We start from the raw sequence: 216,658 nt of genomic DNA, 5'->3' as shown, positions 1-216,658 counted from the left end.
AGCAATTGGGCGTGGCCGACCAGGTCAAGGACAAGGCCCGCCGCATCGTGAGCGAACGTGTGGGCAGCGTGGTGGCGCGCGGTGACGCCGAGCTGGGCTTTCAGCAAGTCAGCGAGCTGCTGCCGATCGAGGGCCTGGACTTTGTCGGCACCCTGCCCGATGAGGTGCAGGAGGTGACCATCTTTGCCGCAGGCATCACCACCGAGGCGCGCGAGCCCGAAGCCGCCAAGGCCTTGCTGCGCTACCTGTCCTCAAGCGAGGCTGCGCCGGTGATCCAGAAGACCGGTCTGGAGCCGATACCCGCACGCTGAACCCGCCGGCAGCAGGGTCAGAGCCCGTCCAGCAAAGCGGGCAGGCCCTGGGCCGAGGGGCAGCGCAGCAGCACTTCGGCCAGTGCATCAAGCTCGGTGGGTTGGGGGTTGAGCACCACCACCCGGGCGCCGGCCTCTCGGGCCGTGAACACAAGACCGGCCGCCGGGTACACCGCACCGGCGGTGCCCACCACCAGCATCACATCGCACGCCGAAGCCGCTTGCTCGGCCGCGCGCAGCGGCGCCTCGGGCAGCGACTCGCCAAACCAGACCACACCCGGCCGAACCAGGCGGCCACAGGCCCGGCAACGGGGCGGATGGCCAGGCGCCAGGGCCGTCGAATCACAAGGCACCCCCACGGGGTGGGGCAGCTCACAGGCCGCGCCAGGGCCGCCCAGCCAGTGGTCTTCAAAAATATGGCCATGCAAGGCCAGCACATCGGGGCTGCCAGCGCGCTGGTGCAGTCCATCGACGTTTTGCGTGATCAGGGTGAGGCGGCCCGGGTGGGCCTGGGCAAACGCGGCCAAGGCGCTGTGCCCGGCATTGGGCTGGACGCGGGCAATGGCCTCACGGCGAGAGCCATACCAGCCCCAGACCAGGGCCGGATCGGTGCGAAAACCGATGTCGGTCGCCAGTTGCTGGGGGTCGAATTGCGCCCACAGGCCCTGCTGGGCATCGCGAAAGGTGGGCACACCCGACTCGGCACTGACCCCGGCCCCGGTGAGCACGGCCACCCGCTGGGCCTCGGCCAGCCAGCCGCGCACCTGGGCCAGCGCAGCGGCCAGGGCATCGACCGGGTCTGCGGCCATCACAGGCGTTGGCGCAGCGCCTCGTACAGGCACACGCCGCTGGCCACCGACACGTTGAGGCTTTCCACCGCGCCATGCATGGGGATGTTGACCAGTTCGTCGCAGGTCTTGCGCGTGAGTTGGCGCATGCCGTCGCCCTCGGCCCCGAGCACCAGGGCGGTCGGGCCTTTCAGGTCCACCTGGTAGAGGGTCTTGGGTGCATCGCCACTGGTGCCGATGCACCAGATGTTGCGTTCCTTGAGCTCGCCCAGGGTGCGCGCCAGGTTGGTGACCATGAAGTACGGCACCGTCTCGGCAGCCCCGCTGGCCACCTTGGCCACGGTGGCGTTGATGCCGGCGGCGTGGTCCTTGGGGGCGATCACGGCGTGCGCGCCAGCCCCGTCGGCCACCCGCAGGCAGGCACCCAGGTTGTGCGGATCGGTGATGCCGTCGAGCACCAGCAGCAGGGGCGGCTCCTTGATCTGGTCGAGCAGGTCGTCCAGCGACTTGACCTGGGCCACGGCCTCGACCCGGGCGGCCACGCCCTGGTGGCCATGGCTGCCGGCCAGCTTGGCCAGGCGCAGGCCGTCGGCCTCGATCAGGCGCACGCCGGCTTCGCGCACGCGCTCCAGGAACTGGCGCATGCGCGCATCACGGCGCGTGGGCTCGAAGTAGATTTCGATGATGGTCTGGGGCGCGGTCTTGAGCCGCACGCCCACGGCGTGAAAGCCGAACAGCACTTTGGGGGATGACATGGGGCCCGATTATCCCTGCACTGCGCCGCTCAGACGCCAGCGGGCTGAATCCGACCGGCTTCGATGGTGATGCGGCGCTCGCAGCGCGCGGCAATCGCCTGATCATGGGTGACCAGGACCAGGGTGGTGCCGAACTCGCGGTTGAGCTCGAACATCAGCTTCATGACGGTGTCGCCGGTGGCGAAGTCCAGGCTGCCGGTGGGCTCATCGGCCAGCAGCACCGCAGGTTCGACCACAAAGGCACGCGCCAGCGCCACGCGCTGCTGCTCACCGCCCGACATGACGCGGGGGTAGTGGCCCAGGCGCTGGCCCAGGCCCACGTGGCGCAGCATCTCGGTGGCGGCCGAACGGGCGTCACGGCGGCCGGCCAGCTCCAGGGGCAGCATCACGTTTTCAAGCGCAGTGAGGTTGCCCATGAGCTGGAAGCTCTGAAACACAAAGCCCACGCGCCGGGCCCGCAGGGCTGCCCGAGCATCCTCATCGAGCGCAAACAGATCGTGGCCGTCCAGCCGCACCGTGCCCTGGCTGGGGGTGTCCAGGCCGGCCATGATCGACAGCAAGGTGCTCTTGCCCGAGCCGGAGGCCCCCACAATGGCGGCAGTCTCCCGGGCCGCCAGTCGGAAATCGATGTCACGCAGAATGTCCAGCGTGCCCGTGGAATCGGTGACCGACTTGAAAACGTGTTCGACCGAGACGATCGCAGGCGAGAGGGCTTCAGACATGAAAGGTTGGGCGTGTTGAATGCAATGAAGAGGCAACTGGCCAAGCCAGTTGGAGTGAACGCTCGGCGTCACTTTATCCTGAGCGGCGTCAGTCTGATGGTGGCGGGGTCATGTGGCGCCCTGATGAAGGCCCAGGCCGCCCAGGCCACCCCAACCCCCATCAAGCCCACGGTGCTGGTGGTGGGTGACTCGCTGAGTGCCGAGTACGGCTTGCGCCGCGGCAGCGGCTGGGTGGCGCTGCTGGCCGACAAGGCGCTGGCGGAAAAGCCCGGCTTCCAGGTGGTCAACGCCAGCATCAGCGGCGACACCACCTCGGGCGGCCGGGCCCGGCTGGGGGCCTTGCTGGCCCAGCACAAGCCGCAGGTGGTGGTGATCGAGTTGGGGGGCAATGACGCCTTGCGCGGCTTGCCGATCAAGATGACCGAAGACAACCTGACCCAGATGGTGCGCGCGTGCCAAAAGGCTGGCGCCCGGGTGTTGCTGGTGGGCATGCAGGTGCCACCGAACTATGGGGCCGCCTACACCGAAGATTTTTCGCGCACTTTTGCCCGCGTGGCGGCGGCCGAGAAGACCGCGCTGGTGCCGTTTTTGCTGAAGGGCATCGCCGATGGGCCCGATGCCGAGCGCCTGTTCCAGGCTGATCGCATCCACCCCCGCGAAGAGGCACATCCCAGGATGCTGGCCAATGTGTGGCCCGAACTGCGTCGGCTGCTGAAATAAGCCTTGGCGATCAGGCCTGAGGAGCGTCTCCGGCAGGAGGCGCCTCGGCACTGGCTTCGTCAGCGTCATCAGGCTCGTCGGCCTCTGGCGGCAGCCCCAGGGCCTTGCGATCCGCCTTGGCCTTGAGTTTTTCTTCTTTCTTGCGCTTTTTCGCCAGTTCTTTTTGACGCTTTTCGTAGCCGTAATTCGGTGTTGCCAAGTCGGGTTCTCCTTATCGAGTTGAAGTCCACTGTAACACCCGCCGGATGGCGCTCAGCCCGCAGGGGGCGCCGTGCCGCTGCCGGGCGCAGGCGGCCAGTGCACCGCGCCGCGGTAGGCATGCCAGCTGGCATGGCCCAGCCAGGGGCCCACCAAGACGATGCCGGCCCCCCAGGGCCACAGCGCCGCCACCACCAAAGCGGTGATCAGCGCGCCCCAGAACAGCATGATGCCGGTGTGGGTGAAGACCACCCGCAGGCTGGTGATGGCGGCGGTGATGGCGTCAGTGTCTCGGTCCAGGATCATGGGGATGGACACCACCGCGATCGAATAGACCAAGCTGGCAAAAACGCCCCCGACCACTGTGTAGACGGCCACAAACTCCCAGTTGTCAGGGTTGAAGATGGCGTCGATGACGCCGGTGGTGGAAGGCATGCCGGTGTTGAAGAACACCGCAAACACCACCAGGGAGGCGCGCCCCCACAGCAGCTCCAGCACGATCATGACCAGCACCAGCATGGCCATGCTGCCCAGGTGCCGATCCCAGCAGGTGATGGACAGGCCGAGCTCGGGCCGCAGGCCGGCTTCGCGGCGGCGGCTCACGTCGTACAGGCCCATGGCCATGAAGGGCCCCACCAGCAGGCAGCCCGAGGCGATCGACATGGTGTACTCGGGGCTGCTGCGAAACACCCAGCCCAGCACCAGGGCCATGCCCCAGAAGCACAGACCGTAAAACAGGGCAATGCCCGGGGCGGCGACCACATCTTGGGCGCCGCGCTGCAACCAGCGCAGGGGGGCGGCCCAATGCAAGGGCGCCAGGGTCAGGCTGTCGGCCTCGGCGCTGTCGGGGTGGTGGACCGGGGCGTCCACCGGCGCCGGGGTGGCGGCAGGCCCATGAACATCAGGGTGCGGCAAGGGGGCGGCCATGGCAGAAGCTTCCTTTCAATGGCCCGGAGAACCCGGGGCATTGCGCAGGCTAGCCCGGTAGGGCCCACCGCGGTACTCAGGAAACTACCAAGCTGGCCGCAAATCGCTCAACGATCCGACAAATGCAAGGCCAGGGCCTGTGCCAGGTCGGCCTGCAGATCCCGCACCGCCTCCAGTCCGATCGAAAAGCGCACCACGGTGCCCGGCCGGAGATGGGCTTGCGGCCGGCTGCGCATACTGGCCAGGTGGTAGGGAACCACCAGGCTGATGGGGCCGCCCCAGCTGTAGCCCAGCTTGAACAGGCGCAAGGCATCGCAAAAGGCATCCACCTGGGCTGCGCTGTAGCGCTCGTCGATCACGATGCTGAACAGACCGGCGGCCAGGGCGGGCTGCCCCTGGGCACCACACAGCGCCTGCCAATGATCGTGCCCAGGCGCGCCGGCCAGGGCCGGGTGCAGCACCTGAGCCACGGCGGGCTGGGCTTGCAGCCAGCCGGCCAGCGCACGGGCCGCCTGGTCATGGGCCTGGTAACGCAGGGCGATGCTGGGCAGCGAGCGCAGCACCGACTCGACATCGTTGGCGCCCACGCCCAGGCCCAGGCGCATGTGGGTGCCCTTGAGGCGCACGTGCAAGGCTTCGTCGCGGGTGATGATGCTGCCCATCAGCACATCCCCCCCGCCACTGGGGTACTTGGTCAGCGCCTGCGCACTGATGTCCACGCCCCAACCCTGGCCAAAATCGAAGGGCTTGAAGGCCAAACCGGCGCCCCAGGTGTTGTCGAGCGCACTGATCACCCCGCGCTCACGGCAGATCGCCGTGAGGGCCGGCAGGTCGGGGAACTCCATCGTGACCGAGCCGGGTGCCTCCAGCCAGACCAGGCGGGTGCGCGGGCTGATGCGCTCGGCCAGATCGGCCGGATTCAACGGGTCGTACCACTGGTGGGCAATGCCCCAGCGGGCCAGCTCGCCCTCGGCCAGCGCCTTGTTGGGGCCATAGGCGTTGTCCGGAATCAGAATCTCGTCGCCCTGGCTGAGCAGCGCCAGGGCCACATTGGCCAGGGCCGCCAGGCCGCTGGGCACCAGCAGGCATTGCAGCCCGCCTTCCAGTTGGCACAGGCGCTCCTCGAGCGTGAAGGTGGTGGGGGTGCCGTGCAGGCCGTAGGTGTAGCCCGAACGGCTGCGCCAATCGCGGTGTCGCATGGCCGCGGTGTTGGCAAAAATCACCGTCGAGGCCTTGTGCACAGCGGGCTGCGGGGCCTCGAAGCCGGCTGGCGGTTGGTAGGGATGGTGGATCAGTTGGGTGATCGGATCGCGGGAGTCGGGGCTTGAATCGGTCATGGTGCGATGTTATCTCTGCCCACCGCCGCATGTTGCCGGCGGTGCTTGTGGTAGCTTCAATGAACAACACCCCCGCACTGCCCGTCATGAGGCAGGCACCGAGCCCGGAAGCCGCTGTGAAAAACGACCGACTGCATCGCCTGTTCCCATTCCTCAACTGGCCACGGCCCTCCCGTGACACCCTGCTGGGCGAGTTTTCCGCCGGCATGACGGTGGGGCTGATGCTGCTGCCGCAGGGGGTGGCCTATGCCGCCCTGGCCGGCATGCCGCTGGTCACAGGCATTTACGCCTCCATCGTGCCAGCCGTGGTGGCTGTGCTGTGGAGTTCATCAACCCGGCTGGGTGTGGGCCCGACGGCGCTGAGCAGCCTGTTGATCGGGGCCTCGCTGTCCGGCCTGGCCGAGCCGGCCAGCGACACCTGGGTGGCGCTGGCGGTCTGGCTGGCCCTGATGTCAGGGAGCTTGCAATTGCTGCTGGGCCTGGGGCGTTTCGGCTGGCTGCTGAACCTGGTGAGCTCGCCCGTGCTCTCCGGTTTCACGCAGGCGGCGGCCTGGCTGATCCTGGCCTCGCAGATGCGGGCGCTGACAGGGCTGGCACCCGACAGCAGCGACTGGTTGGCGCTGAGCCAGCATGACCTGCTCTCGCTGGGATTTGGCGTCGGCTCACTGGCGGCGCTGCTGCTGGCCAAGCGCTTCGTGCCACGCTGGCCCGCCGCCATGATCATCGTGGTGGTGACCGGTACCCTCAGCGCCAGCCTTGGTTTTGCCGAATCGGGCGGCGCCGTGGTGGGCGCCCTGCCCTCCGGCCTGCCCCATCTGTATTGGCCTGGCGGGCTGTCGATGAACGCCTTTGGCCAACTGGTGATGCCGGCCCTGGTGATCACGCTGATCAGCTTTCTCGAAACGGCCTCCAGTGCCAAGGTCGAAAACCAGCGCGGCGGCACGCAATGGAATGAGAACCAGGATCTGATCGGCCAGGGCCTGGCCAAGATCGCCTCGGGTTTGAGCGGCTCGTTTCCCATCAGCGCATCGTTCTCGCGCTCGGCCATCAACCTGTACGCGGGCGCCAAGACCGGCTGGGCCACCCTGTTTTCGGTGTTGCTGGTCGTGGTCGTGCTGCTGTTTCTGACGCCCTACATGTACCACGTGCCCCAAGCCGTGCTGGCGGCCATCGTGGTAGCGGCCGTCTTGAATCTGGTGCGTCCGATGCAGCTGATCGGCCTGTGGAAGATCTCCCGGGTTGAGGCGCTGACGGCCGGGGCCACCTTCGTGCTGACACTGGCGACGGCGCCGCAGCTTTACTGGGGCGTGCTGGCCGGCTTGGTGGCCAGCCTGACCCACTTCCTTTACCAGCGCCTGCACCCCCGCATCATCGAGGTGGGCCTGCACGCCGACGGCAGCCTGCGCGATCGCCACCTCTGGCACCTCCCCCCGCTGGCGCCCCATCTGTATGCCCTGCGCATGGATGCAGAGCTGGACTTTGCCTCGGCCAGCACGCTGGAGCGCAACATCGTCGATCACCTGGCCCGGCACCCGGACACGCGATGCGTGTGCCTGTATGCCCAGCCCATCAACCGCATCGACGTGACTGGTGTGGAAGCGTTTCAGCAGATCATGCTGATGCTGCACGAGCGTGACATCACGCTGGTCATCAGCGGGCTTAAATTACCAGTTGATACCGTTTTACGGCGCGCCGGATGCCTGAAAGAAGGGGCATTGCTCAAAACCTACCGGACCGATCTGGAAACACTTGCCGCGCTGCAAAACTTGCCGTCAAACGGGTAAAGCAGGCAATAAGCACCACAATTTGTCACTTAGCGTCGAAGGACCTACTGTTAAACTTCGCAAAACTCTTGTCCGTCCTCAACTCGTGTCCCCCTCCCAGGCTCCTGCACCGATTGACCTCAGCAGTCTTCGTCTCGACACCGCCCTGGCGTTGCTGGCACAAGATGAGGACTTGCCCCTCCCTGCCCCGGAAAGCCCCACAGGCTATCTCCAGCATCTGATTGACGGCCTTTGCGAGCTCTCGCTCAAGGATCCGTTGACCGGATTGGCCAACCGACGTCAGTTTCGGGCTGTGCTGGAGCGCGAGGTCGACCGCGTGACCCGCACCGGCGAGTCAGCCCTGCTGCTGATGCTGGACATCGATCGTTTCAAGCTGGTCAACGATGGCCATGGACACCCAGCGGGCGACATCGTTCTTCAATCGGTAGCCAACACGCTGGCCAACTGCGTGCGCCCCATGGACACCCTGGCCCGCTATGGGGGCGAGGAGTTCGCCGTGGTCTTGCCAGGCTGCCAGGCCGCCTTCGGGCGTGCGGTGGCCGAACGCATCCGATCCATCGTCGAATCCACTCCCATCACCATCGCTCCGGGTGTGGCCATCAACGTGACCGTCAGCATTGGAGGCTCGTTCACCCTGCCCTGGGTCCGATCGCCGATATCCCTCTGGATAGAGCGTGCCGACCACCAGTTGTACCGGGCGAAATCGGAGGGTCGCAACCGTGTCTGCCTGGATTTCCCCCCAGACAGCACGGTGAGTGCGGAAGAAAAGGGATTGCTGTTCTACGACGTCCAGGATCAGGACGACATTGGAACTTCAATCGATCAAAGTGACCCGGCCGACAGCGCCAACCGAAAGTGAACAGATGAGCGAAGCGCTGAAAACCACCCCTGCAGAAGCTGTATCGGCCAAGGTGTTGGCCATCACCAGCGGCAAAGGCGGCGTCGGCAAAACATTTGTCGCGGCCAATCTGGCCGCCGCCCTGTCGCGCCGCGGCCAGCGGGTGTTGGTTCTGGACGCCGACTTGGGCCTGGCCAATCTGGACGTGGTGTTGAACCTGCACCCCAAGGTCACGCTGCACGACGTGTTCACAGGCAAAGCCACCGTGGACGAAGCCATCGTCAAGGCCCCAGGCGGTTTCAGCGTGTTGCTGGCCGGCTCAGGCATGGTGGAGTATTCGCGCCTCACCCCTGAGGTGCGCGATGAATTCGTGCGCGTGCTGCGCAGCCTGCTGCCACGCTTTGACGTGGTGTTGCTCGACACGGGCGCCGGCATCTCCGACGTGGTGCTGTTCGCCGTCTCGCTGGCCGGCGAGGTGTTGCTGGTGGCCACGCCTGAGCCCACCTCCCTGACCGATGCCTACGCCGCGATCAAGGTGCTGTCGATGCAGCAAAAGCGGCGCCAGGTGCGCATGATCATCAACCAGACCGTTCGCCCGGGCGATGGCCGCGCCATCACCGGACAGCTGCAGCAGGTGCTGGACCGCTTTGTGAGCACCGACACGGGCCGTCCGGTGCGCCTGATCCACCTGGGCGACATCCCGGCCGATCCCTCGGTGCGTGACGCCGTGATGCGCCGCCAGTTGCTGTCGATCAACAACCCCAACAGCCCTGCGGCGCTGGCCATTGCCCAATTGGCCAACAAGATCGACGAAACCGTACTGATCAAGGCTTAAGGGCCTGATAAACGCTGGAAATGACTTGCGGCCATGCCATGCCGCAGGCCATCGGGAGCCCTGGTCTCCCGGCAAGCGCCCTCACTCCTGCATCTGGTCGATGATGACCTGACCGAAACCCGAGCAGCTGACTTGCACCGCGCCTTCAAGCAGGCGGGCAAAGTCGTAAGTGACCTTTTTGCTCAAGATGGCCTTTTCCAGCGAGCGGATGATGAGGTCGGCGGCCTCCTTCCAGCCCATGTGGCGCAACATCATCTCGGCCGAGAGGATCTCCGAGCCCGGATTCACGTAGTCCTTGCCGGCGTAGCGCGGCGCCGTGCCGTGGGTGGCTTCGAACATGGCCACGGTGTCCGACAGGTTGGCCCCGGGCGCAATGCCGATGCCGCCCACCTGGGCCGCCACGGCATCAGAGATGTAGTCGCCATTGAGGTTGAGCGTGGCCACCACGCTGTACTCGACAGGGCGCAGCAGGATTTGCTGCAGGAAGGCGTCGGTGATGCTGTCCTTGATCACGATCTGGCCACCGGTCTTGGGGTTGGGCACGCGCATCCAGGGACCGCCGTCGATCAACTCACCACCGAATTCCTTGGCGGCCAGGCCATAGGCCCATTCACGGAAGCTCCCTTCTGTGAACTTCATGATGTTGCCCTTGTGCACGATGGTCACATTGGGCTTGTTGTTGTCGATGGCGTACTGGATGGCCTTGCGCACCAGGCGCTCGGTGCCCTCCTGCGAGACCGGCTTGATGCCCAGGCCCGAGGTTTCGGGAAAGCGGATCTTGGTGATGCCGAACTCGTCGTGCAGAAACTTGATCAGGCGCTTGGCCTGGTCACTGCCGGCCTCGAATTCGATGCCGGCATAGATGTCTTCCGAGTTCTCGCGGAAGATCACCATGTTGGTCTTTTCGGGCTCCTTGAGCGGCGAAGGCACACCCTTGAAATACTGGATGGGGCGCAGGCAGACATACAGGTCCAGCTCCTGGCGCAAGGCCACGTTGAGCGAGCGGATCCCGCCACCCACCGGGGTGGTCAAAGGCCCCTTGATGGACACCAGGTAGTCGCGCACCACGTCCACGGTTTCCTCGGGCAACCAGACATCCGGCCCGTAGAGGTGGGTGGCCTTTTCGCCGGCAAACACTTCCATCCAATGGATCTTGCGCTGCCCGCCGTAGGCCTTGGCCACCGCCGCATCCACCACCTTCAGCATCACCGGCGTGATGTCACGCCCGACGCCATCGCCTTCGATGAAGGGGATGATCGGGTGATCGGGCACCTGGAGGGTCTTGTCCGCATTGACGGTGATCTTCTCGCCCTGCTCGGGAACCTGGATGTGCTGATAACGGGTCATGGACTGACGTCTCCGGTGAGGCTGAACAACTTAGCAAATGAAGTAAAACCTGCTGATCTTAGCGCTTGCCATTGCCGCCATCGACGACGGGCCGGAAGCCCTTCCACACCAAGGCCGGCGTGGGCCTAAGACACGAGCGCCGAAGCGCGTCACAGACGCGGCCAGCGCAAGGTTCGCAGTCGTGCAAAGTTGGCCAGGCCGACGGGGCGACCCGCTGTTTTTAGGCCAAAATCGAACGCGGATGTGCGCCGCTTTCAGGCCACACCACAGGATCACTCCCACCATGAAACTGCCCCGCCGCCCTCTGTCTCAGGCATTGCTGTGTGCACTGCTTTCCCTCTCCGGCCTTGCAGCCTCTGCACAGGAAGGCCCTCAGCTCGACCTGCCCCGCGTGCAACTGGCTGCGGGCATGTACCAGATCGATGCCCAGGTGGCCACAGCCCCTGTCGAGCGCCAGATCGGCCTGATGAATCGCCCCAGCATGCCGCAACAGGAAGGCATGCTGTTCGTCTTCGAGGTGCCCGCCACCCAGTGCTTCTGGATGAAGAACACCCTGCTGCCGCTGACCGCCGCCTTCGTGGCCGATGACGGCACGGTGGTGAACCTGGTCGACATGAAGCCGCAGACCACCGACTCGCACTGCAGCAGCAAACCCGTGCGCTTCGTGCTGGAGATGAACCAGGGCTGGTTCCAGAAGCGGGGCTTCAAAGCCGGCCTCAAGCTCAGCGGCCCACCGTTCGAAAAACGTTGAGCGGCTTCCCCGCCTGATTTTTCATCGCCCATGAAAAATGCCACCCGAAGGTGGCATGTCGAGGCCTGGGAGCGGCAGGCCGCTCCCATCGCAAGCCGCATGGCTCAGGCGAAGTTGGCTTCCGCAAAGCCCCAGTTGGCCAGCTTGTCCAGGAAGGTTTCGACAAACTTCGGACGCAGGTTGCGGTAGTCGATGTAGTAGGCGTGTTCCCACACGTCCACGGTCAGCAAGGCCTTGTCGGCGGTGGTCAGGGGGGTGCCCGCTGCGCCGGTGTTGACGATGTCGACGCTGCCATCAGGCTTCTTGACCAGCCAGGTCCAGCCCGAACCGAAGTTGCCGACAGCCGACTTCACGAAAGCTTCCTTGAAAGCCGCATAGCTGCCCCACTTGGCGTTGATGGCGGCAGCCAGGGCACCGGTGGGTTCACCGCCACCAGCAGGCTTCATGCAGTTCCAGAAGAAGGTGTGGTTCCAGATCTGGGCTGCGTTGTTGTAGATGCCGCCGCTGGAGGTCTTGATGATCTCTTCCAGGGACTTGGTTTCGAACTCGGTGCCCTTTTGCAGGTTGTTCAGGTTCACGACATAAGCGTTATGGTGCTTGCCGTGGTGAAACTCCAGGGTTTCCTGGGAGTAGTGCGGAGCCAGTGCATCGATGGCATAGGGCAGTGCGGGCAGGGTATGTTCCATGGTTTCCTCGTGTGGTTTATCGTGAAAAAACAGCTTTGCTGGCGCATTGTAGGAACTAATTCGGGCAGGCACGCGACAGGTCTCGATCAACCCGCCCGCTGGCCTAGGATCAGGCCCCGGATCAGCCCCCGCTGGAGCACCGACCCCATCACAGGCCGGACCGCCTCCTGCATTCCCCCCTCGGTGCCAAGGCTGCGAGCAAGAGCCCCGATGCCCCGGGCAGCAACGGCGCGGGCCACCGATAGAAAACCGCCGAGACGGCCCGTGAACACTGGGTTTTCAACCCAAACTGGCGACCTGCGGGCGCTGGCAAGCGCTTTCACACAGAAGAGTACTCCACAAGCCAGGGCAACCGCTGATCGCCAACTCAGGCCTGTCAGAACCATCCCCAAATCCAGCAGATACGTCGTAAGTCGTTGATTTAATTATATTTTTTATTTGCTTAATTTTTAATCAAAGTGAGCAAATCACCGTTTGGCGCCATCTGAAGGCACATGCCAGCGAGTTCCCCACAAAGTTATCCACAGATTTTGTGAGTGACTGTCCAGTCCACCGGTAGCACACCATTCGTCGCGGCACCCCACCAAAGCTCCGCCATAATCCGGTGCGGAACCATACCCCCTGGGAGAGACCCTTTGCTTTCGATCATTCAAGCCGCTGGCTGGCCCATCTGGCCCTTGCTGGTCTGCTCCATGCTGGCCCTGGCGCTCGTTCTGGAGCGGCTGATCAGTCTGCGGCCCTCCCGGATCGCACCTGTCAGCCTGTTGGACGAAGCCCTCACCGTATCGGCCCACGGCCTGCCGTCCAGCGAAGTGGTTCAGCAACTCGAACAGAACTCGGCATTGGGCGAAGTGCTGGCCAGTGGCTTCAAGGCCCTGTTGCAGAACCCCCACTGCACCGAGGCCGACCTGCGTGCTGAGCTTGAGGGCACGGGCCGACGTGTGGCGGCCAACCTGGACAAACACCTCAGTGCCTTGGCCACCATTGCTTCGGCGGCACCTTTGCTGGGGTTGCTGGGCACGGTGATTGGCATGATCGATATCTTTGGATCGCAATCAGCCGGCCCTGGGGCGCTGAGTGGCGGCAGCAACCCAGCCCAACTGGCCCACGGGATTTCGGTGGCGCTGTACAACACCGCCTTTGGCCTGATCGTGGCCATCCCCAGCCTGATTTTCTGGCGCTACTTCCGCAGCCGTGCTGACGCCTACCTGCTGACCATGGAGCTGGCTGCTGAGCGCCTGCTGCGCCACCTCAACACCCTGCGCAAGTAAGCCCCCATGAACTTTCGCCCGCGCCGCCAGGATGAGCCTGAAATCAACCTGATTCCCTTCATTGACGTGCTGCTGGTAGTGCTGATTTTTTTGATGCTCTCCACCACCTACAGCAAGTTCACGGAGTTGCAACTGCGATTGCCGCAGGCCGATGCCGATGCGCAGCGCGACTATCCCCGAGAGCTGATCGTCAGTGTCAGTGCTGAGGGGCGATTCGCCGTCAACAAGGTGGCGGTTCAAGGCAACCCTGACAGCTTGGCGATGGCCATGGCCGAGGCCGCCAAAGGGGGCCGCGATACGGTGGTGGTGATCAGCGCCGATGCCAGCGCCACCCACCAGTCGGTGATCAGTGTGATGGAGGCGGCACGGCGCACTGGGTTGTCTCAGGTCACGTTTGCCACCCAGTCGCCTCGAGCCAGCAACCGCTGAGCGGCCGTTTCAAGCTCAAACCATGACCCGAGCCAGCACGGGGCTTTCGACACGTCTGCTGCAGGCCTGGCAGCGCCGGGGTCTGCTGGCCTGGGCCTTGTGGCCGGTTTCGCGGTTGCTGGGGGCCCTGGTGGCCATTCGGCGCATTGCCTACCGGCGTGGTTGGCTGGCCAGCCACCGGGTACCTGCCCTGGTCATCGTGGTGGGCAACGTGGTGGCCGGCGGTGCCGGCAAGACACCGACCGTGCTGGCTTTGGTGGAGTGGCTGCGCCAACGCGGGCTGGCAGTGGGCGTGGTGTCGCGTGGCCACGGTCGTCAAACCAACGATTGCCGCGAAGTCACCGCCAGCAGCCAGGCCCATGAAGTGGGGGACGAGCCCTTGCTGATCCAGCGGCGCAGTGGTGTGCCCGTCTTCGTGGCACGGCAGCGAGTGCACGCCGCGCAGGACTTGCTGCGCAAGCACCCCGCCACCGAGGTGATTGTGTGTGACGATGGATTGCAGCATCTGGCCCTGCAACGGGACATCGAACTGTGCGTGTTCGATGACCGCGGTATCGGCAACGGCTTTTTACAGCCGGCCGGCCCGCTGCGGGAGCCCTGGCCCCGGCCTGTGGATCTGGTGTTGCACACCGGTGAGCACCCCGCCTTTGCGGGCTATCGGGCCCATCGCCAATTGGCCTCTGTTGCACACAACGGTCACGGCAAGACCTGCCCAGTCGACCTGTTGCGGCAGCGTGCCTGGCATGCCATGGCCGGCATTGCCCACCCCGAACGGTTTTTCAGCATGCTGCAAGACCTGGGGCTGGACGTGCGGGAGACCACGGCGCTACCCGACCACCATGATTTCCGCCAAGGACTGCCCCCCAGCGCTGCTGGGCTGGGGCTCCTCTGCACCGAAAAAGACGCCCACAAGCTGTGGGCCATCCAGCCCGACGCCTGGGCCTTGCCTCTGCAATTCGAACCCGAGCCCGCATTCTGGGACGAGCTGCAGCAAAGACTGGATGCGGCGCTATCATCCAGGCCTTCCTTTCGCACCACCTGACCCAACACCTTCTCCGCATGGACAGCAAACTTCTTGAACTGCTGGTCTGCCCCGTGACCAAGGGCCCGCTGACCTACGACAAACAACGCGAGGAACTGGTGTCCCACAGCGCCCGCCTGGCCTACCCGGTGCGCGATGGCATTCCCGTCCTTCTCGAAAACGAGGCGCGCACGCTCAGTGACGAGGAACTGGGCCTGTGAACCACACAGTTCTGATTCCAGCGCGGCTGGCATCGTCTCGGCTGCCAAACAAACCCCTGGCCGATATCGCCGGCCTACCGATGGTGGTGCGGGTGGCGCGCCAGGCACAAATGAGCCTGGCCGCCCAGGTGGTGGTGGCCGCGGACGATGCCCAAATCGTCTCGGCTTGCCAGCAGCATGGTGTGCAGGCCATCCTCACCCGAGCCGACCACCCTTCGGGCAGCGATCGATTGGCTGAAGCCTGCCGCACGCTGGGCCTGGCAGACGACGATCTGGTGGTGAATGTGCAGGGTGACGAGCCCTTGATTGACCCGGGCCTGATCGATGCGGTGGCCGCTCTGTTGCGCCAACAACCCGGCGCCAGCATGAGCACGGCAGCGCATGCCATCGACTCACTGGAAGAGTTCAACAACCCAAACGTGGTCAAAGTGGTGCTGGAAGCCTCGGGGCTGGCACTGACCTTCAGCCGCGCTCCGATTCCCTGGTCGCGGGACATGGCCGGCCAGGCCTGGTGGAACAGCCCAGCCTCCGCAGGGCTCAAGCCGTTGCGTCACATCGGTATTTACGGCTATCGCGTGGGCTTTCTGCGGGCCTTCCCCAGCCTGCCCCAAGCGCCGCTTGAGGTAGTGGAGTCGCTCGAACAGATGCGGGCTGTCTGGCATGGGCACCGGATTGCGGTCCACCTGAGCGAGCAAGCCCCCGGGCCCGGCGTCGACACGCCCGAAGACCTGGCGCGCGTGCGGGCGCATTTCAACCAGCTCTCGGGCTGAATCTCGTGGCGCCCGGGGTGGCCGGCGAGGCTGCGCTTTGTCACAAGCGTAAGGCTGGCGCAGGCCTGCCCATGCTATCCTCTGGACCAAATGAGCACTGCATCTGCCTTGGCCCAACGGGGTCAACTTGCGCGCAGCCAGTGGTGCCGGCCGATTTGACACTATCCGAGGACTTCCATGAGACTGATTCTGCTGGGCGCGCCAGGCGCGGGTAAAGGCACGCAAGCCACCTTCATTTGCCAGAAGTACGGCATCCCCCAGATTTCAACGGGCGACATGCTGCGCGCAGCGGTCAAGGCCGGCACCCCCCTGGGCCTGCAGGCCAAGAGTGTGATGGAGTCCGGTGGCTTGGTGAGCGATGAGTTGATCATCAACCTGGTCAAGGAGCGCATTGCCCAGGCCGATTGCGCCAATGGTTTCCTGTTCGATGGCTTCCCCCGCACCATCCCCCAAGCCGATGCCATGAAGGCAGCAGGCGTCAAGCTCGACTACGTGCTCGAAATCGATGTGCCTTTTGAAGCCATCATCGAACGCATGAGCGGCCGCCGCTCGCACCCGGCTTCGGGTCGCACCTACCACGTCAAGTTCAACCCACCCAAGACCGAAGGCCTGGACGACCTCACCGGCGAACCGCTGATCCAACGCGACGACGACAAGGAAGAAACCGTCAAGAAGCGCCTTGAGGTCTACAGTGCACAAACTCGGCCTCTGGTGGACTACTACGGCAATTGGGCCAAGAGCGATGCCGCCGCCGCCCCCAAGTACCGCGCCATCAGCGGCATGGGCTCGGTCGATGAGATCACGGCTCGCGCCCTGCAGGCACTGGCCAGCTGAGCTCGCGCTGGCATCCACGACAAGCCACCTTCGGGTGGCTTTTTTGTGCCTGCGACCCTGCACGATCGCCGGGAATCAAGCCATCAACTGCAGCATCAGCGCGACCCGGGCCTTGACCGGATTCAACCCGGGCATGACCGGCCAGCCCCCTGCCTCCGTCACCAACACTGGGCCGAAGGCACAACGGGAACTGCGATAAACCGCCACACCCGCCGCAGCAGCCCGCTGCAAAGCCTGATCCAGACCCTGGTTCAACGTGCCATTGCCAGTGGCCGCGATCACCAGACCGCGCACGCCTTGAGCCACCAAGGCGTCCACCTCACGCCCCTGCGCTCCGGCATGGCTGTACAGCACAGAGACCCAGGGCCAATCCAGGGCCGGCAAAGCCAAGCAAACCGCGGCCAAAAGCTCCGCTGCGGTGCGGCTTGGCGTTAATGGGTTGGTGCGCAACCAAGCCACCTGCCCCTCATACAGACGCGCACAGGGCCCGACATCGCCCGAACTGAAGGCATCCGGCTGGTAGGTGTTCACCTTCTGAACGGCTCCGGCTTCATGCACCAGGCCCGCACACACCACCAGCACCCCGCTGGCCTGCGGGTCAGAGGCCACCGCCACAGCATCGACCAGATTTTGCGGACCATCCGGCGCCAACGCCGTCGCGGGACGCATGGAGCAGGTCAGCACCACAGGCTTGGCACAGTGCCCCAAGGTGGCGCTGAGGAAATAAGCCGTCTCTTCGAGGGTATCGGTGCCATGGGTGATCACCAGCCCCTGAACGGAGGCATCCGACAGCCAATGCTGAACGCGCTGCAGCAGCACCTGCCAGGTTGGGTGATCCATGTCCTTGCTGTCGAGTTGGGCCACCTGCTCACAGCTGACGGTAACACCCTGCGTCAAAGGCAGCCCCGCCAGCAGATCGGCCACACCACGCTGCGCAGCACGGTAGCCGATGTTGTCGTCGGGTCTTCCGGCCTCGCCCGCGATGGTGCCACCGGTACCCAATACAACAAGGTGCGAAGAAGTCGTGATGTTGGCTTGCATTTCAGAAAAAACTGGTGAAAAATACAGTTACTGGATATTAAAACAGCCCTCAGGAGCCGCCACCATGGACATGCCCAAGCTCACCGCACGACAGCAACAGATTCTGGAACTGATCCAGACCGCCATCGGCCGCACCGGTGCTCCACCAACCCGGGCCGAAATCGCATCCGAGCTGGGCTTCAAGTCAGCCAACGCGGCTGAAGAACACCTGCAAGCGCTGGCACGCAAAGGGGTGATCGAACTGGTCAGCGGCACCTCGCGCGGCATCCGACTGCGTGGCGAAACCTTGCGCCAGCTGAACCAAAGCCGAGACCCTCAATTCTCCTTGCCACTGCCCGGTCTCAGCCAATTGGCCTTGCCCTTGATCGGTCGTGTCGCCGCAGGCTCACCGATTCTCGCCCAAGAGCATGTGGATCAAACCTATTACGTGGAAAACAGCCTGTTCCAGCACAAGCCTGATTACTTGCTGAAGGTACGCGGCATGTCGATGCGCGATGCCGGCATCATGGACGGCGACCTGCTGGCAGTGCAATCCACCCGTGAGGCCAAGAATGGCCAGATCATCGTGGCGCGCCTGGGTGAAGAGGTCACCGTCAAGCGTCTGCGTAAGACAGCCCAGCACATCGAACTGATCGCCGAGAACCCCGACTACGCCCCCATCATCGTCCAGCCGGGTGATCCTTTTGAGATCGAAGGATTGGCCGTAGGTTTGATCAGAAACACGATGCTGATGTAAGGCAGAGGGCCTGCGCAGGTGGCGGGCGTTTGAGGCAAGACGAGCTTGCCGAACAACCCTGCGCTGGCTCTATCTTTCAATCCTGCCTGTGTTCAACCCCTGAATCGAACTGGAGTTTCACATGGGAAAGGCATTCACCACCGCCGTGCGTTGGCTCGCCCCTTTGGGCGCCATCCTGGCCCCTCGACGCACCCACACGGCCGCCTTGAGCGACACCAAGCGGGTCGCTCACGCCTCCAACCCGACGCCGCCTGCTCGCGAAGCTGCGGCCTGCCCCCACCAAAGACCCCAGGACCTGATCGGCATTGCCATCGAGCAAGCTTCGGCCACGCCCCACCCGGACGCAGGCCCAGACCGCACCGACCGAGGACCTGCGGCGGCAGTCCCGCACGCGCACCCGGGTTCCTCACCACCCAGCCTGCGACCTCTTCGCGTGCTGCGCATCCGGGAGAGTGGCCCTCACCCCCGACAAGCTGGCCGACTGGTGATCTCCGGGCGCATGGCCGATGTCTGCGCCGAGTTGGAGCGCTTGGCCGCGGCACACCCGGGTTTGGTGCACTGAAAGGGCCGCTTGATTCCCGAGTCACAGACCAATTTGAGCGCCGCTGTTCCACAGCCAACCAGGCTTGAGCACAAAACACGGTCACCCTGCCTGAACATGACAGGCCAGATGGACGCTCGTCAGTTGCATGTCCTACGCTGAAACGGGCAAATGCCTGCATTCACCCCAGCAGGTTCCATGATCCGCATGCTCCAGGCTCGGCACCGATCACAGGCAGGGCACAATCAGGGGATGAACATTGTGATTCTGGATGCTTGTGTTCCCCTCTGAAAACAGAGGTCCGTTTTTCAAACCTACGCCAAAAGCTACGCCGTTTTGTGCAGTACTTCGTCTACCGCATCCGCCATGCCGGCCACCGCATCGCCGGCTCAGACCCAGCGCTGCGCGTCGGCATCCAGGGTGACCTGGTGCTGGCCCCGGCCACCACGGAGGGCCGCCGACTGCAGGCCAGGCTGCTCGGTCCTGATGGCCAGGACTTGATCCAGCGCCTGGAGTACGCCGAGGTCTGCCAGATCCGCGGCGAGGCCATGCACATCGTTGGCGTCGAGCTGGTGTCCCGGGTGTCGCGCGGCAAGCCGGCCAAGTACCGGCAAAGCTGGCTCTGCGTCAGGGATGAGGCCGTGGCCCTGGATCTGCTGGGCAGGGTGCAGGTCAAGCCACTGGATCCGCTTGGCCCTGAGTATGACGACTGCCCAGAATGACAAAAGCCCGCGCGCGGCGGGCCTGGCTGTCGAGGCCGACCAGAATTAGGTCGAGGCGGCCGTGGCAGCTGCAGCCTGGAATCCATCGGTGCCCACGGCCTTGTGCAGGGTCACCGCGGCATTGATGATGGGCGTGAGCTGGTCGACCGTGGCGGTCACATTGCTGACGGTCTGCAGGCCAGACTGCACGGCACTGAGCACGAACTGCAGCTTGGCGGTGCCGGCCACGTTGGGCACGGCCTGCTGAATGGCCTTGGTGGCCTCGATCGCCAAAGGTGTGGCGGCCTTGATCAGGGCGAGGTATTGGAAGAAGTTCATGGTGGTGGCTTTCAGAATTGGCACTTGATCCCGACTGCAACGGGCGGAATCATCCCGTGGGAGAGCGATTCAGCCGCCAGCGTGGTCTTCTGCTGGGCCGGCGCTGGGGCCGCTTCCGCTTCCAGTGCTGCCCAGGGCCGGAGGCTTTGCAGGCAGGCCGACCTTTGAGCTTGAAACTGCCGTGGCGATGGCGTTGAACAGGCCGTACAGAGCCACGACACCAGCAGCAGCAGCTTGCAGAGCCGCATCACTGACGTGAACGTCGATGCCAAAGCCCTGGGCGATGACCACGGCCGCACCCAGGAACGACGCCAGTGCGCCCGTAGCCAACTGGGCGTTCTTCCAGGTGGCTGCATTGGCGAGTTCCTTGCCCTGCTTGAATGCCGTGATGAAGGCGGCGAACTGGGGGATCATTGGCCACCCCCTTTGCAGGTCACGGTCTTGGGCAGAGCCCGGATGCGCTGCCACTCGGTGGCGTAGGCCACGGCCAGGGCCGGCGAGTCGGTCGTGTACAAGGCATTCTCGGCATTGGCCTTGTCGGCGCTGACCGTGAAATTGAACGAACCGTTTTCGACTGACACCCCATCAACCACCATGAACTTGTGGTGCAAGATTCGGTAGGTGTGGTCAATGAAGCACGGGATTCCGGCCGCCACCATCACCGCCTGGCTATCGCCGTTTTCCTGGGTGTGGTCGAGGATCACCGCAACATCCACCCCACGTTTCTTGGCCGCCACAACGGCCTTGATGATGTCGGGCGAGGTGTACTGGTAGGCCGCGATCAGCAGCGAGGATTTCGCATCACTGACGGCCGTGAGGGCGATGTCCTTGGCGCTGGGTGTGCTGTGGCTGAAGCCAACCAGGGGCTGGGCCGCGCCGGCATGGGGCATGCAGAAAATCGCCATGAAGGCCGCCATGAAGGCCGCCAGGATGAATTTGAAATGCGGGGTCATGGTGTCGTGGTCTTTCATTCGATCCGCCCAAGGCAAACAGCCAGTTCGGCATCGCGGCGGTAGACGAGGCCGTTCAAAGTCACGAGCCGCCCCTTCACGCGGGCCTTGACCCATTGCGTGAGCTGGTAGCAGCCGCCCGTGTAGTTCCCCTGGTTGAAAAGCTTGGCCATGGTTGAACCGGCCAAGCGCTCTGCACCCAGGTTGAATGTGAAGTCGATCAGTGCGGCCTGCTGCCACGGGTTGAGGGGCACCTTGATGACTTGCTTGACGGCGGCCTGGGCGATGGCCAGGTGCTTGCCGCGCAGACGGTCGCACTCGGCATCGGTGTAAGTCTTGCCCGGGATCACGTCCGGGCCGGTGATGCCTTCGCACACGGTCAAAATCCCGGCTGGGTCCACGTAGGGCTTGTATACCCGGCCCTCGAACCAGTTCACCAGCACACCGGCCAGCGCCATGGCCCCGGCGGTGCTGGCCGCGAGCAGGCGCTTTTTCAGCACGGCATTGATGCTTGTCTTGTCGTCGCTCATTTCGGCCCCGCGCCCGCCTTGACGGTCAAGATGAAGCCCCAGATGGCTGCGCAGAGCACCACGATTGCCGTGATCGGCTTGGCGATCGAGGCGAACCCGTTCAGCAGCCGGATGGCGCCCTTGGCGTTGGCGAACAGCCCGACGATTTCCGCTGTGTCGCCCTGGATCGTCTTCACGGCGGCCAGAACCTCACGGATCTGCTGACGGCATTCCGCGATCTCAGCGCGCAAGGACAGCATCTCGGCCGCGCCCTCTTCCAGCCTCTGATCCACCTCTTCCCGCCACTGCGCATGGGTGCGGCGGCGCTCTGGGCCCGTGTAGCCCGGGGTCTGGATGAAGTCGGTCTGGCGTGGAAGTGGTACGGCGCTCATGCTGGTCCTTCAATCCCAGTGGGGCTTGCCCCCAGCGCGAACGCCAAGGAAAACGAGATCCGCACGGGCCTCAAGGGCCGCACGATCTGAGTCAGTGGATGCACCGCCATCCTCAGTGATGTCACTGATGAACATCTCTCGAAGGATCTGGTCTGCAAGGAGACGCGATGGCACAGGGTGGATACCTGCCGGCCCGGCGGTGTAGAGGTAGTCGTGGACGGTGCCGGCCCGGGGCGACTGGGCAAGGCACTGGGACCAGGGCAGGATGCTGGGAACGCTCATGAAGTCGGTCTTGAACCCGGCGGGCACCGTGAGCAAAGCATTTGCCTGGGCGAAGTCTTCGCTTGTCCCCTGGTCCAGCCAGTACGATTTCAGGACATCGGACGAGAACGCCAGCGCCTCCAGCAAGACCCACCAGCCACGGCCATCATTGCCCACGCAGGAGATCTGCGAGGCTTTGAGGCGATTGAGGAAGTGGCCCATGTGCTGCATCCGGTTTGGTTGCAGCAAGTCTCTTTGGCAAAGCAAGAAATCTGAAACCTCAGAGGGGGCATGAAAAAACCCGCCGAAGCGGGTTGTGTAGTGGCTCAAGTCCGACCTGCGCCCGATTTCCTGCGGAGACCCGCGCCAGGGCAATGCAGGCGCGGGGTTGGGCGGATAGGGCAGAAGATGGGTTAGCTGGTGGTCAGGCCAGACCCAGCTTGGTCAGGTTGCGGATCGCGGCTCTCCTGAACCGGTAATTCCCACCACCATTGATGGACGCGTACATCTGCACCAGCGTCGTTCCCGCAGGCACGACAAACGGCGGCGTCTGGAACACGCCGCTCCCCTGCAATGCAAAATTGGGGTACGTGGTATCCCAGTAGAGGTCACTCACAGAGGCAAAAAACGATGCTCCGTTGTACGCCTGCAGCTTCAGGCAAATACCCTGCGTATTCGCAGCGGCAGCAGCGTCGTAGCTATCACCGGCAAACTCGACAACCCCGATGATGGTGTCTCCAATTGCCATCCCCGATCCAACGGATACATTGGAAGTGAGGCCCTGACCGCCGGACGTGCCATTTGCGACATTCAGCTGACACCATGGGTATGCGACCCCATCAGTGGCTGCAACGTAAGAAATTGTTGGTGTCCCGATCTTGTTCCAGCCGGTTGGCGTGGCGCTCCCAGATCCGCTGAGCATCGGGTTTGTGAGCAGGTTTTCCGTGTCACCATTGCTCTGGGCCAGCCAGGGATTGACCGGGCTGATGAACGGGCGAACTGCGTCGGCAATCAATTTGCCCTCAACAGCCGCGCCGATGGCGGATTCATGCGTTCCGTCTGTCAGCATTGACGACAGCGCCTTGAATGTGGTGGTCACGTCCAATGTGGCCGACTCCTGAGACACCAGCACTACATTTGGACGACGGGAGGCCGCGATCTTCAGCAGCCTGTTGATCTGCATGTGATACTGGTTTTCAGCATCAGCCGCCGATGTTTTTGGCGGGATGGTGTACCAGAGCACCCTGCGGCCCGCTGCAACAGCCAGATCCCACATTGCGATGATGTTCACATCAGTCGTGCTGGCGTTTCCAGTGTTCGACGATGAGGTGTCGTTTGTGCCGGCCATGCCACACACCCATTCCGACGCACGAGATAGCACATCAGTTTGGAATCTGGCCAGAATTTGAGCTGACTTTTGCCCGCCAATACCTGCATTCCCCACGACCTCGAATGCATGGTTCAACAAAAAATTGGCGTGGTTGAATTGGCCCTTGCAATCGTAGGAGGCTCCTAGCGCCTGCACTGGCGTTGCAATCGATGTTCCGCCATTCATGGCGGTTTTTGAGTCCCCGGTCAGGATCACTCGATTGCGGTTTGGTGCGTTGCCAAACATGAATCCCTTGCTCACCCCCATCCCCGCATGCTGAGCAGCGTGAGCTGCCTCGGCAACAGGGTCAGACACGGGTGTGCCTGCGGGGCTGTAGAGCTGGCCCAAGAGAACCTTGGTTTGGCCGTCTTCCGACACAAGAGAGCGGACAGGCCCACCGGGGTATGCCGTTTGGATCGTATGGTTGTGGCTGTCGTCTGACTTGAGAGGATCGGTCATGGCAATGCTCCAATTCTGGGAAATTCTTTGGCCTGGGGTTCTGGCTCAGGGCGTGAAGGTGATGGCCAGGACACCGCCAGAGCCGGGGGCCACGACGAGGCCAGCGGTGTAGGGGAAGTCCACCGTGATGATTGAGCCGGCAGCTTGGTTGGCCGGGATGACGGCGATCTGGTTGGCGGCCGTGTTGCCGGAGGTTGAGGCGCTGTCGTAGATGGCCCCGGCAGTAGTGCCAGCGGTGATGACCGAGACCCGGGCAATGCGGCCAGGGTCGGTATCGAGCTGGACAGCAGCACCGTTCACGTTCAGAGCGGCTTGGGAGCCATGGGCAACGGCCTGATTGCCGGAGGCGTCTACCCGCGCGCGTGTCGGGTTGTTTTGCGGGTCGATAAAGTCCATGGCTGCCTCTTCGGAAGGGACGTGTTTGTTCCTGCCGATGTTCAAGGCGCTCGCGAATTCATCCAATCCCCAGAGGGGGGGGGTGGATAAATGCGATTCAACAGAACGGGTCAGAGGCCTTCGCGCGCTGCTTGCGTCTCCCTTCGCATTTCTGCCCGCATGGCCTTGGGGGCTGTTGCTGCAATGCGCTCGTCCTTGGACTTGCCCATCTCCCGAACCCTTTTCATGATGGCCGGGACATTGGGGGCAATGCGCTGGTCGGGGTTCTTGGCGTTCCAGTCGGCGATCTGGTCGCGGGCCTCGGCCACGGCATCCGCGTCTTTTTCGAAGATGCCGCGCGCCCACTTGGCCCGGATGTCCTGGGCCACCAGGTTGTAGAAGGCCTTTTCGCGCTGGTGGATGGAGTTGGCCTCCTGCATCTTCGAGACGGTGCCAGGCTGAAACCCGATGGCCTTTGCCGCGGCTTCAAGGGTGGTCGTATCCAGCACCTTGTAACCCTTGTCATCGCGGTAGGCTCCGGTGTTGAGCATGTCCACGCCCTTGGCTGCATTGCCGGCCGCCTTGGGCGCCAGGGACAGAGCTGCGGCACCGATGTCGCCCTTGGCAGCCTGGCCGCCAGCTTGGAAAAAGCGCTTGGCCATGTCGCCGGCCGGTCCCGCCAGTTCCAGCAGGTCGCTTGTGTGGTCGGTTTTCTGCATCAGCAGGCCGGTGCCTGGGATCAGGTTGCCCATGCCCAGGCGGCCCGACACATCGATGGGAGAGCCCGGCAAGCCGGTCACTCCGCGCTCAATGAAGTCGGCGCCGGCCCGGCCCACAAGGCCTTCAAGGAATTCCTGGCGGGCCTTCTTGGTGCTGAGGTTGTAGCCGAACAGCTGAGCGATGGCATCAATGATGTCGCCCATGTCGTCGGCAAAGGGCAAGCCCCCTGCCCCGCCCATCATGGCCATGGTGGCCAGGGCCAGCATCGCGGCCTTCTTGCCTTCGGGGCCGCCACGGGTGTACATCCGGTGCAGCAACTCCAGGTAGGCGATGGAGTAGGTCTTGAATGTCATCAGCGTGCCGCCGATGGCGCCGCGGCCCCAGACCATCTTCGAGGCCTTGGAGTAGACGAACTGGGTTTCTTGAACGGCCTTCTTGGCGAAGCCGGCCGGATCAGCAATGCCCTGGGCCTTGGCGATCCGATAGGCGGCGATGAAGGTGATCTGACGGTTTGCCTGCTCAGCAAAGCCGAAAACCTTGCCCCAGGCCAGGGACAAGCGAGACATGGCGTTCTGCCAAGCGGCCAGGGCGTTGCCTGCCTTGGAGCCGTCGCCGGAGCGCAGCGCGCCCGAGCCGCGCGCCTGGGCCATCAGCTGGTGCACTTCCTGCGGGCTCACCGTGCCGTCTTCCTCGGCCCGCTTCAAGGCCTCAGCCAGATCGGGCTCGAAGGTCGCGTTCGAGGCGATGCCCTTCATAGCCCGGATCAGCTGGGCGCCGGCCTGCTTGGCCCCGCCGAACTGGGAAAGCCAGGGGAACGACACCGCAATGGGCTGTGTCATGTTGACCATGGCCGAGGCCACGGAGCCGCCCAAGTACTGGGCAAACAACAGTCCCCGGATGGCCTGGGCCTCTTCCTGGGGGTTCTTGATGTAGTCAGCCAGGGCAATGGCCGCGTCCTTCAGCTCGCCCATTTCTTTGGGGATGGCGTTCACCGCATCGCCCAGGTCGCCCAGGTGCAGGCCTGCGGCCGTCTGCCGGGCATTCGAGTAGACGAAGCTGGCCAGCACGCGGCCCACGTCCTCGCTGTACCCAGCGATGCCCTTGCGATGGATCAGGCGCTTCATGGCGCTGCGGTTGGTCTTGGTCAGCTGCAGGTATTGCTGGAACGCCTTGTCGGCGGCTTCGTCGCCGGTCGAGTTCAGGCCCAGCATGTTGCCGAACAACTCCAAGCTTTCCGGGGTGATGCCGGCGAACTGCTTGAACGCTGCTTCGGAGAGCGTGCCCTGAGTCACCACGCCGCCCTGGAACTCGGCGCGCATCCGGTTGGCCATGGCCCGGGCCTCCCGGGCAGTTTCGAACAGGCCGAAATACTGGCGCTGGCCGCCGGCATCCAGCACGTCGACTGTGTACTTGCCGAAGCGGCTCAGCGGCGCGTAGCCCTTGGCCTGCAGATCTCGCACCTTGTCGGCGCGGTCGATCATGCCGTTGGCCGTGGCCGCCAGAGTCTCAGCCCGGTCCGGGATCTCCTTGGCCAGCGAAAGCAGGTAGTCGCGCAGCATGGTGGCGGCCTCCTGGGCATCCTTGGCCTCCATGACGGCCTCACGGATCGGCACGGCATCCTTGCCAGCGAAGCGCAGCATGTCGGCGCGCGCCATGGTGTCGATGCTCTTGTCGGTCGTGGCCCGGAATTCCTTGTACAGATCGATCTGGGCATCCGACAGCCCGAAATGGGCGCGCAGCTCATCGGGAGTCCAAACCACGCCCGGCTGCAGCATCTGGCTTTCGAACCGGCTGGCCACCAGCTTTTCGAACTGTTCCACTGGCATGCCCAGCCACATCCTCAGCACCTGGTCACTGATCTTGCCGGTGCGCAGCAGGCGCTGGGCCTTTTGCTCGGCGGTCAGGATATTGGCCGCGGCCTTCAGGTCATCGATGGGTACGGCCTTGCCCGACTCATCGCGGCCCCAAGACAGGGTGCCTTCGAAAATCGGTGCGCTGATGGCCTTGTTGTCGGCCGCGCTGATCGGAGATTTGCCGATGTCCCGCCAGTTCTCAAGCTTGGGCAGCAGCTTGGGCGCCAGGTCGGCCGCCTCGCTGGCGTAGAAGCTCACATCGTCAATGAAGCTTTGGGCGGCATTAAACACCTTGGCGAACTCGGGAGAGCGCTCGGCCAGGTTGTACATGGTGCCGATGGTCTTGTGCCACCAGGACAGCTTCCCGGGCACATTCAGGGCGGCCTGCAGTTCGGCCTTGGCCTTCTGCTTGAGGTCGGATACCGTGGCGCGGCTGAATCGAATGTCTGGGTTAGAGGGGTCGAACTGGCCGTTGTTGCCGGTGGCGGATTTGATCTGCTCGGGGTCAAATGCGATCCATGCATCCCCGCCATTTCCTTCCTGGGTGTTTGCGTACACAACGCCATCAAACCCACTGGCTTTCAGAGCATTCTTGGCTGCCGCCATGAATTCCGCTTCACGGCCTCGATTAAAGCCGACACCCATTGGCTCAAATTCTGAACCAACCGGGAGAACTCCTTTGGCAACAAGTTGCGGTACAACGTGTGCCGACATAAAGCTACCTCGATCCTGCAGGCGAATCGGCTTCTTTATGGAAAGGTAAGCTGGCAGTATTCTTGCGCCAGTTTCATCTGTAAATGCGTTTGCCTGATCGGCGCTACCAAAGTGTGCACCGAACTCTGATTCTGTTTTAAATTCAGAAAAATCCCTGAAGGTGCCGTGGTAGACCACCAGCGGCTTGCCTTCTGCATCCACCACCTTGCTATCACCAAACCAGCGCTTGAACTCAGGCGTGTCTGTGACGCTGCGTTTTGTCTGCGCGATGATGTTTTTCAGCGCATCGCTGTTTGCTGGGTTCTCAGCCTGGGCGATGCCGAAGGCCAGATCCACCATCTGCTGGGCAGTCATGGTGCCCGGCTTGCCGGTGATCTTGGCCCACACGTCCTGCAGCATCTTGCGGACCTTGAACAGCCACTTTGAAGCCGTGCCTTCACGCGCCATGGCATTGGGCTTGATGCCCATCTCGATCGCGGTCTGCACTGCGTACGGGAACAGTTCTTCGGTGGTGTAGGCCTGGGTCGGACCGCCCGGGCCGGCGGAGGATTCCACGCGGTTGCGGGCAATCGAATAGATCTCGGCTTCTGCGCTTCCGGCGGCCGCGTTTTCCCAGTTCTTGATCTCGCCATGGATCTGGTCCCAGCCGGCCTGGCCAAGCACCTCCTTGCCCCATTTGTGCATCAATTCGTGCATCACCACGGCATGTTCGGATCCTGCCTTGATGCGGTCAGCAATGAGGAACACCGTTTTCGATGCGGGGTTGTAGAAGGCCATGGCTTGGCCCTGGGCGCCCTCGCCATCAAGAGATGCCTGCATCCCGATCATGGGCTGCCATTGCTCTTTGATCTCGCTGGCATTGCTCACCACCACGCGACCCAGTTCGTTGGGCAGCTTGCCAGTGATGCCGATAATCTCCCGCACTGCAGAGCGCACACCTTCGACGGTGGACATGGCCGGCGGGGCCTGAATTCGAGCCAGGGCCGCCAGGAAAGCGTTTGCCTCTTCAGGCGTCATGCTGCGGCTGAACTGCGCGGCCCCCTTCTTGGTGACGAGTCCAGCCTTGAGCGCATCCTGAGCGACCTGCTCCTGGGCGGCCTTCACGTAGCGCAGCTCATCCCGGTGCGCGGACTCTGCCTTGATGAGCTCGACGCGCAGGTCGGCGCGGCCTTCTTTGACCTGGGCGCGCAGGGACTTGACGCGCTGCCACGCCTTTTCTTTGCGCTCGATGGCGTTGTTCAGGGAGCCGACAGCCGGGGAATCGTTCTGCGCCTTTTGAGGCTTGCCAGAAGCGGCCACGGGCGCGGACGCCTCGGGATACTTGCCGGCGGCTTTTTCCTTCTCGTACTTTGCGGCCAGGTCCAAGAACTTAGTTGGCTCCCACTTGACCATGGAGTCGATGGTCTTGCGGATCTCGGCTGCCTTTGCGCCGGCCTGCAGCAGCTTGGGCGCCCGGGCCATGTCGGCGATCATCTGAGCACCGACTTCATCAAACTTTGCCTTGGCGGCTGCCTTGTTTTCCTTGCGGGAGGCCGCGGCCTCTTTCGACAGGGCGTTTTGCTTGGCCTTCTGCTCTGCCTTGTAGCGGTCAAGTTCGGCGTTGATCCCGGACGTGCGGCCAGGGATGTTGAGCTCGCCATGGTCCAGGCGTGGCGCTTGCTTTACCGGCTGGGCGTCGGCAGCGGCAGCAGGCCCTGCTCCGGTTTCTTGCGGCTGTTGCGCTTCTGCTTGCTGGGCTTGATCGGCTTGAGGGCCATTTGCTTTCTCCGTAGGTGAGGGGTTTGTTGGGGTAGTGGCGCCGGCCTCCTGGGTAGCGCTCGGGAATTCTTTGACCGTGGCCAGCAAGTCTTTGATAGGCGCATCCAGGCGGATCACCTTCACCTGCTGATTGCCTGGGATCTTGGCCAGCCACTGGTGGTGGCCGTCCAGCACGTGGCCATCAGACGACACCAGGATTGAGCGCTCGCCACCCTTGAAGGCCTGGGCCTTGCGCACCTTGGGCGGCGAGTATTCGGCCTGTGTCGGCTTCAGGTCGGCCGCCGGCACTTCTTCCTGGGTGGCCTCGATGCCTTTGGCCTTCAGGAAATTGACCATGGCGCCGCGGTGCTCGGCTTTGATCTGGGGCATGTCGGCCCGGGGCACCGACAGAGTGCCGGTCTCGGCGCCGAACTTCTGCCAGCGCATGCCTTTGGTCAGCCCAGCGGCTTCCAGGGATCCACCTCCCGCTGCGGGTACTCGCGCAGGTTCTGCAGGCGTTCCACTTCCCGCCTGAGTTGCCGCTTGATCTCCCTGGGCTTCGGTGGTCGCTCCAGGGGCTGATGGGGCTTGCTCGGACTGCTGGACATCTTGAGCCTCCGTGGTTTTCGCTGGGGCTTCCGGGGCGGCGGCCTTCTTCTTCAGTGCAGTTCGCTTGGGCTTTGCGGCGGGCTCAGCTGCTCGTGCAGCCACACCCGCTGCAGCAGGTCCGCCATTTCCGCCGGCGCCATCCTGATTTCCCCCTCCGGCGTTTGGAGCCAGAAGTCTTCCAGCGTCTGCGCCTCCAGCATCGACAACATTTGCAGGTCGACCATCTCCTGAATCCACGGGGACAGCGGGGCTTGTTGTGCTGACATCTTGAGGCTCCTGGGCAAAAAGATCCGGGGCAGCCTGTGGCACCGGTTGGCTTGCGGCCTCGATGCGGCGGCGGGCCAATTCCCGGGCAATTGCCTTGCGGATGCCTGGGCCCTGGGCGCTGCGCAGCTGGGCGCGCAGTTCATCGGTCGGGCGCGAGGTCAGGTCCGCTGCGGGCTCACCGCCCGGGGCCGGGCTGGCGGTTTGGGCTTGCTCGGCCAAGGCCTGGGCCTGCTGAGCGGCCAGGGCCTGAGCGTGCACACCGGTATCCACCGCAGCAGCTGCAGCGCGCGAAAGCACACCATCTGCCGGGTTGATGCCCATGGCCTCAGATGGCCGGGCCCCCTCGGGCGCCGGTTGGGCCTGGGGCGCTTGTTCGCCCGGGGGGGTCTGGGCAATCGGGGGCTGTTCAGCCACCGCAACGGTTTCCGGGGGCTGGCCGGGGGCGGCCTGCTCATCTGCAGCCAGGGCGGTTTGAGCGGCCGGCGGCACAGGGGTGGTGGGCGGTGCACCAGATGTCTCAGCTGCGGGGGCTGCAACATCCTGGCCGGGCGCTTGTCCATGGCCAGGTTGCGGAGCTGGTTGCTCGGCGGGTGCCGAGCGGCCAGAAATCGGGCCAGCAACGCCACCGGTCACACCGCCAGTCACCAGGCCCTGGGCCGCGGCCTCGGCCACGCCTTCAGACCAAGGCTTGCCCTGGGCAATGTTCTGGGCGGCCTGTTCCTGGGCGCTTTGCGGCAGTTCTTCCAGGGCGCCTTCAACCAGCACGCCTTCACCGATCTTGCGGGCAATGCCTTTTTCGGCGCCCTTGGCCACGGCCTCTGCGCCCACGGCGCCAGTCTTCCCGGCCGCCAGCATGGTGTGCACATCGCCAATGCCCAGCTTGTTGGCCAGCTTGCCAGCCCCCAGGCCGATCGCGCCAGTGGCAGCGCCTGAGGCGGCCAGAATGGCGGCCTGTTTGCCCGTCAGTTCGCCGTCGGCGGCTTCTTGGCGCACCTGCTCGGTGTTTTGGCCGGCAGCCACGGCACCTTCGCCGATTGCACCGGCCAGGATGGGGCTGATCGCCGGAGCCAGGGCCGTGACACCTCGGGCGGCCACGCCACCTGCCAACATTGATGGAGCGGACTCGGCCACCTGGTTGACGATAGTCGAAGGGTTTTGAACCATTGCTCCAATGGTCGGGAAGAAGCCCTTGGCATCCTGAACCGCTTTGTCGGCGGCCTGCTGCTCGGGGGACTGCAGAGAACTCAAGACCTCCTTGGCCTGCTTGGGCCGGAAGCCAATGTCACCTTCCTTGTTCTCCAGGAACTTGCCCACTTTCCCGCCCGTTGCCAAGTCGGCCAAGCCCACGGCAGCTTCTGGCACGCCGACGACGCCCTTGGCCACAGACAGGCCCACATCGGCCAAGCGGCGGGCCGCGCCAGACGGTTCGGCCTTGGGTGCCGGCCCGAACTTAGCCCACGGGCCTTCTGCGGCAGTGGAGTCGGAAGGGGCGGAGGTTGCGGCAGGCGCCGCGAAGTTTTCCCAGGGGCCGCTCATCAAACCTTCTCCCAGCTTTTCGGGTCGGCCGGGTTGCCGCCCTTGAATTTGTAACCGTCATGGACTGCCCCAACGGTGGGCGGCTTCGGCGCAGCGGCCGGCTGATCCACAAAAGAGCCTGTTTCGTTGTTGATGACGCGGGCCGGCAGGGTACGCATCAGGCCGGTCGCCGGATCTGCTTCCTGGCCGCCTGGCACCACAGTGAAGCGGTTGGCTGGCTCTTTGCCGTTGAGCGCGCGCAGCTTCTCGGCGGCGGTTTTCTGTGCAGCCGGGGTCGTGGCGGCCAGCAGTTCGGCCTGGGCGCCCTCAAGGCGATCGGCTGCCCGGTTCTGGTAGCTCGCCGCGGTCTGCTTCAAAGCCAGTTCGGCCCGGCCCAGCTGATTGGTCTGCGCAAACCGGTTCGATGCCCCGGTTTCGGCCATCTTGGCCCGGGCGGTTTGTCCCGTGTCTTGCATGAACGCGCGGGAGCTGGCGGCATCCTCGCGGGCGGCCAATTGGGCATCGCTGCGCAGGGCTGCCAGTTCGGCGGCGCCTCGCTGGGCTGTTGGCCGATGGATCGAAGAAGCCGTGGTTTCAGCGTTCTGCATGGCCTTGCGCGCGCTCCAGGGATCCTGGGTCAGGGTCAAGGGGGGCGCGGCCGGGTTGCTGGCCGTGGTTTCGGCCACGCGGGCCAGGGATTCGGCGCTCGAGAGGCCCGACATGCGCGCAGCTGCATCATTCGACTGGGCCGAGGGCATGCCGCCACCCAGCCCGACAGGTGCAGCAGCGGCCGGCGCCTGGACCACGGGCACGGTATTCATGCGCTGAACGGCAGGTGCTGCAGGTGCGGCTTGTGGCGGGCTCACAGCTGCAGGAGTGGCGGGGCTTGAGGCCATGCCCAGGGCGACTGCGCCCGCGCCCGGCACAGCGTACGGTGCTGCGGCCGATGCAATCTTTCCAACAGCGGTGGCAGGCCCGGCCATCTTGGCGGCAGCCGATGTCAGTCCAGAGGCAACAGCCGGCACAGCACCTGGGATCGCGGCAGCGCCCGGCAATGCCGAAAGCGTGTTCATCGCGTTGCGTGCAAAGTCGTTGTTCAGCGGGGAGTCTTGCGAGCCATCAGGCGCCACGGTGCGCGGTGCACCGACAGGGATCTGGTTCGAGGTGGCCGAATCGCCAGCTTGCCGGGGTGCCGCAGCCAGCCGGCGCGCGGGATCCGGGTCAACCACGCCGCCATCAGCCTTGGCCTGGACCCCATCCTTCATGCTGGGCTGCCCGGTCGGGGTGTGCGTATCGCTGATCATCTTCATGACAGCCGCAGCGCCGCCCAGGGCCTGCACGGTATCGACGGGCAGCACCACCTCGCCGGGGGAAAGCTTGGCGCTGACGTTGTCGGAGGTTGGCGATCCCTTGCCTTTGACCACGCCACCATTGGCGTATTTGGGGATGCCCCCCGCGAGTTTGGCTGCTACTCTCATGGTCGCCCCGATTGAAATTTCATCGGGCGATGATGAAAGCCCCGCCCTGAGAATCAAAACCTCAGAGGGGGCAATCCAGTGACGTCAGACCGATGCGATGGGCGTGACGTCAGCGCTCGTGGCGCCGCTGTAGTTGTAGCTCACGCTGGTGGAGCCCTTGGCATCGATGCTGGCCGAGGTGTGAATCATGCTGTACGCGCTGCCCACCAGCTGCGCCATCACCTGGGAGCCCACTTTCCCGACTTCCAGCTGGGTCTGCTTGGCCGTGACGATGGCGTCCGAGTTCAGCTTTTGCGCACTGAGGGTGTATTCCTTTTGCGCGCTGTACAGGCCGATCGCGGTCTGCCAGTGCTTCACATCCTGGTCGACCTGGGCGGACACGCCAGCCAGGGCCGCACGGTAGCCGTCAAGAATTGCGCTGGATTGCGCTGCCACGGCTTGGACACGGGCGGTTTCACCCTGTACCCGGGCTGCCCATGCGCGCCATTCATCGGCCTTGGCCGCCACCACGCTCTCGAAGAACTTGATGTTGACCTGGGCCTGCTCGGAGGCTGCGCTGACCTGGGCGGCATAGGCCCGCACCTGGCCCTCGTAGGCCGACACCTTGGTGGCTTCGGCGCTCACGCCAGCCTTGTACATCTCCACCTGGGCGGTCTGGGCGTTCACCCCGGCCACGTAGGCCTGGATTTGCTGGCCGGCCGCGCTGATCTTCGCGCCCTCGAGGTCGATCAGGGCCTTGGTGCCGCTCAGCTGGGCCTTGTAGATCTCCACCACGGCCATGCCGGCCTCAATCTGGGCTTTGTACTGCTCCACCAGGGTGAGGTTGATCTGCGCCTTGGTCTGCTCGGCCGACAGCTCGGCTTTGTAGACCTCGAGTTGGGCCATTTCGGCGTCAATGATGGTCTTGTAGGCCTTTTCGTAGGCCTCGTAGCCGGCCAGGAGCGCCTGGTAGCCGGTCACCTGGGCGTTGTAGATGGAGACGGCATTTTCTGCGTAGGCCTTCGAAATCTCGAAGGTCAGCTGCTCCATCTGCATGGAGTAGTCCACCAACTTGCTTTCCAGCGTGATTCCCTGCTCGATGGCCTGCTTGAGGTTGGCCTGCTCGAGGTCCGCCTGCTTGATGGAAATGTCGCGGCTGGCCTCCGACAGCTTGTCGTAGTAGCTCTGCTGGGCCGCGCGCAGTTGGGCGGCCAGGGCGCCGGAAGGCAGCGGGAAGCCCAGGGCCTCATGCGTGCGCATCACCTCGGTCACGTTGGCATCGCCGATCGCCTCTTCACGGGTGCGCAGCCGGTCCCAGATGGCCTGCTCCACAGCCGCCGGCAGACCGGTGCCGCCCGCCAGGCGCTGGTTGATCAGGGCCTGCAGGTTTGTCAGAAGCGCGCTCGAGTACTCCGGGCCCACGGAATGGGTGAAGGGTGTTGGCGCGGCCAGGGTGAAGGTGGGCACCGTCTGCAGGAAGGCCTGCATGTCCGTGTGCAGGTTCACCCCGCCAAAGGTCACAGTGCTCAGGCTCATCAGCGTGGGCGTGCTGGGCATGGTCACCGTTGGCGCATCGGGCACGGTCACGGCCGACAGAGAAGGAACCGTGGGGATGGATCCAATGCTGATCGTGGGCGCCGTGGGCATGCTCAGGCTGGGGGCGGATGCGCTGAAAGTCGGGAACAGGCCGGTCAGCGAAGGCGCAGTGAGGTCCAGGGCCGCCGGCTTGCCAGCTGCCAGGGTCGAATCAAATTTGAAGTCGCTGCTGATGGTGGCCAGCGCATCGGGCACGGTCGGGATGGTCACAGGCGTGGGCTCGGCCACGGGGGTCCATTCGATGCTGTAGGTGGGCGCGGTGTAGATGGCGCCACTCATCGCGTTCAGAAACGAGGTGAGCTGAGTTTTTGCCGCATCGGCATAGTTCTGGGCCTTGGTGAATGCCGTGTCGACGTATTGGGCAGGCGTGGTGGTCATGGCTTAGATCCTTCTGGATTTGGACTCAGAGACGGGCACCTCGATCTGGTCAAGGCGGAAATAGTCACCGTCCGGGTTGCTGTACCCAAACGCAAGGTAGTTCTCCCGGATGCCGCGGCCCGTGGGACATCTGGCCTCACCGGTGGCGAAGGCCGGGAAGATGTAGGGCCAGGAGGTGACCGCGCCGTAGACGGTCAACTGGCCACGGCCAGCGCACTGCAGGGACAGGTAGACCATGCTCAAAAATTTCTTGAGGCTGGAGCCCCAGAGTTTTTTGCCGGTGACCACGTTGGCCACGATGGGAGTTCCCGCATCAGTGGCGCCGCCCAGCAGGCGCAGGCCGGCGGCCGATCCCGCATAGTTCGGCGTGATCGAGTTCACCGAGTGGTTCGTGTATTCGCTCACCGCGCCGGTCAGCGTATTCAGGACGATGGCATTCATGGGGCGACCTTGTAAACGTGATTGAGGGCCTTGGCGGTCAGGTTGAGCACCGAAGGGTCTGAGGTCCAGGACTTGGATGCAAGCGCGGCCAGGCCTTCGCCGACCATCTCGGGGAAAACCGTGACCTCTGAAAACGGAAATGGGCCTACTTGGGCCACGCGCGGGGCAGCGCCAGGGTGCAGACCCGTGGCGGCCACGATCGTGCACGGGTAGTTGTCCCACAGAGAGTTCAGCGCGAAAGACGGAAAGGTGGCCGAGCGCATCTTGCTGGCGGGTACGTCGGAGGGCGCGGTCCAGGTCCAGTTAGTATTTCTTGTGGTCCGAAGCACCCGACGAACTCGAACCGCTCGCGGCGAGGTGCCGGCGCTCTGCGGATCGGGCACGGCTGGGACCGAGTAGGCGCCCAGGCTTTTCAGCCAAATCGCGTCGTACTTGCGCAGGTCCACGCACGGCATCCACACCCAGGCCAGGCTGAAGGGGTCATAGACCTCATATTCAAGCTGGATCAGGGTGATAACCGTGCCGGGCGGCAGGAAGGCGTCGGAATTGATGCGCGCCGTCGTGTCCGAGGTGCCAGCGATCGCGCTGTTGACGAAAGCTGGGTATCCGGTGGCCGTGCTGAACGTGAGGGTGCTCAGGTCGCCGGGCCGGGTCTGGGCTGGCTCCAGGTAGTGATTGGGATAGAACCGCTTGTAGCGGACATAGTCCCCATTCGCCAGCCAGCCAAAGATGTTGGCAGGCTGCGCAACATTTCCGCCGAGCTTCCAGCCGGAGGGCAGCGCCATCGTGGTCTGGGCATAGAGGTCTGAGTAGGTCTCGCTGGCCACCGTGTTCACATTGCCATTCGTGACCGTGTGCGTGATCTGCCAGTTCACCGTCGCGTCGGTGATTTGGTCGTGACCAATGTCGGTTCCGGCCGGCAGCGAGAACGTGCCAGCATGCGCACCCTTGACGTTGAAGGGCATCGAAAGGTAGCGCGCCACCAGGTGGGGTTTTGAAATCCCGGTATCCAGCCACGTGGTCAATGAAGAAATTTGAGCGCCACGTCCTGATGTGCGCCAGGCCTTCAGGATGGCCGCGCCACTGCCACCGGCGGCATCAATCGCTGCGCATGCATCAAGCCAAGCCTGATACACGGTGGAATGCCAAGCAGCATAGTCCGCAGCGTAGTAGGCCGCCCGATCAGCCTCCCAGGCCAGATGCACGGGAATGAACGCCGCATAGGCAACGCTGTTTGCATGGGATATGGATAGCGACGAAGCATCATCGGCGGCCTTCATCGCCGTCAAAGTTGCGTATATTTCAGATCGACCAACATCGTTGTATGGCCCGGAATAAATGGGTGTGCCACCATCATCTGGAAAAATGCGTTTGTAGAAATCCCTTGTGGCAGTATCAATACCCTCCCAACCGAAGAAGACATTCCTAGAGAGCAAATATGGTGTCGTCAGCGAATAGAAGTCCGACGATTCAAACGTATCAACAATACGCCAGAAGGTATTCTGATCTGTGCTGGGGATGATTTTTCCATTCAGCTTTTTATAGAAAAATCCACCGCTGTCATACCCTGTTTCTACAAGGTAAGGATTCAGGTTCCTGAGCGAAACAGATGCTGATCGCCATCTTGGCGGATCGGATGGAATGATTTGATCCCAGGAATCGACGTGGTAATACAAAAGCCCAAGGCTTTCACCGCCTGGAGTTCCAACAAACACCGGCTCGGGAACGCTGTACGGCGCTGGTGTCGGGTAGGTTGGCTCAGGCGGGTAAGGACTGATGCTGCCCAGGTCAATCACCTCGCGGTCAAAGATCGGCGCAAAGGCCAGATCAACATAGGCCGGATAGGCCAGGGGCGCGTTCGTGTTGGTGCTCTGCTCATCCAAAACCGGGTCAACGAAGATCCGATCAACCCCATAGAACCGCTCAAGGCGAACTGGCGACCCATCGGACAAAAAGACGTACCTGGTCTGCCGTGGCGCGATCGACAGCCGGCTGAGGCGATCAAATTCTCCATAGTGGCCGCGGAGTTCGTTCAGTTGGTCTTCGTTGATGTCCCCGCTGGCCAGGATCTGGACAGGGATTCTCCCGGCGATGGGCTCGCCGTCGAAGGTCAGGAACATCGGCATGGTCATTGGGGCACCGCGATGTACTGAGGCACACCATTGGCATGCCGGAAAGTGGCTGCAACACCCGTAGCGCCCGATTCGTAGCGGCCCTCAGTGATCCGAATCACCGAGCCGCCGGCAAATCCTGCAGTGAGCACGCGCCCGGCAATGCATACCATGGCGCTGCCCTCGGTCGGCCCGCCCTGAATCAGCTTGGCCGGCACCGCGACCCCGGAGCCCAGGACAACCGGGCCGCCGAGGTCTGAGGACATGGATAGCCCCCCGAAATCAGACCCGGCCAGGAAGTAGAGCCCCGCCGTGGTGCCCACGTAGATCCCATCGCCCTCGATCGGCTGCACCAGCGTGATGGTGTCGGAGAACTGCTTGAAATCCTCGCGGTAATCGAAAAGCTCGGGCTGGTGGGGGCGCGAGGCCATCAGCACCTTGCCCACGGCGATCAGCGACCGGCCGCGCCACGTTGCGCAGAGCTTGCCGGCCGGCGGCGGCTGCAGGTAGTCGGTGCGGCATGGCAGCACCAAGCTGCTGTTTGGGCCCAGGTAGCTGAATGAGCTCGTGAGCGTCATCCCCGCCAAGTGCGCATCCCCGCCGTTGTGGCTGGTGATATAGACGTTGATCCCGTAGCCGGTCAGCTGAGGCAGGCCGGTCAGCAAGATGCCGCCCAGGGCCACCGGCACCGGGTTGGTGTAAATGGGGCCGCCCTCCAGCCCATCGGACAGGCGCACATAGGTCAGCTGGTACTGATAGTCGCCCGGGAAAAGCGAACCCGCCACATCGGTGAGCGCGCCGGTGGTGGCTGGAACAGGCACACCCCATGGGGTCTGGCTCAGGCCGTTGGCCGCCACGATGCCCGAGATCAGGCCGTTGCTGTACGCCACGCGGCCGTCTGGCAGCTTCACATACCAAACCCGATCATCGCCCAGGGATGGATAGAGCGCCGTGCGGGCGCCCGATGGCAGGATGCTGGTCAGATCGCCGGCCACGGTGGCCAGCACGAAGCCATCAGCCTCCCAGACATTCCGGTGGGCCAAGCTTGAGGCAAGCGTGAAGCCCCGGCGCAATGTGGCCTCGCCGCTCAGGCCAAAATCGACATCCGTGGCCGTGGCGAGTTCGGAATCATCCAGGCGCTCGCTTGGCTGGACGTTGTTGATCCCCTTGAACTGGGCAAAGGTTGGCATGTCATGAGCTCCTGCGCACCAGGGCCTGGCCAAACCGAACGGTCGGAGGCGCGTGGAGTGCGTGATAGTTCGTGGCGCCGCGGGTGGCGCCAAAGTGGGTCGACGTGAAGCCTGAGGCCGCGCGCGGGATCCGGCAGGTTGCTGCCGGCTGGCCGAAAGCGTGCCGCGGCGGAATTGGGTATGCCACGTGATGCCGAGGGCTGACGCAAGTCGGCATGCCGAAGTGAGTGGAGCTGAACCCAGAGGCCGCCAGCCTGAGCCGCCCGGATGGCAGGCCGAAGTGGGTTGCAGAGAACCCGGCCGCCCGCACTGCCCTGCCTGCCTTGGGCAGACCGAAGTGGGTGCCCGAAAACCCAGCGGCAGAGCCAGCGCGCGAGGCCATGGCCGCGCCGAAGTTCGTGGACGCGGTCCCGGAGGCCGTGCCGGTCTGCTTGAATGCGGCGGTGGCCAGGCCGAAAGCCGTGGAGCTTGCCCCATGCGCCTGGGCCCGTCGCGCGATCCCCGCAGGGGATGAAGTAATCGCCACCGGAGCACCGATGACGGTCTGCCGAAAGCCCTTGGCTGTCTGGCTCTGCGCGAAGGCATAGAAAGCCATGGGCACAACCGAAGTCGGCCCCAGGGACTGCGCCCTGAAAAACGTAGATGCCGAGGGCGCTCCAAAGGCGGTGTTTGAGAATCCAGCCGCGCGATGCCCATTGATGTACGGCGTACCAAAAGCCGTCAAGGTGAAACCCGAAGCCGTGCCGATCTGCTTGAACGAGGCCTTGACCGCGCCAAATGAAGTCGACTTGAACCCGCTGGCCATCCCTTGCTGGTTGAACCTGGCCCGCGGTGTGCCAAAGGCTGTGCTGGTGAACCCTGAGGCCACATATGCAGGAGCCCATGCGAAATTCGCAGCATTCCCGGCTGGTGGGCTGTACGAGGCCACACCCACCCAGGAGAAATTTGCCACATTGCCTGCCGGCGGTGTGTAGCTCATACCGGTGTCACCCGCGAAAGGATCAGGTCAGGCAGTGATCCAGAGGAATCAAGGCAAATCAGATCATGCTCGCCTGCGTAATTCGTGGTCAGCGAATAGACCCCTGAGCTGTTCGAGGTTGCCGATGCAATGAAAGCGCCCGTGTCACGACGGATCGCCTTCACAGTCCGCACGACTGGAGAGCCTGATGCATCAAGGATCGTTCCCGAAAACATCGCCGCACTGTTGGGGAATGCGACGCTATCGACCGTGTAGCCGGCAGTTTTTCGGGCCACGCCCTTGGTGATTCGGATCTCATCAACGTAGGCAACCAGCTTCCAGTCATTGTTTGTGCCGCCGCTGGGGAAATACCCAAAGACCAACGGCGATCCACCATCCTGCGGAGATGCTGTTTGGGCGACACTTTGTACCAGCGTCCCATCCACAAAAATCAGCAGTAACGAACCGTATCGACCTGCCGCAATGCGGTGGTAAGAGCCGGAAGTTACGACGCTAGCCGACGTGGACACGTCCTGCGCTGAGGTGTTGGTATTTCCAGTCCCAACGCTCAATGTCAGAGACCCATCCGACTTGAGAAATAGGCTGTAGCTGGTGAAAGTGCTGCCGTAGTGCTGGTCTTTTTGAAACAGGCAAAAATTCCCGAGCGACGGAAATTCGGCGGCAATTTCAATGAAGAAATCACCCGTCGCTAGATTGAAGTCATCCGAATGAGCAAAGGAAAGCCCGGTCCCGGTCCCGTCAAAATACGCAGCGCCCGCACCGAACAAGGCGTTTGATGTATTGAGCGAGACCCCGGAAATGGATGAGTATGAGTGGCCGGCCGTGCTGCTGTCCGTGAACGATGAATCGTCGCAGTGCAGCAGCAGAGTGGTGTTGCCCCAGTAGACGTCGCCAGCCATGGAGACCTCTTACAGGCTGAAGATCTTGTACGTGCCGGTGTCCCAGTTGATTGCGATGTCGCCGCCATTCGTGGCCAGGGGGAAGCCGGTGATGGTGTCGATGAAGGCAAGCAGCGGGCTGGTGCCGGCCACGCCGGTGTCTTTGTAGAGCACCACGGCCTGGGCGGTGGCACCAGAGGTCACGGCCGAGAAAGTCGGAGCGGCAGCCGAGAACGCGCCATTGGTCACAGCCTTGGTCCCAAGGGTTTGAGCAGTGTTGAGCGTGCTCGAGCCAAGGTCCGACAGGAATTCATGCGAGCCCGAATAGGTGTAGGCGCTGGAGACCAGCACCGCCTTGATGGTGTCGGTCGGGATGTTGATAGAGCCCGACAGGAATTTTTCTTTGCCTTTGGGGTACAGGGCGTTTGCCATGGCGGCTCCTTAGAAAGTGATGGACCGCACCTGGTGCGATCGGCGCTCACGGCGCCGGCGTTGGGTGTTGGCGTTCGGCCGCTCGCCAAACGACGCTTCAAATGCCGCTTCAAACTTCAAGGCCTTGGCCTCATCGAAGGTGTCGGCGTCCTGCTTGAGGTATGCGCAGCGGTAGATCCAGTCCTTGAGCAAGGGGTGGTACACCGCGGGGATTTCCGGCACGCCTGTGCCCACGGCGGGGTCGAGGTCCACCAAGGGGATGCGCTTCACGGTCAGGTGCAGGGCCGAGTCGGCCGCGATGGCCACGGCATTCGGTGCCGGCACCACGGTGAGCTGGTTGGTGCCGTTGGTCAGGTATCTGAGGGGGCTGGAGATCCTGGTGGACCAACGCAGATCGTCAGCATCTTCGCGCGCCAGGTCGCTCGGATCCAGCGCCGCGCCATTCCAGACCACGCGGTCCACGTGCTGAATGCTGGGGTGCAGCGTGTAGGTGCCCACGCCTTCAGAAAGGGTGACGGAGCAAACGGCCGTGGTGGCCGAATCCTCGATCAACCGGGCGCGGATGCAGGCCTCGTTGACTGCCTCGTTGAGGTAGTTGACGATCTCAGCGTCAGACCACAGATACGGCGCGGCCGCATCCATCCGCTCTAGGCGGAATCGGCTGATGAAGTCAGAAACCTGCATGGCCGCGCGCGCCGCTTACTCGGGCTTGGCCGAGGTGACTTGCTCGAAGATCGCGTCAGCTTCTTCGCGGGCAACTTGGAAGCCCACGCGCTGACGCAGCTTCACCAGGCTGGGCTTGCCGTCGCTGGTGAAGTTCGATTCATCGCTGCCGTCCAGCATGGCCTCGATGGCGGCCTTGATCAGGTCGCTGCGGCTCTCGGTCTTGCCGGGGTTGGGCTCGGCGGTTTCCACGTCAGCAGGAACTGCACCGCGGGCCAGGGCTTCTTTGACGAAGATCGGGGGCACATCGACGCCTTCGTCGCTGTCGCCGGGGATGAGGTGGGTGTGACCAGAGGTCAGGGCGATGTGGATGTCTTGCCCAGTGGAGCTTTTGAATTTCACGATGGATCTCCTGCGGTTCAAAAAGCCCGGCGGGGATCAATCCGCCGGGTGTGAAAGGCCACCATGGCCACTGAAAACCAGAACTTACAGACCAGTGCCCCAGGCGTGCTGTGCACGGCCCTTGACCACGAAGTCCACGCGGATGCGAACCGAACCAGCGGTCGGAACACCGCCGGTCTGGGCCAGGTTGGCGCGCACAAAGCGTTCGGTGGGGGTGGTGGTGAAGCCGGTGACGGTCAGCGCAGTGCGGGCGGCGGTCTTCAGGTCAACCGCGTTGGCATAGCGGTTGGCCGTGGTCACATCGCCCAGCGTGATCGTGTTGGTGGTCGAGTTGAAAGCGGTGTCGACCGTGATGTCGCCGCCCACCACGATTGCGCCCGGGGGCAGTTCAATCGCGTCTTCGGCAGTGCCGTAGGCAGTCGGGTCGCCGAAGTTGATGGTCAGCAGTGCGGATTCGACTTGCTGACGCCCAGAGTCTTTCTTGATGGCCATGATCGGCTCCTTGAAACGTGTTAACTGGTGGCAAGGCTTGCGGCCTTGCGGCTGAAGCGATGGGACTTGGGTTTGGCCAACTCCACACCGTTCGTATAACCATCAATCACATTCACGCCAGCATAATCGCCGCGCAATTCAATGGACTTTTGGTTGTAGGCTTTCACGGCCTCGATTTCGTCACGGAATACGCCAACATAATGAGACTTGCCTTCGTGCATTACAGTCACTTTCCAGCGGCTGAATTTTGATTCCCAGGCAAGCCCCACATATTTGGAGGCACCATTCCCCTTGCGCCGATTCGATTGATTTTGCTGAGGCGTCACCACCCGCAAATTCGCCCGAGTGTTGTTCAAGCGGTTGCCGTCGATGTGGTCAACAAACATTCCAGGGCCTGGCTTCATGATCCAACGATGCATGTGACCAAGATCGGTGTTTGCTGCATAACCATTGTCGAAGTGCCACTTGAATATCTTGAGAAACCAGTAATCGTCTTGATCGACGGAAACTGATTTCCCTTGCGTCAGTGGAATGGTGCAGATTCGCATGACGATTACCAGACTTATTGCAAGTAATGGTCGATGGCGAGCACGCCAAAATCCTCGGTAGATTTGTCGTAAATACTATAAAATCGGGGCTTAACTACTCCGAACATCTTATCTACGTTAATCCCGGACTGGCTGTTGTACTGGAACATCTTCTCGTTCCATTCCGGCACGCCGATGTCGGCCATGCCCAGGGCCTGGGCGCCGCACAGCAAGGTGCGGGTACCGTCCACGGTGCCGCCGGAGCCCCACTTCGAGCCCGAGGCCGCGCCCTTGGTGTTGTAGACCAGGCGGTGTTCGTGGATCACCACGCCATCGATGGTCACGGTGCCACCGGTGAACCACGGCGAGTTCTGGCCATCCTTGAGGGCCAGGTTCGTCACGGCGCGCTGGTAGTCGCTGTCCTTCTTGAGGGCGGCCAGGGTGCCGGGCTGGACCAGCATCACGTAGTACTCTTTGCCGCCCGACATCAGGGGCTTGATGTAGTGGCTCTTGGCGTAGGCCACGGCGTCCACGATCATCTTGTACGAGGGCACAAAGGCGTTCGTGACCGAACCGGTGACCGAGGGCACCAGGGCCGAGCCGTTCCACATCAGGGCGCGGTTGGACGAGGGAGCCGACACGTCAGCAGCAAAAGCCAGGTTCGGGAACGGGGAGCCAACGCGGGCGGCGCCGTTGTTCATGTAGGCGAACGAGATGCCCGACAGAGCCAGCAGGGCCAGCTGGTCCACGCGGTTGGCCAGCCAGTAGGCCAGGCGGTCGCGGCCGGTTTCGCGGAAGTTGATCACCGACTTCTGGTCGGACAGCTTGCCCTTGTTGCGGACGCTGTTGGTGATCAGGTCGATATTGATGATCTGGCTGTAAGACTGCAGCGCTTCTTCGTTGCCTTCGCGCTCGTTGTCGCCGATCACGCCATCAGAAACCAGGTCGGCCACCAGGAACATCAGAACCTGCTCGCCGCGCTCGGTCTTGGTCAGCTCGGTGATGCGCTGGATCATCGCGTTGTCACCGGTGCCGATGAACTTCTTGATGAACATCTGGTCGCGAGCTGCTTGCCAGACGTCACGACTCCAAACGATTTTTTGCTGGGAGGTGAGCCCAGCGAAATTGGTCAACATGGTGTTGGCCCTCCGAAAGTGGTGTTGCGAAACGGGGTTCAGGCGTTACGCAGCCACTGCGGAATTCACGGCTTGGGAGACGGCCGAGGGCGTCGGGTGGTTTCACGTCAACCCAGGACGAAAGCACCGGAGATGTCGGCCGGCGAGGTGGTGAGGCCCGCCGGCCCTGGGTGTCCTACCGATCAAATGTCGCCACGGAGGCGGCGCTTTTCGGTAAGCGAGAGGTTTTCGAAATCAGCGTCGGTCATCGTTTCCACGTTGACGCGGCCGGCTGTTGTTCGATCGCCTACACCGGCAGTCAGCTGAGGCGGTTGGCGGATGGAATCTGCCGCACCGCGCGCAACTGCTGCTGCGGAACGAGTGTCACGCGCAGCGGGTGCCGCAGTCGAGTCCCCAGAGGGGGTATCGCTGGCCGGGGCGAACTTCGGAGCGATGGTTTTGACGGCTTCGGCCAGAGCCTCGTGGGCCGGCATGCCCCGGGCGATCTTGGCGTCACGGGCAGCCAGGATGATGTCCAGGGCGTCGGCGCCTTCGGGCGTGTTCAGGTACGGGAAGTCCTTCACGGCCTGGTCAGATGCGCGGTCCAGTGCCTCGGCCATCTGGCGGGCGGTCAGTTCCTGGGTCACGCGGGATGTGGCCTTGGCCTCAGCTTCGGCCGAGAGGTGAGCGTTGATGCGCTCGCGGATCTCCATGGCCTTGTCCACGTCAGCTTCCAGCAGGGCTTCAGCGTAGGCGCGCTCCTGGGCCTTGACATCGAAGGCCGGCGCGGCGGGTGTGGCGGGTGCGGCCGGGGCCGGGCTGGCAGCCGTAGCGGATGCGGGCGCGCGGCGCAGGGCCTCCATTTCAGCGCGGATTCGCTCGGTCTCAGCCCGGGCTTCTTCTGCTTCGCGCTGGGCCTGCTTGCGCTGCTCGTTCACCTCGTCAAAGCGGGCCTTGGGGATGCGTGCGCCGGTCGCGCTGCGGGTTTCCGCATTGCCATCCTCGGGCGCAGGGTCGGTATCGTCGGGATCGGTTGCGCCATCAGCGGCGGCGCCCTTGGCGATCTTCTCCAGGTTCTCGGCGCTCAGTTCCGGGTCGACCACATCGCCGCGGTCTTCCTTGCCGGTGAGGGTGTCGTCGTCCACCACGGTGGCAGTGGTGTCGATCACGATTTCTTCAGAGTTCTGGGCGGGCATCTTGATTTCCTTCAGTGGTGGTGGCTGGTTGGTGGCTTACTTGCCGGCGGCTTCGGCCGCTTCTTCGGCTTTGTCCTCAGAGGCGTCATCAACGACGTCCTGAAGCTCTGCAAGGCGTTCCTTGGTGCGCTTGAGCGCAGCCGCAAAGCGCTTTTTGTCCGACTTGATCTGTTCGGCCCGGGCCAGGGTTCGAACGTCCTCGTCAATCTCGTAGTCGGTCCGGTCGTAGGCGAGTGAATTTGCGGCGGAGGCCATGTCAGTTCTCCTTTGTGGGTTGGTGAATCAGGCGACGGGAGATTCCGCCGGGAGTTGGTCAGGATGAGAACCCTTTGTTTCGCCTGAAATCCTGGTTGAGCACTCGGGCTGATCAACTTCATCCAGAAGCACGCGCAGCGCGTCGCGAATGCCTTGGGCAATGAGGCTGGCCTTGTCGGGATATGTGGCGATGCAGGAGGCCGCCCCTTGGACAAGAATTTGTTCGAGGGTGATTCGGCGCTGCTTTTGGGCCTGGCGGTCGTAATCCATGTGCTTACTCCTTGGTGTTGAGGGTTGCTTGATCGATGACGGGCAGGGTCAGCGGAGCGGCCTGGGCCAGCTTGGAGCGCAGCTCGTAGCCCATGAGGGGCCAGATCTTCTCGACTGCATTGGCCCGGGCCACCTTCACGCCAATTTCGACATCAAAGTTCTCAGCAGAGACGCATGCCGAGTGGCCAACGACGGTGTAGCCGTTGTTCAGGACAAGGACGCACATGGTCAGCAACCGCATGTGCTCATCTGCACGGTTGTCGTTGTGGCGGATGTGTCCGGCCTTGGGGGAATCGGCAAAGTCATATCCGTTGAGGTAGAACTCGGCACTGATCTGCGCCTCGATATCAGCCGGCGTGATGCGTGGCGCAACGTTGGCGCCCTTGGCCCGGATCTCAGCCTCGATGTTTTGGTCGGTGGTGTTCATGCTCTTGCCTGCTCTCTGCAAATAGCCCGGATCACGCCATGGAACACAGCCGCGGCAGCCCGTTCCTTGTCGTCGGCCAGTTCGAGCGCGTTGTGCACAGCCGTGAACTTGGCATCGGGGTTATTGAGGAAGAAGAACGCGCGCGCATAGGCTGCGTCTTGCTGCTGGGGCGTCAGGAGTTCCCATGCTTGGTGGGTGCTGAAGTCGCCGATGGCGTTGCGGTAGGCCTGGGTGGTTTCGTGGGCCACGCGGGCCAGGGCCAGGGCGCCGGGGTCTTTGGATTCGGTGGTGCTCACATTGGTCTTTCAGTGGTGGTGGTCAGTGAACGCTGTCGGCTTCCAGGGTCTCGATGCCCCGGTCAAGGCCTACAGCGGGATGCACGGGCGTGAGTGGGTCCGTGTTTGAGGGGATGCCGGCATGCGGCAGGCCTGCTGGGGCCTGGGGCACGATGGGGCCGGCGTCCTTGTCTTGGTAGCCGGCAGAGCGCAGGAGCGCGTCGGCCAGCGGGGCGGTTTGGGGCGTCTCGGCGATGACCTGGGCGGACTGCATCGCGCTGAATTGCGCGGTCACCGACGAACCCACGGTATCGGCCCTGGTCTTTTCTGCCTGGGCATTCAGCAGGTTGGCCTTCGCCTCCAGCGTCGGGTCGGCTGGCTCGCCCTGGGCCTGCATGGCCTTGATGATGTCCTGCTTGTTCGCCAGGTTGGAATACCGGATGACGGTCTCGTCCGGGATGCGGATGCCCTTCTCGCGCATCTCCAGGGCCTGGGTGAACTGGCTGTTCTCGAAGGTCACCTGCATCGGCTGCTCGGTGATCACCACGTCATAGGTGCCGATGGTGATGTCGTTCAGGTAGGAGTTGCTGGCCGCGTCGAACTTGTTGATCTCCAGCGGGGCCTCCACATCGGCACCGGTCACCGGGTCTTGCTCGGTGATGCGGAAGATGCGGTAGCTGTCGTAGTAGCGCTGGATCAGCTTCAGGATGCGCTTGGCCAGGAGCTGGCGGGTGTAGGCCAGGTTGTCCAGGGGCACGGCCATCTGCTGTTGGCTGGCGAACTGCTTGGTCTGGATGGCCACACCGCTGACTTCCTGCCCCTGGGTGCCGCGCATGGCGTCGGGCACGGTCACATCCTTCAGGAAGTTCACCGCGTGGGTGATCATCTTGTCAACACCGGTGGGCACCTGGTTGGCCGTGATCTTTTCGGGCTTGGCTTTGCCGTGTTTGTAGACCAGCACCAAGCCGGTCTTGGCGCCCTCTTCCTCCAGATCCTCGGCATCCATGTTGGCCAGGCTCTCGTCTTCAACGATCCAGCCCGAATTCGCGCTGGTGTTGATCACATGGATGTACTGGCTGATGGCCTTGTTCAGGGCGGTCTGCGGGCCGATGGCGTCATCCACCATCGAGCGGGTTTCACCGCGGCGGAAGTAGCAGAAGTACGGCACCACCGTGAAGTGGTCGTACGGGCTGTAGTCCTCGAACAGCGTGGTCGAGTAGGTGGACACGATCCACTTGACCCGGCGGCGCATGCGCTTGGCCTTCACGGCGCCATCCATCAGGGCCTTGCCGATTTCCGCATCGGACAGGGTTTCCATGACTACCACGTCGCCGGTCTCGGGGAAAACCAGGCAGTCGGTGCGCTCGAAGACGAACTTCTGGCGGTCCATCACCCGGAATCGCTTGAGGTCGTTGTCCTGCTGGCCGATCGCGTCGTACTGACCAGGGAATCGGATCTGGCCGAACTTGTTGCGCTCGCTTTCGCCGTCTTGGTAGCCGAAATCGCTTGACTCGTCGCCACTGGCCTCGGCCTTCAGGCGGGCTTCTTCGCCCCAGAATTCCTCGATCTCTTCCAGGCTCAGCCAGCGGGTGACGGTCACATCTTTCCAGCCGTCCGGGTCGTAGGTCTTCGCATCCGGGTCGGGCACCACGTCCATCGGGTCCAGCGTGGTGATCTGCAGGTCGCCCTTGATGTTGCTGTCGAAGTTCATGCGAACGTCGAAATAGCCCCGGCGCATGATCAGGCCATCGCTGAATACCGTGGTCTCATGCCAGTGCAGCATGTTCTGGTCGGCGACCTGCATGGCCACTTTGCTCAGGGTGTTGGCCGTGGTCTGGTCAGCGTCCCCGCCGCGCGGCTTGAATGCGATGTCCATCCGGTTGTGGATCTGGTAGCCGATCGCACTGTTGACGCTGGCCTTGGTCTCGTTGAATTCGTAGGCGGGCCGGCGCTGGTCTTCGAGGATCTGCTTGTCCTCTTCGGTCCATTGTCGGCCGCCGCCCAGGTACATGCCTTCGAGGATGCGGGCCTGGGCCGTGTATTCGAGGTGGCCGCGGTACTTGGCGTACTGGTAGCGGTGCCAGTTTTCCTGGGCGCCCCGGTTGTCGTCGGCGGCTACTTTGGCCTTGGCCAGGATGGGTGAGGTGTTCGAGCTCATGGGTTATGCGGCCTGGGCCGATCCTCTGTTTGTGCCGCGGGAGCGCAGGCGGTCGCGCCAACTGGTCTTCTTCTTGTCCTGGGCTGGCTTGGGCACTGCGTCGATGAAGGTCATGGCCACGGCATCGCCCTTGTCAGGGCTGCGGCCCAGCAGTTCGCGGATATCGTCCTTGCTGCGGGCCTGGATGGCGGACTTGTCGCCCATGGTCACGACCTTGTAGCGAACGGCAGTGAGGTCACCCAGCAGCTCGCGGTCGTTGGGCAGGTAGATGGGATTGGGGTTGGTCGGGTCCAGGGCCTCACGCAGGCGCCAATACGCCTCGGCGCGCAGGTTGCGGAAGTGCAGCTGCCCGGCCTTGTCCAGGGAGTCGGACGATTCCGAGTTGATGACCGGGAACACGTTCAGGCCCAGGCCCTTGATGAAATCCAGGGCGCTGGAGCCGATTCCGATCGCATCCACGCAGATGACGGCGCCATCGCGCACCAGGCCGGCGGCAAAGGCGGCAGCCTTGGGGCCATCGGACGTGACAGCGCCGGGCATGGATTCGATCTTGTCGAACCAGTTGCCGTGGCGCCGGGCCGCGCTGCTCTTGTCCAGGCCGCCCCGGGCTGGGTCGAGGCCCATGCAGGTCATGGGGCCCTTCTCCACGCGCTCGGTCCAGCGCGCCATGGCAGCCTTGACCCACTCGGTCGGGATCATCTGCCAAGCAGGATCAGCCGCGCCGGCGTTGAAGTCGCCCTTGAGCATCTGCGAGCGCAGGGGCTCAGGCAGGGCCTGCAGCTTCGCGCGGTATCCGGTGCTGCTCAGAAACAGGTTGTCGGAGACGCTGGACGGGATGAACGTGCGGCTGAGCGGCTTCACCAGCTCATTGCCCACCATGACCGGCTCAGAATCGGCCACCTCCAGGTCTTCGCCCTTCTCGTCCGTGACGTACCAGCGCAGCTCGCCGGGCTTGGCCGGCTTCGGGTGCTGCGGGTCGAGCCAGGCGGCCCAGTAGCGCTTCACCCATTCGCCCTCGGCGCTTGTGGGAGGATTGCCGGCGCAGACCACCCGCTGCCGGAGGTGCGGCTTGTCAGAGCGCAGCCAGCCGATCAGCGTGCGGAACTGGGTTTCGGTGAAGTGGCAGATTTCATCAAAGCCCTTGAGATCGTGGGCCCGGCCTTGGTACTTCATCCAGTCGTTGGGCTCTTTGACGCTGCCCAACTCCATCACGCGGTCGCCCGGCAGGCGCCAAAGGCCATCCTGCGAGTTGTAGCCCTTGCGCGAGCCAAGGATGCGCATCATCCGCTCTTCGATGCCTGTGAGTTGCACCGCCTCGCGCCGGAAAATGATGCTGTGCTCTTGGCTGGTCAGGCACAGGCCCAGCAGCAGGTCTGTTTTTCCGCCGCCGGCCGCGCCACCGTAGAAAACGATGTCGGCCTTTGTTTCGTAGGCAGCGGTCTGCGGCCCGGGCTGGGGCAGCCACAGGGGTGCGTCCTCGGTCAGGATCAGCTCATCGAGTGCGGCCTTTTCCTCGGCCGTCATCTCTTTGATCCGCGAGAGCAGCACATCCGTGCTCGGGGCTGCAACGGTCATTTCGCGTCAGCACCCGGCTGTTTGTTCAGCAGCGCATGCAGGCGCACAGCCCGCTCGGCATCGGTCAGAACCTGGCTTGAGCGGTAGAACTTGCCGCCTGGCTGGCTCTCGCCTTCCTTCTCCACGCTGAGCCCGTAGGCCTCGCGTTCCAGGCCGATCAGGTTCTTGAGTGCTTCGGTGAGCTTCTTCCCAGAATCCACCCGGCCGGGGAGGCTGATGATCTTGTTGTACAGATCATTGAGCTTGTCGACGCCATTCTTGTCAGGGCGGCGCATGATTTCACCCAGCTCGAGCAGGTCAGGCAACACGCCCATCTCTGCGCCCAATTCGTCAAACATCGCCATGACCAGCCCTCTGGCCTTGTTGATGTCCTGGCGGTGCGTGATCCTGACGTTCGCAACATCCTCGGCGCCGCGGGCAATGATCACCGAATCCTTGACGGTGGTTTCTGCAGTAACCTTGCCAGTAACCATGGCCTGCATAACCATGGATTCGGCTTTCGCCTGAACCTTGGCAGTCAGATCGCGGGGCACGCCCAACTTGCGGAAGTGCTTGATGATTGCTGCATGAGAAACGCTGACGCCGGTCTCTTCGGTGTACTCGGCGGCCATCTGGGCCGGGCTTTTGATGCCGGCGCGCCAGTCTGGCTCAATGCGCTCGTAGTCGATCTTTTTGGGCGCGGCCATGTCAGCGCACCTCGCCCAGGATCATCTGAATAATGGCCTTGCGTGTGGCAGCAAGACTTGCCGTCGATTGCCATGGCAATGCAATCACGCTGGCCTGCTCGCAGGTGATCTCAATGACTCCATCCACCTCGCAGCTGCCTGCCGATGTCCACAACAAGCATTTCCGCACCCTTTTGATGGCGCCTTGGCTCATTGCCAACTGGGCCGCATATAGCCCAGCCTGTCCTATGCCGGAAACAACATGCTTGTAGCCTTTTGCGCCATCCTTGACTTCAATGACAGTAGCGCTGCCGTCAATGTGGAAAATCACGATGTCCGCGCGCCCGAACTTGAAAGGCATCTCGTACACCACCGTATCGGCGGCACCCATGCGCAACCGTTCATCAAAGATGCCGCACGAGATGCTTTCCCGGAAAGCTTGAACGATGTCTGATTCGACGAAGTGGTCGTGCTGCCCAGACGCGAGCAATTCCGCGCTCTTTTTCTCCAGCTCATCAATATTGAGAGTTTTGAGAATGGATTGGGTTTGATCTGGTGCACTCATAGACCAGGATCATTCCGATTCAGCCCGTTTCGAGCGAACCCCAGAGGGGGGATGAAAAAAGCCCACGCATCGGTGGGCTTCGGTCAGGTCACTTGGTGTGTGGCCAGGGCGGGATCTTTTTCACAATGGCAGCACAGGCAAGGGCCGTGCGCAGGTCTATGGGGCTTTCGCCTGATATGAGCTTGGCGTATCCACTTCGGCTGATCCCCAGTGCGGCTGCGGCCGTTTCGTATGTGTAGCCCATGTGGGCCTGCCATGCTCGGAGGTCGTCAGAGGTCATTTTTTTGCTTTCTGCTTGGCCCGCCATGCCCGCTGATATTCCCTCGCTCGATCAGCATCGCGGCCATCAGCCCGCTTTTCGCCTGGCTGGAATTGTTGTCGGGGAATCATCCGTGCGCGCTCGGCCTGCTTTGCCAGGTCCACCCGTTCAACACGGGGCCGGCTTTTGGCCGCCTCAGTGGCAGCAGGCAAATGATCGTAAGAAATCGCCCCGTTGGCTTGCATTCTCCGAATTTTTTCCTGATGTGCTGCGCTGTACTCTGGGCTACACAGCGGCTGCCCAGCGGGGATCTTGAATTCGAGCCGATATTCATCGGCAGAGATTCCGTGAGTTCGATTCAGGTGCGTGGGCAGGAAATGGAATTTTTTGCCGCACACCCTGCAATCAATCTTCGGCATTGGTTCAATGGCGCGTCAGGGTTTCGACGGTGTTATCTGCGCCATCTTGGAAATTGTTGTTGACCAGATCGCTGGCGTCCTTCTCGTCCCAGCCCTGGGCCATGAGGGCGCTGACAGCTTCGTTCATCAGGGCAAGTTCTGCTGCGTTGAAGCCGTTGGTGTTTTGTGCTGTGAACATTTGATCTCTCCCATTTTCCGGACCGCACCGCGCTGTCCATGGGTGTAATGTAGTGTAGTAACTGAACTATTGCAAGAACTTTTTGTAGTCCCATGAAAAAAGCCCGCTGCAGTGGCAGGCTTGTGGCTACAGCGTCAGCGCAATCTGATCAGGATCCGGCTCTTGCTTGAGCGCGGCGATTTCCCGGCGCATCTTCTTCATCTCCATGGCCATCTCTGTGACCATCGCCTGAGTCTCGGTGCGGTCTTGGATGTTGGCGAAGCGGACGAATTGCCCGGCCGTCAAAGCCCCCAGCGCGCGGGCCTCCTCGGGCCAGAGGTCCAGGCAGATGTCCCCGATTTCGAGCTTGACCATGCCGCCGGTCAGGATCGTGGCGCTGATGGGGCGGGCCGGCGGGGCTGCCAGGGCGGGCACGAACACACCGCGGGCCACCCGGTGGATCTTGCCGTCATCCAGCAGGCGCGCTACGTGGTCGTTCACGATTGTGAGCTTGAAGCCCGTGGCGGCGGCAATGGTGTCATGGGTGATGACCTGGCCTTCGGCGTGCAGGTTCTCGATCGCGCTGATGATGATCTGGCCCGTGCTCGGGGCTTTTTTGGTGGTGTTGTCCATCAGTTCAGTCCTTTTTTGGTTGGGCATGTTGGGTCATTGGTGGGCCAGGTTGTGGAGGTACAGGGCGGCGTGCTGGATGGCGGCCGGCGAAGCATCCTTGATGGCGGCTCGAGCATGCGTGCAAGCAGCGCTGAATGCGCGGGCGTGCTCGGCGGTGATGACCGATCCGGCTGCGCCACACTGCTCGGCGGCGCTGATCGCGCCACGGATGATCCGGACCTGCGGTGTTTCCACGGTGCCGGCATCGTGGGCGTGAGCCATGCCGGCCAGCGTCAGCAGAGTCAGGAGGCCGGTCAGTGCGCCCATGTCTTCCTCTTGGACGCTGCCCCAGGCGCGGATTTCGTCAATCAGGAGCTTGTCTAGCCACGCTTGGCGGGCCTTCTCGATCTGGCGGTCGACCTCATTGCCACCGGAGAGGCGCACGCCGCGATTGACCAGTGCAAAGATGTTCATGCGGCCACCTGCTGATGTGGATTGTTGGCTGGCTGTTGGCCAGGGAATAGCCCGGCGTGGAACTCTTTGTACGATTTGTCACGGCGGATCCCGCTGATCAAGGCCTCGGAAACGCCAAACCTGACTGCCAGGGTTCGGTTTGTCTCGGCGCTGGCCCTGACTTCGCGGGCTTGCTCCATCGTCAGTTTGGCTTTCCCGTTCGCGCGCTGTGCATCTGCCAGCTTTTTGCGGTGAACGATTGAGTATTTGCGCCCAATGGCCTTGTCTTTGCGAGAGCCCTTTTTGAGATGCTTGAGGTTGATGCAGGCCTCGTTTTCGCAGGAGCAGCGGATTGTGGTCTGATAGTCCACTTCCCGCCCGTTCATTGCCCAAAGGAGGCGCCGGATTGATTGGGGTTTCTGGTCCACGCGGATCATTGGACCTCGCCTCGGATCGACGTAGCCAAGCCAGTTGATGCAGCCTTCCGAGTCCTGGCGGCTGTTTTCTTCAATCCGGCGGATCAACACTTCGTTTTCGTCGACACCTGAAGCCAAGGCCCAGTGCGGGTACTGGCCAATCCATACCTTTTTTATGAGGCCATCGGCCCGCAAGCTGTTGAAAACCTGGCCGAATCGTGCTCGGCAGTCGCGGTTTCTGCTTTCGGCAAGGTCTGCATACATCACCGGGCCGGCGGCGAGGCGTTCCAGGATTGATTCGCGGATGTACTCTCTCATTTCTCACTCCACTGGGGCAGGTTCTTGGGCCATAGGCCCAGGTCGTTGATCTTTTGGCGGGTGCGGGCGGCGTATTCGGCCTCCAGGCGGCGTCGCTCTTCGCGGCCCAGGCGGCCAGAGGTGCCCAGCAGGTGGTGGCATCCGGGTTTTCCGTCCTGGGGCCCGCAGCCCGGCCAGCCCAGGCGGCAGTCGGTCTTCAGGCCCATGCCCTTGCCCATGTCCGTGTGGCAGAACTGGGTGTATCCCTCGATTCCGCAGTGGGCGCAGGGCAGCAAGCGAACCAGGCGCATGTAGCCCTGGTGCTGGATGGCTTCCTCTTTGTCGACCCGGGCGGTCGGCGGCTCGTCGTTGATTGCGGCCATCTTCACCAGGCGGCCCGGGACTGGGGCCGGTGCCGGCGGCGGGGTGTAGATCTTGCGCGGCCAGGCGGTGCGCTTCATGGGGGTGCGCTTCATGCCATCAGCCCTGTGAAAAGACCCATCTGGGGATTGGTTGGCTTGGCACGCTCTTGACTGGCCCGGACCTGAGCTTTCCATTCGGTACGGATGGCCTGGGCTTGCAGGCCGGAGATTTCGCGCCGGAGGTTGCCGCGCGAATGGCCTGGGCAATAGTCGTAGGAGTCAAAGAAGACTCCGTAACTCGTCGTCGCGTGAAACTTTCCACCCGGCACCGCGCAAGCGCTGCACAGCTGCGCGTCACAAGTATGTCGGGTCCGGTACTTGATCGGCACCAGGTAAGACGGCACGGTCAGAAGGTTGGGCGCTTCCTTGGCCAGCTCGCCGCGCTTGCGTTCCCAGCCAATCCAGCTGTCGCACAAAAGGCTGGCAGCAGCGCCACAAAAAAGGCATTTCTTGGCGGTCATGCTGCAGCCCGATCCACGCCACGGTTGTTCGCGCTCTGGGTTCTCCAGATTTCGACCTTGGCCTGGGCGGCCACCATCTTCCAGCGCAGGGTTTCCTCGGACTCAACGGCCACGCGCAAGCCGTCCAGCAGCTGCAGGTAGTCCGGGTGCGAGTAGGCGTACTGCTCCTTGGCGGCGGCCGTTTTCTCCTGGCAGTCGTTCATCAGGATGGCCTTCTTGGACTTCCTGAATTGCTCCAGGTAGACGCGCTCGGCCTTGGCCTTGGCATGGCGCGAGGCCGTGCGCAGCATGTATTCGACTGCTGATGTCGGGTCGATCTGATCGTCAGACATGGCCCACCTCCACCACCAGGGCGCCCGGTCGCTTGCCAGCCACCCGGCGGATCACGATGGGCTCGAATCGGCTGTCATCCACGCCCAGGGCCCCGGCCATGCCATCCAGCAGGGGTTTGGATGCGGCCAGCAGGTTGTCGGCATCCCGCGCGCGGCGGTCGGGCGTGTGAAACGTCAGGGTCAGCGGGATCTGCGGCGCGAACTCGGGCAGGCCTTGCTCAGCCATGGCGGCCATGGTCAGGTAATGCGCATCGGTCTTGGCCCGGGTCTTGATGTCGTGCACCGCGGTCCAGTGCTTGCCGTTCTTGCGGTTCGGGCTCAGGGCCGGGTCAGGCCACGGCAGGGAGATGGTCAGCGCGCTCATGCCCGGGGCCTCCCGCCACGCAGCAGCGTTGCCGACTTCGGCAAGTGGGACGCAGTGTGACCCAGGTGCCAGCCGCCGCAGTGGGCGCATGAATACGCCTCCAGGCGGGTGTCGTCACCACGGCGGCGGCGCTTGGCCACCTTGGCGGCCATGCCTCGGTTGTCAAACCGGTGCTTGCCGTCGCACTGGATCTCTTTCGGGAACACAGTTCGCTTCATTTCAGCCCCCATTGCTCTTTGGTTCTTTGAACAACCCGGCGGCCCACCGAACGCGGGCAGATTCCTGGGCGGGTGGTAACGGGGCCTGCTTCTTGCAAACCGCGTCGGTCGGGAGAAAGCGCCAGGCCGGGCCCAGCGTGCAGCGCGCAAAGCCCTGTCGAGCCATTGGCGGGGACTCCTTTGGAGCCCAGTTTTTGCAGGTCAGGCATGTCACATGACCCCCAGCAAAGAATCGTTGGCGGCGCAATTCCGGGCCAGGGCAGCCTGCAAATCGGCCCGAATTTGAATCCAGGCATTCGCAGAGCGGCCGATCACATCGGCATCAATACCTTGGGCGGTCCGAAGCCAGATAGCGTGCTGCTGGGCCTGAAATTGGGCGTTGACCAAGCCGGTGCAGATCTGGCGCGCGGTCGGGGTTTGGTTCGGGCTCATGCTGGCTCCAACGCTTCGCGGGCAAATCGAATCTGGATGGGGTTCAGCTTCTCACCAGCGTTGTGGCGGTCCATCAGGCGCTTCGCCCAGGCTTTTGGATCGGCACCTCCGGTGCGGATGACAGCTTCGCGCACTGGGCCCAGCTTGGCGATTTCGGCCTTGATACGTTCGGGATCAGCCTTCGGCGCCTCAAGGCGAGGAGCCTCGGGCATCGGCGCACGGCGGCACAGGTTTCGAAACTCAATGACGGTGGGAGGCTTCTCGGTCAGGTTCTGCAACGCAAAGGCGATTGCTTCTGGGTGCTTTTCCATGCCATCAAGCACATCGAGCCAATCGGTTTTCACTTTGGCGATGTCCACATCACGCCAACGATCCAAGAATGCCGATCCGTAGGTCACGGTCAACTTGTCAAAAATTCGGTCAAGCCAAGCGAGCGGCATGGGCATCATGGGCCTCCACGTCAATGAAATCGGGTTGTTGGGGTTGGGTCATGGGGCGCGCTGCGACGCCCGGGGCTGCTTGCTGCATTCGCAGGCGCTGCTCGGTCCTCCAAGCCGGCTCGGCAGCAACTGGTCTTTGCTGACTTGCCACGGGTCGACCACATTCCTCAGGCCGAAGCCAGTCGGCCTGCAGGCCCTGGCTGCCACGCGTGCACCAGATCGCCAAAAATCGGTCGAGCGAGAGAAAAGCCTTGGTGGCCTCGGACCTGGCGCCGGACAAAACGGTTTCGCTCACCGGCGCTCGTTTGGCCTTGCGAAGCGCCATCCAGTCGGCCCAAACCTGCTCGGTCACATCGTCGGGTCGTGCAGGAGGTGGTGCGGAACGCTTGCGTGTAGCACTCCCTTCCTTTGTTTCCCTTATCTCTTCTTCTCTACTCTTCTCTTCTCTAGGTGTTTCCTGGTTGGTGCTGGTGCTGCCATGCTGGTTTTGGTGTTGCGTGGCGTTGCATGGCGTTGCATCGGTGTTGCTTGCATCGGATGGTGATGCTTCTGCGGAGCTGGCGGCTTCGGCCGATGCGATCTGCGCTTCGGTGTTGCATGCCTCCATGGCTGACTTGCGCGCACGGCTGTTGCGAGAGCGCTCAGTGCTGGTGTTGTCCTCGCGCTCGCGCTTTGGTTGGCGCTTTTCCCAGCGGGAGATCAGGCCGCACTCCAGCAGGCCGCGTTCTGTCATTGCTGCGTGGATCCGATCGGTTTGGCCTTCATCCAGGCCCAGAAGGCAGTCGATTGCTTCAAAGTCAACTTTGCCGAGGCGTCCGCGCTCCTCCGACTGGCTGGCCGCTTCAAGGAACACGGCCCACACGGCGATGACCTCGGCGGCATTGCTATTTGTCTTTTTGGCAATCAACTGAAACTTGGGATCCGTGACGGATCCGTGGTGCCAGCGAAACCAGTCCATTCCGGCCATCAGGACTTCCTTTCGGCATAGCGCCACTTGAACCCGTGGGCAGTGAGAGAGACACCGCGCACGCAGTTGCTGATACCGCCCAGGTAGGACCGGGGCGCCGTGGGCGAGATGGAGCGCGCGGCCGTCATCAGCGTTGGCCAGGTCTTGATCAGCGACCCATCGAGGGTCAACTGGTCGACAGATCGGCCAAGGCCATTCGGATTCAGCGGGATGGCGGCGGGGGCATCTGGCCCACGGGGGTGCACCAACTGGAAGGCGTTGAGGTGCGGCATCAGATGCCTCCGTAAACCAGCGCGCGGCGCTTGTCGACCGTGGCCTGGGGGTTCGGGTCAATTGAAAAATTCCCGGCGTTCTTCGGCTTGAGGTAGTCGGGCCGGCCCAGGTGCAGCCGGATGCAGGCTTCGCGCTTGCGGGTCTGGCTGTTGTTCATGACGCTGGGCTTGTCGGAGCGGACGAAGGCGTTCATACCGGCCCCCATGGAATGAGGCGCATGCGCTTGTTGCCCACCTTGAGGAACAGGCCGCCACGGCGGAAGAACATCGGGGATTGCCAATACAGCTTCATGCGGCCTCCGCGACAAGTTGTGCATGCCCCAACTCCAGCAGGCGGGAATTGAAGGCGGCCTGCCAGACGTGGTGGTCTGGATGGCAAACGGGGTAAGGGTTGCTCACGGCATGGCCGTGGTGGGCATCAAGGGCATCGCGCTGGGCCATGGCCTCAACCGAGAGGTTGTGCGGGTAGATGAGGCTCATGCGCGGTCACCTCCATCGGCTTCCGAGAACGCCGGATTGCCCCGCGTGACTCGCTGAAGCAAAGTTGACTCATGCATCCATTGATCAGCCTGCTTCGCCAAGACTTGGTGCACGAGTTCGTGCCGGGGCATGTTTCGGGCGATCGAGACTGCATCAAAGATCTGAAGCAGCTCAACGGGCACCTGCTGACGCAATTCGGCGTTGGATTGAGCCGTGGCGCGGTCGCCTCTGGCAAAGAATCCAGCAGGGGTTTGGCTTTGGTCGGAGTGACTCATTCAGGCCTCACTGGGAAAAAAGGAAAAGGAAACGCTCATGGATCTGGCAATCAAGCCCACGGCGCCATTGACGGAAGAATTGATGGCGAACATCAGGAGAGAGCTCGCTTCGAAGATCCACCTGCAGGCAGCCCAAGAGCTCGCACTTCAGCTGGCGACAACTCCAGGCGGATCGGTGTTTCTGGAACAGTGGGCCCAGGGCCGGCGCGATCGAGCAGAGAAAGCAACCGCACCAGGGGTGTCGGCAGCCCTGTCTCAGCTGATGGGCGACGAGACACGGGAAGTGACCGAGCTGATGCTTCGAGCAATGGGCTTGTGAGCTGGGTAAAGCTGACCAGCCGATGGGCGCCAGGCATGAGGATTGCGAGAGATGCCATCTCAGGCCCCGATCGTTTGTTGAGTTCTGGCCCGGCGCTTCTTCCCATCGGCCGCCTGGGTCTTGTTGGGTCCGTATCGGTCAAGCAGCACGGTTTGCCACCCACGGGGGATGCCGCGCCCACGCCAGTTACTGACGTTCGATTGACCGATACCCAAGGCTTTGGCGAGATTGCCAACGCCCCCTTCGGCTTGGATTGCGGTGTCGAGTATGTTCATGGAGCCGCAATTTATCACGTTCGTGATTGATTTGCAAACACCATCGTGTTGTCAAGATAGCAAATATGGAAACGATCGGTTCACGCATGAGGGAAGCACGCAAGGCCAAAGGTTGGTCTCAAGGCGTGCTTGCGTCTGCCGCCGGCGTGAGCCAGGGCACCATTGGGAATGTGGAGTCCGGAATACGAGATGAGCCCCGCGAGCTGCTCAGCATTGCAAGAGCTCTGGGGGTAAGCCCTGACTGGCTAAAAACGGGCGCGCCACCGCGAAGTGGCAATGAGGCGCCCAGCCAGCAGGAAGACTCGCCAAGCATGCTGCAAAGCCTGGGGGCCTTGGATATGCACCTGGCAAAAATGACGCCAGAAATTCAGGCGGCTGGCCGCGCCACCCTCGGGAAGTGGGCCGCCGGCACTATGAGCTCAGCCGATGCCGCCAAAACGCTTGAAGCACTGATTTCCGCCAGTCAGCACCTCGGGAATCAATCGGACTCATAAAAAAGCCCGCTCAGGGCGGGCTTGGCGATGGCTGAGTTGCGAGTTACGCGGCTTGAGCCGTTGCGATCAGGTCGATCACGGTCGATGCCCACTTTACCTGCTGGACTGGTGTTCCATCATGATGCCGCTTGCCGGTGTCGAGGGTTCGGGCAAACTCGCGTCCTGCCGGCGTAGGAAGCCAATGGCCTCCGACCTTGATCTGCAGCCCGAGCTGGGCAAGCTTGGCATTGACCTTCTGATTGCTGATGCCAACCTGCTTACCAATTTCGGTGGGGGTCAGGTAGACAGCCTCCTGGTTCGGTGCGACAAGATGGGTCTTGTCGATGGTCTCCAGCAGGTTGACGTGGGTCAGCTTGGCGATGGCCTGGTTCGCTGAGATGGCCGCAGTGTTCTGGTCACAGCCGATTGCCAGGGCGATCTTCATCAGGGGGTCAAAGGCACCTGCCGCCTCGATCACGCGAGCGATCGGATTGCTCTGCTGGGCCTGGCCGTAGCCACCCGTGCGGCGGATCGTCGGCAGGATCTCGTCAAAGACCATGCGTTCAAAGGCCTCGGCGGCAGGAAGGGTGCTGTTGACCACTAGGCGGAACATGTCTCCCTCGGTGAGAACGCGCACCTCTTGCAAACCGCCGGCAGTCTGAAGGGGGTAGCGTTTCACGACCCCCTTGCAATGCCGGGTAAAGGCGTCGTTGTGGTTGGCATATCCAAGCGCATCGCAGATGTCTTTGCCGACGAAGAGCGGTTCCCCGCGTTCATCTGCGATCACACGGATGGTCTTGTTGTCGAAACTGAAGGGGATGAGTTGTCCCATAAAAGTCCTGTTCAAACGAACAGCTTGGCGATGGCGCTGCTCGCGCTACAATCACTGGCTGTAACTACAGAAGCTCTGCTGGTCGTCCCGCGAAGAAGGTCCAGCAAAGCGGCGAAAGCCAACTCCAAGCCACCAAGCCCTTGCGGGTCTGGTGGCTTTTTGTTTGGCTTGGCCGATGTGGACACTGGTTATGTGTCAGGCGGTCGGTGGCGAATGTAGCAGAGTCAATGGGTGTTTGTCAGCCTATTTCCACAAAAAAATTCAATTAAAAGTTAAGCGCAACTTGTTGATTTAATTGATGTTTTTCAGTTGGGCCAAAACAAAAAGCCCGCGATTGTATATCGCAAAAATGAACCTTGCAAACCAGGACGCGAAAATGAAAAACCCGCGTTGAGCGGGCGGTGAATTCGGATCAGCTGTTTCAGCGCTTTTTTTCTGGATCAAACTGCGGCGCTATCGCATCGGCGGCACGCTGCAGCGCCTGGGGTGCAGGCACGCCTTGAGCCATCAGTCGATCTCTTTCGGCAACGATCAGGCTGACCACCTTGGTGTACTCAGGGCGATCTAGGAATGGGTATTGCTTGATGACACCATCAGCATACCGTTGAAGTGTTTCCTGCGCGGATTCTTTTGCAAAGGGCAACCCACCAGGCTTTCCTGGCGAATCGGAAGCCCTATCGGTTTCTAGAGTAAATTGGTGGGTTAAATCCAAAGGCGGATAGGCGCACATCTCACCCTTGTACCTAGCCGGCTCGTAGAGACACTTGCATGCCGATGAAATCAAAGCGGCCGAAGCAGAAAAAAGCGTTGACTTTGCGTTTTTAACGGTGCATTCATCGGATGTCGGCGTAAGTAGCGGCAGCCCCCTACCGAGACCCTTTGTGGCCTGATAGAAACCGCCAGGAAACCTCTCTAAGCAGACCCGAACGGCCGCCAAGTGCGCTGGCTGGCTCTGAACTCCAGACAGATTGCCAATGAGACAAGAACTATAGTCATCAGCCCTTGCTAGGCAGGAGACTGCCAACAAAGCGGCACCCCAAAAGATCTTCATTGAATCCCCCTTTCACTTGCGAGGGGGATTTATTCCTGGGGTTCGTGGCCTTCACTCTCTGCCAGCCGCCCCGCCCCCAATCGCCGCAGTCTTTCGTCCACGATCTTAACAATCTCGGCCTTGGCCAGGCCCAGGGGCCTAGTAAATCCTTCCTTGGCCGCATCCTCCAGGGTGAAGGTAAGCATGGCCCTCGTGACGATTTCGGAGCTCATTGAGCGACCGCTGACCTTGCAAGCCTCTTCAAGGCGCGCTTTTTCTGCCTCGGTCAGGCGCACTTTCATCTGGAGATCTCGCATCGGTTCATCTTAAACCAGCAAGGTTGAATCTAAACCTCGTGTTGCCTGGGTGCCATGCGCTGGTTTACAGTCATCAGAATGAACCGCTTTGGTTCATCGAGGTGACCATGAAAGAAGCCCCCAAACTCACCGCAAGATCAATCCGAATCCCCTCCGAATTGATTGATCATCTGCAGGTAGAAGCCGACAAAAACAAGCGAAGCCTCAATGCGGAAATTTGGTTTCGCCTTGAGCAAAGCATTGCCAATGAAGCCCAAAAACGGACCAGATTGGAAAGTGCTACCAAGCAACCGAAATGATCCCATTGTGACAATTTATCACGCAGTCGTGTTTGAAAAAATGAACCACTTTTTTTGACCGATTCGGGCGCTTGGTCTTGTGACATCTTGTAAAAATGGTTCCTCATACAACCATCAGGGATTCAAATGTTGATCATCGATCCGGCTTGTCACAGCCGGCCGAGCCGCACCACAGGCCTGCCAACCTCCGCCCCCAACAAGCTCAGCCAACCGATATTGGGGGGCTTGTGAACCCTGACACCGCCGATACGCTGACCAGGAAGCTCTCCGCGCTGGAGGCCATGCTGCAGCACACCACAACCGAATCGGGCGCCTCCTTTCATAGCTTGGCCGCCCCAGTCCGCGAGTCCTACCTTCTTCATGCCGCCGACCTGGCTCGCGAATGCCTCGACCTAGTTCGATCAGAAATTTTTTAACTTTTCTCTCACACCCAATCACAAACGTGTTGACTTGATTGAACACGTTCGTGATAATTCACCCAAGCCAAACGCAACAGCGAGCGGCAAGGGTGAAACGGGATCGACCGGCCACCGACACGTTCTTCCAGTCGTCACGGCTGGTTAAACACAGTGGCCTCGGGGTCAGCTCTCGGGAAACAAAAGGCTGTCGGTGCGAAGGCTAGTAGCGCTCTGCCCCTGGATGGGATCAGGCAACGCGAACGAGATAGGGCCGCGGATGGAGGCATCCGTGAACCAAGGCACTGCGAAGTCCATCCGCTGGGGCTCAATACGGCGGTGAGGCATTCCGGGAGGCCAAGACAAGAAACGACCGACTGCCCTGGCAACAGGGCGAGAAACAAAGTGGCTCCGCAAGGGGCCTTTTTGTTTTTCTAACCACCTGGAGCTACCAAAATGCCCAAAACCAAGATCGATCCCCGCAGTGCAATCAAGAAGGCCAAGGACTCTGCCTATGCCAAGCTGGGCCCGGCCAAGATCCTGAAGCCGCTCAAGTTCATCCGAGAAGCCGTCGGCGTCTACGTGCTGATCCCTGGCACCGGTCAGAAAGAATGGGTGGACGGCACGGCCTACCATGAGGCCAAGCACAACGCCAACAGTGGGCGCGGTGCTGCTGTGCAGACCGCAGCGCGTAAGTTGGCTTTGGTTGCCTGACCATGCGTATCGGCAACGGACCCCGTCTATCAGTGCCCCGCCCCGGCGGGTATTGGCGGCGTGATTGGTATGGGCGCCTGCAATACGTATGGGACGGCAAGGCATACGACGAGCACCGCGCCCTCGCCCGCGCGCGGCTGCGCCACATCGTGGGCACCGCGCCTGCAGGCGACCGCAAGCAGCCAGCACGCCAGGCCCGGCAGTTCAAAGGCTTCCTGGCCGGGGTATTCCCTGTCGGCTATCGCTTGGTCGATGGCCATGGCCGCACCTACGGCAAGCGCTACAGCAGTGCCTTTGACATTCCTGACTCGGCCCGCATGCGCGTCGTGCGCCGCCAGCCCGAGGACTACCACTCCCAGCTCAGCCGCATGCTCAAGCGTGCGCACAAGCTGGCCGTGCGCGATGGCGAGTGACCTTCAGCCCTCACCCGAGGGTGAGAACCTGAGCGCAGTGACAGAGCGTTGAGTTTCTCAGTTACGGGGCGGCAACGGCGGTCGCAGTGCGTTGGGCGGGGTCCATAAGCCTCGATACCTGTACCAAACATCCCAACGACAGGCGTTTCCCGTTTTCCACAGCCGCCCCACCCTATTCCAACCAACCCCCTAGGGGGCTTTTTTCATGGAGCAATGCATGAGCACCAAAGACCTGATTGCCGAGATGACGGAGAACGTCAACAAGTACGGCGGCGAGAACATGACCACGTACCTGATGGTGCAGGCGATTCAAAAGCTGTCGGCGACCGATGCCGAACTCGCCTCTCTCCGCTCCGAACGTGACGCCCTGCGCGCCCGACTTGACGGTGCCGTCAAGGCTGCAGAAGCAGTGTTCGGCCAGAAGGCAATCCGCTACAAGTTCAGCCTGGACGAGGACGGTAGGCCATACACCATATTGCCGCCTGAAATGGATGGCCGGTGGTATGCACTCCAACCCGCAGAAGATGACGCTCACATCGGGCTCTGCGATGAAATCGTGCGCCTCCGCTCCGAACTTGAGGCGGCAAAACAAGGTGCAGCCATGTGGGAAACAATTCAAAGTCATATTGAAGAAGTGAGGGGCGGTGACAGCTGGATGGAAATCGAGATAGACCGTGACGCAAGTCCAACGGATTGGCTGAAAAGCTATTTTTCTGAAAAGGTCATCAGGTTTTCGGCCAACCAATCCCCCACAACAAAGCCCTCTGAGTGAGGGCTTTTTCTTTTGGAGGCCGTATGGCTGGATTCTGCGAAGGCGACACCTGCGGCCGCGATGGCTGCACCGGCGTGATTAATGTTCACCCTTCTGAAAATTGCTCTTGCCACATTTCACCGCCCTGTCATTCCTGCACATCGCCACGCAACTTTTGCCCTGAATGCGGGTGGGAAGAGGCCGACGAGCCGGAACCGGAAGCAAAGCTACAAACCCAGGCCGAAAAGGACTACTGGGCGGAATGGCGCAAAGAGCAAGAGCGAATCGACAGCCTGCCTCTGGACAACACCAAGGTCAGTTGGCGAGCCAGATCACACAGCAGTTGCTCAATGATCAAAGAAGGAGTTTACCCCCAGTCTGGCAACGATAGCGCCGACAGAGAAATGGTCAGAAAGCAAGTTGATGGCACGTTTGGCGGTCGATTTGAAAGCTTTGGCAAGGGCAAATTCAAGTTCATTGCCTACACCGATTAACCACCAGCCCGCCCAGTGCGGGCTTTGTCTTTTCTGGAGGTTCCATGTCCAACGACCTGACGATCCGGTTTGAACAAACCATTGAATCCCGGCCTGAAATTCAGCCAGTCCCGGGCGACCCCTTCATCAAGCCCGCCACGCTGGAGTTCATCAATGAGCTGACATCCCGGGCAGTTCGCGCAGAAGCGGCAAACGACCGCTTGGTGCTCGAAAAAACTAGGCTCTTGGCTCAGCTTGCAGATTTTGATTGCAAGCGCCCTACCGGCTACGAATTTGCGGTGTCGGTGCTGGTCCCGTTCATCAGCAGGCCGGTCATGGTGCACTTTGAGCCGCCAGGACGCGGAAAGAGCGTGACCCCTGATGACATCACCCGGGTCGACCACTGCGGAGATGACATCTCTTACCCCATGCGAGGCCTTGGCCTTGAAACCATCGCAGAAATCGTGAACGCCGAGTTGGCAGCACAGCGCCGGGCAGATGAAGAAGCCCGCGCCGAATCCATTCTTGCAACCATGGGAGAGCCCATCGTATGAACCGCCTCGAAAACTTCGCCCTCACCTTGATGGCTGTCGTTCTGATGCTAGCTGCAGCCGCCTGGGCCGCCACCGAATCAGGGGCGCCCACCGAACTGGAGGCTGCCAAGCAAACCGCCCTGGCCGTGGCCGATGTTGACCGCAAGGGACAGCAGGTCGAAGGCGAATACCTCTTTTCGCGCCGTGTGCAACTGGCCGGTGATGCCGTCTGCATCCGCACGACGGGCCCAGGCACCCGCGCTGTCTGGAGCGGCCCGGATGAAACCCTTCACTGCGTCCACCGTGACCGCCGCAGTGCACGGGATCGCCTGATGCTGGCTCAAGGGGGTGAGCGATGAAAGTCGAGCACGAATACGCGCAGGTTCTTCGCTGGATTGCCGATGGCGAGCCGGTTCAAGCGTACGAATCAGTACTCGGCGAGTGGCTTGATCGAGTCCCAAGCACGCTCCTGCTGGACATCTTCAATCAGGAAACGGCGCCCGAAAACTTCCGCATTAAACCTCGTCCAATCCTGATCAATGGGGTTGAGGTGCCCGAGCCGCTGCGAGTAGTGCCAGAGGTTGGAACAGCCTATTGGATGGCAGATACGTCGTCAGAAATACTCACATCTGTCGCTGAATGGGATGGTGATCAGCGCGACTTGCGATGGCTCAGGCGTGGGCTTTGCCACCCTAGCCAAGAAGCCGCAGAAGTCCACGCCCGCGCCCTTCTGTCGTTCACCGAGGTGACCCCATGAGTGCATGCAAAGGCGACTGCCGCGCCGGCCGCGAGCCCTGCCCCACTCCTGGTGGCTGCCATCGGGATGACGCCGACGAATTCACCACCTTCCTTGATGACGTGATCAGCACGGCCCGCACGGCCGGTGTCCTGATCTTCGTCCTACTTGTCATCTTTCTCGCTGCCGGCCACTGCTGGGGCGTTCTTTCTTGAGGTCAACATGACAACCGAAACAGACACCATGCCAATCCAGTTTGTCGAGCAGGAAGAGCGCGAAGCCCTTTCCCTGATGACGCTGGACATGCCCCTCGGCGCCGTGCAGCGCCAAGCCCAGGCCCAGCCACTCGCCGAGGCATCGCCCATGGGCATGATGCTGTCAGCATTGGGCCGCGGCGCCACGGTCGACCAGATCGAACGCGTGCTGGCCGTGCAGGAACGCTGGGAGGCCAACGAGGCCAAGAAGGCCTACGTGGATGCGATGGCTGAGTTCAAGAAGAACCCGCCGCGCATTCAAAAGCGCCGCCAGGTTGACTTCGAAAACAAGTCCGGTGGCCGCACGCGATACCGCCATGCGGATCACTTTGATGTCACGTTGCCGATCATCGAGGCCTTGGCCAAGGTGGGCATCAGCCACAAATGGAACGTGTCGCAGGCCGGGGGGCAGGTCGAAATCGAATGCATCCTGACCCACAAAAAGGGCCACAGCGAATCGACCCGCATGGCCGGGCCGCCTGACCAGTCCGGCGGAAAGAACGCCATTCAAGCCATCGTGTCGACCAAGACCTACTTGGAACGCCACTCACTGCTGGCGGCCACAGGCCTGTCAACGGAAGACATTGAGGACGACGACGGGGCCAGCGCCGCACCCGGCGAATTCGTTTCCGAAGAGGTTCAGAGCTGGATCGACTACGCGCTGGCCCGCCGTCAGAACCCTGAGGAATTCAAGGCGGCCGTGAAAGAGGCCCGCAAGGCGATCAGCGATGCGCGCGACGCTGCCGGCATGCGTGCTTTCAATGCGAGGGTGTCATGAAAGAACTTCTGATTCGCTGCTCATCCCTGGGCAAGATCATGACCGAGCCGAAAAGCAAGTCGGACGGCATCTTGTCCATTGGGGCCAAAACCTACATTCGGGAACTGGCCGCGCAGGAAATCTTCGGAGTGGACTTCGAAGTCTCCAGCAAGCAGATGGAAAAGGGCATTCTGGTTGAAGAGCAGTCCATTCAGCTTCTCAATCGAGTGCGCGGCCTGAACCTTTCCAAGAACAAGGAGCGCCGCACAGACGGGTTCCTGACTGGCGAGTGCGATCTCTTTGAGGCGGAGCGCCGAAGAGGTCGGGACATCAAATCCGTCTGGTCTCTCGCAACGCTGCCCATCACCGAGCTGGATTGCCAGGACAAGGGCTACGAATGGCAGTGCAGAGGCTATATGAAGCTCTGGGATGCTGATGAATGGTCTGTTGACTACGTAATGGTTGACACCCCCGACGACCTGATCGGCTACGAGAACATGACTCAGCACCTCGTCTCACATATCCCCGAGCACCATCGCCTCACCTCCTGGGTGATCAAGCGAGACGCAGAGAAAGAAGCGCTGATCAATGAGCGCGTGAAGGCCGCCCGCGAATACATGCGCGAGGTCATCAGCGAGTTCGACCGGACCCACACGCTGGGCGACGTGATTCGCTTCGTTGATCCCGAAGCCTCCGCCACGCCTTCCGCCCCCACTCCAGCAACACCCAAGGCGCCGGCCATTGAGGCCACCGCCATCTCATTCTGAGGACCACCACCATGACCACCGCCACTGAAACCGAAATCCTTGACCGCGCCGAAATCAACGGCAACACCGTGATCGTCCAGTACAGCCGCACCGAGGCAGCCCTGGCCATCCTGGTCAACCGCTATCAGGGTGTCGTCTTCGACATGACGACCACCAAGGGCGACAAGGAAGCCCGGGCCGCCCGCCTGGAGCTGACCACCCTGCGCACCTCGCTGGAGAAGAAGCGCAAGGAGTTCAAGGCCCCGGCCCTGGAATTCGGCAAGCGCATCGACAGCGAAGCCGCCCGGGTCACCGCTGAAATCGAAGCGCTGGAAAAGCCGATCGATGCCCAGATCAAGGCAGATGAAGGCCGCCGCGCCGCCGAGAAAGCCGAACGCGACCGCCTGGCCGCCGAGCGCGCCGCAATGTTCCAAGCCAAGATTTCCGCGATCCGGGCCTGCGTGGGCCGCTGCCAGGGCATCACGTCCGAGCGCATCGCCAACGGCATTGCCCAGGTCGAGCTGATCGATGTTTCGCCCGAGGCCATGGAAGAGTTCTCCGGCGAAGCCACCCTGGCCAAGACCGAGACCCTGGAAGCCATGCGCACCATGCACGACACCGCAAAGCTCCGCGAAGACGAAGCTGCCCGGGTGGAGGCGCAGCGCATCGAGAACGAGCGCGTGGCCGCCGAGCAGCGCCGGCAAGCCGAGGCCCTGGCCGCGCAGCAGGCCGCCCTTGAGCAGGCCGCCGCCGAATTGCGCGCCCAGCAGGAAGCCCAGAAGGCCGAAGCCGAACGCCTGGAAGCCGCGAAGGCCCAGGCAGCAGCGCCCGCCATTGCCGCCCCGGCCCCTGAGCCGATCAGCGCTCCGGAACTTGAGCGCCCCCTGGCCCAGCCCGAGATCCAGCAGGCCGGCCAAGAAGTGCAGCTGCAGGACCAAGCCCCAGCCGCCAACGCTGAAACCGTGCAGCCGGCCGCTGCAGAACTGCCCCGGGCCGACTGCCTGAACCTGGGCGAGATCAACGCTGCCCTGGGCAAGTGCGATGTGACGGCTGCCCAGCTCAAGGCCCTGGGCTTTGAATCGGTGGGCACAGAGCGCCGATCCACGCTGTTCCGCCAGAGCGACTTCGAGGCCATCTGCGACGCCCTGGCGCAGCACCTCAGCACGATCCGCGGCCTGTACCGCAGGGCTGCCTGACGCGCTGCCCACCCTTTCCTGCCACCTGATGCCCGCCACTGAGCGGGCTTTCTTTTTGGAGCATCCCAAGTGAACAAGCACCCCAACATCACCCTGAGCCCGGTCAAGTCCAGCCAGATCCATTCCGTTGGCTACGACGCCACGAGCAAGACCCTGGCCATCAAGTTCACCCGTGGCAATGGTGCCGTCTACCACTACCCGGGGGTGGAAGAAAAGGCGTGGAAAGACCTGATCGGCGCCAAGTCCATCGGCACGCACTTCGGGCAGCACATCAAGAAGCTGCCCTTCAAGAAGATCGAACCCAAGGCCAAGTGAAAAGGAGCCCGACATGCTGAAAAACCTGATCATCTACCGCATCGCCCCAGGCCCTGCCCTGGATCTCGAAACCGTCGAGCAGGCCCTGGCCAAGGCTCGATTCGTGGAGTGCGGCCCCACACAAGAACGATCCATCGGCTGGGTCGAGCCGCGCGGCGATGCCCACGGCCCCCTGGTCGAATCCATCGGAGGCCAGTGGATCCTGAAGTTCCAATCCGAGACCAAGGCCGTGCCCGGTGCCGTCCTGGCGCGCAAGGCCAAGGAACGGGCCCAGCAGATCGAGCAGACCACCGGCCGCAAGCCCGGCAAGAAAGAGATGAAGGAGCTCAAGGAAGAGATCCGCCACAGCCTGCTGCCGATGGCCTTCAGCAAGATGGGCGCAGCACTGGTCTGGATCGGCGCCGGCCTGCTGGTGATCGACTCTGCGACCCAGGGCCGGGCCGATGAAGTTGTGACGGCACTGGTCAAGGCGATCGACGGCTTTGCCGTGGCCCTGCTGGACACGAAGCAAAGTCCGGTGAGCGCCATGGCTGAGTGGCTGACCACCCAGGAACCACCGGCCGGCTTTGCCATCGAGCAGGAATGCGAGCTCAAGGCCGCCGACGAATCCAAGTCGGTGGTCAAGTACGGCCGCCACCCTCTGGACATCGAAGAGGTCAAGCAGCACATCGCCCAGGGCAAGCTGCCGACAAAGCTGGCTTTGACCTGGGATGACAGGGTTTCATTCGTCCTGACCGAGGGCATGCGCGTCAAGAAGCTGAGCTTCCTGGATGTTGTGTTCGAGGGCAAGTCAGCCGATGACGGCGGGTTTGATGCTGACGTGGCCATCACCACCGGTGAGCTTTCCAAGATGCTGCCCGACCTGATCAACGCCCTGGGCGGTGAGGCGCAGCGGCCGGGCGTGGAAGGCGGTGCAGCATGAAGATGGCCAAGCCATCAGCCCGCGACATTGACGCCGGCTATGACCTGATGAACGTTCTGCACGAGATTGACCGCAGATGGGGCGGCCCATGGTCGATTGATGGGCCTGAAGACCTCAGTGCCCTGGAGGATGATTTCGACGCCGATGAACCGGAGCACCTGGCGGCCCTCTACAACAACCTGGCCAAGCTGTTGCGCCGCGCCCCAGGATTCCCCGGCCGTGTGCTGGGTGGCATGTGCGGCGTCATCTGCTATGAAAAAACAAGTTTCTGGACCCCGCTCTCGACTATCTGGCGCTGCACCCTGATGTGATTGAGGGCCTGGAGTTACTGGCGGCCAAGCGCGCCGACTTTCTGCCCAGCCTGGAGCGCCAAGCGCGTGCCGCCGTGGCCGAGACCATTGAACGCGCTGCAGCCCGGCACCTGGCGGAAATGGGGCTCCCTGCCGTCTGACCCCGCCATCCCCCTTAACTAGCCCACTGTATGTGGGCTTTTTTGCGCCCAAACGCCATGAAAACAGCCCACCGCAATGCATCCCTGGCAAAGCACCAGGTCCGCCACCAAGCAGCCATCTACAGCCTGATGGCCAGGGTTCAGACCCTGACCAAGGAAGAGCACGCAACCATGATGAACCCGATCCGAATGGCCTACGAGCGAATGCGGATTGGCTCGGCCACCCAGGCCGACATTGAGGCCCTGCAGCGCTCCATGAAGTTCGGCGAAGTCCGGAGTGAGCGCATCGATGCCCTTTGCGTTGAGGTCTTTGTCCGGGCCATGGAATCGCTGGACCGCATTGAGGCCCGGGCCGCGCGCACCAAGACCATCGGCCTGGACGCCCAGGCCATGCAAGACCTGCAGGCCGGCATGGATCTGGTCTCAGACCTTCTGGAGAAATCCACCATGGACGACATCGTCAAAGCAGGGGATGAGGCGGCCCGCCGTCTGCGCGCTGCTGGGAAGCTGGGTGCACTGCAATGACCCTCCCCGAAGAACTCCGCCAGGCGTCCCGTTTGCTGGAGGCAGCAGCAGCAGAGATTGAGCGCAAGCAGTCATCCCTCAATCTGACAGAAGCACAAATCGAAGCGGCCATCAATGCCTGGTTCTCAGGTGTGCATGACCGATCTGAGTTCCAGACCCGGATGAGATCAGCCATTGACGCCGCCCTGTCCACCCAAGGAGAAAAGCCGTGATCCAAACAGAAACAGCAACGGTATACCGGGGCGGTGGGCGTAGATGGTTCAGCAAGAAGGCAGCGATTCGGGCTGAGGCGAACAAGGCATATCAAGCCCGGGTGAAAGTCAAAGATCGATGCGAGTGTGGGAGCCAGTTCATTGATGGCTTTGGCGACATCAATGATTACTGCCGCTACCACGATCGAAGTGAGCCCATTTATTACCGCTACATCCGCTTTGCCCAGTACGTGATCGGCAAGGCTGCCCAAGGAGAAAAGACATGAGTGAAGCACTGCATACACCGGGGCCATGGCCTATTGAGTATGACAACTCAGATGGGGGCCAATGGTATAGCGTCGGTCCAGCAACGATCTATTTCAACTACAACAGGGACCCCAAAGAGCAAGAACAAGCTTTTGCAGACGCCAGCCTGATCGCCACCGCGCCGGATCTGCTGATGGCACTGACCCGCATCGTCAAAGCCGACGACTCCGCAGAGCTGACCCAAGAAGACATCGAATTTGCCCGAGCCGCCATTGCCCGCGCTACCGGGAAGGGGGAGTGAGATGAAAGGCCGCCACTATTTTTTGATCTTCCTGGCGTATCTCGCGTTGTGCTGTGTTGGCTTCGCCATCCTTGGGCTGGATGAGCCATTCAGAACCATCTACCTGAGAGCAATCGGCCTCTTTTACTTGTGCATGTCTCCAGTCGTTGCGCTGATGTATTTGCGCGAGGTTGTGAATGAAAAGGAAACCCCATGACCCCCACCTCTGAAGTCATCCGGCTGGCACGGGAAACAAAAGTTATTCCGGTACTGACTGGCGGCCCCAAAGCCGACTATTTCAAGCTGATTGAGGACTTTGCCGCCCGCCTCATCTCTCTCGCAAAGGAAGAGGCTTTGGCAGAGGGGTGGCAGCCGATTGAGACGGCGCCTAAGGATGGGACGTCAATCATTGGCTGGCACGCCAAGTACGGCGCCCGTGAAACCAAGATGAATTTTTACGGCGAGGGGTCTCAGGGCTATGCGGATCATATGGCCGGCAAGGGACCTCTTGAGTGCGGATGGGATTGGTCCGAGCCAAAAAATGGCTGGGGTTTTTCATGGGAGCCCACCCACTGGCGCCCACTCCCCCCGCCACCCAAGGAGGCCCCATGAGCACCAACGGAGGCAAAACCGGCTGGCCTCCGGGACTACTCCAAGACGACGACAAGAAGCTCAGCAGATGGCTGGCAACTCGCCCAGGCGCTCGCCGGGTTGTAGATCAACGGTGCGCTGAGATCCGCGCCCAGGAAGGAAAGAAATCATGAGCACCACAACCCAATCCAAATGCTACAGCCTCGACAACGAGGAATTCAATCACGACTCCCTTGGGGATTTGCTGGACTCAATGATTGAGCCGGCCGTTGGCGATGTCTATTACGAGGCCGACTGCAGGCCGTTCACGAATGCTGATGTTGTCAGCCGCCATGAGGTGGATTCAATCCTTGAGCGCTTGGACGAGCAGGCTTACGAGGAAATTGGAGAAGTCTTTGACAACGAATTCTCCAATGTCACTCAAGAGGCAAAGGCAGAGCTTTTGGCGCTACTCACTGCCTGGGCTGACAAGCATGTGAGTTTGGAGCACTACTGGAAGATCACCGGCAAATCGCGCGAAATGAAGTTGACAGCGGAGGAATTGCCATGAGCACCACAGAACAGAAGGCCCTGACTACAGCCCAATTTGCGGATGTCTGCATGAACCCCGAGGATTTCTACCCAGGGAATTTCGACACCCCGATGCGAGCCAATGCGCTCATGTCTGGACTGCTGCAAGACGCAGCCGCCGAACTCCGCCGACTCTCCGCAGAAAACGAAGCCCTGCGCGCCGACCTGGAAACGGAGCGGGCAGCTTTCAAGATCTGCGCCCAGGAGCGATACAACTACCACGCCAGTCTGGTGGACATGCGCTACCAATTGACGGCAGTAACAAATGAGCGTGACGCACTGCGCGCCCAGGTGGAGGCGCTGATCAAGCCGGTGATCCATTACACCCAAGGCGCATGGTTCATGGCGTCATCCATTGAAGAAATGCAGGCGTTTTTTGAGTCGCGCCTACCGGCCATTCGCGCAACCGCGTATGCCAACGGGTATGCCATCGGCGTGCATGGCTCCATGCGTCGGGACATGGACCTGATTGCTGCGCCTTGGTGCGAGGGCGCCGCTGACGCTGAAACGCTTGCCCACGCCATCGCCAAGGCCGCTTGCGGCATTGATCGGGATGGTGCCTACAACTGGGAACAAAAGCCCTTCGGGCGCATTGCGACAAGCCTGCCCATCTGCTGGGTGGATAACGGCGTGGATGGGGCCGGGCACATTGACCTCTCGGTGATGCCTCAGGCGCTGACACGGCCAGCCGTGCCCGAGGGGGTCACACGCACTGACTTGGGATTTGATTTCGATGGTGAAGCCCAGCATCACGTCCCCAAACTGACAGTTTGGTTTACCCCGGCCCCGGTGGGCGCCCCGTGCGATGCAAAAGGCTGGAAGGACCGAGATGCGTTGGCTGCTTTGCTCTCCGCTCCCCGGCCCGAGGTACAGGCCAAGGCCCTGGAACAGCATGACGCAGATAGCCGTGAGCTGAGAAGCCTTTGCGCGGCCCGCGATGAAGCACGGCGCGAGCGCGACAACCTGCGGTCCAAGTTGGATGACCTGGAAATCCAAAACGCATCACTGGAATCTGAGGTTTGGCACCTAAGCACGCTGTGCGATGAGCAGCGCGCAATTCTGGTCGATGTCGAGAAGGAATTCGGCACCGATGCCCACGGGATCGAGTTTGAGGATGGAGATTCCAAGCTCATTGATCGGATCCGGGCTCATCTCGCCATGCTTGCCGCTCCCCAGCCCGAGGCAACCATTAAGGATTCCTCAAGGGTTGAGGCACAGCCCATGAGCCCCGACCTCAAACAGCGCTGCGCCGCCCTGGATACGCGGTTGAAGGACTTGGGAGTCAAGCGACTGCACCTGACAGCCGATCCGAACGTCAAAAACCTGAATGATCTGGCCGCTTCTGCATGCTCCATGCTCGAAGCATTTCTCGACGGGAAATTCACCGAGGTGGACATGCTTGATGAGGGGGCTCCCGAGGCACAGCCCACCGAGGCAGCACAGAAAGGCGGTGCGTGATGCTGAAGATTGCTCCAATATCTCTCAAGCAAGCGTGCGCCTTTATCGCGGCGCACCACCGTCACAACAAACCGCCATGCGGCTGGAAATTTGGCGTCGCGCTGCGCCGGCCTGACGGCACGCTGGTCGGCGTGGCCACAGCGGGGCGCCCTGTCGCGCGGCACAACGATGATGGCCTGACGCTGGAGGTCAACCGATCCTGCACGGATGGCACCAGGAACGCCAACAGCATGCTCTACGGGGCCGTGTGGCGGGCTGCCCGCGCTATGGGCTATGTCCGCTGCATCACGTACACGCAGCACGACGAGAGTGGCGCCAGTCTGCGTGCCGCTGGTTGGGTACGCGTCAAGGAACTGGCCCCGCGCGGCTCTTGGGCGGCATCAACAGCCAATGAGAAATTGCGCGCGATGCGCGACCCAGTGGGGAATGGCGGCGTGGCTCGCGTGCTCTGGGAAATCAAGGCAGCACAGAAAGGAGGGGTGTAGAGATGGCCGGTAGAAACGCAATATGCAGCATCCTGTTTAGCGATGACCCATTTCTGACAGACATCAATGGATGTGTGCTGCCCGATGGGCATTCGGGGCCTCACGAATTCGTTGATCAGCGAGCCAGGGTATGGCAGTGGGAAACCGACCTCGAATGCGATTGCGAGCACTGCCGAGAGTGTGAAGGCGATTACTGCACGACCTATTGGCAAAAGCCGGCAGCACAACCCAATGGAGGAACACCGACATGAAAACCATCACATGCGTCGACCAATACGACCCAAATGTCCGCTGGTCCAAGCACACGATCCGCAGCACCCTGATGCAGTGGGACTATTCGATTGATCTGGAATCGGAAGTTGGCGGCAACTGCCGGGGATCGACTTTGTTTGAGATCGCAATCGAAAACTACTACGAAAAGCATTGCGATGAGTATGGAATGCTGATGCTCATTCTCACCAAGCCCAACGGCGACACGCTGGAGGTCTGGTTTGAGGATGAATCGGAGATGCGCGATATGTGCGTTGCTACGGCCATCATCAACCGCATTGAGGAAAAGCCATGACCCCAGAGAACTGGCCGGAGCCGGTGGCGTTCAGAGATGACGGAACTTCGGGTGGATATGGTCAGCCGAGCTATCGGGTCGCCACTCACGAAACGGTGACAACCAGCATGCACCCATCCACCGCGAAATCTTTCACCGAACCCCTCTACACCGCAACCCAGGTCCGGGAGATTGTCAGGATGGAGGTGGAGCAACTCAAGCTCGATGCCGATGAGATGGTGCGGCAGATGCTGGATGCGATGGCGAGTTCAAAGACCGTCAGAGTGTCAGATGACTATCTCGCCGCCATGCGCGACGCCCGCAAGTGGCTCAAGGAGAACAAAGATGCTGACTGAAGAACAAAAGGCCGCCCTCATCAAGCGCCACGCCACCACGTACCGCAATCGGGTGGTGTTCACCAAGGCCCTCGGGTTCACTGAGGCCGATCTGGCCGCCCTGATCTCCGATGTCGAGCAAGCCGTGCGCCAAGAGATGCGCACACTCGTAGAACAATGCCGAGATGCGCTCGCAGAAGAACTGGCCGCCTGGGACATTGACCCACCACTACACCACGTCTTGACTTCGCACGATGCCTGCGTGTCTTGGCTCAAGGAGCATGCTCATGCTGACTGAAGAACAGATTGACGCCCAGACCGCTCAGATGTTTGGGCAAATGCCCGGGGCATTGTTGGCAGTTCATCGGAATTTCGCCCGAGCCATCGAGCAAGCCGTGAGGAAGGAGATGGAGGGGGACACCAGGGATGCAGCCAGGTATCGACTGATGCGACGTGGCCAGCGATGGAGCATCATCAATGGCATAGGTGATGTGCTTCGAGGCGAAGAACTTGATAAGGCAGTTGATTCCCCTGTGGACGCGGGAAGTAAAGAAATGCCGGCCGACTTCGATCCTGCACAACCGAGCATTACGGCCCACTGGCCTTTGGAGGCCCCGTGGACTGACTTTGCAGGAAACCCGATTCATGCGGGTGACACCATTCGTCATCCGACTGATGGATCGGAGGGGCTGGTCTTTGTTGACCACTCAATGCTGGATTCTGCGAAGTAGCGCGTTCGATACCACGGTCTTGGCGGGTCGTCGTCTCTCGTGCTTCAAATCGGAGACAAAGGCCAGGCCGTGGTTGTGAAGAAGGCAGGAAAGGATCAACCATGACCGACAGAGAGCTACTTGAGAGCGCGGCTAGGGCTGCGGGGTACACCACTGATCACAAATGGAATGCCGAACGGCTTCTTCTTGATCCGCCTGTCATGGCGTTGGTGGCGTACAGGGACGGCGAACTGGTGAGCACGGGCTGGAATCCCCTCGAAAACGACGGCGATGCCTTCCGTCTGGGCATCAAATTCAGGGTGTTTGGCACAGACGAATTCCTGCGCTTCCTGGGTGTTGCTTACCTCGAATGCGCGGGCCAGGATGAAACCGCCATGTGGCGCAGGGCTATTGTTCTCACGGTCGCAGCCATTGGGGAGAAGGTAAAGTGAGCGAAGAATCCAACATTGATGTTCACGAGCGATTTCTGATTGAACGCCTAGAAGAACTCCGGCAGGCATACATGCGCGATGCCAAGCCATACGTTGATCAGCTTGCAGCAATCAGGTCAATGAGAGCGCCTCCGACATACATGGTCAACTTGTCTGAGCTAGCCCCAGAATTTGCCAAACAGCTTGCTGAACGCATCCGATCTAGCTAACCCCCTCCCCCACCCAACCACAGGCCCCGAAAGGGGCGATTCAAGTCTGACTTTCTGACAGAGTTGAATGAAATCAACAACTTAGGCCCCGAAAGGGGCTTTTTTCATGGAGAAACAGAATGGGTGATGCTCCACATCCAGTCAAAACGCCTATTGGCGCAGAGCCCGGGACGCAATATGGATGCCTGCGCGTTCTGCGCACGGTCAAGTTTGGAAGGAAAGCTGAAGTTGCATGCCAATGCGAATGCGGCGCCACTGAAGATAGGCGCCTGGGCGTACTGAAGGATGCCATCAAGAAAGGACGAAAGCCATCATGCCGAGCATGCGTTTCCAAACTCAAATCTAAGAATGGCATGGCACGCTTCGAGTTGGAAAGGTACTTCGGCAAACGTTATGGTCGGCTGCTTGTCACTGGCTCTGATGTCGACCCGGATAGATCAAATGTAAAGACTCGCCTTGTATGTCGATGCGATTGCGGAGCGCAAGCTGTTGTGCGGCCACAAGATCTAATTAATGACCATACAACCTCGTGTGGATGCTTTCACCTTGAGAGACAAATCGAACTTGGCAAGGAAAAGATACGTCACGGTCACGCAGTTAACGGAGTTCTAAACGGGCACACACCAATCTACCGAGCTTGGCAAAAGATCCTTGCTGGAGTTCGTGAAGGTTGGAGGGCCGGCTTCCATCTGGTCTGTCACGAATATGACCCGCGTTGGGATGAGTTCGAAAACTTCCTAGCTGACTTTGGACAGATTCATCCCCACGAAACTATATCCAGGCGTGACAACCAACTGCCATGGAGCAAAGACAACTGCTTTGTGAACATCGGTAGACGACATCCAAAGCAGTCAAAAGCCTAACCCCCACCAGCCCGCAATGCGGGCCCAACCAATTCAAGCACCATGCCTACCATCTCCATTGAACCCATGTACCTCTCCCGTGAAGAGGTTTCCAAATTCATCAGCCTGTCTGAGGACGTCATCTACAAGATGGCGAACCAGGGCGAGTTCCCAAAACCGCGTCGCCTGTCGAATCGCCGAGTTGGCTGGCTGGTGAGGGAGGTCAAGGAATGGGCCGAGGGCCGGCCAGTGTCGGACATCCTGCCGCCGGAGAACACTGGCCACTCAAACCGCTGATGCAATCTCTTCAAGCCTGGCGGAAAGGAGGCCCAGCCAATGCCTCTTTTCCTTGTCGTAGTGGTACAGGTTGTAGGTGCCCACAATGCCGGGCTGAACGTGCCCAATGATGGCCTCTGCGATCTCGTTGGGGCATCCCAGAGATGCGAGCAACGTTCTCCCTGTTCGCCTCAGATCATGGGGCGACCAGTGCGTCACTTGGAATCGTTCCCTTGTGATGTCTGGCCTGGACTTGCTGTAAGGCATCCGGAAATGGATCGGAGACCCTACGTTGACCTGTAGCAGGTGCGTTTTCACCCCCTGCTTTGTCGTTCTAGGGAACAGATATCCACCCTGAAATTTCTCCATCCTGCGATTGACCACCTCCAGCGCTCTGCCGACCAAGGGCACACGATGGTCAGTTGCTGATTCAATGTGTCGATTCTTGGTGAGTCTCTTTGGCAGGGTCCACCACACTCCATCCTCTTCTTTGGTCACCTGGCTGGCATGCATCTGGACCAGCTCTACACCTCGGCTGCATGTCCACAGGTAGAGCAGCACCACGTCCCGCACGGCCTCGCTCATCAGGCCAATGTCTTCGCGAAGCAGCGTCCCCACCTCCGGGACCGACAGTACTCGCTTCGCAGTCCCCTTCCTCACCCCATCTCGCATTGCCCCCTTGGACTTCATCTTTGGGCCAGACACCTGCCGCCACCAGTTGGGCGTCTCATCCGGCAGCAGGCCTGCGTCCATGGCTATGTTCCATGCCGCGCCAAGCTCAGCTTTTACCGACTTGGCAAGAACGGCTGTACCCGCCAGGCTGGACATCAGTTCAAAAACCATCTTCCGGCTGACCTCGGCCGCCGGCATCGAGGCAAACGGCGCTGTAGCGCGCCTGAGTCGCTGCGCAACAGCAACAGCCCCTTTCGGCTCACGGTTATTTGCCAGGTGACCTTTGGCATAGGCTTCAACGACATCAGCCACCGTGGTGACCTTGATGGCGGCCTCCTCCTCGGCTTGTCGGCGTAGCTTTTTTTTGTCCAGCGCAGGATCTACGCCAGAGGCTCGAAGGTCTTTGAGCTCTTGCCACCTGGTGACTGCATTGATCCAGCCCATCGCCGGCCATTCGCCGATCTTGACTTGACGCATACGGCCGTCCACCGGACTCTTGAAGCGATAGATCCATGTGCGCTTTGTCGCAGTTGCCTCAAGGCGTAATCCCTTCACCTCGTCGAAGGCGATAGACTCACCAGGATTCATAGCTTTTGCTGTGCGAGCATCGAATTTCAAGGGCTCCCCCCGTTTTTGCTTGGCGTGATTTTACAAACCTACGCCAAACCTACGCCAAAGTCTTTGGAGTCCTACCAATTTGCACATTCTCACGCGGATCATCAGGGCTGGCCGGAAATCAGAAATCCTTTGATATTCAACGGCTTACATGCCGATTTCGTTTCAAATCAACGGCTTACAAGACAAAAAGAACCCATGAACATTGTGATTCTGGACGACTACCAAGACGCAGTGCGCAAACTCAATTGCGCGGCACGCCTGGACCCCTTCTCCGCCAAGGTCTACACCAACACGGTGAAAGGCCTTGGGCAGCTGTCCGTGCGGCTCAAGGATGCGGAAGTCATTGTGCTGATTCGGGAGCGGACCCACATCACCCGCCAATTGATCGAGAAGCTCCCCAAGCTCAGGCTGATCTCCCAGACGGGACGGGTGGGCAGCCATATCGATGTCGGCGCCTGCACCGAGAAAGGTATTGCGGTGGCAGAAGGCGTCGGTTCGCCGGTCGCGCCTGCTGAGCTGACCTGGGCGCTGATCATGACCAGTATGAGGCGACTGCCTCAGTACATCGCCAACCTCAAACATGGCGCATGGCAGCAGTCGGGGCTGAAATCTGCCTCCATGCCACCCAACTTTGGTCTGGGCAATGTGCTGCGGGGCAAGACCTTGGGCATCTGGGGTTACGGCAAGATTGGCCAGTTGGTCGCCAGCTATGGCGCCGCGTTTGGCATGAATGTGCGTGTCTGGGGACGTGAGGCATCGCGTGCCCAGGCCTTGTCGGACGGCTACCAAGCCGCCAATAGCCGGGAGGAATTCTTCGAGCAGTGTGATGTGTTGAGCCTGCACCTGCGTCTGAATGACGAGACCCGCGGCATCGTGACGCTGGAAGACCTGTCGCGCATGAAGCCCAGCTCGCTGATCGTCAACACCTCACGCGCCGAACTGCTGGAAGCTGATGCCTTGATTGCGGCTCTGAATCGGGGTCGCCCTGGCATGGCCGCCGTGGATGTATTCGAAAGCGAGCCCATTTTGCAAGGACATGCGCTTCTAAGGCTGGAAAACTGCGTTTGCACGCCCCACATCGGCTATGTGGAACTCGACAGCTACGAGTTGTACTTCGGCGCGGCCTTCGACAATCTGGTGAACTACATCCGGGGCACGCCCACCAACATTGTCAACCCTGGTGCATTGCAGGTCCGCCGCTGACCACCCAAGCCCCGTCCACCCGAAAGGTATTCGGCACTGAGCGTCGGTGAACGGGGCAGATGCGTCAAGGCGCGCCCGGGCCACAACGGCCACAACTCAAAGCTTGTCAGATTTCGAGATGGACTTGCCGAGATCAGCCTCGAACAAATCGAAGTCGATCAGGTTGCTGTCTTCGATGGTCGTCGATTCAACCGGCATGGTCACGGGCATGCGATCGAGTTCAACCAGCCCCGTGCCGTCCAACGAGAAATCCAGCGGAGAGTCCAAGGGCGAGTCGAGGGGCGAATCAAAAGGAGAGTCCAGGGGGGAGCGCAATTCGGCGGCCTGCGCGCCTGCATCGCCCCCCTGGCCAGCCCCTGTGACGAGCACATCGGTCGACGCTCTGACGGGGGCAAGAGCCGCCTCCATGTCGCTCAGGTCCAGATCGAGATTCATCACGCTGTCGGGGCCCGATGACTGGGTGGAAGGACCGAAACCCGAGATCGGCTCCACCGGCATGAATTCCGCCGGAATCTGCCCAGGCGCAGAAGCAAATTGAGAGTCACGCACCGTCTGAAATGCAGACGACAAATCACCGGACTGCAGACGCGAACTGCTGACACCCGAGGCGCCATCGCTGCGCACCTCCTGATCAAGCTGGCGGGCCACGGCCTGCAATACAAGCAGATCCTTGAAGGCGTCCAGGTCGAAGAATTCGCCAATTGAGACTGCGTGGGCATGAAAGACCGCATCCTCCACGGCCATCAACGCACCCGGGCTGCCCCAGACCTTTTCAAGATAGGACAAGGTGCGAGGATAGGCCTCCAGGCCCTTGCCAGCCTTTGAGAACGCGCTGAAAGGCGGCACTTCGGCACTGAAGATCTGATTGAACCGCTCTCGCAACCGGGCGTACTCCCCGGTGTGGCTGAGTGTATGGTGAATTTTCAGCAGATCGAGGTACGCCAGAGGCGTGCTTTCCGGATACTGGTCGATATAGGTTTGCAGAACGGCGATGGCCTCGTCGTATTGGCCGAGCGAGACAAAAAACTCTGCGTGCTGCTGGACATCGAACAGATCCAGGGGCGGCTTGGAGCCGCCCCCTGGCAATGGAACACCCGCCAAATCAGCAGAGCTGGCGGGACGCAACTCCGACTTCAGGAAATCAGTCGGTGATTTCGGTGCCGCTGTTGTCGCCTTGCCCATGCTTTCAAGCCGCTGAAAAGCCGATTCGCTCAAGTCGAGGTCAACATGCACACCCGACATGGACGAGAGAAACGCAGGCTTGGCCACCTCAGCCATGATCGGTCTGGCCCCCCCGGATGCCGGGGCATGCGCCGGCACTGCGAGCGCCGGCTCAGGCAGCACCGACGCGCCTGCTTCTGCATCCTGCTTCGACTTGAGCCCTGCCTGCCACCAAGGGGCTTTGCCCTTTCGAGCGGTCTTGGCGACCACAACCCCTGTCGGCCTCCCCCCGGCGCCGCGCTTCAGGCGCAGGCCAGCATAGGCCCCCAAGCCGAGCAGGAGAAATACCAATCCGGCCAGCCCGTAAACCACGGGGTTGGTGTAGCGCTCATCCTCCGCCTCAGCCAAGCGGCTCTTCAACTCGTTCAGTTGGGCCTGAGCCTGTCTGTCAACAGATCTGAGGCGCTTGTTCTCCGCCTCCAATCGCGCCCGATCATCTGTGTCGGCAAGGATCTGCTCCAACGATCGATTCAACGATGCCCACGCAGCCAAGGCTTGCGCCCGCTGCGGCGATGCCCCCTCTTGCGGCACAACACTGAGCATGGGAGAAGGCTTCAAACCCACGGCGCGCTCAATCGAGTCCACCGGAGAATCCAACTTGAGTCGAGCCTTGGCCACTTGTGGAACCGCAGGCTTCTTTGCGGTAGCCTCTTTGGAGGCCTCATGGCGCGATGCGCGCAGGGCGCGGTCCCCACCGTTGCCGGACAAGGCATCGCGCGGACCACGCGCTTCGCTCGAGCCAATCTGAGCAGGTATTGCGACCGCGTCGGGGCTCTTTGGCATCGACACCGAAGCTGCTGCAGCCACTGCGGGCGCGCCCCCTGCTGACCACACTGCACGCGGGTCCTGCGGAAGCTCGGTCAACAAGACATAGCGACGGGTGACTTGCTGATCACAGCTTGCCGTCAAGGTCACCGTGACCACGGGCTCGTCAACAGGGACATTGGATCGAAGGCGCACCACACGGTCGCCCGCATTGCCGGAAATCGCCAGCGTCACACGCGAGCCATCAATGCGGGTGTCACCTTGGGCCAGTTGAACACGCAGACAACCCGCATCCACATCCTCGCCAGACTCGAGTTTCAACTCAAAGGACAGCGAAAGCGCCTGCCCCAGGACGGCGTTGCCGCGCACGTTCCCAAGACTGAGAGCAAAACTGCTACCAGCCAGCGCCAACAGGGGCACCCCGACGAAAATCTTACGTATTTTCACAATTTCGTGTTTGCTTTATCGCAGATTCTGGCACAAGGCTTCCAATCCCCAAGCAAGGGATAATTCAATCATGAAAATTATTTACCAAAGCGTTGCAATCGTGGGCAGTGGCGCCATGGGGCGAGGCATTGCACAGATGGCTGCTCAGGCCGGCAGTCAAGTGTATTTGTTCGATGCCAAGCACGGCGCAGCCCAATCGGCGCGTGAAGAAATTGGCAATCAGTGGCAAAAATTGGCAGACAAGGGTCGAATCAGCCCGGAGCAGTTGCAGCAATATCAAAGCCAGCTGCATGTTGCAGAAAGCCTGACTGAATTGGCCAGTTGCCAACTGGTCATCGAAGCCATTGTCGAAAGCCTCGAAGCCAAACGCGCCCTGTTGCGCGATTTGGAGGCCGTGGTCGACGCCGAATGCGTGTTGGCCAGCAACACCTCGTCTCTCTCGATCACAGCCATTGCCGCCGCCTGCACCCACCCAGGCCGGGTGGCCGGCTACCATTTCTTCAACCCGGTTCCGTTGATGAAGGTGGTGGAGGTCATTGCCGGCCTGGCCACCACACCGCAAATCTGCTCGGCACTCAGCGACTACGCCCGGCAGATGGGCCACACGCCGGTGGCCGCTCAAGACACCCCCGGCTTCATCGTCAACCACGCCGGCCGCGGCTACGGTACCGAAGCCTTGCGCATCGTGTCGGAGGGCGTGGCCGACTTCGCCACCATCGACCGCATCCTGAAAGACCAGGTGGGCTTCAAGCTGGGCCCGTTCGAGTTGCTGGACCTGACCGCACTGGACGTGTCGCACCCGGTGATGGAGTCGATCTACAAGCAGTACTACGAAGAGGCCCGCTATCGACCCAGCGTCATCACCGCACAGCGTTTGGCTGGCGGCATGCTGGGCCGCAAAACCGGTCAGGGCTTCTACCGCTATGAGGGCCAGCAAGCCCAATGGCCACCCGAGCCCCCGGTGCCCCAGGTTCACGAGATGCCACCCGTGTGGGTTTCCAGCCGTGCCGCACGGCGGGCTGAGCTGTACCAACTGCTGAAGGACCTGGGTGCGACCATCGAAACCGGCGCCTCACCATCACCGCAAGCGCTCACCCTGGTGGCGCCACTGGGCTTCGACGTGACCACGGTGGCCGTGGTCGAACGGCTGGACCCCAGCCGCACCGTGGGCATCGACATGCTGGTTGACGACGCCAGCACCAAGCGGCGTGTGCTGGCCACCAACCCGGCCACCCGCGCCGACATGCGCGACGCCGCGCATGCGCTGTTTGCCCGGGACGGCAAGGCCGTGAGCGTGATCCGCGACAGCGGCGGCTTCGTCACCCAGCGGGTGGTGGCCACCATCATCAACATCGCCACCGACATCTGCCAGCAAGGCATCTGCAGCCCACGTGACCTGGAACTGGCAGTCACCCTGGGTCTGGGCTACCCCATGGGCCCGCTCGCCATGGGAGACCGTTACGGCCCCACCAACGTGCTGGAGGTGCTGTTCAACATGCAGACCGTGTACGGCGACCAGCGCTACCGCCCCAGCCCCTGGCTGCGCCGCCGCGGTGCCATCGGCCTGAGCCTGAGCCACGTCGAGTCCTGAGCCTACGCTCATCAGCACACCACCGAACCATGCCCGCCGAACTGCAAAGCACCAGCCAGGGACAGACCCTGATCCTGACCCTGCACAACCCCGAGTTCCGCAATGCACTCGGTCCCGAGATCTATGTGGCCGGTGTCGAAGCCCTCAATGGGGCTGAACGCAGCCCGGATGTGCGTTCGGTGGTCATCACGGGGGCGGGCCCCTGGTTCTGTGCCGGCGGCAACCTGCAGCGGCTGCAGGCCAACCGACAACAGCCGCCAGCCGTGCAGGCCGAAAGCATCGAAGGGCTGCACACTTGGATCGAGGCCATCCGACTGTTCCCCAAGCCGGTGCTGGCGGCCGTCGAAGGGGCCGCCGCGGGCGCCGGCTTTTCACTGGCGCTGGCCTGCGATTTCGTGCTGGCCGCACGCGACGCCCAGTTCGTCATGGCCTACAGCAGCATCGCCCTCTCGCCAGACGGTGGCGGCAGCTGGAGCTTGGCGCGGGCCTTGCCACGACAACTCGTCACGGAGCTGCTGATGTTCGGCAACCGCATCTCGGCCAGCGCACTGCAGCAGCATGGCCTGGTGAACCATGTCAGCGAACCCGGCCAAGCCCTCCAAGATGCCCTGCAATGGGCCGAACGCCTCAACGCGCGCGCACCCAACGCACTGGCCAGCATCAAGGACCTGATCAACGAGGCCGGTGAGCACACGTTGACCCACCATCTCGAGGCTGAACGAGACCACTTTGTGCGCAATCTGCACCACATCAATGCAGGTATCGGCATCGATGCCTTTCTGAACAAGACCACGCCGCGCTACTGATCGCGCCCTCACCGATCACGCAGAGCCAGGCCTCGCGCCACCCACTGCACCGAGGGTGATCGCGCATCGGGCAGGCAGCCTGACGCAGAGCCTGCTGCCGGCCCCACTTCGCCCCAGTTGCCAATGACTGAGCAAGGGGTGCGCGCCGGCAAACTCCGTCCCCCATCACCGCCATCGGATGTGGCCTTCGCCCGCCTCCAAAGCGTGCGATCCGACCAGACACGCAGGTGACAACCCTGTGGGATCGCGCCGGTCCCAGACGCGACAATGAGCCTGTTTTCAGTCACGCAAAAGACAGGCCATGGACGACCCGATTCTTAATATCGAAGAACGTGAAGCGATCAACTCAGGTCGCTGGTTCTCATCCCTTTCACCCTCACTCCGGCACGACATACTCCGATGCGCATACGTGAAGCGATACCGCGACGGCGAGCTGATTGCAGCACGGGGCGACCCACCGGAAGAGTGGATCGCCTGTGCCAAGGGTGCCGTGCGGGTGAGTTCCACCTCGATCTCGGGCAAGCAGATCACGCTGACCTACGTCGAGCCCGGAATCTGGTTTGGCGACGTGGCCATCTTCGATGGGGACCGGCGCACGCACGATGCCTATGCGCATGGCGACACCACCATCCTTTGCGTGGCCAAGGCCGACTTCAAGAAGATCCTGGCCATGCACGTGGAACTGTACGAAGCCATGCTGCGACTGCATGCGCGGCGCATACGGCAGCTGTTCGGGCTGGTGGAAGACCTCAACACACTGCCCCTGCGTGCGCGCCTGGCCAAGCAATTGGTGCACTTGGTGCGCAGCTACGGCGTGCCCAGCCTGTCGGATGGTCGCGAAATGCGCATCAGCCTGCACCTGGCACAAGAAGAACTGGCCCAGTTGCTGGGGGCCTCGCGTCAGCGCGTCAACCAGGAACTGAAAGCCATGGAGCGCGAAGACGCGATCCGCATCGAACCGGGAGGCCTGATCGTGCGTGACCGCGATGCGCTGATGCGCATCGCCGACAGCGACCTCTGATCCAGCCGCCCTGCCCCTGAAACCCAAAGAGACAAACACCCGCCCATGAGCAACTACGAACACTTTGTTGGCACGCGCCCCGTGACAGACCAGCACGCCATCGACACCGCGGCCCTGTCGCAGTGGTTGAGCCAGCACCTGCCCGGGTTCGAGGGCCCGCTGAGCGTCGAGATGTTCAAGGGCGGCCAGTCCAACCCCACCTACAAGCTGCTCACGCCGAAGCGCTCCTATGTGATGCGCGCCAAGCCCGGCCCCGTGGCCAAGCTGTTGCCCTCGGCCCATGCCATCGAACGCGAGTTCGCCGTCATGACCGGTCTCGCAGGCACTGACGTGCCGGTGGCCCAGATGCACTGCCTGTGCGAAGACGAATCCATCATCGGCCGCGCCTTCTACGTCATGGAGTTTGTGGATGGGCGCGTGATGTGGGACCAGTCCTTGCCGGGCATGACGCCCGAACAGCGCCGCGAGATCTACCTCGAGATGAACCGTGTGATCTCGGCCCTGCACACCGTCAAGTTTGCTGACCGCGGCCTGGCCGCCTACGGCAAGCCGGGCAACTATTTCGAGCGCCAGATCGGCCGCTGGAGCAAGCAGTACGTGGCCTCCATCACCCAGCCCATCCCCGAGATGGACCAGTTGATGGCCTGGCTGCCTGCCAACATCCCGGCTGCGGCGCGTGACGAGAACATGGTCTCCATCGTGCATGGCGACTACCGGCTCGACAACCTGATGTTCCACCCCACCGAACCACGGGTCTTGGCCGTGCTCGACTGGGAGCTCTCCACCCTGGGCCATCCTTTGGCCGACTTCAGCTACCACTGCATGGCCTGGCACATCCCGCCCGGCTCTTTCCGTGGCATTGGCGGGCTGGACGTTCAAAGCCTGGGCATTCCCACAGAAGACGAATACATCCGCCTGTACTGCGAGCGGACCGGCCTCACCACCCCCGAGGCCCTCAAGGCCGACTGGAACTTCTACCTGGCCTACAACCTGTTTCGCCTCGCCGCGATTCTGCAAGGCATTGCCAAACGCGTGGAGACCGGCACGGCCTCCAGCGCGCAGGCCGTCAGCTCGGCGGCCGGTGCACGCCCCCTGGCCCAGATGGCCTGGCAGTTTGCCCAGCGCGCAGGCGGCTGACCCGCGCAACAGACAGCGTCACCTCAATCTTTCGTTCTTTCCACAAGAAGCCACCGGCACAGCGCCAATCAATCCAACAGGAGAAGCACATGGACTTTGACTATTCACCGAAAACCAAGGAACTCCAGGCACGGCTGAAGCAGTTCATGGCCGAGTACATTTACCCGTCCGAGGGCGCCTACCACGCCGAACTCGAGGCCAACACGGCCGCCGGCAAACGCTGGTCGGCCTTGAAGACCATCGAGGACCTCAAGCCCAAGGCGCAGGCGGCCGGCCTGTGGAACCTGTTCCTGCCGGTCGACACCGCCGAGGCCTCGGGCTACAAGGGTGCGGGCCTGACCAACCAGGAATACGCCCCACTGGCCGAGATCATGGGCGCAGTGCCCTGGGCCAGCGAAGTGTTCAACTGCTCAGCCCCCGACACCGGCAACATGGAAACCATCGCCCGTTACGGCTCGTCCGAGATCCGTGAACGTTGGCTCAAACCCCTGCTCGAAGGCAAGATCCGCTCTGCCTTCGCCATGACCGAACCCGATGTGGCCTCCAGCGACGCCACCAACATCGAAACCCGCATCGAACGCCAGGGCGACGAATACGTCATCAACGGCCGCAAGTGGTGGATTTCAGGCGCGGCCGACCCCCGCTGCGCCGTCTTCATCACCATGGGCAAGACCGATCCGGAAGCCCCCCGCCACTCGCAGCAAAGCATGGTGGTGGTGCCCGCCGATGCGCCCGGCATCAAGATCCTGCGACCGCTCACGGTGTTCGGCTATGACGATGCCCCGCACGGCCACGTCGAGATGACCTTCGAGAACGTGCGTGTCCCGGTGGGCAACATCCTGCTGGGCGAGGGCCGCGGCTTCGAAATCGCCCAAGGTCGCCTTGGCCCCGGACGCATCCACCACTGCATGCGCCTGATCGGCCTGGCCGAGCGCGCGCTTGAGCTGATGTGCCGCCGTGCCTCGTCCCGCACCGCCTTCGGCAAGACCGTGGCACAGCAGACCGTCACACAAGAGCGCATCGCCGAAGCCCGCTGCAAGATCGACATGGCCCGCCTGCTCACGCTCAAGGCCGCCTGGATGATGGACGTGGCCGGGAACAAGGTGGCCAAGACCGAAATCGCCATGATCAAGGTCGTGGCCCCCAGCATGGCCTGCCAGGTCATCGACTGGGCCATGCAGGTGCATGGCGGCGGCGGCATGTGCGGCGACTTCCCGCTGGCCTACGCCTACGCCGGCGCCCGCACCCTGCGTTTCGCAGACGGTCCGGACGAAGTGCACCGCAACGCCATCGCCAAGCTCGAACTGGGCAAGTACGCCGCCCGCCCCGTCGAAGTCGAAATGCCGATCACACGAGGCTGCTGAGCCCGAAGCCGGCAAACACCTGAGCCCGGTTGGAAGCCAGCCGGGCCAGCTCCAAGGTGCGGGTCAACTCCTGCACCTTGGACCGGTCATGCTGGGTGCGCAGATAGAGGCTTCCGCGCGTCAGCATCATGACCAAAGGGATGGCGCCCGCCTCCGACCCCTCCCAGGCCAGCAAGCCCGCCGTCAACGGCCCCTCCAGCCAGGCCTGAGCCTCTTCTCGCCTCTCCCCCAGCACGGCGTAGCGCGCCCACAGGTCCGGCGCCATCGTGGTCCACCCCAGTTCGCCGAACAGTGCCAGCCATCGGCTCTCTTCGTGCAGCTTCAGATTGCCTGTGGTTCGAACCTTGTCGGTATACCCCTCGTAGGCCTGCTGCTCCAGCCGGGTCTTCAACCAGCGACTCATCACCATCAGAGACAGCCGGTCCGGCAAATCCAGATTCATGCGCAGGCGCAATTCGTGCCCGCTCAGGTAGTCGCGTCGCGGCGGCATGCTCTCCATGCGCATGGCCATCCCATCCAGATGTCCGGTCCAAACCAGCCTATCTTCGTTGCGAAGGGTCTCGAAAGCCAGGCTTTCACGCTTGGCCCAAGCCCCCAAGGCAGCGGAATGATCGGGTTTCAAGAACTTCGACAAGCGCTCCAGCATGGCATTTCAAATTCACTGAAAAATGAATTATTTGTCAGAAATGGGGCATCCTGCAGCCGTCAACGAACGTGTACAACAACAATGGCACGGAATCTGGCACGAATTCAGTTCACAGCCATGGCAGTGGTAGCGCCAACCAACGGTATCATCCGAGGCTGGCCGCCAAACACTGTCGGCCCAGGCGAACAGGCGTTACCCCAGCAATGCCAACGGATCGCCCAAGACTGCCCGTAGCTCAGTTGGATAGAGCAACAGCCTTCTAAGCGGGAGCAACTTTCCAGCAACCACGCGGTATTCACCATGTTTTGGTGCGTCGTTTCTATGTACAGAAACACAGTATTCAGAACCGCATAAACCCGTTGCTGTTACCCCGAACCGACGCGGGTTTCAACTCACAAATTGCGTCTTTGTGTGCTGTATAAATGCACAGTGCACACCATTGTCTACCGCATCCGCCACAACGGCCACCGGATCGCCGGCACTGACCCAACGTTGAGGGTCGGCATCCGGGGTGATCTGCTGCTGGCACCCTCCCTCACCGAAGGCCGACGGCTGCAGGCTCGGCTGCTGGGGCCAGATGGCCAAGACTTGATCCAGCGCCTGGATTACGCCGAGGTCTGCCAGATCCGTGGTGAGGCCATGCACATCACCGGGACCGAGCTGGTGTCGCGGGTGTCGCGCGGCAAGCCTTCGAAGTTTCGGCAGTCGTGGCTGTGCGTCTGGGATGAGGCCGTGGCACTGGAGTTGCTGGGCCGGGTCAGGGTGGACGCGGTGCCTGGGTTCAGTCCTGAGGATGACGACTATCCTGGATGAATTCACATGGTGCACGTAACGCGCTCACCGTGCCTGATCGTTCAGTCCTCATCAACGAAAGGACTGAAATGCTCTTCAACACCCCAATCCCACGCACGATCCATCTTCCCCATGATCAGGTCGTTGAAGCCGAACTGACCTTCACGGGCACCCCCACGAACTTCACCGCCCATCTTCGGCAGGTCGGCTTGCCGCGCAGAAACGAAAAAAGCCCCCTCCAGCCCGAAGGCCAGAGGGGGAAGGATCGGCAACAAGCCGACCTTGGAGACACAGTTGAGGGTCACGCCAGCGCGGCGATGCCCTTGACGTAGTTGGCAACCCGGTGATCCAGCAGGTTGTCCACGACCTCGCCGGCCGGGTGCTGCGGGCCCAGGTCTGGCATGGCCTGCCACTGCTCGGTATGCCGCCAGAACGTGCCCAGGGGCAGCGTGGGCACCGGATCATCGCCGTGCCGCCAGGACTGGTGCACGCAGGGCCGGCCGGCAAAGATGCTGGCCAGACGGCCAAACCCGGGCTTCGGGCTGCCGAACGTCCGCACACTCGTCACCCAGCAGCCGCGCAGCAGCAGCTTCGCCGCGGCAATCCGCGCCCGCGCCCCGCCCAGGCTGTGCCCTGTCAGCGAGATAGGCGCACCATTCGGGATCACGGCCAGGGCTTTTGCCAGCGCGCCGTCGAGACCCGCCAAAAATCCCCCATGAACCATGCCGACCTCGAGGTCGACAACAGGAACTGCCGCAGCATCCCGGGCCCAGTCCAGAGCCGTCACAGAGCCCCGGAAGGCCAGGACGTGATCCACGCCAACAACCCGGTGGGCAAGCACCACGCCGTCAGCGTCCCAGAAGTAATTCCAGGCGCTGGGCGGCGCGTCGTACACCTCGGCCGCCATCTGGACGGCCTGCAGCGTGGTGATCATTTCGCCTCGGCTGCCCGCTTGGCTTGCAGGTCGGTCACGATGGACAGAATCTGGCCCGTGGCCCCGGCCAGTGCGGCGGCAGCGTTGGCCTGGGGCGTGCCGCTCGGGTTGGCGCAGATCGGGTCGATCACGGCGCGCGCGGCAGCCACGGCAGCGATCTGCTCGGGCTTGGCCAGGCCGGGCACGGCCAGCAGCACGGTCACGGTCGGGCGGATGCCGGCATCAACCGCGCAGGCGTTCTGGATGGCCTGCACCTGGTTGGCAGTGGGGGCGGTGGTGCACGCCGGCAGGGTGGCCAGGACAACGGCGCTGGCGGCGGCCAGTACGATGGAAAGCAGGAAGCGCTTCATGGGGATCTCCAGAATGAAAAAAGCCCCTCAGAAGGGGCAGGTCAGGGAAACGTCGAATCCGTCGATGGCGCCGCGCCAGTTGTCGATCTGGGCGGCGAGGTGTGGGCGTGCAGCCCAGTGGCAGGGTTCGGGGCCGGTGTGGAGCCCCAGCAGCAGCACCAGGGCGGCGAGGATCACTGCGATGGCCAGGGCGGCAGGTCGACCGTCTGCCCGGCGAGCTCATGGGTGCAGTCGCTCAGGAACTGGATGCGGCCGTCAGTGACGAAGGAGTGGCAGCGCTTCGACACATAGGGCACCTTGGCCTCTTCGCCGGTGGCGCCGGCCTCTCTTCGAGCCCGGGCTTCTGCGATGTCCTGGTTCAAGGCATCGATGTCGCCGATGTTCTTTGGCTCGTCCCACCAGACCAGCACTGACGGCGTGAACGTTGGGCGCTCGGAGTTGCCGTTGTATCCCCAGCGAGGACCCGAGCCCTCACCGATAGCGATCTGGTGTGATTCCTTGCAGCCAGGGCACCAGAAAGCGAGCCGGTCGCCTTCAAGGCTTCGGAGTTGAGGGGAAATCTGGCTCATGGAGCGACCTTCCCGCCCGCGGCAACAAAGGCAGCGATGAGCCGATCCATCTTGTGCTCCGGCTGGGCGTAGCCGGCCCCAGGGAAGCTGGCCCAGATGTTCGAGCAGCGCTGGATGGCCAGGGTGATGTTGCCGGCGTCGATCAGCGGCAAGGCCCCGCGCTCACGGATCTGCTGCAGCGCCACCGCGTCCTGGCTTGCGGGGCTGAAGTCTTTCAGGCCCAGGCTCTTGGCATAGGCCAGCCAGTACCTCAGCAGCAGCTGATAACGGCCAGAGGCGGTGGAGGCAAGGCCCGGGCGAATCACCTTGGGCGCCCGCCCTCCTGCGAAGGGATGCGCACTGAAATCGGTGAACACCTCAGGCTTGCCATCGGCGCCCGTCACGATTACGTCATAACCGTCCCGCTTCGTGGCCGGGCTGGACCTGGTGCCCTCACTCCAGCCGATCATGGCCAAGAAGGCGGTTCTGTTGGGGTAGACGTCGGAGCTCATGCGACCTCCACCAGCGGCCGAGTCTTCAGCTTGTCGGCCCAGGCTTTGGCGTCCTCACGCACCTGAGTGTTGAAGCTCTTGAAGTTGCCCAGATGCCCGAACAGCAGATGGCAATTCGCGCCGCCCTTCAGCGCCTCGCAGAGGGTGATCAGGTTGTCCGGGTTGAGCTCAAGATCCGGATGCAGGTGGAAAGGCCGGATGTGGTGCACATCCAGCTTCTCGGTGCCACCGCAGACAGCGCACACAGGGTTCATGGCAAGGTGCTGCTTGCGTACGGTCGGCCAGTGGCTTGATCGCGCGGCCGACAGCGGATGCTTGCCCTGGGCGGCGTCAACCAGGTGTTTGATGATGGCCATGGGGCCTCCAGAAACGAAAAAACCGCCCGAAGGCGGTTAGGTGAGAGGTTTTTTGGGTCAGTGCTGCGAGTGCGTGAACTGCCGGGGCGGCCCTGAAACCCAGTAGCGAGCCGTGACGGTCTGCACCAGCACGATGGCCAGGGCCAGCGCAACACCCAGCCAATTGACCAGGTGCGGCCACATCAGTGGAGCCACGAAGCCCATGGCGCCCACGGCACCCAAGATCTGAAACGCCAGCCGGATTGAGGCCAGGGTGGTGTGGTCACACCGGATGCAGCGGCAGAAGACGGTGTAGAACAAGGCCCCGAAGGCCAGTTCATTGGCGATGAGTAGGAGGTGCATCACTGGCCCTCCCCTTTGGTGCCCAGCGACTTGGCCAGGCCACTCAGGGCCCCAGCCAACGCGCCGAACACGGGCCGCCAGCCGTTGCCCAGGGCTCCGATGGCAAAGGCCAGAGGGGCCAGGGACTCCAGCGCCGGGATGGCGTATGCGCGTTGCAGCACCAGGGCCGCACCACCGGTGAGCATCACGGCCGTCAGGGTGCAGCGCAGCAGCAGCCACGCGCCGGCCACGCGGGTGAGTGTCGTGGTCGAGCTCAACGGCCAGAACGCGCCGGCCATGGCAGCAAACACGATCACGGCATAAGGCCCGGCGGCTGGGCCGAGCAGGGCAATCGCCAGGGCCGCTAGGCTCAGGCTTGATGTGGATGTTGGTTCAGGCATCGCGTCCTCAGTCAAACGAAACAGAAATGTCGGTCAGCGAGATCGACCAGCCCGAGGCGGCGTTGTCGAACACATGCGCGAACCAGAGGCCGTTTTTGGTCACGTCAAACCCGTGCGATGAGTCGATCACCGGGCCGGTGTCGTAGATCACTGATCCAGCCTGGACGATGGTCATGCGCACGGTCGGCACGGCGCCGGGCTGGTCGATGTGACTCCAGAATCGGAACGTATAGGGCACACCATCGCGCAACACCGGAGCCGCAGCACTGGGAGCCAGCAGGTGGCCATAGGCCGAAGGCGTGTAGCCCCAGACCTCAATCTGAGCGGCCGGCGTGACCGGGTTGCCGTTGAACGTCTCGGAGACGTTGCCGATCGCGAGGCCCTGCCCCGTGATGACGGTCTGCGTTGCCGAGAGATCGGCTCGGGCCACCAGGGCACAGTGCCCGGTGGGGTTGGCCGCGAAATAGCCGTTGCTGGTGAGGGTCAGCGTCACCAGGGTGTTCTGGTGAAACCCATCCGGCAGTTCCGCCAAGACCGTTTTGGCATTGGCGGGCAGGACAGTCGCGTCAGGAATGGGGATGGGCCGCGGAGCGGAATCGCCGCCGCCGCACGCAGGCAGGGCAAAAATGACGAGCAGGGCCAAGCCTGCGGCAATCAAGCGCATGAATTTGGACATGAAAAAGCCGCCTCGCGGGCGGCCCTGGTTTGCTGGGGGGGGTGGGGGTTACCAGGCGATGGCCTGAACCTCTTCAACAGTCGTGGCAGCTTTGATCTGAGCCGTCAGGGCCTGGCGCTTTCCGATCGCCGCGCCCACGGCGGCCTTGAACTGGGCGTTCAGGGCCAGGACGCGGGCCGCCAGCTCGGCCAGAGCTTTGCCACTCGCCACGCAGATCGCCGACAGCATCGGCGTGCTGGCCGAACTGCTTGCGGCGTAGGCCTGAGCCTCTGCCAGTTGCTGGTCCCACGTCAGGGCCTCGCTTGGCGGGTACGGCGCGGTGATGGTTGCCAGGGCGGCCTGGCAGGCGTCATTGATGGCTTGCACCTGCAGGGCTCGCGCCTCTGCAAGAGTCGGCACTGGTACCGGTGCGGGCCTGTTGCCATCGGCCATCCAAGCCAGAAACGCCTGGTAGTCGGTGTTGGCCTCATCGCTGGGAATGATGGCGCCATCACCGCGCTGAACACATCCGCTGAGAAGCAGTTGATAGCTGGTCATTGATCACAACTCCGCAGAGTAGAGGTATGGGCCTGAGCCCGATTGGGTCGGCGTGGTGCGCATCTGATAAGCCAAGTCAGCTGTGTTCTGCGCGGTCGCATAAACCTGCGTGTACCGCCGGCAGATTGCGATCTCCGTGGCGATGCTGGGGGCGTCTGAAGTGCCAGGATTGGTGCCTACGTCAATTCGGATGTCGGTAACATAAAAAGAATCGTCTGCACCGGCAGTGCCGGATGGAATAAACCACGCACCGAGGCCTATCTGCGTTGTCCCCGCAGGAATTGAAACCACTTGGCTGAATTGCCGCCAAGTTGTCGTCAATCCCACTAGCGTCAGAGCAGATTGGGCCCATCCGGTCCATGACCCCGAATAAATGCCATTGGCGGCCTGATCTGTTCCAGTACCGGTGATCAGTGAGAGGTATGCATTCACACCGCTGTAATTGGCGCCTACCTTGAAGCGGCCAGAAATGGTGACAGTCTTTCCAGCGAGAGAGATAGAGTCAATTGACTCCAGCGCCTGAACTGCGGCAATTGAGTTTGTGTTGTTACTGCCAGAGGTGCGCTGCAGCTTGGCCGCATAGGCATATCCGGTCAAACCTGCAGTGACGCGACTCAAACTCGCATCCGCTGAACCCGCAGCGACGAAAGCGGACCACCGATCAAGCGTGTATGTCGGCGTATTCGTCAGAGCAAACGAGGTGCCGCGCTGGGCCACCTCCATCAGCCCATTGATCACAAAATTCCGATTGCCAGATGAAGCTGAAGAGGCGACAAGAGCCTGCCCGCTGGCTCGGGTGTAGCTGACGCATTTCCAGTTGCCGCCGCCCAGACTGCGAAATACCGCCACGTCGCCGGCCTCGGTGGTGATGCTGGAGGCGCCGGGCAGGATCAGGCTGGTGGCGTTGTGGGTGAGGATCATCGCTCCAGAAAACTGCACCTCGCGTTCGGCGCCGGCCGCAATGGTGTCGAACGCCGTGATTGCCGTGGTGCCGGTGATGAATACGATGTTCGAAGCCGCAGCACCGATGGCCACCGTGGCCGCGCTGGCCAGAGTGGCCGGAGCATTCGCGTTCAGGGCGCCGGTCAGCGTTCCGCCGGAGATTCCACCCGTTGCGCCCGTTGCCCCTTGGGGAATGCCGAAATTCAGCACTGCCGCAGAACTGGTTCCGACGTTGGCGACGGTGGCCGATGCACCAGGTGCCAAGGTAGTGATGGTGCCGATGGAAATCGTGGCGGCGTCTCCCGGTGTGCCGGCGCCGGCGGGGCCCTTTTCGCCAGCAGCGACAACCCTGGCCCCAGATGAGACAGTAGAGGTCGGCGCTGCGTTTCCGGTGATGCCCAGATTTTGGAGCACGACATGGGTCGAGTCGGGGATCGAGACAACGCGGTAGTAGCCGCCGCCGGCGATAAATGTGGACTCTTGGGCCGCCATCCATGCGGTGCTGACGACCTGGACCGTCACGTTAGACAGCGCGACCGGCTGAACGAAGTCGGCGGTCGTGGTCGTGTAAGCGCCCTGCCCTGGCGGGAAGGCTGCAGCCACGGCGGCGGCCATCGCCGAGAAGGTCAGCTTCTTTTCGGCGTTGTCCTGTGCGATGTAAATGACATCGTTGGCGTTGATGGTCGTCGCCGGGTCGAATGCGATGAGGCGAGTGGTGCTCATGGGATTGGGGCCCGAGGGCCAGAGGGATGGGCTCAAGAGCCCGTGACGACAGTGGGATACCCGCCGCTGGCGGATTGGTAGGCGATGACGGTCTGATCCAGGCCGTTGACCAGCACCCAGGAGGCGGTGACGGAATCGGTCGTGGTGGCCGCGGCCATCGACAGCGTATAGGTCAGTCCGCGGCTGTCGGTGATGTTGATCTGGCCCTGGATTGCGCGGTCAGCGAACCCGGTGATCGTGGCCGTGGCCGAGACCACGCCGGTCACGCTTTCGGCCACCTTCTCCAGTTGGGACTTGATGTAGGCCGGCGGTGGCAACTTGCCCAGGATGCTCTGCCAGTGGGGCATGCCCAGGCTCGTGTCGTACCAGCATTCACCGAGGAACGTGCGGATCGCCGACGCGACGTCCTGGGCAATGGCGTAGGGCTCATCAGCCAGGGCGATGTTGCCCGAGGCATCCAGCACCAAGTCCCACGCCGTCTGGTCGAGCAGCAGGGTCTTGGGCATGGTCAGGCTCCAGGCTTGGCAGGCGCTGCAGGCAGAGTCGCCAGCAGGTCGGCGGCGCTGGCCGGCAGGTCGGATTTTCCAGACTGGATTTTGGCTGCGGCGGCAAGGTAGGCCGTCCACACGGCATCACGCCAGGCCACAAACGCCTTGGCATCAGCCGCCCATGCCTTGACGGCCGAAGTGGCCCAGCTTGCCAGCGTGGCGCCGTCCTTGTAGCCCCAGGCCGCGGCCACGGCATCGACTTTGGCCTCAAGGGTCGCAGAGGCGTCAGCCAGAAAGGCGCTGATGCGTTGAGCCGAGACGGTGGCCGAATCCAGCTTGACAAGCTTTCCGGATTCCACGCGGTACTCACGCCAGGCCTCCCATTCTTCGGCTGTGACAGCGATCTGATCATCGTCGATGGCGGCCGGCGGCTCGCTGGAGATCACTTGGTTGAGCACGTCGCCGCTGGATGGGTTGAAACGCAGGGAATGGAACATCGTGAATCCTCACTGGGCAGGAACGAAAACGTAGGCCAGCTGCATGTCAGCCAAACTGGAGGGCGGCGTAGAGCCTGCTGTGACGGCCTGGACAATCGTGACCGTTGTGTTAGCGGTTACCGAAGCAACCCCCATGTCGACCATGGTCGTGGCGACGAACGAATACCCGTACTGGGTGCCGTTGATCGAGATCGCCGCCGTCAAGTTCTGGCTACCGGTGTTGATCGACACCGAAGAAATCGCCATTACCTTTCCGTCACAAGGGGCGGTGAACGACAACACGTTGTTGACCGTGGAGCCCGATGACCAGCTGACAGAAATCTGCTTGGTGAACCCCTGCCGACCGGCCAGAAACGCATTGGATTTTGCGAGCAGCGGAGTGCCGAGTTTCACCACCCAGACCGTCGACGAGATCGCTTTCACGATGCACCAATCGGCGCCGGTCAACGTGAACGAGGACAGGCCCGTCTGGCTGCCCATGGTGATGGTGTTTCCGGCGGGGGCCGTGATGATGGCCGAACCGCCCTGCACAGCAAACGCGATTTCGTTGTTGCCGACAGCCGTGGTGTTCGCAAGAGGCAGCGTCATGGTGCCGCCGGCGCCCGCCACCAGGATCAGGTTGCCGACGTCAGTGCCGTAGGTCAGCACGGTCGACGACGAATAGGTGTTCGTGCTTCCCCCTGTGGCGCTTGATCCGCCTGCAGTCAAAAATGCGAGCAGGTCAGACCAGCCGGCACCGGACGCATCTGGGTCCGAGGTGTTCCCATCGAGCGTATTGACCCAGTAGCCCGTCCCAGCTGCCTTGGCTAGGATGGCCAATTTTGGATAGCCGCCGACGTTGGAGTTGTTCGCGAAAGTGGCGTTATAGCTATAGATACCGCCCGCGCAGCTCCAGCGCGCGACGGCGCTCAGCGCGTACAGCACACCGTTGAAGTCCTGGCCCTGCGGCGGAATGCCGCCCGAACTGGTGGGCTGCATGGTCAGGGCTGGGAAGCCGACATCGAACGAGGCCTGGCCCGGGGTCGTGATGCCAGCCGTGGTCAGTGGGATGGTGTTCTTCAGCCCCGAGATTGCAAACGGGACAGGAATCCTGGTGGGGGGGCTAGACAGTTGCATTTTGGATCTGCGCTTTAGAGAAGAAAGAGCCCTGGCCGAATGGCTGGGAAACGGAGCCGGCCTCAGAAAACCCGAAGGTGGCCGAGGTCGAGATCTGGATGACGGTCAAAAGGACGCCGGCAGGCCTGGGCAGCACGCCGGAATAGAGCAGGATCGACAGATCGGTGTCGGTCAGCGCGAACTCAAAAACGAGCCGCATGGTCATGTCGCCCGAGTCCTGGGCGTAGCACCGGCCGCGCCCGGAGAACAGCGTCTGCAGCATCGAATTGATCGCCGGGATCGTGCAGTTGCTGATGTTGGCCGCCGCCTTCAGCAGGATCAGCTGTCGGTAGGTGTCATCGCCCAGCGTGACGTTGGCAATGGTGGCCTTGCCCGGGTAGAACGGCGCTTGGCCGAATGGCTGGCCCGAGCCTTCAGAGAACCCGAAGAAGCTTCCCGAACTGGCCTGCTTCAGCCCCCGCGTCACGCCGACGATGCGGCCCCAGACATCCAGGCCGTAGCCAGTCGCGGTGTCCACGTTCCAGATGGTGTCGTAGAACTCATCGATGTCCGCAGAGGGGTCGATCCAGGTGTTGAAGTCGTTGATCAGCGCGACCAGGGTCGGGCTGTTCGCGAACTGGGCCAGGATCGTCTGTTTGACGTTTTGCATGTCAGACCAGCAGTACGGTGATGTTGGAGGCGCTGATCGTTGGCAGCTGATCGATGCCGAACGACAAAGACGTGGCGCTCTGCGCGGCCGAGTTAGTGCCCATCAGGATCGACAGGATCTGCACATTGGGGTTCGTGCCTGCCACCCCTGCGTAGTACCGGCCGGCGTAGGTCGTGGAGCCGATGCGTGCGCGCTGGCCGCCGTCCTCTCCGTTGAAGGCCGAGACGATGGCCGCCTTCACGAGGTCCTGAATGTTCCCTGGCAGGTTGTCGTCTGCCGCAATCTGGACGGTGAAGTAGGCCGGCGTAGCCGTGGGTGTCAGCCAAGTCACGGTGTAGGTCGGGTAAGGCGGCGCGTAGCCGCTGGTCACCTCAATCGGGTGGCTGGTGTTGCCCGTGTACCCGCAGCCGGCCGACTTCTTGGTGAAGATGGCCGCCGCAATATCAGCAGCGGTACCGCCCGCCACCGAGACGCACAGCGAGTGCGCGGCCACTGGGTAGGCAGTCGCCCCCACAGAGACGGTGCCGTTCGTGGGGTTGTCGTAGACATAGGCGTCCACGACGTTGGAGACCGCCAGAACCTTGCCCAGTACCGACTGAGGGCTGGCCGTGGCATTGGCCGCCACAGAGGCGCGGCGCCGGGTTTCAAATGCCGCCCGGCTTTCCACGTCTGTGCCGAGGTAGCCCGCGGCAGCGTTGGTGATCGATTCCCAGCCAATGACGGCCGCATAGATCGTGCTCAGCGCGCCGGCCGCGCACGGGATGGGCCCGGTCTGCAGGTTCTGGAACTGGGCCGTGACCGACCCGGTGCTGCCGATCGTGACCTCGGCTGTGCAGGTGTAGCGGTATCCGTTGGTGTCCTGGGCCACAGCACCCGAAGGGATCACAGTGCCGGGCACACCCGAAACGGTGGCGGATACCACGGTGCCCGATGCCGGGACGCGCTCCAGAAAATAGATCCGGCCCAGGGCATCCTGCCAGCGGCCGGTGGCCACGTCCGGGTTCACCTGGTTGGAGATCTCGGCGATCTGGTCGTTTTTGTCGCCGATGATGGCCGTCATGCTCTGGGCCAGTTGGCCCTGTGGAGTCGTCAGGTCGGGATTGACGCCGCCACCAAAGGCAGCATCGATATCAGCCTGCACCCCGGCCAGGATGGCGGATTCCAGCGGTAGGGATACCCCTGCGCTGGTGAATGAAACGCTTGGGACATTGGTGGTGCTCATGGGGCAGAAATGAAAAAACCGCCTCTGGGGCGGTTTGGCTTCGGAGCGGTGAGGGTCAGACCGTTGGCGCCGTGGTCGAAAGGAACACGTTGTCGATCGTGAAACCCCAACCCGGGTCGGTGGAGGTGTCAAACACATGGCCGGCATACGCCCCGCTGTGCGCAGGGTCGAAATACTGGTTCGGGTCTGTGACGTTGCCTGAGTCGTAGAGCATTGATGACCCCTGCCAGACCCGGTACCGGATCGTTTGGACCGACCGATCCGGGGTCACATGCGTGAAGATCTGGAAGGTGTAGATCACCCCGTCTTCCAGGATCGGCGGCGCGCCAGGAGCCGACAGCAGGTAGCTGCCTGGGTAGATGCCGTTGCACCAGGTCTCAATCTGGGTTGACGGGAAGAACGGCGTGCCGCCGGGCGCCAAGGACACGTTCCCCAGAACAATGCCCTGCCCTCTGATCTGCTTGCCGACCAAAGCAGGATCCTGACGCACGCACACAAAAATGTGCGCCGTCGGGTTCGCTGCGAAATAGCCGTTCGACAGAAAGTCGAATGTCAGGTTCAGGTACTCGTAGTACCCATCGGGGAGCGAATTCATAGCTCAGCACCAGCTGGTGAATTGGCGGAGAAAGAAGCGCTTTTGCCCGGGTAGCCAACCACAGGCGGGCTGGTCATCGCGCCGCCACGAGCCACGCCACCGTGCTCGTGCTGCACCAGGCTGACGCCCGAGGCAATTACGTCTTCGGATGCGGTGATGGAGCCCGTGTGGGCCCAATCGCCTTCGCTTTTGATGCTGGGGGCCTTAATGTGCACCTCGGTGGGCGAGACGACTTCAATACCGCCGTCGAAGAAGCGCACGTACTGGGTCGGGGCCGCTGCCACCGAGATGATGCTGTTCAGGTAGATGGCATCGCTGGGGTCATGTCGGCGCGAGCTGCCCGGCGGCGAAACTGCTTTCGAGGCCTTCACCGTGGAGATGTCGCGGTCACTGATCACGGCGATGCCGATGTCGCCAACCTGGGGATCCAGGATCACGGCATTGCCACCGCCTTGGATGCGCAAATAGGGCACGTTGTAGATCACCCCATGGGCGATTGCGTCCAGGCTGCCGGTGACCATTGAAACCAGCGGTTTGATGTCCACGTAGCCGATGGGCGCCACGCCGCCGTCATTCGTGACCGCCACCACCTGCACCGGGATGGACGTTCTGACCTTGCTCAGCAGGGCCTTGAAGATCGCCTGCAGCTCGTTGGCATCAGACTCGAAAGCCGCGCCAGAAAATCCAGGAAGGGGGTTAGCTGCTGACATAGAGGCCGCTTTGAGTCAGGCTGCAGGTCGAGAACCACGGGCCGCCAGGCGTCATAGTCGAGAGTTCGTGGCGCATGCTCTGCACCTTCCAGTCGCCGCAGGCCTTGGCGATCAAGGACTTGACGCGCACCGTGCGGCCAAGCTGCATTTCGGGCCGGAATTCGGCGCGCACCGCGATGCCCGTGGGCGTGAAGGCGGGGTAGCCAACCATGCCGTTGTCAGGCGAGATCGACAAGATCGTCGAATCGGACAGGCCATTGTTGGGCCAGATCGAGACGATACCGTTTTCGATGTTGCAGGCGATGCGCGCGGCATCCGCCAGGGTGCGGATCTGGTCAATCGCAGTGCCGTAGAGATACTGGTTTGACAGCTGGGAGGTGACGCCGTTGTTTTTAAAGCCGAAACCTATCGAAGCCGCGATAGTTTGAATTTTGGCAGCGACATCCACGGTGCCCTTGCCTTCGTTGGGCGCAGCCGGCTTCACCTTGAACAGGAAGCCGGCCTGGGCTTGCACGTTGAAGGCGACATCCGGGATGCCGGCGAAGTCGATGAAGGCTGCCGTGATGGTGCCTTCGAAGACCTGGTGAATCTGCCCGCCCTCGTTGCCGGCGCTCACCGTCACGGAGTCGCCGCGTACGGCCAGGGCGTTCAGGCCATCCGTGCTGAATGTGTTCATGTCCGCCAGGCGCATGCCGTAGACGCGCATGTTCAGGCTGCCCACCGCCAGGCCGCCGCCCGGGTTGTCGATGATGGCCTCGACGCGGTGCCCCTCAAGGTCCAGGGTGTCGGCCCCGTTGGGCAGGCTACCGCTGGCCAGCTTGAAGCTCAGCTTGATGGCACGTTTGACGAAGGTCATGAGATCTCGGAGGCGGGGAAGTAACAGAGGATCCAGCGCGACCCCAGGCCGGTGTATTCCGGGTCCGATGTGCCCTGGGTGTCGAAGAAGGCCAGATCGCCAGAGAATCCGAAGTAGGCCAGGCGCACGATCCAGCAGCGGTCGCGGCAGATCTGGCTCTGCAGCACCGCGGCGCCATCGATCGACAGGTCAAGGAACAGCCCTGTCGATTTCTGGGTGACCGCGATGGTGCAGTTTTGGGTGCCCAGCGTCACCAGCTGGGTCTGGGCCGGAACGGCAAGCAAAGGGATGATCTGCATCACATCACGCCGGCGGCGCCCATCTGGTTCTGCTCAGAAGCAGTCGGGTTGGTTGGAGACACGGCGCCATTGCTCTGCGGGTCGGCCCCGGACGCCTGCTTGGTCGACTGGTACGAGGCCTGGGCCGTCGGTCTCACTTCGACAAAGTAGCAGGCGGCCACGATCAACTTTGCGCCGTTGCTGCTCGTCTGTCGGTAATCGAACGACACCAAGTTGCAGTTGGGAAACGAGGCGTCAGGCGTGACGATGGTGAACACGTCGGTCGAATCAGCCATGCTGCCCAGGGCGGCGAGGAAATCGCTGCGAGTCATTTGACCTTGCCCACCGCACGAGATCACGAGGCGCGCATCAAACGGGCTAGCGATCTTGTTGTAGCTGGCAAAGGCGCCCTGCTCCACCGGGTAGTTCGAAACCCGGCTTTCGCCATGGAACTCGAACGCGATCACCGAGTCCGGGATGATCGCTGCCGATCCACCTTCGGCCAGGATCTGCCACTGGGGACCGTTGAATTGGCTCCCGTAGCGGTACGAGGCAGCCGAGGCCAGGGCCAGCGCCGTGACTTTTGCCGCCTGCCTTGGCATCGTCGGGATCCCGGACGCAGCGGGCACATTGGGGTACGGGATCAGTGGCATGTCAGATTTGTCCCGCTGTCGCGAGGCCGGCCATCTTGGTCTGCTGCTGCAGCGCCGATTGCAGGTCACGCGCGATGCCGCCGGCATCCTTGGCCTGGGTGTTGATGGTGATCGGGCCGTTGACGTTCGTCTCGTTGGTCGTGGTGTTCACCACGCGAGATGCCGCCGGATTGGCTGCAGCCGCTCCGACGCGGATACCGCCCGTGATCTGGGCTTCAGACACGTAGCCCTTGCCGTTTTCATGGTTGGTGATGCCGCGAACCAGCGCTTTGAGCACGTCGGCGTTGCTCAGGTCGACCTTGTCGTCGGCCTTGAGCCCCGTTTCCTTGGTCAGCGCCGAGATGTAGGCCCCGACGTCGTTTTCACTGGCCGGCGCGTACTTCTCGACGATGGCCTTGATGGTGTTGACGCCCCGGGATGCGTAGATCCGGAGTTGCTTCACCAGGGCGGCGATTCCGGCTTCCATGCTCTCGAACTTGGCGAACCGCCCAGGGCCATCCTCACGGGTGGCGCCCTCTTGGCCGACAAAGTTCAGGTTGCCAGGGTTGTTGTTGCGCACGCCGCGCGGAAGATTGCCACCGGCGGCAGCCTTGGAAGTGGCAGCAGCCGGCGCGGCCGGCGCAGAAGATCCACCGGACTTGGTGTATCCCTTGACTCCATTGGCCGCCAGGGCATCGTTGGCTTCCTTGCTGCCACCGTAGGCAGCCACGCGGGCGATCAGCTCGCCGAGCTTGTTGCCCACCGACGTGGTGGCCAGCTTTTCGCCCAAGCTGGTGGCAAAGCCCAGCACATCGCTGATGCCGCGGGCAATCGCGCCGATCACCGTGGCCAGGCCAGAAAAGAACCCCGAGATCTCGCCCTTGTGCGTCTGTACCCAGCCAGACAGGCTCAGCAGATCCTTGTTCGATTCCTCCAGAGCCGGTGTCAACGCCTCGAAGATCGTCTGACCGACACCGTAGAGCTCGCGGCGGAAGGTCGCCCACTGGGCCTGGGCTTTGATCGCCGCCTGGGTGCTTTCCTCGGTCACACCCGAGGACCGGTACATCTGGTCAACGACGCCCTGAATCTCGGTGCGCCCCAGGCGCAACAGGTTCAGCGTGCCCTCATCGAGCCCCAGCATGGAGGCGGCCCGGATCTGGTCCTGCGCGCTCAGCCCCTTCAGGGCCGTGGACAGGTCCAGCAGCAAATCCTTCATCGGGCGGATCTTGCCGTTCGAGTCTGCGATGTTGACGTTCAGGGCCCTGAAGGCGGCCACCACCGGGCTGTTTTCGCCCAGCTTGAAGGCCTCGAACCCGGCCTGCATGGCCTGCATGGAGCCGCGAAAGGCCTCAGCCGTGCCGCCAACCGTCTCCACAGACGCGCCCCAGGCGTCCAGCTCGCGCGCCGACACACCGAGGTTCTTGGCCTGCCGCGCCAGGGCCGCCTGCCCGTTGACCATGTTCGTGAAGAAGTCCTTCACGCCACGGGCTCCCAACGTGATCGCGACGAGAGAGATGATCTCGTTTTTGACCTTGTTGAACCCCTCGGCCATGGCCTTGCCCTGGGCCTCGATCTTCTTGGTCTCTTCCGCGCTGCGGTCGCCGAACTTCTTCAGCGAGTCGCCGGCTTCCTTCTGGCCCTTCTTGTAGCCCGAGACATCCAGCCCGAGCGTGACCAGAAGCGCGTCAACGATTGTTGCCATCACCGGCCCCTGTTCATCATGTTTTCGTTGTGGCTGTTGACCTGCGCGATCTCAAGCAGGAGCCACATGTCCTCGACACCGTAGATCGTGTCGAGCTCGTGGAGGGTGGCCAGGCGGGTCGTGACGACGGCGCCCACCACCTTGGAGAGGTTCTCGTACTCCACCAGGCCGCGCGGTCGTGCCGCGAGAGCCGCCACGCCGAAGTCAATCAGGCGGCGGCGATGGAAAAACCCGCGTGCAACTTGAACACCTCCACGCGCAGCTTGATCCGGGTGGCGATTTCCTCGATGTCGTCTTCCACCAGCTGGCGGACGATGCCGGGGTTCTGCGGGTTGGGGATGGCCTGCACGCAGGCAAACATCTCGTCCATCAGCGCCTCGGCATCCTCAAACGGAAGCTTGCAGATCAGCTCCAAGGCGATCTTGGCGATGCCGGCAAATCCGCTGTCGGCCAGATCTTTGGGGATGTCGATACCGGCGCGGCCGATGGCCAGAAAGGCCCGCATGGCCCACTTTTCGGCCTTGGTGGCCGGCATCTCGCGGATGAAGTAGGCCTTGCCCTGGTCGCGCCCGGCTTCCTGGATCTGGATGATGAGTTCTTTGCGTGCCATCTCAGATCTGCTCCGGGGTGATCTTTTCCCAGGTGATCACGAAGGGGATCGGCTGGAGGGTCTTCTTCACGTCGGCGAACGGCTTGACCGTGGTCAGGATGCCATTGGTCAGCGTGTACTTGCGGTTGATGCCGGGCAGGATGATCGAGCCGTTGGCCGGGTAGATCTCCTGTGCGCCCACCTGAGTGGAGGCCCAGGTCTCGAAGATGGCCAAGCTGGGCGAGGTGGGCATCAAGATGACGTTCATCTTGTAGGCCTCAAAGACGAAGCCGGCCGACAGCTTGCCGTCAGCGCCCATCATGATCTCGGCGTTGGTCACCGGATCGGCGTTGAACAGGTCATCCGTGGCGAATCCCTCGATCAACTGGGGCGCGGGGTAGATGTCGGTGATGGCCAGGGCCAGCGTGGAATTGGCGGAAGTAAGAGTTGCCATGAGGGCTCCAGAAGTGGGAAAGCCCGCGCATGGCGGGCCTATCGGGTGGGGTCAGAAACGAGAAACCCGGCGCTGGGCCGGGTTCAGTGGTGGAAGAGCTGTGGCTGTATGTGCTGCTCGAGCACGAAGCGCTCATGTTCCAGAGCGGGTATCTCGCGCTTTCGCTCGAGCATCAGGTGAGAGCCGAAGGATGCGCGCACCTTGGACTCCACCTCTTTGGCGATCAGCTCCTGCATCTGCCGCCACAGGCCGCGCTCGCGGTGCTGCAGCTCGTCACGCATGCGGAAGAACTCGCGGATCAGGGCAACCTTGAACTCGATGACCTTGGGCGAGTTGCGCATGAAGGCGATCAGCAGGCCGGCCTGGTGCTCGTTCAGCAGCGCGAACTCGCGTTGCTGCTTGCCCCCGCGGGTTTCAAAGGTCCGCGTTTCAAACGCGACCCTTCCGAAGGCATCGAAATCGCTCTGATGCCGGCGCAGCAGGGCTAGCACGTTCTTGTGCTGGATGCCGATGCCGCGCGCGATGGTTTCGGACGATGCCCGGGCCTCACCTTCAAAAGCGGTGACAAGAGGGGTGATTTGCATGAAGTGCTTCCGTTCAAAGCGCGTTCCAGGCAATGCAGCGGCCAGGGCGGGGAACGAGTCCGCCTCTTCGGGGTATCCCCCTAGGCCGTGCAAAAAGGAAAGCCCGCGCGTGGCGGGCTGTGATCACTGGATCTCGATGGACGCCAGCGCGAGCCTCTGCACGCTGCCCCCGTCTGCATAGAACAAAGTCATGCTCGGGCTGGCCCGGGTCACGCGAATCGCAGCCGTGGCGGGCTGGATGTACAGGTAGTAGCCCTTGGCGAAGATCGTGGCGCTCACGTCGCGGCCAATGGCGTACTGGATTTCCGCAACTTGCGAGGTGGACAAGGCCACGCCGGTGCGGATCGCGCCAAAGTTGATCGCGGAGTTGATCGGGTCTTGGCAGGCTGTCGCAATCAGGTTGTAGCCGGCCTGGTTGTACGGGATCGAGCCCACCGTCATCAGAAGCTTGATCATGGCCAACTGGATGTTCGAGTTGAGCCAGATCTGATTCAGGTATGTGTCCAGCCAGGTCCACGAACCCGACACCGCGCCCGAGTAGAAGAAGTTGAACTGCTGCGTGGCGTTGGCGTAGGCGCCGAAGTACAGGTAGCCGTTTTGCTGCAGCGCCTGGGCGTTCGTGGCGTTGGTCACAGCAGGCGTCAGACCCGACTGGGTGCGAAATGCCAGGGTGGCGCGGCCGTTCGTCTTGTCGAAGTCCAGCGAGGCGGCGAAGCCCAGCACGAAGGCCGCGTGAGCCAGATCGGCAGTGCCTGTGTAGACCGGGATCGTGCCCGACGACTCGGTGTTCTGCAGGTAGTAGCCGAAGGTCGAAGTGCTGCCAGCCACCAGGGCGTTCGGGTCGCTGTCGATCGATACGTAGCCATAGCGTGGTGCCACCGAATTCGTCCAGGCCGCAAAGGCCTTGGCTTCATCCAGGGACGATTCCCAGGCCGTGGTGAACAGCGCCCAGTTCTGAGTGAGTTGGGCCAGGGCCGGCATGAAGGTCGCCGGGGTGGCGGCCACAGCACCGGCGGAAACCACGGCACCGGCTGCGCTGGTCAGGCCCAGGGCAGTGGACAGCGTACCGGTGGCAAAGCCCACCGACGAACTTGCGCCCGTGGTGCCCGAGGTGATGACAAATGCGTTCTGGGTCGTGTCCCAGGTCACGGCAGCACTCAGGGCGGTTCCGATGATGGTGGCAGCATTGGCGAACGAAGTGGCAGCGCTCAGCGAAATGCTGGCGGCGGTCTTGTTCGTGCCGTCCACAGCGACGGTCAGGGAACCGCTCAGGGCCTGCAGTTGGGTCAGGGTCAGCGACAGCGTGGCGCCGCGCAGGTAGCCCGCCACATCGGTGCCGTTGAACTGGGCAAAGTACAGCTTGCCCGGCACCTTCGTGCAGCCTTCGTAGCCCTTGAAGTACACCTGGGCCATCGCGTATTCGGTCGACGTAAGGCCGAAGAATGCGCCCACATCGTCAGCCAGAGCAAAAGACTTCACGGTACCGATAGGCACGTACGGGCTCTTGGTCAGGATCACGCCGTTGAGGTCAACAGCAGAGCCCGCTGCGGCGAGAACGGACGGATTTGCCGTTACCACGGTACTGATGGGGATAGTGGACATTTTTATTCCTATTCGTTTGGTAATGGGAATTGATATTCAGGCCGCCATTTAATAAAATGGGTGCACCCAATAAACTCCAAGATTTATGCTGAAGATTTGCCGAAAGTGCTTGGTCGAAAAAGACGGAATAAACTTTTCTCGCTGCTCAGCAAATAAGGATGGTTTGCAGTACCAGTGCAAGGAATGCAAGTCGGCCTACAAAAAAGAGAACAGGGAGGCGACCAACCTTATTGCCAAGCGTGGTCGAGAGAAGAATCCAGAAAAGCACCGAGCCGCTACGAAGAAGTGGTTTGATGCGAACAAGCAGCGCGCCCTTCAAAAGAGAAAGATTTATTACTATGAAAATCTTGATTATTCGCGCAGATATTCAATTGAATACAAAGCAAAAAACCCTGACTACTACGTCTCGTACAGAAATAAAAATATAGAAAGAGAGACTGCGCGGGTTAAGCGGTGGGCTCAAGCAAACAAACACAGGCTCAATGCTTCGTATGCACGACGTCGATTTGCAAAGTCCCGATCAACTCCACTATGGGCCAATAAAGAAGCAATCATTGATATCTACAAGAAGAGCCGAGAGCTTTCACAAGCAACAGGCGTTGAGCACCATGTAGACCACATAGTCCCCCTTCAGTCAGATGTGGTTTGCGGACTTCATTGCGAAGCCAATCTTCAGATCATTGACGCAAAGGAAAATATCCGTAAAAACAACCGGTGGTGGCCGGATATGCCTTGATTGGGATAGTGGACATCGAGGGTCACTCCAGAAATGAAAAAACCCGCTCGCTGGCGGGTTTGAATGGGTGGGGAATGGCCCACTGATGCGGGCAAAAGAAAACCCGCTCAGAGGCGGGTTGTGTGTCATGCGCCCGAGTGGCGCCCGGAATGTGAGGGCGCCGCGCCGGGGCTTGTGGGGCGCGGGCCTGGGTGGAGCTAGGTCACCAGATGGGTTAACTGGCAATCAGGCCAGACCAAGCTTGGTCAGGTTGCGAATAGCAGCTCGTCGGATCCGATAGTTGCCACCACCGGTGATCGCCAAATACAACTGGAGCACAGTTGTCCCGGCGGGAACAACAAAGGGAGGAGTCTGAAAAACACCAGGACCTTGCAAGGTGTAATTTGCGTAGGTGCTGTCCCAGTAAAGATCACTGGCCGAGGCGAAGAATGAAGATCCGTTATAGGCCTGGACTTTCAGGCAGATACCTTGGGTGTTTGCTGCTGCGGCAGAGTCATAGCTATCACCTGCAAACTCAACAACACCGATCACGGTATCGCCAATTGCCAGGCTGGAGCCGATGGATACGTTCGATGTGAGCCCCTGACCGGTAGTTGTTCCATTCGGGACATTCAGTTGACACCATGGATAGGCGAAACCATCCGTGGCAGCAACATAGGAGATTGTCGGCGTCCCCTGCTTATTCCAGCCCGTAGGCGTTGCCGAGCCAGCCCCATACAGCATGGGGTTTGTAAGAAGGTTGTCCGTATCGCCGTTGCTTTGCGCAAGCCAAGGATTCACGGTGCTGATATACGGGCGGACAGCATCCGCAATCAAACGGCCTTCAAGTGCCGCGCCAATCGGAGATTCATGCGTACCGTCAGTAAGGGCTGTGGAAAGCGCTTTGAACGTGGTTGAAATATCCAGCGTGGCAGACTCTTGAGAAACAAGCACGACATTGGGGCGTCGCGCTGCAGCGATTTTCAGAAGACGGTTGATCTGCATGTGATACTGGTTTTCAGCATCGGCTGCAACTGTCTTTGGCGGAATGGTGTACCAAAGTACGCGGCGGCCAGCGGCGACAGCCTGATCCCACATCGCAATGATGTTCACATCAGTGGTGCTGGAGTTTCCCGTATCTGAAGCAGAAGAATCGTTTGTGCCAGCCAAGCCGCAGACCCACTCAGACGGCCTGGAAAGAACATCAGTTTGGAATCTGGCAAGGATTTGCCCAGATTTTTGCCCACCAATTCCAGCATTGCCAACCACCTCGAATGCATGATTCAGTAGAAAGTTGGCTTGATTGAATTGCCCCTTGCAATCGTAGGAGGCCCCCAGCGCCTGAACTGGCGTTGCAATCGATGTGCCGCCATTCATTGCCGTTTTCGAATCTCCAATGAGGATGATCCGGTTTCGATTTGGGGCGTTGCCAAACATAAATCCACCGTTCAGCCCCAAAGTAGCGTGCTGCTTGGCATGCCCGCCATTTGCCAGCCAGGTATCAGCAGAGGCCGAAAACGAGGCATCGGGGATCGAGCCAATAGGCGTCGGCACACCGAAGCGGTTCACGGCGCCGATCACCTTCCCGGTGTCGTCCACGATGAACCCGTAGAAGTCTTTTTGAATGGTGGCGGTCATAGAGGCCTCGAAATGCAAAAGCCCGCACTCGGCGGGCTTGGGGTTTGAAGGTGGGGTGACTCAGGGAGTCGGCGGGAAGTGGGTGTCGACCTCGATCAGGTCGATCTGCAGGGCTGTGGCTGACTCCTGCGACACGGTCACGACGGGGGTGATCTGCAGCACGGCGGAAAGCTTCCAGCGCTCCAGCCACGTCTGCTCGCCCGTCACGAGCGGAATCTGGATGGGGTCATCGGCATAGGCCGGGACGATCCCGTCCGGGAAGGCATCGGTGGCGAACTCATCGCGCCACAGCGCCTGCACGGTGTTGGCCCAATCTCCTGCCTGGGGGCCGTAGAAGTCCAGTTGGATCGGGAACTCGGACAGCATCTGCACTGCCTTCGACCCGGGCGCGCCGGATGTGTAGGCGGCCACGTTGGTGGACAAGCGCCGCGAGGCCGAAAAGGTCATCGCCACGAAGGCACCCTTCGGCATCGGCACGCCGTTGCCCTGGGTCTTGATCACCTCAGTACCGGCAGGCAGCACCGATTGCAGGAACTGGCCCACAGCCGTAACGACCTGCGCTTCGGTGATGGAGATGGTCGTGGTGGTCATGTGGATTGCAGGCAGACGAGGACGCGCGCCCAGGTGGGCCATGTCTCCATGACCGATATGACGCGCCAGTCTTTAACAGGGCCGCCGGGCACCTCGGGGAATTGCAGGATGTCGCCACCCTTCTGGTTGTCGCGCACGACGCCCTGCACGTTGCCGTAGAGGTGCACCGAGCGCATGACGCCCTGAATGTTCAGGCCCTCGACGTGCTGCAGGTCGCGGCCCGACAGGCCTTGCACGTTGGCCTGCACCGTGGTGCTGGTCGTGGTCGGCGTGCGGCTGAAATCGGCGTTCGTGGTGTAGCCGTTGGCCTGCACCCAGGTGACGCTGATGTTCGGGTTGATCGCTTGGATCGTGGTGTTGGCCAGGGCCCGGAGGTTGATCATTCCGTTTTCCCGACTGCGTTCGTGAGGGTGGCAACCATGAGGCCGGTGTCCTGCAGGGGATCGCTGGGCACGCCGTCGATGATGCTTGGGTCTTCAGCGTAGGCGGCGGCGGCTTGGCCGACCGTCTTGCCGTTAATGGGCAGGCCCTCACGGCGCCACTTGCGCAGGACCAGGGTTGTAGGGCTCAGGGGCTCGACAGCGTTGCTGGCAATTTGCGCCTTGGTGTCGCCGGCCATCTGCAGGCCCACGCCTTCAAACACCTGATCAGCGGTTGCCCGGCCAGCCGATACGGCGCGCACACCGCTTTCCAGCAGCTTGGTCCAGGCCTTGGTGCGGGCGTCGATGGTGGGCTTCAGGAAGGGCCGGGGCGGGATGCTGACCTCTGGGGCGCCGTTCTCCTGAATGGTCGCCACGTAGGCAACGGGGGTGCCGTCCTCGTACTGGGCGGACGGGAACCAGCCCATCTGCGCCTCTTTGCCGGCGAACTCAGCCGGGATGCGGTCAAGGAGGGCCTTGATCTTGTCGAAGTTCAGCGTCTTGCCCATCAAAACACCCCGCCAGCTTTGCGGAACGAGGCCCGCTCAAGCGAGCCGCCGATGTAGAAGCCGCCGGCGCCGCGTATCTGGAGCAGCGCCCACAGTTGCTGCCCGTAGGCCGTGGTGGCCAGCCAGTACTGCCAGCCGGATTTCGTGGGCGGCGGCGCCATTGATGCCGAGACGCTGCCCTCAGACCCGCCGGTGACGACGCCCGGGGTGCTGCCCCCTGCCCCGTTTCCGCTGGGCCCGTTGATGATCTGGAACGACTGCGCTAGGTGGGCGGTCATCAGGTTCAAGGCGAGCTGCAGGCGGTCGCCGGTCAGGGCGAAGCTTTCAGCGATGTAGCCGTTCGCCATGGTCCAGTAACCCTCCAGGGCCGGGGTGGACACCGACGCCAGCGCCGGGAACATGGCAGCGAATGCCGTGGGGTCAAGTGCTGGCGTGGTCATGGCGGCTTACTTCTTCTTGCTGGATGTGGGCTTGGCAACCGCGTCGCCAGCGTTCTCGAAACTGGACTCGGTCAGGGGCGCGCTGTTGTCGGCGCTGGTCATGTCGGCAGCCACCTTCTCGGGGTCTTCGGCCACGTCTTCGATCACCACGAAGCCGTTCTTCTGGTGCAGCTTGAAAATCTCGTTGGCCTTAAGGACTTCGACCAGTTCGGCGTCGATCTCGGTGCGCACGCCCAGCGGGGTCACGATGCGGTCATTTGCCACGCCGGTGCCGCCCTTGATGGTCACGGAACGGGCTTCGATGTGGAGGTCGCTGGTCTTGACCCACTCTTTGTAGGTGGTGTCAGCAGCCAGGGTGCTGTAAACGTATGCTTTTGCCATGGTGGGCACGCCTCAATGAAAAAGCCTCGGGCTCGATGCCTCGGGGCTTTGTTGGGGGAAGTCCCCGGCACGGCGCCGGGGCTGGATCAGGCCTTGCGGCCTTGGTGGGTCAGATGCCGGAGGCGCGGACCACAGCGTAGGGACGCTTGCACATCACGCCGGCGGTGGCGTTCGTGTAGTCCTCGACGTAAGCCTTGGCGCGCTTTTCCACGCCCAGGGCGCGGAACTTGGCCGGCACGACCTGGTTGAACACACGGCTGTCGTCGCTGGCACCATCGTCCACGGACTCGGCGAACAGGTAGAACACGTTGGCGCCGCCGTTGGCAGCGTTCAGCTGGGGAGCCGACACGACGCGCATTTTCGGGAACGTTTCCTTGATCCACTCGCGCACCGAGTTGCCGTAGTTGCTGGTGACGCTCAGGTAAGCGTAGGCGGCAGTGGGAACGGCCAGGGTCAGCGGCGTGGTTTCCGGGTTGATGGTGTCCTGCGATTGGGTCTGCAGGGTGGCCACGGCGGTCCGGATGTCGGCGGTGATCTCCAGAAACTGCTTGTTGGCCCAGGTGGGCGAGCCAGCTGCACCATTGGGCACGGTGTAGTAGGCAGGCAGGGCCGGGTCGTTCAGGAAGCCGTAGGTTCGGTTGTTGCCGCTGTTGAAGCCATAGAAGCCGATGGCATTGCGCTGGACTTCGAGGGCCAGAGCGCAAGCGCTGCGCTTCTCAGCGGCGCTATTGGCTCGGATGCGGGCCGCACGTTCTTCTTCCAGCACGCCGACCTGGAAGCCCTTTTCAAAGCGCACGACGGTGCGGCGCTCAAAGTTGGTGTTCCAGGACGCCAGGGGCACGTTGGTGGTATCGCCGTAGGGCAGCGCCTGGCCGATGGGCTCCAGCACGCCCTGCACGACTTCCTCGTCTTCCCAGGAGCCGACAGTGGTGATGCCGATCAACTCGTCGATCTTGCGAGCAGCGGTGATCACGCGCACAAAGCCGGGCATCCAGGCTTGCAGGAACTGGATGGGGGTGGTGTTGCCGGCGGTGGTGATGAGACCTTGATTGGTCGCGTCCATCGCGGCCGCCATGGCATTGATCTTGGCGGTGGGGAATTGGATGCCGATGTCGGAGAGGGCCTGGTACTCGGCCACGTCCTCGGCGTCCATTGCCACGGGGCCGACATTGCGCGGGCCGACGTAGCTCAGTTCTTGAGACTTGTTCATTTTGGGGTTCCAAATGAAAAGAGCCCCGGCGCAGCGAGTGCGCAAGGGCTCATTGGATGGGGATCAACCTGCGGTGCAGGTCGTGGCTTAGTTGGTCAGGCGGATGGCAGCGGGGCCGGCGGCGGTGTTCTGGAAGTCGATCACGATGCCGTTCGGCACCAGAGCGCAGCCAGAGCTGGGCGAGGCCCCCGGGGCGACGGTGGACAGGGCACCGGTCGTCACGTTGTACTGGAACACGTCGCCGATGTTGCAAGCGGTACCGCTGGCCACAACGAAGTCGCCCATGGTGGCGAACTCGCCCAGGGTGTTGTCGGGCACGGCCAGGGTTGCAGCCAGGGTGCCGCCAGCCGAGGTGCCGACAGCGGCGTAGCTCTTGGGGCTGATCAGGATGCCGCCCAGAACGGTCGGGGTGCCGCCGGCGCCGGTGATCGTGGTGCTTGCCGCAGTTTGCGAGGTGCTTACCGTGTAGGTGCCAGTGCCGCCAGCGCCCGTGCCGTAGCCGGTGATGGTGGTGCTGCCGGTCACGCCCGAGCCGGTGATGGTCTGGCCGATGCTCAGGGCACCAGAGGTGACGCCGGTCACGGTCAGGGTGGTGCCGCTGATCGAGCCGGTCACGACAGCCGCGCCCTGGGTGATCACGCCGCCCACGCTGGCGATGTTGGTGGCGGCGTTCTTCGTGAAGAAGTAGCCGACCACGTTGGCAGCGCCGTTGGAGTTGATCAGCAGCTCTTGCGAACGGGTCGGGCCGTCCTTGTAGATCTGACCGATCAGGCCGAAGGCGTAGTTGATGTTGACAGTGCTTTGGAAACCCATGGTCTTACTCCTGCTTGCCCAGGTGACGGGTCACGAAGTTGGACTTCTTGACAGCGCCGTCTTGAGCGTGGGTGGGGACGGCCTTCGATGCGGGATCGACGGCGGCGGCGAGGTAGCCAGCCAGGGCGGCAGCTTCTTGGCCGGCGGCAACGCTCAGGCCCAGCTTCTTCACGCCGTAGGCGGCCACCTCGGATTCGGTCATTTCGGCATGGTCGAAAGTGCCGATGTGCTTGCTCAGGGCGACGGCCAAGCGGTCGCGGCGGGCGGCCTGGGCGGCGAACGACTTGAAGGTCATGCCGGAATCCATGCCGGTGCCGGGCTTGTCCTGGTCAGGCTTCTTGCCCTCGGGCATGTCTTGGTCGGCGTCCTGGGCGTTCGGATCCTTGTCGGGATCAGCGTTCGGGTCGGTGTCAGCCGACGGGGCCGGGTCGGCAGTCTTGCCGGCAGCATGTTCTTGCAGCATCTTCAGCGCAGGCATCACCTGCTCGATTGCCTTCAGGGCCTGTTCCAGCGTCAAGCCGGAGCCGCCCTCTTTGTTTTCATCAGCCATAGCGGCTCCTTCTTCAGGGGTTGGTGGTTTCGGCTCGTCGGCGCTGTCAAGAACAGCCACGTCAGGGCCCATGCGCCCGGCGTCAACCAGGGCAAGGTGATTGCCGCGGATGTCCCGCTGCACGTAGTCGTAAGCCTGGCCCTCGAACTCGCCGGGGGTCGGGTCGTACCTGCATCGGTATCCGAGAGACAACTCGGTTTTTCCTGCATCGATGGCGTTGGCCATGGACTCGGAGAACACTTTCAGATTGGCGCGGACAACGCCGTCTTCGAAGAACACGTCTTCGCCGGTCACGCCCTGCACGCCTTTGCGTTCGGCGGGGGTCATGCCCGCTTCTTCGGAGCCCAGCATGACGTGGTTGTCGATCCACGGGATCAGCTTCAGGGACTCCAGGGTCTCGGTGGATGCCAATTCCTCGGCAGGCCGGTAGACCATGTAGATCTTGTTGGGGTCAGGTGCGCCTGGGATCTGCCGGCCGGTGTAGGGGAAGACGCCGACCTTGCTGATCGGGTTGGCCTTCACTTCGAACCAGCCGTTCACGTCCATCTGTCGCGCGCTGGCCTTGTCGGCAGCCCAGGCGTCACCGATCTGCAGGCGCACGCCCAGCGCCTCATCCATGCCGCTCACCTGGTCATCACCGGGGGCGTCGTCAGCCACCGATGCCGTCAGCCAGTCGGCCACACCAGGGTGCAGCGGCTGCGGCTGGTCGTCAGGCAATGCCCAGACGTAGCCGTCATGCTCGGCGTTCAGGGTCGGGAAGAACTCGGGCTCACCGGCGCAGAGGAATACTTGAAACACACCATCAGGCGTGGTTCCAAGCAGTTCCAGGCCGGCGGCCGGGGTATGCGCGGTTTCCTCGCGAGATTCGCGGATGGCTGCCTCCAGGGGCGATTCACCCTCTTCGATGCCGCCCCCAGGAAACGCCCAGGTGCCAGGGTGATTGCCGCCCATGCCGCGCTTCAGCAGCAAAACCCGGCCTGTGTCGGCGCGGTAGAGAATGCCGGCCGCAACGGGCGCAGCAGCAGTGACCGCCTCGACTTGTGCGGGGTCGGTGGTGGGTGGCATTGGCCTACTCCTCGAATTTGATGATTGGCCGCATCTGGCATCGGCAGAAAGGCAGGTCCCCGGGCTTTCCGCGAACTTCCTGGCCGTACATCACGCCGATGACCGGCGGATCGTCCAGGCTGAAAACCTTGCCGTTCATGCGCTGGTGGTTCTCGCGGGGATGGACTGAGCCACCCGTGTGCACCCATTCGTACTCACGCACCCCGATGGCCTGCATCCGGGCCGCGTTGATGTTGGAATAGGCCTTGCGGGTCTGGTCCATCGACACGTTGCGGGCGTGGCGGATGTTCTGGTCGTACTTCTGGTTGAGGAACGGCACCAGGTCCTTGAGCCCGTTGCCCGACGTGATCGAGCGAGAAACCGCGCCCTGCACCTCGGTGAGGTACTTCTGCGGGATCAGCTTGATCAGGCTCACCGCCTCGGCGGTGCTGGCCTGTACGACCTCCTGCAGCTGGTCGGTGAACACGTCCGTGCTCAAGGTCAGCTTGTCCGAGAGTTCGCGCAGGGACAGGCCCAGGGTGACGCTGCTGCTTTTCAGCGTGCGCGCCACCATGCGCTTTGTCGCCTTCTTGGCGGTGCGACTGAACTCCTTCTCGTACTTGAGCATCAGGTGGTTCAGGTCGATCCGCGCCCGGGGGCCGAGGTTCTTGATGTACTCGCGGATCTCTTCGGGCTTGGGCTGGTCTTCCGGGTCAGGGAAGCCCTCCAGGGCCGGCGGTCGCTCCTTTGCATCCTGCGCGGCGTGGTGTACGCTCTCAGCAAAAGCCGCCTTCATGACCCGCTTGGTCTCATCGCACATGCGCCGCACTAGGGCGAGGATGGCCGACGAATACTCAATCTGGATCGCGGCACTGGGCGTGAGCACACCGCCGCGCATCTGATTGGGTTTATTCAAGGTCGTCATCGTCGTCGTATGGATCAGGTCCGCCCTGGTCGCCCAGCTCGATGCCGGCATAGCCTGATGTCGGGTCGCGGGCGATGCGCTGGCGTTCGTCTTCGTTGCTGATGGCGCCGCTGGCTACCAGGGCTTGGCCGGTCTGAGCCTTCACCAGGTTGGTTTCAGCCTGTTCCTTCGCGGTCGGGCTATCCACCGGGCGCCACTCGACGGTGATGTCGATCTGCTCGGGCATCTGCACCTTCGGGCGCACGAAAGAGCGCATCACCAGCAGGTGGTGACGCTCAATGAGAGGCGTCAGGTCGTGCTCTTGGATGCTCTCCAGCTCTTCGTGGTAGTTCGATTCCTCGTACTCGCCGGTGGAGTTGAAGCCCTTCGGGGTGGTGCCAAGAAGCTTGGTCGCAGGAACATTCGCCGCGGCAGCAACGATCTGGTACTGGGTCATGATGACCGTGTCCAGGTCGGCCAGCGAGGTGTCGAACTGCTGGAAGTCGTCGCCTTCCTTGTCGCCCAGCTTGACCCCGTAGTTGTCTCGGAAGGACACCCAGCGGTTCAAGGCCTCGAAGGCCTCCTCGCCCTTGCCGATGAACGTGTCCATGGCCGTGCGCCACACCGTGGTGCGCTTGGTCTGGGCCAGTTGCGGGGCTTCGTTCGCCACGCGCTCGGCTGCGTAGACCCGCTCCATGATCTGCTGGGGCACCGGGATGCCGCCGTAGAGGTAGGCCGGTTTCAGCAGGTCGGGCGGCTCGGCATTGCGGAAGATCACCAGGTGGGACCGGTGGTACTTCTTTCCGTTGATGATCCACCAGGTGGGCTCGTAAAAATGCAGCGTTTCCGGGTTCGCCACCGCGTGCTGCTCAAGCTGCGGGACAACCCAGTAGGGGTCGACCTGCACGATGCCTTTGTAGGAGCCTGGCGTCACGCCGTCCGGGTTGAACGGCTTTTCGTAATATTCCGGGTCTTGGGACTGCACTCGGAACAGAGCGATACGCACGCCGAAGATGCGACCCATGCGGATGAACTGCTCCAGATTCCAGCGCAGTTTGAAGGCCTTGTCGTACCGGCGCAGGATCGTCATCGCTGCCGGGTCGATCTCTTGACCATCGGCGGCCACGATTTCGAACCCGTTGCGCACGGCATCTCGGCCGGGCATGGTGCAGCACTTGTTGATCAGCCAGTTCTGGGCCAGCATAGCCGCGTACTGGTAGCCGATGAAGCTCTGGCTTGCGTACCAGGCGCCCAGCACCTCGTTCATGCCGCCGAAGTTCAGCTGCTGCTTGAGCGAAAGAGTGTTGCCGTCGGATGAATCCTGGGCCGATGCTGTGACAAGCTTAGGGGCCTGATTAATCAAGCCGTGGATCACATCCCGCGAGTTCACCAGGGACTGGCCGGCCTCCGCAGCGTGGGTGCTGAAGAAGCTCGGCAAACGACGGTTCTCGGGCGTCTGAGCCGGTTGTTTCGTCTCAGATTTGCGGAACCAGTCGAACATAGTCAGCCGAAGAAAGAGCGCGCACGCAGCATCGGGCCCGCGTGGGCCATGATGAAAGCGTCGGCAAGGTTGGGGGACGCAATGTCCCGTTTGGCAAGGTCTTTTTTGCTCTCGACCTTCACACGCCCAGCGCTGTCGAAGTCGCGCTTGGGTATGCACAGCTCCTCGATCATCTCGTCCAGGTAGGGCATGGATGAGTCGAGAAACAGCAGGTCGCTGGGGTCGAATGTCCGACCATCCTTCACCGCGGCAAAGGTGTTGCGCACCCGGTCGGCCGTCATCCACCAGGCCTGGGCCTTGATGTTGGCGAAGTAGTCGCGGTTCTTGACCTTGGTGCCCGGGTAGAGCTGATCAGGCTTGAACACCGCCCCGCCGGCCAGGAACTTGGAATGCGCGATGCGCTTTCCGTGCTCGGCGTTGAGCTCGTTGAACTTCGCGCCCGCCGAGGCCCCGACGCCGATAGCGTCGTAGATGATGTCGTCGTCACGGTCGCGCGCCGTCTTCCACACCAGGGCGCAAGACTTCAGCAGTTCGTCTTCCTTGGCCTTCCAGAGGCGGGCCCAGGAAGTCAGCGGGCCGTGAGATTCGACCATCGCGCAGGAGTCGTCGCCAGCGTCGGCAACGTCAAAACCCAGGCTTCGAGCCCCGGCTATTTCAATGCCAAGCGTCTTGTGGGCATCAATCGCCGTCATCAGGTGACTGCGCTTGAACACAGCCATGTCGTCGTCATCCTTGGGTTCACCCAGGTAGACGTGACGGTATTCCTCTTCATCCTCAGCCTTGGCAGCCTCAATGACCTTGCGCATCGTCTCCGACAAGAACGGGTTCTCGTCGTAGTTGATCTTGCGCACCACGGCATCGGGCGGCGGGTTGCGAACGAAGCGCTTGTAGACGAAGTCGGTCGCCAGCCTGGGGTTGAAGATGATCCAGATCTGGCTGCCTTCCTTGCGGATGGTCGGCTCCAAGATCTTCCACTGCTCTTCGGTGAGGTTGTGGGCTTCCTCAATCCAGAGGATGTCAATGCCCTCCAGCGACTTGACTTCATCGATGGACCGCCACAGGCCGTAAAACAGGAACTCGCTGCCCGTCTCCAGGCAGGTGATCTTGTTGTTCAAGATCTCAAACTTATCCTGAAGGCCCAGTCGCTCGATCTGGATCTTCAGCAGGGTGTAGACCGACTCCTCGATCTTGTTCTGAAACTGACGCGTGCACAGAACGCGAATTCGCGCTTTGCTGGCCATGTAGGTGACCATGCCGGCCGCGTCCCAGCTCTTGGAGCTTGAGCGGCCACCGTACAGCACCCGGATGCGTGCCCGCCGGCGCCAGAAGTCTCGCAGCGCCGGGTTGAGCTTTGCCATGGGGTCAGTCGTCGTAGAGGTCGCTCAGGGTCAGCGGCTTCTTGTCCGCGTCGCCTCGGTTCACGCGGGCGACTTCTTCCTTGTTGGCGGCCAGAAGGTTCAGCGGCGTCTTGGCGGCCTCGTTGGCCAGGCTCTGCAGCATCGCCACGCTCTTCAACTGGGCGGAAGTGCTCAGCGGGTCGGCGTCGTCAACCAGTTCGGTCTGTGAGTTGGCCAGCGCGCTCAGGCGGTGGGCAGTCGCAGCGCCGTAGCGGGCCGCCGATGCCAGGTTCTTGCTGATGGATTTCAGGTCATCAGCCAGGGTCAGAGCATCACGCTGTTCAGAAATCGAAAGTGAACGCAGCGCCTGATCTGCGGTAACTATTTGATTTGCAACGGTTTTTATGGTTTCGATTCGTTTCGAAACTCTCGTACTGATCGCGGCCTTCGAAACGCCGAACTCACGCGCAAGGTCTGCAGCCTTCTCCCCGGCCAAGAGCCGCTTGCGGATCTCTTCCCATTGGGTTTCGGTGAGCTTTGAGGGGCGGGCCATGGCGTCTTTGGAAGATGGTTACGGCGTAGTTCCGCCCTGAAGGGCCAGCTTCGCCTTGGCGATAAAGAATTCAGCGCTGCGGATCTGATCCTCCACCTGGGAGGGGCTCCAAGCAGGACGCTCAAGAGCTGCCTTGGCATTCTGCAGATGCTGCAACGCAGGGAGTACCGATGGCATTGGCGGTGGAGGTGGCGGGTTGCTCATGCCATTTGTCCAGGGAATTGGTGCAGGGCTCTTCCCTGTAGTGCGGGCGGCTCAGTGGCTGCGGCAGATGGGGGTGGAGGGAGGCCCTGCGTAAAAAGGTGCGCCGTCGCTGCGATCGCATCAAGCAGCGTTATTGGATATCTCAGGGAGTTTTCATGGTGGCCCGCCCAGGCGCTAACCCTGGGCCACAGCGGCGGCGCAAACAGAAAAGCCCTCAGGTATTGACTGAAGGCTTTGAATTGATTGCCGGTTACGCGATCCGGCGGTATTTCACCCGCATTTATGCCCGATGTATTCGGCCCGCTGGAAGCCGGTCTTGCCGGCGTCACCTACGCCGAGATGGCTTGATCAAAACCTTGCGACGCAGGAATTCGAATTTTCAGAGTGGGAATAAGGCAGATCTTTCGCCCCCAGAGCTTTGCCGCCGCTTCGGCTACCTGATAGCGCATCGGATCATGCTCACGCCCGAAACCCGGCATCAGCGCGGCCTTGACCTGCTTCTTGAGCTGGATCTTCTGCCGGCGCTTGCTGATACGCCGAAATTTTGCGCCGCCGATCTTCATGAGACGTCCAATTCCTTGATCTGGAAGTGCCAGCCGCCCCAGCCCTTGGTCAGAGGGTAAATCTCCTCCTGATCGGGCAGGCTGAGCTTTTCGGCCAGTGCTGCGCGGTATTCAGCTTCTTGCTTTTTGCAGCGCTCCAGCCAATCGCCTGTGACATGGGGGTTTTGGCCACGGCACGCCTCATACCAGCGGTCGAACATCGCCAACAAGTTGCCTTTGTCGAGGGTGGCCATCAGGTCTTCAGGGCCGCTCTCTTCATGCTGCCACAGCAGGTAGACGAACTTGGGTTGCATTGGGTGCCGCTTGAATTGGTGGATCGCCAGGGACTCGAACCCCGCTGCCCCGGAGGGCTACAGATTTACAGTCTGCTGCGGTCGCCAGCGCCGCCCGCAATCCTTGAATTTGGCTCCGGGGGCCTTTCACCCAGATGGCTTGTGGGACTTGCACCCCATGGAGTGGCAGGTGATGCATTTCCTGCTTGTGAGCCCCTGGTGGCTTGCTCGAACTCACGCACACGCCACATCAACAAGGTCGCGGTCATCATCCGCATTCACTCTCAAGGCTGCTGACTATCGCAGGCTTCACTTCGGCCATCAGGCCCCCGGCTTCCCCGATCCTCAAAATGAGTCAGGGCACAGGTCATTGAAGTCAGCAGGCTTGAAAGCAAAAACCCTCCGAGGCGGGTGTTTCTGGGCGCACGAATCCTGCGAGAGCGATCCCCGGTGCTTACGTGGCGGTCCGGGGCTCAAGTCGGCAGAGATTCGTGGGCATGGAGATAAGCACCTCCGGCGATCAGCGGCGCCGATGATACCTTTTTTGAGGGAGGTATGCAACCCCCCTCCTCTTTCAGCGCTTCCCCCCGCTGCGGCGCTGCCCGATGTTCCCCCGGGCCAGCTCGACACAGCAGTCAATCCAGTTGGCCAGGCGCTTTCCGTCTTCACCGAATGGGGGCTGGGTCTTGCCCGTGCCCTTGCAGGGGCGGCACATGGCCCCCCGGCCGCTGGGGCCCAGCTTCGTGCCGTTGCAGGCCGGGCAGTTCTGGTTCATCCACCACAGGATCACCTTGGATGCCTTGGCGCTGGGGTCGTGCACCTTCCACTTGTCCATCTGGCCGGTCAGGATGGCGGCCACTCCCTTCCAAGACTTGAGCTGCTGGATCACCAGTATCCATTCGTTGGCCTCCCAGCGATCAACCTCAGCCTGGGCTCTGGCCTGCTGCGTTGCTGGGTGTGGGGGGGCCACTTTCACGGTTCTGGGCACCTCTTTGGCGATGCGCTCGACGGCTTCCTTGCTCACCGGTCGGGGCTTGGCCGCACGCTCCCACTCGGTGTGCAGGCGCAGCATGGCCAGGCCAATGCGGCTCTGGCTCCAGCCGGCAGCAATCAGGAAGTCGGCGGCGCCTGGGCGATCGGCCTCGACACGGAGGTGGCTGGAGACGATGGCAGCGGTGTAGGCCTCCTCTATCGTGCGGGGTTCTGGAGCCTCGGGCGCGGGGCCGGCGGCGGGCGGTGTGGGTTTCTTGGGCTTCGGCACCGGTGCTGCGTTGGTCACTGGGAGGCTCCTTTCTTGAGTTGTTCGATGCGGGCGGCTTCAGCCTTGACGGCTTCGTGGCCAGGGGTCCAGTCCTCGCCGAAGATCGTCTGCAGGGCAGCTCGGTACTCGGTGGAGAGGCGGCCATTGCGCTGGGATTGCCAGAAGCCCAGGCACTTGGAAAGCGCTCTGGTCTGGCAGCCTTTGCAGCCATCGTGATAGGCACCCCAGTGCCAAATCAGTCGGGCTTGGGTGCAGTCGGGACAGTCGTTGCTCATGCAGCCACCAATCTGCCGAGGCGTTCCTTGAAGTCGGATGCCATGGCGTGGCCGTTCTTCAGCTTCAGGTGCAGGTCGCACGCGGATCGGACGATCACCGGGTGGGGGATCTCGGGCAGCAGTCGGACGCAGGCCTCCAGGCCCGACGAGATGGCGGCGCGGTGCACCGGGTTCACCTCATCGTTCTCTGCCTGGGTTTCCAGGGCGTTGACCGAGGCGCGGATGATGCGCAGCTCGGGCCTGTCCGGGTCCATCTGCATTTCCAGCGCGGCACCCAGAACCACAAACAGCACCTTGCCGGCCTGGTTGACCATGTGCACACCACCATCGCCGATGAGGATGTGGATGCGGGCGGCCGGGACTGTGCCGCGCCATTCCTGAGCGATCACGGCGCGCTCGACCATGTTGAGGGTCTTGGGACGGGGCTTCATGCTGCGGCTCCAATCGGGGTTGCATTGAGGTGATCCAGCGCCCATTGGGCGGCGCGGCGGTCGCGCTCGGGCTGGGTGGTGTCGAAAGCGATGGCGCGCCATTCCAGGACCTGGGCCAGGTGGGCGCGCATGAAGGTCATTTCCTTGAGAACGGCGTCGGCCGGGCCTTTGTCGAGCCAGTCATGGCAGCAACTGCAAGACCACACGGTGAATTCATCATTTGCCTTTCGGGCGCCACCCTTCCCACCGTGGCGGCTCCAATTGGAATGAGCGGCCACAGTTGTCGTGCTGTCGTAGTTGCAAACTCCCTGTACGCGCATCAGGCAGCCGCGGCCCCGTGCCATTTCAAGCAGATGGGCGTTCTTGTGACGGGGCGTCTTGGGGATGGCTGCCGTAAACCCGTTCACCGGCGCGATCACACCGCGGCGGATGGGCTTCACCGTGGCCACGGCCTGGGCCGGCACGCGCTCGGCGCGTTCGATGGGCTCTCGGCGCGGTGCGCGCTTGAAGCCGCTGCGCTTCATGGGGGTGCGCTTCATACGCCGCCCCAGTCAAGGCCCTTTGTCACTACTGGCAGGCGCTGGCCAGGATGGTTCACATCAAAGATGTTGACCCCCATCAGATCGGCCAGCCGCAAGGCGTTTGCCCAGGTAAAGCCATCGAACCCAGATGTGTGGACAAAGTAGGGGAGCTGCTCTGGCAGCATGTCCCGGTCATCATCGATGATGGCGAAGCGCTCAATTCCAGGGTGGCGATCAAGCCAGTCTTGAATTTCGGCCCCACGGATGCCGGGAAGTGACGGGGTCCGGTCGACGATTGGCAGGCCAAGGTCTTTGCCATATTGCGTCCAGTCCGCGTGTTTTCTCCAAGTCGATGAGAGAACGACAACAGCCCCCGCTAGCCGAACAATCCCACCAATCAACCCGATGGCGACGGCGTCCAGCAACTGGATGCCACCGTCTGCCGTTGAATGAGGAATGCCGCCAAAGGCTATGCATGTGCGATGGCAGTTCAAGACACCATCAATATCAAGGAAGACGGCTTTCATTCCCGAAACTCCCCAAGGATCGACTCGATCATTTCGATGCGTTGCACCGGCTTCAGGTGCTTCCAGAGCGTGCGCCCGGCACATTCATGGCGCAGAAACTGGACGGCGGCCAAGTGGAACTCTTCCATCTCGCCCTGCTCCAGATTTGAGTAGCTGATGGACTTCGGGACGGGGATCACTCCGCCTTTCGGGCCTGGGTGCCAGTCAACAAAGCCGCTGCCGACCTTCAACCAGGTGCGGAAGGCTTCGAAGTCCTCGAACTTCTCCTGGGCTTCGAATACGGCCTGCTCCAGCGCCATGTGCTTGCGGTGATACCAGCCCAGGCGAGACTGATGGGTCTTGACCTCGACCATCTCACCGGGCTCCAGGCGCAGCAGGCGGGACCAGAATCCGCGCCACTGGCGGCGGCCCTTCTCGCCGAGGCCATCCACGAAGCCGAACATGACGCGACGGGCGGCTTCCTTGTCGGCCTCGGTGAGTTCAACGCCGTGCTGACGAACCAAAGTGATGTCAGCCATTGCGGGCACTCCTGTCGCAGCGGCTCCACTCGCGATTCAAGACGCGATCAAAGATCACAACCGCACGCGCCCGATATGCCAATTCAAAGCGCCTGCAGGTCTTCTCACTGAGGTTTGGGGTCGGCGGGAATGCCCAGGGACTTGAGGCCAAAAGAGCCCCAATGACCATGTTCAAGTCTTGCTTATCCATGGGCCACCTCCGCCCCAGCTGTCAGGTGCACCTTGACCATTCCGCCGACCTCATCGCGCACAAAGGGGTGGCAGACGAAGCGCTTGTCATCAATCCCCAAGGCATCAGCCAGGCCATCCCGGCCAGCCTTGAACGCAGCAATCATGTTGTCGTCATCCCGGTGGCGGCGGTCAGGTGGGTAGAAGTCGATCCACAGATGGACGCGGCCTTCCGTCTCAGGCTTCACCAGCTTTGCCTGATGGGCAAGTGCAAAGCAGGTCATGCGGTAGGCCTTCGCGTGCTTGGACTTCTGAGCCCAATGCAACCGGGCATTGGGGCTCAGCTCTTTGGGGGGGAACGGGAGAGTTACGGAAAATGACATCTCAGCAGTCCTCTGGATGACGAAAAAGGACCATGGGCTGATCGCCGGGGTTGGCGACAAACTGCTGACTCTCAGGGTCAAACCACAGGCCGATGTTTCCCTCCCACTCGCCGTTGCGCTGCTTATCGCAGATCAGCAAGCAGTCTGGCTCTTTGGTCTCGTCGCCCATCTTTCCCTCGTGGCGCTTCTTTTCCTTTGGCTTGTTGCGCCAAACGCTGATCACGTTGTCCACCTGGTCGGTGATGGCTCCCGACCCTTTGTAGTCGTACTTGTTGGGCTTGTGGCTCTCGTCAGCAGGCTTGCGGATGTGGTGCACGAGGTGGATATGCATCTGGTAATCGCGGGCGATGGCTGTGAGCTCATCCACAAACGATTTCTGTCCGTTGTAGTCATCCTCCCCGCTCACGCACTTCATGAGGGAGTCGATGAAAAAATGAGTGATACCCTTTTCCTTGGCGCAGTAGCGAGCCACGGCCCCCACTTGTTCAGCCCTTACGGTGCCCTGCTGGTCGTACAGCCAGAGGCGCCCATTTGTCCATGCCTTGAAATCTTCGTAGACCTTGAGAAGGCTTTTTTCCCCCTCATCACTCCCAGCGTAAGCCGGGTGGTCGGGGTTAAAACCGGTCCACTGCCGGCCCATGCGTTCAAGCGTGCGAATCGGCTTCATTTCAAAGCTGGCGATGCAAACGCGCTGATCCTGGGCGCAAAGATGCATGCCCACTTGCCCCGTGACGAGACTCTTACCGCCGCCGTTTGCGCCGCCCCAAAGCGTGACCTCGCCGGGGCGAAATTGAATCAGCCCATGTGTCTTGTGCCAAGGCATCACGGGGAATCGGCGCTTGACCGGGTTGTTGATCCGATCGATCAACTCCTGCACGTACTCGGAAGCCGATCGCACCTTCTGATGGGCATCGGTTTCGTGCATGTACTCATCGAAATCGATCTCGTCGGGAAAAATCATGCTTGCCATGTCAAAAGGCCCTCCGTGTCTGTGATTTGAAGAAGCTGAACGCTCGGATGGCCGCGGGAGTCGCGCACCGGCCATCGATAAAGATTGGTGATGACGCGTTTTGCAATCGGCTTTAACGCGTGAGCCACGCGTGCAATACGCGTCGCATCCATCCCGGACACCATGGCTGTCAGGCCGTAGGCAAAACGCCAGTCCTGGAGCTCAGGGGTGTCCGCCTCACTGACGGCGACGGAGCCCAGCGCGGGGCGAATGTCCGCCAGTTCAATGCGAACGATGTCCACGGCAAAGCCGCGGCGGCGCAGTTCGATGATCTTGTCCTGGCCGGTCATACGTAGCTCCCGGCGCCATCGGAAGACCCGCCGCCAGAGGCGCCGCTGCGGGGCGCTTGGTTCTGGGCTTTCGCAAGCCAACGGACGATGAATCGCTCAATGCCGGCCCGGGTCTTTCGGTTGGTCGGGTTGGCGTGGCACCAAGCCCGCATGGCCTTGACCTGCTGCAGCACATCGACGGCGGGGAATGATTCCTGCCACTCGTCCACGGCGGATTGCGTTACCTCGTAATCGGTCTTGTCGACCAAAGGGATGTCGACCAGTGAGGCCAAAGGCTCATCCGGATCTTGCGTTGTGTCGCTCAGCGACGCGACGCGTGCATCCTTTCCTTTCCCTTCCTTCCTTCCTTCCGCTTTCACGCGTGCTTGACGCGTGGTTGACGCGTTGGCCACGCGTGAAGGAAATTGGCTTTCGGACTCCCTGTTGTTGATAACTTGGTGCTTGTCGAACGTCGGAATTTCCGCCAGGTTCTTGCCGTCAGCTTCATACAAGATGACCAGACCGGCATTGACCAGCTCGGAAGCGAGCGTTTCGACATCGCAGTTATCCCCAGGGAGATAGCGCAGCTTGAATGTGCGAGGCTTCCACTCAAAGCGACCTGCCCGATCGGCTTCACACCAGAGTGCTACGTATAGGAGACGTGCCAAAGGTGTGAGCGAGCAGATGTCTTCGCTTGTGAAGAACTCAGGCTTGATCGTGCGGATTCGAGCCATCAGGCCAACCCTCCGGCCAGTTCCATCCGCTGCACCTGGGCAGGGCTACGCTGGCCAATCAGGTGGTTCTGGTCGGCCAAATAGTGGTCGGCCAAAGTCCGGTAGTAAGGGGCGCCCGTGAGCTCGAAATAGATCATGGCGACCTGCATCAGGTGACCCTGGGCCTGAATGCGCAGTTCAAGCGCCTTGTCGGCGAGTTGCTGCTTTTCTTCTGAGGTCATGCGGCCTCCAAAACCAGATCGGCATGAAAGAGGCGCAGGGCCTCGCTGTTGTAGGCGGTCTGCCAGGCGCTGTGATCAGGATGGCAAGGCGGGAAGGGGTTGCTGACGGCGCAGCCGTGGTGGGCCTGCTGGGCGTCACGGCGGCCCAGTTCTTCGGCCGTCAAGTTGTGGGGGGTGAGATGCTGGGTCATGCTGCAGCCCTCAGGTCACGGAACAGGCGGCGCTCGACTTCGCGCTCCTGCTTCAGGCGCTCAATCTCCTCGCGGGCCTCGCGCAGTTCGCGCTGGGTCTCGGTCTCACGCTTGCGCAGGCTGGTCAGGTCGTAGCCGCGGGCGTTCAGCATCCAAAGCAGGGGCGCATCGTTGCCACACACGTCCATCAGAGCGGAAAGCTTTGACCAAGTGATCCCCTCTTTGTCGTCAGTCCAGCGAGAGAACTGCGAGCGGTCGGCCTTCAGGGCGTCTTGAACTTCTTTTGGCATCAGGCCTGCGGCCTTGGCGCAGAGGGAGATCGAACCACCAAGGGTGGACTCACGAGCCACCTCTTGCGGGGTGACTTCAACGGGTATTCCGAGTTGCGACACAGCGCTGCTCCAATCTGTTGAGTGGTGTGGAGTGGCTCGAAAGTCCAAAATTTTTGGCATGGACTTCACGAAAAAACTTCAAAACAAAAGCGCCCGGGGCCAAAAGGCCCAGGGCAAAAGCCGCACCCGCGTCCAGGGAGGAGAAGACGCTTGCACTGGGTGTGACGGCATGGAGTGCGATCTCACCCGCGCCGACTTGGACGCTTGGGCAGATCGAGGTGTTGGTGGCCCGGTGCACCTTCAGCAAAATGGAGTTCTCACACAACCATTTGCAAAGGGACCGGACCATGGAAAACTCAGAAGAGACCATCAACTTCTCCTGCCCGAATTGCGGCAGCAGCACGTTCAAAACGACCACCAAGCCTCAGTCGATAGAGGACTTGAACGGGCTGGTCTGCAACGACTGCGGGCACGCCATCAATGGGGAGGACATCAAGCAGATGGCCGTCCAGATCGCCAAGGACGAAATCAAGAAGTCGCTTCGCGGTCTCTTGCGGTAAAGACGCCACAAGTTCGCCCAGCTCGTGGAGTTGGGTTTGAAGCGATGTCGTGTCGAACGACAAACGCATGGTCACCATGGACATCACGCCACCTGCCCTGCTTGAGTGGGCTGGGCCTTGGCGCGCAATACCTCCCAGCGCACATCGGGACGGAGCTCTTCGCAAGGGACGCCGGTCAAGCCTTCAATGCTTGGGCAGTGGTCCGATGGGACGCGAGTCTTACGCCAGCCGTTGATCACGGCGTGGCTGTTCAACCCAAGGTCGCGAGCAAGCTTGGTGATCCCGCCGTGAAGCCGGATCGCGCGGTCAAGTGGGGATTCGGTCGTTTGTTCCATGGTTGCATTGTAGATAGTTTTTCTATCAATGCAACATTTTCTATCTTGGCCGAAAATCCGTCTGCTCGGTAGGCTCCTCCAATGAGCATTCACAAGCTAATCAGAGAGGGGCGCGCACGCCTCGCACTTACCGAAGAAGCATTCGCGAAGCTCTGCGGTGTCACCCGCGCAACGGTTCAGCAATGGGAGCGAGAGGGCGGAACAGCCCCCGCACGAAAGCGTCAGCAGGCAGTTGCTGACGTGCTTGGTATCTCGGTAGCTCAACTGATGACGGGAGACGGCAGCGCGAATACTGCGCCAGGCCCAAACATCAGGGGAGAGGTTCCATTGATTTCAAGCGTCCAAGCTGGATCGTTCACAGAGCACGTAGATAACTTCCACCCCGGCGATGGCGGCATGGAGATGATCTCCACGTCGGTACCCGTCAACCGCTACACCTTCGCCCTGCGCGTCACAGGTGACAGCATGGAGCCTGAGTTCACTGAGGGCATGGTGCTGATCATTGAGCCCGAACTCGATCCGCTTCCTGGTGATTTCGTTATCGCAAAAAATGGCGGTGACGAAACCACATTCAAGCAACTCGTAAAAGATGGTACGGAGTGGTATTTGAAGCCGCTCAATCCTCGCTACCCAATAAAGCTTCTGGGCGATAGTCGAATAATTGGCGTTCTTCGATCAGTGGAGAAGCGTTACCGATAGAGATCAATTTAGAAAACCCGAACAAGGATCGCAGGGGGTGAAATGAAATCAGGGATAAAAGCCGCCATGCTTTGCGCGGCGTTGTTTGCGGCTGCCATCGCGCGCGGCCGGGCGGCTGACGGCGAGCTCTTCGCTCTTGTCTCTTCCGATCAGTGCAAAGAAAATTGCGACAACGACATGTTTAAACAGGTGTGGCGTCGCTACGAAGATGCAACAGGCATACGCACCGCACTTGATACAGCCTCGGTATCTTTGCAACCGCAGGGTGGATTCTTTGTAATTCTCTACACGGGGCAAGCCGGCCACCTTTTTGATGGCTCAAAAGTCCTTCGCCCATACTTCAATTGCCAAGGCCAATATCAAGATTTCACAAGCTTCCCATCCTCACTTCATGACTTTGGCCCGAATTCCGTTGCGGGTCGAATAGAAAGTGACTACTGCCCCAAGTCTCAGGCACGTTTGCCGAAAAAGCAAAAGGATGGGGCTACTGCTCTGGAACTCGCGCCGACCATCAAGCCAGCTCATCCCAAGCCGGCGCGCACATCTGACGAAGAATTTTCGAAGCAGGTGCAGGCCAAAGTTCAGGCCATTAAGACCAGGAAAGCTCAAGAGCCAGCCACCAACAGCGAGCAGTGCATTTCACTGGTTCGAGTAGCTGCCCTGGCAGATGCTTACGTTCGCCAGTGTGGCCAGCGGCCCGGGGTCAGCCAAGCCGCAATGGACCACTACTCGCGCAGCAACTGCGCCAGGATCTCAGCGGCCGATGAGATCAACGTCACGCGCAAGCAGGTTGAGTTCGATTCGGTCTCGGACTTCAACCGCGATGGCGCCCAGGCATATTGCCGCGAGGCGGGGGAGTTCTATGCCGACAAGACTGATCTGTTCGGCATCAAATAAAGGGAGCGGGAAATGAGCGATGGCAATGACGTCAAGTGGATGCAGGCGAATTGCCCTGTTGAGTTTGGCATATCAACAGAAGGAGAACTTTTGATTTCCTGGCCTCATCCTTTTGCGGTGCCAGGACCTGGAGGCCAGACTCTTGAAAACGAATTGTGGCTGGGGGTCCGAATTCCAGCGTCGGAACTACCGAAATTGAAGCTTGGCCTGGAGCTAAGCCGTGAAATTCAGGAAGTGCTTGCCGCAACGCCACCAACGCAATCCAAGCACTGAATCGTTGCAGCAGAGTTTTTTTGATTGGCGCGCCGATCATTGAATTTCCTTCAATCTTCTGGCAATGATAGTTCAATCAATCTGAACATAGAAGAGTGCAGGGAGATAGCATGTTTGAGAACGTCGCCCACCTCACAGATGAGCAGAAGGAAGAGTACGCCAAGCGGATCGCCTCCGAGCGCGTGCCGATCACCTGCGACGACTGCGAGACCAGGTTCTTGATCCGGGTTGGTGAGCTGGAGACGCGCGACGAGTTCCGATGCCCAGGCTGCGGCGAGCTGGTGAAGGTGGATGAAGAGACCGCCGAAATCATCATCGGTATGACCTCGTTCGGGGTGCTGATGACGATCAGCAACATGATGGATGACCAGGACGAGGATGAAGAATAACCCTCTCGTGCGCTTTGGATTTGAAGTTCAGCCAGGTCAACCCAATGCCGAAAAACCAATGGTGAAAGGATCGATATGAGCGATCAAATGGCCGTGCCACCTGAAAAAAAGATTCTTTTTGAAGACGTGGTAAAAATGCTGGAGGACGTCAAAGCAGACATGACTTGCCCGGTTTGTCGTCAAGAAGAAGGTTGGTCTGTAATTGGGGGTAATGTGGATGGCGACGTTGTTCGATACGCGGCAATGCCTGAGTTGCCAAACAATTTCATCGCAACCCCGTTCAAATACTATCGGTTCGCAATGCTGATATGCGCCAATTGTGGCTATACAAGATTGCATGACGTGTCCGTGCTTATGCGAAGAAATACTCGGGAGACAGGTGGCGAGAAATGAGTTCGGAACCCAAGCTGCGACTTCTTCGTCCTGAGAGCTTCCACACAGCAGAAGCACCCCCACAGCCCGAGGCCTTTCGGCGCCATGGTGACGGCGATGGCCATGGGCCCTATGATGACGGCATGCAACAACGTGTAGCCGCCCTTGAAGGATTCGCATCTGATGCGAAGGAGAAGCTCACGCGCATCGAAACGAAGCTTGAGCACCTGGAGAAGGAAGTGAGCACCACAAAGTGGTGGGTCGCTGGGTCGACCGTCACCATCGTGCTCACCATGATTGCAGCCGTCCTAGGGACAGGCGTAGCCATCCAGCAGATGACGGTGGCGACATTCCAGGCTGCCGGCGCGCAGGCTTCCCCGCCCCAACCGGCCCAGCCCCCCATCATCATCAACGTGCCAGGCGCGCCCGCCGCGGCCCCAGTCGCCCCCAGCGCAACGACCGCCCCGGCCGCAAAGACTCCCTGACGCCTCGACCACCGAGGAACTGCCCGCCACGAGCGGGCTTTTTTTCGTCTGCCATCAACTACGTATGCCTCTAAGTAGATTCTTTTTCTTTCATCGAGATAGTTTTTCTTGCATTGATAGTTTTTCTATCGCAGAATGCACTCATGCCGCAGCGAAAGCTGCACCGCCTGATCCACACGGCGGGTTGACCAGGGACATTCGGTGGTCCGGGGATGCGAAAGCAGGCATGAGGGATGGAGGCAAGCACGCCGGAAGTTGCGAGGCAATGCTGGGGCGATCCATGGACCGATGGTCAATGGAGAGAGAGATCAGCAGCAAACACTGTCGAGGGGGTCCTTGATACGACGTTTGCAGTCGGGTTTCAGCAGAAGCCCGAAGACCAATGCGGCCAGGCGCTGCGAAGGAGAACACATGCGAGAGACCTAGCCGGATGACCCGGCCAAAACCCAATCGTGAGAGCCGCACGAAAGACGGCACGGGTTCCCAGTTGGCTGATGGTTGCAGGAGTGCCCGCCCTGCGTACACCAGAGGACGCCGCCAAAGATTTCACGTCGCCTCAGAGCGTCATAGCTTGGGCCTGAACACGGGTGCAATACCGCCGGATCGACGTAACCGGTAGCCCTTCGCAAGAGGGGCAAAACCTGAGCGCCTTCACTGAGGGGGTTCAGGTTTTCAAAGGAGTCCGTAATGCTTGATCACGGCACGCTCAACATTCCTGGCCGTACCAGCACCATCAATTCCGAGCTGGACAAGTACAAGGTCCGGCAAGCCGCTGCAGATAGGGCCAAGGCCAAAGAACTCGGCGCCAAGCTCAAGGCCAACAAGGCCGAGGCGCGCGAACTTTGGGACCGGTACGGTGAGGCCATGTTGCAGGAGCTGGGTCCGCGCATCGTCCTCAAGGATGGCGACACCCGCGACAAGGCCATGCGCGACATGAAAGCAACGCTGCTTGACTGGGTCAAGTGGCAGCCGGCCCGCTTCATCAGGCTGGTCAACGAATACCGGGATGGTCAGCTTTGATCTACCCGCTCCACCCTTTCCTCCCATCCCGGCAAGCCCGGGATTTTTTTCGTCCATCAACAGGAGAACCCATGGACAACCAACTCCAAGCACCATGCATCGGAGCCAAGTGGCCCGGCGCAATTGACGGCATCTATGCCGGCGTTTCTCGCGGCGAGAACGGTGAGCCTGATGGCCACCTGGTGCTGCTTTCTGCCAAGCCAGAAGAAGACCTGACCTGGAAGGACGCCAAGGCCTGGGCCGAAAGCCTGGGCAACGGCGCCCGCCTGCCGACGCGCTTTGAAAGCGCCCTGCTCTACGCCAATCTGCGCGACCAGTTCGACCTGGACGAGTGGTATTGGACGGGCACGGTCTACCAGTCCTCGCCTTCCTATGCATGGGGTCAGGACTTCGGCGGCGGCGGCCAGGACGGCAACCGTCAGGACGACGAGTTCAGGGCCCGGGCTGTCAGCAGATTTCCGATCAATTCTTGAATCCTTTAACTCCGGAGTACCCAATGTCCCTGACCATTGAACAACTCGAAGCCGAGCAGGTGAAGCTAGCTCGCATGATTGCCGAACTCAAACAATCGGCACCAACCTTCTTTCACATTCCCGAATCCCATATCGAACTCAAGCCAGGCCAGCAGTATGCGGGTTTGGTCCTGAAGGATGACGGCTCTCCCAGCCATCACCTGATCCTTTTGCCCGGCGAGGCTGAAGAGGTCAACTGGGCCGATGCCAAGGCCTGGGCGGCCAAGGCTGGTGGCGAGCTTCCCACCCGCCAAGAGCAATCCCTACTGTTCGCCAACTTGAAGGGCGAATTCAAGGAAGCTTGGTACTGGTCTGGCGAGCAGCACGAGTCCTCGCCTTCCTGTGCATGGGGTCAGGGCTTCGGCTCCGGCAGCCAGGGCCACGGCCATCAGGGCAGCGAGTTCAGGGCCCGGGCTGTCAGCAGATTGTTCATTTGATCCTTCAGTCCTTTGAGTCATGAGTCTCCACACGGACCTCCCCATCTACCGGACCGGCGTGCAACTTCTATCCTTGGCCTTCAAGGCTCAGGAGCAGATGCCCCGAGGGATCAAGCGGTCTCTCGGCGAGAAGGTCAGCCAGCACTGCGTCGAGATGTTGGATCTGATGGCGCTGGCGAATGCCACCAAGCACGGAGAACGGGCGGCGCACATCCGGGCCTTGATGACGCACCTCCGCGCCATCACGGTGCTCTTGCGCGTCAGCCATGACAGCCGATACATCTCACACAAGCTGTGGGCCGAATCGGTTTCTCTGCTTGGCAGCATCGGCAAGCAGGGCGGTGGATGGCTCAAGTCAGCATCGAATAGGTCGCCCGCCGCATGAGTGTCAAGGCCTCATGCCTGTGCGAATTTTGAATCTGGTTGCACCGCTGCCCCACAAGGGCACCGCCAAGCGCACCACAGATACCACCGCCCCAGGCGCGCAGGTCTGGCGCAGTTTCTCCAGTGATCGGCAGCAGCCTTCGCCGGGGCGACGTAGATAGTGCAATCCTCAGTCCTCGCCTTCCTATGCATGGAATCAGAACTTCAACAACGGCAACCAGAACAACAACCATCAGAACAACGAGTTCAGGGCCCGGGCTGTCAGCAGTATCAAACCTTTTCGAACCGCTGGTGCGTGCGTACCTCGACTGCCGTCGAAGCAAACGCAACACCGCAAGTGCACTCGAATTCGAGGCCCACCTGGAGAGCAACCTGTTTGATCTCCACGAGGACCTCATCAGCGGCGCCTATCAGCCGGGCCGCTCCATTTGTTTTGTGATCACCAGGCCGAAGACCAGGGAAGTTTGGGCGGCCAAGTTCCGTGATCGGGTCGTGCACCACCTGCTCTACAACCACATCAGCTCACGCTTCTATGCGCGGTTTGATGCCGGGAGCAGCGCTTGCATACCCGGTCGCGGAACGCTGTATGCGGCGCAGCGCCTGGAGCACGCCGTGAGGTCCATCACCCAGAACTGGAGCCGACAGGCCTTCTATCTGAAGATGGACCTTGCAAACTTCTTCGTGGCCATCGACAAGCATGTTTTGTTCGATCAGCTGGCCCGACATGTCCATGAGCCATTCTGGCTGTCGCTGGCACGCAAGATTCTGTTTCATGACCCGCGCATGGACGTTGAGGTCCGGGGGCGCCCTGACTTGCTGGCAAAGGTGCCACCGCACAAGAGCCTGTTCAATGCGCCGTCAGACACCGGTTTGCCCATCGGAAACCTGAGCAGCCAGTTCTTCGCCAACGTGCACCTGGATGCCTTGGATCAGTTCTGCAAACACCAGCTCAAGGCCAGGCACTACGTGCGGTATGTCGATGACTTCGTGATCTTGCACGAGTCGCCACAGCACCTGAATGCCGCGCTGAAGCGGATCGACGCGTTTCTGCCTGCACGCCTGGGCGCCAGGCTCAACCCGACGAAGACGATCCTTCAGCCAATTGATCGCGGGATCGACTTTGTAGGCCATCTGATCAAGCCATGGCGCCGCACCACCAGGCCGCGAACGATGCGAACTGCCCTGGAGCGGATCCGAACCGTGCCGGATGCCGACACATTCGCCACGGGCAACAGCTACCTGGGCCTTGCCCGGCAGGCAAGTCACAGCCACCACGATCAAGCCCTGATCACCAACGCCCTGCGAAAGCGGGGCCACACGGTCGAGGGAAAGAACCTCACCAAGGTGTTTCGAAAACACCCATAAATCGTCAAACAGGCCACCCACGCGTGGCTTTTTTCATGGGAGCAAGACAGATGAGCATCGAACAAAAGATCGCGACTGCACTCAGCCAGATCAATGAATGCCTGTATGACCACGGCGCTGGGAAGTACGCGGGCGCTGTTTCTGCAGAACAGCGCAACCGTGCATTCGACAACGCCAGATTTTTGGCTGTCGAACTCCGCCGTCTCGCTGCTGTTGATGCCGAGCTGGCCGCAGCAAAGGCACAGGTGGAGGCGCTGAGCAAACCTGATGCCGCACTGATGCAAGCGTGCGATCTGCTGAGTGCCACCGTAGGTCTTGTCATCGCTCATCAAAGAAGGATGGGCTACGAGGATGGCAGCGCAATTGACAACCACGTCAGCGACGTTGTCCGGTTTCTCCGGCCTTGGCCTGGTCGATCCCCGCAGCCGCCGACACGGCAAGCCGTGCCGGAGGGCGTGACGCGGACAGATGCAGGATTCGACTGGGACGATACAGCGCAGCACCACATCCCAAAACTCACCGTCTGGTTCACCCCTGTTCCAGCCAATGCGCCTTGTGATGCAAAGGGTTGGAAAGACCGCGATGCGCTGGCTTCCCTGCTTTCCACCCCGCAGCCCGACGAACCAGATCCCACCCCCTGCATCCACTGCGACGGCACAGGTCTGACAGAGTACCGCCCCAGCATGGATCCGGCTTGCAAACCTAAGCAGGAATGCTGCAAGGCTTGTGAGGGTCGCGGGTATCTACCCGACTAATTCCACCCCACCCACAACACAGCCCTCTCATAAGGGCGTTTTCTTTTGGAGGCCGCGCATGCTGACCACAATTAAGGCGTTCCGTCACGGAGAACATCGGTACCGCCACGTCATCAATACCAAAACCGATGATGTATTCCTGCAGCTCGAGCGCCACGACGAGCCATGCGAAACCTTGCTGCGCTACGACCTTGACGGCAATGCCTGGGACATGGCTGGCGAGTACATCGGAAAATTCCGCATGCGCGGCGGGTTCTGGGTGTTTGAGCCGCCGCTGCCAACCTTGCTGACCAACGAGCCGATACCGCAAGACACGGCGTTCATCCTCTGCGAGCGCACCAGCGCCGCCGAATCCCTCCTTGACTCCGAAGTCACCATCAGCAAGAGATGGCTTGACTCTCAGTAGTAACCCACCCAGCCCGCACCAGCGGGCTTTCTCTTTTCTGGAGCCCACATGAGCGCAGTCCTTCAGCCGCGCATACCGGCAATCCCCCCAGGTTTTCAGGCCCCTCCGGTGCTGGAGGTTGAGCGGGCACTGCGCCTGCGTATTGCTGAGTTGCTGGCCGAGTTGGGCGAATGGAAGCCACCGCCCATCGAACCCGGCCACACGCGATTCAGCACGACGCTGGACCACATCCCCTGCATCGCCGATTTCGAGTGGTTCCCTCCCGATGGCGACCGGCCTGCCTTCATCGAAATCAGCCGGGTCTGGGTCAACGGCCAGGACATCGGATCGGACCTGAGCCGGGACCAGATAGACAGGCTGACACAGCACGTCAACACGTATTACCTGGACGAAATCAACGAACAACGTGTATTGGAGAAGACGACATGAGCACGATTGATGATGGCGGCCCGGCGTATCCGGTGCGCAATGCCCATGAATATCAAGCCCACGGCATGAGTCTGCGGGACCATTTCGCGGGTATCGCGTTGCTGGACACACTAGCTCAATGCCGCTCGTTCCCCGATGAGACTTGGCGTGATGGCGTTGCCCGCGATGCCTACAAGATGGCCGACGCCATGATCCGCGCCCGCGCTACCGGGAAGGCAGGTGCGGAATGAGCACCGAGTTCAACCCGGCCACCCTAAAGCTCAAGGGTATTACATACCCGGCGCAACCGATGGACCCACGGCCAGGGCATGGGTGTCATGGGTGCGCTTTTGAACCCGAAGCTGGCTCTCTTTGTTGCAGACGCGCAAATCAAGAGCCGTCCTGCATTGACGTCTTTCGCCCTGATCGAAAAAACATCATTTGGGGGAAGCCCCAGGGAGACCAACCATGACCCCCACCACCAAAACCCGCCTTGGCATCGCGGCCGTCATCGCCCTATTCCTGGCTCTCTCTGCCCAGGCAGCCCGAGAGTCAGGCGGCAGCGACATTGAGACCATGGAGCGCACCGCCCAATCGGTCGAGGACACCGATGCGGCCGGCCGCCAGGTCGAGGCAGAGCACATGTTCAACCAGCGCGTGCAGTTGGCCGGCGACACGATCTGCATCCGAACCCATGGGCCCAGCTACCGGGCATCTTGGGAGGGCAAAGACGAATCGCTGCACTGCGTTCAGCGCGGAGAGCCCGCCAAGCAGGACCGGCTGATGCTGGCGGATGGGGGTGTGCGATGAAATCCCGGCCAACCTACACCACAGTTGCTGACGCCAGCCGCGCGCCCTGCACTGCAGGACCAGCCCCAGAAGGCTGGGTTGTCGAAACCATCATTGAGGGCCGCGCAGCCTGGATGATCAAGCCCGAGCCACTGACAAACTACACGTTCACGCATGAGCTTGAAAAGGCGCACGTCTTTGAGCGCGAAGGCGAGGCCCGCGATAGCCGCGCCGCAGTCTGGTGCTGGCATGACCGTCACGGCCAACATCCATCGATCGAGGTGATCTACCTCACAGATGGGTACAGGGCCCAAATTGCTGCAGACCGACCACAGCAAGAAATATGTGATCTACCGTCGCCTCGTATTCGGCTGATGCTGGCTCACAGGGGGAGCGATGAATAGAAGCAACCCGGCTAAAAAACTCAAGCCCTGCCCGATTTGTGGTCAGCAGCCTGAACGGTTCACAGTCGGAAAAGACAGCATCGAGGTAATTGCCTGCCACAAAGGATGCAAGCCGAACTGGAACAGTATTGTCATCGGCATCAGATCTGTCGATGTCGCTGGCCACGGATGGAGCGATCTGGCCGATTGCTGGAACACCATCGAGCTGTATCAAGACGAAGCAGGCATACGACGCGTGCGATTTGATTCGTACGCACCTGGACATGGACCTCAAAAAATAGCCGGTCCTTTTTCGCCCTGGGATCGTGACATTTCTGAAGCGATGAGGCTCAGGCGAGTGAGGGATGCAGTCCTAGGCTTTTCGCTTGAAGGGTGCGACCAATGACCCGCCACTACTCCACCGCCCAACGCCTGCAGAACCTTGCCGTCACCGCCCTGGTGGCGTTCGCTGCACTCCTGGCCATCGCCGGACTGATCGTTCTTTCTATTGCCCCGGAGCACATCCCATGATCACCACCGAAACCGCGACAGTCTACCGAGGCGGTGGCCGCAGATGGTTCACCAAGAAGGCCGCGATCTGGGCCGAGGCAAAGAAGTCGTATCAGGCCTGCGTTCACAACAAAGGTCGATGCGAATGCGGAAGCCAGTTCATTGATGGCTTCGGCCAAATGGATGACTACTGCCACTACCACGACAGAAGCCAGCCAGTGTTCTCCCGGTACACGCGCTTCGTGTCGTATCTGATCGCCAAGGAATCCCCATGACCTCTCAGACAACCATGATCCAAGGAACTCCGATCGAAATCGGAGAGCAGGTCTTTCACAAGTTCTGCTTGCCCACGCTGAAAGCGGCGGCGCCTGCGAACCCCACCCATCAGCAGTGGGCGCAGCTTTACGGCGGCTTCCTGATGGCGTGCATGGGCGCGATGGCCGCCGATTTCGGCCAGCAAGGGGCCGTGGACATCATTCAGGTGTTTACCAAGGTGTTCGCCGAAGTCGAATGGCCGGAAGCGAGGACTCAATGACCTGCTGCAACAAGAACTGCAACCAGGGCCGCGACTGCCCGGCCCGGCAGGCCTGCGAGCTGCCCATCGACGTCGCCGAGCCCGACAACTGGCTTGACGACCTTATGCGAACCAGTGGATGGGCCCTTCTCTGGCTCATTCTCCTTTTCATCTTTTCACTTGCAGCCGGCTACTTCGCCGGCTGATTTGTTTTTGGAGACCCAAATGTCAAACGCCCTTCAGGCTGGTCACAAGCAGCCCAACCCCGTCGCCGTGCTGTCCAAGTTCATGGACAGCCTCAAGCCCCAGTTGGCCCTGGCGCTGCCCAAGCACCTGACAGCTGACCGCATGGCCCGGCTGACACTGACGGCTTTCAGCACCACGCCCGCCTTGCAGGCCTGCACGCACCACAGCATCGCGGCCTCGATCATGACGGCCTCAACCCTGGGCCTGGAGCCCGGCGTGAATGGCCAGGGCTACCTGATCCCCTACGGCACCAGCTGCACCTTCGTGCCCGGCTGGAAGGGCCTGGTCGACATCGCCAACCGTTCGGGCCGTTGCACGGTCTGGACCGGTGCTGTGTTCGAGGGCGACACCTTCGAATATGCCCTGGGCGACAACCCGTTCATCCGGCACCACCCTGGCGACGAAGACGACCCGTCGAAGTTGACCCACGTTTACGCCGTGGGCCGGGTCAAGGGCAGCGAATGGCCGGTGATCGAGGTCTGGACCATTCGCAAGGTCTGGAAGCACCGCGACAAGTTCAACAAGGTGGGCAAGCGGCACTACAGCTTCGGCAACCCCGAGATGTACGCCCGCAAGGTGCCCCTCCTGCAGGTGCTGAAGTACATGCCCAGCAGCATTGAACTGTCCAGCGCCATCGCGGCCTCGAATGCCGCCGAAGAAGGCCGCACCGTCACCGTCGACAGCAACTTTGTGGTGGTCGACAACGGGCCGCCCCAGCAAGGGCCAGACGAGGCCGCACAGGACGGCACCAACCAGGCCACTGGCGAGGTCACCTTCATGACCGATGAGGAGTTCAAGGCCCAGCGCGAGGAGTTCAAAGCTCTCATTGAGAGTGGGAAGCGCAAGCCCAACGACCTGATCCACACGATCGAGACCCGCACCCCACTGACCCCCGAGCAGAAGATGGAAATCGCCTCGTGGGCCCTCGAATCAACCGAAGCCGCATAAGGAAGGCACACCATGCAAACCGTAAACCTGATCCAAGGCACCCCCGAGTGGCTGGCCTACCGCCGCGACCACTTCAACGCCAGCGATGCGCCGGCCATGATGGGCGTGCACCCGACCGTCACCCGCAACCAGCTGCTGCAGGAACTGCACACCGGCATCAGCCGCGAGTTCAGCGACTATGTGCAGGAGAACGTCATTGACCCCGGCCACCACTTCGAGGAACTGTGCCGGCCCCTGGCCGAGAAGTTCATGGGCAAGCGCCTCTACCGCGTCATCGGCTCGCTGGGCAAGCAGTCCGCCAGCTATGACGGCCTCGACCTGCTGGAGACCGAAGGTTGGGAACACAAGCGCCTGAACGAGGTGTTGCGCGCGGCCTTCGCCGACATGGAAACCATCGCGCCTGAGCACCGCGAGCAGGCCGCCGGCCGTTGCCTCCCGATCTACCACCGTGTTCAGATGGAGCAACAGGCCCATGTGGGAGACCTCAAGCGCGTGCTGTTCTCGGCCAGCGACTGGGATGCAAACGACAACCTGCTGGAGGTGAAGCACGTCTGGTACTACCCAGACCCGGACCTGCGCGCCAAGATCATGGCCGGCTGGGATCAGTTCGACGCCGACCTGGCCACCTACGTGCCACCGGCCCCGGCCGAGCCCAAGCCCATTGGCCGAACCCCGGAAAACCTCCCCGCCCTGCGCATCGAGGTCACCGGCATGGTCACGGCAAGCAACCTGGCCGAGTACCGCGACCACGCCCTGGCTGTGCTGGGTGACATCAACCGCGATCTGAAGACCGATCAGGACTTTGCAACCGCCGAGGCCACGGTCAAATGGTGCGGCGATGTCGAGAGCCGCCTGGAGGCCGCCAAGCAGCACGCACTGAGCCAAACCGCCAGCATTGACGAGCTGTTCCGCACCGTGGACGAGATCAGCGCCGAGGCCCGCCGCGTGCGCCTGGAACTGGACAAGCTGGTGAAGGCCCGCAAGGATCAGATCCGGATCGAGATGGTGCAGACCGGCCAGAAGGCCCTGGCCGACCACATCGCCGCCCTGAACGCCAGCCTGGGCAAGCCCTACATGCCCCAGGTGGCCGCCGATTTCGCGGGTGCCATCAAGGGCAAGCGAACGATCGACAGCCTGCGCAATGCGATCGACACGACCCTGGCCCAGGCCAAGATAGAAGCCGACGCCATCGGGCGCCGAATCTCGACCAACCTGAACACCCTGCGCGACCTAGCCGCCGATCACAAGGCGCTGTTCCCGGACACCGCGCAGATCGTGCTCAAGCAGACCGAAGACCTGACCTCGCTGGTCAAGACTCGGATTGCCGAGCATCAGGCGGAGATTGCGCGCCAAGTGCAGGCCGAGCGCGAAGCCCAGGAGCGCCGCGAGGCTGCTGCCCGGGCTGAAGCTGAGCGCAAGGCTGAGGCAGAACGTGTGCGGGCAGAGCAGCAGGCCGCCGCAGAGCAGGCGCGCCAGGAAGCCGAGGCATCGGCTGCAGCGCTGCGCCAGGCTGAAGCCGAAGAGCGCGCGGCGGTGGCCGCCGCTGTGCAAGTGGTGGAGAACAACGGGCCCGACAGCCTGGCCAGCCACTTTCCGGCTAACGTCGGGACGCCTGTTTTCACTGACGAGGTGACATCTGCTGCGCCGGCCCCGGCCGCCAACGTGGTGCCCCTGGCCCGCCCTGCACCGGTGGCCACCAGCGCAGCACCCACCCTGCGCCTGGGCGAGATCAACACCCGCCTGGGCGTGTTCAACATCACGGCCGATGGCCTGCGCGCCCTGGGATTTGAGATCGTCGCCAAGGACCGCGCCGCCTGCCTGTACCGCGAAAGCGACTGGCCGCACATGCTGGCCGCCATGGTCGAGCACCTGCAGTCTGTGCAGGCCAAACAGGCCGCCTGATCAAAGCACCAACCCAGCCCGCTTATCGCGGGCTTCTTTTTGCCCACAACCTGGAGAACACCATGACGATGAAGCGCATCGACTCTTCCGATCAGAACGTCAGCAAGTACGTCTTCGACTTCGACAACGCAGTGGCCGAGGCCGTGCTCTACAAATACCCGACCTACGAAGAGCGCACAGTGATCTGCTGCAGCACACAGTCGGGCTGCCCGGTGGGCTGCCGCTTCTGCGGCGCCGGCGACAACTTCGTGCGCAACCTCACCGCCTCGGAGATCGTGCACCAGGTCACGAGCCTGTTCAGTGACCGCGGCATCGACCCTGAAAAGGTCAAGAAGTGCCAGATCATGTTCATGTCCATGGGCGAGCCCATGCTGAACTTCAAGGAACTGGATGCTGCCATCCGGGTGCTGCACAACCTCTATCCCCGTTTCGCCCTGCTGATCAGCACCAGCGGCCCGCGCGTCGAATACGCGCCGCTGTGGAAGCTGTCGACCGATGTGCCAACCGTGGGCCTGCAGTTCAGCGTGCACGAGAGCACTGACGAGGCCCGCGACAAGCTGATCCCGTTCAAGGCGAAGCTGAGCCTTCAGGAAATCGCCACGCAGGGTGAAATCTGGGCGATGAAGACCGGCCGCCAGCCGTTCTTCAACTACTGCGCACACGAGGGCAACACCAGCCAGGCAGACGCCGACCGCCTCGGTGCCCTGTTCAACCCCCGCATCTGGCAGGCGACTGTCAGCGTGGTCTGTGAGCGTGATGAGTCGGTGGCCGCGGCCAATCAGCGTCAGCGTGACCTGACAGCCGGTTTCATGGAGAAGCTGATGCAGATCGGCTTCAGCACCCGCTGCTTTGACCCAGCCGGCCAGGACGACATCGGGGGCGGCTGCGGCCAGCTCTGGTTCGTTCAGGACTGGATGAAGCGCCACCCACAGCTGGCCCGGCCGAGCATTGGCCGAGTCCTTCCAATTGTTCACACACCCCGGGAGCAGCAAGCATGAAACTCACCCACCTGACCATCGAGAACTTCCTGGGCGCGCGCGCCGTCGATCTGGACCTGGCAGCCGAGCCGGTGCACCTGTTCTGCGGCCTCAACGGCGCCGGCAAGAGCAGCATTCAGGAAGCCGTGCGCGTGGCCCTGACCGGGGAAGCCGTGCGCGTGGCCCTGAAGAAGGAATACGGCCGGCTGCTGACCGAGGGCGCCGAGGGCGGCTTCATCGAAGTGCAGGCCGATGGCGAATCGTCGGTTGTCACGCTGCCCAGCGGCAAGGGCTCCGGCCCAGTCGAGCGCCCGGCGGCCCTGCCGTACGTTCTGGCCGCCCAACGCTTTGCCCGGATGGATGCCAACGAGCGCCGCGCCTTTTTGTTCGGTCTCATGGGCCTGACCGCAGACGGCCCTGCCGTGCGTGAGAAGCTGGCCGCCCGGGGCGCGGATGCTGCCCGCATCCAGGCCATTGGCCCCCTGCTGCGCGCCGGGTTCGATGCCGCGGCCGAGGAAGCCAAGAACCGGGCCCGTGATGCCAAGGCCGCCTGGCGGGCCGTGACCGGTGAGACCTACGGCGCCAAGAAGGCCGAGGGCTGGAAGGCAGCACAGCCGGCGGAGGCCGGCGCCGACACCCAGGCCCTGCAGGCTGAGCTCGATGAGCTGGACGCCAAGCTGGCCAGCCACAACCGCGAGCTGGGCGCCCTGCAAGCTGCCGAACAGGCCCGGGTCAATGCCCGCAGCCAGGTCGAGGCCCTGCGCGAAAAGGCCGGCAAGCATGCGCGCATCGCCGAGAAGCTGAAGCGCGACCAGGCCGAGCTGGCAGATTGGGAAGCCGCAGTGGCCGCAGCCACGGCCATGGCTGGCAATGGGCCGCGCGTGGGGCTTCTGCATGATGCGATTGCCGCTCTGGATGAGGTGGTAGTGTTCGCGCCGGACGACAAAACAGTGAATGCCGAGGCCGTGCTGAAGGCGTATGAGCGTGAATATGGCCCCGTGGGATCGAGTGGCGATCCCAAGGCTGCCGAAGCGCTGCCCGAGTACGTCAAGGCCCGCGACCTGATGGCCCGCGCCGTTGAGAACGGAAAACGCGACCTGGCCGAGGCCGATGCGGCAGCCAACCAGCTGGCCGCCATCTCTCTGGATAAATCCGACGACGACAGCACCAAGCTGGACATGCTGCGCGACCTGGTGGTCGAGCTGCAGACCCAGCAGCGCGACCTGCGCGCCAAGATCCAGGCGGCCAAGGCGGCGGAATCTGCCCGGGCCCAGGCCGACGAAAAGACAGCCAAGGCCGCCCAGCACCATGCAGACGTGGCTGGCTGGGATTTGATCGCCGAGCAGTTGGCCCCAGGCGGCATCCCGGGTGAGCTGCTGGTCGAGGCGCTGGGCCCGCTGAATGCCCGGCTCGCCAGCTCTGCCCGTGAGGCCGAATGGCTCAAGGCAGAGGTGCACGCCGACATGCCGATCACCGGTGGCGGCCGCCGCTACGAGCTGCTGAGCGAGTCGGAGCAGTGGCGCGTGGATGCCATGCTGGCCGAGGCCGTGAGCCACCTGTCAGGCCTTCGCCTGCTGGTGCTGGACCGGTTCGATGTGCTGGATCTGCGTGGCCGTGGCGACCTGCTGGCCTGGCTGGATGGCCTGACCGAGGATGGCTCGATCGAGACGGCCTTGCTGTTTGGCACGCTGAAAGCTGCGCCGGCGGCTGGTACTGGCCTGGCGGTGCATTGGGTTGAGCGCGGGGTGGTTGGCGGGCTGAAGGTGGCAGCATGAGCACCACACCCAAAGCCCCGGAACTGGCCGCAGACCTGACGAACTACGTCAACAAGTACGGAGACGAGAACGGTGGCACGTTCTTGATGATTGAAGCAATCAATGAACTCCGCCGCCAGCACGGAGAGATTGAAGGGCTGCGCGCCCAGGTGGAGGCGCTGACCGGAGCAATCCGCGACGAAATGAACGAGGGTTTGCGATTGCGTGAGCTGGGCGGCGCTGGGCCCGACGAGAACATAACAGCGTTTACTGAGCGAGTGATCTGTGAACGTGACGAGTTGCGCGCCCAGGCGGTGGCGCTGAGTAAGCCCTCTACACAACCCGAGATGCACGCGCCAAAGTGCCCAGCGCTTGACGGCGGCGAATGCATTTGCACCCGAAGTGATCGGCATGATCCGGGCGTTGACAATGCATGGGCTCGATTCTGCGCGACCGTTGGCGACGGGCCGGATGCTCCGTACCCGGGGATGATCACCTCGTTTGAGCGCTACTACAGCCAGTCGTTTGCTGACAAGGACTGGCGGAAAGAGGCATCAGTTTGGGCCGCTGCGTGGAAGGCTGCGATGCTGTACGCGCCCCAGCCGCTGACACGGCCAGCCGTGCCGGAGGGGTGGAAGTTGGTGCCGGTTGAGCCGACTGAGGACATGCTGGATGCCGCCCACGAGTCTGACCGTGAATACACGCTTCGGAATTTTGGCGATGTGATGACCGTCATGCAGGGCCCCTGGGATCACTGGGATGCGATGGTAAATGCCGCCCCGCAGCCCGATCAGGTGAAACCCTTCCAAAACCGAGTGCAACCATGGCTCATGGAGTGCTTTGGCGAGATGATCGCGGGCGACCGCGAGGAGCGGAATCACCGATTCCTTGAGGAAGCACTGGAGCTGGTGCAGGCCTGCGGCTGCACGGCCAGCGAAGCACATCAGCTCGTCGATTACACGTTTGGCCGCCCCATCGGAGAGCCCGCACAGGAGGTCGGTGGCGTCATGGTCACCCTGGCCGCGCTGTGCTTGGCGAACGGCCTAGACATGCATGCAAACGGTGAGACCGAACTGACGCGGATCACCGCTCCAGAGATGGTCAAGAAGATCCGCGCCAAGCAGGCAGCCAAGCCGAAATACTCGCCGCTGCCAGAGGCCGCCCCGCAGCCCGAGGCAGCACAGCCCACCGCAAGGCCGGAAACCCCCGCAAGCGCCGACAGTCTGGAGGCCATGGAACGAGATGCCGGAAGGTATCGCCAGCTTCGACGTGGACAGCGCTGGAGTGTCATCAACGGGATTGGCGACACGCTGAAGGGCGACGAGCTTGATGAAGCTGTTGATGCTGTTCTCTTGCCAATTCCGCAGCCCGAGGCAGCACAGAAAGGTGGGAATTGACATGGTTAATTTCAAAACCCGATGCGGAACCGAATTTTATATTGATGAAGATATTTTTCAGGAAATATGCAAATTCACATGGCGCGTTAGTAAAGACGGATACATCTTTAGAAAAACAACCATAGGCGGCAAAAAAGGAAGAAATTTAATGCTCCATCGTGTAGTTCTAAGACAGTCTGATCCAACGAAACTTGTTGACCACATTGATGGAAACAAACTAAACAATTTGAGGTCAAACTTACGAATAGCATCAAAAGGAGAAAATACATGCAATCAAATGAAAACCTCCAATACGTCATCTCAATTTAAAGGCGTGACATTACTCAAGAAAAATAAATGGCGGGCACAAATCCAAATCAACAAAAAACGTTTTTACCTTGGCGAGCACGACAACGAACATGATGCGGCCCATGCTTATAACAAAGCAGCAATTCGGTTGCATGGTGATTTTGCAAGGCTAAATCCTGTTGGGTTCAAGGGCGATTGTTTAAGTTCTGGAGACAAGACATGACCAAGCCCCTGACGATCATGCTCAACCCCAATGAGCAAATCGTGGCCGTTACGCCCGAAATATGCTCTGGCCCAGGCTGGGTTAATGCGCCGACCTGGGTGCATATCGTGGACTACTCGACAGCCAAGCACCGCGCCGAGTGCATCCAGCCCGACGAGCGCACACCGGCACTTGATGTGCTGTTTTCGGCAGCCGAGGCCATGCAAGGGAGTCTGCTGGCTGCTGTACCAACCAAGACCGTGAAGGGGAAGACATGACCAAGTGGCCTGAGCCCGTGGGGCACATCCTTGACATCGGCGATTTTGAGTTGGGTTGCAAGCCATATCACTCCGGGCCTGAATGGGAGCAGGTTTACACCGCCGATCAAGTCCGCTCCATCGTGAGGGCGGAGATGGAGGAATGCGCAAAGCTGTGTCGCCAGGAATGGATTACCGAGGCAGACCGGGAATACGGTGAGCGCTTGGCAGGGCTGATTGAGGGCAAGATCAAGGATATCGTCAAGCCAAAAGGTGAACTCAATGGATGAACAAAAGCGCGAAAGAGTCGGATTCTTTAACCTACTGCAACTCCTCTTGATTTGTTTCCTGGTGATGCTTCCGTTCGTCTTGCTACTGGCCGGCCTTTTTTTCGGCTGACCCGCACACCCCCACCACAGGCCCCTACCCAGGGGCCTTTTTCTTTTGGAGACCGCCATGAGCATCTTCCTTACACCTGAAGAAGTCGCAGAACTGACCGGCATCCGCCGGGGCTGCAAGGGAAAGTCCCGCGAGCAGCGCCAAGCCACCGCCCTGAAATCCATGGGCGTGCCGCACTACATCAACGCCGCCAAGCGCCCAATCGTCGCTCGGGCCGCCATCGAAGGCTCAGCGGCGGCACTCGCAAAATCAAATGCTCCCGCCGTCGAGGCCTGGGAGCCGGTCATGCATTAGGAGCCAACATGCCAAAGCGCTTACCGACCCCTGGCCTCCGAGCCAAAAAGCAGCGCTCCGGGCGGATCTATTACTACCTCGAGATCGAAGACAGAAAGCAGATCCCCCTGGGTAGCGACTACATCCTGGCTGTCCAGAAATGGGCCGAGCTGACAAAAGCCAACGTCCAGCACGGCGCCACCTTCATTGATGTGATCGAAAAGTACGAACGCGAGGCCCTCCCCTTGCTGGCCACATCAACCCAGGCAACCCAGAAGTACGACATCAAGCACCTGCGTGACTTCTTCGGCAAGCCCTCCCCAGCTCCACTGGACGCGATAAAGCCATCCCACATTGCCAAGCTGCTGGAGAAGCACCGCACCAAACCCCAGACTGCCAACCGCCTGAAGCGGCTGTTCAGCGCCATGTTCAACCGAGCCAGGGCCTGGGGCTACACCGACAAGGAAAACCCCGCCACGGGAGTGCGGGGCCTTGCCGTGGGCAAGCGCGAGGTCTACGTCACCGATCAGGTTTTTAAGGCCATTTGGGACTGCGCCACAGCGCCGATCCGCGATGCCATGGACCTGGCCTACCTGACCGGCCAGCGCCCATCAGATTCCCGCGCGATGACGGATGAAGACATCGCAGATGGGACGATTCCAACCCGCCAGGGGAAGACGGGAACCATGGTGCGCATCCGAATTGAGGGTGAGCTGGCGGCCCTGATCAAGCGGATCAATGCCCGAAAGGAAACGCACAAGACCTGGACCTCTTACTTGCTGGTTTCTGACCGAGGGAAGCCCATGTCCAAGCAGATGATCCGAAAAGGCTTTGAAGATGCCCGCAGTGCAGCAGCCGAAGCCAACCCAGATTTGGCCGACGCCATCAAAGAAGCCTGGCTGTATGACCTTCGCGCCAAAGCTGCTGACGACACCGCTGACGCCCGGGGGGAACAGAGCGCGGCCGATCTTTTGGGCCATGCGAACGTCTCCACGACCAAGCGCCACTACCTGCGTCGGGGCAAGATCGTGGGCCCGACAAAGTAGCAAATCGCGCCAGTTTCGAGGGCATAATCCGGGGCGCGCTGGAATCCTTTCCGATGCGCGTCGGAAAGCGCTACACAAACCGTAGCGCGAAACGCAGTATCCATGCGACTGCCCGTAGCTCAGTTGGATAGAGCAACAGCCTTCTAAGCTGTGGGTCACAGGTTCGATTCCTGTCGGGCAGGCCAATCCTTGAACGCAGGCCCAGCCGGTTCGAGGCGCGCTCCCCAGTTTGATGATCCGGGCCCATGGCAGGGCCTTGGACGGTAGGCGCTTTACATTTCCTATCAAAGAGACACTTGAAGTTGGCGTCTGGCAGACCAGAATGACGCATGGACTCCACAGATGCTCAGTTACGCCAGCTGCGCCTGGCCGTGCACGATGCGCTCGCCGGGCTGGACGAGTTGATCTTGCTGCTCAAGATCGCCCAGCGCACGCCGGAAGCCCAGGAAGCAGAAGCTCTGACCCGCCAGACACTGGCTTTGACCCTGTCTGACGGCGGTCGAAAAAATAATAAAACATAAGCATTTCGGTATTGAATTAACAGCCTTTTCACCCGTAGCGGCTGGTCTTTACCGAACTTTCGCCCACCTCAAAAATTTCTCAAAAAAACTGTCAACCAAGTCTGCTGGCCTTTCGTTGTAGCTCCATCCACGGAGATTTCAAATGAATTCCAGCTTCGCCAAACAACCTGTCAACGCCTGGCCCCACGACGATCGCGATCGCAAGCGCAGCCCTCAGCGTTGACCCCTGGCCGGGGGAACCCTCTCCCCCCAGACGGCCCAACAACCCCACGACACCTCCCAAAAGCGCCTTGATTGGCGCTTTTTGTCGTTGGGCGATTCAATCTGTTGCGATGCAACGTCGCCTCCCACCACCCCTTTGCTCCCCGGTATTGACGATGGCAGCCGCCCCCAAGCGCGACGGCTGGGGTGTCCCCGCTCCGTCACGCCCCTGATGTAGGCATTGCTACATTGGCGCAAAATGCCGGCATGCAACTCAACTTCATCGCCAACGCATCGGTGCCCAGTTCTTCGGGCAAAACCCTGCCAGTGATCGATCCTTCGGACGGGCAGGTCTTTGATCATCTTCAGCGCAGCAACGCCCAGGACATCGACGACGCCGTCCGGGCTGCGCGTCAGTGTTACGACACGGTCTGGGGCAAGCTGAGTGCTGCCGAGCGCGGCCGATTGCTGATGCGCCTGTCGGTCAAGGTCGGCGAACATGCCGACGAACTGGCCGCCCTGGAGCAGCGCGACTGCGGCAAGCCGACCAAGCAGGCCCGGGCCGATGCCCTGGCCCTGGTGCGGTATTTCGAGTTCTATGCCGGCGCGGCCGACAAGTTCCACGGCGAAACCATTCCCTACCAGGATGGCTACAGCGTGCTCACCTGGCGCGAAGCGCACGGCGTGACCGGCCATGTGATTCCCTGGAACTACCCGATGCAGATCTTTGGCCGCAGCGTGGGCGGTGCCCTGGCGGCGGGCAATGTGTGCGTGGTCAAGCCAGCCGAAGACGCCTGCCTGTCGCTGATCCGGGTGGCGCAATTGGCCGCCGAGGTGGGTTTCCCGGCCGGCGCCCTGAACATCGTCACCGGCTACGGCCACGAAGTGGGTGACGCCCTCGCACGCCACCCCGGCATCGACCACATCAGTTTCACAGGCAGCCCCAAGGTGGGCACACTGATCCAGCAGGTGGCCGCCGAGCGGCACTGCCCGGTCACCCTGGAGCTGGGCGGCAAGAGCCCGCAAATCATTTTTGAAGATGCCGACCTCGATGCGGCCGTGCCGGTGATCATCAATGCCATCGTGCAGAACGCCGGCCAGACCTGCTCGGCCGGCTCACGCGTGCTGATCCAGGACAGCATCTACGAGCCCCTGCTGGAGCGCCTGGGTCATGCCTTCGAGGCCTTGCGCGTGGGCCCGGCCCACCTGGATCTGGATGTCGGCCCCTTGATCCGCCAGACCCAGCAGCAACGGGTCTGGGATTTCCTGTCCGACGCCCAGGTGGCCGGCATCGCCATGGTGGCCCAGGGCCGGGTGGTCGAAGAAGCCCCCGAAACCGGCTACTACCAGGCCCCCACGCTGCTGCGCGATGTGCCGGTGGACCACCGCCTGGCGCAAGAGGAAGTGTTCGGCCCCGTGCTGGCCGCCATGCGCTTCCGCGATGAAGACCACGCGGTGGAGTTGGCCAACGCCACCCACTTCGGCCTGGTGGCCGGCGTCTGGACCCGCGATGGCGGGCGCCAGTTCCGCATGGCCAAGCGCCTGCGCTGCGGCCAGGTGTTCATCAACAACTATGGTGCAGGTGGCGGTGTCGAGCTGCCCTTCGGGGGCGTCAAGTCCTCGGGTTATGGCCGCGAGAAGGGGTTTGAAGCCCTCTACGGCTTCACCACCCTGAAGACCGTGGCCATCCGGCACGGTTGAGGCCCACCCAGCTCAGGTTTTCTCAGCACGGTGGCGGTAGAGCGGCTGATCCTGCCGCCACCGCCCCAACAGCCCCCTCTGGAGACATTTCATGCGCGTGAACCAAAAATCGATCATCGTGACGGGTGCCGGCAACGGCATCGGTGAAGGCATCGCCAAGCGCCTGGCGGCCGAAGGCGCCCAGGTGCTCGTCAACGACATCAACGAGGCCGGCGGCCAGCGGGTGGTGGCCGAGATCACCGCGGCCGGCGGCACAGCCGCCTTCTTCAAGGCCGACGTCACCCGCTCGGACGAGGTCAAGACCCTGGTGGACGAGTCGGTTCGCCTCTACGGCAAGCTCGACGCCATGGTGAACAACGCGGGCTGGACGCACCGCAACCGCCCCGCCCTCGAAGTGAGCGAGGAGGAGTTCGACCGCTGCTTCTCCATCAACGTGAAGAGCATCTACCTCGCCACCTTGCACGCCACGCCGGTATTCCGCGCCAACGGGGGCGGCAGCTTCATCAACATCGCCTCGACCGCGGGCGTGCGCCCTCGCCCGGGCCTGACCTGGTACAACGGCTCCAAGGGCGCCGTCATCACCATCAGCAAATCGCTGGCGGCCGAACTGGGGCCAGACAACATCCGCGTGAACTGCATCAACCCGGTGTTCAACCCCGACACCGGGCTGGCCGCCGAGTTTGCCGGTGGCCCGGTCGATGACGCCCGGCGTGCCAAGTTTCTGGCCACCATTCCGCTGGGCCGCTTCTCGACCGCACTGGACGTGGCCAACGCGGCCCTGTACCTGGCCTCGGACGAAGCCGCGTTCATCTCGGGCGTGTGCATCGAAGTGGACGGCGCCCGCTGCGTCTGATCTCCCGTCAGGCAAGCCTCATGGATTTCCCCCATGAGGCCCGTCGGGGCTCTGCTTCTGGTGTACCGTTGCGCGCATGACCGGGGTGCCTGAACCAGGCCCCTCCCGACCCCCTTGCCTGCATGACAGAACGATCCCCCTCTCCGTCCGCGAATCGCATCATCCCTGTCGCCGATTGGCGCCAGTCGGGGCAGCGAGTTGCCGAAACCCTGCCCCTGATCCCGGCGCAGGGCCAGTTGCGCGATCGCCTGCACCGCCCCTTGCGGGATTTGCGCATCAGCGTCACCGACCGGTGTAACTTCCGCTGCAGCTATTGCATGCCCAAAGAGGTGTTCGACAAGAACTACCCCTACCTGCCCCACGCCTCGCTGCTGAGCTTCGAAGAAATCACCCGCGTGGCGGCGCAGTTCCTGGCCCATGGCGTGCGCAAGATCCGCCTCACCGGGGGCGAACCCCTGCTGCGCAAGAACCTCGAACACCTGATCGAGATGCTGGCCGCCCTGCGCACGCCCGATGGCCTGCCGCCCGACCTCACCCTGACCACCAATGGCTCGCTGCTGGCCCGCAAGGCCCAGGCCCTGCGCCAGGCCGGCCTGCAGCGCGTCACCGTCAGCCTCGATGGCCTGGACGACGCGGTGTTCCGCCGCATGAACGATGTCGACTTTCCGGTGGCCGATGTGCTGGCAGGCATTGAAGCCGCCCGTGATGCCGGCCTGGGCGCCCATGGCGGACTCAAGGTCAACATGGTGGTCAAGCGCGGCACCAACGAACACGAGATCCTGCCTATGGCGCGTTACTTCAGGGGGCGCGGCGTCACCTTGCGCTTCATCGAGTACATGGACGTGGGCGCCACCAACGGCTGGTGCATGGACGAGGTGCTGCCCTCGGCCCAGGTGATCGATCTGCTGAAGACCGAGTTCCCGCTGGTGCCGCTCGAAGCGGCCGCCCCGGGCGAAACCGCCCAGCGCTGGGGCTATGCCAACTCCGCAGGCGAATGGGACCCTGCCCTGGGCGAAGTGGGCGTGATCAGCAGCGTCACCCAGGCTTTTTGCCACGATTGCAACCGGGCCCGCCTGTCCACCGAAGGCCAGGTCTACCTGTGCCTGTTCGCCAGCCAAGGCCACGACCTGCGCGGCCTGCTGCGCAGCGGTGCCAGTGATGCGGAACTGGCCTCGGCCATCGGCCACATCTGGCAAGGCCGCAGCGATCGGTACTCCGAGCTGCGGGCCAGCCTGCCCGCCGAAGCCACGGCCCCGGCCAACGTCAGCCGCCGGGTTGAAATGAGCTACATCGGCGGCTGAACCCTGTCTTGCATGGCCGTGCCTTCAGCAGATATCCAAGCCCCCATCGGCCCGGAGCACATCACCGGCCTGGTCCTGGCCGGCGGCCAGGGGCAGCGCATGGGTCAGGAAAAAGGCCTGGTACAACTGCAAGGCCAAGCTCTGGCCTGGCACGCCTTGCAGCGCCTGCGGCCCCAGGTGGGCCCACTGGCCCTGAACGCCAACCGCCATCTGGACCGGTACCAGGCCCTGGGCGTGCCGGTCTGGACCGATGCGCCTGCCGAAGAGCCCCAAGGCCCGCTGGCCGGCATGCTCAGCGGCCTGCGCCACTGCACCACCGACTGGCTGCTGACCGTGCCCTGCGACGTGCCGAACTTTCCGCCCGATCTGGCCCAACGCCTGGTGCAAGCCCTGGGCACGCCACCCAAAGCCTTGGCCACCGTGCGGGCCTTCACCCCGGACGACAACGGGGGCGCCACACCCCAGGGGCGCCCCGGCCCCTGGCGCCAGCCGGTGTTCTGCCTGCTGCACCGCAGCCTGGCAGACGACCTGGCTCTTTGGCTGCAAGAAGGCGAGCGCAAGGTGGGCGCCTGGCTGAGTCGACACCCTCTGGGTGAGGCCGTGTTTGATCGACCGGAAGATCAACCCACGGACTTCGCCAACGTCAACACCCCGGCCGAGCTGGCCCGGTTGGCCTGAGCTACCCGGGCCATCACCCCTGGGCGAGTTGCCGTCCCAAGGCCGCCACCAAAGGTTTGTCGATGCGCGTCAGCAAGCCCTCGTCGCGCAAACCTGCGCGGTTGAGCAGCAGCACACTCACGGCCTGCAAACGCGGATACACCCGCCACTCGCCGTAGTGGCCCACACCGCCGCCGGCGTGCCCGCACCAGTGCTGCCCCTCCAGCCAACCGGTGAAGCCGCCCAGACCACGCGCCGGCCCCACCATGGGCACCGAATCGAACAAGCCTGAGAGGCAACCGCTGCTGGCCAGGCCATGACGCCCCAGCAAGCCCTGCAGGCTGGCGGCCACGCCAGCGGCATTGCCGATCAGGCCATTGCAGGCCTGGGCATCGGCCTGGTGGTGTTCCAACCGAACCCAGGCACCACTCACCCCAGCCACAAAGCGGTCGCGGTCCAGCATCCAGGCCAGCACGGGGTTCAGCCAGCCCCAGCGGGGCAAGGTGCCCCGAGCGTGCTGGGGCGGATCGGGCCGCTCAAAACTCAGGTGCCCGCCCGCGTGTGCCTCACCACCCAACAGGCCCTGCGCCTGCAGGTAATCTGGCAAGGATTGACGGGTGACCGCGCGCAGCACCTGGCCCAACCAGAGAGGGCCGATGTTCGAGTACCGGTACGCCCCACCGGGTGAACGAACCGGGCGCCCATGCTCGTCCAGCAGGGCCTGGGCCACCTTGTACGGGTCAAAGCTGTCGCGACCGAGGTGAATCCAGGCCAGGGGGTTGGGGTTGGCAAAGCCTGCCGTGTGCAACAGAGCCTGGCGCACAGTCGCGGTGCCCAGCTCAGCATGGCCAGGCAGGTAGGCCTGCAAAGGCTCATCCAGGGCCAAAAGCCCCGTCTGCACGCAACGCAACACCGCCGCAGCCGTCCACAACTGGGTGGCCGAATGCAGGTTGAAACGGTGGCTCGCCTGCAGCACCTGGCCTGTGCCAGGGTCGGCCAGGCCGGCCTGAAAGGACAGCCACGCCTGCTGACCGTGCATGAACAGGTACTGCACCCCCGGGCTTTGGCCCGCCGTCAGCAGCGTTTGCAACGATTGACGCGCGGCCTGCACAGCCGCCGCCTGCGGATCAACATCCATCTCCCTCACCCCCGAAGCGCCGGGCAACGCCCGTTGACGACAGGATACGGCGCCCACGAGGCAGTGCGCCACGCGCGCCCGTGTGCGTTGCGGCCAGACGACGCCGTCAAACCCCTGTCACCCCGCATGATGGGCCATCAACGCCGGCCCAGGGCCTTTTCAACCCCCATGTTGGCCAATGCGTCGGCGCGCTCATTGCCCGGGTCGCCGGCGTGCCCTTTCACCCAGCGCCACTCGATCTGGTGGCCGCCGGTGGCCACCAGCGCGTCCAGGCGTTGCCACAGCTCGGCGTTTTTCACGGGCTGCTTGGCGGCCGTCTTCCAGCCCTTGGCCTTCCAGCCATGGATCCATTCGGTGATGCCCTTGCGCACGTACTCGCTGTCCAGAAACAGGGTGACCTGGCAGGGCCGTTTGAGCGCCGTCAAGGCCTCGATCACCGCCATCATCTCCATGCGGTTGTTGGTGGTGCCCAACTCGCCACCGAACAATTCTTTCTCGAAGCTGCCCGATTTCAGCAACACGCCCCAGCCACCGGGCCCAGGGTTGCCCTTGCAGGCGCCATCGGTGTAGATCACAACATGGTTCAAAACTCAAAATCCTTCTGATTCAAAACGGGATGCCGACGCTTGGCCGGCCGCCTTGGCGGGTTGATGATGCTGGCGATTCACCGCCGGCACCGGCACCCCGGCCGGCCGGCGCGCGGTCTTCCAGGCGGGCCCCAGCAAGCGCATGCCGCGCACGCGCTTGACCGCGACCAGGCAATACGCGGCACCGAAGATCGGCCACCAGCGCGGGCCTGCGCGGTCCATCCATTCAAAACGCCGCAGCCATGTGTCAGTGTCGACCGCAGGTCGGTAGCAACCGAAGTCGGCCTCCTCGACCTCGAAGCTGAGCAGCCGCAGCCAATCGCGCAGCCGCAGGTAGCCCAGAAAATCGCCGGCCCCCGGCAGGTAAAGCTGGCCGCAGCCAAAACGCTGGTACAGGTGCTCGCGCCGCTGCCGCGCGCCCCACAGGCTGGTGGGGTTGAAGCAGCAGATCACCACCCGCCCCTCCGGCACCAGCACCCGCGCCACCTCGCGCAAGGTGGTGTGCGGGTCGTGCGACACCTCCAGCGTGTGGGGCAGCACCACCAGATCGAGGCTGGCCTCGGGAAAGGGCAGCGCCGCAAAGTCGGTCACCAGGGCGGCCCGCAGGCCTCCCGGGGCGGCCTGTACCTCGGTACTGTCAACGGCCAGCCACTGGTGCGGCATGCGGTTGCGCCGCAAGGCGTCCAGTTCGGGCAGGCCGAGCTGCAGGCTGTGGTAGCCAAAGATATCGGCCACAGCCGCATCGATGCGTGCCTGCTCCCAGGCCATCAGGTAGCGCCCGGGCGGGGTCTGAAACCATTCATGAAGCGACTGCATGGGCGGGCTGAAAATGCGAAACTCGGTGGCTGGGGCACGCCGGGTGGCGCCATGAAACCCGGCGCAGAAGCGCCGGGAACCAGCCCCAGAGCATAGCGCCTGCGATCCCCCTGCCAGCCCCTCATCTTTCTATAATCCGCCCGTCCATGACCACACACCTCATTCCCCTGCCGGCTTTCGCGGACAACTACATCTGGCTGCTGCACGATGGCCAACGGGCGCTGGTGGTCGACCCAGGCGATGCCCAACCCGTGCTGGACGCGCTGGCCCGCCTGCCGAGCCTGCGCCTGGAAGCCATTTTGCTCACCCACCACCATGCCGACCACACCGGCGGCGTGGCCGCGCTGCAGGCCCAAACAGGCGCCAGCGTGTGGGGCCCGGCGGGCGAAAGGTTGCCCGAACCCGTCACTCGGCTGAACGCGGGCGACTCGGTGGAAGCCGCCAGCTTCCGTTTTCAGGTGATCGGCGTGCCTGGCCACACGGCAGGGCACATCGCCTATTACCTCGAACACCCCGCCACCGACCCGACTGCCCCCCTGCTGTTCTGTGGCGACACCTTGTTCTCGGGCGGTTGCGGGCGGCTGTTTGAAGGCACGCCGGCCCAGATGCTGGCCTCTTTGGACCGCTTGAGCGCCCTGCCCGGCAACACCCGGGTGTGCTGCGCCCACGAATACACCTTGTCCAACCTGCGCTTTGCGCTGGCGGTCGAGCCCCACAACCAGGCCCTGATCGAGCACCAGGCCCAATGCATTGCACAGCGGGCACGGCATGAGCCCACCTTGCCCTCCACCATCGCGCTGGAGCAAGCCATCAACCCCTTCCTGCGCTCGCGCCAGCCCTCGGTGATCGAGGCCGTGCAAGCCCAGGCCCCCGACACCTCCGGCGCCGATGACGCCGCCGTGTTCGCGCAACTGCGCGAATGGAAAAACGACTTCAAATGAAATTGCTCACCGCGGCCTGTCTGGCCGCCTTGCTGTGGCTGACCGGTTGTGCCAATGCACCCAACCCGACCCCGGGCAGCCCGGAGGCCACCGCCTCCAGCACGACCAGCGCCGCCACGCGCCCGTCTGCCCCCCGCTCACCCATGACCCTGACGCTGGGAGGGGCCAATCCGCTGCAACCGATTGCCGCGGCCGAGGCCTACTCACGTCCGGTGGCCCAGTTGGCGGCACCGTCCGACATCTGGGAGCGCATCCGTTCCGGCTTTGCCATGCCCGACCTCGACACCGATCTGGTGCACGACCGGGAACAGTGGTACACCGCGCGGCCGGACTACCTCAACCGCATGACCGAGCGCTCGCGCAAATACCTGTTCTACATCGTTGAAGAGCTGGAGCGACGCGGCATGCCCACCGAACTGGCCCTGCTGCCCTTCATCGAGAGCGCCTTCAACCCGCAGGCGGTCTCGTCGGCCAAGGCAGCCGGCATGTGGCAGTTCATGCCCGCCACCGGCACCACCTTCGACCTCAAGCAGAACGTCTTCCGCGATGACCGGCGCGACGTACTGGCCTCGACCCGGGCCGCGCTCGACTACCTGCAAAAGCTCTACAACATGTTTGGCGACTGGCAACTTGCCCTGGCGGCCTACAACTGGGGTGAAGGCAGCGTGGGGCGGGCCATTGCACGCAACCAGAAGCAAGGCCTGGGCACCCGCTATGTCGACCTGAGCATGCCCAACGAAACCCGCTATTACGTGCCCAAGCTGCAGGCCGTGAAGAACATCGTGGCCAACCCGGAGCTGTTCCGTGCCGAGCTGGCCCTGATCCCCAACCACCCCTATTTCGAGACGGTGGACATCCCCGGCGACATCGACGTGGCCCTGGCCGCCAAGCTGGCCGAAGTGCCGTTGGACGACTTCAAGGCCCTCAACCCCTCGGTGCACCGGCCCGTGATCCTGGCCGCTGGCACGCCCCAGATCCTGCTGCCCTGGGACAACGCCACCATCTTCAAGCGCAACCTTGAAACCTACCACGAGCGCCTGGCCACCTGGACGGCCTGGACGGCCCCCAGCACCATGTCGGTGGCCTCGGCCGCGCAGCGCGTGGGCATGAGCGAGTACGACCTGCGCAACGTGAACAACATCCCGCCCCGCATGCTGATCAAGGCCGGTTCGGCCCTGATCGTGCCCCGCCTGGGCGCCCTCGACAACGATGTGGGCAGCCGGGTGGCCGATGCCGGCCAGCTGGCACTCGCGCCCGAGATCGTCACCCGCCGCACCGTCGTCAAGGCCGGTCGCAAGGACACCGTGCTCAGCATTGCCCAGCGCTACAAGCTCACCGTCAGCCAGGTGGCCGACTGGAACGACACCAAGACCTCGGCCGCCTTCAAGGTGGGCCAGTCGGTGATCGTGTACCTGCCCTACCAGCCACGCACCCCCAGCCTGGCCAGCCACAGCGGCTCGAGCAGCAACACCAAGAGCGCGCCTTCGCGCGCCACAGTGTCCAACACCAGCAGCCGGCCCACCCGCCAGGCAGCGCGCAGCGCCGCGGCACCCACCCGCAACACGCCAACGGCAGCGCCGTCGCGGCGCAAGCACTGAACGGTCCCACGCGCAGGGTGTTCAGGGCACGTGTGCAAGCCGGGCTGCCAGCGCCCAGGGTTTGAAAACTGCGAGACCGCCCTCAGGTTTTGAGCAGGTCTCTGGCGCGGCGGGCAAATTCGTTGGTGTAGAGCCGCGCCAGCTCCATGCGTTCGGGCTGGATCGAGGCATCCACCACGGCCAGGGCGCGCAAGGCCGTGCGAGGCCCGTCGTCCGGCAGCAGGCCATCGGGCGAAATCGCCTCGCGCATCTTGCCGAAGGCCGCCAGGTACAGCGCCCGGTCCCCCAGCTGATAGCTTTCAGGCACGGCCTGCAGCAGGTCAGAGGGGCCCGCTGTCTGCAGCCACTTGAGGGCCCGCACGATGGCATTGGTCATGGCCTGCACGGTGCGCGGGTTCTTCTGAATGAAGGCAGATGCAGCAAACAGGCAGCCCGCCGGCATGGGGCCACCAAACACCTCGGCACTGCCGCGCAGGGTGCGGGTGTCAGCCACCACGCGCACCTCGTTCTTCTGCGCCAGCATGGTCATCACCGGGTCCACGCTGCTCAGCGCATCGATGCTGCCGGAGCGCAGGGCCGTGAGCGCGGTGTTGCCCACGCCCACCGCCACGGTGTTGATGTCTTGCATGGCCAGGCCCGCGCGCGCCAGCAACAGGCGGCAGACCGTGTCGGTGGACGAGCCCGGTGCCGACACCCCGATGCGGCGCCCGCGCAGGCTGGCCAGGCCCTTGTAGCCCGGCAGCGTGCGGTGCGACACCCCCACCACCACCTGCGGGGCCCGCCCCTGCAGCACGAAGGCCTTGACGGGCATGCCACGGCTCTGCAAACGCAGGGTGTGCTCGAAAGCCCCCGAGCAGACGTCAGCCCCGCCATCGACAAAGGCCTGCAAGGCCCGGGCGCCGCCTTGAAAGTCCAGAATCTGCACGTCCAGGCCTTCGGCCTTGAAGTAGCCCAGTTGTTCGGCAATGGTCAGCGGCAGGTAATAAAACGTGGCCTTGCCACCCACCGCGATCGACACGGTGCTGCGCTCCAGCGGCGCCTGGGCCCGGACCACAGGGGCCACCAGAGAGGTGGCAGCCAGCGTGAGCACACCGCCGAACACGCGGCGATTCAGCACCAGGGGCGGCCTCATCCGGAAAACTCCTCAAGGGGCTGGGGACGATTGAACATGCAACGAGATGAAAAAAATACCCGCATCGGAATCACGCCGTGCGGGTCGGGGGAACAGTGTGCCATCTGCCTGTGTCAGGACCATTGCAAGGCGGCGCACCGAGTGCCGCCACGCCACCACCTTCAGTGGTAACCGATGAACAGGATCACCAAGTTCAACAGCATCCCCACCGCCCAGGCGGCACTGCGGGCACTGGACAGGCCCCCGACGTACATGGTGATGTAGAGGACGCGGGTCAGCACATACAGAAAGGCCAGGATGTCGAGCAAGGTCTGTGCCGCGCCAAGCTGGTGCGCAATGATGACTGCGGCCATGAAAAACGGCAGACCTTCAAAGCTGTTGGCCTGGGCCGCATTGGCGCGCGCCCGCCAGTCGGTCTGCCGGGCCATCCATTGGCGGGGGTGGTCGTTGTCATAGCCCCCCTGGTTGCGGGGCTTGCCCAGCAAGCCCGACTTGGCGATGCCGGCACACACATAGGGCAGCAAGGCGGCCGCCAGCAGGCACCAGTAGGCGACCGTGAAACGGACAAAATGAAGAGTGTTCATGACAGAAATCTGATCTTGCGCGGCAGCCCCGTGGCCTCACGGGCCCCTCACTGCAGCCCGGCCCGGACATGGCCCGGGCGCGCCGTGGCGGGTATGAAACAAGCCCGCCATTACATCACGGGCCGGTGCGCCAAGCCGCCAGAAAGGACGCAATGGCGACCCCTGAACCAAGCGTCAACGGCGATCCGCCAGCGCATGGGCGATGGTGCCCAGGTCCACGTACTCCAGCTCGCTGCCCACCGGCACGCCACGGGCCAGGCGCGTCACCCGCAGCCCGCGCGAACGCAAGCCCTCGCCGACCACATGGGCTGTGGCCTCGCCTTCGGCCGTGAAATTGGTGGCCAGGATCACCTCCTGCACCACGCCATCGCAGGCACGCTGAAACAGCAGATCGATGCCGATCTCATGGGGCCCGATACCGTCCAGCGGGCTGATGCGCCCCAGCAGCACGAAATAAAGGCCTTTGTAGGCGCCCGTGCGCTCCAGCGCGGCCTGATCGGCCGGTGACTCGACCACGCACAGTCGCGTGGCATCGCGCGCCGGGTCCAGGCAGGTGGCACACACCGGCTGCTGCGTGAACGTGTGGCAACGCTCGCAGTGGCGCATGCTGGCACTGGCATCCAACAGCGCATGGGCCAGCAACTGGGCGCCTTCGCGGTCGTTCTGCAACAGGTGGTAGGCCATGCGCGAGGCCGACTTGACGCCCACCCCCGGTAGGCGCCGCAGCGCCAGCACCAAGGCGTCCAGCGAGTGGGTGTCCGAGCTCATGGCCGAAGCGCCGCACAGCGGCCCAGCGAAGACAAGGCGACGGGTCTCAGAACGGGAACTTCATGCCACCCGGCAGGCCAGGCATGCCGGCCGTGAGCTTGGACATCTTCTGCTCCGAGGTCTCCTCGGCCTTGCGCACGGCGGCATTGAAAGCAGCCGCCACCAGGTCTTCGAGCATGTCCTTGTCGTCGGCCAGCAGGCTGGGGTCGATGGTCACGCGCTTGACGTCGTGCTTGCAGGTCATCAGCACCTTCACGAGGCCGGCGCCCGATTCACCCTCGACCTCGATGAAGGCCAGCTCTTCCTGAGCCTTCTTGAGGTTGTCCTGCATGGCCTGGGCCTGCTTCATGAGGCCAGCGAGTTGTCCCTTGTTGAACATGATCGGAAGTCTTTCTAGGAGAAGTGATTGAAGAAACGAACGGAAAAATTCAAGGCCTCGGCACCCATCGGCCCACTCAGGCCGACTTGATGCTGCCGGGCACGATTTTCGCGCCAAAGTCGCGCATGACCGACTGCACAAAAGGATCGCCCAGGATGATCTCCTCGGCCAGCTTCTGCCGCGCCGCAGCGGCCGCCGCATTGCGCCGCGCCGGGCTGTCGATCACCACACCCAGCTCGACCGTGATCTGGCTGGCCAAGCCGGCCTGCTGCAAGGCCTGACGCAGACGCTCGCGGCTGTTGGGCTGGTTGAGCGATTCGCGCTCGACGCGCAGCATCCAGTGTTGACCATCGCGCGCCACCAGCTGCGACTGCAGCGCCAGCTCGCGCACCAGGGCGGTGATGGCCTCGGCGGCCGCCAACTGCTGCACCGTGGCATGCCAGAACTCACCGTCTTCGGTGGGGGTAAAGGTGGGGGCCACGCGAGAGGCCGCATGCACGTCGTAACGCGGCTGCGTGCGCTCGCCAGGCTCGGGCTGCACGCGCACCGGCACGGCCACCAGATCAGGGGCAGGCCCACCACCCGCCACGCCACCGGAGGGCGTGTCGCCGGGCTCGCGCACCGGCAGTGAAGCGCCACGGGTCGGGGCCGGGGTGACGGCCACCGAGCCATCGTCGGGCCACTCATCGGCCCAAGGCGGCGGCCCGCCGGCATCGCCGTCATCGGCAGACTCGCTCCAACGGCCATCCTGGGCCGGGGGCTCAGGGCTCGGCGCTGGCGCTGCGGCTGGCGCGGGGGGGGGCACCGGGGCAACAGAGGCTGCAGGGGTGGCAGGGACAGCAGGCGTGGCAGACACCGGCGGCACGCTCACCGGGGCCGGGCTGGGCAAGGACAGGGCCTCAGGCACAGCCGTGCGAACGACGGGCTCGGACAATGAAGCCAGGGGGCTGGCACGCACCGGGGCGGGCGGTGGTGCCGAAACAGTCGCCGTGAAAGGTGCGGAAACGGGGGCAGCAACGGGGCCAGAAAGGGGGGCGGAAACCGGTGACGAAGCAGGCTTGGAAGCCACCGCGGCGGGCGCCTGAGCCACTGCCGCAGCGGGCTCAGGGGCGGCCGACGCTGGTTTCAGAGTTTTTTTTTCAGCCAACCCGTTTTCGCTGCGCGGGTGGCCCGACTTGAAGGCCAGCAAACGCAGCAGCACCATGGTCAGAGCCGCGTACTCATCGGGGGCCAGACCCAGCTCGGCGCGGCCGTGCAGGCACATGCTGTAGAGCAGCTGGGTTTCATCGGCCGGCAGCAGCTCGGCCAGGCGCGCGATCTCGCCCGCCTCGGGGTCGGTCGGGTCCAGGGCGGCAGCCATCTGCGGCACGGCCTGGAACACGGCCATGCGCTGCAACACAGCGCTCATCTCTTCGAGGGTGGACGCGGCCGACAGGCCATTCAGGCGCAGGGCGTCGGTGGTCTCGACCACGCTGCGCCCGTCCCCTGCCGCCAGGGCTGCAATCACGCGGAACACGTGGCTGCGGTCCACACTGCCCAGCATCTGGCGCACGCCGGCTTCGTGCAATTCACCACTGCCGAAGGCGATGGCCTGGTCCGTCAAGGACAGCGCGTCGCGCATCGAGCCCCGGGCGGCACGGGCCAGCAGGCGCAAGGCTCCTTCTTCAGCGGGCACCGACTCCAGCGCCAGCACCCGGGTCAGGTGCTCCAGCACCGTCTCGGGTGCCATCGGCCGCAGGTTGAACTGCAGGCAACGCGACAGCACGGTGACGGGCACCTTCTGCGGATCGGTGGTGGCCAGCACGAACTTCAGGTACTCGGGCGGCTCTTCGAGGGTCTTCAACATCGCGTTGAACGCGGTGTTGGTCAGCATGTGCACCTCGTCGATCATGAAGACCTTGAAGCGCCCCTGCACCGGCTTGTAGACCGCCTGCTCCAACAGCGACTGGACCTCGTCCACGCCCCGGTTGGAGGCGGCATCCAGCTCGGTGTAATCGACAAAACGACCGCTGTCGATGTCGGTACAGGCCTGGCACACCCCGCAAGGCGTGTTGGTGATGCCACCCTGCCCATCGGGGCCCACGCAATTGAGCGACTTGGCCAAAATGCGCGACACCGTGGTCTTGCCCACGCCGCGGGTGCCTGTGAACAGGTAGGCGTGGTGCAGGCGCTGGGTCTGCAAGGCATTGCCCAGGGCTTGAACCACGTGCTCTTGCCCCACCATTTCCGTGAAATTGCGGGGGCGGTACTTTCGGGCGAGCACAAGATAGGACATGGGGGGTGATTCTATGTGCCCCGGCCAGCCGCTCGGCACCAGCCTCTTCACATTGGCTTCAGGCCCCGGTCTCAAAATAACCCTTTTTGAAGCGAGGGAGTTCCTCCATGCGTTCCTTGACCCCCCGAAACCGGTACGGCCTGCCCAGCCTGGCCCTGCACTGGTTCATGGCTTTGCTGCTGGTCGCCTTGGTGATCTGCGTCGAATTGCACGAACTGTTCCCCAAGGGCGACCCGATACGCGCCGGGCTGGTGGCCTGGCATTTCCGCCTCGGCCTGGCCGTGTTCGTGCTGGTGTGGCTGCGTCTGGTGCTGCGCTGGGTCGACCGCACACCGGCCATCACCCCAACCCCGCCGCGCTGGCAGACCGGCCTGAGCCACGCGGTGCAAGGCCTGCTCTACCTGCTGATGATCGCCATGCCCCTGCTGGGCTGGGCCCTGCTCAGCGCCAAGGGCCGCGCCATCCCCTTCTTCTGGGGCATTGAACTGCCCCCCCTGGTGGGCCCCGACAAAGCCCTGGCCCACAACCTGATGGAGCTGCACGAAACCGGCGCCACCCTCGGCTATGTGCTCGTCGGCCTGCACACCGCCGCTGCGCTGGTGCACCACTACCTGGTGCGCGACAACACCTTGATGCGCATGCTGCCCTGGCAACGCACAGCCCGACATTGACGCAGCTTTGAGCCGCAGCAGCCCGGAACGCCCCTCGCCATCGCATATACTTGCCGCTGACGGGCCTCCCCGCATGGTGAAGCGGCCAACCGGGTCAGGTGGGGAACCAAGCAGCCCTAACTGTGGAGCCAGTGCCGGGGGTAAGGCTCGTCAACTTCTTCTTTCAAATCGTTTGCAATCAACAGCTTGCAGCTGGTTGATCCTCAAAGCGGGCGATTTGTACAACATGGGTGTCACACGTAACCTTCAAACAGGTGCGCTGTGGCTTCAAAACTCACTGGTTTGTTTCGACGCGGTAATTGCTACTAGCTGCGTGTCGTTCTGCCTGCTGATCACCCCCTTCATTCAAGCGTCTTTCGCGGCTGCTGACTCAAGTCATTGGGGGCTTGCTCATTCCCCCCATGCCTCCCCAAACGCCTGCGCCTGTTCAAGCACCAGCTCCACGGCGGCCTCTTGCAAATCCGGCGGGTATTTGTACTTGCGCAGAATGCGCTTGACCATCAGACGCAGCTTGGCCCGCACGCTTTCACGCTGTGACCAGTCCACGGTCAGGTTCTGACGCAGGTTTTCGGTCAGTTCATGGGCGATCTTCTTGAGCGTTTCGTCGGTCAGTTCTTTGACGGCAGATTCGTTGTTCGCCAGGGCATCGTAGAACTTCACCTCGTCGTCTGACAAACCCAGTTGCTCACCCCGGGTCGCCTGTTCGCGGAACTTTTTGGCCATCTCGACCAGCTCTTCCATCACCTGCGCGGTTTCGATGGAACGGTTCTGATACCGCTTGATCACGTTGCCCAGCATCTCCGAGAACTTCTTCTCCTGCACCACGTTGCTGCCGAAGCGGCTTTTGATCTCGCCTTCGAGCAGGCGCTCCAACAGCTCCACCGCCAGGTTCTTCTCGGGCAGGTTCTTCACCTGGGCCAGGAACTCGTCGTCCAACAAGCCGATATTGGGCTTGTCCAGGCCCACGGCGTCAAAGATGTCCACCACCTGGTCTGACACCACGGCGTTGCTGATGATCTGGCGGATGGCAGCGTCACGCTGCTCGTCGGTTCGCTTTTGGGCGGTGATGTCGCGCTTGGTCAGGATCACCTTCACGGCCTGCATGAAGGCGACCTCTTCGCGCACCCGCTTGGCCTCGTCCAGAGTGCAGCACAGCGAGAAGGCCTGGCTCAGTGCCAGGGTGGCATCGGCAAAGCGGCGCTTGCCGTCCTTGCCGGCTTCTTCTTTGAGGCCCAGAACGTGGTTGGCGGCGCGGGCCAGGGTCTGGTGGCCCCCGGTCAGGAAATCGCTGTAATCGCAGCCATGTAGCATGGCCCGCAGCACGTCGAGCTTTTCCATCAGCACGCTGTAGGCCTCATGGGCGTCCACCGTGGGGCTGCCCCGACCCTTGCTGGCGGTGTACTCGCGCATGGCGGCTTTCAGCTCGTTGCCGATGCCGATGTAGTCCACCACCAGGCCGCCTTGCTTGCCCTTGAACACCCGGTTGACCCGGGCAATGGCCTGCATCAGGTTGTGGCCGCGCATGGGTTTGTCCACGTACAGGGTGTGGACGCAGGGGGCATCAAAGCCGGTCAGCCACATGTCGCGCACGATCACCAGGCGCAGCGGGTCTTGCGGGTCTTTGAAGCGCTTTTCCAGCCGCTTCTTGACCCGACCATCGTAGATGTGCGGACGCAACAAGGCCTTGTCGCTGGCCGAACCGGTCATCACGATCTTGATGGCGCCCTTCTCGGGGTCGTCGTCGTGCCAGTCGGGCCGCAGCTTGATGATCTCGTTGTAGAGGTGAACACAGATCTCGCGGCTCATGGCCACGACCATGGCCTTGCCGGTCTGGGCCTGATTGCGCTCCTCGAAGTGCTGCACCAGATCCGCAGCCACGCTGGCCACACGGGGCTCGGCGCCCACGATCTTCTCCAGGGCCGCCCAGCGGCTTTTAAGCTTGGCCTGGGTGCTTTCTTCTTCGTCTTCGGCCAGTTCGTCCACCTCGTCATCGATGGCTGGCAACTCGTCTTCTTTGAGACGCAGCTTGGCCAAGCGCGACTCGTAGTAGATGGCCACGGTGGCGCCATCTTCCTTGGCCTGCTGCATGTCGTAGACGTGGATGTAGTCACCGAACACGGCCCGGGTGTCGTGATCCGCACTGCTGACCGGCGTGCCGGTGAAGCCTACAAAGGTGGCATTGGGCAGTGCATCGCGCAGGTGCTGTGCGTAGCCCGCCTGGTAGCGCGTCACCTCATACTTGCCGGGGTCCAATTCGGCGTGCAGAGCGGCCGGAACGCCATCTCCGGTGGCCAAGCCTGCCGAGCGCTTTTTGATGGTCTTGAGCTTGGCTTCAAAGCCGTACTGGGTGCGGTGGGCTTCGTCGGCAATCACCACAATGTTGCTGCGCTCCGACAGCACCGGGAAGGTGTCTTCACCCTCGCCCGGCATGAACTTCTGGATGGTGGCGAAGATGATGCCGCCCGAAGGGCGGTTGCCCAGCTTGGCCCGCAAGTCAGGCCGCGTGAGGGCCTGCACCGGCTGCTCACGCAACAGGTCTTGCGCCAGGCTGAACACGCCGAAGAGCTGGCCGTCCAGGTCATTGCGGTCGGTGATCACCACGATGGTCGGGTTCTCCATGGCCGGCTCTTGCATCACCCGCGCAGCAAAGCAGGTCATGGTGATGCTCTTGCCGCTGCCCTGGGTGTGCCACACCACGCCACCCTTGCGCGAGGCCCCGGGGCGCGATGCCGTCACCACCTGCTGGATGGCCGCACGCACGGCATGGAACTGGTGGTAGCCCGCGATCTTCTTGACCAGGGTGCCGTCATCCTCAAACAGCACAAAGAAGCGGATGTAGTCCAGCAGGTACTGGGGGGCCAGCACACCGCGCACCAGCGTCTGCAACTCCTGGAAGGTGCCCAGCGGGTCCAGCGTCACGCCGTCGATGGTGCGCCAAGCCATGAAGCGCTCGGCATCGGCCGAGAGCGAGCCCATCAGGGCCTCGGTGCCGTCCGAGATGACCAGCACCTCGTTGTACTGAAAGACGTCGGGGATCTGCTCTTTGTAGGTCTGGATCTGGTCAAAGGCCTTCCAGATATTGGCATTCTCGTCGGCAGGGTTCTTCAGCTCCAGCAAGACCAGGGGCAGGCCGTTGACGAACAGGATGATGTCGGGGCGCCGGGTCTTGTGGGCACCCTTGATCGTGAACTGGTTGACCGCCCACCACTCGTTCTTCTCAGGCTGTGCCCAATCGACCAAGCGCACAAAGTCGCCGCGGGTCTCGCCGTCCTTCTGGTACTGCACCGGCACGCCGCCCACCAAGAGCTTGTGGAAGGCACGGTTGGCCGACAGCAAGGCGGGGATACCCAAGTCTTGCACCTGCTTCAGGGCATCTTCACGGGCAGCAGCAGGGATGCCAGGGTTCAGGCGGGCAATGGCATCGCGCAGGCGGAAAGGCAGCAAGACCTGGCGGTAGTCGGCCCGCTCGGGCGAGGAGCCGTCAAAGGCGATATCGGGGCCGTAGCGGCGGGTGTAGCCCGCGTCTTGCAGCCAGGCCAGCGTTTCTTGTTCGAGTTGGTCTTCGGTCATGCCCCTCCCTGATGTGTATAGAAATGCGGCCTTTTTTAGACATCTCACTGTTGGCGCGCATACATTTCGGCGTTTTCTTGCTACGTGCCCGTCGAGTCACCAAAGCGTTTAACAAAGTGTTTAACAGAAATCGTAGCAACTCATTGATTTCAATGAGCTTTCCTCAAACACCAGGTCAGAAATAAGGTTTGCTAAACGCTCATCGCAAGGTGTAGAAAGGCTTTCCCCTCACCACTTGCTTGACCAGGAAACCGTCGTCGCTGCTCCACTTTTTCAGATAGCGAGAAGCCTCAACAGATGCTGAAGGCGACTCCCCCAGGCCAAGGAGATCCCGCAACTGAGCGTTGTCGATGCGTTGGTGATCAGCCAAATAGACTTTCACCATCTCGGCGTACCTGACTGGGTTCAGCCCTCGTGTGCGGGTGTAGGCAGCTTTACCCTTCAATGTCTTGGCCACCCCTTTGGCCAGGTGATACGTGGCTGCAGCGGTATGGCCTTTGCGCTCCAACAAGTCGAGAGGTGGTTGGCACATGGCCTCCACAACCTGCTTGGCTTCGTCCTTTTGCAACTGCAAAACTTCAGCGACCTCTGCCACATCAATGAATGACTGGCCCATCAAGGTGTCTAGGACCAGAAGGTGGTCCAGCGACACTTCGGCACCTTGGGCGTCCAGCCGCGCCACCAACTGCACCAACTCATCATGGGTCTCGCGGTTGAACATGCGCAGGGTGACCGAGAAGCCATCCGTCTGGTAGAGCGGGCGACGCTTGCCATAGATCAGGGCAGATCGGAAGATGCGCCGCCGGCCCACCCCAGACGATTCAACCAACCTCAGCTTGACCAAGGCGTTCGCCAGAGTTCGATTCCGAGGCACAGCTTCGTGTCGCAGGATATTTTCAGGCGTGATGCCCGCCACAAAGCCACCCGGGCTGGTCACAACCAATTCTTTGGCGGAATGCCGGATGAGAATTTCGCCTGGGTTCAGATAGTCACGGTGTGTCAGTGCATTCAACACGGCCTCACGCACCCCCTCCACAGGAAACTGTGGAATGCGCACCTTGAACAAGCCGAGTTCCACCTCTCGCTCGGGGTTCAGCGGCCCAACAAACACCTGTTCCATGCGCTCGACAGCCTCCAGCAAAGGCAAACGGTCGATGTCATTTCGGGCCACCGTGGTCTCGCTGTCGTGCAGGACATAGTGAAACTGTGCTTGGGGACAATGTGCGGCCAGCACTTCACGCCTGGCAAACAACAACATGCCAGTGTGGGTGACACGCCCGTCCCGCATGGCCTCCAAGCCCTGCAGAAAGCTGGCTTCAGGCAACTCCAACAGACCTGAAGACGGCGCCTTGGTTCGCAAAATCTGCCGTGCGCGCTCGATTTGCAGGGGATCTAGATCCTGTAGCGTCAACCCCTGGGCGACCGCACCACTCCAATCCAAGGCTGCTGTCCTTACCTGCGCATGCTGAAACGCGCTGGGGTCCAAAGGCATGCAGTTTTTACTGATCCGCTGTTTGAACAGCCCTGCCGCGGTGCCATAGGGCTTGTGCAGCCCCTCAGCCACGCGCATCACAAGCAAGTTGCCCGTGCCTTCTGGCACCTGCAACTCGAACACCTCGGCGTCGATCCCTGGCGAAGTCCCGTCGTAGATACCCCGTCGAAACACATCCAGATCGTGCCCCTTGCATCCCTGAATGGCCTGGGCTCGACCTTTCACTTTGTCAGCGACGCCAAAGACCACCACACCGCCGCCGGCGTTGGAGAAACACACTGCGTACTCACAGGCCACCTTGAGATCTTCTTTTGGCCCCAGCGAGGGCTTGAAATCAAGGTACTGCCCCTCCAGGTCGTCGGCAATGTGGTGATCCAACTGATCCAGGATCTGAATGATCTCGGTGGCCTCAGGAATGCTCATGAGAGAGCCTCAGCAAGTTGTGACTCTGCATCTGGGAGACGCAGTTGGCCGGATATGAGGCGCGGGAGTAGTGTGTCGCGTAGGGTGACTAAGGATTGGGCTTGACGCTGATTCTCAAAGATTCTTGCGTGTATCGGCCTGATCGTCAAATCGAAATGCTCCACCAATTTCCCTGAAGGGATTGCAATGAGTTCGCGCTTCATGTCGGCAACAGTCACGTGACCAAGGCCCGTAGTCTGCTTATTGCGCGCCAACTCGGTGAAAACAGGTTTCAAATGACGGAGCATCTGCAGTACAAATGTGCGCTCGTGATCTACATGCGGCAATACTCGGAAGATGTGCTGATTCAACCAAGCTGGTTCAAACGTCCAAACAAAAGTATCAATGGATGTATCCGGATTACCAGACCATGAAAATAAAATATCGCCAGTCTCAATGAGGTACTTTCTCGGCATTTCCACATCCGAATATGCCGTTTGCGACGTAATCCCTGACTTGAGTTCAACAATCTTAATGATTGGTCGCCCCCTTTGCTCGGCGTTTGGCTCAAATACTTTGTACGCCGCACCATTAATGAAGGTTGCCAAGTCGTAAATAGGAGAAGTAGTCCATCCCTCTGGCACCAACCCCAACTCCGACGCTTCAAACCCATCAGGAAACAAGGCCGCCGTGGCCTCATCCATGCCTTCGGGCATGCGGCCTTCCATCTTGGCGCGCACGGGGTCGAAATCGACAAACCAGGACTTGAACAGGGCCTGGGCGATGGCTTCGAGGGTGGTGTTGGTTTCGCGCAGGAGGGTGATACGGTCGTCGATAGCTACCAATACAGAAGCTCGCATGCGCTGATCCTGAAGATTTGGTAACGGTATCTTCAACTCAGCGAGGTCACCACCCGTTATACCGGAAACAGCTACCTGTCGCAAAATAGTACCCATAAGCTCTCGACCTTGAGGCGAAGCGAAAAAGTAGTACAGGTAGTCACTATCAACGAGGCTTGGATTGGGACGAGCCCGAATAATCGAACTTTCGAAGGTAGTTGCCTCCACTATCTCTTTGACTATGCTGCATTTACCCGCACCTTCAGCTACAAGAGAGCGCCTAGCGAACAGTAAGTCATTTTCTTTCAGACTTGCCTTTCGCAGTTCAGCATCGGTCAGCTCGAGTCTTTTCATCGAAACATTGCGAAGCCTGGGATGACCAAAAAGCTCGCCCATGTTCACAATTTTTATTCCGCGACCGTGATGCTCTTTGGGTTTGTATACGCCGTTTCGCAATGGTTCAGATAGAAGGTCAGCAAAACGATGAAGCGTGACCAACTCAGAACTCATACCCCAGCCCCCCCAACTTCACCCGAATCAGCGCATCCAGTTCTGATCCCTTGGCCATCTGCTCACCAAGCTTCTCGGTCAGCTTACGCATCTTCTCGCCAAAGGCTTCGTCGTCGTCCTCCACCTCTTCAGCGCCCACATAACGCCCAGGCGTCAGCACATGGCCATGCTGGGCAATCTCCGCCAAGGGCACGCTGCGGCAGAAGCCTTTGACATCTTCATAGGGGCCTGCACCCGCCTCACCGCGCCAGGCGGCTACAACGCCTTCAATGCGCGCAATGACCTCATCGGTCAGCTCGGCCTGCACGCGGCTGATCATGCTGGCCTGCTTGCGGGCGTCGATGAACAGCACCTCGCCCTTGCGGGTGGTCTTTTGCTTAGCCAAAAACCACAGGCAGGCGGGGATCTGGGTGTTGAAGAACAACTGGCCTGGCAAGGCCACCATGATCTCAACGACGTCGGCATCGACCATGGCAGCGCGGATCACACCCTCGTTGTTCTGGCTGGAACTCATCGAGCCATTGGCCAGCACAATGCCGGCACGGCCTGTGGGCTTGAGGTGGTACAGCATGTGCTGCAGCCAGGCGTAGTTGGCGTTGCCTTGGGGTGGATCGCCGTACTCCCAGCGTGGATCACCCTCCAGGCTGCCATGCCACCAGTCGCTGATGTTGAAGGGCGGGTTGGCCAGGATGTAGTCGGCCCGCAGATCGGGATGCTGGTTGCGGGTGAACGTGTCGGCAGGTTCGCGACCCAGCTTGTAGTCGATGCCACGGATGGCCAGGTTCATGGCGGCCAGGCGCCAGGTGGTGGGGTTGGCCTCTTGGCCATAGATGCTCACATCGCCCAGCTTGCCGCCGTGGGCCTCGATGAATTTCTCTGACTGCACAAACATGCCGCCCGAGCCACAGCAGGGGTCGTACACCTTGCCTTCATGCGGGGCCAGAATGGCGACCAGGGTTTTGACAATGGAGGCCGGCGTGTAGAACTGCCCGCCCCGCTTGCCCTCGGCGCTGGCGAACATGCCCAGAAAGTATTCGTACACCTGGCCCAGCACATCACGAGCGGTGATGGCGTTCTCGCCAAAGCCGATGGTGGACACCAGGTCCACCAGCTCACCGAGCTTGCCGTCAGGCAATTGGGCGCGGGCGTAGCGCTTGTCCAGAATGCCCTTGAGCTTGGGGTTTTCGGCCTCGATCAGGGTCAGGGCATCGTCAATGCGCTTGCCAATGTCGGTCAGCTTGGCGGCGTTGCGCAGGGCCTCCCAACGCGCCTCGGCGGGCACCCAGAAGACATTGACCTCCTTGTAGTAGTCGCGGTCTTCCAGCTCAGCCTCGATGTCGGCCGGGTCGGCATCGCCGTAGAAGTATTCGTCGTCGGGGTCGGTCAGGCGGGTGGTCAGCTCGGCGCGGCGGGCTGCGAAGGTGTCCGAGATGTATTTGACGAAGATGAGGCCCAGCACCAGGTGCTTGTATTCGGCTGCATCGATGTTGGCCCGCAGCTTGTCGGCGGTGGCCCAGAGGGTCTTCTTGATGTCTTCCAGCATGAGGGCGTCGCCAGAGGTGCCTGACCAGGTGGATCAGCACGCTCCCTGCAATCTTGGGGGTCGTTGATGTAGGCCGATGGTACACAGCTTTAAAGGGCCCTATCGAGGGCTCTGCCCGAGCCGAAACCCCAGTTTGGGGCGCCCAAACTCCCATCGCGAGATAAGCACTGCCGACCCTGAAACAGGGGCTGCGCACCGCCATGTTTGACGGTGCGTTCAACCTCGATGAAGAAGCCCGACGATGAGTCGCCAGCCTGCTTCCGCCCCCTGACCCAATTCATGTGCGAGCGAATGGCCACCCCAGGCCTTCGCAGCGGCGCCACGGCCCGGCACAGCACCCTCCTAGGCCCCGCACCCTCGTCTCACCCCTTCAACCGCCGCTCCAGCGCCTCGCGCCCGGCGGGGTTGGTCATCAGCACCAGGGTATTGCCAGGCTTCAGCTGGTGGGATTCATCGGGGTTGAAGACCCAGACGCCACCCGCATGAACGGCCAGCACCACATAGTCGCGTGCGCGGGGCACGGCCTCGCTCAGGGCACAAGGCGCCAAGTGGGCCGGCAGCACCAGTTCCTCCATCCGCATGGCCTCGTCGCTGTGCAGCATCTGGTCCATGAAATTGACCACATGCGGCCTCACCATGGCCGATGCGATGCGCATGCCCCCGGTGAAGTCGGGTGACACGATCTCGTCGGCGCCGGCGCGGCGGGCCTTTTTTTCATTGCGGATGTCGTGCAGGCGCACCACCACGCGCGCCGCCGGGTTGATCAGCTTGACCGACAGCGACACCATCAGGTTGTGGCTGTCGTCGCCCGTGACCGCGAACACCCCCGCCGCGCGGCTGAGGCCGGCACGCAGCAGGGCTTCGTCGTCCGCAGCATCCTCGTGCAGGTACAAAGCATCCGGGTGGTGCTCCAGCCACTCGTCAAGCACCTGGCGGTTGGTTTCCACCACCACGTAACGGCGCCGGGTCAGGTCCAGCTCGTCGGCCACATTGGAGCCCACGCGCCCGATGCCGCACACGATGTAATGACCGCTGAGCCGGTCCAATTCCTTCTGCATCCGCCTTCTCCTGATGGCCGCATTGAGGTCGTAGTCCACCAGCAAGGCCACCATGGTGGAGAACAGGTAACTCATGGTGCCGATGCCCACCACGGCAATCAACACGGTGAACAACCGCCCCATGGGGTGGTTGGAAAGATCGACCGTCTCGCCATAGCCGATGGTGGCGATGGTGATGAAGGTCATGTAGAAGCTGTCGATCCAGGTGGCCGTGGGCCGCCCGATGTAGTGGTAGCCCAGCGTGCCGGCCAGTTGGATCAGCAGCAGCAGCAACAGACCCCGGGCCAAGCCTGAAAAATGTCTGCCGGGAAAACGTTTGGACAAAGGGGCACCCATCAAATCGGATCGGGCGGATTGTGCCACCCGCCCACCCAATCAAACCGCCTGAGCAGGACTGAAGCCTGCTCATCGGAGGCGACGAAGGGCCCCAAATCGGTTTAGAGTGCTTTGGTCTCATCGTCGATGATCCGCTTTTTCGCCCCACCGCTTCACCATGCTCTCCCTACCGTTTGACTGGCCAGCCCTGCGGTTCAAGCTTCGCCAATGGGCCCGCGAGCACGATCAGGTGGTCCCCCAGGCCGGCGAGATCAACCTGGCCCGCATGCGGATCCTGACCCCTTTGCTGTGCGGGCTCAGTGCCCTGTCCACCCTGGTGTTTGCCTTCCGATTGCTGTTGCTGGAGAGTTCGGGCGCCTCGCGCGACTGGCTGTTCGGGCTGCTCTGGGCCCACCTCGCCATGGGCTTGCTGATGCTGGTCTTCATGGGCTTGACCCACCACCTCCGGCATGACGCCCGGCGCCTGGCCGGCCGGTTGCTGCCCCTGGCCTGGCTGGTCACCGAACTGGTGTATGCCACGGTGCTGGCTTGCATCGACCAGTGGGTCACCCCCAACATCACCCCGTTTGTGCTGGGTTGCATGCTGGCCGGCCTGCTGCTGCACCTGCGGCCACGCGAATCGGCGATGCTGTTTGCCCTGGCGGCTGGGGGCTTCATGGCGGGCATCGGGCTGACCCAGGCCCAACCCGACAACCTGCTGTCCAACCGGGTCAACGGCGTGTGCGCCTGCCTGCTGGGGCTCACGCTGTCGGTGCTGCTGTGGCGCAAATTTGCCGTGATCACCCTGCAGCAGCGCGCGCTTGAAAAAGCCAACCAGGCGCTGCAGACCAAACAGCGCGAGCTCGAACGCCTGACCCGGGTCGATGGTCTGACCGCCTTGCTCAACCGCGCCACCTTCGTCGAGCTGACGCGCAACGAGCTGGCCCGGGCCCGGCGCCAGGGCACCCCCACCACCTTGCTGCTGCTGGACCTGGACCACTTCAAACAGGTCAACGACACCTGGGGCCACCCCGCCGGTGACGAGGTGCTGCGCCATGTGGCGGCCTTGTGTGCCGGCACGGTGCGCAGCACCGATCTGGTCGGGCGCCTGGGGGGCGAAGAGTTCATCATCCTGCTGCCTGCCACCCGGCCCGAGGCCGGGCGCGTGCTGGCCGAAAAGCTGCGCCTGCGCATCCAGAACACCCCGGCCCAGGTGCAGGGGCGCCCCCTGGGCATCTGCGTGAGCATTGGCCTGGCCAGCACCGCACCCGATGCGGAGGCCAGTTTTGACACCCTCTACGCGGCGGCAGACCAGGCGCTGTACCAGGCCAAACAATGGGGTCGCAACCGGGTCGTGTAAAGCCTCGGTAACAGGGGTCAACCTCGCCATTCGTCGGGCGTTATCGGTATCAGAATGCTGACAAAAGGCCTCACATGCTCGAAAAGACCCCCATCCGCTCCCTGATCACGCTGGTCACCCTGGCCATCGGCGCCAGCCTCACCGGCTGCGTCGTGGCGCCGGTGCCTGCCCGCCCGGTGGTGGTGAACCCCGGACCGGTCTATGTCGCGCCAGCACCGGCCCCGGTGTATGTGGCCCCTGCCTATGCCAGCCCGGGCGTGGGCTGGGTCTGGATCCAGCACCCGCGCTACGGCTGGGGCTGGCACCACCCCGATCACGGCTGGCACCGCGGCTGGCGCTGAGCGTCAACCCAGGCCGCTCAAGCGGGCTGGGCAGCCAACCAGCGCAACACGCCCTGCCCTGCCCGGCGGCCGGTCGCGGCGCAGGCCGTCAGCAGATAGCCGCCCGTGGGCGCCTCCCAATCCAGCATCTCGCCGGCACAGAACACGCCCGGGCATGAGCCCAGCATCAGGTCGGCATCCAGTCCCTCGAAGGCCACGCCGCCTGCCGTGCTGATGGCCTCGTCCAGGGGACGGGTAGCAACCACGGTGATGGGCAAGCCCTTGATGGCTGCGGCGAGCTGGGTCGGGTCGTTCATCTGCTCGCGGCTCAGCAGCTCGTTGAGCACCCCCATCTTGATGCCGTCCAGCCCCAGCCGCCCTTTCAGGTGGCTGGACAAGGAGCGGGAACCCCGGGGATGCCGCACTTCGGCCAGCACCCGCTCGGCCGAATGGTCGGGCAAGAGATCCAGCTCGAAAGTGGCGCTGCCGTGCTGTTCGATGCCACGACGCAGGGCTGGCGACACCGCATAGACCAGGCTGCCCTCCACCCCGCTGGCGGTGGCCACAAACTCGCCGCGACGCTCAAACACCCGCCCCTCGCCGTCCACATGCCGCAGCGCCACCGATTTGAACGGCTGGCCGGCAAAGCGCTCGGCAAAGAAGGGGGTCCAGCCGGTCTTGGGGGCGGCCTCATGGCCCAGCAGCTCGCCCAGGAACTCGCGCCGTGACTCGCCCCTTGACTCACCCTGCCCGCGCGCCGTGGCGGCCACCTCAAAACCGCAATTCGAGGGCCGCAGCGGCGCCACGGCCACGCCACGCGCCTGCAGCCAGGGCACCCAGGCCCCGTCCGACCCCAGACGCGCCCAGCTGGCGCCGCCCAGCGCCAGCACCACGGCCCGAGCCGACACCGTCACCGCCCCTTGCGGGCCCTGCAGCAGCAAGCCGCCCGAGGCGTCCCAGCCCAGCCAGCGGTGCCGCATGTGGAACTGAACCCCCAGGCCGCGCAGGCGATGCAGCCAGGCCCGCAACAACGGTGCCGCCTTCATGTCGGTCGGGAACACGCGCCCCGAGCTGCCCACAAAGGTCGCTATGCCCAGGCCGGCGGCCCAGGCCCGCCACTCGGGGCCGCCCCAATCGTGCATGGAGGGCTCCAGGGCCGCGCGGGCCTCGGCATAGCGGCTCATGAAAGGTTCGTGCGGCTCGGAATGCGTGAGGTTCAAGCCCCCCTTGCCCGCCAACAGAAACTTGCGCCCCACCGAGGGCATGGCGTCGTACAGGTGCACCGCCACTCCGGCGCTGGCCAGCACCTCGGCCGCCATCAGGCCGGCCGGGCCGCCCCCGACCACCACCACAGGGGCTGCGCCCGGGTGCGCAGAAGGAGCGGCCGATGGGGCCACGGAAGAAATCGAAGAAGCAGCAGAGGTCATGGGGGCAGGCAGATCAGAAAAAAGTCAAGGCGGGCACCGTGCGGCGGCGTCGCCAGGGGTGCAAGTATGCGTGACGCAAGCCCCGCTGGCCTCGCCCACGGCCAGCAGGACACAACAGCCCAAAACCCGCAGAATGTTCTGATGGCTTTTGCCTATGTCGCCCATAGGCGCGAGATGCCCCATCAAAGGACTTGGTTTCTGTCACAATGCCGCCAACTCAAGCGCATCACTCCTTTTCTTACGCTTCATCCCAAGGAAACGACACCATGGCCAGCGACCTGATCAAACACATCTCCGACGCCTCCTTCGAAGCCGACGTTCTGCAAGCCGACAAGCCCGTGCTGGTCGACTACTGGGCCGAATGGTGCGGCCCCTGCAAGATGATCGCCCCCATCCTCGACGAAGTGGCTGCCGGCTACGAAGGCAAGCTGCAGATCGCCAAGATGAATGTCGACGAAAACCGCGACATCCCGGCCAAGTTCGGCATCCGTGGCATCCCCACGCTGATGCTGTTCAAGAACGGCAATCTGGCAGCCACCAAGGTCGGCGCTTTGAACAAGGCGGCCCTCACCGCTTTCATCGACCAGCAACTGGCCTGATACCCCTGTGGCCCGCCCTGTGCGGGCCGTGTTTTGCAGGCGCCCGCTGCGCTGAAACGGGCGGCCTGATTTTCCTGTCATAATCAGCGCAATTCATCGGATGGCAGACCAACCTTCCGAATCGAATGTCCGGTTTGCGAGGCCTCTCTCGCCTCCCCCCAAACCTCCCCCGAATCAGTCAGCCCGCAAGGGATTTTTTGGCGACCCACTGTCCGGGTCAGTCCACGCAGGACCCTCCATGCATTTGAACGAACTCAAGGCACTCCATGTGTCTGAAGTGTTGAAGCAAGCCGAAGAGCTTGAGATCGAAAACACGGGCCGCATGCGCAAACAGGAGCTGATGTTTGCGATCATCAAGAAGCGCGCCAAGGCCGGCGAGCAGGTGTTCGCCGACGGCGTCCTGGAAATCCTGCCCGATGGTTTTGGCTTTCTGCGCAGCCCGGACAGCAGCTACACCGCCAGCACCGACGACATCTACATCTCGCCCAGCCAGGTGCGCCGTTTCAACCTGCACACCGGCGACATGATCGAAGGCGAAGTGCGCACGCCCAAGGATGGCGAGCGCTACTTTGCCCTGACCAAGCTCGACGCCGTCAACGGTGGCCCCCCGGAGCAGAACAAGCACAAGGTGATGTTCGAAAACCTCACGCCACTGTTCCCCAAGGAGCAGATGCGGCTTGAGCGCGAGATCAAGAGCGAAGAGAACATCACCGGCCGCATCATCGACATCATCTCGCCCATCGGCCGCGGCCAGCGCGCGCTGATCGTGGCGCCGCCCAAGAGCGGCAAGACGGTGATGATGCAGCACATCGCCCACGCCATCACGGCCAACAACCCCGACGTGCACCTGATGGTGCTGCTGGTGGACGAGCGCCCTGAAGAAGTGACCGAAATGCAGCGCTCGGTGAAGGGCGAAATCATCGCATCCACCTTCGACGAGCCCGCCGCCCGCCACGTGCACGTGGCCGAGATGGTGATCGAGCGCGCCAAGCGCCTGGTCGAGCTGAAGAAAGACGTGGTCATTCTGCTCGACTCCATCACCCGCCTGGCCCGCGCCTACAACAACGTCGTGCCCTCGTCGGGCAAGGTGCTGTCGGGCGGTGTGGACTCCAACGCCCTGCAGCGCCCCAAGCGCTTCTTCGGCGCGGCCCGCAAGGTCGAAGAAGGTGGCTCGCTGACCATCATCGCCACCGCCCTGGTCGACACCGGCAGCCGCATGGACGAAGTGATCTTTGAAGAATTCAAGGGCACCGGCAACTGCGAAATCCACCTGAGCCGCCGCCTGTACGAAAAGCGCGTGTTCCCGGCCATCGAGCTCAACAAGAGCGGCACCCGCCGCGAAGAGCTGCTGCTGGCCCCCGAGATCCTGCAAAAGACCCGCATCCTGCGCCAGTTCATGTACAACATGGACGAGATCGAGTCGATGGAACTCATGATCAAGAACATGAAGGCCACCAAGACCAACGTCGACTTCTTCGACATGATGCGCCGCGGCGGCTGACCCGCCCCGGCCCCGGCGCCCCGAACAGGGGCGCACCCGAATCCCGCACGCCTTGCCGCCTGCGGGATTTTTTTTGGCTCATCAGAGGCCCGACTGAAAGGATGCAGTTCCGCCGGAAGCCATGCCTCCAGCACACAGGGACAGGCAGGCCATCAAACGCTGCTCAACGAACCTGACAAAGCTGCGCAGAGCCGCCATCGACCCATTGCTGCCATTCGGCGCCTCGGCCGTGTCAGCACCTTCGCACCATTTGCCCCCACTGCTACCGTGCAGCCGGCATCTGACCATCAGATGGATCACCGAATGCAGGATGGACGCGGAACAGAAGGGAAAACGACAGCCCATGGCAAACACGATCACCCAGCGCTCTTACCCCCTGGGCTACACAGGCTCACCCTGCTCGAACTGCACAAACTGGCTGTTGCACCCTTTCCCGAAGGGACCCGACGTCACCTTCTGTTTGACAGGCTGGCGACCTGGACGGCAGCCGTCAACTCATTGAACGTGCGCGGCACGCTCTGGCTTGACGGGTCTTTCCTGACCCAAAAGCCTGATCCGGATGACATTGATTGCGTGCTTTGGAACCCCCATTGGGCCCAAGCAAGCGCTCCAACCCAGGCCCATCGGCAAATGCTGCAGCGCCTGTTTGATCAACCCACTGCAAGAGCGATTTACGGTCTGGACTTCTACCTCGAACTACCGCAATCTGACGAAACTTTTCATCGCGAAGCCTATTGGCGCGGCGTATTGGGCTTTGCACGCGACCGGATCACGGCCAAAGGATTCGCGGAGCTATCTCTATGAACAGCCAATTTCTCCGAAACCACGCCAGCACACTGACCGAATTTGCCCAAAAAACACGCGAGCGAGCCCACCACGCTCCGGACGATTTTTTCTTGCAACTGGCCGCCCAAGTTCAAGAAGACGCTGCACACGACACGCAGCGCGCACTGGCCCTTGCCCTGGCCGAAGAGGCGGGCGAACTGGTTGACCTGCGCCTGATCGGACCCCAGGCCAATGGCAGCATTTCGCTGGACTGGTTCATCGCCGCCATGAGCCCCCTTTCGAAAGCCTTGAAACTGGCTGCGCACCGCCTGCGCTACGGACAGGACTCTGCTCGAGGCATAGGCGACGACGTGGTCGATGCACTCAACCTCAAGTTGTCGGGCTTGGCCTATGGATCAACACGCATCTTTGTAACAGGCAACGGCACCCCCGACCTCACCGGCGAAAACCTGCTGCAGGCCACCCTGACGCAGACCTTCAGCCTCTTGAACGCCAGCACCAACGACTTCTACGACGCCGTGGATGCCATCGGTGGAAAGTCAGCCCATCAGTTGAGCGAGTTCATGAAAGCGCTGAGCGATGCAGGACTGGCGGCGCAGGTCGCATGGCAATCCCCCAAAGGCATGCGTACCTGGGAGGGCCGTACCGATGAGATCATCCGCCTGCGAATGATGCTCGAGACCGTGCGAGAACCAGAGCGTTATCAGGAGACCATCGAAGGCCGGGTGGCCAGCATCACGGATACAGGCCGCCTCGACCTGCGCACCGACCATGGCAAGGTGTCGATCCGATTTCCTTTGCAACTGACCCAACAGGTGCAAGGCTTGACCATCACAACCCGTGCCCGGCTGCGCGTTGAAACGGCCAGGTACTGGGACAGTGTGGAAAAACGCGACATCTACAAACGCCAATTGATCAGCGTCGAGACCTGACTGGGGGATACGGCCAAGGGCCCTGTAGGTACACCAAGCATCAGTGGGCCAGGTGTGCCAGGTGGGCCAAGCACTGGGCCGCAAGCCAGCCCAGGCTCGGCGCAATTCCAAGGCCGTGCACCTTGGCGAGAAGGCGGATACCCGCGCGTCATCGAACCCCAGAGTCCGAATGAAGGGTATGGGCACATCAACGCTGAACGCACTGCAGAAAAGCCGCGAGCGCCCCACGGAAGACCGTTTTCTGGTGGCGACTTTGACCTGCGCTGGTGCACGCAGGCACCAAAAGCGCACGAAGAACGGCCTGACTCAGGGTTTTCAGGGTGTTCTTTCCTGGCCCGGAACCTGCTAAGTTGATAACTGTCGACAGTCTTCTGTCGAAGATCAACTCAAAACGGGGCATCTTGTACTAGGCAAGCACCCCGGCCAACCGGAAGGAAGCGTGCATGTCGACTGTGTCTACCCCCACCGCCCCAGAAGGCCAGAGCGAGCAGCAGGTTCGCCAGGACCTGGCCGCGGCCTACCGCCTGATTGCCCACTTCGGGCTGGATGACAGCATCTACACCCACATCTCGGCCCGCGTGCCCGGCACCCAGGACCAGTTCCTGATCAACCCCTACGGCCTGCTGTTCCGCGACATCACCGCCTCATCGCTGGTGAAGATCGATCTGGAGGGCCGGATCATCGAGCCCTCGCCCTATGACGTGAACCCGGCCGGCTTCACCATCCACAGCGCGGTGCATTCGGCCCGCCATGACGCCCAATGCGTGCTGCACACCCACACCGTGGCCGGCGTGGCGGTGTCGTCGCTGCAGGATGGGTTGCAGCCCTGCAACCAGTGGGCGCTGCAGTTCTACAACCGGGTCGTCTACCACGAGTTCGAGGGCATCGCCCTCGACCTGGACGAGCGCGAACGCCTGATCGCCGACCTGGGCCCCACGGCCCGCGCCATGATCCTGCGCAACCACGGCCTCATGACGCTGGGCCGCACGGTCTCCGAAGCGCTGATCCTGATGCTCAACCTCGACCGCGCCTGCCGGGTGCAACTGGCCATCCAGGGCAGCGGCCAGCCGGTTCGCCTCGTCTCGCCCGAGGTGTGCGAGCGCACGGCCCGCCAGTACGAGAGCGGCGACAGCAACCGCCTGCCTGGCCAGGCCGACCCCAACCAGCGCGAATGGCTGGGCCTGCTCAAGCACCTGGAGCGCCCCGCGCCCAGCAGTTTCCGCGACTGATCCCCTCTGTCATCCAAGCGCATTCCTGCCCCACCCTCACCCACAAAGGACTCCTGCCATGAAGCGTCGTGAAATGATTCAACTCGGTGCCAGCGGACTCGGCCTGTCTGGACTCGGCCTGTCCCTGGCTGGCATTCCCCTGAGCGTGCTCGCCCAGGACCGCAAAGGCGGTGTGCTCAACGTGCTGGTGCAGCCCGAACCCCCGGGCCTGATGCTGGGCATGGTGCAGAACGGCCCCACGCAACTGATCGCGGGCAACATCTACGAAGGCCTGCTGCGTTACGACGAGAAGCTCAACCCGCAGCCCCTGCTGGCCACCGCCTGGACCATGAGCAAGGACGGCCTGGTCTACACCTTCAAGCTCAAGCCCGGCGTGAAGTGGCACGACGGCAAGCCCTTCAGCTCGGCCGATGTGGTGTTCTCGGTCGACGTGTTCCTGCGCAAGACCCACGCCCGCCTGCGCGGCAACCTGGAGTGCCTGGACACCGTGCGCGCCATCGACCCGCTGACGGTCGAATTCAAGCTCAAGTATCCCTTCGGCCCCTTCCTGGGCCTGTTCGAGACCGGCACCATGCCCATGGTGCCCAAGCATGTCTACGAGGGCACCGACTTCGCCACCAACCCGGCCAATGCCACGCCGCTGGGCACGGGCCCGTTCAAGTTCAAGGAGTGGGTCAAGGGTTCGTACATCCAGCTGGTGGCCAACGAGGCCTACCACACGCCTGGCCAGCCGCTGCTGGAAAGCCTGTACTTCCACGTGATCCCCGACGCCGCCTCGCGGGCCGCGGCCTTCGAATCGGGCAAGGTCGACGTGGTGCCCGGCGGCGCGGTCGAGTTCTTCGACGTGGTGCGCCTGTCCAAGCTGCCCGGGGTGACGCTGACCACCAAGGGCTGGGAGTTCTTCTCGCCCCATTCGTGGCTGTGGCTTAACAACCGCAAGGCCCCGATGAACAACGTCAAGTTCCGTCAGGCCGTGATGTTTGCCATCGACCGCGAGGCCATGGCCAAGATCGCCTGGCAGGGCTTTGCCAAGCCCGCCACCGGCCCCTTCAACAGCCACATCAAGTACTACAGCGACGACGTGGCCAAGTACCCGCGCAACCTCGAGAAGGCCAAGCAGTTGCTGGCCGAATCGGGCTACAAGGGCGAGCCGCTGAAGCTGCTGCCCCTGCCCTATGGCGAGTCGTGGCAGCGCCAGGCCGAGATCGTGCGCCAAAACCTCACTCAGGCCGGCATCAAGATCGAACTCACCGGCACCGACGTGGCGGGCTGGAACCAGCGCCTCAACGAGTGGGACTACGACATCGCCTTCACCTACGTCTACCAGTACGGTGACCCGGCCCTGGGCGTGGCCCGCAACTACACCAGCAGCAACATCGCCAAGGGCTCGCCCTTCAATAACGTCGAGGGTTACAGCAACAGCCGCGTCGACGCCCTGTTTGCCGCCGGCGCCCGCGCCACCGACCCTGAATCGCGCGCCAAGGCCTACCTGGAGGTGCAGAAGCTGCTGCTGGAAGAAGTGCCCGTGGCCTGGTTGCACGAGATCAACTTCCCCACGCTGTACCGCAGCAAGGTCAAGAACCCGATCAGCTCGGGCATCGGCCTGAACGACAGCCTGAGCCGCGCCTCGCTGACCTGAGCCCAAGCCCCCCCCAGCCGCCCCACCTACTTGCCGGATCTGCCCATGAAACGTCTGCAGTACATGCTCACCCGCATCGTGCAGGGCCTGCTGGCCCTGATGCTGATCGCCACCGTGAACTTCCTGCTCATCCGCGCCGCCCCCGGCGACCCGGTGTCGGTGCTCGCGGGCGAGGCCGGGGCCTCGGACGCCCAGTTCGTGGCCCAGTTGCGCAAGGAGTTCGGGCTGGATCAGCCCCTGTCCACCCAGCTCGGCCACTACCTGGGCCACGTGGCCACGCTGGACCTGGGCTGGTCGTACCGGCAACAGCAGCCGGTGCTCAAGCTGATCGCCGACCGCCTGCCCGCCACCCTGCTGCTGACCGGCAGCGCCTTTGCCCTGTCGCTGCTGTTCGGGGTGGCCCTGGGGGCCATGGCCAGCCGGCGGGTGGGCAGCTGGCTGGACAGCGCCATCACGGTGGTGGCGCTGATCTTCTTTGCCACACCGCTGTACTGGCTGGCCATGATGGCGGTGCTGATCTTCACCGTGCAGCTCGACTGGCTGCCGGGCTTCGGCTTCTTCACGGTCGGCACCTCGCTGAGCGGGCTGGACCGGGTGCTGGACATCGGCAAGCACCTGATCCTGCCGGCGCTCACCCTGGCCCTGTTCTACATGGCCGTGTACGCCCGCATGACGCGCGCCTCGATGCTCGAGGTGGCGCAGATGGATTTCGTCAAGACGGCCCGCGCCAAGGGCGTGCCCCCGGGCCGCATCCAGCGCAACCACATCCTGCGCAACGCCCTGCTGCCCGTGGTCACCCTGGCCGGCATCCAGGCCGGCGGGATGATCGGCGGCGCCGTGCTGACCGAAACCGTGTTTGCCTGGCCCGGCATCGGCCGCCTGATGTTCGACGCCCTGCTGCAGCGTGACTACAACCTGCTGCTGGGCTGCTTCCTGGTCACCGCCGCCGTGGCCGTGCTGTTCAACCTGCTCACCGACCTGGTCTACACCCTGGTCGATCCGCGCATCGAAATGGCCTGAGGTCTTCCATGAGCCAAGCTTCCAAGAACTCCTTCTGGCGCCGCTTCCGGCGCAACCGCGGCGCCCTGTTCGGCCTCATCGTGCTGATGCTGGTGGCGCTGGTGGTGGCCTTCGGGCCGCTGCTGGCGGCCCACGACCCCTGGGACATGGTCGAGCAGCCCTTTTTGCAGCCCGGGCAGCAAAACGGCTTCGCCCTGGGCACCGACACCATGGGGCGCGACATCCTGTCGGGCGTGGTGCTGGGGGCACGGGTGTCGCTGCTGATCGGCATCGTGTCCACCCTGGTGTCGCTGCTGATCGGGGTCAGCATCGGCGCCGTGGCAGGCTACTTCGGGCGCTGGGTGGATGCCACGCTGATGCGCTTTACCGAGCTGTTCCAGGCCATCCCCAGCTTTGCCCTGGCCATCGTGCTGGTGGCCATCTTCGAGCCCTCGGTCAAGTCCATCGTGGCGGCCATTGCCATCGTCTCGTGGCCCCCGGTGGCGCGCCTGGTCCGCGGTGAATTCCTCACGCTGCGCCAGCGCGACTTTGTGGCCGCAGCCCAGCTGTCGGGCCAGAGCACGCCCCGCATCATCCTCACGCAGATCCTGCCGAACGCGGCCTCGCCCATCGTGGTGATGGCCTCGCTGATGGTGGCCACCGCGATCCTGCTGGAGTCCAGCCTGAGCTTTCTGGGCCTGGGCGACCCCAACCAGATGAGCTGGGGCTACATGGTGGGCTCGGCCCGCACCGTGCTGCGCCAGGCCTGGTGGATGGCCGTGTTCCCGGGCGCCGCCATCGTGCTCACCGTGCTGGCCCTCAACCTGGTCGGCGAAGGCCTCAACGACGGCCTGAACGCCCGCCTGGATGGGAGACGCTGATGAACGCCGTGCTGCAAACCACCACCGAGCCCTGTGCCGAGCCCCTGACCGGAAGCCACCCCATGCCTGCCAACGATCCCCTGCCCGACACCCCCGTGCTGGAAGTGCGCGGCCTCGACATCAAGCTGCCCTCGGGCGGCGACCGCCGCCTGGCCGTGCAGGGTGCCTCGTTCACGCTGCAGGCCGGCCAGACGCTGTGCGTGGTCGGCGAGTCGGGTTCGGGTAAATCGATGATTGCCAACGCCATCATGGGCCTGCTGCCACGCCCCCACGTCGAGCCCGTGGCCGGCCAGATCCTGTTTGACGGGCAAGACCTGTTGCAGCTCAGCGAAGCCCAGATGCGCGAGCTGCGCGGCCACCGCATCGGCATGGTGTTCCAGGAGCCCATGACCGCCCTCAACCCGGTGATGCGCATCGGCGAGCAGTTGGCCGAGGTGTTCGACGCCCACCTGAAGCTCGGCGCCGCCGAAAAGCGCCGCCGCATCCTGGCCGCCCTGGCCGATGTGGGCCTGCCCGACCCGGCCCTGCTGATCGACAGCTACCCCTTCCGCCTTTCGGGGGGGCAGCGCCAGCGCGTGATGATCGCCTGCGCCATGCTGCTGGAGCCCCGGCTGCTGATCGCCGACGAACCCACCACCGCGCTGGACGTCACCACGCAGGCGCAGATCCTCAAGCTCATGCGCGAGCTGCAGCAGCGCCGCGGCATGGCCCTGCTGTTCATCACCCACGATTTCGGGGTGGTGTCCGAGATCGCCGACCACGTGGTGGTGATGCAGACCGGCCAGGTGGTCGAGGCCGGCCCGGCCCGCCAGGTGCTGAGCCAGCCCAGCCACCCCTACACCCAGAAGCTGATCGCCGCCATTCCCCAGGGCGAGCCCGTGATCCGCGAGGGCGAACCCGACCCCATGCACGTGCTGCAGGTGCAGGACCTGTGCAAGACCTACACCTCGGGCGGCGGCCTGTTCCGCAAGGGGCGCCAGGTCAGCGCCGCAAAAAACGTCAACTTCGAACTGCGCCGCGGCCAGACCCTGGGCCTGGTGGGCGAGTCGGGCTCGGGCAAATCGAGCGTGGGCCGCTGCATCGTCGGCCTGGCGCCCTTCGAGTCGGGCCGCATCCTGTTCAAGGGCCGCAACCTGATGTCGGGCGCCGCGCTGCGCCAGCAGGCCAAGGGCAAGATCCAGATGGTCTTTCAAGACCCCTATGCCTCGCTCAACCCGCGCCACCGCATCGGCCCCACCCTGGCCGCCGGCCCCATCGCCCAGGGCGTGCCGCGCGACGTGGCCATGGCCCGGGCCCTGGAGCTGCTGCAACTGGTGGGCCTGGGCCCCGAGGCCGCCGACCGCTTTCCGCATGAGTTCTCGGGCGGGCAGCGCCAGCGCATCGGCATTGCACGCGCGCTGGCCATGGAGCCCGAACTGCTGGTGGCCGACGAACCCGTGTCGGCCCTGGATGTGTCGGTGCAGGCCCAGGTGCTCAAGCTGTTTGCCGAGGTGCGCGAGCGCTTCCAGCTGGCCATGGTCTTCATCACCCACGACCTGCGCGTGGCCGGCGAGATGTGCGACCACATCGCCGTGATGCAGCGCGGCCAGGTGGTCGAGTACGGCCCCAGCGCCGAGGTGCTGCGCAACCCGCAGCATGAGTACACCCGCCGGCTGATCGACGCCATCCCGCGCCTGAATGCCCACCAAGACTGAGCCCGCCCCATGCCCGCGCCCCTCACCATCGCGTTTCTGAGCAGCAACCTCGACTTCAGCTACCTGCTGCCCGCCTTCCAGACCCAGTTCCCCCAGGCCCGTCTGCGCCTGGGCACCGAGCTGGGCCCGCTGGAAGACATCGACGCCGCCGTCTGCTGGTACCCGCCCGAAGGCCTGCTGGCCCGCCTGCCCCGGCTGCGGCTGATCCAGTCGGTGGGCGCCGGCATCGACCACATCACGGCCGACCCGGCCCTGCCCGAGGTACCGGCGTGCCGCATCATCGACCCCGACATGGGGCAGGGCATGACCGCCTATGTCACCTGGGCCGTGATCCAGCACCAGCGCCACATGGGGGCCTACCTGCGCAGCGCCGCCGCGCGCCGCTGGGAAGAGCAGCCCGTGCAGCCGCCACGCCAGCACCGCGTCGGCATTGCTGGCCTGGGCACCCTGGGCCTGGCCTGTGCCGAGGCGCTGTTGAACATCGGCTACAGCGTGCGCGGCTGGAGCCGCACGCCCAAACGCAACACCCAAAGCGAACTGCCCGCGGGCCTGCAAGCCTTCCATGGCGAGGCCGGGCAGGCCGAATTCCTGGCCGGTTGCGACACCCTGGTGTGCCTGCTGCCGCTGACCGAAGACACCCGCGGCATCCTGGGCCAGCCGCTGTTCAATCAACTGCCTCGGGGTGCCCACCTGATCAATGTCGGGCGCGGTGCCCACCTGGTCGAGGCCGACCTGCTGGCCGCGCTGGCCAGCGGCCAGCTGGCCGCCGCCACCCTGGATGCCCTGACGCAAGAGCCCCTGCCCCCCGAACACCCCTTCTGGGCCGACCCGCGCATCCTCATCACCCCGCACATCGCCACCCGCACCGACCCGGCCGTGATTGCACGCCAGACCGCCGACAACCTGGCCCTGGTCGACGCCGGCCGGGCCGCCGAGGTGGCGGTCGACCTGCAACGCGGCTACTGAACCGCCCCCACCTTCCAGCCCCCAAGAAAGCCCCACCATGAATACCCCCAGCGAGCTGGCCGCCAAGGACATCGCGGCCCACCTGCACCCCTTCACCAACCTGGCCACCCACGCCGACGTCGGCCCGCTGGTGATCACGCGCGGCGACGGCATCCATGTCGAAGACGAGCAGGGCCGCCGCTACATCGAGGGCATGTCGGGCCTGTGGTGCAGCTCGCTGGGCTTCAGCCACCCGCGCCTGATCGCGGCAGGCACCCAGGCCCTGCAGACCCTGCCCTACTACCACACCTTCAACCACCGCTCCAACCCGGCGGTGGCGCAACTGGCCGAAAAGCTGCTGGCCCTGGCACCGGTGCCCATGGCCCGGGTGTTCTTTGCCAACTCGGGCTCTGAGGCCAACGACAGCGCGGTGAAGATGATCTGGTACTACCACAACGCCATCGGCAAGCCCGGCAAGAAGAAGATCCTGGCGCGCCAGCGCGCCTACCACGGCGTGACGGTGGCGGCGGCCAGCCTCAGCGGCCTGCCTGCCAACCACCAGGACTTCGACCTGCCGATAGACCGCATCAGCCATGTCGAGTGCCCGCACCACTACCGCTACGGCCTGCCGGGCGAAAGCGAGGCCGACTTTGCCACCCGCCTGGCCGATGCGCTGGAGCAGCGCATCCTGCAGGAAGGCCCCGACACCGTGGCCGCCTTCTTTGCCGAGCCGGTGATGGGCGCGGGCGGCGTGATCGTGCCGCCCGAAACCTACTTCGAGAAAGTGCAGGCCGTGCTGCGCAAGTACCAGGTGCTGCTGGTGGCCGACGAGGTGATCTGCGGCTTTGGCCGCACCGGCAACATGTTCGGCTCGACCACCTTCGGCCTGCAGCCCGACATCCTGACCTGCGCCAAGGCCTTGTCCTCGGGCTATGTGCCGATCTCCGCCGTGATGGTGTCGCCCGCCATCCACACCGCCCTGGCCGCCAACAGCGGGCGCATCGGCACCTTCGGCCACGGCTACACCTACTCGGGCCACCCGGTGGCCTCGGCCATCGCGCTCGAAACCCTCAAGGTGTACGAGGACGACGACATCCTGGCGCACGTGCGCGCGCTCGCGCCCGGCTTCCAGGCCCGGCTGCGCCAGTTCGGCCAGCGCCGCTGCGTGGGCGAAGCCCGTGGCGTGGGCCTGATCGGTGCCCTGGAGCTGGTGGCCGACAAGGCCAGCCGCCAGCCCTTTGCCCCCGCCCTCAAGGCCGGCCCACGCCTGGCCCAGCTGGCCCAGGAACAGGGCCTGATCGTGCGCGCCATGGGCGACACCGTGGCCCTGTGCCCGCCGCTGATCATCAGCGCGGCCGAGCTCGACACCCTGTTCGACCGGCTGGACCAGGCCTTCGACCTGTTCGAAGCCAGCCTGCCTACCTGAACTTCCAGCGCCGCCAGAAACGCCCCCAGCCCCCGGAGTGCCCCATGCAAGCCTTCTTCTCGCCCGACCAGATGCTGCACACGCCGCAGCAGTTCATGCGCCTGGGCCGATTGATGCCCGCGGCCGACCTGCCCAGCCGTGCCAGCGCCCTGCAGGCCGCGCTGCAGGCCTGCGGGGTGCCGGTGCACGAGCCTGCCGAGCTGGGGCGCGAGCCCCTGGCCGCCGTGCACGCCCCGCACTACCTGGACTACCTGGAAACCGCCTGGGACCGCTGGCAGGCCTTGCGCCGCCCCGGCGTCGAGCCCGGCATTGAAGTGCTGCCCAACCTGGGCCCCTACCCCAGCCCGGGCGGCGGCCTGCGCCGCGGGCCCTGCCCCTCGCCCTCGCTGGTGGCGCAGACCGGCTACTACCTGGGCGATCTGTCCTGCCCCATCGGCGCGCCCAGTTGGCGCTCCATCCTGCGCTCGGCGCACAGCGCGGTGGCCGCCGCCGACGCGGTGATCGCCGGCGCCCCCGCCGCCTACGCCCTGTGCCGCCCCTCGGGCCACCACGCGCACAGCGACCGCGCCAGCGGCTTTTGCTTTGTCAACAACAACGCCTGCGCGGCCGCCCGCCTGCTGGGCCACTTCGGCCGCGTGGCCGTGCTCGACGTGGACGCGCACCACGGCGACGGCACGCAGAACATCTTCTACGACCGCGCCGAGGTGATGACCGTCTCCACCCACGCCGACCCGGGCCAGTACTTTCCGTTCTACACCGGCTACGCCGAAGAGCGCGGCATCGGGCCCGGCACCGGCAGCAACCTCAACCTGCCGCTGCCGCACGGCAGTGGCAACGCCGAGTTCGCGCGGGCCCTGGACGCGGCCCAGGCCGCGCTGCTGGACTTCGCCCCCCGCGCCCTGGTGCTGGCCCTGGGCTTCGACACCTACAAAGACGACCCGATCAGCGTGCTGCGGCTCGACTTTGAGGCCTACCGCGACGTGGGCCGACGGGTGCGCCGCCTGGGCCTGCCCACCGTGGTGGTGCAAGAAGGTGGCTACATGGTCGAGGCCATCGGCCCCGGCCTGAGCGCCTTCCTGGAAGGCCTGCATGGCTGAGGCCACTGCCCCCGTGGCCAGCCAACAACGCCAGGGCATGCTGCTGTTTCTGGCGGCCCTGCTGGCCTTTGCCTGCTATGACGCCTTTGCCAAGCAGATGCTGAACCACTACCCGGCCACGCTGATGAACCTGACCCGCTACGTGGCCGTGGGCAGCATGGCCGCGGTGCTGCTGTGGCGGCATGGCGACTGGCGGGTGTGGCGCCAGCCCCATCAAAAACTGCTGTTCCTGCGCAGCCTCATGCTGGCCATCGTGGCCACCAGCTTCATGACGGCCCTGGCCAGCATGCCGCTGGCCGAGGCCACCGCGATCTACTTCACCGCCCCGCTGATCATGGTGGCCCTGTCGCCCTGGGTGCTGGGCGAGCAGGTCGGCCGCGTGCAATGGGTGGCCGTGCTGGTGGGCTTTGCCGGCATGCTGCTGATCGTGCGCCCGGGCGGTGCCCTGCCCCTCACCGGCACGCTGCTGATGGCGCTGGCCGCCGTGTGCTATGCCCTGTTCCAGGTGCTCACGCGGCGCCTGTCGGGCCTGGTGCCGGCCCCCGTTCAATACGCCTACATGGCCGCCATGTGCCTGGTGGTGACCAACCTGCCGGCCCTGTTCAGCACCCCGGTGGCCTGGCCGGGCGGGGTCGAACTGGGCGTTCTGGTGGCCGGAGGCTTCGTCAGCGGGGCGGCCCAGCTGCTGCTGTTGGCCGCCTTCCGCCGCGTGTCGGCCTCGGTGCTGGCCCCGATGAATTACCTGCAGCTGCTGCTGGCGGTGCTGATCAGCACCTTCTGGTTCCAGCGGCCACCCGATGCCCTGGCCCTGGGGGGCATGGCCCTGATCGGCGCAGCTGGCGTGTATCTGGCACTGCCGAGGCGCTTAAAGTAACGGCCCCGATATCGGCCCCCCTATCGGCCCCCATGTTGTCCCCGACATGGGCCCCATCGAGACAAAGCCGCGCCACACCATGAACCCCATCGCCGCCCCACAACCCGAACCCCGTGCCGCCTCGGCTGCCCCCGGCTTTTCGTCCATCGATCTGCCCGATCTGGTGGCCGTGGTCGAAGCCCAGCTGCAGCAGGCCATCGTCGAAGGCCGCCTGCCCCCCGGGGCGCGCATCGTCGAGGCCGAACTGGCGCGCCAGATGGGCGTCAGCCGGGCCCCGGTGCGCGAGGCCGCCCGCCGCCTGGAAAGCCAGGGCCTGCTGGTGGCGCGGCCGCGCTATGGCTTCACGGTGCGCACCCTGGACCTGCAGCAGATCAACGACCTGTTCCAGGTGCGCATCGGGCTGGAGGTCATGGCCACCGGCCTGGCCTGCCGCCAGGCCAGCGACGAGCAACTGGCGCAGCTGCAGGCCCGCGTCGACCACATGGTGGCCCAGGCCCCGCACCTGGGCCAGGCTGAGCGCGTGGCCCTGGACCTGGGCATCCACGCCTGCATCTGCGAGATCTCGGGCAACGCCTACCTGCACCGGCTGTTCAGCAACATGCAGACCGAGATCCGCATGATCCTGGCCCTCACCGAGGGCAGCTACCGCGACCCCAACCTGATCGCCGAATCGCACCGCCCGGTGATCGAGGCCATGCGCCGGCGCGATGCCGCGGCCGCCGAGCAGGCCCTGCGCCACCACCTGATCGAAGGGCAGGAGCACGTGCAAGCCCTGTTCCTGCGCGCCCAACAAGCACAAACCGCCGCGCCACCCAACCTACCCTGACCCCCCAACCGCCATGAAGATCGTCCACTCCGACCAGCACCAGGGCCACGACCCGCAACAGTTCATCGTGCGCGGCCGCCTCAAGCGCAGCAACGAGCAACCCGAACGTGCCACCCGGCTGCTGACTGCGGCCCAGGGCGCAGGCCACACGGTGCTGGCCCCGGACGACCATGGCCCCGGCCCGCGCGCTGCCATCCACACACCGCAGTACCTGCACTTTCTGGAGACCGCCTGGGAGCGCTGGCAGCAGCTCGAAAACGCCTCCGACGAGGTGATGCCCAACGTCTACCCTTTCCCCGGCCAGCCCTTCACCTACCCCGAGCACCTGGTGGGCCAGGCCGGCTACCACATGGGCGACAACGCCTGCAGCATCGGCCGCCACACCTGGCAGGCCGCCACCGCCGCCGCCCACAGCGCCACCCACGCGGCCGAACTGGTGCTGGCCGGTGAGCGCGCCGTGTACGCGCTGTGCCGCCCCCCAGGCCACCACGCCTACACCGACCGGGCCAATGGCTTCTGCTACCTCAACAACAGCGCCATTGCAGCCCAGCACCTGCGCCAGCGCCATGCCCGGGTGGCCGTGCTGGACATCGATGTGCACCATGGCAACGGCACCCAGGGCATCTTCTGGCGCCGCAAGGATGTGCTGACCCTCTCGCTGCATGCCGACCCCCATGTGTGCACGCCCTATTTCACGGGCCACGCCCACGAGCACGGCGAGGGCGAGGGCCTGGGCTACAACATCAACCTGCCGCTGCCCCGCGGCACGGGCGATGAGGGCTACCTGCAGACCCTGCACCAGGCCCTGACCCACGTGCGGGCCTACGCCCCCGGCGCCCTGGTGCTGGCCCTGGGGCTGGACGCCCACGAGCACGACCCCTACCGCATGCTGGCCGTCAGCACCCCGGGCTTTGCCCGCATCACGGCCGAGATCGCCCGCCTGGGCCTGCCCACCGTGCTGGTGCAGGAGGGCGGCTACCTGGGCGATGACCTGGGGCCCAATCTGGTGAGCGCGCTGCGCGGCTTTGAATCGGTGGCGTGACATGAACACGCTCACACCGCCCTCCACCCTGGAACGGCCGGCGCACGACAGCGCGGCCCTGCTGCCCGGCGCCGCCTTGCTGAGTGCGCCCCCCGCCCCGGTCTCGCTGGACGAGGCCCGTGGCCTGCTGAGCCAGCACTATGGCCTGCACGGGTTTGAATTGCAGGCCCTCAGCGGCGAGCGCGACGCCAACTTTCTGGTGCGCCCCGCGCAGGGGCCGGCCTGCATGCTGAAGATCTCGCACCCGCAGGAAAGCGCGCTGGTGGCCGACTTCCAGACCCAGGTGCTGCTGCACCTGGCCCGCCAGGCCCCCGAGCTGCCGGTGCAGCGCCTGCTGCCCACCCAGAGCGGCCAGCCCAGCCTCAGCCTGCCCTGGCCCGAGGGCGGGCCGCGCGTGGTGCGCCTGTTCAGCTACCTGGAGGGCCTGCCCATGCCGCAGGCCCCGCGCTCCGAGGCGCAACGCCTGAACGTGGCCCGCCTGCTGGCCCGCCTGGACCATGCCCTGGCCGACTTCAGCCACCCCGCCGGCGAGCAGGCCCTGCCCTGGGACATCCAGCGGGCCGACCTGGTGCGCGGCCTGCTGGTGCATGTGAGCGACCCGGCACGCCAGGCCCTGGCCCACCGGGCCCTCGATGGCTTTGTCGAGCGCGTGCTGCCTCGGCTGGGCGCCCTGCCGCGCCAGGCCATCCACAACGACTTCAACCTGTACAACCTGCTGGTCGATGCGCAACACAGCGATCAGGTCAGCGGCATCCTCGACTTTGGCGACCTGGTGATGGCCCCGCGCGTGAACGAGCTGGCCGTGGCCGCCTCCTACCAGCTCGACGAGCGCGGCGAGGGGGGCGCCGCCGGGGCGCTGGCCGCCATCGCGGGCTTTGCGGCGGCCTACCACGCCGAATGGCCGCTGCAGGCCCTGGAGCTGCAACTGCTGACCGATCTGGTGCGGGCCCGCCTGGTGATGGTGGTGGCCATCAGCGGCTGGCGGGCGGCGCGCCAGCCCGACAACGCGCCTTACCTGCTGCGCAACAACGCCATCTCCTGGGCCCGACTTCAGGCCCTGGACTCCGCCACCCCGGCCCAGGCTGAAGCCGCACTTCTGCAAGCCTGCCGCTGAAAGCCTTCACCATGCACACTCCCTTCAACTCGCCCTCCAGCCCACCCGACACCACCGCCCTGCTCGAACGCCGCGCCCGCCTGCTGGGCCCCGCCTACCGCCTTTTCTACGAAGAGCCGCTGCACCTGGTGCGCGGCGAAGGCGTGTCGCTGTACGACGCCCAGGGCCGGCGCTACCTCGACGCCTACAACAACGTGGCCAGCGTGGGCCACGCCCACCCTCGCGTGGTGCAGGCCCTGACCCAACAGGCCGCCCAGCTCAACACCCACACCCGCTACCTGCACCAGGGCGTGCTCGACTACGCCGAGCGCCTGCTGGGCCACCTGCCCCGCGAGCTGGGCCAGGCCATGTTCACCTGCACCGGCAGCGAAGCCAACGACCTGGCGCTGCGCATCGCACGCGCCCACACCGGGGCGCAGGGCGTGGTCATCACCCGCTGGGCCTACCACGGCGTGACCACGGTGCTGGCCGAGGCCTCGCCTTCGCTGGGCGCCGGCATGAAGCTGGGCGCTGCGGTGCGCACCGTGGCCGCGCCCGACAGCTACCGCGAGCCCGCGGCCGAACTGGGCCAGCGCCTGGCCCGCGATGTGCGTGCGGCCATCACCGATTTGCAGGCCCAGGGCCTGCAGCCCGCGGCCCTGCTGGTGGACACGGTGTTCTCCAGCGACGGCCTGTGCACCGACCCGGCGGGCTTTCTGCAGCCGGCCGTGCAAGCCATGCGCGAAGCCGGCGGCCTGTTCATCGCCGACGAGGTGCAGCCCGGCTTCGGCCGCACCGGTGAGGCCTTCTGGGGCTTTGAGCGCCACGGCCTGGTGCCCGACATCGTGACCCTGGGCAAGCCCATGGGCAACGGCCACCCTGTCGCCGGCCTGGCGGTGCGGCCCGAGGTGCTGGCCGCCTTCGGGCGCGAGTGCCGCTACTTCAACACCTTTGGGGGCAACCCGGTGTCGATGGCGGTGGCCAGCGCCGTGCTCGACGTGATCGAGCAGGAGTCGCTGCAGGCCAACGCCCTGGCCGTGGGCCAGTACCTGCGCGAGGGCCTGCAGTCACTGGCCGGCCGCCATGAGGCGGTGGGCGATGTGCGGGGGGCCGGCCTGTTTGTGAGCGTGGAGCTGGTGAATGACCGCGCCAGCCGGCAGGCCGATGGGCCGCTGGCCGCCCGGGTGGTGAACGGCATGCGCCGCGCCGGGGTGCTGCTCAGTGCCTCGGGCCCTCAGGCCAACTGCCTGAAGATCCGCCCACCCCTGGTGTTTTCGCGGGCCAACGCCGACGAACTGGTCGAGCGGCTGGACGCGGTGCTGAGCGCTGCCGCATGAACAGCGCCGTGCCCGGCCAGGGCTCAGGCCGATACCGGATCGACCGGCATGGCCGGCACGCCGCCGGCCTCGATGGCCTCGCCCGCAGCCAGGCACAGGTCTTCGCGGAAGCGGGCCGCCGTGAGCTGCACGCCCACCGGGGTGCGGCCCACCAGGCCGGTGGTCACCGTGAGGCCGGGCAGGCCCATCAGGGGCAGACCGATCTGGGTCATCTGGGCCTCCCAGACCCGGGCGTAGGCGGCCTCGCCCTGCAGGTCCAGGTCGTTCTCAAAGGGCAGTTCGGCACTGACGGGCAGCAGCAGCACCGGGTAACGCTCGAAGAACAGCTGCCACTCGCGCACCAGGGTGGCGCGGCGGGTGAGCGTGGCCGGCAGGCTGTTGGCGTCCAGGCGCTCGGCCAGCGCACGCTGGCCTGCCAGTGCGGCCAGTGCCCCGGGGTCGCCCTCGCGCTGGGCAGCGGCCCATTGCGCGGCGTAGCCGTCGCCGATCCAGAGGCGCTTTTGCAGCTCGACGGCCTCGCGCAGGGGCGGCAATTGATCGATCTCCTCCACCTGCCAGCCCGCATCACGCAGGCGGCGCGCCGCGTCAAGCAAGGCAGCCACGCCCTCGGGGCAGGTGGCCAGGCCGTCGGGGCGCAGGCACAGGGCCACCCGCTTCGGCACCTCGGGGCCTTGCAGCGGCGCCGGCACCCACCAGGGGTCGCGCGCATCGGCGGCCGACATCACCTGCAGGGCCAGGCGCAGGTCGGCCACGCTGCGGGCCAGCGGGCCCGAAGCGGCCATCAGCTGCGGGCCGATGCCCCGCTCGGGCGAGCTGGCGTTGTAGGCCGGAATGCGCCCCAGCGAGGGCCGCAGCCCGTGCACGCCACAGGCATAGGCCGGGTAGCGCACCGAGCCGGCGATGTCGGTGCCATGGGCCAGGGCGCCGATGCCGGCCGCCACGGCCGCCCCGGCGCCGCCCGAGGAGCCCCCGGGCGTGAGGCGGGGGTCGCGCGGGTTGAGGGTGCGGCCATGCAGCAGGTTGCTGGTGAACCAGCGGTAGCTGAAGGCCGGCGTGTTGGTGCGCCCCAGCAGCACCGCACCGCCCCGCACCAGGTTGTCGACCACCGGGCTGTTGTGTTGCGCCACCCAGTCTTGCTGGGCGCGCAGGCCGTTGGTGGTGGCAAAGCCTTGCTGATCGACATTGACCTTGGTGGTCACCGGCACGCCGGCCAGCGGGCCCAGGGCCTCGCCACGGGCCAGCGCCGCATCCACGCCCGCCGCCTGGGCCAGCACCTGCTCGGGCCGGTGCTCGACCACCGCGTTGAGGGCCGGGTTGACCGCCTCCAGCCGCGCCAGCGCGGCCTGGGCCACCTCGGTGGCACTGACGCGCCGGGTTCGGATCAGGGCGGCCAGCTCGGTGGCCGAAAGACGCCAGAGTTCGTTCATGTCAGACGGGTCCTGCACGGGGTTGAACATGCGCTGCAGCATACCCCCCAGGCCGCTTGCCAGCCCGCCTGGGCCCCGCAGGGCCGAACCCTATTCATCTGTTTCCCCCTTCATCAGCCCAAGGAATGACCATGCACCCCACCCCCGACGCAGCCCGCTTGCAACAGGCCGTGGCCCAGCTGGATGCCGAGATGATCGACACCCTGAGTGCCTTCGTGGCCGCGCGCAGCCCCTCGGGGGCTGAGCAGCCGGCAGCCGATTTTCTGGAAGCCCGGCTGCAAGCGCTGGGCCTGGACTGCGAACGCATCGTGCTCGACAGCGATCGCATCCGCAGCTCACCGATGTTCTCTTGCCCCTGCGACCCGGATGGCGGGCGGCACAACCTGCTGGCCCGCCACCTGCCCAGACAGGGGGGCGGACGCTCGGTGCTGTTCAACGGGCACCTCGACGTGGTGCCCACCGGGCCCGAACAGCTCTGGAGCGCACCGCCCTTTGAGCCCCATGTGAAGGACGACTGGCTGTTCGGCCGGGGCGCGGGCGACATGAAGGGCGGCATCGTGTGCGCCCTGATGGCGTTCAAGGCCTTGCGCCGGCTCGGCCTGCAACCGGCCGGGGTGGTCGGCTTCAATGCCGTGCTGGACGAAGAAAACACCGGCAACGGCACCCTGGCCACGGTGCATGCCCTGCAGAACACCCTGGCCCGGGCCCGCCTGAGCGACTTCGACGCGGTGATCATCCCCGAGCCTTTTGCCGAAACCCTGATGGCGGCCCAGGTCGGTGTGAGCTGGCTGTTCGTCACCCTGACGGGCCGCCCCGCCCATGTGGCCTACATGGGCCAGGGCCTGAACCCGATCGAGGCGGCCCACGAACTGATGGCCGACCTGAAGCTGCTGGAAGCCGAGTGGAACGCACCCGAGAACCGCCACCCGGCCTTCCGCGACGTGGCCCACCCGATCAACTTCAACCTGGGGCGCATCGAGGGGGGTGAATGGAACTCTTCCGTGCCCTGCACCTGCACCCTGGGCCTGCGCTGCAGCTACTACCCGGGCACCGAGCCCGATGCCGCGGTGGCTCAGATCAGCCAGCGCCTGCGCGCCAAGGCCCAGGCGCTGAACCCGGCCCTGCAGGTCGAGATCAGCACCCGGGGCCACCGCTCGCCAGGCTGCGTGTACGACCTGGAGCACCCGGCCATGCAGGCCCTGGCCCAGGCCCACCGGGCGGTGAACGGCCGCGACGCCGAGCGCCTGGCCTGCACCGCCACCACCGACGGGCGCCACTTCAGCCTGATGACCGACATCCCGGTCACCAACTACGGCCCGCTGGCGCGCGACATCCATGGCATCGACGAGGCCGTTTCACTGGCCAGCATGCGCCGGGTCACCCTGACATTGGCCCATTACCTGGTGAACTGGTGCGGGGTGGAACCGATATAAATCGGGCTGGGGGCAGAAATGCCTTGAGCCGCCTGTCAGAAAAATGGGATAATCGAGGGCTTTTGGCGAAAAGTGCTGTGCAGTGGTTTGTGCAGTGGCTCTCGCAACTTCCTAAAAGGTAAGACCATGGCCAAAGAAGGCATTCACCCGAACTACCGCGAAGTCCTGTTTGTGGACCTCTCCAACGGTTTCAAGTTTGTGACCCGTTCCTGCGTGAACACCAAGGAAATGGGCAAGACCGAAGACGGTCGCGAACTGCCCCTGTTCAAGCTGGACACCTCCAGCGAATCCCACCCCTTCTACACCGGCACCCAAAAGTCGGTGGACAACATGGGTGGTCGCGTCGAACGCTTCCGCAACCGTTTCGGCAAGCTGGCCACCGCCAGCAAGTAAGTCATTGGCGGCGGCTTGTGCCGCTTTCGCCGCTTCGACTTCTGCTAAAAAGGCAGCCCGGTCCCCGAGCTGCCTTTTTTCTTGCCCGCTGCGTTTTTGCCCGCGCACCGGACGGCCCGGTGGCCCCGCCTCACCCAGACCCGCACCTTGAACTCGACCTCACCCGCCATCGTTGCCCAAAGCGCTGTCCGTCGCCTGCCCCGCTGGGCCCTGATCGGCCTGTGTGCCGCCTATGTGCTGGCCGGCTTCTGGGGCCGTGCGCCCTGGAAGGGTGCCGACATCGCCGAGCTGGGCTACATGCTGGAAATGGCCGCCGGCCACACCCGCTGGATGCAACCCACCCTGGCCGGGCTGGCGCCCGAGAACGATGGCCTGCTGGCTTACTGGATCGGGGCCTGGATGCTGCAACTGGCGCCAAGCAGCTGGGCCCCCGAGCTGGTGACCCGATTGCCCTTCATGGCCATGCTGGCCCTGACCCTGGTGGCCACCTGGTACGGGGTGTACTACCTGGCCCGCAGCCCGCGGGCCCAACCCGTGGCCTTTGCCTTCGGCGGCGAGGCCCAACCCAATGATTACGCCCGCGCCCTGGCAGATGGCGGCCTGCTGGCGCTGATGGCCTGCCTGGGCCTGGCCCGGCCCAGCCACGAGGTCACCTCTTACCTGGCCCAACTCACCTGCACCACACTCACCTTCTATGCGGTGGCCGCCAGCCCCTACCGACGCTGGACACCCCTGACCGCCCTGGTGCTGGGCCTGGGCGGCCTGGCCCTGAGCGGCGCGCCCACGGTGGCGCTGGTGCTGGGCGCGGCCAGCGCCGTCCTGACCCGGCTGCAGAGCGACGCCGACACCGAAGGCCGACAACGCCCAGGCTGGCCCCGCGAGGCCTCGCTGGCCGCCGCGGGCGTGACGGCCGCGGTGGGCGCGCTGGTCTACCAGCTCGATCTGGCGCACTGGCGCCTGGTGTGGCCCAGCTTTGGCGAGACGCGCAGCCTGGCCCGCCTGCTGCTGTGGTTTGCCTGGCCGGCCTGGCCACTGGCGCTGTGGTCGCTGTGGCGCTGGCGCCATCATCTGCGCAACGGGCGGTGGCCCCTGCACCTGGGGCTGCCCATCTGCTTCGTGGCCGTGTCGGTGGCGATCACCTTCAGCACGCAGCCGGCCGACCGTGCGCTGTTGCTGGGCCTGCCCGCACTGGCCACCCTGGCCGCCTTCGCCCTGCCCACCCTGAGCCGCAGCATGGGGGCGCTGATCGACTGGTTCACGCTGCTGTTCTTCACCAGCGCTGCGCTGGTGATCTGGGTGGTGTGGCTGGCCATGCAGACCGGCTTTCCGGCCCAACCGGCCGCCAACGTGGCGCGCCTGGCCCCAGGCTTCCGGCCGGAGCTGTCGTGGCTCCCCCTGCTGTGCGCGGTGGCCGCCACCGGCGCCTGGATGTGGCTGGTGAAGTGGCGGGCCGGTCGCCACCGCGCCGCGATCTGGAAAAGCCTGGTGCTGCCCGCTGGCGGTGCGGCCCTGGGCTGGATTCTGCTGATGACGCTGTGGCTGCCGCTGCTCGACTACGCGCTGAGCTATGCCAGCATGGTGCATTCGGCCCGGGCCCTGATGGGCACGGCCACCTGCGCCGAGGTCTACGGCCTGAGCCCCGACCAGACGGCGGCCTTCCAGGTGCATGGCGACCTGCGCCTGGTGCCCACCGGGTCGGCCCCCCGCTGTGACTGGCTGCTGGTGGACCGCAACCAGCTGGTGGGCTGGCTGGAAACCCACGACGGCCCGAACTGGATCTACGAGACCAATGTGTGGCGCCAGGGTGAGCAGCGCGAATCGGTGCTGGTCTACCGTCGGGCCGGGAGCTGAACTTGAGCGAGTTGCGCCTCATTGCCCGCCACGCGGGCACGGTGCTGGCCGGCCAGTTGGCGGTGATGGCCTTCGGCGTCACCGACACCCTGGTGGCGGGTCGCCATTCCCCCGAAGCCCTGGCCGCGCTGGCAGTGGGGTCGGCCGTGTACATCAGCGTCTATGTGGGCCTGATGGGCGTGCTGCAGGCCCTGCTGCCGGTCTGGGCCGAATTGGAAGGCGCAGGACGCCCGCTGGAGGTGGGGCGTTCAGTGCGCCAGTCGCTGTACCTGTGCGCGGTGGCTTCGGTGCTGGGCATTGGCGTGCTGGTGCAGCCCGAGGCCTTGCTGCGCTGGACCGGGGTGCCCGATGAATTACGCGCCGATGTGGGCCACTACCTGCAGGTGCTGGCCCTGGCCCTGCCGCCGGCCCTGCTGTTTCGCGTCTACAGCACGCTGAACCAGGCGCTGCACCTGCCCCGCCTGGTCACCTGGCTGCAGTTGGCGGGGCTGGCGCTGAAGGTGCCGTTGTCGATGTGGTGGGCCTGGGGCGGCGCGGGTGTTGCGGCCGAGGGAGCCACCGGCTGCGCCTGGGCCACCCTGGCCGTGAACGGCGCAATGGCCGCCCTGGCCGTGCTGATGCTGAGCCGGCAAACGGTGTACCACCCTTACCGCCTGTGGAAGAGGCCCGAGCCACCGGATTGGCAGCAGTTGGGGCAGTTTCTGCGCCTGGGCCTGCCGGCGGGCCTGTCCATCCTGGTCGAAGTGACCTCCTTCACCCTGATGGCGCTGTTCATTGCCCGCCTGGGCACCACCGCGGCGGCCAGTCACCAGATTGCGGCCAACCTGATGGCCGTGCTGTACATGGTGCCGCTGTCGATCGCGATCGCCACCAGTGCCCGCGCCAGCTACTGGCTGGGGGCACGCCAGCCGGCCCACGCCCGGCAGGCGATCCGAACCGGCTTGCTGCTGGCCCTGGGGCTGGCCACGCTGTGCTCAGCCACGGTGTGGCTGGGTCATGCCGGCCTGCCCCGGCTCTACACCCAGCAAGCCGAGGTGGCTAACCAAGCCGCGCCCTTGCTGGTGTGGGTGGCGCTGTACCACCTGTTCGATGCGGCCCAGACTGTGTGCGTGTTTGTGCTGCGCTGCTACCGCGTGACGGTGGTGACCTTGGTGGTGTACAGCACCCTGTTGTGGGGCGCCGGACTGGGCGGCGGCTATTGGCTGGCCTACCGCGGCCTGGCCGGGTGGGCGCCCTGGGCCCGGCCCGATGCCTTCTGGGCCGGCAGCACCGTGGCATTGGCCGCGGTGGCGGCCATCTTCATGCCGCTTCTTTGGCGCGCTGTGCACCGGCCGATGGTGCCGGCCCCGTGAGGGACGGTGCGGCCTGACGCAAGCGGCTGGCCGGGAACACGATGGAAAACCGCGACCCCACGCCCAGCGTGCTTTCGATGTTGAGCTGGGCCCCATGGCGCTGCACCACGTGTTTGACGATGGCCAGGCCGAGACCCGTGCCACCGGTTTCACGCGAGCGGCTGCGGTCGACGCGGTAAAAACGCTCGGTGAGGCGCGGAATGTGCTCGGGGGCAATGCCCGGGCCCGAATCCCGCACATCGAACTCGGCACGACCGTCTGGCAGCGTGTGCCAGCTGACCTGGATGCTCCCGCCGCCTGGCGTGTAGCGCACGGCGTTGCTGACCAGGTTGGACAAGGCGCTTTGCAGCTCGTTGTGCGAGCCGGCCAGGTCGACGCCGCGGGCCGCCTCGATGTCGAAATGGATCTGGTGGCGGCGCCCGCTGTGGCTGCCGATCACGCCCGACAGGGCCTGGGATTCCTGCTCGCAATGCATGAGCAGCCCCTGCACGCCCACCCATTCGGTCAGGCCCGGGGCGGGGCTGCCTTCCAGACGTGACAGCGTGAGCAGATCGCTGACCACGGTCTGCATGCGGCTGGCCTGCTGGGACATCAGGTTCAGGTAGTGCTGGCGCTCGTGGTCTTCGAGGTTCAGGGTCTGCAGAGTTTCGATGAAGCCCGACAGCACCGTCAGCGGGGTGCGGATCTCATGCGACACATTGGCCACGAAGTCGCGCCGCATGGCATCGGCCTGGTCCAGGGCGGTGATGTCGCGCGACAGCAGCAGGCGACGGCCCTCGCCATAACCATGCAGGTGCACCGACAGGCGCACCGGGCGCGACAAGGTGCTGCCACGGCCATTCATCACGATGTCGTGGCTGTAGTCGCGCGAGGCGTAGTAGGCCGCAAACACCGGCTCACGCAACAGGTTGCCGATGGACTGCATCAGATCCCGATCGGGGTCGAAGCCGAAATGCTGGGCCGCCGTCTGGTTGCACCATTCGATGTGACCCTCGGGGTCGAGCAGCACCACGCCATTGGGCGAGGCCTGGATGGCGAGCAGGAACTCCTGCAAGCGGGCCTCGCTGTCTTCGGCCTTTTTGACCAGCTGGCGCAGCATGCGCCGGGCCCGGTCGGCGACCTCACCCCACAAGCCGCCCATCGCCGGCGCATCGGCCAGCTGCCCCTTGCGCAACCAGCGGCGCACCCGCAGGCCGCGCCACAGATCCAACAAAAACCACAGCCAGGTGCCCAGCAGCAAGGCCACCAGCCCCCCCAGGGCGTCGCCCAGCGACCACCCTGCCAGGACCGCCAAGAATTGGGCCCCGGCAAAAGTCAAAAACCGGAATGTCATGAAAAGGGCCCGGGCCGCTCAGGCCGTCAAGCAGAAGCCGCCGCAGAAGTGGACACAGTGACAGGGACGGACACCGCCACCTGGGGCTGTCCGGTGAGTCGGTAGCCCGCGCCGCGCACGGTCTCGACCATGGTGCCGGCGCCGCCCAAGGCCTCGCGCAGGCGTTTGACGTGCACGTCGACCGTGCGCTCTTCGATGAACACGTGGTCGCCCCACACCTTGTCCAGCAGTTGCGAGCGGCTGTGCACGCGCTCGGAATGCTTCATGAGGTAGTGCAGCAGCTTGAACTCGGTGGGGCCGACCTTGAGTGGCTGGCCCGCGAACGTGACCCGGTAGGTGGCCGCGTCGAGCACCAGCTCACCGATGGTGACCGTGTCAGACACCTGCTCCGGGGCCCGGCGGCGCAGCACGGCACGGATGCGTGCCAGCAGTTCCTGGGTCGAGAAGGGCTTGGTGATGTAGTCATCGGCACCGGCGTCGAGGCCGGCCACCTTGTCGGTCTCATCGCCACGCGCAGTCAGCATCAGGATGGGCACGCCCTTGGTGCGGGCATCGGCACGCCATTTGCGCGCCAGCGCCACGCCACTCTGGCCAGGCAGCATCCAGTCGAGCAGGATCACATCGGGCAGCACGGCGTCCAGCTCGCGCTGGGCCGAGATGCCGTCTTCAGCCCACACCGGCTGGAAGCCGTTGTGGCGCAGGTTGACCGCGATCAGCTCGGCAATCGCCGGCTCGTCTTCAACGATCAGGATATGGGGCAGCTTCTTCATGGCAGATCACCGGAGGGCGGACTCCACGTCGTCAATGGACGCGTGGCGCACATCCGTGCCCTTGACAACATAGATGATGAACTCGGCAATGTTCTTGGCATGGTCACCGATGCGCTCGATCGCCTTGGCCAGGAACAGCAGGTCCAGGCTGGGCGAGATGGTGCGCGGGTCTTCCATCATGTAGGTGATGAGCTTGCGCACAAAACCGTCGAACTCGCGGTCGATCAGGTCATCCTCCTTGAGGATGGCCACCGCCGTGCTGGTGTCAAGCCGGGCAAAGGCGTCGAGCGCCTTGCGCAGCAGGCCGGCAGCCAGGTCAGCCGCCACACGCAGATCGGTGGAGGGCAGCTGGCGGGCCGAACCGCTTTCGATGATCGACTTGACCATGCGGGCGATCTTGCTGGCCTCGTCGCCCACGCGCTCCAGGTTGGCGGTGGTCTTGGAGATGGCCAGCAGCAGGCGCAGGTCGCGTGCCGTGGGCTGGCGTCGCGCGATGATGGAGGCCAGATCGCGGTCGATCTCGATCTCCATGGCGTTGACGCGTTGTTCGATGTCGATCACCTGGGCCGCGGCCTCGGTGCTGAAGTTCGACAGCGAGTAGATGGCTTGGTGGATCTGGGATTCAACCAGGCCGCCCAGCTCCATGACCCGCGACGAAACGCCGTTGAGGTCACTGTCGAACTGGGTGGAAAGATGTTTGTCCGGCATGCTGCGCTCCTCAACCGAAACGGCCTGTGATGTAGTCTTCTGTTTCCTTGCGGGTGGGCTTGAAGAACATTTGTTCTGTCTCGCCGAACTCGACCAGATCGCCCAGGTACATGTAGGCGGTGTAGTCGCTGCAGCGTGCCGCCTGCTGCATGTTGTGGGTCACGATGACCACGGTGTAGTCGTCTTTCAGCTCGGCGATCAGCTCTTCCACCTTGGCCGTGGAGATCGGGTCGAGCGCCGAGCAGGGCTCGTCAAGCAGCAGCACCTCGGGCTTGATGGCGATGCCACGGGCGATGCACAGACGTTGCTGCTGACCGCCCGACAGGCCGGAACCGCTCTGGTTGAGCTTGTCCTTCACCTCGGTCCAGAGGGCGGCCTTGCGCAGGGCCCATTCGACGCGATCGTCCATGTCGGTGGCGCTGAGGTTCTCGAACAGCTTCACACCGAAAGCGATGTTGTCATAGATCGACATCGGAAAGGGGGTGGGCTTCTGAAAAACCATGCCGACCTTGGCCCGGATCAGGGCCACGTCCTGCTTGGAGGTGAGCAGGTTCTCGCCATCCAGCACGATTTCGCCTTCGGCACGTTGCTCGGGATAGAGCTCGTACATGCGGTTGAAGGTGCGCAGCAGGGTCGATTTGCCACAACCCGAGGGGCCGATGAAGGCGGTGACCTTCTTCTCGGGGATGTTCAAGTTGATGCCTTTGAGGGCATGGAATTTGCCGTAGTAGAAGTTCAGGTTGCGCACTGCAATCTTGGCTTGCTGATCGGGCACGGTGAATGTGGTCATGAAAAATCCTTGCCTTTACTTCTGACGGGTCAGCACACGCGCCAGGATGTTGAGCCCCAGCACGGCCAGGGTGATCAGGAACACACCTGCCCAGGCCAGTTGTTGCCAGTTTTCGTACGGGCTCATCGCAAATTTGAAGATGGTCACCGGCAGGCTGGCCATGGGTTTGGACAGGTCCGAGTTCCAGAATTGGTTGTTCAGCGCGGTGAACAGCAAGGGCGCGGTCTCGCCCGAGATGCGGGCCACAGCCAGCAGAACCCCGGTGATCACCCCCGACTTGGCGGCACGCAGCGTGATCATGATGATCACCTTCCACTTGGGCGTGCCCAGGGCGTAGGCGGCCTCGCGCAGCGCCGAAGGCACCAGGGTGAGCATGTTCTCGGTGGTGCGGATGACCACCGGGATCACGATCAGTGCCAGGGCCACGATGCCGGCCCAGCCCGAGAAGCTCTTGAAGCGGGCCACCACGATGGCGTAGACGAACAGCCCGATCACGATGCTGGGCGCGGACAACAGGATGTCATTGACGAAGCGCGTGGTCGAAGCCAGCCAGCTCTTGGTGTCGTACTCAGCCAGGTAGACGCCGGCCATGATGCCGATGGGCGTGCCGATGAAGGTGGACAAGGCCACCATGACCAGCGAGCCGAAAATGGCATTGGCAATGCCACCCACCTCGTTCGGTGGCGGTGTGGACTGGGTGAACAGCGCCACACTCAGGCCGCCAAAGCCCAGGCGGACGGTTTCCCACAGGATCCAGATCAGCCAGAACACGCCAAAGGCCATGGCCGCCAGCGACAGGGCCAGCGCGATGGTGTTGACGCGCTTGCGGCTGGCATAGCGCGACTGGCGCACTGCGGCGAGCGCCGCGCGCTCGGCCAGGATGGAAGAAGCGGCGGTGTTCATGAGCGGGCTCCTTCGTTCTTCTTGAGGCGCATGAGCAGCACTTTGGACAGCGACAGCACCACGAAGGTGATGAAGAACAAGACCAGGCCCAGGTAGATCAGCGAGGCCTGGTGCAGGCCTTCACCGGCTTCGGCAAACTCGTTGGCCAGCGCGGAGGTGATGCTGTTGGCCGCCTCGAACACGCTCAGCGAATTGAGCTGGTTCATGTTGCCGATCACGAAGGTGACCGCCATGGTCTCGCCCAGCGCCCGGCCCAGACCCAGCATCACGCCACCCAGAACACCGGTCTTGGTGTAGGGCAGCACAACCTTCCAGACCACTTCCCAGGTGGTGGAACCCAGACCGTAGGCCGATTCCTTGAGCAGCGGCGGGGTCACTTCGAACACGTCGCGCATCACCGAAGCGATGAAGGGGATGATCATGATGGCCAGGATGATGCCGGCCGACAAAATACCGATGCCCACCGGAGGGCCGGAGACGAAGGAGCCCAGCACCGGCACGCCCTTCAGCAAGGCCTGCAGGGGTTGCTGGACGAAGCGCGCCAGGATGGGGCCGAACACCATCAGGCCCCACATGCCATACACGATGGAGGGCACGGCAGCCAGCAACTCGATGGCGGTGCCCAGGGGGCGCTTGAGCCAGGCCGGGGAGAGTTCGGTCAGGAACAGGGCAATGCCGAAGCTGACCGGCACGGCGATGGCCAGTGCGATCAGCGAGGTGGCCAGCGTGCCGTAGATCATCACCAGGCCGCCGAAATCGGACTGGACCGGATCCCAGACGCTGCGCACCAGAAAGCTCAGGCCGTATTTTTCAATCGACGGCCAGGCGCCGACAACCAGCGACAGCAAGATGCCGAAAAGAAGGCCCAGGGTCAGGATGGCAGCGGCCTTGGCCAGCCAGCCAAAAAGGCGGTCAGCCATCGCACCCGACAACAGCGGGCGTTGAGAAGGAGGTGTGGTCATAGGTTGTGCACGCCCCACCGAGGTGGGCGGGGCATGGTTGACCGGCAGTGTAGTGGACACAACAAAGTCCCGAAAGCAGGTCTGAAGTAGACGTCAGAGGCCTGGAATCACTTGAAGGCAACCGGCTTGTCGCCAGCAGCTTCGCGGATCTCACCCCAGGATTTCAGGATCACTTCCTTGACGCTGTCGGGCATGGGCACGTAATCCAGGTCGACGGCGGTCTTGTCACCGCTCTTGTAGGCCCAGTCAAAGAACTTCAGGGCGGTGGTGGCCTGGGCCGGCTTGTCCTGCTTCTTGTGCATCAGGATGAAGGTGGCGCCCGTGATGGGCCAGGAATCCTTGCCAGGCTGGTTGGTCAGGATCTGGTAGAAGCTCTTGCTCCAGGTGGCGCCGGCAGCGGCGGCCTTGAAGGTCAGATCGTCCGGGGCCACGTAGGAACCGGCCGCATTCTGCAGTTGCACGTAGTTGAGCTTGTTCTGCTTGACGTAGGCGTACTCCAGGTAGCCGATGGAGTCAGGCAGACGACCGAGGAAGGCGGCCACGCCTTCATTGCCCTTGCCACCGGCGCCGGTGGGCCAGTTCACGGCAGTGCCTTCACCGACCTTGCTCTTCCATTCGGGGCTGACCTTGCTCAGGTAGTTGGTGAAGATGAAGCTGGTGCCCGAGCCATCGGCGCGACGCACCACGGCGATTGGCGAGTCCGGCAGGGTCAGCCCGGCGTTCAGCGACTTGATGGCGGCGTCATTCCAGTGGGTGATCTTGCCCAGGTAGATGTCAGCCAGCACAGCACCAGTCAACTTCAATTGGCCCGGGGTCAGGCCCTTGACGTTGATCACCGGCACCACGCCACCAATCACGGTGGGGAACTGGACCAGGCCCTTGGCCTTCAGGTCGTCATCGGTCAGCGGGGCATCGGAAGCACCAAAGTCCACGGTCTTGGCTTCGATCTGGCGGATGCCGGCACCCGAACCCACCGATTGGTAGTTGATCTTGACGCCGGTGGCCTTGTTGTAATCAGCAGCCCACTTCGAGTAGAGGGGGGCCGGGAAGCTGGCACCTGCGCCGGTGGCTTCCTGTTGAGCCCAGCTGGCGGGAGAGAGCAAAGCGGCCACAGCGCCGGCAACGGCCATACGAATCGTCCAGGTCATATCAATTCACCTTGGTGGGTTGGAGAGTTGAATGGACTCTAGTTGGCCTTGATGACAGTTGCGTGACAGCCCCCCAAAACACTGGAAACACAGGTTTTTTGTCACAATCGACTCAAATTCGGTCACCCAACTGTCATAAACCGCTTCTAGACTGCGAAACGCGTGAAAAATACGGGGTAGTCGGTCAGTGTCCTGTCGGTCGCAGCCACAATCGCTGCTGTCAGGTTCGGCCACCACGCAGGCCGGAGTCTGGCGACCAGCGAACTTGTCTCAACAGACTCCGGATCCCGAACCCCACCCCTTCACAGCCCAGTACGCAAGCGGCGACGAACTCACCTGCCGCCGCAGAGTGACCGGACCCAAGCGCTGCCATCAAATGCAAAACGGAACACTCATTGCCGCTGTCGACCTGGGGTCGAACAGCTTCAGACTTGAAATCGGCCGCCTGCAACACGGTCAGATCCAGCGCAGCGAATACCTGAAGGAGACTGTGCGCCAGGGCAGCGGCCTGGACGAGGAGCGTCGTCTGCGCGCTGACGCCATGCAACGCGGCTGGGATTGCCTGGCCCGGTTTGCCGAGCGCCTGGCCGGGTTCCCGCGCACCCAGGTGCGTGCCGTGGCCACCCAGACCCTGCGCGAAGCCCGCAACCGCGACGACTTTCTGGTCCGGGCCACCGAGATCCTGGGCTTTCCGATCGACGTGATCTCCGGCCCCGAAGAGGCTCGCCTGATTTATCAGGGCGTGGCCCGCCTGCTGCCCCAATCGGATGAGCGCCGGCTGGTGATCGACATCGGCGGACGCTCCACCGAGATGATCCTGGGCCAGCAGTACAACGCTCAGGTGATGGCCTCGTACCGCGTGGGCAGCGTCGCCTGGTCGATGAAGTACTTTCCGCAAGGCCTGTTCACGCAGCAGGCCTTCATGACCGCCGAGATCGCCGCCAAGGCTGTGCTCGACGAAGCCCTGGACAGCTACCGCCGCGACAGCTGGGACATTGCCTACGGCTCGTCCGGCACCGTGGGCGCGGTGGCCGACGTCCTGGCCGCGGCCGGTGAACCGAGTGGCGTGATCAGCCGCAGCGCCCTGCATTGGCTCAAGGAGCGCCTGCTGCGCGCCCAGAGCGCCGAACGGGTGCGCATGGAAGGCCTGAAAGACGACCGCCGCGCCGTCATCGGCGGCGGGGTCAGCGTTCTGACCGCCATCTTCGATCTGCTGGGCATCGATGAAATGCACGTGGCTCAAGGCGCCCTGCGCCAGGGTGTTCTGTACGACCTGCTCGACCGTGAACAACCCCACACCGACCTGCGTGCCACCACCGTGGTCTCGCTGTGCGAACGCTTCCAGGTCGACCAGGCCCAGGCAGAGCGTGTGCGCGATGCCGCCCTGACGCTGTACCGCCAGGTCGAAAGCCCGCTGGACGAACGCGCCGAACGCAAGCTGGCCTGGGCGGCGAGCCTGCACGAGATCGGCATCCAGATCTCGCACAGCGACTACCACCGGCACGGCGCCTACATCCTGGACAACACCGACGCACCCGGCTTTGCCCTGCCCGAACTGCACCGGCTCAGCCTGCTGATCCTGGGCCACCGCGGCAAGCTGCGCAAGCTCGAGGCCGACTTCAGCGATGCCGCCTTCGTGGCGCAGCTGCTTTGCCTGCGCCTCGCTGTGGCGCTGTGTCACGCCCGCCGCAACCCCGACCTGGCCCCGCTGGCGCTGGCCTGTGATGGCATGGCCTACACCCTGCACCTGAGCCAGGCCTGGTGCCAGCAATATCCGCAATCCGCCCACCTGCTGCGCGAGGAAGCCATCGCCTGGCAAAAGACACCCTGGTCGCTGGATCTGTTGGTGTCCTGAGCGCCCTGCCCTGCACTCCAGCCTGCCAGCCCCCGGCCCCTTGCGGCAACCGGGGGCTTTTTTCATCACAGACTTACGCCCCTGGCTGGCACGGGAGTGACCATACAAACACTGAATTAAACCGTATATACTGTTTATACCGATTAACTCAAGGAGTTTTGATGACCAGCACCACCGACAAAAAAGACACCCCGACACCCCCTGCGGCCGCCCCCGTGGCCACGACGCCAGCGCCGGCTGCCACCCCAGCCAGCGCCCCAGTGGTGAAGGCCGCCGAAAAGCCGGCCGTCAAGCCCGCTGCCAAGCCCGTGGCCGCTGCGCCCGTGAAGACAACAGCACCGGTCAAGGCGACCCCACCGGTGAAGGCTGCGGCTCCCGCCAAGGCGAAGACCGTGAAGGCCCCCGCCAAGGATGCCAAAGCCGCCAAGGCCAGCCCCGCCCCCAAGAAGGCCGTGAGCAAGCCCGCCGCCAAGCCCAAAGCCGCCCCGGTGGCGGCCACTGCGCCCGCTCCCGCCAAGCCCAAGGTCGAAGCCACCAAAAAGGTCAAGGAAAGCAAGCCCAAGAAAGCAGCCGAGCCCGAAGTGAAGGCCAAAAAAGCCAAACTGGTGCGCGACAGCTTCACCATCCCCAAGGATGAGTACGACGTGCTGGCCGAGCTCAAGCAACGTGCCCACCTGCTGGCCCACAGCCCCAAGAAGAGCGAGATTCTGCGCGCTGGGGTGCGTCTGCTGGCGGGCCTGGGTCAGGAAGCGTTTCTGAAAGCCCTGAAGGCCATCCCCTCGATCAAGACAGGCCGTCCCGCCGCCGAAAAGCCGCCGGTGACAGCCCCCAAGAAGGCCGGCAAAGCCTGATGCGAACGGCCCCCTGCCGAGCAGGAGGCCTGAAGGTCACAGCAATTCAGGAACCTGGACGGTGACCACCACGGTCTGAGATTCGCCCTGCCGTTCGCGGTGGCGCAGCCACCAGACCGCCCCCTTGCGCACAGAGCACTCCCCCTCAGGCAAGCCCAGCAGGTGGGCCACCGTCTGGCCCAGCATGGGCTGGTGGCCGATCACCAGCACAGCCCCCCGCTGACGCGGCCACTGCGCCAACTCGAGCAGATCCGACACCTGCCCCCCAGGCAGCAACTCGGCACGCAATTTGTACTTGCGGCCCAAGGCCAGGGCCGTCTGCTCAGTGCGCCGGGCTGGGCTGCACAGCACCCTCAAGCCCTCCGGCAACTGCCGATCCAGCCAGGCCGCCATGCGCATGGCCTGCTTTTCCCCCTTAGGGGTCAGGTTGCGGGCCAGGTCTTCCATGGCACCGGCATCGTCTTCAGCTTCGGCATGTCGCCACAAGATCAGGTCCATGGGGGCAAAACTCCAGGTCAGGTTTTCTTGGGTTTGGAATCGCCGCCGTAGCGGTCCATCAAGGCTTGCTGAACGCCGTGGGCCACCTCGCCCGCAGGCTCCACCCGCTGGTAGACGCCGTCGGCACCCAAGTTCCAGGCATCACGGTCGTCGCACAGGTAGCCCACCAAGCATTCATCAATGATGCGCTGGCGCAGTTCGGGGTCGTTGACGGGCCAGGACACCTCCACCCGGCGCAGCATATTGCGGTTCATCCAGTCGGCACTGGACAGGTAGAGCTGCTCTTGATCGCCCATGCGGTAATAGAAGACGCGTGAGTGCTCCAGAAAGCGCCCGATGATGGAGCGCACCCGGATGTTGTCGGTCTGCCCCGGCACCCCGGCAGGCAACATGCAGGCCCCGCGGATGATCAGGTCGATGCGGGCACCGCGCTGGCCGGCCTCGATCAGGGCACGGATCAGGGGCTCATCGGTCAGTGCATTCATCTTGGCCACGATGCGCCCGCCCTCGCCCCGCTCGGCCGCCAGGCCCACCTGGCGGATGGCCTCCAGGGTCTTGGCGTGCAGGTGGAATGGGGCCACCCACAGGTGCTTGAGACGAGGCAGCCGGTTCTGGCTGGCCAGGTGAGAGAACACCAGGTCCATTTCAGCGGTCAGATCCGGGTTGGCCGTGAGGCAGCTCAGGTCGGTGTAGAGGCGCGCGGTGCGCGGGTTGTAATTGCCGGTGGAGAGGTGCCCATAGCGGCGCAGCACACGGCCTTCGCGGCGGGTCACCAAGAGCATCTTGGCGTGGGTCTTCAGGCCGACCACGCCATACACCACCTGGGCACCGATGGACTCCAGTGCCTCGGCCCAGTTGATGTTGGCCTCTTCGTCGAAGCGGGCCTTGAGCTCGACCACGGCCGTGACTTCCTTGCCGCGGCGCACGCCTTCGCGCAACAGCTCCATCAGCTCCGAATCCGACCCGGTGCGGTAGATGGTCTGCTTGATGGCCAGCACCTGCGGGTCATTGACGGCCTCGCGCAGAAAGCCCAGCACGCCATCAAAGCTCTCAAAGGGCTGGTGGATCAGCACATCGCGCTGCGCCACCTGCTCGAAGATCGAGGTGCCTTGCTGCAACTGCCGCGGCAGTGCGGCCTTCCAGGCCGGAAAGAGCAGCGAAGGCTCGTTCATCAGATCGATCAGCTGGGTCAGGCGCACCAGATTGACCGGGCCATGCACACGGTACAGCGCGCCGACGGGCAGGCTGAACTGGGACAGCAGAAAGTCGGACAGGAACTTGGAGCAGCCCGCCGAAACCTCCAGGCGCACGGCCTGGCCGTAGTTGCGGTGCTCCAGGCCCTGGCGCAGCGCGGCACGCAGGTCGCGCACATCTTCCTCATCAAAGGCCAGATCGGAGTGGCGTGTGACC

General features: G+C 63.1%; 266 protein-coding genes, 2 tRNA genes and 1 other RNA gene (2 of these 269 only partly in view). 123 read left to right on the top strand and 146 right to left on the bottom strand.

The features are described from left to right. A protein-coding gene (locus F624_RS0106670) for a substrate-binding domain-containing protein (RefSeq protein WP_019573501.1) crosses the window boundary here: on the top strand, window positions 1-311 show its end. The gene continues 484 nt to the left of window position 1, outside the view; 311 of the gene's 795 nt are visible here — the last part of the coding sequence; the start codon falls outside the window, past its left edge; its stop codon occupies window positions 309-311. Window positions 312-328: 17 nt separating this feature from the next. On the opposite strand, the gene F624_RS0106665 is transcribed toward F624_RS0106670, so the two are convergent. The 3 genes from F624_RS0106665 to F624_RS0106655 are packed head-to-tail and all read right to left on the bottom strand — an operon-like array spanning window position 329 to window position 2,576. Next, on the bottom strand, window positions 329-1,120 hold the full coding sequence (locus tag F624_RS0106665) for an SIR2 family NAD-dependent protein deacylase (RefSeq protein WP_019573500.1): 792 nt from the start codon (window positions 1,118-1,120) through the stop codon (window positions 329-331). After that, window positions 1,120-1,854 (bottom strand): 23S rRNA (guanosine(2251)-2'-O)-methyltransferase RlmB, encoded by a 735-nt coding sequence (gene rlmB / locus F624_RS0106660; RefSeq protein ID WP_019573499.1) that lies wholly within the window; start codon window positions 1,852-1,854, stop codon window positions 1,120-1,122. Before rlmB ends, F624_RS0106665 begins: the two co-directional genes overlap by 1 nt. Before the next feature lie 29 nt (window positions 1,855-1,883). Then, window positions 1,884-2,576, bottom strand: coding sequence for an ABC transporter ATP-binding protein (locus tag F624_RS0106655; protein WP_019573498.1), 693 nt, complete (start codon window positions 2,574-2,576; stop codon window positions 1,884-1,886). A gap of 123 nt (window positions 2,577-2,699) precedes the next feature. Between F624_RS0106655 and F624_RS0106650 the strand changes: the two genes are divergently transcribed. After that, entirely contained in the window at window positions 2,700-3,296 is a 597-nt protein-coding gene (locus F624_RS0106650) for an arylesterase (RefSeq protein ID WP_245573568.1), read from the top strand. 10 nt (window positions 3,297-3,306) lie between these two features. On the opposite strand, the gene F624_RS0106645 is transcribed toward F624_RS0106650, so the two are convergent. The 3 genes from F624_RS0106645 to F624_RS0106635 form a co-directional block, all read right to left on the bottom strand. Next, window positions 3,307-3,495, bottom strand: coding sequence for a hypothetical protein (locus F624_RS0106645; RefSeq protein WP_019573496.1), 189 nt, complete (start codon window positions 3,493-3,495; stop codon window positions 3,307-3,309). A gap of 53 nt (window positions 3,496-3,548) precedes the next feature. Further along, on the bottom strand, window positions 3,549-4,421 hold the full coding sequence (locus F624_RS0106640; RefSeq protein ID WP_019573495.1) for a DUF2189 domain-containing protein: 873 nt from the start codon (window positions 4,419-4,421) through the stop codon (window positions 3,549-3,551). 107 nt (window positions 4,422-4,528) lie between these two features. Then, entirely contained in the window at window positions 4,529-5,758 is a 1,230-nt protein-coding gene (locus F624_RS0106635; protein ID WP_019573494.1) for a PLP-dependent transferase, read from the bottom strand. A gap of 59 nt (window positions 5,759-5,817) precedes the next feature. On the opposite strand from F624_RS0106635, the gene F624_RS0106630 reads away from it, so the two are divergent. The 3 genes from F624_RS0106630 to F624_RS0106620 all read left to right on the top strand — a co-directional run bounded on the left by F624_RS0106630 (window position 5,818) and on the right by F624_RS0106620 (window position 9,215). Beyond that, the gene (locus F624_RS0106630) at window positions 5,818-7,542 is read left to right on the top strand and encodes a SulP family inorganic anion transporter (protein ID WP_019573493.1); all 1,725 of its coding nucleotides are present in this window, start codon (window positions 5,818-5,820) and stop codon (window positions 7,540-7,542) included. An 85-nt stretch (window positions 7,543-7,627) separates the two neighbouring features. Then, window positions 7,628-8,401 (top strand): GGDEF domain-containing protein, encoded by a 774-nt coding sequence (locus F624_RS0106625; protein WP_084679435.1) that lies wholly within the window; start codon window positions 7,628-7,630, stop codon window positions 8,399-8,401. A 4-nt stretch (window positions 8,402-8,405) separates the two neighbouring features. Further along, window positions 8,406-9,215, top strand: coding sequence for a MinD/ParA family protein (locus F624_RS0106620; RefSeq protein WP_031254309.1), 810 nt, complete (start codon window positions 8,406-8,408; stop codon window positions 9,213-9,215). Between the two features lie 81 nt (window positions 9,216-9,296). Here F624_RS0106620 and icd read toward each other — a convergent pair whose 3' ends face one another. Then, window positions 9,297-10,562, bottom strand: coding sequence for an NADP-dependent isocitrate dehydrogenase (gene icd, locus F624_RS0106615; protein ID WP_019573489.1), 1,266 nt, complete (start codon window positions 10,560-10,562; stop codon window positions 9,297-9,299). A gap of 283 nt (window positions 10,563-10,845) precedes the next feature. Between icd and F624_RS0106610 the strand changes: the two genes are divergently transcribed. Continuing rightward, the gene (locus tag F624_RS0106610) at window positions 10,846-11,313 is read left to right on the top strand and encodes a DUF192 domain-containing protein (RefSeq protein ID WP_019573488.1); all 468 of its coding nucleotides are present in this window, start codon (window positions 10,846-10,848) and stop codon (window positions 11,311-11,313) included. Window positions 11,314-11,417: 104 nt separating this feature from the next. On the opposite strand, the gene F624_RS0106605 is transcribed toward F624_RS0106610, so the two are convergent. Next, window positions 11,418-11,999 carry a superoxide dismutase gene (locus F624_RS0106605; protein WP_019573487.1) on the bottom strand — a complete coding sequence of 194 codons (582 nt, stop codon included), beginning with the start codon at window positions 11,997-11,999 and terminating at the stop codon, window positions 11,418-11,420. A 635-nt stretch (window positions 12,000-12,634) separates the two neighbouring features. Here F624_RS0106605 and F624_RS0106595 point away from each other — a divergent pair. The 6 genes from F624_RS0106595 (at window position 12,635) to adk (ending at window position 16,545) form a co-directional block, all read left to right on the top strand. Continuing rightward, a complete protein-coding gene (locus F624_RS0106595; protein ID WP_019573485.1) occupies window positions 12,635-13,270 on the top strand; it encodes a MotA/TolQ/ExbB proton channel family protein in 636 nt (211 codons plus the stop codon). 6 nt (window positions 13,271-13,276) lie between these two features. Further along, window positions 13,277-13,699 carry an ExbD/TolR family protein gene (locus F624_RS0106590; protein WP_019573484.1) on the top strand — a complete coding sequence of 141 codons (423 nt, stop codon included), beginning with the start codon at window positions 13,277-13,279 and terminating at the stop codon, window positions 13,697-13,699. Window positions 13,700-13,721: 22 nt separating this feature from the next. Beyond that, on the top strand, window positions 13,722-14,741 hold the full coding sequence (gene lpxK, locus F624_RS0106585; protein ID WP_019573483.1) for a tetraacyldisaccharide 4'-kinase: 1,020 nt from the start codon (window positions 13,722-13,724) through the stop codon (window positions 14,739-14,741). A gap of 17 nt (window positions 14,742-14,758) precedes the next feature. After that, a complete protein-coding gene (locus F624_RS0106580) occupies window positions 14,759-14,941 on the top strand; it encodes a Trm112 family protein (RefSeq protein WP_019573482.1) in 183 nt (60 codons plus the stop codon). Beyond that, window positions 14,938-15,711 (top strand): 3-deoxy-manno-octulosonate cytidylyltransferase, encoded by a 774-nt coding sequence (gene kdsB, locus F624_RS0106575; RefSeq protein ID WP_031254307.1) that lies wholly within the window; start codon window positions 14,938-14,940, stop codon window positions 15,709-15,711. The genes F624_RS0106580 and kdsB overlap by 4 nt, the downstream gene beginning before the upstream one ends. 177 nt (window positions 15,712-15,888) lie before the next feature. Further along, window positions 15,889-16,545, top strand: coding sequence for an adenylate kinase (gene adk, locus F624_RS0106570; protein ID WP_019573480.1), 657 nt, complete (start codon window positions 15,889-15,891; stop codon window positions 16,543-16,545). 75 nt (window positions 16,546-16,620) lie between these two features. On the opposite strand, the gene F624_RS0106565 is transcribed toward adk, so the two are convergent. Then, window positions 16,621-17,586 (bottom strand): asparaginase, encoded by a 966-nt coding sequence (locus tag F624_RS0106565; protein ID WP_019573479.1) that lies wholly within the window; start codon window positions 17,584-17,586, stop codon window positions 16,621-16,623. Between the two features lie 64 nt (window positions 17,587-17,650). Here F624_RS0106565 and lexA point away from each other — a divergent pair, with 64 nt between their 5' ends. From lexA to F624_RS0106555, 3 genes are all read left to right on the top strand, one after another. Continuing rightward, the gene (lexA, locus tag F624_RS0106560; protein ID WP_031254304.1) at window positions 17,651-18,322 is read left to right on the top strand and encodes a transcriptional repressor LexA; all 672 of its coding nucleotides are present in this window, start codon (window positions 17,651-17,653) and stop codon (window positions 18,320-18,322) included. Window positions 18,323-18,443: 121 nt separating this feature from the next. Continuing rightward, window positions 18,444-18,884: a hypothetical protein gene (locus tag F624_RS34755; RefSeq protein ID WP_157443358.1), complete on the top strand. Its 441-nt coding sequence runs from the start codon at window positions 18,444-18,446 to the stop codon at window positions 18,882-18,884. A gap of 317 nt (window positions 18,885-19,201) precedes the next feature. Continuing rightward, window positions 19,202-19,585: a hypothetical protein gene (locus F624_RS0106555; RefSeq protein ID WP_019573478.1), complete on the top strand. Its 384-nt coding sequence runs from the start codon at window positions 19,202-19,204 to the stop codon at window positions 19,583-19,585. Between the two features lie 45 nt (window positions 19,586-19,630). Here F624_RS0106555 and F624_RS0106550 read toward each other — a convergent pair whose 3' ends face one another. From F624_RS0106550 to F624_RS0106480, 14 genes are all read right to left on the bottom strand, one after another. Then, window positions 19,631-19,903, bottom strand: a complete 273-nt coding sequence (locus F624_RS0106550; RefSeq protein WP_019573477.1) for a hypothetical protein — start codon at window positions 19,901-19,903, stop codon at window positions 19,631-19,633. A 69-nt stretch (window positions 19,904-19,972) separates the two neighbouring features. Then, window positions 19,973-20,317: a hypothetical protein gene (locus F624_RS0106545; RefSeq protein WP_019573476.1), complete on the bottom strand. Its 345-nt coding sequence runs from the start codon at window positions 20,315-20,317 to the stop codon at window positions 19,973-19,975. After that, window positions 20,314-20,874 (bottom strand): phospholipase D-like domain-containing protein, encoded by a 561-nt coding sequence (locus F624_RS0106540; protein ID WP_019573475.1) that lies wholly within the window; start codon window positions 20,872-20,874, stop codon window positions 20,314-20,316. Before F624_RS0106540 ends, F624_RS0106545 begins: the two co-directional genes overlap by 4 nt. Continuing rightward, window positions 20,871-21,383 (bottom strand): lysozyme, encoded by a 513-nt coding sequence (locus tag F624_RS0106535; RefSeq protein WP_019573474.1) that lies wholly within the window; start codon window positions 21,381-21,383, stop codon window positions 20,871-20,873. Before F624_RS0106535 ends, F624_RS0106540 begins: the two co-directional genes overlap by 4 nt. Beyond that, complete coding sequence (locus F624_RS0106530; RefSeq protein ID WP_019573473.1) at window positions 21,380-21,754, bottom strand: hypothetical protein; 375 nt, start codon at window positions 21,752-21,754, stop codon at window positions 21,380-21,382. The genes F624_RS0106535 and F624_RS0106530 overlap by 4 nt, the downstream gene beginning before the upstream one ends. Window positions 21,755-21,763: 9 nt before the next feature. Further along, window positions 21,764-22,345, bottom strand: a complete 582-nt coding sequence (locus tag F624_RS0106525) for a DUF1353 domain-containing protein (RefSeq protein ID WP_157443357.1) — start codon at window positions 22,343-22,345, stop codon at window positions 21,764-21,766. A 94-nt stretch (window positions 22,346-22,439) separates the two neighbouring features. Next, the gene (locus F624_RS33965; RefSeq protein WP_084679434.1) at window positions 22,440-23,843 is read right to left on the bottom strand and encodes an SGNH/GDSL hydrolase family protein; all 1,404 of its coding nucleotides are present in this window, start codon (window positions 23,841-23,843) and stop codon (window positions 22,440-22,442) included. A gap of 45 nt (window positions 23,844-23,888) precedes the next feature. Further along, the gene (locus F624_RS0106515) at window positions 23,889-24,239 is read right to left on the bottom strand and encodes a hypothetical protein (protein ID WP_019573470.1); all 351 of its coding nucleotides are present in this window, start codon (window positions 24,237-24,239) and stop codon (window positions 23,889-23,891) included. A gap of 110 nt (window positions 24,240-24,349) precedes the next feature. Next, window positions 24,350-31,654, bottom strand: a complete 7,305-nt coding sequence (locus F624_RS35515) for a PLxRFG domain-containing protein (protein ID WP_084679433.1) — start codon at window positions 31,652-31,654, stop codon at window positions 24,350-24,352. Next, window positions 31,654-33,111 (bottom strand): hypothetical protein, encoded by a 1,458-nt coding sequence (locus F624_RS0106500; RefSeq protein ID WP_019573468.1) that lies wholly within the window; start codon window positions 33,109-33,111, stop codon window positions 31,654-31,656. The genes F624_RS35515 and F624_RS0106500 overlap by 1 nt, the downstream gene beginning before the upstream one ends. 84 nt (window positions 33,112-33,195) lie before the next feature. Beyond that, window positions 33,196-35,064 carry a hypothetical protein gene (locus tag F624_RS35510; RefSeq protein WP_019573467.1) on the bottom strand — a complete coding sequence of 623 codons (1,869 nt, stop codon included), beginning with the start codon at window positions 35,062-35,064 and terminating at the stop codon, window positions 33,196-33,198. A 3-nt stretch (window positions 35,065-35,067) separates the two neighbouring features. Then, entirely contained in the window at window positions 35,068-35,505 is a 438-nt protein-coding gene (locus tag F624_RS0106490; RefSeq protein WP_019573466.1) for a hypothetical protein, read from the bottom strand. Further along, window positions 35,502-37,625: a hypothetical protein gene (locus tag F624_RS0106485; RefSeq protein ID WP_157443356.1), complete on the bottom strand. Its 2,124-nt coding sequence runs from the start codon at window positions 37,623-37,625 to the stop codon at window positions 35,502-35,504. Before F624_RS0106485 ends, F624_RS0106490 begins: the two co-directional genes overlap by 4 nt. A gap of 8 nt (window positions 37,626-37,633) precedes the next feature. Continuing rightward, a complete protein-coding gene (locus F624_RS0106480) occupies window positions 37,634-38,806 on the bottom strand; it encodes a hypothetical protein (protein ID WP_019573464.1) in 1,173 nt (390 codons plus the stop codon). A gap of 593 nt (window positions 38,807-39,399) precedes the next feature. Between F624_RS0106480 and F624_RS0106470 the strand changes: the two genes are divergently transcribed. Beyond that, entirely contained in the window at window positions 39,400-39,780 is a 381-nt protein-coding gene (locus tag F624_RS0106470; protein WP_157443355.1) for a hypothetical protein, read from the top strand. Window position 39,781: 1 nt separating this feature from the next. Here F624_RS0106470 and F624_RS0106465 read toward each other — a convergent pair whose 3' ends face one another. The 33 genes from F624_RS0106465 to F624_RS0106300 form a co-directional block, all read right to left on the bottom strand. Continuing rightward, window positions 39,782-40,684, bottom strand: a complete 903-nt coding sequence (locus tag F624_RS0106465; RefSeq protein WP_084679432.1) for a LamG-like jellyroll fold domain-containing protein — start codon at window positions 40,682-40,684, stop codon at window positions 39,782-39,784. Window positions 40,685-40,693: 9 nt separating this feature from the next. Continuing rightward, window positions 40,694-41,095: a hypothetical protein gene (locus F624_RS0106455; protein WP_019573460.1), complete on the bottom strand. Its 402-nt coding sequence runs from the start codon at window positions 41,093-41,095 to the stop codon at window positions 40,694-40,696. A 9-nt stretch (window positions 41,096-41,104) separates the two neighbouring features. Then, window positions 41,105-41,779: a phage adaptor protein gene (locus F624_RS0106450; protein WP_157443354.1), complete on the bottom strand. Its 675-nt coding sequence runs from the start codon at window positions 41,777-41,779 to the stop codon at window positions 41,105-41,107. 15 nt (window positions 41,780-41,794) lie between these two features. Then, a complete protein-coding gene (locus F624_RS0106445; protein WP_019573458.1) occupies window positions 41,795-42,160 on the bottom strand; it encodes a hypothetical protein in 366 nt (121 codons plus the stop codon). 84 nt (window positions 42,161-42,244) lie between these two features. Beyond that, on the bottom strand, window positions 42,245-42,652 hold the full coding sequence (locus F624_RS0106440; RefSeq protein WP_019573457.1) for a hypothetical protein: 408 nt from the start codon (window positions 42,650-42,652) through the stop codon (window positions 42,245-42,247). 20 nt (window positions 42,653-42,672) lie between these two features. Further along, window positions 42,673-43,200, bottom strand: coding sequence for an HNH endonuclease signature motif containing protein (locus tag F624_RS33960; RefSeq protein WP_084679431.1), 528 nt, complete (start codon window positions 43,198-43,200; stop codon window positions 42,673-42,675). Between the two features lie 14 nt (window positions 43,201-43,214). Then, a complete protein-coding gene (locus F624_RS0106430; RefSeq protein WP_031254283.1) occupies window positions 43,215-44,315 on the bottom strand; it encodes a N4-gp56 family major capsid protein in 1,101 nt (366 codons plus the stop codon). Between the two features lie 182 nt (window positions 44,316-44,497). Beyond that, on the bottom strand, window positions 44,498-45,490 hold the full coding sequence (locus tag F624_RS0106425; protein WP_019573454.1) for a hypothetical protein: 993 nt from the start codon (window positions 45,488-45,490) through the stop codon (window positions 44,498-44,500). A gap of 36 nt (window positions 45,491-45,526) precedes the next feature. Next, a complete protein-coding gene (locus tag F624_RS0106420; protein WP_019573453.1) occupies window positions 45,527-45,745 on the bottom strand; it encodes a hypothetical protein in 219 nt (72 codons plus the stop codon). A gap of 27 nt (window positions 45,746-45,772) precedes the next feature. After that, window positions 45,773-46,015 (bottom strand): hypothetical protein, encoded by a 243-nt coding sequence (locus F624_RS0106415; protein WP_019573452.1) that lies wholly within the window; start codon window positions 46,013-46,015, stop codon window positions 45,773-45,775. A 4-nt stretch (window positions 46,016-46,019) separates the two neighbouring features. After that, the gene (locus F624_RS0106410) at window positions 46,020-46,442 is read right to left on the bottom strand and encodes a Gp49 family protein (RefSeq protein ID WP_019573451.1); all 423 of its coding nucleotides are present in this window, start codon (window positions 46,440-46,442) and stop codon (window positions 46,020-46,022) included. Next, window positions 46,439-46,738 (bottom strand): hypothetical protein, encoded by a 300-nt coding sequence (locus F624_RS0106405; RefSeq protein ID WP_019573450.1) that lies wholly within the window; start codon window positions 46,736-46,738, stop codon window positions 46,439-46,441. Before F624_RS0106405 ends, F624_RS0106410 begins: the two co-directional genes overlap by 4 nt. Before the next feature lie 22 nt (window positions 46,739-46,760). Continuing rightward, entirely contained in the window at window positions 46,761-48,875 is a 2,115-nt protein-coding gene (locus F624_RS0106400) for a portal protein (RefSeq protein ID WP_019573449.1), read from the bottom strand. Window positions 48,876-48,878: 3 nt separating this feature from the next. Continuing rightward, complete coding sequence (locus F624_RS0106395; RefSeq protein WP_019573448.1) at window positions 48,879-50,450, bottom strand: terminase family protein; 1,572 nt, start codon at window positions 50,448-50,450, stop codon at window positions 48,879-48,881. Further along, window positions 50,447-51,136 carry a hypothetical protein gene (locus tag F624_RS0106390; protein WP_019573447.1) on the bottom strand — a complete coding sequence of 230 codons (690 nt, stop codon included), beginning with the start codon at window positions 51,134-51,136 and terminating at the stop codon, window positions 50,447-50,449. Before F624_RS0106390 ends, F624_RS0106395 begins: the two co-directional genes overlap by 4 nt. A gap of 1 nt (window position 51,137) precedes the next feature. Beyond that, the gene (locus F624_RS0106385; RefSeq protein ID WP_019573446.1) at window positions 51,138-51,680 is read right to left on the bottom strand and encodes a hypothetical protein; all 543 of its coding nucleotides are present in this window, start codon (window positions 51,678-51,680) and stop codon (window positions 51,138-51,140) included. 88 nt (window positions 51,681-51,768) lie between these two features. Further along, window positions 51,769-51,924, bottom strand: a complete 156-nt coding sequence (locus F624_RS33955) for a helix-turn-helix domain-containing protein (protein WP_245573574.1) — start codon at window positions 51,922-51,924, stop codon at window positions 51,769-51,771. Between the two features lie 32 nt (window positions 51,925-51,956). Continuing rightward, window positions 51,957-52,358 carry a MucR family transcriptional regulator gene (locus tag F624_RS33950; RefSeq protein WP_084679429.1) on the bottom strand — a complete coding sequence of 134 codons (402 nt, stop codon included), beginning with the start codon at window positions 52,356-52,358 and terminating at the stop codon, window positions 51,957-51,959. A 4-nt stretch (window positions 52,359-52,362) separates the two neighbouring features. Continuing rightward, complete coding sequence (locus F624_RS34745; protein ID WP_019573445.1) at window positions 52,363-52,536, bottom strand: UBA domain-containing protein; 174 nt, start codon at window positions 52,534-52,536, stop codon at window positions 52,363-52,365. A gap of 126 nt (window positions 52,537-52,662) precedes the next feature. After that, entirely contained in the window at window positions 52,663-53,148 is a 486-nt protein-coding gene (locus F624_RS32250) for a hypothetical protein (protein WP_019573444.1), read from the bottom strand. Between the two features lie 33 nt (window positions 53,149-53,181). Further along, window positions 53,182-53,601, bottom strand: a complete 420-nt coding sequence (locus tag F624_RS0106370) for a hypothetical protein (protein ID WP_019573443.1) — start codon at window positions 53,599-53,601, stop codon at window positions 53,182-53,184. Continuing rightward, window positions 53,598-54,314, bottom strand: coding sequence for a hypothetical protein (locus tag F624_RS0106365; RefSeq protein ID WP_019573442.1), 717 nt, complete (start codon window positions 54,312-54,314; stop codon window positions 53,598-53,600). Before F624_RS0106365 ends, F624_RS0106370 begins: the two co-directional genes overlap by 4 nt. Beyond that, complete coding sequence (locus F624_RS0106360; RefSeq protein WP_019573441.1) at window positions 54,311-54,769, bottom strand: hypothetical protein; 459 nt, start codon at window positions 54,767-54,769, stop codon at window positions 54,311-54,313. Before F624_RS0106360 ends, F624_RS0106365 begins: the two co-directional genes overlap by 4 nt. Further along, window positions 54,766-55,176: a hypothetical protein gene (locus F624_RS0106355; RefSeq protein ID WP_084679428.1), complete on the bottom strand. Its 411-nt coding sequence runs from the start codon at window positions 55,174-55,176 to the stop codon at window positions 54,766-54,768. The genes F624_RS0106360 and F624_RS0106355 overlap by 4 nt, the downstream gene beginning before the upstream one ends. Then, window positions 55,173-55,508, bottom strand: a complete 336-nt coding sequence (locus F624_RS0106350; protein WP_031254270.1) for a hypothetical protein — start codon at window positions 55,506-55,508, stop codon at window positions 55,173-55,175. The genes F624_RS0106355 and F624_RS0106350 overlap by 4 nt, the downstream gene beginning before the upstream one ends. Continuing rightward, on the bottom strand, window positions 55,501-55,872 hold the full coding sequence (locus F624_RS0106345) for a RusA family crossover junction endodeoxyribonuclease (protein ID WP_019573438.1): 372 nt from the start codon (window positions 55,870-55,872) through the stop codon (window positions 55,501-55,503). The genes F624_RS0106350 and F624_RS0106345 overlap by 8 nt, the downstream gene beginning before the upstream one ends. 428 nt (window positions 55,873-56,300) lie before the next feature. Then, entirely contained in the window at window positions 56,301-56,522 is a 222-nt protein-coding gene (locus F624_RS0106335) for a hypothetical protein (RefSeq protein WP_019573436.1), read from the bottom strand. Continuing rightward, on the bottom strand, window positions 56,519-56,968 hold the full coding sequence (locus tag F624_RS0106330; protein ID WP_157443353.1) for a hypothetical protein: 450 nt from the start codon (window positions 56,966-56,968) through the stop codon (window positions 56,519-56,521). Before F624_RS0106330 ends, F624_RS0106335 begins: the two co-directional genes overlap by 4 nt. Next, the gene (locus F624_RS33280; protein WP_019573434.1) at window positions 56,943-57,929 is read right to left on the bottom strand and encodes a hypothetical protein; all 987 of its coding nucleotides are present in this window, start codon (window positions 57,927-57,929) and stop codon (window positions 56,943-56,945) included. The genes F624_RS0106330 and F624_RS33280 overlap by 26 nt, the downstream gene beginning before the upstream one ends. Further along, window positions 57,929-58,201, bottom strand: coding sequence for a hypothetical protein (locus F624_RS0106320; RefSeq protein WP_019573433.1), 273 nt, complete (start codon window positions 58,199-58,201; stop codon window positions 57,929-57,931). Before F624_RS0106320 ends, F624_RS33280 begins: the two co-directional genes overlap by 1 nt. Next, window positions 58,201-58,395: a hypothetical protein gene (locus tag F624_RS0106315; protein WP_019573432.1), complete on the bottom strand. Its 195-nt coding sequence runs from the start codon at window positions 58,393-58,395 to the stop codon at window positions 58,201-58,203. The genes F624_RS0106320 and F624_RS0106315 overlap by 1 nt, the downstream gene beginning before the upstream one ends. Before the next feature lie 94 nt (window positions 58,396-58,489). Next, complete coding sequence (locus tag F624_RS0106305) at window positions 58,490-58,681, bottom strand: hypothetical protein (RefSeq protein ID WP_019573430.1); 192 nt, start codon at window positions 58,679-58,681, stop codon at window positions 58,490-58,492. Further along, entirely contained in the window at window positions 58,678-58,956 is a 279-nt protein-coding gene (locus tag F624_RS0106300) for a hypothetical protein (RefSeq protein ID WP_019573429.1), read from the bottom strand. The genes F624_RS0106305 and F624_RS0106300 overlap by 4 nt, the downstream gene beginning before the upstream one ends. A gap of 37 nt (window positions 58,957-58,993) precedes the next feature. Between F624_RS0106300 and F624_RS0106295 the strand changes: the two genes are divergently transcribed. Then, window positions 58,994-59,275, top strand: a complete 282-nt coding sequence (locus F624_RS0106295; protein ID WP_019573428.1) for a hypothetical protein — start codon at window positions 58,994-58,996, stop codon at window positions 59,273-59,275. 59 nt (window positions 59,276-59,334) lie between these two features. On the opposite strand, the gene F624_RS34740 is transcribed toward F624_RS0106295, so the two are convergent. After that, window positions 59,335-59,550: a helix-turn-helix domain-containing protein gene (locus tag F624_RS34740; RefSeq protein ID WP_157443352.1), complete on the bottom strand. Its 216-nt coding sequence runs from the start codon at window positions 59,548-59,550 to the stop codon at window positions 59,335-59,337. A gap of 65 nt (window positions 59,551-59,615) precedes the next feature. Here F624_RS34740 and F624_RS33945 point away from each other — a divergent pair, with 65 nt between their 5' ends. After that, window positions 59,616-60,044 carry a helix-turn-helix domain-containing protein gene (locus F624_RS33945; RefSeq protein ID WP_019573427.1) on the top strand — a complete coding sequence of 143 codons (429 nt, stop codon included), beginning with the start codon at window positions 59,616-59,618 and terminating at the stop codon, window positions 60,042-60,044. Between the two features lie 43 nt (window positions 60,045-60,087). On the opposite strand, the gene F624_RS0106285 is transcribed toward F624_RS33945, so the two are convergent. The 3 genes from F624_RS0106285 to F624_RS0106280 form a co-directional block, all read right to left on the bottom strand. Further along, complete coding sequence (locus F624_RS0106285; RefSeq protein WP_019573426.1) at window positions 60,088-60,855, bottom strand: BRO-N domain-containing protein; 768 nt, start codon at window positions 60,853-60,855, stop codon at window positions 60,088-60,090. Between the two features lie 421 nt (window positions 60,856-61,276). Then, window positions 61,277-61,585 (bottom strand): hypothetical protein, encoded by a 309-nt coding sequence (locus F624_RS34735; protein WP_157443351.1) that lies wholly within the window; start codon window positions 61,583-61,585, stop codon window positions 61,277-61,279. Between the two features lie 350 nt (window positions 61,586-61,935). Then, the gene (locus F624_RS0106280) at window positions 61,936-62,187 is read right to left on the bottom strand and encodes a hypothetical protein (protein WP_157443350.1); all 252 of its coding nucleotides are present in this window, start codon (window positions 62,185-62,187) and stop codon (window positions 61,936-61,938) included. A 122-nt stretch (window positions 62,188-62,309) separates the two neighbouring features. Between F624_RS0106280 and F624_RS33940 the strand changes: the two genes are divergently transcribed. The 30 genes from F624_RS33940 (at window position 62,310) to F624_RS0106125 (ending at window position 78,913) form a co-directional block, all read left to right on the top strand. Continuing rightward, window positions 62,310-62,501, top strand: a complete 192-nt coding sequence (locus F624_RS33940) for an Arc family DNA-binding protein (protein WP_157443349.1) — start codon at window positions 62,310-62,312, stop codon at window positions 62,499-62,501. Between the two features lie 851 nt (window positions 62,502-63,352). Beyond that, entirely contained in the window at window positions 63,353-63,610 is a 258-nt protein-coding gene (locus F624_RS0106260; RefSeq protein WP_019573421.1) for a hypothetical protein, read from the top strand. A 32-nt stretch (window positions 63,611-63,642) separates the two neighbouring features. Then, entirely contained in the window at window positions 63,643-64,023 is a 381-nt protein-coding gene (locus F624_RS0106255) for a hypothetical protein (protein WP_019573420.1), read from the top strand. A 217-nt stretch (window positions 64,024-64,240) separates the two neighbouring features. Continuing rightward, the gene (locus F624_RS0106250) at window positions 64,241-64,795 is read left to right on the top strand and encodes a hypothetical protein (RefSeq protein ID WP_019573419.1); all 555 of its coding nucleotides are present in this window, start codon (window positions 64,241-64,243) and stop codon (window positions 64,793-64,795) included. A gap of 23 nt (window positions 64,796-64,818) precedes the next feature. After that, window positions 64,819-65,268 (top strand): hypothetical protein, encoded by a 450-nt coding sequence (locus F624_RS34730; RefSeq protein WP_031254266.1) that lies wholly within the window; start codon window positions 64,819-64,821, stop codon window positions 65,266-65,268. Window positions 65,269-65,312: 44 nt separating this feature from the next. Continuing rightward, entirely contained in the window at window positions 65,313-65,801 is a 489-nt protein-coding gene (locus F624_RS0106240) for a hypothetical protein (RefSeq protein WP_019573417.1), read from the top strand. Next, complete coding sequence (locus tag F624_RS0106235; protein WP_019573416.1) at window positions 65,798-66,139, top strand: hypothetical protein; 342 nt, start codon at window positions 65,798-65,800, stop codon at window positions 66,137-66,139. Before F624_RS0106240 ends, F624_RS0106235 begins: the two co-directional genes overlap by 4 nt. Then, window positions 66,136-66,537 carry a hypothetical protein gene (locus F624_RS33270; RefSeq protein ID WP_031254265.1) on the top strand — a complete coding sequence of 134 codons (402 nt, stop codon included), beginning with the start codon at window positions 66,136-66,138 and terminating at the stop codon, window positions 66,535-66,537. The genes F624_RS0106235 and F624_RS33270 overlap by 4 nt, the downstream gene beginning before the upstream one ends. Beyond that, the gene (locus F624_RS0106225) at window positions 66,534-66,731 is read left to right on the top strand and encodes a hypothetical protein (RefSeq protein WP_019573415.1); all 198 of its coding nucleotides are present in this window, start codon (window positions 66,534-66,536) and stop codon (window positions 66,729-66,731) included. The genes F624_RS33270 and F624_RS0106225 overlap by 4 nt, the downstream gene beginning before the upstream one ends. Before the next feature lie 7 nt (window positions 66,732-66,738). Continuing rightward, window positions 66,739-67,548 (top strand): ERF family protein, encoded by an 810-nt coding sequence (locus F624_RS0106220; protein ID WP_019573414.1) that lies wholly within the window; start codon window positions 66,739-66,741, stop codon window positions 67,546-67,548. Further along, entirely contained in the window at window positions 67,545-68,294 is a 750-nt protein-coding gene (locus F624_RS0106215) for a hypothetical protein (RefSeq protein ID WP_019573413.1), read from the top strand. Before F624_RS0106220 ends, F624_RS0106215 begins: the two co-directional genes overlap by 4 nt. A gap of 11 nt (window positions 68,295-68,305) precedes the next feature. Continuing rightward, complete coding sequence (locus F624_RS32235) at window positions 68,306-69,469, top strand: DUF1351 domain-containing protein (protein ID WP_019573412.1); 1,164 nt, start codon at window positions 68,306-68,308, stop codon at window positions 69,467-69,469. 69 nt (window positions 69,470-69,538) lie between these two features. Beyond that, a complete protein-coding gene (locus F624_RS0106205) occupies window positions 69,539-69,784 on the top strand; it encodes a KTSC domain-containing protein (protein WP_019573411.1) in 246 nt (81 codons plus the stop codon). Between the two features lie 13 nt (window positions 69,785-69,797). Then, on the top strand, window positions 69,798-70,706 hold the full coding sequence (locus tag F624_RS0106200) for a recombination-associated protein RdgC (RefSeq protein ID WP_019573410.1): 909 nt from the start codon (window positions 69,798-69,800) through the stop codon (window positions 70,704-70,706). Then, complete coding sequence (locus tag F624_RS32230; protein ID WP_019573409.1) at window positions 70,703-71,017, top strand: hypothetical protein; 315 nt, start codon at window positions 70,703-70,705, stop codon at window positions 71,015-71,017. The genes F624_RS0106200 and F624_RS32230 overlap by 4 nt, the downstream gene beginning before the upstream one ends. Then, the gene (locus tag F624_RS35705; RefSeq protein WP_019573408.1) at window positions 71,014-71,157 is read left to right on the top strand and encodes a hypothetical protein; all 144 of its coding nucleotides are present in this window, start codon (window positions 71,014-71,016) and stop codon (window positions 71,155-71,157) included. The genes F624_RS32230 and F624_RS35705 overlap by 4 nt, the downstream gene beginning before the upstream one ends. A 57-nt stretch (window positions 71,158-71,214) precedes the next feature. Then, window positions 71,215-71,682 (top strand): hypothetical protein, encoded by a 468-nt coding sequence (locus F624_RS0106190; RefSeq protein WP_019573407.1) that lies wholly within the window; start codon window positions 71,215-71,217, stop codon window positions 71,680-71,682. After that, window positions 71,679-71,894, top strand: a complete 216-nt coding sequence (locus tag F624_RS34725; RefSeq protein WP_157443348.1) for a hypothetical protein — start codon at window positions 71,679-71,681, stop codon at window positions 71,892-71,894. The genes F624_RS0106190 and F624_RS34725 overlap by 4 nt, the downstream gene beginning before the upstream one ends. Beyond that, on the top strand, window positions 71,891-72,160 hold the full coding sequence (locus F624_RS34720; protein ID WP_157443347.1) for a hypothetical protein: 270 nt from the start codon (window positions 71,891-71,893) through the stop codon (window positions 72,158-72,160). The genes F624_RS34725 and F624_RS34720 overlap by 4 nt, the downstream gene beginning before the upstream one ends. Continuing rightward, complete coding sequence (locus F624_RS0106180; protein ID WP_019573405.1) at window positions 72,157-72,441, top strand: hypothetical protein; 285 nt, start codon at window positions 72,157-72,159, stop codon at window positions 72,439-72,441. The genes F624_RS34720 and F624_RS0106180 overlap by 4 nt, the downstream gene beginning before the upstream one ends. A gap of 192 nt (window positions 72,442-72,633) precedes the next feature. Continuing rightward, window positions 72,634-73,032: a hypothetical protein gene (locus F624_RS0106170; protein WP_019573403.1), complete on the top strand. Its 399-nt coding sequence runs from the start codon at window positions 72,634-72,636 to the stop codon at window positions 73,030-73,032. Window positions 73,033-73,180: 148 nt separating this feature from the next. Then, window positions 73,181-73,561, top strand: a complete 381-nt coding sequence (locus F624_RS0106165; RefSeq protein ID WP_019573402.1) for a hypothetical protein — start codon at window positions 73,181-73,183, stop codon at window positions 73,559-73,561. Beyond that, complete coding sequence (locus F624_RS0106160; RefSeq protein WP_019573401.1) at window positions 73,558-75,039, top strand: hypothetical protein; 1,482 nt, start codon at window positions 73,558-73,560, stop codon at window positions 75,037-75,039. The genes F624_RS0106165 and F624_RS0106160 overlap by 4 nt, the downstream gene beginning before the upstream one ends. Beyond that, window positions 75,039-75,524, top strand: a complete 486-nt coding sequence (locus F624_RS0106155; protein WP_019573400.1) for an XF1762 family protein — start codon at window positions 75,039-75,041, stop codon at window positions 75,522-75,524. The genes F624_RS0106160 and F624_RS0106155 overlap by 1 nt, the downstream gene beginning before the upstream one ends. Before the next feature lie 247 nt (window positions 75,525-75,771). After that, window positions 75,772-76,089: a DUF5406 family protein gene (locus tag F624_RS32225; RefSeq protein WP_019573399.1), complete on the top strand. Its 318-nt coding sequence runs from the start codon at window positions 75,772-75,774 to the stop codon at window positions 76,087-76,089. Next, window positions 76,086-76,424 (top strand): hypothetical protein, encoded by a 339-nt coding sequence (locus F624_RS0106145; RefSeq protein ID WP_019573398.1) that lies wholly within the window; start codon window positions 76,086-76,088, stop codon window positions 76,422-76,424. Before F624_RS32225 ends, F624_RS0106145 begins: the two co-directional genes overlap by 4 nt. Next, window positions 76,414-76,701, top strand: coding sequence for a hypothetical protein (locus F624_RS0106140; protein ID WP_019573397.1), 288 nt, complete (start codon window positions 76,414-76,416; stop codon window positions 76,699-76,701). Before F624_RS0106145 ends, F624_RS0106140 begins: the two co-directional genes overlap by 11 nt. Then, window positions 76,691-77,134, top strand: coding sequence for a hypothetical protein (locus F624_RS0106135; RefSeq protein ID WP_157443346.1), 444 nt, complete (start codon window positions 76,691-76,693; stop codon window positions 77,132-77,134). Before F624_RS0106140 ends, F624_RS0106135 begins: the two co-directional genes overlap by 11 nt. A 101-nt stretch (window positions 77,135-77,235) precedes the next feature. Beyond that, window positions 77,236-77,565, top strand: a complete 330-nt coding sequence (locus F624_RS0106130) for a hypothetical protein (protein WP_031254262.1) — start codon at window positions 77,236-77,238, stop codon at window positions 77,563-77,565. 1,138 nt (window positions 77,566-78,703) lie between these two features. Continuing rightward, window positions 78,704-78,913, top strand: coding sequence for a helix-turn-helix transcriptional regulator (locus F624_RS0106125; protein WP_245573566.1), 210 nt, complete (start codon window positions 78,704-78,706; stop codon window positions 78,911-78,913). Here F624_RS0106125 and F624_RS0106120 read toward each other — a convergent pair. Then, the gene (locus tag F624_RS0106120) at window positions 78,902-80,182 is read right to left on the bottom strand and encodes a tyrosine-type recombinase/integrase (RefSeq protein WP_019573393.1); all 1,281 of its coding nucleotides are present in this window, start codon (window positions 80,180-80,182) and stop codon (window positions 78,902-78,904) included. The two genes, F624_RS0106125 and F624_RS0106120, sit on opposite strands and share 12 nt — an antisense overlap. A 195-nt stretch (window positions 80,183-80,377) precedes the next feature. Here F624_RS0106120 and F624_RS0106115 point away from each other — a divergent pair, with 195 nt between their 5' ends. After that, window positions 80,378-81,385, top strand: a complete 1,008-nt coding sequence (locus F624_RS0106115; protein ID WP_019573392.1) for a D-2-hydroxyacid dehydrogenase family protein — start codon at window positions 80,378-80,380, stop codon at window positions 81,383-81,385. Between the two features lie 96 nt (window positions 81,386-81,481). Here F624_RS0106115 and F624_RS0106110 read toward each other — a convergent pair whose 3' ends face one another. Beyond that, window positions 81,482-83,818: a hypothetical protein gene (locus F624_RS0106110; protein ID WP_157443345.1), complete on the bottom strand. Its 2,337-nt coding sequence runs from the start codon at window positions 83,816-83,818 to the stop codon at window positions 81,482-81,484. Between the two features lie 70 nt (window positions 83,819-83,888). Between F624_RS0106110 and F624_RS0106100 the strand changes: the two genes are divergently transcribed. From F624_RS0106100 to F624_RS0106080, 5 genes are all read left to right on the top strand, one after another. After that, window positions 83,889-85,409 (top strand): 3-hydroxyacyl-CoA dehydrogenase, encoded by a 1,521-nt coding sequence (locus tag F624_RS0106100; protein WP_031254261.1) that lies wholly within the window; start codon window positions 83,889-83,891, stop codon window positions 85,407-85,409. Window positions 85,410-85,438: 29 nt separating this feature from the next. After that, window positions 85,439-86,215, top strand: a complete 777-nt coding sequence (locus F624_RS0106095) for an oxepin-CoA hydrolase, alternative type (RefSeq protein WP_019573388.1) — start codon at window positions 85,439-85,441, stop codon at window positions 86,213-86,215. A 301-nt stretch (window positions 86,216-86,516) separates the two neighbouring features. Beyond that, a complete protein-coding gene (locus F624_RS0106090; RefSeq protein WP_027478639.1) occupies window positions 86,517-87,236 on the top strand; it encodes a Crp/Fnr family transcriptional regulator in 720 nt (239 codons plus the stop codon). Between the two features lie 45 nt (window positions 87,237-87,281). Further along, complete coding sequence (locus tag F624_RS0106085) at window positions 87,282-88,373, top strand: phosphotransferase family protein (protein ID WP_019573386.1); 1,092 nt, start codon at window positions 87,282-87,284, stop codon at window positions 88,371-88,373. Between the two features lie 89 nt (window positions 88,374-88,462). Continuing rightward, the gene (locus F624_RS0106080; RefSeq protein ID WP_019573385.1) at window positions 88,463-89,737 is read left to right on the top strand and encodes an acyl-CoA dehydrogenase family protein; all 1,275 of its coding nucleotides are present in this window, start codon (window positions 88,463-88,465) and stop codon (window positions 89,735-89,737) included. On the opposite strand, the gene F624_RS0106075 is transcribed toward F624_RS0106080, so the two are convergent. Next, window positions 89,721-90,383: a hypothetical protein gene (locus tag F624_RS0106075; RefSeq protein WP_019573384.1), complete on the bottom strand. Its 663-nt coding sequence runs from the start codon at window positions 90,381-90,383 to the stop codon at window positions 89,721-89,723. The genes F624_RS0106080 and F624_RS0106075 overlap by 17 nt on opposite strands. Window positions 90,384-90,812: 429 nt before the next feature. Between F624_RS0106075 and F624_RS0106070 the strand changes: the two genes are divergently transcribed. Further along, window positions 90,813-91,196: a hypothetical protein gene (locus tag F624_RS0106070; RefSeq protein ID WP_019573383.1), complete on the top strand. Its 384-nt coding sequence runs from the start codon at window positions 90,813-90,815 to the stop codon at window positions 91,194-91,196. A gap of 41 nt (window positions 91,197-91,237) precedes the next feature. Here the strand turns inward: F624_RS0106070 and F624_RS0106065 are convergent, their stop codons facing one another. From F624_RS0106065 to F624_RS0105930, 28 genes are all read right to left on the bottom strand, one after another. Then, window positions 91,238-91,480, bottom strand: coding sequence for a hypothetical protein (locus tag F624_RS0106065; protein ID WP_019573382.1), 243 nt, complete (start codon window positions 91,478-91,480; stop codon window positions 91,238-91,240). Next, complete coding sequence (locus tag F624_RS33265) at window positions 91,477-92,109, bottom strand: lipase family protein (protein WP_019573381.1); 633 nt, start codon at window positions 92,107-92,109, stop codon at window positions 91,477-91,479. The genes F624_RS0106065 and F624_RS33265 overlap by 4 nt, the downstream gene beginning before the upstream one ends. Continuing rightward, on the bottom strand, window positions 92,106-92,459 hold the full coding sequence (locus F624_RS0106055) for a hypothetical protein (RefSeq protein ID WP_019573380.1): 354 nt from the start codon (window positions 92,457-92,459) through the stop codon (window positions 92,106-92,108). The genes F624_RS33265 and F624_RS0106055 overlap by 4 nt, the downstream gene beginning before the upstream one ends. Before the next feature lie 27 nt (window positions 92,460-92,486). Beyond that, window positions 92,487-92,636, bottom strand: a complete 150-nt coding sequence (locus tag F624_RS34715; protein ID WP_019573379.1) for a hypothetical protein — start codon at window positions 92,634-92,636, stop codon at window positions 92,487-92,489. Beyond that, complete coding sequence (locus F624_RS0106045) at window positions 92,633-93,028, bottom strand: ubiquitination-like system serine protease family protein (protein ID WP_019573378.1); 396 nt, start codon at window positions 93,026-93,028, stop codon at window positions 92,633-92,635. The genes F624_RS34715 and F624_RS0106045 overlap by 4 nt, the downstream gene beginning before the upstream one ends. Further along, window positions 93,025-93,519 carry a glycoside hydrolase family 24 protein gene (locus F624_RS0106040; RefSeq protein ID WP_019573377.1) on the bottom strand — a complete coding sequence of 165 codons (495 nt, stop codon included), beginning with the start codon at window positions 93,517-93,519 and terminating at the stop codon, window positions 93,025-93,027. The genes F624_RS0106045 and F624_RS0106040 overlap by 4 nt, the downstream gene beginning before the upstream one ends. Beyond that, window positions 93,516-93,875, bottom strand: a complete 360-nt coding sequence (locus tag F624_RS0106035; RefSeq protein ID WP_019573376.1) for an HNH endonuclease — start codon at window positions 93,873-93,875, stop codon at window positions 93,516-93,518. The genes F624_RS0106040 and F624_RS0106035 overlap by 4 nt, the downstream gene beginning before the upstream one ends. A 57-nt stretch (window positions 93,876-93,932) precedes the next feature. Next, window positions 93,933-94,217 (bottom strand): hypothetical protein, encoded by a 285-nt coding sequence (locus F624_RS0106030; RefSeq protein WP_019573375.1) that lies wholly within the window; start codon window positions 94,215-94,217, stop codon window positions 93,933-93,935. Further along, on the bottom strand, window positions 94,217-94,597 hold the full coding sequence (locus tag F624_RS0106025; RefSeq protein WP_084679426.1) for a hypothetical protein: 381 nt from the start codon (window positions 94,595-94,597) through the stop codon (window positions 94,217-94,219). Before F624_RS0106025 ends, F624_RS0106030 begins: the two co-directional genes overlap by 1 nt. A 7-nt stretch (window positions 94,598-94,604) precedes the next feature. Then, window positions 94,605-95,273: a hypothetical protein gene (locus F624_RS32215; protein ID WP_043425528.1), complete on the bottom strand. Its 669-nt coding sequence runs from the start codon at window positions 95,271-95,273 to the stop codon at window positions 94,605-94,607. A 48-nt stretch (window positions 95,274-95,321) separates the two neighbouring features. Next, entirely contained in the window at window positions 95,322-95,810 is a 489-nt protein-coding gene (locus F624_RS32210; protein WP_019573372.1) for a hypothetical protein, read from the bottom strand. A 3-nt stretch (window positions 95,811-95,813) separates the two neighbouring features. Beyond that, complete coding sequence (locus F624_RS0106010; RefSeq protein ID WP_019573371.1) at window positions 95,814-97,475, bottom strand: autotransporter outer membrane beta-barrel domain-containing protein; 1,662 nt, start codon at window positions 97,473-97,475, stop codon at window positions 95,814-95,816. Window positions 97,476-97,507: 32 nt separating this feature from the next. Beyond that, the gene (locus F624_RS0106005; protein ID WP_019573370.1) at window positions 97,508-97,981 is read right to left on the bottom strand and encodes a contractile injection system sheath initiator; all 474 of its coding nucleotides are present in this window, start codon (window positions 97,979-97,981) and stop codon (window positions 97,508-97,510) included. Window positions 97,982-97,983: 2 nt separating this feature from the next. After that, window positions 97,984-98,460: a hypothetical protein gene (locus tag F624_RS32205; RefSeq protein WP_019573369.1), complete on the bottom strand. Its 477-nt coding sequence runs from the start codon at window positions 98,458-98,460 to the stop codon at window positions 97,984-97,986. 9 nt (window positions 98,461-98,469) lie between these two features. Continuing rightward, window positions 98,470-99,576, bottom strand: a complete 1,107-nt coding sequence (locus F624_RS33260) for a hypothetical protein (RefSeq protein ID WP_019573368.1) — start codon at window positions 99,574-99,576, stop codon at window positions 98,470-98,472. Beyond that, entirely contained in the window at window positions 99,563-100,225 is a 663-nt protein-coding gene (locus F624_RS0105990; protein WP_019573367.1) for a DUF2612 domain-containing protein, read from the bottom strand. Before F624_RS0105990 ends, F624_RS33260 begins: the two co-directional genes overlap by 14 nt. 1 nt (window position 100,226) lies before the next feature. Continuing rightward, window positions 100,227-101,447 (bottom strand): baseplate J/gp47 family protein, encoded by a 1,221-nt coding sequence (locus tag F624_RS0105985; protein WP_019573366.1) that lies wholly within the window; start codon window positions 101,445-101,447, stop codon window positions 100,227-100,229. 55 nt (window positions 101,448-101,502) lie between these two features. After that, entirely contained in the window at window positions 101,503-102,042 is a 540-nt protein-coding gene (locus F624_RS0105980) for a hypothetical protein (protein ID WP_019573365.1), read from the bottom strand. After that, on the bottom strand, window positions 102,039-102,752 hold the full coding sequence (locus F624_RS32200; RefSeq protein ID WP_019573364.1) for a Gp138 family membrane-puncturing spike protein: 714 nt from the start codon (window positions 102,750-102,752) through the stop codon (window positions 102,039-102,041). Before F624_RS32200 ends, F624_RS0105980 begins: the two co-directional genes overlap by 4 nt. Continuing rightward, window positions 102,739-103,608, bottom strand: coding sequence for a baseplate hub protein (locus tag F624_RS0105970; protein ID WP_019573363.1), 870 nt, complete (start codon window positions 103,606-103,608; stop codon window positions 102,739-102,741). The genes F624_RS32200 and F624_RS0105970 overlap by 14 nt, the downstream gene beginning before the upstream one ends. Beyond that, window positions 103,605-103,907, bottom strand: coding sequence for a phage baseplate plug family protein (locus F624_RS0105965; RefSeq protein WP_019573362.1), 303 nt, complete (start codon window positions 103,905-103,907; stop codon window positions 103,605-103,607). Before F624_RS0105965 ends, F624_RS0105970 begins: the two co-directional genes overlap by 4 nt. Further along, window positions 103,907-104,539, bottom strand: coding sequence for a phage baseplate protein (locus F624_RS0105960; RefSeq protein WP_157443344.1), 633 nt, complete (start codon window positions 104,537-104,539; stop codon window positions 103,907-103,909). The genes F624_RS0105965 and F624_RS0105960 overlap by 1 nt, the downstream gene beginning before the upstream one ends. Before the next feature lies 1 nt (window position 104,540). After that, a complete protein-coding gene (locus tag F624_RS35505) occupies window positions 104,541-106,220 on the bottom strand; it encodes a hypothetical protein (RefSeq protein ID WP_019573360.1) in 1,680 nt (559 codons plus the stop codon). Beyond that, a complete protein-coding gene (locus F624_RS0105950; protein WP_019573359.1) occupies window positions 106,220-106,417 on the bottom strand; it encodes a hypothetical protein in 198 nt (65 codons plus the stop codon). The genes F624_RS35505 and F624_RS0105950 overlap by 1 nt, the downstream gene beginning before the upstream one ends. 11 nt (window positions 106,418-106,428) lie before the next feature. After that, window positions 106,429-106,830 carry a phage tail assembly chaperone gene (locus F624_RS0105945; RefSeq protein WP_019573358.1) on the bottom strand — a complete coding sequence of 134 codons (402 nt, stop codon included), beginning with the start codon at window positions 106,828-106,830 and terminating at the stop codon, window positions 106,429-106,431. Between the two features lies 1 nt (window position 106,831). Next, entirely contained in the window at window positions 106,832-107,263 is a 432-nt protein-coding gene (locus F624_RS0105940) for a phage tail fiber protein (protein WP_019573357.1), read from the bottom strand. Between the two features lie 83 nt (window positions 107,264-107,346). Continuing rightward, window positions 107,347-107,847, bottom strand: a complete 501-nt coding sequence (locus tag F624_RS0105935; protein WP_019573356.1) for a Rha family transcriptional regulator — start codon at window positions 107,845-107,847, stop codon at window positions 107,347-107,349. 123 nt (window positions 107,848-107,970) lie between these two features. Further along, window positions 107,971-109,449 carry a DUF3383 domain-containing protein gene (locus F624_RS0105930; protein ID WP_031254248.1) on the bottom strand — a complete coding sequence of 493 codons (1,479 nt, stop codon included), beginning with the start codon at window positions 109,447-109,449 and terminating at the stop codon, window positions 107,971-107,973. A 109-nt stretch (window positions 109,450-109,558) separates the two neighbouring features. On the opposite strand from F624_RS0105930, the gene F624_RS34710 reads away from it, so the two are divergent. Next, window positions 109,559-110,185, top strand: coding sequence for a hypothetical protein (locus F624_RS34710; RefSeq protein WP_157443343.1), 627 nt, complete (start codon window positions 109,559-109,561; stop codon window positions 110,183-110,185). 225 nt (window positions 110,186-110,410) lie between these two features. Here the strand turns inward: F624_RS34710 and F624_RS33935 are convergent, their stop codons facing one another. The 30 genes from F624_RS33935 to F624_RS34705 all read right to left on the bottom strand — a co-directional run bounded on the left by F624_RS33935 (window position 110,411) and on the right by F624_RS34705 (window position 130,303). After that, on the bottom strand, window positions 110,411-111,802 hold the full coding sequence (locus F624_RS33935) for an SGNH/GDSL hydrolase family protein (protein WP_157443342.1): 1,392 nt from the start codon (window positions 111,800-111,802) through the stop codon (window positions 110,411-110,413). Window positions 111,803-111,862: 60 nt separating this feature from the next. Next, window positions 111,863-112,393, bottom strand: a complete 531-nt coding sequence (locus tag F624_RS0105920) for a phage neck terminator protein (protein WP_019573353.1) — start codon at window positions 112,391-112,393, stop codon at window positions 111,863-111,865. Beyond that, a complete protein-coding gene (locus F624_RS0105915; protein WP_019573352.1) occupies window positions 112,390-112,776 on the bottom strand; it encodes a hypothetical protein in 387 nt (128 codons plus the stop codon). The genes F624_RS0105920 and F624_RS0105915 overlap by 4 nt, the downstream gene beginning before the upstream one ends. Beyond that, window positions 112,773-113,321 (bottom strand): hypothetical protein, encoded by a 549-nt coding sequence (locus tag F624_RS33255; RefSeq protein ID WP_019573351.1) that lies wholly within the window; start codon window positions 113,319-113,321, stop codon window positions 112,773-112,775. The genes F624_RS0105915 and F624_RS33255 overlap by 4 nt, the downstream gene beginning before the upstream one ends. Then, window positions 113,321-113,761, bottom strand: a complete 441-nt coding sequence (locus tag F624_RS0105905) for a DUF4054 domain-containing protein (RefSeq protein ID WP_084679424.1) — start codon at window positions 113,759-113,761, stop codon at window positions 113,321-113,323. The genes F624_RS33255 and F624_RS0105905 overlap by 1 nt, the downstream gene beginning before the upstream one ends. A 6-nt stretch (window positions 113,762-113,767) precedes the next feature. Then, window positions 113,768-114,142: a hypothetical protein gene (locus F624_RS0105900; RefSeq protein ID WP_019573349.1), complete on the bottom strand. Its 375-nt coding sequence runs from the start codon at window positions 114,140-114,142 to the stop codon at window positions 113,768-113,770. A gap of 109 nt (window positions 114,143-114,251) precedes the next feature. Further along, entirely contained in the window at window positions 114,252-115,352 is a 1,101-nt protein-coding gene (locus tag F624_RS0105895) for a major capsid family protein (protein ID WP_019573348.1), read from the bottom strand. A gap of 87 nt (window positions 115,353-115,439) precedes the next feature. Next, window positions 115,440-116,165, bottom strand: a complete 726-nt coding sequence (locus tag F624_RS0105890) for a structural cement protein Gp24 (protein WP_019573347.1) — start codon at window positions 116,163-116,165, stop codon at window positions 115,440-115,442. A gap of 4 nt (window positions 116,166-116,169) precedes the next feature. After that, on the bottom strand, window positions 116,170-117,780 hold the full coding sequence (locus F624_RS0105885) for a DUF2213 domain-containing protein (RefSeq protein WP_019573346.1): 1,611 nt from the start codon (window positions 117,778-117,780) through the stop codon (window positions 116,170-116,172). Between the two features lie 4 nt (window positions 117,781-117,784). Beyond that, window positions 117,785-118,735, bottom strand: coding sequence for a phage head morphogenesis protein (locus F624_RS0105880; protein ID WP_084679423.1), 951 nt, complete (start codon window positions 118,733-118,735; stop codon window positions 117,785-117,787). After that, window positions 118,668-120,164 (bottom strand): phage portal protein, encoded by a 1,497-nt coding sequence (locus F624_RS0105875; RefSeq protein WP_019573344.1) that lies wholly within the window; start codon window positions 120,162-120,164, stop codon window positions 118,668-118,670. The genes F624_RS0105880 and F624_RS0105875 overlap by 68 nt, the downstream gene beginning before the upstream one ends. A 2-nt stretch (window positions 120,165-120,166) precedes the next feature. Further along, complete coding sequence (locus F624_RS0105870; RefSeq protein ID WP_019573343.1) at window positions 120,167-121,522, bottom strand: PBSX family phage terminase large subunit; 1,356 nt, start codon at window positions 121,520-121,522, stop codon at window positions 120,167-120,169. A gap of 4 nt (window positions 121,523-121,526) precedes the next feature. Further along, window positions 121,527-122,054 (bottom strand): helix-turn-helix domain-containing protein, encoded by a 528-nt coding sequence (locus tag F624_RS0105865; protein ID WP_019573342.1) that lies wholly within the window; start codon window positions 122,052-122,054, stop codon window positions 121,527-121,529. 533 nt (window positions 122,055-122,587) lie between these two features. Next, entirely contained in the window at window positions 122,588-122,821 is a 234-nt protein-coding gene (locus tag F624_RS0105855; RefSeq protein WP_019573340.1) for a hypothetical protein, read from the bottom strand. Further along, window positions 122,818-123,054, bottom strand: a complete 237-nt coding sequence (locus F624_RS0105850) for a hypothetical protein (protein WP_157443341.1) — start codon at window positions 123,052-123,054, stop codon at window positions 122,818-122,820. Before F624_RS0105850 ends, F624_RS0105855 begins: the two co-directional genes overlap by 4 nt. Before the next feature lie 76 nt (window positions 123,055-123,130). Next, a tRNA-Tyr gene (locus tag F624_RS0105845) sits at window positions 123,131-123,217 on the bottom strand. Between the two features lie 450 nt (window positions 123,218-123,667). Beyond that, window positions 123,668-124,372, bottom strand: a complete 705-nt coding sequence (locus F624_RS0105840; protein ID WP_019573338.1) for a hypothetical protein — start codon at window positions 124,370-124,372, stop codon at window positions 123,668-123,670. After that, complete coding sequence (locus F624_RS0105835; protein ID WP_019573337.1) at window positions 124,369-124,629, bottom strand: hypothetical protein; 261 nt, start codon at window positions 124,627-124,629, stop codon at window positions 124,369-124,371. The genes F624_RS0105840 and F624_RS0105835 overlap by 4 nt, the downstream gene beginning before the upstream one ends. Beyond that, a complete protein-coding gene (locus F624_RS0105830; RefSeq protein WP_019573336.1) occupies window positions 124,626-125,060 on the bottom strand; it encodes a hypothetical protein in 435 nt (144 codons plus the stop codon). Before F624_RS0105830 ends, F624_RS0105835 begins: the two co-directional genes overlap by 4 nt. Next, on the bottom strand, window positions 125,057-125,599 hold the full coding sequence (locus F624_RS33250) for a nuclease domain-containing protein (protein ID WP_019573335.1): 543 nt from the start codon (window positions 125,597-125,599) through the stop codon (window positions 125,057-125,059). The genes F624_RS0105830 and F624_RS33250 overlap by 4 nt, the downstream gene beginning before the upstream one ends. Beyond that, window positions 125,596-126,108, bottom strand: coding sequence for an HAD domain-containing protein (locus F624_RS32185; RefSeq protein WP_019573334.1), 513 nt, complete (start codon window positions 126,106-126,108; stop codon window positions 125,596-125,598). The genes F624_RS33250 and F624_RS32185 overlap by 4 nt, the downstream gene beginning before the upstream one ends. After that, the gene (locus F624_RS0105815; protein ID WP_019573333.1) at window positions 126,105-126,626 is read right to left on the bottom strand and encodes a DUF1367 family protein; all 522 of its coding nucleotides are present in this window, start codon (window positions 126,624-126,626) and stop codon (window positions 126,105-126,107) included. Before F624_RS0105815 ends, F624_RS32185 begins: the two co-directional genes overlap by 4 nt. Window positions 126,627-126,808: 182 nt before the next feature. Further along, window positions 126,809-127,177 carry a RusA family crossover junction endodeoxyribonuclease gene (locus F624_RS0105810; protein WP_031254235.1) on the bottom strand — a complete coding sequence of 123 codons (369 nt, stop codon included), beginning with the start codon at window positions 127,175-127,177 and terminating at the stop codon, window positions 126,809-126,811. A gap of 1 nt (window position 127,178) precedes the next feature. Then, window positions 127,179-128,138, bottom strand: coding sequence for a DnaB-like helicase C-terminal domain-containing protein (locus F624_RS0105805; RefSeq protein WP_019573331.1), 960 nt, complete (start codon window positions 128,136-128,138; stop codon window positions 127,179-127,181). Beyond that, complete coding sequence (locus F624_RS0105800) at window positions 128,135-128,476, bottom strand: hypothetical protein (RefSeq protein ID WP_019573330.1); 342 nt, start codon at window positions 128,474-128,476, stop codon at window positions 128,135-128,137. The genes F624_RS0105805 and F624_RS0105800 overlap by 4 nt, the downstream gene beginning before the upstream one ends. Continuing rightward, window positions 128,473-129,189, bottom strand: a complete 717-nt coding sequence (locus F624_RS33245) for a hypothetical protein (RefSeq protein ID WP_031254231.1) — start codon at window positions 129,187-129,189, stop codon at window positions 128,473-128,475. The genes F624_RS0105800 and F624_RS33245 overlap by 4 nt, the downstream gene beginning before the upstream one ends. Then, complete coding sequence (locus tag F624_RS0105790) at window positions 129,189-129,410, bottom strand: hypothetical protein (RefSeq protein ID WP_019573329.1); 222 nt, start codon at window positions 129,408-129,410, stop codon at window positions 129,189-129,191. The genes F624_RS33245 and F624_RS0105790 overlap by 1 nt, the downstream gene beginning before the upstream one ends. Beyond that, window positions 129,407-129,601 carry a hypothetical protein gene (locus F624_RS0105785; protein ID WP_019573328.1) on the bottom strand — a complete coding sequence of 65 codons (195 nt, stop codon included), beginning with the start codon at window positions 129,599-129,601 and terminating at the stop codon, window positions 129,407-129,409. Before F624_RS0105785 ends, F624_RS0105790 begins: the two co-directional genes overlap by 4 nt. Beyond that, window positions 129,598-129,891, bottom strand: a complete 294-nt coding sequence (locus F624_RS0105780; RefSeq protein WP_157443340.1) for a hypothetical protein — start codon at window positions 129,889-129,891, stop codon at window positions 129,598-129,600. Before F624_RS0105780 ends, F624_RS0105785 begins: the two co-directional genes overlap by 4 nt. A gap of 76 nt (window positions 129,892-129,967) precedes the next feature. Next, window positions 129,968-130,303, bottom strand: coding sequence for a hypothetical protein (locus tag F624_RS34705; protein ID WP_157443339.1), 336 nt, complete (start codon window positions 130,301-130,303; stop codon window positions 129,968-129,970). On the opposite strand from F624_RS34705, the gene F624_RS36465 reads away from it, so the two are divergent. Continuing rightward, on the top strand, window positions 130,242-130,493 hold the full coding sequence (locus F624_RS36465; protein WP_019573326.1) for an ECs_2282 family putative zinc-binding protein: 252 nt from the start codon (window positions 130,242-130,244) through the stop codon (window positions 130,491-130,493). The two genes, F624_RS34705 and F624_RS36465, sit on opposite strands and share 62 nt — an antisense overlap. A gap of 83 nt (window positions 130,494-130,576) precedes the next feature. On the opposite strand, the gene F624_RS0105770 is transcribed toward F624_RS36465, so the two are convergent. After that, window positions 130,577-130,828: a transcriptional regulator gene (locus F624_RS0105770; protein WP_019573325.1), complete on the bottom strand. Its 252-nt coding sequence runs from the start codon at window positions 130,826-130,828 to the stop codon at window positions 130,577-130,579. A gap of 81 nt (window positions 130,829-130,909) precedes the next feature. On the opposite strand from F624_RS0105770, the gene F624_RS33930 reads away from it, so the two are divergent. The 37 genes from F624_RS33930 to mobA all read left to right on the top strand — a co-directional run bounded on the left by F624_RS33930 (window position 130,910) and on the right by mobA (window position 156,370). Next, complete coding sequence (locus tag F624_RS33930; protein ID WP_084679422.1) at window positions 130,910-131,527, top strand: LexA family protein; 618 nt, start codon at window positions 130,910-130,912, stop codon at window positions 131,525-131,527. Between the two features lie 42 nt (window positions 131,528-131,569). Then, window positions 131,570-132,424, top strand: coding sequence for a hypothetical protein (locus tag F624_RS34695; protein ID WP_157443337.1), 855 nt, complete (start codon window positions 131,570-131,572; stop codon window positions 132,422-132,424). 12 nt (window positions 132,425-132,436) lie between these two features. Next, a complete protein-coding gene (locus F624_RS34690) occupies window positions 132,437-132,697 on the top strand; it encodes a hypothetical protein (protein WP_157443336.1) in 261 nt (86 codons plus the stop codon). Between the two features lie 110 nt (window positions 132,698-132,807). Next, window positions 132,808-133,086 carry a hypothetical protein gene (locus F624_RS0105755; protein ID WP_019573322.1) on the top strand — a complete coding sequence of 93 codons (279 nt, stop codon included), beginning with the start codon at window positions 132,808-132,810 and terminating at the stop codon, window positions 133,084-133,086. 75 nt (window positions 133,087-133,161) lie between these two features. Further along, window positions 133,162-133,479 (top strand): hypothetical protein, encoded by a 318-nt coding sequence (locus tag F624_RS34685; RefSeq protein ID WP_157443335.1) that lies wholly within the window; start codon window positions 133,162-133,164, stop codon window positions 133,477-133,479. Then, complete coding sequence (locus tag F624_RS0105750) at window positions 133,476-133,943, top strand: hypothetical protein (RefSeq protein ID WP_245573564.1); 468 nt, start codon at window positions 133,476-133,478, stop codon at window positions 133,941-133,943. Before F624_RS34685 ends, F624_RS0105750 begins: the two co-directional genes overlap by 4 nt. Before the next feature lie 687 nt (window positions 133,944-134,630). Continuing rightward, entirely contained in the window at window positions 134,631-134,963 is a 333-nt protein-coding gene (locus F624_RS0105745) for a hypothetical protein (RefSeq protein ID WP_019573320.1), read from the top strand. Window positions 134,964-135,034: 71 nt separating this feature from the next. Continuing rightward, window positions 135,035-135,436, top strand: coding sequence for an Lcl C-terminal domain-containing protein (locus F624_RS0105740; protein ID WP_019573319.1), 402 nt, complete (start codon window positions 135,035-135,037; stop codon window positions 135,434-135,436). A 23-nt stretch (window positions 135,437-135,459) separates the two neighbouring features. Further along, window positions 135,460-135,912, top strand: a complete 453-nt coding sequence (locus tag F624_RS0105735) for a hypothetical protein (RefSeq protein ID WP_019573318.1) — start codon at window positions 135,460-135,462, stop codon at window positions 135,910-135,912. A gap of 19 nt (window positions 135,913-135,931) precedes the next feature. Further along, window positions 135,932-136,297: a four helix bundle protein gene (locus F624_RS0105730; protein WP_019573317.1), complete on the top strand. Its 366-nt coding sequence runs from the start codon at window positions 135,932-135,934 to the stop codon at window positions 136,295-136,297. A 290-nt stretch (window positions 136,298-136,587) separates the two neighbouring features. Then, window positions 136,588-137,661, top strand: a complete 1,074-nt coding sequence (locus tag F624_RS0105725) for a reverse transcriptase domain-containing protein (protein ID WP_019573316.1) — start codon at window positions 136,588-136,590, stop codon at window positions 137,659-137,661. Between the two features lie 50 nt (window positions 137,662-137,711). After that, on the top strand, window positions 137,712-138,416 hold the full coding sequence (locus F624_RS34680; RefSeq protein ID WP_019573315.1) for a hypothetical protein: 705 nt from the start codon (window positions 137,712-137,714) through the stop codon (window positions 138,414-138,416). Between the two features lie 58 nt (window positions 138,417-138,474). Continuing rightward, a complete protein-coding gene (locus tag F624_RS0105720) occupies window positions 138,475-138,822 on the top strand; it encodes a hypothetical protein (protein WP_019573314.1) in 348 nt (115 codons plus the stop codon). Between the two features lie 48 nt (window positions 138,823-138,870). Continuing rightward, on the top strand, window positions 138,871-139,251 hold the full coding sequence (locus F624_RS0105715) for a hypothetical protein (protein WP_157443334.1): 381 nt from the start codon (window positions 138,871-138,873) through the stop codon (window positions 139,249-139,251). Further along, the gene (locus F624_RS0105710) at window positions 139,248-139,481 is read left to right on the top strand and encodes a hypothetical protein (RefSeq protein WP_019573312.1); all 234 of its coding nucleotides are present in this window, start codon (window positions 139,248-139,250) and stop codon (window positions 139,479-139,481) included. The genes F624_RS0105715 and F624_RS0105710 overlap by 4 nt, the downstream gene beginning before the upstream one ends. A gap of 217 nt (window positions 139,482-139,698) precedes the next feature. Beyond that, window positions 139,699-140,040, top strand: a complete 342-nt coding sequence (locus tag F624_RS0105705) for a hypothetical protein (protein WP_019573311.1) — start codon at window positions 139,699-139,701, stop codon at window positions 140,038-140,040. Window positions 140,041-140,415: 375 nt separating this feature from the next. After that, on the top strand, window positions 140,416-140,808 hold the full coding sequence (locus F624_RS34675; RefSeq protein ID WP_157443333.1) for a hypothetical protein: 393 nt from the start codon (window positions 140,416-140,418) through the stop codon (window positions 140,806-140,808). Beyond that, a complete protein-coding gene (locus tag F624_RS36220; protein ID WP_019573309.1) occupies window positions 140,805-140,933 on the top strand; it encodes a hypothetical protein in 129 nt (42 codons plus the stop codon). The genes F624_RS34675 and F624_RS36220 overlap by 4 nt, the downstream gene beginning before the upstream one ends. Continuing rightward, window positions 140,930-141,187, top strand: coding sequence for a hypothetical protein (locus F624_RS0105690; protein WP_019573308.1), 258 nt, complete (start codon window positions 140,930-140,932; stop codon window positions 141,185-141,187). The genes F624_RS36220 and F624_RS0105690 overlap by 4 nt, the downstream gene beginning before the upstream one ends. Further along, window positions 141,184-141,447 (top strand): hypothetical protein, encoded by a 264-nt coding sequence (locus F624_RS0105685; RefSeq protein ID WP_019573307.1) that lies wholly within the window; start codon window positions 141,184-141,186, stop codon window positions 141,445-141,447. The genes F624_RS0105690 and F624_RS0105685 overlap by 4 nt, the downstream gene beginning before the upstream one ends. Further along, the gene (locus tag F624_RS0105680) at window positions 141,444-141,632 is read left to right on the top strand and encodes a hypothetical protein (RefSeq protein WP_031254222.1); all 189 of its coding nucleotides are present in this window, start codon (window positions 141,444-141,446) and stop codon (window positions 141,630-141,632) included. The genes F624_RS0105685 and F624_RS0105680 overlap by 4 nt, the downstream gene beginning before the upstream one ends. Window positions 141,633-141,651: 19 nt before the next feature. After that, entirely contained in the window at window positions 141,652-142,620 is a 969-nt protein-coding gene (locus F624_RS0105675) for a recombinase RecT (protein ID WP_157443332.1), read from the top strand. Window positions 142,621-142,632: 12 nt separating this feature from the next. Then, on the top strand, window positions 142,633-144,522 hold the full coding sequence (locus tag F624_RS0105670) for a hypothetical protein (protein WP_019573304.1): 1,890 nt from the start codon (window positions 142,633-142,635) through the stop codon (window positions 144,520-144,522). Window positions 144,523-144,584: 62 nt separating this feature from the next. Next, a complete protein-coding gene (locus tag F624_RS0105665; protein WP_157443331.1) occupies window positions 144,585-145,520 on the top strand; it encodes a radical SAM protein in 936 nt (311 codons plus the stop codon). Next, a complete protein-coding gene (locus F624_RS0105660) occupies window positions 145,517-147,274 on the top strand; it encodes an AAA family ATPase (RefSeq protein ID WP_019573302.1) in 1,758 nt (585 codons plus the stop codon). The genes F624_RS0105665 and F624_RS0105660 overlap by 4 nt, the downstream gene beginning before the upstream one ends. After that, on the top strand, window positions 147,271-148,650 hold the full coding sequence (locus tag F624_RS35500) for a hypothetical protein (protein WP_019573301.1): 1,380 nt from the start codon (window positions 147,271-147,273) through the stop codon (window positions 148,648-148,650). Before F624_RS0105660 ends, F624_RS35500 begins: the two co-directional genes overlap by 4 nt. After that, window positions 148,640-149,161 (top strand): AP2/ERF family transcription factor, encoded by a 522-nt coding sequence (locus F624_RS33925; protein WP_169426548.1) that lies wholly within the window; start codon window positions 148,640-148,642, stop codon window positions 149,159-149,161. Before F624_RS35500 ends, F624_RS33925 begins: the two co-directional genes overlap by 11 nt. After that, window positions 149,158-149,418 carry a hypothetical protein gene (locus F624_RS0105645; RefSeq protein WP_031254216.1) on the top strand — a complete coding sequence of 87 codons (261 nt, stop codon included), beginning with the start codon at window positions 149,158-149,160 and terminating at the stop codon, window positions 149,416-149,418. Before F624_RS33925 ends, F624_RS0105645 begins: the two co-directional genes overlap by 4 nt. Continuing rightward, window positions 149,415-149,687, top strand: coding sequence for a hypothetical protein (locus F624_RS0105640; RefSeq protein ID WP_019573298.1), 273 nt, complete (start codon window positions 149,415-149,417; stop codon window positions 149,685-149,687). Before F624_RS0105645 ends, F624_RS0105640 begins: the two co-directional genes overlap by 4 nt. Window positions 149,688-149,853: 166 nt before the next feature. Continuing rightward, the gene (locus F624_RS0105630; protein ID WP_031254214.1) at window positions 149,854-150,090 is read left to right on the top strand and encodes a DUF4224 domain-containing protein; all 237 of its coding nucleotides are present in this window, start codon (window positions 149,854-149,856) and stop codon (window positions 150,088-150,090) included. 8 nt (window positions 150,091-150,098) lie between these two features. Continuing rightward, window positions 150,099-151,115 (top strand): tyrosine-type recombinase/integrase, encoded by a 1,017-nt coding sequence (locus tag F624_RS0105625; RefSeq protein ID WP_019573295.1) that lies wholly within the window; start codon window positions 150,099-150,101, stop codon window positions 151,113-151,115. 108 nt (window positions 151,116-151,223) lie between these two features. Further along, a tRNA-Arg gene (locus tag F624_RS0105620) sits at window positions 151,224-151,300 on the top strand. A gap of 144 nt (window positions 151,301-151,444) precedes the next feature. Beyond that, window positions 151,445-151,636, top strand: a complete 192-nt coding sequence (locus tag F624_RS0105615; RefSeq protein ID WP_019573294.1) for a hypothetical protein — start codon at window positions 151,445-151,447, stop codon at window positions 151,634-151,636. A gap of 468 nt (window positions 151,637-152,104) precedes the next feature. Further along, the gene (locus F624_RS0105610; protein ID WP_027478643.1) at window positions 152,105-153,538 is read left to right on the top strand and encodes an aldehyde dehydrogenase family protein; all 1,434 of its coding nucleotides are present in this window, start codon (window positions 152,105-152,107) and stop codon (window positions 153,536-153,538) included. Window positions 153,539-153,629: 91 nt separating this feature from the next. Further along, window positions 153,630-154,391, top strand: coding sequence for an SDR family oxidoreductase (locus tag F624_RS0105605; protein ID WP_019573292.1), 762 nt, complete (start codon window positions 153,630-153,632; stop codon window positions 154,389-154,391). 122 nt (window positions 154,392-154,513) lie between these two features. Then, the gene (gene moaA, locus F624_RS0105600; protein WP_019573291.1) at window positions 154,514-155,692 is read left to right on the top strand and encodes a GTP 3',8-cyclase MoaA; all 1,179 of its coding nucleotides are present in this window, start codon (window positions 154,514-154,516) and stop codon (window positions 155,690-155,692) included. A gap of 12 nt (window positions 155,693-155,704) precedes the next feature. Then, window positions 155,705-156,370 carry a molybdenum cofactor guanylyltransferase MobA gene (mobA, locus tag F624_RS0105595; RefSeq protein ID WP_019573290.1) on the top strand — a complete coding sequence of 222 codons (666 nt, stop codon included), beginning with the start codon at window positions 155,705-155,707 and terminating at the stop codon, window positions 156,368-156,370. Between the two features lie 13 nt (window positions 156,371-156,383). Here mobA and F624_RS0105590 read toward each other — a convergent pair whose 3' ends face one another. The 3 genes from F624_RS0105590 to F624_RS0105580 all read right to left on the bottom strand — a co-directional run bounded on the left by F624_RS0105590 (window position 156,384) and on the right by F624_RS0105580 (window position 158,890). Continuing rightward, window positions 156,384-157,487 (bottom strand): serine hydrolase domain-containing protein, encoded by a 1,104-nt coding sequence (locus tag F624_RS0105590; protein WP_019573289.1) that lies wholly within the window; start codon window positions 157,485-157,487, stop codon window positions 156,384-156,386. Window positions 157,488-157,624: 137 nt separating this feature from the next. Then, window positions 157,625-158,074, bottom strand: a complete 450-nt coding sequence (gene rnhA, locus F624_RS0105585; RefSeq protein WP_019573288.1) for a ribonuclease HI — start codon at window positions 158,072-158,074, stop codon at window positions 157,625-157,627. A gap of 3 nt (window positions 158,075-158,077) precedes the next feature. Continuing rightward, window positions 158,078-158,890: a class I SAM-dependent methyltransferase gene (locus F624_RS0105580; RefSeq protein WP_019573287.1), complete on the bottom strand. Its 813-nt coding sequence runs from the start codon at window positions 158,888-158,890 to the stop codon at window positions 158,078-158,080. 146 nt (window positions 158,891-159,036) lie between these two features. Here F624_RS0105580 and gloB point away from each other — a divergent pair, with 146 nt between their 5' ends. After that, entirely contained in the window at window positions 159,037-159,831 is a 795-nt protein-coding gene (gene gloB / locus F624_RS0105575) for a hydroxyacylglutathione hydrolase (RefSeq protein WP_019573286.1), read from the top strand. Beyond that, a complete protein-coding gene (locus F624_RS0105570) occupies window positions 159,828-161,429 on the top strand; it encodes a transglycosylase SLT domain-containing protein (protein WP_019573285.1) in 1,602 nt (533 codons plus the stop codon). Before gloB ends, F624_RS0105570 begins: the two co-directional genes overlap by 4 nt. An 82-nt stretch (window positions 161,430-161,511) precedes the next feature. On the opposite strand, the gene F624_RS0105565 is transcribed toward F624_RS0105570, so the two are convergent. The 5 genes from F624_RS0105565 to dnaX form a co-directional block, all read right to left on the bottom strand. Next, on the bottom strand, window positions 161,512-162,561 hold the full coding sequence (locus tag F624_RS0105565) for an ABC transporter substrate-binding protein (protein ID WP_019573284.1): 1,050 nt from the start codon (window positions 162,559-162,561) through the stop codon (window positions 161,512-161,514). Between the two features lie 161 nt (window positions 162,562-162,722). Continuing rightward, window positions 162,723-163,145, bottom strand: coding sequence for an MAPEG family protein (locus tag F624_RS0105560; protein ID WP_019573283.1), 423 nt, complete (start codon window positions 163,143-163,145; stop codon window positions 162,723-162,725). Between the two features lie 174 nt (window positions 163,146-163,319). After that, window positions 163,320-163,913: a recombination mediator RecR gene (recR, locus tag F624_RS0105555; protein ID WP_019573282.1), complete on the bottom strand. Its 594-nt coding sequence runs from the start codon at window positions 163,911-163,913 to the stop codon at window positions 163,320-163,322. Window positions 163,914-163,959: 46 nt separating this feature from the next. Further along, window positions 163,960-164,292: a YbaB/EbfC family nucleoid-associated protein gene (locus F624_RS0105550; protein ID WP_019573281.1), complete on the bottom strand. Its 333-nt coding sequence runs from the start codon at window positions 164,290-164,292 to the stop codon at window positions 163,960-163,962. Between the two features lie 76 nt (window positions 164,293-164,368). Beyond that, window positions 164,369-166,567, bottom strand: a complete 2,199-nt coding sequence (gene dnaX / locus F624_RS0105545; protein ID WP_031254208.1) for a DNA polymerase III subunit gamma/tau — start codon at window positions 166,565-166,567, stop codon at window positions 164,369-164,371. Window positions 166,568-166,674: 107 nt separating this feature from the next. On the opposite strand from dnaX, the gene F624_RS0105540 reads away from it, so the two are divergent. Then, window positions 166,675-167,238: a cytochrome b gene (locus tag F624_RS0105540; protein WP_019573279.1), complete on the top strand. Its 564-nt coding sequence runs from the start codon at window positions 166,675-166,677 to the stop codon at window positions 167,236-167,238. Window positions 167,239-167,296: 58 nt separating this feature from the next. Beyond that, an RNA gene (gene ffs, locus F624_RS33920) (signal recognition particle sRNA small type) lies at window positions 167,297-167,393 on the top strand. Between the two features lie 235 nt (window positions 167,394-167,628). On the opposite strand, the gene F624_RS0105535 is transcribed toward ffs, so the two are convergent. From F624_RS0105535 to F624_RS0105515, 5 genes are all read right to left on the bottom strand, one after another. Then, entirely contained in the window at window positions 167,629-170,808 is a 3,180-nt protein-coding gene (locus F624_RS0105535) for a type I restriction endonuclease subunit R (RefSeq protein ID WP_019573278.1), read from the bottom strand. A gap of 199 nt (window positions 170,809-171,007) precedes the next feature. Next, on the bottom strand, window positions 171,008-172,723 hold the full coding sequence (locus F624_RS0105530) for an RNA-binding domain-containing protein (RefSeq protein WP_019573277.1): 1,716 nt from the start codon (window positions 172,721-172,723) through the stop codon (window positions 171,008-171,010). Continuing rightward, window positions 172,720-174,051, bottom strand: coding sequence for a restriction endonuclease subunit S (locus F624_RS0105525; protein WP_157443330.1), 1,332 nt, complete (start codon window positions 174,049-174,051; stop codon window positions 172,720-172,722). The genes F624_RS0105530 and F624_RS0105525 overlap by 4 nt, the downstream gene beginning before the upstream one ends. Continuing rightward, window positions 174,041-175,594, bottom strand: a complete 1,554-nt coding sequence (locus F624_RS0105520; protein ID WP_019573275.1) for a class I SAM-dependent DNA methyltransferase — start codon at window positions 175,592-175,594, stop codon at window positions 174,041-174,043. Before F624_RS0105520 ends, F624_RS0105525 begins: the two co-directional genes overlap by 11 nt. Window positions 175,595-175,956: 362 nt before the next feature. Further along, a complete protein-coding gene (locus F624_RS0105515; RefSeq protein WP_019573274.1) occupies window positions 175,957-176,940 on the bottom strand; it encodes a potassium channel family protein in 984 nt (327 codons plus the stop codon). Between the two features lie 205 nt (window positions 176,941-177,145). Between F624_RS0105515 and F624_RS0105510 the strand changes: the two genes are divergently transcribed. Then, the gene (locus F624_RS0105510; protein WP_019573273.1) at window positions 177,146-178,327 is read left to right on the top strand and encodes a GGDEF domain-containing protein; all 1,182 of its coding nucleotides are present in this window, start codon (window positions 177,146-177,148) and stop codon (window positions 178,325-178,327) included. Window positions 178,328-178,401: 74 nt separating this feature from the next. Beyond that, the gene (locus F624_RS0105505; protein ID WP_019573272.1) at window positions 178,402-178,668 is read left to right on the top strand and encodes a hypothetical protein; all 267 of its coding nucleotides are present in this window, start codon (window positions 178,402-178,404) and stop codon (window positions 178,666-178,668) included. A gap of 17 nt (window positions 178,669-178,685) precedes the next feature. On the opposite strand, the gene F624_RS0105500 is transcribed toward F624_RS0105505, so the two are convergent. Next, window positions 178,686-180,074, bottom strand: coding sequence for a TIGR03862 family flavoprotein (locus F624_RS0105500; RefSeq protein ID WP_157443329.1), 1,389 nt, complete (start codon window positions 180,072-180,074; stop codon window positions 178,686-178,688). A gap of 266 nt (window positions 180,075-180,340) precedes the next feature. Between F624_RS0105500 and trxA the strand changes: the two genes are divergently transcribed. The 17 genes from trxA (at window position 180,341) to F624_RS0105420 (ending at window position 198,974) form a co-directional block, all read left to right on the top strand. After that, window positions 180,341-180,673 (top strand): thioredoxin TrxA, encoded by a 333-nt coding sequence (gene trxA / locus F624_RS0105495; protein WP_019573270.1) that lies wholly within the window; start codon window positions 180,341-180,343, stop codon window positions 180,671-180,673. Between the two features lie 238 nt (window positions 180,674-180,911). After that, on the top strand, window positions 180,912-182,174 hold the full coding sequence (gene rho, locus F624_RS0105490) for a transcription termination factor Rho (protein ID WP_019573269.1): 1,263 nt from the start codon (window positions 180,912-180,914) through the stop codon (window positions 182,172-182,174). 303 nt (window positions 182,175-182,477) lie between these two features. Further along, window positions 182,478-182,978: a DUF6932 family protein gene (locus tag F624_RS34670; RefSeq protein WP_157443328.1), complete on the top strand. Its 501-nt coding sequence runs from the start codon at window positions 182,478-182,480 to the stop codon at window positions 182,976-182,978. Between the two features lie 92 nt (window positions 182,979-183,070). Further along, window positions 183,071-183,892 (top strand): hypothetical protein, encoded by an 822-nt coding sequence (locus F624_RS0105485; RefSeq protein ID WP_169426546.1) that lies wholly within the window; start codon window positions 183,071-183,073, stop codon window positions 183,890-183,892. A gap of 443 nt (window positions 183,893-184,335) precedes the next feature. Then, entirely contained in the window at window positions 184,336-185,121 is a 786-nt protein-coding gene (locus F624_RS0105480) for a class II aldolase/adducin family protein (RefSeq protein ID WP_051107325.1), read from the top strand. Window positions 185,122-185,179: 58 nt separating this feature from the next. Next, the gene (locus tag F624_RS0105475; protein ID WP_019573266.1) at window positions 185,180-186,760 is read left to right on the top strand and encodes an ABC transporter substrate-binding protein; all 1,581 of its coding nucleotides are present in this window, start codon (window positions 185,180-185,182) and stop codon (window positions 186,758-186,760) included. Between the two features lie 45 nt (window positions 186,761-186,805). Beyond that, the gene (locus F624_RS0105470; protein ID WP_019573265.1) at window positions 186,806-187,780 is read left to right on the top strand and encodes an ABC transporter permease; all 975 of its coding nucleotides are present in this window, start codon (window positions 186,806-186,808) and stop codon (window positions 187,778-187,780) included. A gap of 8 nt (window positions 187,781-187,788) precedes the next feature. Next, on the top strand, window positions 187,789-188,640 hold the full coding sequence (locus F624_RS0105465) for an ABC transporter permease (RefSeq protein WP_019573264.1): 852 nt from the start codon (window positions 187,789-187,791) through the stop codon (window positions 188,638-188,640). Between the two features lie 62 nt (window positions 188,641-188,702). Continuing rightward, window positions 188,703-190,334 (top strand): ABC transporter ATP-binding protein, encoded by a 1,632-nt coding sequence (locus tag F624_RS0105460; protein ID WP_031254203.1) that lies wholly within the window; start codon window positions 188,703-188,705, stop codon window positions 190,332-190,334. A 9-nt stretch (window positions 190,335-190,343) separates the two neighbouring features. After that, entirely contained in the window at window positions 190,344-191,300 is a 957-nt protein-coding gene (locus F624_RS0105455) for a 2-hydroxyacid dehydrogenase (protein ID WP_019573262.1), read from the top strand. 37 nt (window positions 191,301-191,337) lie between these two features. Next, on the top strand, window positions 191,338-192,705 hold the full coding sequence (locus F624_RS0105450) for an aspartate aminotransferase family protein (protein ID WP_019573261.1): 1,368 nt from the start codon (window positions 191,338-191,340) through the stop codon (window positions 192,703-192,705). A gap of 44 nt (window positions 192,706-192,749) precedes the next feature. Further along, window positions 192,750-193,802 carry a histone deacetylase family protein gene (locus F624_RS0105445; protein ID WP_019573260.1) on the top strand — a complete coding sequence of 351 codons (1,053 nt, stop codon included), beginning with the start codon at window positions 192,750-192,752 and terminating at the stop codon, window positions 193,800-193,802. After that, window positions 193,795-194,676 carry a DMT family transporter gene (locus F624_RS0105440; RefSeq protein WP_019573259.1) on the top strand — a complete coding sequence of 294 codons (882 nt, stop codon included), beginning with the start codon at window positions 193,795-193,797 and terminating at the stop codon, window positions 194,674-194,676. Before F624_RS0105445 ends, F624_RS0105440 begins: the two co-directional genes overlap by 8 nt. A gap of 79 nt (window positions 194,677-194,755) precedes the next feature. Beyond that, entirely contained in the window at window positions 194,756-195,502 is a 747-nt protein-coding gene (locus F624_RS0105435; RefSeq protein WP_157443327.1) for a GntR family transcriptional regulator, read from the top strand. A 13-nt stretch (window positions 195,503-195,515) separates the two neighbouring features. Further along, the gene (locus tag F624_RS0105430) at window positions 195,516-196,544 is read left to right on the top strand and encodes a histone deacetylase family protein (protein ID WP_019573257.1); all 1,029 of its coding nucleotides are present in this window, start codon (window positions 195,516-195,518) and stop codon (window positions 196,542-196,544) included. A gap of 1 nt (window position 196,545) precedes the next feature. Beyond that, window positions 196,546-197,658, top strand: a complete 1,113-nt coding sequence (locus F624_RS0105425) for a phosphotransferase (RefSeq protein WP_019573256.1) — start codon at window positions 196,546-196,548, stop codon at window positions 197,656-197,658. A gap of 11 nt (window positions 197,659-197,669) precedes the next feature. Continuing rightward, window positions 197,670-198,974, top strand: a complete 1,305-nt coding sequence (locus tag F624_RS0105420; RefSeq protein ID WP_019573255.1) for an aspartate aminotransferase family protein — start codon at window positions 197,670-197,672, stop codon at window positions 198,972-198,974. A gap of 23 nt (window positions 198,975-198,997) precedes the next feature. Here the strand turns inward: F624_RS0105420 and F624_RS0105415 are convergent, their stop codons facing one another. Next, on the bottom strand, window positions 198,998-200,401 hold the full coding sequence (locus tag F624_RS0105415; RefSeq protein ID WP_031254201.1) for an amidase family protein: 1,404 nt from the start codon (window positions 200,399-200,401) through the stop codon (window positions 198,998-199,000). Window positions 200,402-200,526: 125 nt separating this feature from the next. Here F624_RS0105415 and F624_RS0105410 point away from each other — a divergent pair, with 125 nt between their 5' ends. The 4 genes from F624_RS0105410 (at window position 200,527) to F624_RS0105395 (ending at window position 205,430) form a co-directional block, all read left to right on the top strand. Further along, window positions 200,527-201,834: an ArgE/DapE family deacylase gene (locus F624_RS0105410; RefSeq protein ID WP_019573253.1), complete on the top strand. Its 1,308-nt coding sequence runs from the start codon at window positions 200,527-200,529 to the stop codon at window positions 201,832-201,834. A gap of 126 nt (window positions 201,835-201,960) precedes the next feature. Then, window positions 201,961-202,227 carry a type B 50S ribosomal protein L31 gene (locus F624_RS0105405; RefSeq protein WP_019573252.1) on the top strand — a complete coding sequence of 89 codons (267 nt, stop codon included), beginning with the start codon at window positions 201,961-201,963 and terminating at the stop codon, window positions 202,225-202,227. A gap of 147 nt (window positions 202,228-202,374) precedes the next feature. Continuing rightward, window positions 202,375-204,078 carry a hypothetical protein gene (locus tag F624_RS0105400; RefSeq protein ID WP_031254199.1) on the top strand — a complete coding sequence of 568 codons (1,704 nt, stop codon included), beginning with the start codon at window positions 202,375-202,377 and terminating at the stop codon, window positions 204,076-204,078. 2 nt (window positions 204,079-204,080) lie between these two features. Next, on the top strand, window positions 204,081-205,430 hold the full coding sequence (locus tag F624_RS0105395; protein ID WP_031254197.1) for an MATE family efflux transporter: 1,350 nt from the start codon (window positions 204,081-204,083) through the stop codon (window positions 205,428-205,430). Here the strand turns inward: F624_RS0105395 and phoR are convergent. From phoR to pstS, 7 genes are all read right to left on the bottom strand, one after another. After that, complete coding sequence (gene phoR, locus F624_RS0105390; protein WP_031254196.1) at window positions 205,378-206,763, bottom strand: phosphate regulon sensor histidine kinase PhoR; 1,386 nt, start codon at window positions 206,761-206,763, stop codon at window positions 205,378-205,380. The two genes, F624_RS0105395 and phoR, sit on opposite strands and share 53 nt — an antisense overlap. A 26-nt stretch (window positions 206,764-206,789) precedes the next feature. Beyond that, complete coding sequence (phoB, locus tag F624_RS0105385) at window positions 206,790-207,533, bottom strand: phosphate regulon transcriptional regulator PhoB (protein WP_019573248.1); 744 nt, start codon at window positions 207,531-207,533, stop codon at window positions 206,790-206,792. Between the two features lie 6 nt (window positions 207,534-207,539). Continuing rightward, the gene (gene phoU, locus F624_RS0105380) at window positions 207,540-208,241 is read right to left on the bottom strand and encodes a phosphate signaling complex protein PhoU (RefSeq protein ID WP_031254193.1); all 702 of its coding nucleotides are present in this window, start codon (window positions 208,239-208,241) and stop codon (window positions 207,540-207,542) included. Between the two features lie 10 nt (window positions 208,242-208,251). Further along, window positions 208,252-209,031 (bottom strand): phosphate ABC transporter ATP-binding protein PstB, encoded by a 780-nt coding sequence (gene pstB / locus F624_RS0105375; RefSeq protein ID WP_019573246.1) that lies wholly within the window; start codon window positions 209,029-209,031, stop codon window positions 208,252-208,254. A 15-nt stretch (window positions 209,032-209,046) separates the two neighbouring features. Then, window positions 209,047-209,934: a phosphate ABC transporter permease PstA gene (gene pstA, locus F624_RS0105370; protein ID WP_019573245.1), complete on the bottom strand. Its 888-nt coding sequence runs from the start codon at window positions 209,932-209,934 to the stop codon at window positions 209,047-209,049. Then, complete coding sequence (gene pstC, locus F624_RS0105365) at window positions 209,931-210,896, bottom strand: phosphate ABC transporter permease PstC (protein ID WP_051107324.1); 966 nt, start codon at window positions 210,894-210,896, stop codon at window positions 209,931-209,933. The genes pstA and pstC overlap by 4 nt, the downstream gene beginning before the upstream one ends. A 107-nt stretch (window positions 210,897-211,003) precedes the next feature. Continuing rightward, entirely contained in the window at window positions 211,004-212,044 is a 1,041-nt protein-coding gene (gene pstS / locus F624_RS0105360; RefSeq protein ID WP_031254191.1) for a phosphate ABC transporter substrate-binding protein PstS, read from the bottom strand. Between the two features lie 376 nt (window positions 212,045-212,420). On the opposite strand from pstS, the gene ppx reads away from it, so the two are divergent. Continuing rightward, window positions 212,421-213,899, top strand: a complete 1,479-nt coding sequence (gene ppx / locus F624_RS0105355; protein ID WP_019573242.1) for an exopolyphosphatase — start codon at window positions 212,421-212,423, stop codon at window positions 213,897-213,899. Between the two features lie 161 nt (window positions 213,900-214,060). Continuing rightward, window positions 214,061-214,750, top strand: a complete 690-nt coding sequence (locus F624_RS32165) for a hypothetical protein (RefSeq protein ID WP_019573241.1) — start codon at window positions 214,061-214,063, stop codon at window positions 214,748-214,750. A gap of 36 nt (window positions 214,751-214,786) precedes the next feature. On the opposite strand, the gene F624_RS0105345 is transcribed toward F624_RS32165, so the two are convergent. Both F624_RS0105345 and ppk1 read right to left on the bottom strand, forming a co-directional pair. Continuing rightward, entirely contained in the window at window positions 214,787-215,248 is a 462-nt protein-coding gene (locus F624_RS0105345) for a SixA phosphatase family protein (protein WP_019573240.1), read from the bottom strand. A 17-nt stretch (window positions 215,249-215,265) separates the two neighbouring features. Beyond that, window positions 215,266-216,658: the 3' portion of a polyphosphate kinase 1 gene (ppk1, locus tag F624_RS0105340; RefSeq protein WP_043425524.1), read on the bottom strand. It continues 680 nt past the right edge of the window; 1,393 of the gene's 2,073 nt are visible here — the last part of the coding sequence; its start codon lies beyond the right edge, outside the window; its stop codon occupies window positions 215,266-215,268.

Source organism: Curvibacter lanceolatus ATCC 14669 (assembly GCF_000381265.1).
GTDB lineage: Bacteria > Pseudomonadota > Gammaproteobacteria > Burkholderiales > Burkholderiaceae_C > Curvibacter > Curvibacter lanceolatus.
This window is presented reverse-complemented; position numbering and strand designations above follow the sequence as displayed.

Bases quoted from the DNA above. Each gene is read 5' to 3' on its own strand.
- F624_RS0106665 (WP_019573500.1), bottom strand. From the start codon at position 1,120: ATGGCCGCAGACCCGGTCGATGCCCTGGCCGCTGCGCTGGCCCAGGTG.
- rlmB (WP_019573499.1), bottom strand. From the start codon at position 1,854: ATGTCATCCCCCAAAGTGCTGTTCGGCTTTCACGCCGTGGGCGTGCGG.
- F624_RS0106655 (WP_019573498.1), bottom strand. From the start codon at position 2,576: ATGTCTGAAGCCCTCTCGCCTGCGATCGTCTCGGTCGAACACGTTTTC.
- F624_RS0106650 (WP_245573568.1), top strand. From the start codon at position 2,700: ATGAAGGCCCAGGCCGCCCAGGCCACCCCAACCCCCATCAAGCCCACG.
- F624_RS0106640 (WP_019573495.1), bottom strand. From the start codon at position 4,421: ATGGCCGCCCCCTTGCCGCACCCTGATGTTCATGGGCCTGCCGCCACC.
- F624_RS0106635 (WP_019573494.1), bottom strand. From the start codon at position 5,758: ATGACCGATTCAAGCCCCGACTCCCGCGATCCGATCACCCAACTGATC.
- F624_RS0106630 (WP_019573493.1), top strand. From the start codon at position 5,818: ATGAACAACACCCCCGCACTGCCCGTCATGAGGCAGGCACCGAGCCCG.
- F624_RS0106620 (WP_031254309.1), top strand. From the start codon at position 8,406: ATGAGCGAAGCGCTGAAAACCACCCCTGCAGAAGCTGTATCGGCCAAG.
- icd (WP_019573489.1), bottom strand. From the start codon at position 10,562: ATGACCCGTTATCAGCACATCCAGGTTCCCGAGCAGGGCGAGAAGATC.
- F624_RS0106610 (WP_019573488.1), top strand. From the start codon at position 10,846: ATGAAACTGCCCCGCCGCCCTCTGTCTCAGGCATTGCTGTGTGCACTG.
- F624_RS0106605 (WP_019573487.1), bottom strand. From the start codon at position 11,999: ATGGAACATACCCTGCCCGCACTGCCCTATGCCATCGATGCACTGGCT.
- F624_RS0106590 (WP_019573484.1), top strand. From the start codon at position 13,277: ATGAACTTTCGCCCGCGCCGCCAGGATGAGCCTGAAATCAACCTGATT.
- lpxK (WP_019573483.1), top strand. From the start codon at position 13,722: ATGACCCGAGCCAGCACGGGGCTTTCGACACGTCTGCTGCAGGCCTGG.
- F624_RS0106580 (WP_019573482.1), top strand. From the start codon at position 14,759: ATGGACAGCAAACTTCTTGAACTGCTGGTCTGCCCCGTGACCAAGGGC.
- adk (WP_019573480.1), top strand. From the start codon at position 15,889: ATGAGACTGATTCTGCTGGGCGCGCCAGGCGCGGGTAAAGGCACGCAA.
- F624_RS0106565 (WP_019573479.1), bottom strand. From the start codon at position 17,586: ATGCAAGCCAACATCACGACTTCTTCGCACCTTGTTGTATTGGGTACC.
- lexA (WP_031254304.1), top strand. From the start codon at position 17,651: ATGGACATGCCCAAGCTCACCGCACGACAGCAACAGATTCTGGAACTG.
- F624_RS34755 (WP_157443358.1), top strand. From the start codon at position 18,444: ATGGGAAAGGCATTCACCACCGCCGTGCGTTGGCTCGCCCCTTTGGGC.
- F624_RS0106550 (WP_019573477.1), bottom strand. From the start codon at position 19,903: ATGAACTTCTTCCAATACCTCGCCCTGATCAAGGCCGCCACACCTTTG.
- F624_RS0106545 (WP_019573476.1), bottom strand. From the start codon at position 20,317: ATGATCCCCCAGTTCGCCGCCTTCATCACGGCATTCAAGCAGGGCAAG.
- F624_RS0106540 (WP_019573475.1), bottom strand. From the start codon at position 20,874: ATGAAAGACCACGACACCATGACCCCGCATTTCAAATTCATCCTGGCG.
- F624_RS0106535 (WP_019573474.1), bottom strand. From the start codon at position 21,383: ATGAGCGACGACAAGACAAGCATCAATGCCGTGCTGAAAAAGCGCCTG.
- F624_RS0106530 (WP_019573473.1), bottom strand. From the start codon at position 21,754: ATGAGCGCCGTACCACTTCCACGCCAGACCGACTTCATCCAGACCCCG.
- F624_RS33965 (WP_084679434.1), bottom strand. From the start codon at position 23,843: ATGACCGATCCTCTCAAGTCAGACGACAGCCACAACCATACGATCCAA.
- F624_RS0106515 (WP_019573470.1), bottom strand. From the start codon at position 24,239: ATGGACTTTATCGACCCGCAAAACAACCCGACACGCGCGCGGGTAGAC.
- F624_RS35515 (WP_084679433.1), bottom strand. From the start codon at position 31,654: ATGAGCGGCCCCTGGGAAAACTTCGCGGCGCCTGCCGCAACCTCCGCC.
- F624_RS0106500 (WP_019573468.1), bottom strand. From the start codon at position 33,111: ATGAGAGTAGCAGCCAAACTCGCGGGGGGCATCCCCAAATACGCCAAT.
- F624_RS35510 (WP_019573467.1), bottom strand. From the start codon at position 35,064: ATGACCACCACGCCTGCCCAATACGTCGACACGGCATTCACCAAGGCC.
- F624_RS0106490 (WP_019573466.1), bottom strand. From the start codon at position 35,505: ATGAATGCCATCGTCCTGAATACGCTGACCGGCGCGGTGAGCGAATAC.
- F624_RS0106485 (WP_157443356.1), bottom strand. From the start codon at position 37,625: ATGTTCCTGACCTTCGACGGCGAGCCCATCGCCGGGAGAATCCCTGTC.
- F624_RS0106480 (WP_019573464.1), bottom strand. From the start codon at position 38,806: ATGCCAACCTTTGCCCAGTTCAAGGGGATCAACAACGTCCAGCCAAGC.
- F624_RS0106470 (WP_157443355.1), top strand. From the start codon at position 39,400: ATGGGCACAACCGAAGTCGGCCCCAGGGACTGCGCCCTGAAAAACGTA.
- F624_RS0106465 (WP_084679432.1), bottom strand. From the start codon at position 40,684: ATGGCTGGCGACGTCTACTGGGGCAACACCACTCTGCTGCTGCACTGC.
- F624_RS0106455 (WP_019573460.1), bottom strand. From the start codon at position 41,095: ATGGCAAACGCCCTGTACCCCAAAGGCAAAGAAAAATTCCTGTCGGGC.
- F624_RS0106450 (WP_157443354.1), bottom strand. From the start codon at position 41,779: ATGCAGGTTTCTGACTTCATCAGCCGATTCCGCCTAGAGCGGATGGAT.
- F624_RS0106440 (WP_019573457.1), bottom strand. From the start codon at position 42,652: ATGGCCATCAAGAAAGACTCTGGGCGTCAGCAAGTCGAATCCGCACTG.
- F624_RS33960 (WP_084679431.1), bottom strand. From the start codon at position 43,200: ATGCGAATCTGCACCATTCCACTGACGCAAGGGAAATCAGTTTCCGTC.
- F624_RS0106430 (WP_031254283.1), bottom strand. From the start codon at position 44,315: ATGTTGACCAATTTCGCTGGGCTCACCTCCCAGCAAAAAATCGTTTGG.
- F624_RS0106425 (WP_019573454.1), bottom strand. From the start codon at position 45,490: ATGCCCGCCCAGAACTCTGAAGAAATCGTGATCGACACCACTGCCACC.
- F624_RS0106420 (WP_019573453.1), bottom strand. From the start codon at position 45,745: ATGGCCTCCGCCGCAAATTCACTCGCCTACGACCGGACCGACTACGAG.
- F624_RS0106415 (WP_019573452.1), bottom strand. From the start codon at position 46,015: ATGGATTACGACCGCCAGGCCCAAAAGCAGCGCCGAATCACCCTCGAA.
- F624_RS0106410 (WP_019573451.1), bottom strand. From the start codon at position 46,442: ATGAACACCACCGACCAAAACATCGAGGCTGAGATCCGGGCCAAGGGC.
- F624_RS0106400 (WP_019573449.1), bottom strand. From the start codon at position 48,875: ATGAGCTCGAACACCTCACCCATCCTGGCCAAGGCCAAAGTAGCCGCC.
- F624_RS0106395 (WP_019573448.1), bottom strand. From the start codon at position 50,450: ATGACCGTTGCAGCCCCGAGCACGGATGTGCTGCTCTCGCGGATCAAA.
- F624_RS0106390 (WP_019573447.1), bottom strand. From the start codon at position 51,136: ATGGCCGCGCCCAAAAAGATCGACTACGAGCGCATTGAGCCAGACTGG.
- F624_RS0106385 (WP_019573446.1), bottom strand. From the start codon at position 51,680: ATGAGTGCACCAGATCAAACCCAATCCATTCTCAAAACTCTCAATATT.
- F624_RS33955 (WP_245573574.1), bottom strand. From the start codon at position 51,924: ATGGGCTACACATACGAAACGGCCGCAGCCGCACTGGGGATCAGCCGA.
- F624_RS33950 (WP_084679429.1), bottom strand. From the start codon at position 52,358: ATGCCGAAGATTGATTGCAGGGTGTGCGGCAAAAAATTCCATTTCCTG.
- F624_RS34745 (WP_019573445.1), bottom strand. From the start codon at position 52,536: ATGTTCACAGCACAAAACACCAACGGCTTCAACGCAGCAGAACTTGCC.
- F624_RS32250 (WP_019573444.1), bottom strand. From the start codon at position 53,148: ATGGACAACACCACCAAAAAAGCCCCGAGCACGGGCCAGATCATCATC.
- F624_RS0106370 (WP_019573443.1), bottom strand. From the start codon at position 53,601: ATGAACATCTTTGCACTGGTCAATCGCGGCGTGCGCCTCTCCGGTGGC.
- F624_RS0106365 (WP_019573442.1), bottom strand. From the start codon at position 54,314: ATGAGAGAGTACATCCGCGAATCAATCCTGGAACGCCTCGCCGCCGGC.
- F624_RS0106360 (WP_019573441.1), bottom strand. From the start codon at position 54,769: ATGAAGCGCACCCCCATGAAGCGCACCGCCTGGCCGCGCAAGATCTAC.
- F624_RS0106355 (WP_084679428.1), bottom strand. From the start codon at position 55,176: ATGACCGCCAAGAAATGCCTTTTTTGTGGCGCTGCTGCCAGCCTTTTG.
- F624_RS0106350 (WP_031254270.1), bottom strand. From the start codon at position 55,508: ATGTCTGACGATCAGATCGACCCGACATCAGCAGTCGAATACATGCTG.
- F624_RS0106345 (WP_019573438.1), bottom strand. From the start codon at position 55,872: ATGAGCGCGCTGACCATCTCCCTGCCGTGGCCTGACCCGGCCCTGAGC.
- F624_RS0106335 (WP_019573436.1), bottom strand. From the start codon at position 56,522: ATGAGCCCGAACCAAACCCCGACCGCGCGCCAGATCTGCACCGGCTTG.
- F624_RS0106330 (WP_157443353.1), bottom strand. From the start codon at position 56,968: ATGCCCATGCCGCTCGCTTGGCTTGACCGAATTTTTGACAAGTTGACC.
- F624_RS33280 (WP_019573434.1), bottom strand. From the start codon at position 57,929: ATGGCCGGAATGGACTGGTTTCGCTGGCACCACGGATCCGTCACGGAT.
- F624_RS0106320 (WP_019573433.1), bottom strand. From the start codon at position 58,201: ATGCCGCACCTCAACGCCTTCCAGTTGGTGCACCCCCGTGGGCCAGAT.
- F624_RS0106315 (WP_019573432.1), bottom strand. From the start codon at position 58,395: ATGAACGCCTTCGTCCGCTCCGACAAGCCCAGCGTCATGAACAACAGC.
- F624_RS0106305 (WP_019573430.1), bottom strand. From the start codon at position 58,681: ATGAGCCTCATCTACCCGCACAACCTCTCGGTTGAGGCCATGGCCCAG.
- F624_RS0106300 (WP_019573429.1), bottom strand. From the start codon at position 58,956: ATGAGTCACTCCGACCAAAGCCAAACCCCTGCTGGATTCTTTGCCAGA.
- F624_RS0106295 (WP_019573428.1), top strand. From the start codon at position 58,994: ATGGATCTGGCAATCAAGCCCACGGCGCCATTGACGGAAGAATTGATG.
- F624_RS34740 (WP_157443352.1), bottom strand. From the start codon at position 59,550: ATGAACATACTCGACACCGCAATCCAAGCCGAAGGGGGCGTTGGCAAT.
- F624_RS33945 (WP_019573427.1), top strand. From the start codon at position 59,616: ATGGAAACGATCGGTTCACGCATGAGGGAAGCACGCAAGGCCAAAGGT.
- F624_RS0106285 (WP_019573426.1), bottom strand. From the start codon at position 60,855: ATGGGACAACTCATCCCCTTCAGTTTCGACAACAAGACCATCCGTGTG.
- F624_RS34735 (WP_157443351.1), bottom strand. From the start codon at position 61,585: ATGTGCGCCTATCCGCCTTTGGATTTAACCCACCAATTTACTCTAGAA.
- F624_RS0106280 (WP_157443350.1), bottom strand. From the start codon at position 62,187: ATGAAAGTGCGCCTGACCGAGGCAGAAAAAGCGCGCCTTGAAGAGGCT.
- F624_RS33940 (WP_157443349.1), top strand. From the start codon at position 62,310: ATGAAAGAAGCCCCCAAACTCACCGCAAGATCAATCCGAATCCCCTCC.
- F624_RS0106260 (WP_019573421.1), top strand. From the start codon at position 63,353: ATGCCCAAAACCAAGATCGATCCCCGCAGTGCAATCAAGAAGGCCAAG.
- F624_RS0106250 (WP_019573419.1), top strand. From the start codon at position 64,241: ATGAGCACCAAAGACCTGATTGCCGAGATGACGGAGAACGTCAACAAG.
- F624_RS34730 (WP_031254266.1), top strand. From the start codon at position 64,819: ATGGCTGGATTCTGCGAAGGCGACACCTGCGGCCGCGATGGCTGCACC.
- F624_RS0106240 (WP_019573417.1), top strand. From the start codon at position 65,313: ATGTCCAACGACCTGACGATCCGGTTTGAACAAACCATTGAATCCCGG.
- F624_RS0106235 (WP_019573416.1), top strand. From the start codon at position 65,798: ATGAACCGCCTCGAAAACTTCGCCCTCACCTTGATGGCTGTCGTTCTG.
- F624_RS33270 (WP_031254265.1), top strand. From the start codon at position 66,136: ATGAAAGTCGAGCACGAATACGCGCAGGTTCTTCGCTGGATTGCCGAT.
- F624_RS0106225 (WP_019573415.1), top strand. From the start codon at position 66,534: ATGAGTGCATGCAAAGGCGACTGCCGCGCCGGCCGCGAGCCCTGCCCC.
- F624_RS0106220 (WP_019573414.1), top strand. From the start codon at position 66,739: ATGACAACCGAAACAGACACCATGCCAATCCAGTTTGTCGAGCAGGAA.
- F624_RS0106215 (WP_019573413.1), top strand. From the start codon at position 67,545: ATGAAAGAACTTCTGATTCGCTGCTCATCCCTGGGCAAGATCATGACC.
- F624_RS32235 (WP_019573412.1), top strand. From the start codon at position 68,306: ATGACCACCGCCACTGAAACCGAAATCCTTGACCGCGCCGAAATCAAC.
- F624_RS0106200 (WP_019573410.1), top strand. From the start codon at position 69,798: ATGCTGAAAAACCTGATCATCTACCGCATCGCCCCAGGCCCTGCCCTG.
- F624_RS32230 (WP_019573409.1), top strand. From the start codon at position 70,703: ATGAAGATGGCCAAGCCATCAGCCCGCGACATTGACGCCGGCTATGAC.
- F624_RS0106190 (WP_019573407.1), top strand. From the start codon at position 71,215: ATGAAAACAGCCCACCGCAATGCATCCCTGGCAAAGCACCAGGTCCGC.
- F624_RS34725 (WP_157443348.1), top strand. From the start codon at position 71,679: ATGACCCTCCCCGAAGAACTCCGCCAGGCGTCCCGTTTGCTGGAGGCA.
- F624_RS0106180 (WP_019573405.1), top strand. From the start codon at position 72,157: ATGAGTGAAGCACTGCATACACCGGGGCCATGGCCTATTGAGTATGAC.
- F624_RS0106170 (WP_019573403.1), top strand. From the start codon at position 72,634: ATGACCCCCACCTCTGAAGTCATCCGGCTGGCACGGGAAACAAAAGTT.
- F624_RS0106165 (WP_019573402.1), top strand. From the start codon at position 73,181: ATGAGCACCACAACCCAATCCAAATGCTACAGCCTCGACAACGAGGAA.
- F624_RS0106160 (WP_019573401.1), top strand. From the start codon at position 73,558: ATGAGCACCACAGAACAGAAGGCCCTGACTACAGCCCAATTTGCGGAT.
- F624_RS0106155 (WP_019573400.1), top strand. From the start codon at position 75,039: ATGCTGAAGATTGCTCCAATATCTCTCAAGCAAGCGTGCGCCTTTATC.
- F624_RS32225 (WP_019573399.1), top strand. From the start codon at position 75,772: ATGAAAACCATCACATGCGTCGACCAATACGACCCAAATGTCCGCTGG.
- F624_RS0106145 (WP_019573398.1), top strand. From the start codon at position 76,086: ATGACCCCAGAGAACTGGCCGGAGCCGGTGGCGTTCAGAGATGACGGA.
- F624_RS0106140 (WP_019573397.1), top strand. From the start codon at position 76,414: ATGCTGACTGAAGAACAAAAGGCCGCCCTCATCAAGCGCCACGCCACC.
- F624_RS0106135 (WP_157443346.1), top strand. From the start codon at position 76,691: ATGCTGACTGAAGAACAGATTGACGCCCAGACCGCTCAGATGTTTGGG.
- F624_RS0106130 (WP_031254262.1), top strand. From the start codon at position 77,236: ATGACCGACAGAGAGCTACTTGAGAGCGCGGCTAGGGCTGCGGGGTAC.
- F624_RS0106125 (WP_245573566.1), top strand. From the start codon at position 78,704: ATGTACCTCTCCCGTGAAGAGGTTTCCAAATTCATCAGCCTGTCTGAG.
- F624_RS0106115 (WP_019573392.1), top strand. From the start codon at position 80,378: ATGAACATTGTGATTCTGGACGACTACCAAGACGCAGTGCGCAAACTC.
- F624_RS0106100 (WP_031254261.1), top strand. From the start codon at position 83,889: ATGAAAATTATTTACCAAAGCGTTGCAATCGTGGGCAGTGGCGCCATG.
- F624_RS0106095 (WP_019573388.1), top strand. From the start codon at position 85,439: ATGCCCGCCGAACTGCAAAGCACCAGCCAGGGACAGACCCTGATCCTG.
- F624_RS0106090 (WP_027478639.1), top strand. From the start codon at position 86,517: ATGGACGACCCGATTCTTAATATCGAAGAACGTGAAGCGATCAACTCA.
- F624_RS0106085 (WP_019573386.1), top strand. From the start codon at position 87,282: ATGAGCAACTACGAACACTTTGTTGGCACGCGCCCCGTGACAGACCAG.
- F624_RS0106080 (WP_019573385.1), top strand. From the start codon at position 88,463: ATGGACTTTGACTATTCACCGAAAACCAAGGAACTCCAGGCACGGCTG.
- F624_RS0106075 (WP_019573384.1), bottom strand. From the start codon at position 90,383: ATGCTGGAGCGCTTGTCGAAGTTCTTGAAACCCGATCATTCCGCTGCC.
- F624_RS33265 (WP_019573381.1), bottom strand. From the start codon at position 92,109: ATGATCACCACGCTGCAGGCCGTCCAGATGGCGGCCGAGGTGTACGAC.
- F624_RS0106055 (WP_019573380.1), bottom strand. From the start codon at position 92,459: ATGAAGCGCTTCCTGCTTTCCATCGTACTGGCCGCCGCCAGCGCCGTT.
- F624_RS0106045 (WP_019573378.1), bottom strand. From the start codon at position 93,028: ATGAGCCAGATTTCCCCTCAACTCCGAAGCCTTGAAGGCGACCGGCTC.
- F624_RS0106040 (WP_019573377.1), bottom strand. From the start codon at position 93,519: ATGAGCTCCGACGTCTACCCCAACAGAACCGCCTTCTTGGCCATGATC.
- F624_RS0106035 (WP_019573376.1), bottom strand. From the start codon at position 93,875: ATGGCCATCATCAAACACCTGGTTGACGCCGCCCAGGGCAAGCATCCG.
- F624_RS0106030 (WP_019573375.1), bottom strand. From the start codon at position 94,217: ATGCACCTCCTACTCATCGCCAATGAACTGGCCTTCGGGGCCTTGTTC.
- F624_RS0106025 (WP_084679426.1), bottom strand. From the start codon at position 94,597: ATGCCTGAACCAACATCCACATCAAGCCTGAGCCTAGCGGCCCTGGCG.
- F624_RS32215 (WP_043425528.1), bottom strand. From the start codon at position 95,273: ATGTCCAAATTCATGCGCTTGATTGCCGCAGGCTTGGCCCTGCTCGTC.
- F624_RS32210 (WP_019573372.1), bottom strand. From the start codon at position 95,810: ATGACCAGCTATCAACTGCTTCTCAGCGGATGTGTTCAGCGCGGTGAT.
- F624_RS0106010 (WP_019573371.1), bottom strand. From the start codon at position 97,475: ATGAGCACCACTCGCCTCATCGCATTCGACCCGGCGACGACCATCAAC.
- F624_RS0106005 (WP_019573370.1), bottom strand. From the start codon at position 97,981: ATGCCCAAGACCCTGCTGCTCGACCAGACGGCGTGGGACTTGGTGCTG.
- F624_RS32205 (WP_019573369.1), bottom strand. From the start codon at position 98,460: ATGTTCCATTCCCTGCGTTTCAACCCATCCAGCGGCGACGTGCTCAAC.
- F624_RS33260 (WP_019573368.1), bottom strand. From the start codon at position 99,576: ATGCAACTGTCTAGCCCCCCCACCAGGATTCCTGTCCCGTTTGCAATC.
- F624_RS0105990 (WP_019573367.1), bottom strand. From the start codon at position 100,225: ATGCAAAACGTCAAACAGACGATCCTGGCCCAGTTCGCGAACAGCCCG.
- F624_RS0105985 (WP_019573366.1), bottom strand. From the start codon at position 101,447: ATGAGCACCACCAATGTCCCAAGCGTTTCATTCACCAGCGCAGGGGTA.
- F624_RS0105980 (WP_019573365.1), bottom strand. From the start codon at position 102,042: ATGAATTCGCTCCCCGATGGGTACTACGAGTACCTGAACCTGACATTC.
- F624_RS32200 (WP_019573364.1), bottom strand. From the start codon at position 102,752: ATGTCAGCAGCTAACCCCCTTCCTGGATTTTCTGGCGCGGCTTTCGAG.
- F624_RS0105970 (WP_019573363.1), bottom strand. From the start codon at position 103,608: ATGACCTTCGTCAAACGTGCCATCAAGCTGAGCTTCAAGCTGGCCAGC.
- F624_RS0105965 (WP_019573362.1), bottom strand. From the start codon at position 103,907: ATGCAGATCATCCCTTTGCTTGCCGTTCCGGCCCAGACCCAGCTGGTG.
- F624_RS0105960 (WP_157443344.1), bottom strand. From the start codon at position 104,539: ATGCCACTGATCCCGTACCCCAATGTGCCCGCTGCGTCCGGGATCCCG.
- F624_RS35505 (WP_019573360.1), bottom strand. From the start codon at position 106,220: ATGGCAACAATCGTTGACGCGCTTCTGGTCACGCTCGGGCTGGATGTC.
- F624_RS0105945 (WP_019573358.1), bottom strand. From the start codon at position 106,830: ATGGCACGCAAAGAACTCATCATCCAGATCCAGGAAGCCGGGCGCGAC.
- F624_RS0105940 (WP_019573357.1), bottom strand. From the start codon at position 107,263: ATGGCAACTCTTACTTCCGCCAATTCCACGCTGGCCCTGGCCATCACC.
- F624_RS0105935 (WP_019573356.1), bottom strand. From the start codon at position 107,847: ATGCAAATCACCCCTCTTGTCACCGCTTTTGAAGGTGAGGCCCGGGCA.
- F624_RS0105930 (WP_031254248.1), bottom strand. From the start codon at position 109,449: ATGTCCACTATCCCCATCAGTACCGTGGTAACGGCAAATCCGTCCGTT.
- F624_RS33935 (WP_157443342.1), bottom strand. From the start codon at position 111,802: ATGACCGCCACCATTCAAAAAGACTTCTACGGGTTCATCGTGGACGAC.
- F624_RS0105920 (WP_019573353.1), bottom strand. From the start codon at position 112,393: ATGACCACCACGACCATCTCCATCACCGAAGCGCAGGTCGTTACGGCT.
- F624_RS0105915 (WP_019573352.1), bottom strand. From the start codon at position 112,776: ATGATCAACCTCCGGGCCCTGGCCAACACCACGATCCAAGCGATCAAC.
- F624_RS33255 (WP_019573351.1), bottom strand. From the start codon at position 113,321: ATGGGCAAGACGCTGAACTTCGACAAGATCAAGGCCCTCCTTGACCGC.
- F624_RS0105905 (WP_084679424.1), bottom strand. From the start codon at position 113,761: ATGACCACGCCAGCACTTGACCCCACGGCATTCGCTGCCATGTTCCCG.
- F624_RS0105900 (WP_019573349.1), bottom strand. From the start codon at position 114,142: ATGGCAAAAGCATACGTTTACAGCACCCTGGCTGCTGACACCACCTAC.
- F624_RS0105895 (WP_019573348.1), bottom strand. From the start codon at position 115,352: ATGAACAAGTCTCAAGAACTGAGCTACGTCGGCCCGCGCAATGTCGGC.
- F624_RS0105890 (WP_019573347.1), bottom strand. From the start codon at position 116,165: ATGGGTTTCCAAAGCACTGTCAACATCAACTACGCCTTCGGCCTGATC.
- F624_RS0105885 (WP_019573346.1), bottom strand. From the start codon at position 117,780: ATGCCACCCACCACCGACCCCGCACAAGTCGAGGCGGTCACTGCTGCT.
- F624_RS0105880 (WP_084679423.1), bottom strand. From the start codon at position 118,735: ATGCCGGCATCGAGCTGGGCGACCAGGGCGGACCTGATCCATACGACG.
- F624_RS0105875 (WP_019573344.1), bottom strand. From the start codon at position 120,164: ATGTTCGACTGGTTCCGCAAATCTGAGACGAAACAACCGGCTCAGACG.
- F624_RS0105870 (WP_019573343.1), bottom strand. From the start codon at position 121,522: ATGGCAAAGCTCAACCCGGCGCTGCGAGACTTCTGGCGCCGGCGGGCA.
- F624_RS0105865 (WP_019573342.1), bottom strand. From the start codon at position 122,054: ATGGCCCGCCCCTCAAAGCTCACCGAAACCCAATGGGAAGAGATCCGC.
- F624_RS0105855 (WP_019573340.1), bottom strand. From the start codon at position 122,821: ATGAAGATCGGCGGCGCAAAATTTCGGCGTATCAGCAAGCGCCGGCAG.
- F624_RS0105850 (WP_157443341.1), bottom strand. From the start codon at position 123,054: ATGGCCACCCTCGACAAAGGCAACTTGTTGGCGATGTTCGACCGCTGG.
- F624_RS0105835 (WP_019573337.1), bottom strand. From the start codon at position 124,629: ATGAGCAACGACTGTCCCGACTGCACCCAAGCCCGACTGATTTGGCAC.
- F624_RS0105830 (WP_019573336.1), bottom strand. From the start codon at position 125,060: ATGAAGCCCCGTCCCAAGACCCTCAACATGGTCGAGCGCGCCGTGATC.
- F624_RS33250 (WP_019573335.1), bottom strand. From the start codon at position 125,599: ATGAAGCGCACCCCCATGAAGCGCAGCGGCTTCAAGCGCGCACCGCGC.
- F624_RS32185 (WP_019573334.1), bottom strand. From the start codon at position 126,108: ATGAAAGCCGTCTTCCTTGATATTGATGGTGTCTTGAACTGCCATCGC.
- F624_RS0105815 (WP_019573333.1), bottom strand. From the start codon at position 126,626: ATGGCTGACATCACTTTGGTTCGTCAGCACGGCGTTGAACTCACCGAG.
- F624_RS0105810 (WP_031254235.1), bottom strand. From the start codon at position 127,177: ATGTCATTTTCCGTAACTCTCCCGTTCCCCCCCAAAGAGCTGAGCCCC.
- F624_RS0105805 (WP_019573331.1), bottom strand. From the start codon at position 128,138: ATGATTTTTCCCGACGAGATCGATTTCGATGAGTACATGCACGAAACC.
- F624_RS0105800 (WP_019573330.1), bottom strand. From the start codon at position 128,476: ATGACCGGCCAGGACAAGATCATCGAACTGCGCCGCCGCGGCTTTGCC.
- F624_RS33245 (WP_031254231.1), bottom strand. From the start codon at position 129,189: ATGGCTCGAATCCGCACGATCAAGCCTGAGTTCTTCACAAGCGAAGAC.
- F624_RS0105790 (WP_019573329.1), bottom strand. From the start codon at position 129,410: ATGACCTCAGAAGAAAAGCAGCAACTCGCCGACAAGGCGCTTGAACTG.
- F624_RS0105785 (WP_019573328.1), bottom strand. From the start codon at position 129,601: ATGACCCAGCATCTCACCCCCCACAACTTGACGGCCGAAGAACTGGGC.
- F624_RS0105780 (WP_157443340.1), bottom strand. From the start codon at position 129,891: ATGCCAAAAGAAGTTCAAGACGCCCTGAAGGCCGACCGCTCGCAGTTC.
- F624_RS36465 (WP_019573326.1), top strand. From the start codon at position 130,242: ATGGAGTTCTCACACAACCATTTGCAAAGGGACCGGACCATGGAAAAC.
- F624_RS34705 (WP_157443339.1), bottom strand. From the start codon at position 130,303: ATGGTCTCTTCTGAGTTTTCCATGGTCCGGTCCCTTTGCAAATGGTTG.
- F624_RS0105770 (WP_019573325.1), bottom strand. From the start codon at position 130,828: ATGGAACAAACGACCGAATCCCCACTTGACCGCGCGATCCGGCTTCAC.
- F624_RS33930 (WP_084679422.1), top strand. From the start codon at position 130,910: ATGAGCATTCACAAGCTAATCAGAGAGGGGCGCGCACGCCTCGCACTT.
- F624_RS34695 (WP_157443337.1), top strand. From the start codon at position 131,570: ATGAAATCAGGGATAAAAGCCGCCATGCTTTGCGCGGCGTTGTTTGCG.
- F624_RS34690 (WP_157443336.1), top strand. From the start codon at position 132,437: ATGAGCGATGGCAATGACGTCAAGTGGATGCAGGCGAATTGCCCTGTT.
- F624_RS0105755 (WP_019573322.1), top strand. From the start codon at position 132,808: ATGTTTGAGAACGTCGCCCACCTCACAGATGAGCAGAAGGAAGAGTAC.
- F624_RS34685 (WP_157443335.1), top strand. From the start codon at position 133,162: ATGAGCGATCAAATGGCCGTGCCACCTGAAAAAAAGATTCTTTTTGAA.
- F624_RS0105750 (WP_245573564.1), top strand. From the start codon at position 133,476: ATGAGTTCGGAACCCAAGCTGCGACTTCTTCGTCCTGAGAGCTTCCAC.
- F624_RS0105745 (WP_019573320.1), top strand. From the start codon at position 134,631: ATGCTTGATCACGGCACGCTCAACATTCCTGGCCGTACCAGCACCATC.
- F624_RS0105740 (WP_019573319.1), top strand. From the start codon at position 135,035: ATGGACAACCAACTCCAAGCACCATGCATCGGAGCCAAGTGGCCCGGC.
- F624_RS0105735 (WP_019573318.1), top strand. From the start codon at position 135,460: ATGTCCCTGACCATTGAACAACTCGAAGCCGAGCAGGTGAAGCTAGCT.
- F624_RS0105730 (WP_019573317.1), top strand. From the start codon at position 135,932: ATGAGTCTCCACACGGACCTCCCCATCTACCGGACCGGCGTGCAACTT.
- F624_RS34680 (WP_019573315.1), top strand. From the start codon at position 137,712: ATGAGCATCGAACAAAAGATCGCGACTGCACTCAGCCAGATCAATGAA.
- F624_RS0105720 (WP_019573314.1), top strand. From the start codon at position 138,475: ATGCTGACCACAATTAAGGCGTTCCGTCACGGAGAACATCGGTACCGC.
- F624_RS0105715 (WP_157443334.1), top strand. From the start codon at position 138,871: ATGAGCGCAGTCCTTCAGCCGCGCATACCGGCAATCCCCCCAGGTTTT.
- F624_RS0105710 (WP_019573312.1), top strand. From the start codon at position 139,248: ATGAGCACGATTGATGATGGCGGCCCGGCGTATCCGGTGCGCAATGCC.
- F624_RS0105705 (WP_019573311.1), top strand. From the start codon at position 139,699: ATGACCCCCACCACCAAAACCCGCCTTGGCATCGCGGCCGTCATCGCC.
- F624_RS34675 (WP_157443333.1), top strand. From the start codon at position 140,416: ATGAATAGAAGCAACCCGGCTAAAAAACTCAAGCCCTGCCCGATTTGT.
- F624_RS36220 (WP_019573309.1), top strand. From the start codon at position 140,805: ATGACCCGCCACTACTCCACCGCCCAACGCCTGCAGAACCTTGCCGTC.
- F624_RS0105690 (WP_019573308.1), top strand. From the start codon at position 140,930: ATGATCACCACCGAAACCGCGACAGTCTACCGAGGCGGTGGCCGCAGA.
- F624_RS0105685 (WP_019573307.1), top strand. From the start codon at position 141,184: ATGACCTCTCAGACAACCATGATCCAAGGAACTCCGATCGAAATCGGA.
- F624_RS0105680 (WP_031254222.1), top strand. From the start codon at position 141,444: ATGACCTGCTGCAACAAGAACTGCAACCAGGGCCGCGACTGCCCGGCC.
- F624_RS0105675 (WP_157443332.1), top strand. From the start codon at position 141,652: ATGTCAAACGCCCTTCAGGCTGGTCACAAGCAGCCCAACCCCGTCGCC.
- F624_RS0105670 (WP_019573304.1), top strand. From the start codon at position 142,633: ATGCAAACCGTAAACCTGATCCAAGGCACCCCCGAGTGGCTGGCCTAC.
- F624_RS0105665 (WP_157443331.1), top strand. From the start codon at position 144,585: ATGACGATGAAGCGCATCGACTCTTCCGATCAGAACGTCAGCAAGTAC.
- F624_RS0105660 (WP_019573302.1), top strand. From the start codon at position 145,517: ATGAAACTCACCCACCTGACCATCGAGAACTTCCTGGGCGCGCGCGCC.
- F624_RS35500 (WP_019573301.1), top strand. From the start codon at position 147,271: ATGAGCACCACACCCAAAGCCCCGGAACTGGCCGCAGACCTGACGAAC.
- F624_RS0105645 (WP_031254216.1), top strand. From the start codon at position 149,158: ATGACCAAGCCCCTGACGATCATGCTCAACCCCAATGAGCAAATCGTG.
- F624_RS0105640 (WP_019573298.1), top strand. From the start codon at position 149,415: ATGACCAAGTGGCCTGAGCCCGTGGGGCACATCCTTGACATCGGCGAT.
- F624_RS0105630 (WP_031254214.1), top strand. From the start codon at position 149,854: ATGAGCATCTTCCTTACACCTGAAGAAGTCGCAGAACTGACCGGCATC.
- F624_RS0105625 (WP_019573295.1), top strand. From the start codon at position 150,099: ATGCCAAAGCGCTTACCGACCCCTGGCCTCCGAGCCAAAAAGCAGCGC.
- F624_RS0105615 (WP_019573294.1), top strand. From the start codon at position 151,445: ATGGACTCCACAGATGCTCAGTTACGCCAGCTGCGCCTGGCCGTGCAC.
- F624_RS0105610 (WP_027478643.1), top strand. From the start codon at position 152,105: ATGCAACTCAACTTCATCGCCAACGCATCGGTGCCCAGTTCTTCGGGC.
- F624_RS0105605 (WP_019573292.1), top strand. From the start codon at position 153,630: ATGCGCGTGAACCAAAAATCGATCATCGTGACGGGTGCCGGCAACGGC.
- moaA (WP_019573291.1), top strand. From the start codon at position 154,514: ATGACAGAACGATCCCCCTCTCCGTCCGCGAATCGCATCATCCCTGTC.
- mobA (WP_019573290.1), top strand. From the start codon at position 155,705: ATGGCCGTGCCTTCAGCAGATATCCAAGCCCCCATCGGCCCGGAGCAC.
- F624_RS0105590 (WP_019573289.1), bottom strand. From the start codon at position 157,487: ATGGATGTTGATCCGCAGGCGGCGGCTGTGCAGGCCGCGCGTCAATCG.
- F624_RS0105580 (WP_019573287.1), bottom strand. From the start codon at position 158,890: ATGCAGTCGCTTCATGAATGGTTTCAGACCCCGCCCGGGCGCTACCTG.
- gloB (WP_019573286.1), top strand. From the start codon at position 159,037: ATGACCACACACCTCATTCCCCTGCCGGCTTTCGCGGACAACTACATC.
- F624_RS0105570 (WP_019573285.1), top strand. From the start codon at position 159,828: ATGAAATTGCTCACCGCGGCCTGTCTGGCCGCCTTGCTGTGGCTGACC.
- F624_RS0105565 (WP_019573284.1), bottom strand. From the start codon at position 162,561: ATGAGGCCGCCCCTGGTGCTGAATCGCCGCGTGTTCGGCGGTGTGCTC.
- F624_RS0105560 (WP_019573283.1), bottom strand. From the start codon at position 163,145: ATGAACACTCTTCATTTTGTCCGTTTCACGGTCGCCTACTGGTGCCTG.
- recR (WP_019573282.1), bottom strand. From the start codon at position 163,913: ATGAGCTCGGACACCCACTCGCTGGACGCCTTGGTGCTGGCGCTGCGG.
- F624_RS0105550 (WP_019573281.1), bottom strand. From the start codon at position 164,292: ATGTTCAACAAGGGACAACTCGCTGGCCTCATGAAGCAGGCCCAGGCC.
- dnaX (WP_031254208.1), bottom strand. From the start codon at position 166,567: ATGTCCTATCTTGTGCTCGCCCGAAAGTACCGCCCCCGCAATTTCACG.
- F624_RS0105540 (WP_019573279.1), top strand. From the start codon at position 166,675: ATGCGTTCCTTGACCCCCCGAAACCGGTACGGCCTGCCCAGCCTGGCC.
- F624_RS0105535 (WP_019573278.1), bottom strand. From the start codon at position 170,808: ATGACCGAAGACCAACTCGAACAAGAAACGCTGGCCTGGCTGCAAGAC.
- F624_RS0105530 (WP_019573277.1), bottom strand. From the start codon at position 172,723: ATGAGCATTCCTGAGGCCACCGAGATCATTCAGATCCTGGATCAGTTG.
- F624_RS0105525 (WP_157443330.1), bottom strand. From the start codon at position 174,051: ATGAGTTCTGAGTTGGTCACGCTTCATCGTTTTGCTGACCTTCTATCT.
- F624_RS0105520 (WP_019573275.1), bottom strand. From the start codon at position 175,594: ATGCTGGAAGACATCAAGAAGACCCTCTGGGCCACCGCCGACAAGCTG.
- F624_RS0105510 (WP_019573273.1), top strand. From the start codon at position 177,146: ATGCTCTCCCTACCGTTTGACTGGCCAGCCCTGCGGTTCAAGCTTCGC.
- F624_RS0105505 (WP_019573272.1), top strand. From the start codon at position 178,402: ATGCTCGAAAAGACCCCCATCCGCTCCCTGATCACGCTGGTCACCCTG.
- F624_RS0105500 (WP_157443329.1), bottom strand. From the start codon at position 180,074: ATGACCTCTGCTGCTTCTTCGATTTCTTCCGTGGCCCCATCGGCCGCT.
- trxA (WP_019573270.1), top strand. From the start codon at position 180,341: ATGGCCAGCGACCTGATCAAACACATCTCCGACGCCTCCTTCGAAGCC.
- rho (WP_019573269.1), top strand. From the start codon at position 180,912: ATGCATTTGAACGAACTCAAGGCACTCCATGTGTCTGAAGTGTTGAAG.
- F624_RS34670 (WP_157443328.1), top strand. From the start codon at position 182,478: ATGCAGGATGGACGCGGAACAGAAGGGAAAACGACAGCCCATGGCAAA.
- F624_RS0105480 (WP_051107325.1), top strand. From the start codon at position 184,336: ATGTCGACTGTGTCTACCCCCACCGCCCCAGAAGGCCAGAGCGAGCAG.
- F624_RS0105475 (WP_019573266.1), top strand. From the start codon at position 185,180: ATGAAGCGTCGTGAAATGATTCAACTCGGTGCCAGCGGACTCGGCCTG.
- F624_RS0105470 (WP_019573265.1), top strand. From the start codon at position 186,806: ATGAAACGTCTGCAGTACATGCTCACCCGCATCGTGCAGGGCCTGCTG.
- F624_RS0105465 (WP_019573264.1), top strand. From the start codon at position 187,789: ATGAGCCAAGCTTCCAAGAACTCCTTCTGGCGCCGCTTCCGGCGCAAC.
- F624_RS0105460 (WP_031254203.1), top strand. From the start codon at position 188,703: ATGCCTGCCAACGATCCCCTGCCCGACACCCCCGTGCTGGAAGTGCGC.
- F624_RS0105455 (WP_019573262.1), top strand. From the start codon at position 190,344: ATGCCCGCGCCCCTCACCATCGCGTTTCTGAGCAGCAACCTCGACTTC.
- F624_RS0105450 (WP_019573261.1), top strand. From the start codon at position 191,338: ATGAATACCCCCAGCGAGCTGGCCGCCAAGGACATCGCGGCCCACCTG.
- F624_RS0105445 (WP_019573260.1), top strand. From the start codon at position 192,750: ATGCAAGCCTTCTTCTCGCCCGACCAGATGCTGCACACGCCGCAGCAG.
- F624_RS0105440 (WP_019573259.1), top strand. From the start codon at position 193,795: ATGGCTGAGGCCACTGCCCCCGTGGCCAGCCAACAACGCCAGGGCATG.
- F624_RS0105435 (WP_157443327.1), top strand. From the start codon at position 194,756: ATGAACCCCATCGCCGCCCCACAACCCGAACCCCGTGCCGCCTCGGCT.
- F624_RS0105430 (WP_019573257.1), top strand. From the start codon at position 195,516: ATGAAGATCGTCCACTCCGACCAGCACCAGGGCCACGACCCGCAACAG.
- F624_RS0105425 (WP_019573256.1), top strand. From the start codon at position 196,546: ATGAACACGCTCACACCGCCCTCCACCCTGGAACGGCCGGCGCACGAC.
- F624_RS0105420 (WP_019573255.1), top strand. From the start codon at position 197,670: ATGCACACTCCCTTCAACTCGCCCTCCAGCCCACCCGACACCACCGCC.
- F624_RS0105415 (WP_031254201.1), bottom strand. From the start codon at position 200,401: ATGAACGAACTCTGGCGTCTTTCGGCCACCGAGCTGGCCGCCCTGATC.
- F624_RS0105410 (WP_019573253.1), top strand. From the start codon at position 200,527: ATGACCATGCACCCCACCCCCGACGCAGCCCGCTTGCAACAGGCCGTG.
- F624_RS0105405 (WP_019573252.1), top strand. From the start codon at position 201,961: ATGGCCAAAGAAGGCATTCACCCGAACTACCGCGAAGTCCTGTTTGTG.
- phoR (WP_031254196.1), bottom strand. From the start codon at position 206,763: ATGACATTCCGGTTTTTGACTTTTGCCGGGGCCCAATTCTTGGCGGTC.
- phoB (WP_019573248.1), bottom strand. From the start codon at position 207,533: ATGAAGAAGCTGCCCCATATCCTGATCGTTGAAGACGAGCCGGCGATT.
- phoU (WP_031254193.1), bottom strand. From the start codon at position 208,241: ATGCCGGACAAACATCTTTCCACCCAGTTCGACAGTGACCTCAACGGC.
- pstB (WP_019573246.1), bottom strand. From the start codon at position 209,031: ATGACCACATTCACCGTGCCCGATCAGCAAGCCAAGATTGCAGTGCGC.
- pstA (WP_019573245.1), bottom strand. From the start codon at position 209,934: ATGAACACCGCCGCTTCTTCCATCCTGGCCGAGCGCGCGGCGCTCGCC.
- pstC (WP_051107324.1), bottom strand. From the start codon at position 210,896: ATGACCACACCTCCTTCTCAACGCCCGCTGTTGTCGGGTGCGATGGCT.
- pstS (WP_031254191.1), bottom strand. From the start codon at position 212,044: ATGACCTGGACGATTCGTATGGCCGTTGCCGGCGCTGTGGCCGCTTTG.
- ppx (WP_019573242.1), top strand. From the start codon at position 212,421: ATGCAAAACGGAACACTCATTGCCGCTGTCGACCTGGGGTCGAACAGC.
- F624_RS32165 (WP_019573241.1), top strand. From the start codon at position 214,061: ATGACCAGCACCACCGACAAAAAAGACACCCCGACACCCCCTGCGGCC.
- F624_RS0105345 (WP_019573240.1), bottom strand. From the start codon at position 215,248: ATGGACCTGATCTTGTGGCGACATGCCGAAGCTGAAGACGATGCCGGT.